165 protein-coding genes and 2 pseudogenes are annotated in these 193,128 nt (G+C 71.7%); 93 read left to right on the top strand and 74 right to left on the bottom strand.

From position 1 onward, the window contains the following. From AB0G52_RS27315 to tkt, 5 genes and pseudogenes are all read right to left on the bottom strand, one after another. Window positions 1-842, bottom strand: a pseudogene (locus AB0G52_RS27315) (glucose-6-phosphate isomerase); the annotation flags it as partial. Continuing rightward, window positions 835-1,770 carry a glucose-6-phosphate dehydrogenase assembly protein OpcA gene (gene opcA, locus AB0G52_RS27310; protein WP_132887130.1) on the bottom strand — a complete coding sequence of 312 codons (936 nt, stop codon included), beginning with the start codon at window positions 1,768-1,770 and terminating at the stop codon, window positions 835-837. The pseudogene AB0G52_RS27315 and the gene opcA, both read right to left, overlap by 8 nt. Next, window positions 1,767-3,335 carry a glucose-6-phosphate dehydrogenase gene (zwf, locus tag AB0G52_RS27305; protein WP_132887131.1) on the bottom strand — a complete coding sequence of 523 codons (1,569 nt, stop codon included), beginning with the start codon at window positions 3,333-3,335 and terminating at the stop codon, window positions 1,767-1,769. The genes opcA and zwf overlap by 4 nt, the downstream gene beginning before the upstream one ends. Next, window positions 3,335-4,477, bottom strand: a complete 1,143-nt coding sequence (tal, locus tag AB0G52_RS27300; RefSeq protein ID WP_132887132.1) for a transaldolase — start codon at window positions 4,475-4,477, stop codon at window positions 3,335-3,337. The genes zwf and tal overlap by 1 nt, the downstream gene beginning before the upstream one ends. A 32-nt stretch (window positions 4,478-4,509) precedes the next feature. Beyond that, window positions 4,510-6,600 (bottom strand): transketolase, encoded by a 2,091-nt coding sequence (gene tkt, locus AB0G52_RS27295; protein ID WP_132887133.1) that lies wholly within the window; start codon window positions 6,598-6,600, stop codon window positions 4,510-4,512. 145 nt (window positions 6,601-6,745) lie between these two features. Here tkt and AB0G52_RS27290 point away from each other — a divergent pair, with 145 nt between their 5' ends. Continuing rightward, the gene (locus AB0G52_RS27290; protein WP_132887134.1) at window positions 6,746-7,642 is read left to right on the top strand and encodes an AraC family transcriptional regulator; all 897 of its coding nucleotides are present in this window, start codon (window positions 6,746-6,748) and stop codon (window positions 7,640-7,642) included. A 54-nt stretch (window positions 7,643-7,696) separates the two neighbouring features. Here AB0G52_RS27290 and AB0G52_RS27285 read toward each other — a convergent pair whose 3' ends face one another. Continuing rightward, complete coding sequence (locus tag AB0G52_RS27285) at window positions 7,697-9,082, bottom strand: glycoside hydrolase family 16 protein (RefSeq protein ID WP_132887135.1); 1,386 nt, start codon at window positions 9,080-9,082, stop codon at window positions 7,697-7,699. Window positions 9,083-9,251: 169 nt separating this feature from the next. Next, window positions 9,252-10,499 (bottom strand): Ig-like domain-containing protein, encoded by a 1,248-nt coding sequence (locus tag AB0G52_RS27280; protein ID WP_361339536.1) that lies wholly within the window; start codon window positions 10,497-10,499, stop codon window positions 9,252-9,254. A gap of 261 nt (window positions 10,500-10,760) precedes the next feature. Between AB0G52_RS27280 and AB0G52_RS27275 the strand changes: the two genes are divergently transcribed. Further along, window positions 10,761-13,427 (top strand): FAD/NAD(P)-binding protein, encoded by a 2,667-nt coding sequence (locus AB0G52_RS27275; RefSeq protein ID WP_207921639.1) that lies wholly within the window; start codon window positions 10,761-10,763, stop codon window positions 13,425-13,427. A gap of 103 nt (window positions 13,428-13,530) precedes the next feature. Here the strand turns inward: AB0G52_RS27275 and AB0G52_RS27270 are convergent, their stop codons facing one another. Beyond that, the gene (locus AB0G52_RS27270; protein ID WP_132887137.1) at window positions 13,531-14,301 is read right to left on the bottom strand and encodes an IclR family transcriptional regulator; all 771 of its coding nucleotides are present in this window, start codon (window positions 14,299-14,301) and stop codon (window positions 13,531-13,533) included. After that, complete coding sequence (locus AB0G52_RS27265; RefSeq protein ID WP_132887661.1) at window positions 14,298-14,717, bottom strand: MarR family transcriptional regulator; 420 nt, start codon at window positions 14,715-14,717, stop codon at window positions 14,298-14,300. Before AB0G52_RS27265 ends, AB0G52_RS27270 begins: the two co-directional genes overlap by 4 nt. 214 nt (window positions 14,718-14,931) lie before the next feature. Here AB0G52_RS27265 and AB0G52_RS27260 point away from each other — a divergent pair, with 214 nt between their 5' ends. From AB0G52_RS27260 to AB0G52_RS27245, 4 genes are read left to right on the top strand one after another with little or no spacing between them, the layout of a single operon-like run. Next, window positions 14,932-15,849: an SDR family oxidoreductase gene (locus tag AB0G52_RS27260; RefSeq protein ID WP_132887138.1), complete on the top strand. Its 918-nt coding sequence runs from the start codon at window positions 14,932-14,934 to the stop codon at window positions 15,847-15,849. Beyond that, on the top strand, window positions 15,849-16,724 hold the full coding sequence (locus AB0G52_RS27255; protein ID WP_132887139.1) for an amidohydrolase family protein: 876 nt from the start codon (window positions 15,849-15,851) through the stop codon (window positions 16,722-16,724). Before AB0G52_RS27260 ends, AB0G52_RS27255 begins: the two co-directional genes overlap by 1 nt. A gap of 10 nt (window positions 16,725-16,734) precedes the next feature. Then, window positions 16,735-18,240: a long-chain fatty acid--CoA ligase gene (locus AB0G52_RS27250; RefSeq protein ID WP_361339531.1), complete on the top strand. Its 1,506-nt coding sequence runs from the start codon at window positions 16,735-16,737 to the stop codon at window positions 18,238-18,240. 14 nt (window positions 18,241-18,254) lie between these two features. Further along, on the top strand, window positions 18,255-18,710 hold the full coding sequence (locus AB0G52_RS27245) for a MaoC family dehydratase (protein ID WP_132887662.1): 456 nt from the start codon (window positions 18,255-18,257) through the stop codon (window positions 18,708-18,710). Between the two features lie 13 nt (window positions 18,711-18,723). Here the strand turns inward: AB0G52_RS27245 and AB0G52_RS27240 are convergent, their stop codons facing one another. The 7 genes from AB0G52_RS27240 to AB0G52_RS27210 are packed head-to-tail and all read right to left on the bottom strand — an operon-like array spanning window position 18,724 to window position 29,444. Next, window positions 18,724-20,421: a histidinol-phosphatase gene (locus AB0G52_RS27240; protein ID WP_361339528.1), complete on the bottom strand. Its 1,698-nt coding sequence runs from the start codon at window positions 20,419-20,421 to the stop codon at window positions 18,724-18,726. Window positions 20,422-20,444: 23 nt separating this feature from the next. Next, window positions 20,445-22,280, bottom strand: a complete 1,836-nt coding sequence (locus AB0G52_RS27235; protein ID WP_361339525.1) for a LamG-like jellyroll fold domain-containing protein — start codon at window positions 22,278-22,280, stop codon at window positions 20,445-20,447. A 49-nt stretch (window positions 22,281-22,329) separates the two neighbouring features. Next, window positions 22,330-25,251: a glycoside hydrolase family 2 TIM barrel-domain containing protein gene (locus AB0G52_RS27230; RefSeq protein ID WP_361339522.1), complete on the bottom strand. Its 2,922-nt coding sequence runs from the start codon at window positions 25,249-25,251 to the stop codon at window positions 22,330-22,332. Continuing rightward, window positions 25,248-26,111 carry a carbohydrate ABC transporter permease gene (locus tag AB0G52_RS27225; RefSeq protein WP_361339519.1) on the bottom strand — a complete coding sequence of 288 codons (864 nt, stop codon included), beginning with the start codon at window positions 26,109-26,111 and terminating at the stop codon, window positions 25,248-25,250. Before AB0G52_RS27225 ends, AB0G52_RS27230 begins: the two co-directional genes overlap by 4 nt. 14 nt (window positions 26,112-26,125) lie before the next feature. Then, a complete protein-coding gene (locus AB0G52_RS27220; RefSeq protein ID WP_361339516.1) occupies window positions 26,126-27,082 on the bottom strand; it encodes a sugar ABC transporter permease in 957 nt (318 codons plus the stop codon). Then, window positions 27,082-28,368 (bottom strand): extracellular solute-binding protein, encoded by a 1,287-nt coding sequence (locus tag AB0G52_RS27215; protein ID WP_361339513.1) that lies wholly within the window; start codon window positions 28,366-28,368, stop codon window positions 27,082-27,084. The genes AB0G52_RS27220 and AB0G52_RS27215 overlap by 1 nt, the downstream gene beginning before the upstream one ends. 56 nt (window positions 28,369-28,424) lie before the next feature. Next, window positions 28,425-29,444 (bottom strand): carbohydrate kinase family protein, encoded by a 1,020-nt coding sequence (locus AB0G52_RS27210; protein WP_132887147.1) that lies wholly within the window; start codon window positions 29,442-29,444, stop codon window positions 28,425-28,427. A 127-nt stretch (window positions 29,445-29,571) separates the two neighbouring features. On the opposite strand from AB0G52_RS27210, the gene AB0G52_RS27205 reads away from it, so the two are divergent. Genes AB0G52_RS27205 through AB0G52_RS27190 form a run of 4 tightly spaced genes read left to right on the top strand, consistent with a single transcriptional unit; the run spans window position 29,572 to window position 36,015 of the window. After that, a complete protein-coding gene (locus AB0G52_RS27205; RefSeq protein WP_361339510.1) occupies window positions 29,572-30,336 on the top strand; it encodes a DeoR/GlpR family DNA-binding transcription regulator in 765 nt (254 codons plus the stop codon). Then, the gene (locus AB0G52_RS27200; protein WP_132887149.1) at window positions 30,333-31,670 is read left to right on the top strand and encodes a 6-phospho-beta-glucosidase; all 1,338 of its coding nucleotides are present in this window, start codon (window positions 30,333-30,335) and stop codon (window positions 31,668-31,670) included. Before AB0G52_RS27205 ends, AB0G52_RS27200 begins: the two co-directional genes overlap by 4 nt. A gap of 45 nt (window positions 31,671-31,715) precedes the next feature. Next, entirely contained in the window at window positions 31,716-34,760 is a 3,045-nt protein-coding gene (locus tag AB0G52_RS27195; RefSeq protein ID WP_361339507.1) for a glycoside hydrolase family 38 C-terminal domain-containing protein, read from the top strand. Between the two features lie 4 nt (window positions 34,761-34,764). Continuing rightward, entirely contained in the window at window positions 34,765-36,015 is a 1,251-nt protein-coding gene (locus AB0G52_RS27190; protein ID WP_361339504.1) for an alpha-L-fucosidase, read from the top strand. A 51-nt stretch (window positions 36,016-36,066) separates the two neighbouring features. On the opposite strand, the gene AB0G52_RS27185 is transcribed toward AB0G52_RS27190, so the two are convergent. Both AB0G52_RS27185 and AB0G52_RS27180 read right to left on the bottom strand, forming a co-directional pair. Continuing rightward, window positions 36,067-37,746 carry a carbohydrate binding domain-containing protein gene (locus AB0G52_RS27185; RefSeq protein WP_132887152.1) on the bottom strand — a complete coding sequence of 560 codons (1,680 nt, stop codon included), beginning with the start codon at window positions 37,744-37,746 and terminating at the stop codon, window positions 36,067-36,069. A gap of 177 nt (window positions 37,747-37,923) precedes the next feature. Continuing rightward, window positions 37,924-38,868, bottom strand: coding sequence for an NADP-dependent oxidoreductase (locus AB0G52_RS27180; protein ID WP_132887153.1), 945 nt, complete (start codon window positions 38,866-38,868; stop codon window positions 37,924-37,926). Between the two features lie 132 nt (window positions 38,869-39,000). On the opposite strand from AB0G52_RS27180, the gene AB0G52_RS27175 reads away from it, so the two are divergent. Further along, window positions 39,001-39,507 carry a MarR family transcriptional regulator gene (locus AB0G52_RS27175; RefSeq protein WP_361339500.1) on the top strand — a complete coding sequence of 169 codons (507 nt, stop codon included), beginning with the start codon at window positions 39,001-39,003 and terminating at the stop codon, window positions 39,505-39,507. Window positions 39,508-39,570: 63 nt separating this feature from the next. Then, window positions 39,571-40,071, top strand: a complete 501-nt coding sequence (locus tag AB0G52_RS27170) for a cupin domain-containing protein (protein WP_361339497.1) — start codon at window positions 39,571-39,573, stop codon at window positions 40,069-40,071. A gap of 351 nt (window positions 40,072-40,422) precedes the next feature. On the opposite strand, the gene AB0G52_RS27165 is transcribed toward AB0G52_RS27170, so the two are convergent. Continuing rightward, entirely contained in the window at window positions 40,423-41,544 is a 1,122-nt protein-coding gene (locus AB0G52_RS27165) for an ATP-grasp domain-containing protein (RefSeq protein ID WP_361339494.1), read from the bottom strand. A 311-nt stretch (window positions 41,545-41,855) separates the two neighbouring features. Here AB0G52_RS27165 and AB0G52_RS27160 point away from each other — a divergent pair, with 311 nt between their 5' ends. Next, window positions 41,856-42,761 carry a metallophosphoesterase gene (locus tag AB0G52_RS27160; protein ID WP_361339491.1) on the top strand — a complete coding sequence of 302 codons (906 nt, stop codon included), beginning with the start codon at window positions 41,856-41,858 and terminating at the stop codon, window positions 42,759-42,761. Then, on the top strand, window positions 42,709-43,389 hold the full coding sequence (locus AB0G52_RS27155) for a 4'-phosphopantetheinyl transferase superfamily protein (protein ID WP_132887158.1): 681 nt from the start codon (window positions 42,709-42,711) through the stop codon (window positions 43,387-43,389). Before AB0G52_RS27160 ends, AB0G52_RS27155 begins: the two co-directional genes overlap by 53 nt. Before the next feature lie 20 nt (window positions 43,390-43,409). Here AB0G52_RS27155 and AB0G52_RS27150 read toward each other — a convergent pair whose 3' ends face one another. Next, window positions 43,410-43,637: a hypothetical protein gene (locus AB0G52_RS27150; protein ID WP_132887159.1), complete on the bottom strand. Its 228-nt coding sequence runs from the start codon at window positions 43,635-43,637 to the stop codon at window positions 43,410-43,412. Window positions 43,638-43,826: 189 nt separating this feature from the next. Next, the gene (locus AB0G52_RS27145) at window positions 43,827-44,483 is read right to left on the bottom strand and encodes a helix-turn-helix transcriptional regulator (protein WP_132887160.1); all 657 of its coding nucleotides are present in this window, start codon (window positions 44,481-44,483) and stop codon (window positions 43,827-43,829) included. A gap of 247 nt (window positions 44,484-44,730) precedes the next feature. Between AB0G52_RS27145 and AB0G52_RS27140 the strand changes: the two genes are divergently transcribed. Continuing rightward, the gene (locus AB0G52_RS27140; protein WP_165939259.1) at window positions 44,731-45,402 is read left to right on the top strand and encodes a hypothetical protein; all 672 of its coding nucleotides are present in this window, start codon (window positions 44,731-44,733) and stop codon (window positions 45,400-45,402) included. An 89-nt stretch (window positions 45,403-45,491) separates the two neighbouring features. Here AB0G52_RS27140 and AB0G52_RS27135 read toward each other — a convergent pair whose 3' ends face one another. Both AB0G52_RS27135 and AB0G52_RS27130 read right to left on the bottom strand, forming a co-directional pair. Next, window positions 45,492-46,331: a cache domain-containing protein gene (locus AB0G52_RS27135; protein ID WP_361339486.1), complete on the bottom strand. Its 840-nt coding sequence runs from the start codon at window positions 46,329-46,331 to the stop codon at window positions 45,492-45,494. A 36-nt stretch (window positions 46,332-46,367) separates the two neighbouring features. Beyond that, window positions 46,368-47,105 (bottom strand): GntR family transcriptional regulator, encoded by a 738-nt coding sequence (locus AB0G52_RS27130; RefSeq protein WP_361339483.1) that lies wholly within the window; start codon window positions 47,103-47,105, stop codon window positions 46,368-46,370. A gap of 122 nt (window positions 47,106-47,227) precedes the next feature. Here AB0G52_RS27130 and AB0G52_RS27125 point away from each other — a divergent pair, with 122 nt between their 5' ends. The 10 genes from AB0G52_RS27125 to AB0G52_RS27080 all read left to right on the top strand — a co-directional run bounded on the left by AB0G52_RS27125 (window position 47,228) and on the right by AB0G52_RS27080 (window position 59,481). Next, the gene (locus AB0G52_RS27125; RefSeq protein ID WP_132887163.1) at window positions 47,228-48,259 is read left to right on the top strand and encodes an ABC transporter ATP-binding protein; all 1,032 of its coding nucleotides are present in this window, start codon (window positions 47,228-47,230) and stop codon (window positions 48,257-48,259) included. A gap of 52 nt (window positions 48,260-48,311) precedes the next feature. After that, window positions 48,312-49,505, top strand: a complete 1,194-nt coding sequence (locus AB0G52_RS27120; protein ID WP_132887164.1) for an ABC transporter substrate-binding protein — start codon at window positions 48,312-48,314, stop codon at window positions 49,503-49,505. Between the two features lie 3 nt (window positions 49,506-49,508). After that, entirely contained in the window at window positions 49,509-50,372 is an 864-nt protein-coding gene (locus tag AB0G52_RS27115; RefSeq protein WP_132887165.1) for an ABC transporter permease, read from the top strand. Between the two features lie 18 nt (window positions 50,373-50,390). After that, window positions 50,391-51,206 (top strand): ABC transporter permease, encoded by an 816-nt coding sequence (locus tag AB0G52_RS27110; protein WP_361339478.1) that lies wholly within the window; start codon window positions 50,391-50,393, stop codon window positions 51,204-51,206. A 68-nt stretch (window positions 51,207-51,274) separates the two neighbouring features. Next, window positions 51,275-52,270 carry a LacI family DNA-binding transcriptional regulator gene (locus AB0G52_RS27105; RefSeq protein ID WP_361339474.1) on the top strand — a complete coding sequence of 332 codons (996 nt, stop codon included), beginning with the start codon at window positions 51,275-51,277 and terminating at the stop codon, window positions 52,268-52,270. 129 nt (window positions 52,271-52,399) lie between these two features. Next, window positions 52,400-53,752: an extracellular solute-binding protein gene (locus AB0G52_RS27100; protein WP_132887167.1), complete on the top strand. Its 1,353-nt coding sequence runs from the start codon at window positions 52,400-52,402 to the stop codon at window positions 53,750-53,752. Window positions 53,753-53,757: 5 nt separating this feature from the next. Then, entirely contained in the window at window positions 53,758-54,714 is a 957-nt protein-coding gene (locus AB0G52_RS27095; RefSeq protein WP_361339470.1) for a sugar ABC transporter permease, read from the top strand. Continuing rightward, the gene (locus AB0G52_RS27090) at window positions 54,711-55,592 is read left to right on the top strand and encodes a carbohydrate ABC transporter permease (RefSeq protein WP_361339467.1); all 882 of its coding nucleotides are present in this window, start codon (window positions 54,711-54,713) and stop codon (window positions 55,590-55,592) included. The genes AB0G52_RS27095 and AB0G52_RS27090 overlap by 4 nt, the downstream gene beginning before the upstream one ends. Window positions 55,593-55,622: 30 nt before the next feature. Further along, the gene (locus AB0G52_RS27085) at window positions 55,623-57,248 is read left to right on the top strand and encodes a glycoside hydrolase family 13 protein (protein WP_361339464.1); all 1,626 of its coding nucleotides are present in this window, start codon (window positions 55,623-55,625) and stop codon (window positions 57,246-57,248) included. A gap of 55 nt (window positions 57,249-57,303) precedes the next feature. Then, a complete protein-coding gene (locus AB0G52_RS27080; RefSeq protein WP_361339461.1) occupies window positions 57,304-59,481 on the top strand; it encodes a discoidin domain-containing protein in 2,178 nt (725 codons plus the stop codon). Window positions 59,482-59,583: 102 nt separating this feature from the next. On the opposite strand, the gene AB0G52_RS27075 is transcribed toward AB0G52_RS27080, so the two are convergent. From AB0G52_RS27075 to AB0G52_RS27050, 6 genes are all read right to left on the bottom strand, one after another. Continuing rightward, window positions 59,584-60,522 carry a PDR/VanB family oxidoreductase gene (locus AB0G52_RS27075; RefSeq protein WP_361339458.1) on the bottom strand — a complete coding sequence of 313 codons (939 nt, stop codon included), beginning with the start codon at window positions 60,520-60,522 and terminating at the stop codon, window positions 59,584-59,586. Continuing rightward, window positions 60,519-60,689: a hypothetical protein gene (locus AB0G52_RS27070; RefSeq protein WP_165939260.1), complete on the bottom strand. Its 171-nt coding sequence runs from the start codon at window positions 60,687-60,689 to the stop codon at window positions 60,519-60,521. The genes AB0G52_RS27075 and AB0G52_RS27070 overlap by 4 nt, the downstream gene beginning before the upstream one ends. After that, window positions 60,686-61,750, bottom strand: a complete 1,065-nt coding sequence (locus AB0G52_RS27065) for an aromatic ring-hydroxylating dioxygenase subunit alpha (protein ID WP_361339455.1) — start codon at window positions 61,748-61,750, stop codon at window positions 60,686-60,688. The genes AB0G52_RS27070 and AB0G52_RS27065 overlap by 4 nt, the downstream gene beginning before the upstream one ends. Window positions 61,751-62,101: 351 nt before the next feature. Further along, window positions 62,102-62,563 (bottom strand): cupin domain-containing protein, encoded by a 462-nt coding sequence (locus AB0G52_RS27060; RefSeq protein ID WP_361339452.1) that lies wholly within the window; start codon window positions 62,561-62,563, stop codon window positions 62,102-62,104. Further along, a complete protein-coding gene (locus AB0G52_RS27055) occupies window positions 62,551-63,531 on the bottom strand; it encodes a helix-turn-helix domain-containing protein (protein WP_361339449.1) in 981 nt (326 codons plus the stop codon). Before AB0G52_RS27055 ends, AB0G52_RS27060 begins: the two co-directional genes overlap by 13 nt. Window positions 63,532-63,599: 68 nt before the next feature. Then, window positions 63,600-64,781, bottom strand: coding sequence for a cytochrome P450 (locus AB0G52_RS27050; RefSeq protein WP_361339446.1), 1,182 nt, complete (start codon window positions 64,779-64,781; stop codon window positions 63,600-63,602). A 607-nt stretch (window positions 64,782-65,388) separates the two neighbouring features. Between AB0G52_RS27050 and AB0G52_RS27045 the strand changes: the two genes are divergently transcribed. After that, window positions 65,389-66,870 (top strand): aldehyde dehydrogenase family protein, encoded by a 1,482-nt coding sequence (locus tag AB0G52_RS27045; protein WP_361339444.1) that lies wholly within the window; start codon window positions 65,389-65,391, stop codon window positions 66,868-66,870. A 59-nt stretch (window positions 66,871-66,929) separates the two neighbouring features. Here the strand turns inward: AB0G52_RS27045 and AB0G52_RS27040 are convergent, their stop codons facing one another. From AB0G52_RS27040 to AB0G52_RS27030, 3 genes are all read right to left on the bottom strand, one after another. Beyond that, window positions 66,930-67,652 carry an EthD domain-containing protein gene (locus AB0G52_RS27040; RefSeq protein ID WP_132887177.1) on the bottom strand — a complete coding sequence of 241 codons (723 nt, stop codon included), beginning with the start codon at window positions 67,650-67,652 and terminating at the stop codon, window positions 66,930-66,932. Window positions 67,653-67,731: 79 nt separating this feature from the next. Further along, a complete protein-coding gene (locus AB0G52_RS27035) occupies window positions 67,732-69,015 on the bottom strand; it encodes an MFS transporter (RefSeq protein WP_132887178.1) in 1,284 nt (427 codons plus the stop codon). Between the two features lie 376 nt (window positions 69,016-69,391). Beyond that, the gene (locus AB0G52_RS27030) at window positions 69,392-70,345 is read right to left on the bottom strand and encodes a LysR family transcriptional regulator (RefSeq protein ID WP_361339440.1); all 954 of its coding nucleotides are present in this window, start codon (window positions 70,343-70,345) and stop codon (window positions 69,392-69,394) included. A gap of 195 nt (window positions 70,346-70,540) precedes the next feature. Here AB0G52_RS27030 and AB0G52_RS27025 point away from each other — a divergent pair, with 195 nt between their 5' ends. From AB0G52_RS27025 to AB0G52_RS26995, 7 genes are read left to right on the top strand one after another with little or no spacing between them, the layout of a single operon-like run. Continuing rightward, window positions 70,541-72,076 (top strand): carotenoid oxygenase family protein, encoded by a 1,536-nt coding sequence (locus AB0G52_RS27025; RefSeq protein ID WP_361339437.1) that lies wholly within the window; start codon window positions 70,541-70,543, stop codon window positions 72,074-72,076. Between the two features lie 8 nt (window positions 72,077-72,084). Continuing rightward, window positions 72,085-72,741, top strand: coding sequence for an MBL fold metallo-hydrolase (locus tag AB0G52_RS27020; protein WP_361339434.1), 657 nt, complete (start codon window positions 72,085-72,087; stop codon window positions 72,739-72,741). Beyond that, window positions 72,741-73,529, top strand: a complete 789-nt coding sequence (locus tag AB0G52_RS27015; RefSeq protein WP_361339431.1) for an SDR family oxidoreductase — start codon at window positions 72,741-72,743, stop codon at window positions 73,527-73,529. The genes AB0G52_RS27020 and AB0G52_RS27015 overlap by 1 nt, the downstream gene beginning before the upstream one ends. A gap of 59 nt (window positions 73,530-73,588) precedes the next feature. Next, entirely contained in the window at window positions 73,589-74,215 is a 627-nt protein-coding gene (locus tag AB0G52_RS27010; RefSeq protein ID WP_132887181.1) for a carboxymuconolactone decarboxylase family protein, read from the top strand. Beyond that, window positions 74,212-75,084 (top strand): fumarylacetoacetate hydrolase family protein, encoded by an 873-nt coding sequence (locus tag AB0G52_RS27005; RefSeq protein WP_132887182.1) that lies wholly within the window; start codon window positions 74,212-74,214, stop codon window positions 75,082-75,084. Before AB0G52_RS27010 ends, AB0G52_RS27005 begins: the two co-directional genes overlap by 4 nt. Continuing rightward, window positions 75,081-75,929 carry a fumarylacetoacetate hydrolase family protein gene (locus AB0G52_RS27000; RefSeq protein ID WP_132887183.1) on the top strand — a complete coding sequence of 283 codons (849 nt, stop codon included), beginning with the start codon at window positions 75,081-75,083 and terminating at the stop codon, window positions 75,927-75,929. Before AB0G52_RS27005 ends, AB0G52_RS27000 begins: the two co-directional genes overlap by 4 nt. 19 nt (window positions 75,930-75,948) lie before the next feature. Continuing rightward, entirely contained in the window at window positions 75,949-76,734 is a 786-nt protein-coding gene (locus AB0G52_RS26995) for an SDR family oxidoreductase (RefSeq protein WP_361339426.1), read from the top strand. Window positions 76,735-76,792: 58 nt separating this feature from the next. On the opposite strand, the gene AB0G52_RS26990 is transcribed toward AB0G52_RS26995, so the two are convergent. Both AB0G52_RS26990 and AB0G52_RS26985 read right to left on the bottom strand, forming a co-directional pair. After that, window positions 76,793-78,736 (bottom strand): RICIN domain-containing protein, encoded by a 1,944-nt coding sequence (locus tag AB0G52_RS26990; protein ID WP_361339423.1) that lies wholly within the window; start codon window positions 78,734-78,736, stop codon window positions 76,793-76,795. Window positions 78,737-78,874: 138 nt separating this feature from the next. Then, window positions 78,875-80,698: an alpha-L-fucosidase gene (locus AB0G52_RS26985; RefSeq protein ID WP_361339420.1), complete on the bottom strand. Its 1,824-nt coding sequence runs from the start codon at window positions 80,696-80,698 to the stop codon at window positions 78,875-78,877. 529 nt (window positions 80,699-81,227) lie between these two features. On the opposite strand from AB0G52_RS26985, the gene AB0G52_RS26980 reads away from it, so the two are divergent. The 12 genes from AB0G52_RS26980 (at window position 81,228) to AB0G52_RS26925 (ending at window position 92,933) form a co-directional block, all read left to right on the top strand. Then, entirely contained in the window at window positions 81,228-82,292 is a 1,065-nt protein-coding gene (locus AB0G52_RS26980) for a sugar ABC transporter substrate-binding protein (protein ID WP_361339417.1), read from the top strand. A 46-nt stretch (window positions 82,293-82,338) separates the two neighbouring features. Beyond that, entirely contained in the window at window positions 82,339-83,901 is a 1,563-nt protein-coding gene (locus tag AB0G52_RS26975; protein WP_361339414.1) for a sugar ABC transporter ATP-binding protein, read from the top strand. Between the two features lie 4 nt (window positions 83,902-83,905). After that, the gene (locus tag AB0G52_RS26970) at window positions 83,906-84,949 is read left to right on the top strand and encodes an ABC transporter permease (RefSeq protein WP_361339549.1); all 1,044 of its coding nucleotides are present in this window, start codon (window positions 83,906-83,908) and stop codon (window positions 84,947-84,949) included. A 92-nt stretch (window positions 84,950-85,041) separates the two neighbouring features. Further along, window positions 85,042-86,367: an L-fuconate dehydratase gene (locus AB0G52_RS26965; protein ID WP_361339411.1), complete on the top strand. Its 1,326-nt coding sequence runs from the start codon at window positions 85,042-85,044 to the stop codon at window positions 86,365-86,367. Continuing rightward, window positions 86,360-87,259, top strand: a complete 900-nt coding sequence (locus tag AB0G52_RS26960; RefSeq protein WP_132887190.1) for an amidohydrolase family protein — start codon at window positions 86,360-86,362, stop codon at window positions 87,257-87,259. The genes AB0G52_RS26965 and AB0G52_RS26960 overlap by 8 nt, the downstream gene beginning before the upstream one ends. Beyond that, entirely contained in the window at window positions 87,250-87,687 is a 438-nt protein-coding gene (locus AB0G52_RS26955) for an RbsD/FucU family protein (RefSeq protein ID WP_132887191.1), read from the top strand. The genes AB0G52_RS26960 and AB0G52_RS26955 overlap by 10 nt, the downstream gene beginning before the upstream one ends. Then, window positions 87,684-88,727: an alcohol dehydrogenase catalytic domain-containing protein gene (locus tag AB0G52_RS26950; RefSeq protein ID WP_361339407.1), complete on the top strand. Its 1,044-nt coding sequence runs from the start codon at window positions 87,684-87,686 to the stop codon at window positions 88,725-88,727. Before AB0G52_RS26955 ends, AB0G52_RS26950 begins: the two co-directional genes overlap by 4 nt. Then, window positions 88,724-89,485: an SDR family oxidoreductase gene (locus AB0G52_RS26945; RefSeq protein WP_132887193.1), complete on the top strand. Its 762-nt coding sequence runs from the start codon at window positions 88,724-88,726 to the stop codon at window positions 89,483-89,485. The genes AB0G52_RS26950 and AB0G52_RS26945 overlap by 4 nt, the downstream gene beginning before the upstream one ends. After that, the gene (eda, locus tag AB0G52_RS26940; protein ID WP_361339403.1) at window positions 89,482-90,111 is read left to right on the top strand and encodes a bifunctional 4-hydroxy-2-oxoglutarate aldolase/2-dehydro-3-deoxy-phosphogluconate aldolase; all 630 of its coding nucleotides are present in this window, start codon (window positions 89,482-89,484) and stop codon (window positions 90,109-90,111) included. Before AB0G52_RS26945 ends, eda begins: the two co-directional genes overlap by 4 nt. After that, window positions 90,108-91,145, top strand: coding sequence for a sugar kinase (locus AB0G52_RS26935; RefSeq protein ID WP_132887195.1), 1,038 nt, complete (start codon window positions 90,108-90,110; stop codon window positions 91,143-91,145). The genes eda and AB0G52_RS26935 overlap by 4 nt, the downstream gene beginning before the upstream one ends. 46 nt (window positions 91,146-91,191) lie before the next feature. Next, on the top strand, window positions 91,192-92,211 hold the full coding sequence (locus tag AB0G52_RS26930; protein ID WP_361339400.1) for an aldo/keto reductase: 1,020 nt from the start codon (window positions 91,192-91,194) through the stop codon (window positions 92,209-92,211). Further along, window positions 92,211-92,933 carry a FadR/GntR family transcriptional regulator gene (locus tag AB0G52_RS26925; RefSeq protein ID WP_361339397.1) on the top strand — a complete coding sequence of 241 codons (723 nt, stop codon included), beginning with the start codon at window positions 92,211-92,213 and terminating at the stop codon, window positions 92,931-92,933. Before AB0G52_RS26930 ends, AB0G52_RS26925 begins: the two co-directional genes overlap by 1 nt. Window positions 92,934-92,951: 18 nt before the next feature. Here the strand turns inward: AB0G52_RS26925 and AB0G52_RS26920 are convergent, their stop codons facing one another. After that, window positions 92,952-93,056: an RICIN domain-containing protein gene (locus tag AB0G52_RS26920; protein ID WP_361339394.1), complete on the bottom strand. Its 105-nt coding sequence runs from the start codon at window positions 93,054-93,056 to the stop codon at window positions 92,952-92,954. A 78-nt stretch (window positions 93,057-93,134) separates the two neighbouring features. Then, window positions 93,135-95,435: an alpha-L-fucosidase gene (locus AB0G52_RS26915; RefSeq protein WP_361339391.1), complete on the bottom strand. Its 2,301-nt coding sequence runs from the start codon at window positions 95,433-95,435 to the stop codon at window positions 93,135-93,137. 458 nt (window positions 95,436-95,893) lie between these two features. Between AB0G52_RS26915 and AB0G52_RS26910 the strand changes: the two genes are divergently transcribed. Further along, window positions 95,894-97,330, top strand: a complete 1,437-nt coding sequence (locus AB0G52_RS26910) for an RICIN domain-containing protein (RefSeq protein WP_132887200.1) — start codon at window positions 95,894-95,896, stop codon at window positions 97,328-97,330. Window positions 97,331-97,402: 72 nt separating this feature from the next. Here the strand turns inward: AB0G52_RS26910 and AB0G52_RS26905 are convergent, their stop codons facing one another. The 7 genes from AB0G52_RS26905 to AB0G52_RS26875 form a co-directional block, all read right to left on the bottom strand. Beyond that, window positions 97,403-98,155, bottom strand: a complete 753-nt coding sequence (locus AB0G52_RS26905; RefSeq protein WP_361339388.1) for an SDR family oxidoreductase — start codon at window positions 98,153-98,155, stop codon at window positions 97,403-97,405. Then, the gene (locus AB0G52_RS26900) at window positions 98,152-99,123 is read right to left on the bottom strand and encodes a fumarylacetoacetate hydrolase family protein (protein ID WP_132887202.1); all 972 of its coding nucleotides are present in this window, start codon (window positions 99,121-99,123) and stop codon (window positions 98,152-98,154) included. Before AB0G52_RS26900 ends, AB0G52_RS26905 begins: the two co-directional genes overlap by 4 nt. A 94-nt stretch (window positions 99,124-99,217) precedes the next feature. Further along, on the bottom strand, window positions 99,218-100,150 hold the full coding sequence (locus AB0G52_RS26895; RefSeq protein WP_361339385.1) for a VOC family protein: 933 nt from the start codon (window positions 100,148-100,150) through the stop codon (window positions 99,218-99,220). A gap of 5 nt (window positions 100,151-100,155) precedes the next feature. Then, window positions 100,156-101,157: an amidohydrolase family protein gene (locus AB0G52_RS26890; RefSeq protein ID WP_132887204.1), complete on the bottom strand. Its 1,002-nt coding sequence runs from the start codon at window positions 101,155-101,157 to the stop codon at window positions 100,156-100,158. Then, complete coding sequence (locus AB0G52_RS26885) at window positions 101,154-102,284, bottom strand: FAD-dependent oxidoreductase (RefSeq protein WP_361339382.1); 1,131 nt, start codon at window positions 102,282-102,284, stop codon at window positions 101,154-101,156. Before AB0G52_RS26885 ends, AB0G52_RS26890 begins: the two co-directional genes overlap by 4 nt. A gap of 24 nt (window positions 102,285-102,308) precedes the next feature. Further along, on the bottom strand, window positions 102,309-103,265 hold the full coding sequence (locus tag AB0G52_RS26880) for a cyclase family protein (protein ID WP_132887206.1): 957 nt from the start codon (window positions 103,263-103,265) through the stop codon (window positions 102,309-102,311). Further along, on the bottom strand, window positions 103,262-104,263 hold the full coding sequence (locus AB0G52_RS26875; protein WP_361339379.1) for a fumarylacetoacetate hydrolase family protein: 1,002 nt from the start codon (window positions 104,261-104,263) through the stop codon (window positions 103,262-103,264). The genes AB0G52_RS26880 and AB0G52_RS26875 overlap by 4 nt, the downstream gene beginning before the upstream one ends. A gap of 341 nt (window positions 104,264-104,604) precedes the next feature. Here AB0G52_RS26875 and AB0G52_RS26870 point away from each other — a divergent pair, with 341 nt between their 5' ends. Both AB0G52_RS26870 and AB0G52_RS26865 read left to right on the top strand, forming a co-directional pair. Continuing rightward, window positions 104,605-105,345: a YoaK family protein gene (locus AB0G52_RS26870; RefSeq protein WP_361339376.1), complete on the top strand. Its 741-nt coding sequence runs from the start codon at window positions 104,605-104,607 to the stop codon at window positions 105,343-105,345. Then, window positions 105,342-106,949 (top strand): MFS transporter, encoded by a 1,608-nt coding sequence (locus tag AB0G52_RS26865; protein ID WP_361339372.1) that lies wholly within the window; start codon window positions 105,342-105,344, stop codon window positions 106,947-106,949. Before AB0G52_RS26870 ends, AB0G52_RS26865 begins: the two co-directional genes overlap by 4 nt. Window positions 106,950-106,967: 18 nt before the next feature. On the opposite strand, the gene AB0G52_RS26860 is transcribed toward AB0G52_RS26865, so the two are convergent. After that, on the bottom strand, window positions 106,968-108,710 hold the full coding sequence (locus tag AB0G52_RS26860; RefSeq protein WP_361339369.1) for a pyruvate dehydrogenase: 1,743 nt from the start codon (window positions 108,708-108,710) through the stop codon (window positions 106,968-106,970). A 257-nt stretch (window positions 108,711-108,967) separates the two neighbouring features. Here AB0G52_RS26860 and AB0G52_RS26855 point away from each other — a divergent pair, with 257 nt between their 5' ends. Then, the gene (locus AB0G52_RS26855) at window positions 108,968-109,555 is read left to right on the top strand and encodes a DNA starvation/stationary phase protection protein (RefSeq protein ID WP_361339367.1); all 588 of its coding nucleotides are present in this window, start codon (window positions 108,968-108,970) and stop codon (window positions 109,553-109,555) included. A gap of 30 nt (window positions 109,556-109,585) precedes the next feature. Here AB0G52_RS26855 and AB0G52_RS26850 read toward each other — a convergent pair whose 3' ends face one another. Continuing rightward, window positions 109,586-109,981, bottom strand: coding sequence for a nuclear transport factor 2 family protein (locus tag AB0G52_RS26850; protein WP_132887224.1), 396 nt, complete (start codon window positions 109,979-109,981; stop codon window positions 109,586-109,588). Between the two features lie 55 nt (window positions 109,982-110,036). On the opposite strand from AB0G52_RS26850, the gene AB0G52_RS26845 reads away from it, so the two are divergent. Next, window positions 110,037-110,615: a PadR family transcriptional regulator gene (locus tag AB0G52_RS26845; protein ID WP_132887225.1), complete on the top strand. Its 579-nt coding sequence runs from the start codon at window positions 110,037-110,039 to the stop codon at window positions 110,613-110,615. 35 nt (window positions 110,616-110,650) lie between these two features. On the opposite strand, the gene AB0G52_RS26840 is transcribed toward AB0G52_RS26845, so the two are convergent. From AB0G52_RS26840 to AB0G52_RS26825, 4 genes are all read right to left on the bottom strand, one after another. Further along, the gene (locus AB0G52_RS26840) at window positions 110,651-111,820 is read right to left on the bottom strand and encodes an NlpC/P60 family protein (protein ID WP_361339363.1); all 1,170 of its coding nucleotides are present in this window, start codon (window positions 111,818-111,820) and stop codon (window positions 110,651-110,653) included. A gap of 97 nt (window positions 111,821-111,917) precedes the next feature. Next, window positions 111,918-112,400, bottom strand: coding sequence for an RNA polymerase sigma factor (locus AB0G52_RS26835; protein ID WP_132887670.1), 483 nt, complete (start codon window positions 112,398-112,400; stop codon window positions 111,918-111,920). A 128-nt stretch (window positions 112,401-112,528) separates the two neighbouring features. Continuing rightward, window positions 112,529-113,194 (bottom strand): M15 family metallopeptidase, encoded by a 666-nt coding sequence (locus AB0G52_RS26830; RefSeq protein ID WP_132887227.1) that lies wholly within the window; start codon window positions 113,192-113,194, stop codon window positions 112,529-112,531. Window positions 113,195-113,279: 85 nt separating this feature from the next. Beyond that, window positions 113,280-116,330 (bottom strand): AfsR/SARP family transcriptional regulator, encoded by a 3,051-nt coding sequence (locus tag AB0G52_RS26825; RefSeq protein ID WP_132887228.1) that lies wholly within the window; start codon window positions 116,328-116,330, stop codon window positions 113,280-113,282. A 400-nt stretch (window positions 116,331-116,730) separates the two neighbouring features. On the opposite strand from AB0G52_RS26825, the gene AB0G52_RS26820 reads away from it, so the two are divergent. The 3 genes from AB0G52_RS26820 (at window position 116,731) to AB0G52_RS26810 (ending at window position 120,460) form a co-directional block, all read left to right on the top strand. Next, window positions 116,731-117,666: a hypothetical protein gene (locus tag AB0G52_RS26820; protein WP_361339358.1), complete on the top strand. Its 936-nt coding sequence runs from the start codon at window positions 116,731-116,733 to the stop codon at window positions 117,664-117,666. Between the two features lie 87 nt (window positions 117,667-117,753). Next, window positions 117,754-118,209, top strand: a complete 456-nt coding sequence (locus AB0G52_RS26815; protein ID WP_132887230.1) for a hypothetical protein — start codon at window positions 117,754-117,756, stop codon at window positions 118,207-118,209. A gap of 202 nt (window positions 118,210-118,411) precedes the next feature. Beyond that, window positions 118,412-120,460 (top strand): phosphocholine-specific phospholipase C, encoded by a 2,049-nt coding sequence (locus tag AB0G52_RS26810; RefSeq protein ID WP_361339354.1) that lies wholly within the window; start codon window positions 118,412-118,414, stop codon window positions 120,458-120,460. A 92-nt stretch (window positions 120,461-120,552) separates the two neighbouring features. Here the strand turns inward: AB0G52_RS26810 and AB0G52_RS26805 are convergent, their stop codons facing one another. After that, a complete protein-coding gene (locus tag AB0G52_RS26805; RefSeq protein WP_132887232.1) occupies window positions 120,553-121,515 on the bottom strand; it encodes a hypothetical protein in 963 nt (320 codons plus the stop codon). Then, the gene (locus tag AB0G52_RS26800; protein ID WP_132887233.1) at window positions 121,512-122,342 is read right to left on the bottom strand and encodes a phosphatase PAP2 family protein; all 831 of its coding nucleotides are present in this window, start codon (window positions 122,340-122,342) and stop codon (window positions 121,512-121,514) included. Before AB0G52_RS26800 ends, AB0G52_RS26805 begins: the two co-directional genes overlap by 4 nt. A gap of 147 nt (window positions 122,343-122,489) precedes the next feature. Here AB0G52_RS26800 and AB0G52_RS26795 point away from each other — a divergent pair, with 147 nt between their 5' ends. Then, the gene (locus AB0G52_RS26795; RefSeq protein WP_132887234.1) at window positions 122,490-123,104 is read left to right on the top strand and encodes a TetR/AcrR family transcriptional regulator; all 615 of its coding nucleotides are present in this window, start codon (window positions 122,490-122,492) and stop codon (window positions 123,102-123,104) included. Window positions 123,105-123,258: 154 nt separating this feature from the next. Here AB0G52_RS26795 and AB0G52_RS26790 read toward each other — a convergent pair whose 3' ends face one another. The 3 genes from AB0G52_RS26790 to AB0G52_RS26780 form a co-directional block, all read right to left on the bottom strand. Beyond that, entirely contained in the window at window positions 123,259-124,386 is a 1,128-nt protein-coding gene (locus tag AB0G52_RS26790; RefSeq protein WP_361339349.1) for a DUF2510 domain-containing protein, read from the bottom strand. A gap of 76 nt (window positions 124,387-124,462) precedes the next feature. Continuing rightward, entirely contained in the window at window positions 124,463-125,605 is a 1,143-nt protein-coding gene (locus AB0G52_RS26785) for an anhydro-N-acetylmuramic acid kinase (protein ID WP_361339346.1), read from the bottom strand. Between the two features lie 4 nt (window positions 125,606-125,609). Beyond that, complete coding sequence (locus AB0G52_RS26780) at window positions 125,610-126,890, bottom strand: MFS transporter (RefSeq protein ID WP_361339343.1); 1,281 nt, start codon at window positions 126,888-126,890, stop codon at window positions 125,610-125,612. A gap of 179 nt (window positions 126,891-127,069) precedes the next feature. On the opposite strand from AB0G52_RS26780, the gene AB0G52_RS26775 reads away from it, so the two are divergent. Continuing rightward, complete coding sequence (locus AB0G52_RS26775) at window positions 127,070-129,748, top strand: AAA family ATPase (RefSeq protein ID WP_361339340.1); 2,679 nt, start codon at window positions 127,070-127,072, stop codon at window positions 129,746-129,748. A gap of 37 nt (window positions 129,749-129,785) precedes the next feature. Here AB0G52_RS26775 and pcaD read toward each other — a convergent pair whose 3' ends face one another. The 4 genes from pcaD to pcaH are packed head-to-tail and all read right to left on the bottom strand — an operon-like array spanning window position 129,786 to window position 133,620. After that, entirely contained in the window at window positions 129,786-130,904 is a 1,119-nt protein-coding gene (pcaD, locus tag AB0G52_RS26770) for a 3-oxoadipate enol-lactonase (protein ID WP_361339337.1), read from the bottom strand. Beyond that, on the bottom strand, window positions 130,901-132,241 hold the full coding sequence (gene pcaB, locus AB0G52_RS26765; RefSeq protein ID WP_361339334.1) for a 3-carboxy-cis,cis-muconate cycloisomerase: 1,341 nt from the start codon (window positions 132,239-132,241) through the stop codon (window positions 130,901-130,903). Before pcaB ends, pcaD begins: the two co-directional genes overlap by 4 nt. Continuing rightward, window positions 132,238-132,840, bottom strand: coding sequence for a protocatechuate 3,4-dioxygenase subunit alpha (gene pcaG / locus AB0G52_RS26760; protein WP_132887241.1), 603 nt, complete (start codon window positions 132,838-132,840; stop codon window positions 132,238-132,240). Before pcaG ends, pcaB begins: the two co-directional genes overlap by 4 nt. 6 nt (window positions 132,841-132,846) lie before the next feature. Then, window positions 132,847-133,620 (bottom strand): protocatechuate 3,4-dioxygenase subunit beta, encoded by a 774-nt coding sequence (pcaH, locus tag AB0G52_RS26755; RefSeq protein ID WP_132887242.1) that lies wholly within the window; start codon window positions 133,618-133,620, stop codon window positions 132,847-132,849. Window positions 133,621-133,751: 131 nt separating this feature from the next. Between pcaH and AB0G52_RS26750 the strand changes: the two genes are divergently transcribed. After that, a complete protein-coding gene (locus AB0G52_RS26750) occupies window positions 133,752-134,216 on the top strand; it encodes a MarR family transcriptional regulator (RefSeq protein WP_132887243.1) in 465 nt (154 codons plus the stop codon). A 123-nt stretch (window positions 134,217-134,339) separates the two neighbouring features. Further along, the gene (locus AB0G52_RS26745; protein ID WP_132887244.1) at window positions 134,340-135,530 is read left to right on the top strand and encodes a zinc-dependent alcohol dehydrogenase; all 1,191 of its coding nucleotides are present in this window, start codon (window positions 134,340-134,342) and stop codon (window positions 135,528-135,530) included. Between the two features lie 37 nt (window positions 135,531-135,567). On the opposite strand, the gene AB0G52_RS26740 is transcribed toward AB0G52_RS26745, so the two are convergent. After that, on the bottom strand, window positions 135,568-136,632 hold the full coding sequence (locus AB0G52_RS26740) for an ATP-dependent DNA ligase (protein WP_361339329.1): 1,065 nt from the start codon (window positions 136,630-136,632) through the stop codon (window positions 135,568-135,570). Window positions 136,633-136,723: 91 nt separating this feature from the next. Between AB0G52_RS26740 and ligD the strand changes: the two genes are divergently transcribed. Together ligD and AB0G52_RS26730 are read left to right on the top strand one after the other, a co-directional pair. Then, window positions 136,724-137,743 (top strand): non-homologous end-joining DNA ligase, encoded by a 1,020-nt coding sequence (gene ligD, locus AB0G52_RS26735; protein WP_207921642.1) that lies wholly within the window; start codon window positions 136,724-136,726, stop codon window positions 137,741-137,743. Between the two features lie 91 nt (window positions 137,744-137,834). Then, window positions 137,835-138,860 (top strand): LacI family DNA-binding transcriptional regulator, encoded by a 1,026-nt coding sequence (locus AB0G52_RS26730; protein ID WP_361339325.1) that lies wholly within the window; start codon window positions 137,835-137,837, stop codon window positions 138,858-138,860. 25 nt (window positions 138,861-138,885) lie between these two features. Here AB0G52_RS26730 and AB0G52_RS26725 read toward each other — a convergent pair whose 3' ends face one another. Continuing rightward, complete coding sequence (locus AB0G52_RS26725) at window positions 138,886-139,677, bottom strand: VOC family protein (protein WP_132887672.1); 792 nt, start codon at window positions 139,675-139,677, stop codon at window positions 138,886-138,888. 220 nt (window positions 139,678-139,897) lie between these two features. On the opposite strand from AB0G52_RS26725, the gene AB0G52_RS26720 reads away from it, so the two are divergent. Continuing rightward, the gene (locus AB0G52_RS26720) at window positions 139,898-140,152 is read left to right on the top strand and encodes a WhiB family transcriptional regulator (protein ID WP_207921643.1); all 255 of its coding nucleotides are present in this window, start codon (window positions 139,898-139,900) and stop codon (window positions 140,150-140,152) included. Between the two features lie 43 nt (window positions 140,153-140,195). Here AB0G52_RS26720 and AB0G52_RS26715 read toward each other — a convergent pair whose 3' ends face one another. The 4 genes from AB0G52_RS26715 to AB0G52_RS26700 all read right to left on the bottom strand — a co-directional run bounded on the left by AB0G52_RS26715 (window position 140,196) and on the right by AB0G52_RS26700 (window position 144,611). After that, window positions 140,196-141,170, bottom strand: a complete 975-nt coding sequence (locus AB0G52_RS26715) for an acyl-ACP desaturase (protein ID WP_132887247.1) — start codon at window positions 141,168-141,170, stop codon at window positions 140,196-140,198. A gap of 227 nt (window positions 141,171-141,397) precedes the next feature. Further along, window positions 141,398-142,174 (bottom strand): dimethylargininase, encoded by a 777-nt coding sequence (gene ddaH, locus AB0G52_RS26710; protein ID WP_132887248.1) that lies wholly within the window; start codon window positions 142,172-142,174, stop codon window positions 141,398-141,400. Between the two features lie 99 nt (window positions 142,175-142,273). Continuing rightward, entirely contained in the window at window positions 142,274-143,911 is a 1,638-nt protein-coding gene (locus AB0G52_RS26705) for an ABC-F family ATP-binding cassette domain-containing protein (protein ID WP_132887249.1), read from the bottom strand. Window positions 143,912-144,194: 283 nt separating this feature from the next. Continuing rightward, entirely contained in the window at window positions 144,195-144,611 is a 417-nt protein-coding gene (locus AB0G52_RS26700; RefSeq protein ID WP_132887250.1) for an SsgA family sporulation/cell division regulator, read from the bottom strand. A gap of 210 nt (window positions 144,612-144,821) precedes the next feature. On the opposite strand from AB0G52_RS26700, the gene AB0G52_RS26695 reads away from it, so the two are divergent. From AB0G52_RS26695 to AB0G52_RS26685, 3 genes are all read left to right on the top strand, one after another. Next, window positions 144,822-145,916, top strand: a complete 1,095-nt coding sequence (locus tag AB0G52_RS26695) for an oxidoreductase (protein ID WP_361339319.1) — start codon at window positions 144,822-144,824, stop codon at window positions 145,914-145,916. Window positions 145,917-146,062: 146 nt separating this feature from the next. Beyond that, on the top strand, window positions 146,063-146,755 hold the full coding sequence (locus AB0G52_RS26690; RefSeq protein WP_132887251.1) for an endonuclease V: 693 nt from the start codon (window positions 146,063-146,065) through the stop codon (window positions 146,753-146,755). A 56-nt stretch (window positions 146,756-146,811) separates the two neighbouring features. Further along, window positions 146,812-146,952: a hypothetical protein gene (locus AB0G52_RS26685; protein ID WP_165939265.1), complete on the top strand. Its 141-nt coding sequence runs from the start codon at window positions 146,812-146,814 to the stop codon at window positions 146,950-146,952. A gap of 31 nt (window positions 146,953-146,983) precedes the next feature. Here the strand turns inward: AB0G52_RS26685 and AB0G52_RS26680 are convergent, their stop codons facing one another. After that, entirely contained in the window at window positions 146,984-148,162 is a 1,179-nt protein-coding gene (locus AB0G52_RS26680; protein ID WP_361339315.1) for a saccharopine dehydrogenase NADP-binding domain-containing protein, read from the bottom strand. 189 nt (window positions 148,163-148,351) lie between these two features. Between AB0G52_RS26680 and AB0G52_RS26675 the strand changes: the two genes are divergently transcribed. From AB0G52_RS26675 to AB0G52_RS26660, 4 genes are read left to right on the top strand one after another with little or no spacing between them, the layout of a single operon-like run. Next, complete coding sequence (locus tag AB0G52_RS26675; protein WP_361339313.1) at window positions 148,352-149,566, top strand: CaiB/BaiF CoA-transferase family protein; 1,215 nt, start codon at window positions 148,352-148,354, stop codon at window positions 149,564-149,566. Further along, window positions 149,566-150,579, top strand: coding sequence for an LLM class F420-dependent oxidoreductase (locus AB0G52_RS26670; RefSeq protein WP_361339310.1), 1,014 nt, complete (start codon window positions 149,566-149,568; stop codon window positions 150,577-150,579). The genes AB0G52_RS26675 and AB0G52_RS26670 overlap by 1 nt, the downstream gene beginning before the upstream one ends. Window positions 150,580-150,622: 43 nt before the next feature. Continuing rightward, a complete protein-coding gene (locus AB0G52_RS26665) occupies window positions 150,623-151,837 on the top strand; it encodes an acetyl-CoA C-acetyltransferase (RefSeq protein ID WP_361339308.1) in 1,215 nt (404 codons plus the stop codon). Window positions 151,838-151,879: 42 nt separating this feature from the next. Continuing rightward, the gene (locus AB0G52_RS26660; protein WP_361339305.1) at window positions 151,880-154,057 is read left to right on the top strand and encodes a 3-hydroxyacyl-CoA dehydrogenase NAD-binding domain-containing protein; all 2,178 of its coding nucleotides are present in this window, start codon (window positions 151,880-151,882) and stop codon (window positions 154,055-154,057) included. Here AB0G52_RS26660 and AB0G52_RS26655 read toward each other — a convergent pair. Then, window positions 154,041-154,796, bottom strand: coding sequence for a MerR family transcriptional regulator (locus AB0G52_RS26655; protein ID WP_165939267.1), 756 nt, complete (start codon window positions 154,794-154,796; stop codon window positions 154,041-154,043). The two genes, AB0G52_RS26660 and AB0G52_RS26655, sit on opposite strands and share 17 nt — an antisense overlap. A 194-nt stretch (window positions 154,797-154,990) precedes the next feature. Here AB0G52_RS26655 and AB0G52_RS26650 point away from each other — a divergent pair, with 194 nt between their 5' ends. Together AB0G52_RS26650 and AB0G52_RS26645 are read left to right on the top strand one after the other, a co-directional pair. Continuing rightward, window positions 154,991-156,442, top strand: coding sequence for an amino acid permease (locus AB0G52_RS26650; RefSeq protein ID WP_361339302.1), 1,452 nt, complete (start codon window positions 154,991-154,993; stop codon window positions 156,440-156,442). Window positions 156,443-156,484: 42 nt separating this feature from the next. Further along, entirely contained in the window at window positions 156,485-156,976 is a 492-nt protein-coding gene (locus AB0G52_RS26645; protein WP_361339299.1) for a macro domain-containing protein, read from the top strand. A 74-nt stretch (window positions 156,977-157,050) separates the two neighbouring features. Here the strand turns inward: AB0G52_RS26645 and AB0G52_RS26640 are convergent, their stop codons facing one another. Continuing rightward, window positions 157,051-158,520: a M1 family metallopeptidase gene (locus tag AB0G52_RS26640; protein ID WP_361339296.1), complete on the bottom strand. Its 1,470-nt coding sequence runs from the start codon at window positions 158,518-158,520 to the stop codon at window positions 157,051-157,053. Window positions 158,521-158,761: 241 nt separating this feature from the next. Between AB0G52_RS26640 and AB0G52_RS26635 the strand changes: the two genes are divergently transcribed. After that, window positions 158,762-160,714: a Xaa-Pro dipeptidyl-peptidase gene (locus tag AB0G52_RS26635; protein WP_361339293.1), complete on the top strand. Its 1,953-nt coding sequence runs from the start codon at window positions 158,762-158,764 to the stop codon at window positions 160,712-160,714. Window positions 160,715-160,916: 202 nt separating this feature from the next. Here the strand turns inward: AB0G52_RS26635 and AB0G52_RS26630 are convergent, their stop codons facing one another. After that, a complete protein-coding gene (locus tag AB0G52_RS26630; RefSeq protein WP_361339290.1) occupies window positions 160,917-161,864 on the bottom strand; it encodes an FAD-dependent oxidoreductase in 948 nt (315 codons plus the stop codon). Between the two features lie 65 nt (window positions 161,865-161,929). On the opposite strand from AB0G52_RS26630, the gene AB0G52_RS26625 reads away from it, so the two are divergent. After that, a complete protein-coding gene (locus AB0G52_RS26625) occupies window positions 161,930-162,952 on the top strand; it encodes an oxidoreductase (RefSeq protein WP_132887261.1) in 1,023 nt (340 codons plus the stop codon). Between the two features lie 55 nt (window positions 162,953-163,007). Then, complete coding sequence (locus AB0G52_RS26620) at window positions 163,008-164,648, top strand: ABC-F family ATP-binding cassette domain-containing protein (RefSeq protein ID WP_361339286.1); 1,641 nt, start codon at window positions 163,008-163,010, stop codon at window positions 164,646-164,648. 10 nt (window positions 164,649-164,658) lie between these two features. Here AB0G52_RS26620 and AB0G52_RS26615 read toward each other — a convergent pair. The 4 genes and pseudogenes from AB0G52_RS26615 to AB0G52_RS26600 form a co-directional block, all read right to left on the bottom strand. Next, window positions 164,659-164,751, bottom strand: a pseudogene (locus AB0G52_RS26615) (DUF664 domain-containing protein); the annotation flags it as partial. A gap of 105 nt (window positions 164,752-164,856) precedes the next feature. Further along, window positions 164,857-167,235 carry a Tex family protein gene (locus AB0G52_RS26610; RefSeq protein ID WP_132887263.1) on the bottom strand — a complete coding sequence of 793 codons (2,379 nt, stop codon included), beginning with the start codon at window positions 167,233-167,235 and terminating at the stop codon, window positions 164,857-164,859. A 145-nt stretch (window positions 167,236-167,380) separates the two neighbouring features. Beyond that, complete coding sequence (locus AB0G52_RS26605) at window positions 167,381-168,250, bottom strand: hypothetical protein (protein ID WP_361339283.1); 870 nt, start codon at window positions 168,248-168,250, stop codon at window positions 167,381-167,383. Window positions 168,251-168,316: 66 nt separating this feature from the next. Beyond that, window positions 168,317-169,072 (bottom strand): enoyl-CoA hydratase/isomerase family protein, encoded by a 756-nt coding sequence (locus AB0G52_RS26600; RefSeq protein ID WP_361339280.1) that lies wholly within the window; start codon window positions 169,070-169,072, stop codon window positions 168,317-168,319. 246 nt (window positions 169,073-169,318) lie between these two features. Here AB0G52_RS26600 and AB0G52_RS26595 point away from each other — a divergent pair, with 246 nt between their 5' ends. Then, window positions 169,319-169,813, top strand: coding sequence for an ATP-binding protein (locus tag AB0G52_RS26595; protein ID WP_132887677.1), 495 nt, complete (start codon window positions 169,319-169,321; stop codon window positions 169,811-169,813). Between the two features lie 21 nt (window positions 169,814-169,834). On the opposite strand, the gene idi is transcribed toward AB0G52_RS26595, so the two are convergent. Together idi and AB0G52_RS26585 are read right to left on the bottom strand one after the other, a co-directional pair. After that, window positions 169,835-170,428 carry an isopentenyl-diphosphate Delta-isomerase gene (gene idi, locus AB0G52_RS26590; RefSeq protein WP_132887266.1) on the bottom strand — a complete coding sequence of 198 codons (594 nt, stop codon included), beginning with the start codon at window positions 170,426-170,428 and terminating at the stop codon, window positions 169,835-169,837. 189 nt (window positions 170,429-170,617) lie between these two features. Next, entirely contained in the window at window positions 170,618-171,559 is a 942-nt protein-coding gene (locus tag AB0G52_RS26585; RefSeq protein WP_132887267.1) for a cation diffusion facilitator family transporter, read from the bottom strand. Between the two features lie 366 nt (window positions 171,560-171,925). Between AB0G52_RS26585 and AB0G52_RS26580 the strand changes: the two genes are divergently transcribed. From AB0G52_RS26580 to AB0G52_RS26485, 20 genes are all read left to right on the top strand, one after another. Then, complete coding sequence (locus tag AB0G52_RS26580; protein ID WP_361339276.1) at window positions 171,926-173,686, top strand: DUF5941 domain-containing protein; 1,761 nt, start codon at window positions 171,926-171,928, stop codon at window positions 173,684-173,686. After that, complete coding sequence (locus AB0G52_RS26575; RefSeq protein ID WP_361339273.1) at window positions 173,683-174,435, top strand: phosphocholine cytidylyltransferase family protein; 753 nt, start codon at window positions 173,683-173,685, stop codon at window positions 174,433-174,435. The genes AB0G52_RS26580 and AB0G52_RS26575 overlap by 4 nt, the downstream gene beginning before the upstream one ends. After that, entirely contained in the window at window positions 174,423-175,484 is a 1,062-nt protein-coding gene (locus tag AB0G52_RS26570; RefSeq protein WP_132887270.1) for an iron-containing alcohol dehydrogenase family protein, read from the top strand. Before AB0G52_RS26575 ends, AB0G52_RS26570 begins: the two co-directional genes overlap by 13 nt. Window positions 175,485-175,497: 13 nt before the next feature. Further along, window positions 175,498-176,241 carry a CDP-alcohol phosphatidyltransferase family protein gene (locus AB0G52_RS26565; protein WP_132887271.1) on the top strand — a complete coding sequence of 248 codons (744 nt, stop codon included), beginning with the start codon at window positions 175,498-175,500 and terminating at the stop codon, window positions 176,239-176,241. Continuing rightward, window positions 176,238-177,122 carry a glycosyltransferase gene (locus tag AB0G52_RS26560; RefSeq protein WP_132887272.1) on the top strand — a complete coding sequence of 295 codons (885 nt, stop codon included), beginning with the start codon at window positions 176,238-176,240 and terminating at the stop codon, window positions 177,120-177,122. The genes AB0G52_RS26565 and AB0G52_RS26560 overlap by 4 nt, the downstream gene beginning before the upstream one ends. A 130-nt stretch (window positions 177,123-177,252) precedes the next feature. Continuing rightward, on the top strand, window positions 177,253-178,182 hold the full coding sequence (locus tag AB0G52_RS26555; protein WP_132887273.1) for an ABC transporter permease: 930 nt from the start codon (window positions 177,253-177,255) through the stop codon (window positions 178,180-178,182). Then, window positions 178,175-178,954, top strand: a complete 780-nt coding sequence (locus AB0G52_RS26550; RefSeq protein ID WP_361339268.1) for an ABC transporter ATP-binding protein — start codon at window positions 178,175-178,177, stop codon at window positions 178,952-178,954. Before AB0G52_RS26555 ends, AB0G52_RS26550 begins: the two co-directional genes overlap by 8 nt. Window positions 178,955-179,334: 380 nt before the next feature. Continuing rightward, a complete protein-coding gene (gene hpnC / locus AB0G52_RS26545) occupies window positions 179,335-180,237 on the top strand; it encodes a squalene synthase HpnC (RefSeq protein ID WP_361339266.1) in 903 nt (300 codons plus the stop codon). Further along, the gene (gene hpnD / locus AB0G52_RS26540; RefSeq protein ID WP_132887276.1) at window positions 180,234-181,187 is read left to right on the top strand and encodes a presqualene diphosphate synthase HpnD; all 954 of its coding nucleotides are present in this window, start codon (window positions 180,234-180,236) and stop codon (window positions 181,185-181,187) included. The genes hpnC and hpnD overlap by 4 nt, the downstream gene beginning before the upstream one ends. Next, a complete protein-coding gene (locus AB0G52_RS26535) occupies window positions 181,187-181,327 on the top strand; it encodes a DUF6380 family protein (RefSeq protein WP_361339545.1) in 141 nt (46 codons plus the stop codon). The genes hpnD and AB0G52_RS26535 overlap by 1 nt, the downstream gene beginning before the upstream one ends. Then, a complete protein-coding gene (gene hpnE / locus AB0G52_RS26530; RefSeq protein WP_361339542.1) occupies window positions 181,285-182,745 on the top strand; it encodes a hydroxysqualene dehydroxylase HpnE in 1,461 nt (486 codons plus the stop codon). The genes AB0G52_RS26535 and hpnE overlap by 43 nt, the downstream gene beginning before the upstream one ends. A gap of 59 nt (window positions 182,746-182,804) precedes the next feature. Next, complete coding sequence (locus AB0G52_RS26525) at window positions 182,805-183,872, top strand: polyprenyl synthetase family protein (protein WP_165939268.1); 1,068 nt, start codon at window positions 182,805-182,807, stop codon at window positions 183,870-183,872. 117 nt (window positions 183,873-183,989) lie between these two features. Beyond that, window positions 183,990-185,981, top strand: a complete 1,992-nt coding sequence (shc, locus tag AB0G52_RS26520; RefSeq protein ID WP_361339262.1) for a squalene--hopene cyclase — start codon at window positions 183,990-183,992, stop codon at window positions 185,979-185,981. Further along, entirely contained in the window at window positions 185,982-186,623 is a 642-nt protein-coding gene (locus AB0G52_RS26515; RefSeq protein WP_132887280.1) for a 1-hydroxy-2-methyl-2-butenyl 4-diphosphate reductase, read from the top strand. Window positions 186,624-186,628: 5 nt separating this feature from the next. Beyond that, on the top strand, window positions 186,629-187,651 hold the full coding sequence (hpnH, locus tag AB0G52_RS26510) for an adenosyl-hopene transferase HpnH (protein ID WP_132887281.1): 1,023 nt from the start codon (window positions 186,629-186,631) through the stop codon (window positions 187,649-187,651). A 4-nt stretch (window positions 187,652-187,655) separates the two neighbouring features. Beyond that, window positions 187,656-188,813, top strand: coding sequence for a flavodoxin-dependent (E)-4-hydroxy-3-methylbut-2-enyl-diphosphate synthase (gene ispG, locus AB0G52_RS26505; protein WP_361339257.1), 1,158 nt, complete (start codon window positions 187,656-187,658; stop codon window positions 188,811-188,813). Between the two features lie 27 nt (window positions 188,814-188,840). Further along, the gene (gene dxs, locus AB0G52_RS26500) at window positions 188,841-190,841 is read left to right on the top strand and encodes a 1-deoxy-D-xylulose-5-phosphate synthase (RefSeq protein WP_165939269.1); all 2,001 of its coding nucleotides are present in this window, start codon (window positions 188,841-188,843) and stop codon (window positions 190,839-190,841) included. Continuing rightward, on the top strand, window positions 190,838-192,223 hold the full coding sequence (locus AB0G52_RS26495) for an aspartate aminotransferase family protein (protein ID WP_361339253.1): 1,386 nt from the start codon (window positions 190,838-190,840) through the stop codon (window positions 192,221-192,223). Before dxs ends, AB0G52_RS26495 begins: the two co-directional genes overlap by 4 nt. 72 nt (window positions 192,224-192,295) lie before the next feature. Then, window positions 192,296-192,919, top strand: a complete 624-nt coding sequence (locus AB0G52_RS26490; protein ID WP_132887284.1) for a helix-turn-helix domain-containing protein — start codon at window positions 192,296-192,298, stop codon at window positions 192,917-192,919. Further along, the gene (locus AB0G52_RS26485) at window positions 192,916-193,038 is read left to right on the top strand and encodes a DUF6126 family protein (protein WP_132887285.1); all 123 of its coding nucleotides are present in this window, start codon (window positions 192,916-192,918) and stop codon (window positions 193,036-193,038) included. Before AB0G52_RS26490 ends, AB0G52_RS26485 begins: the two co-directional genes overlap by 4 nt. The last annotated feature ends 90 nt before the right edge of the window (window positions 193,039-193,128 follow it).

Here is a 193,128-nt window from a genome sequence, read left to right as displayed (position 1 = left end):
GAGAGGCCGATGGCGGAGTCGTACGAGTAGCGGCCGCCGACCCAGTCCCAGAACTCGAACATGTTGTCCGGGTCGATGCCGAAGTCCGTCACCTTCTCGGCGTTCGTGGAGAGGGCCACGAAGTGCCGGGCCACCGCCTTTTCGTCGCCCCCCAGCCCGTTCAGCAGCCAGGTGCGGGCCGAGGTCGCGTTGGTGATCGTCTCGATCGTGGTGAACGTCTTGGAGGCGACGATGAACAGGGTCTCCGCCGGGTCCAGGTCACGGGTGGCCTCGTGCAGGTCGGCGCCGTCCACGTTGGACACGAACCGGAACGTCAACTCCCGTGCCGTGTAGGCCCGCAGGGCCTCGTAGGCCATCGCGGGACCCAGGTCGGAGCCGCCGATGCCGATGTTGACGACGTTGCGGATGCGCTTGCCGGTGTGGCCGGTCCACTCGCCCGAGCGGACCCGCTCGGCGAAGGCGCTCATCTTGTCCAGGACCGCGTGCACCCGCGGTACGACGTTCTCGCCGTCGACCTCGACCACCGCGTCCCGCGGGGCGCGCAGCGCCGTGTGCAGCACCGCGCGGCCCTCGGTGATGTTGATCTTCTCGCCACGGAACATGGCGTCCCGCAGCCCGAACACGTCGGTCGCGGTGGCCAGTTCCTGGAGCAGGGCCAGGGTCTCGTCCGTGACCAGGTGCTTGCTGTAGTCGATGTACAGGTCGCCGACCCGCACTACGTAGCGCTCGGCGCGCGCCGGGTCGGCCGCGAACAGCTCACGCAGGACCGGCTGCCCCTGACCGCGGTGGTCCTCCAGGGCGGCCCACTCGGGCCGGTGGGTGAGTTCGGGGGTGTCAGGCATGGGAGACGGCCTCCTTGGTGCCCTCGGCGCGCAGGGCGATGGCGTACATCTCGTCGGCGTCGAGGCGGCGCAGTTCCTCGGCGATCAGTTCGGAGGTGGGGCGGACCTTGAGGGCCAGGGTGCGCGGCGGCTGGCCCGGCAGGGTCAGGCTGGCGAGCGGGCCCTCGGGGCGGTCGATGACGATGTCGCCGTTCGCGGTGCCGAGGCGCACCGCCGTGACGACCGGTCCCTCGGAGACCACGCGGTCCACCGTGACCTTGAGGCGCGCCTCCAGCCAGCGGGCGAGGAGTTCGGCGCTGGGGTTGTCGGCCTCGGCCTCGACGGCCGCCGAGGTCACCGTGACCCGGGCCTGGTCCAGGGCGGCGGCCAGCATGGAGCGCCACAGGGTGAGCCGGGTCCAGGCGAGGTCGGTGTCGCCGGGCGCGTAGTTGCGGGCGCGGGTCTCCAGGACCTGCATCGGCCGCTCGACCGCGTACAGATCGGTGATCCGGCGCTGCGCGAGCGCGCCGAGCGGGTCCTTGGACGGGGTGTCCGGGGCCTCCACCGGCCACCACACCACCACCGGGGCGTCCGGCAGCAGCAGCGGCAGCACCACGGAGTCGGCGTGGTCGGAGACCTCGCCGTAGGTGCGCAGCACGACCGTCTCGCCGGTGCCGGCCTCGGAGCCGACCCGGACCTCCGCGTCCAGCCGGGAGGCGGTGCGGTCGCGCAGGGTGCGGGCGTGCCGCTTGATGACGACCAGGGTGCGCGAGGGGTGCTCGTGCGAGGCTTCCTCGGCCGCCTTGATGGAGTCGTAGGCGTTCTCCTCGTCCGTGACGATCACCATCGTCAGGACCATGCCCACCGCAGGGGTTCCGATGGCGCGGCGACCCTGCACCAACGCCTTGTTGATCTTGCTTGCCGTGGTGTCGGTCAGGTCGATCTTCATGGCCTGCGCCAGCTCCGTCCGTCTCGTGCGAGCATCTCGTCCGCTTCCTTGGGTCCCCAGCTGCCCGACTCGTACTGCGCGGGCCTGCCATGTTTCGCCCAGTACGTCTCGATCGGGTCGAGGATCTTCCAGGACTCTTCCACTTCCTGGTGACGGGGGAACAAATTGGCGTCGCCGAGCAGCACGTCCAGGATGAGCCGCTCGTACGCCTCCGGGCTGGACTCGGTGAACGACTCGCCGTACGCGAAGTCCATCGTCACGTCCCGGATCTCCATCGAGGTGCCCGGCACCTTGGAGCCGAACCGGACGGTCATGCCCTCGTCGGGCTGGACCCGGATGACGATCGCGTTCGCGCCGAGCTCCTCGGTGGCCGTGGAGTCGAAGGGGGAGTGCGGGGCCCGCTTGAAGACCACCGCGATCTCGGTGACCCGGCGGCCCAGCCGCTTGCCGGTGCGCAGGTAGAAGGGGACGCCCGCCCAGCGGCGGTTCTCGATGCCCAGCTTGACGGCCGCGTACGTGTCGGTCTTCGACTTCGGGTCGATGCCGTCCTCGTCGAGGTAGCCGATGACCTTCTCGCCGCCCTGCCAGCCCGCGGCGTACTGGCCGCGCACGGTGTGCCGGCCCAGGTCGTCGGGCAGCCGCACCGACTTCAGCACCTTCAGCTTCTCGGTGAGCAGCGCGTCCGCGTCGAACGCGATCGGCTCCTCCATGGCGGTCAGCGCCATCAGCTGGAGCAGGTGGTTCTGGATGACGTCACGGGCCGAGCCGATGCCGTCGTAGTAGCCGGCGCGGCCGCCGATGCCGATGTCCTCGGCCATGGTGATCTGGACGTGGTCGACGTACGACCGGTTCCAGATCGGCTCGTACATCTGGTTGGCGAAGCGCAGCGCCAGGATGTTCTGGACGGTCTCCTTGCCCAGGTAGTGGTCGATGCGGAACACCTGGTCGGGGTCGAACACGTCGTGCACGACCGCGTTCAGGTCCTGCGCCGACGCCAGGTCGTGGCCGAACGGCTTCTCGATGACCGCGCGCCGCCAGGCCCCCTTGGGCGGGGTGGCGAGACCGACCTTCTTCAGCTGCTGGACGACCTTCGGGAAGAACTTCGGCGGCACCGAGAGGTAGAAGGCGAAGTTGCCGCCGGTGCCCCGGGAGCTGTCCAGCTCGTCGACGGCCGCCTTGAGCTGCTTGAACGCGGTGTCGTCGTCGAAGTCGCCGGGGATAAAGCGCATGCCCTCGGCGAGCTGCTGCCAGACCTCCTCGCGGAACGGGGTCCGGGAGTGCTCACGCACCGCGTCGTGGACGACCTGGGCGAAGTCCTGGTCCTCCCAGTCCCGGCGGGCGAAGCCGACGAGCGAGAAGCCCGGTGGCAGCAGTCCGCGGTTGGCCAGGTCGTAGACGGCCGGCATCAGCTTCTTGCGGGACAGGTCGCCGGTCACCCCGAAGATGACCAGACCGGACGGTCCCGCGACCCGCGGCAGCCGTCGGTCGCGCGCGTCGCGCAACGGGTTGTCCCAGTCCGCGGCGGGCGCCACCGGCACCCGCACGTCCTTGGCTGTCTCGCTCATTACGCATCGACTCCCTTGCTGTTCAGGGACTTCGTGACGGCGTCCAGCAACTCCTGCCAGGCCACCTCGAACTTGGCGACGCCCTCGTCCTCCAGCTTGCCCACGACCTCGTCGTAGGAGATGCCCAGCTTCTCGACGGCCGCGAGATCCGCGCGGGCCTGCGCATAGCCGCCGGTCACCGTGTCGCCGTGGATGTCACCGTGGTCGGCGGTCGCGTTCAGCGTGCCCTCGGGCATGGTGTTGACGGTGCCCGGTGCCACCAGCTCGTCGACGTACAGGGTGTCCTTGTACGCGGGGTCCTTCACACCGGTGGAGGCCCACAGCGGACGCTGCTTGTTGGCCTTCGCACCGGCGAGCGCGGTCCAGCGGGCGCCGCCGAAGACCTCCTCGTAGGCCTGGTAGGCCAGCCGGGCGTTCGCCAGCGCGGCCTTCCCCTTCAGCGCCAGCGCCTCGTCCGTGCCGAGCACGGTCAGCCGCTTGTCGATCTCCGCGTCGACGCGGGAGACGAAGAAGGACGCCACGGAGTGGATCGCGGCGAGGTCCAGGCCCTTGGCGGCGGCCTGCTCCAGGCCCGTCAGGTAGGCGGCCATGACCTCGCGGTAGCGGTCCAGGGAGAAGATCAGCGTGACGTTGACGCTGATGCCCTGGGCGATGACCTCGGTGATCGCGGGCAGCCCCGCCCTGGTCGCCGGGATCTTGATCATCACGTTGGGGCGGTCGACTAGCCAGGCCAGCTGGCGGGCCTCGGCGACCGTGGCCGCCGTGTCGTGGGCGAGGCGGGGGTCGACCTCGATGGAGACCCGGCCGTCCCGGCCGCCCGTCGCGTCGTACACCGGGCGCAGCACGTCGGCGGCGGCCCGCACGTCCTGGGTGGTCATCATCCGCACGGCCTCGTCGACCGTGACACCCCGCACGGCGAGGTCGGCGAGCTGCTCCTCGTAGCCCTCGCCCGAGCCGATGGCGGCCTGGAAGATCGAGGGGTTGGTGGTCACGCCCACGACGTTCTTCGTGGCGACCAGCTCCGCGAGGTTGCCGGTGCTGATCCGCTTGCGCGACAGGTCGTCCAGCCAGATCGAGACACCCTCGTCGGAGAGGCGCTTGAGTGCTCCCGCGGTGGCGGTTGCTTCGGTCACAGTGATCATCTTCCTCTACTGAACTGTTTCTGGCTGGTCGATCAGGCGGTGCGGGCGGCGGCCAGGGACTCGCGGGCCGCGGCCGCCACGTTCTCGGGGGTGAAGCCGAACTCGGCGAACAGGGTGCCGGCGTCCGCGGAGGCACCGAAGTGCTCCAGGGAGACGATCCGGCCGGCGTCGCCGACGAACCGGTACCAGGTCAGGCCGATCCCGGCCTCCACGGCGACCCGGGCCCGCACGGCCGGCGGCAGGACGCTCTCGCGGTACTCGCGCGGCTGCTCCTCGAACCACTCCACGGACGGCATCGACACCACCCGGGTGCCGGTCCCCTCGGCCTCCAGGAGGTCGCGGGCCGCGACGGCGAGGTGCACCTCGGAACCGGTGGCGATCAGGACCACCTCCGGGGTCTCGGTCGACGACTCGCGCAGCACGTAGCCGCCCTTGGCCGCGTCCGGGTTCGGCGCGTACGTCGGCACGCCCTGGCGGGTCAGCGCGAGCCCGTGCGGGGCCGGGTGCGTGGCGTGCCTCTTCAGGATCTCGGCCCAGGCCGTCGCGGTCTCGTTGGCGTCGGCCGGGCGGACGACGTTCAGGCCCGGGATGGCGCGCAGCGCGGCCAGGTGCTCGACGGGCTGGTGGGTGGGCCCGTCCTCGCCGAGGCCGATGGAGTCGTGCGTCCAGACGTAGGTCACGGGGAGCTGCATGAGCGCCGACATCCGCACGGCGTTGCGCATGTAGTCGGAGAACACCAGGAAGGTGCCGCCGTAGATCCGGGTGTTGCCGTGCAGGGCGATGCCGTTCATCTCGGCGGCCATCGAGAACTCGCGGATGCCGAAGTGGACGGTACGGCCGTACGGGTCCGCCTCGGGCAGCGGGTTGCCCGCGGGCAGGAAGGAGGACGTCTTGTCGATGGTGGTGTTGTTGGAGCCCGCGAGGTCGGCGGAGCCGCCCCACAGCTCGGGCAGCACCGGTCCGAGTGCCTGGAGGACCTTGCCGGAGGCGGCGCGGGTGGCGACCGCCTTGCCCTCCTCGAAGACGGGGATCGCGGACTCCCAGCCCTCGGGGAGCTGACCGGCCACGACCCGGTCGAAGAGCGCGGCCTGCGCGGGCCGCGCGGTGCGCCACTCGGCGATGCGCTTGTCCCAGGCCGCGTGCGCCTCGGCGCCCCGGTCCAGGGCGCGGCGGGTGTGGGCCAGCACCTCGGCGTCCACCTGGAAGGACTGCTCCGGGTCGAAGCCGAGGAGGCGCTTGGTGGCGGCGATCTCGTCGGCGCCGAGCGCGGAGCCGTGGGCGGCCTCGGTGTTCCGCGCGTTCGGGGCGGGCCAGGCGATGATCGTGCGCATCGCGATGATCGAGGGCCGTCCGGTCTCGGCCTGCGCCGCCTTCAGCGCCGTGTACAGGGCCCGCGGGTCCACGTCGCCCTCGGCGGTGGGCTCGACGCGCTGGGTGTGCCAGCCGTAGGCCTCGTACCGCTTGAGCACGTCCTCGGAGAAGGCGGTCGCGGTGTCGCCCTCGATGGAGATGTGGTTGTCGTCGTAGACGAAGACGAGATTGCCGAGCTTCTGGTGGCCGGCCATCGAGGAGGCCTCCGCGGAGACGCCCTCCTCCAGGTCGCCGTCGGAGACGATCGCCCAGATCATGTGGTCGAAGGGGGAGGTGCCCTCGGGGGCCTGCGGATCGAACAGGCCGCGCTCGTAGCGGGCGGCCATGGCCATGCCCACGGCGTTGGCGACGCCCTGGCCGAGCGGTCCCGTGGTGGTCTCGACACCGGCGGTGTGCCCGTACTCGGGGTGGCCCGGGGTCTTCGAGCCGTGCGTGCGGAAGGCCTTGAGGTCGTCGAGCTCCAGCTCGTACCCGGCGAGGAACAGCTGGGTGTAGAGGGTCAGCGAGGTGTGCCCGGGGGAGAGGACGAACCGGTCGCGGCCGGTCCACTCCGGATCGGCCGGGTCATGACGCATCACCTTCTGAAAGATCGTGTACGCGGCCGGGGCCAGGCTCATCGCGGTGCCCGGGTGTCCGTTGCCGACCTTCTGCACCGCGTCGGCCGCGAGAAGGCGGGCCGTGTCCACGGCGCGCCGGTCGAGGTCGGTCCACTCGAAGCCGTCGTCAAAGCCGGCTGCTGTCTGCGTGCTCATCTTCAAGAAGTCCTCGTTCGAAGCGTTCTGGCTGGCCTGACGCGTTCAAAAGTAAAAGTCTGACTTAATGGAGGGAAGGTCGGGGTGTGTCAGTCTGTGGTGAAAGTGGGACACGGATCTTCGACAGGGACGGCACGAGAAGGACATGGCGGACAGAACGCCCGGCGCGGCGGGTGACGGTGACGGAATCAGAACCTTCCCCTTCCCGGTGGATCTGAGCGTCGGCGGTGTCGGCATGCAGGTGGGCCCGATGGGATCCGGGCGCCGGTGGCACGCCGACGCCCCGCTGGAGCGGGTGCACCGCATCGACTTCCACGTGGTCATGCTCTTCACCGCGGGCCCGGTCCGCCACATGATCGACTTCGCCGAGTACGAGGCGGGCGCCGGCGATCTGCTCTGGATCAGGCCCGGGCAGGTGCACCGCTTCTCGCCGACCTGCGAGTACCGCGGAACCGTCCTGACCATGCAGCCCGGCTTCCTGCCGCGCGCGATCGTGGAGGCGACCGGCCTGTACCGCTACGACCTGCCACCCCTGCTCCACCCCGACCGACCGCAGCTCAGCGCGTTGCAGGCGGCGTTGGCGAACCTGCAACGCGAGTACGAGGACGCCGATACCCTCCCTCCGTCCCTCCATGCCTCGGTGCTGCGGCACTCCCTCACCGCGCTGCTGCTGCGCCTCGCCCACCTCGCGGCCAGTTCGGCGGAGGCGGCACGCCGTCAGGCCGATACCACCTTCACCCTTTTCAGGGACGCGGTGGAGAAGGACTTCGCCACGAACCACAGCGTCAGCGCCTACGCCGACGCCCTCGGCTACTCCCGGCGCACCCTGGTCCGCGCGGTCCGCGCCGCGACCGGTCAGACCCCGAAGGGCTTCATCGACAAGCGGGTCGTGCTGGAGGCCAAGCGCCTCCTGGCCCACACGGACCTGCCCATCGGCCGCGTCGGCGCGGCCGTCGGCTTCCCCGACGCGGCGAACTTCTCCAAGTTCTTCCAGCTGCACACCGGGCAGACCCCGGTGGCGTTCCGGGCGGAGCTGCGCTGACACGGCGACGGCGCCGGGGAGTTCCCCGGCGCCGCCGCGTGCCCGCCTCGTGGGTCAGTGCCCGAAGTCGAACCAGTTCACATTGACGAAGTCGGCCGGCTGGCCGCTGCTGAAGGTCAGATAGACGTCGTGGGTGCCCGTGACCGAGCCGATGTTCGCCGGGATCGTCGTCCAGGTCTGCCAGCCGCCCGTGTTGGCCACCGCGAAGCTGCCGACGGGGGCGTTGGACGGGCTGTCGAGCCGGACCTGGACCAGGCCGCTCACCCCGGAGGCCGCGCCGCTCGCCACCCTCGCGTAGAACTGGGTGGCCGCCGTGGAGCCGAAGTTGACGCCCTTGTAGAGCGCCCAGTCGCCGTTGGCCACGTACCCGATGTCCTGGCCGCCGCCGGTGTCGGTGGTGGTCTCGGCGGTCACCCCGGACTGGCTGTCGTACGACTCGGCCTGGATGGGGCTGTACGCGTCCCGGTTGCCGGTGGGCGGGGGAGTGGTACCGCTCCCACCGGACTGGAGGACCTGCACGTAGTCCACGACCATCGGGTGGCCGGACTCCGTGGCGCTGGTGGGGCCGCCGCCGAAGGCGCCCGGGAAGCCGCCGCCCATCGCCACGTTCAGGATGACGAAGAACCCGTGGTTGGTGGCGTTCGCCCAGGTCGTGGCGTCGACCTGACTGGCCGTCACGGTCTGGTAGTTGACGCCGTCGACGTAGAAGCGGATCGCTTCCGGGCTCACCGAGCGGTCCCACTCCATCGTGTAGGTGTGGAAGCCGGACTGGCAGGTGGTGTTGGGGCAGGCGGTCGAATTGCCCAGCCCCGTCGTCTCGTTGCAGGGGCCGCCCGGGTTCGTGCCGCAGTGCATGGTCGCCCACGTCTTGTTGATGCCGTTGACGTTCTCCATGATGTCCAGCTCGCCGACGCCCGGCCAGTTCTGGTAGTTGCCCCGGTACGGGGCGCCCAGCATCCAGAAGGCCGGCCAGTAGCCGAGGGCCGCGTTGCCCGTGACGTCGGGCATCTGGATGCGCGCCTCGACGCGCAGCTTGCCGCCGGCCGGGGGCTGGAAGTCGGTGCGGGTGGTCTCGATCCGGCCCGACGTCCAGTTGCCGGCCGCGTCGCGGACCGGCGTGATCTTCAGGTTGCCGCTGCCGTCGAGGGCGACGTTGCTGGTGGACGAGGTCATCCGCTCGACCTCGCCGGTGCCCCAGTTGGCGGCGCCTCCGGGATACGAGGTCCCGGTGTCGTACTGCCAGTTGGCGGTGTTGACGCCGGTGCCCGCGGCGCCGTTGAAGTCGTCGAGGAAGACCTGGCTCCAGCCGGACGGCACCCCGGGCGCGGAGGCGCTGGCAGGGAGGGTGGCGGCGGTCGCGAGGGCCGCGGCCAGACCGAGGGTGCTCAGGACGGCGACGAGAGCCCGCCGCCGTCTGGATATACCGGAGGTTTCGCTCATGGGGGTGCCTCTCGGGGTACGGGGGGAGTGAGCGCGGGTGTCTTCGAGAGCTCTTGAGAGCGCTCTCAAAGTGGGCCCAATGTGCTCCCCGTGCCTGCGGCCGTCAAGAGTTAAAACAAAGAATCACTTTGTTCCCCAACCGAGTTCACGCGCTGAAGTCGGGCGTGCGCTACACGGCGCTGCCCGCCTTCCAGTCCGCCCACGACAGGTTCCAGCCGTTGAGGCCGTTCGACGGCTCCACGGTCCTCTCGCCGGAGTTCTTCACGATCACGACGTCGCCGAGCATCGAGCTGTCGTAGAACTTGTAGCCGTCCACGGACGTGTCGTTCGCGCCCTTCGCGTCGTGCAGGCCGACGCAGCCGTGGCTGGTGTTCTTGTGCCCGAACACCGAGGTGGACGCCCAGTAGTTGCCGTGCACGAAGGTTCCGGAGGTGGTCAGGCGCTGGGCGTGCGGGACGTCGGAGATGTCGTACTCGTCGCCGAGGCCGACCGTGGAGGACTCCATGCGGGTCTGCTTGAACCGCTCGCTGATCACCATGATCCCGGACCAGGTCGTGTGGTCGGAGTCGCCGCCCGAGACCGGGTAGGTGGCGATCACCGAGCCGTCGCGCCTGACCGTCATCTCCTTGGTGGCCAGGTCGACCGTGCTGATCTGCCCACGGCCGATGTGGAAGGTGACGTCCTTGGACTGGACGCCGTAGACGCCGTCCGCGCCCTGTACGTCCTTGAGCCGCAGGCCCAGCGTGATCTTCGTGCCGGGCGCCCAGTAGGTCTCGGGGCGGAAATCGAGCCGGGTGTCGCTGAACCAGTGGCCCACGATCTCCACCGCGGGCTCGGCGGTCACGGTGATCGCCTTCTGGACGGCGGCCCGGTCGGACACGGCGTGGGTGAAGTTGACCGACACCGGCATGCCGACGCCGGAGGTGGAGTCCGCCTCCGGCGTGAAGTAGCCGACGAACGTCTCCCCGGGGGACTTCGTGGTGAAGGTGGCCACCGCCTCCTCGGCCGCGCCGCGCGCCTTCGCGGTCACCGTGTACCTGGTGCCCGAGTACGGGTTCCTCGCCGACGTCCACTTCGTCCTCGCGGCGTCGAAGGAGCCCGCCAGGGTGGAGCCGTCGTTGCCCTCGACCGTGACGGAGGCCAGCGTGCCGTCGGTCACGGTGACCTCGACCGGGCTGGTGAAGCCGGCCTTCGTGCTGCCCGAGGCCGGCGTGACCGTGATCGTCGCCTTCCTGGTCACCGGCTTCGCCGAGGCCGTGGCACCCTTGCCGTCCGGCGCGGCCGAGGCGTCCGCCGGGGAACCGCATCCGGCCAGTGCCACACCCGCGGGGACCGCGCCCAGAGCGGCGAGGATCCCGCGCCGGGACCACTTCCCCGACTGCCGTCCGGACCGGTTCGATATGTGCTGGACGCCCACGCCACGCCTTCCTGACTTGTCCACCTGTGTCAGGGCATCCTGCGCCCGTTGTATGGGCGGCACCTTTGAATCACGGGGGTCGTCCCTGAGATTCCGATGAGGAGCGGGGATGCGGAGCGGGGGCCGGCGGGACCGGCGGGTCCCCCCCGGAGGAGTCGGCCGGAACCCGGGTTGTCCGCGCCCCCGATCCTGAACACAGTGTGAACGCCCGGGAGGAACGCGCCGGAAACACCGGGCTCGCCCAGTCGCCGGAGGTGTTCCGTGACCGACGTCCGCACACGGCAGAGCGTGGCCATCGTGGGAGCGGGGGCGGCGGGCACCCTCACCGCCGTCCAGCTCTGCGAGAGCGCGCACCGCCGCCGGACTCCGCTCGACCTCGTCCTGATCGACCCGGCCCCGGAGGCGGGCCGGGGCACCGCCTACGCCACCCGCGACCCCCGGCACCGCCTCAACGTGCCCGCGGGCGCCATGAGCGCCTACCCGGACGACCCCGGACACTTCGTCCGCTGGCTGTGCCGGCACGGCGAACCCACCGTCAGCGGCGCCGACTTCGCCACCCGCTACCGCTACGGCGCCTACCTCGCCGACACCCTCGGCCAGGCCCTCGTCCGGGCCCACGGCACGGTCGCGGTACGCCGGCTGCGCACCCGTGCGCAGAGCTGTACCGGCACCCCCGACGGCCGGGTGGAGCTCCAGCTCGCCGCCGGGGGACCCGTGACGGTGGACGGCGCGGTCCTGGCCACCGGTCCCGCGGGTGCCACCGCCCGCTGGGCGCCGGCCGCGCTGCGCACCTCGCCCCGGTTCGTCGGTGCCCCCTGGGCACCGGGCGCCCTGGACCCCCTACGGGACAGCCCCGAGGACATCCTGCTGGTCGGCACCGGCCTGACCGCGGTCGACCTCGCCCTGAGCCTCGACCGGCCCGGGCGCACCCTGCACGCCCTCTCCCGCAACGGACTGCTGCCCCAGGCGCACGCTCTCGGCCCGGCCGGCGCCATGCCCGCACCGGACGGCCTCGACGACACCTCGCTGGGCCGGCTGCGCCGCGTGGTCTGGCGCCACGTCAGCCGCTCCGTGCGCACCCACGGCGACTGGCGCCCCGCCCTGGACAGTCTCCGTCCGCACACCGCACGGCTGTGGCGCAGTCTCACCCCGCAGGAGCGCGAGGACTTCCTGGCCCGCGAGGGCGCCCTGTGGAACACCCACCGCCACCGGATGGCGCCCGCCACCGCCGAGCACGTCTCCCGCGCCCGCACCGCCCGCCGCCTCCAGGTCCACACCGGCACGGTCACGCGGGTGACGGCCGCCGGGACCGGTGGTCTCGCGGTCGAGCTCTCCGACGGCCGTACCCTGGGCGTCGGTTGGGTCGTCGACTGCACCGGCCCCGGCCGCCGCCTCGACGACCCGCTGTGGCAGCGGCTGTTCGCGTCGGGCGCGGCCGTCCCCGGCCCCCTCGGCATGGGTGCGGCCACCCGCGACGGCCGGCTCCTCGACGCCCGTGGCCGTACCGGGCTGCCCCTGTTCACGCTCGGGGCGCCGCGCCGGGGCGAACTGTGGGAGACCACCGCGATACCCGAGATCCGGGTCCAGGCGGCCGAGCTGGCACAGCAGCTGCTGCCGCCACCGGAGCGCAGGCGGGCCGGGCGGCGTCCCGTCGACGGTCACGGGCAGCCCCTGTCCACCCACGCCGACGCGGCCGCCGCCTACCGCAGCGGGCTCGACCGGGTCCTCAAGGTGCGCTCCGGCGCGGAGGACGCCTTCGCCCGCGCGGTCGCGCTGGACCCCGGGTTCGCCCTCGGCCACGCGGCCCTCGCCCTGCTCGGCCACGAGTGCGCCGCCGCCGTCGACGTGCCCCGCGCCCTCGCCGACGCCCAGCGCGCGGCGAGGGAGCGCGCGGACGAGCGTGAGCGGTCCTTCGTGGACGTGGTGACGCGCCGGGTGACCGGTGACGACGGGGACGGGGCGCTCGTACGGCATCTGCGGGAGCACCCGGGGGACGCGCTGGCGCTCGCGGCGGCCGTGCCGACCATCGCGTTCTCCGGGGTGAGCGATCTCCAGGACGCCGACGCCCTGCGGCTGCTCCAACTGACCTCGCCCGTGTACGACGGACACTGGTTCCACACCTCGCTGCTGGCCTTCCTGCGCCAGGAGCAGGGACGGCTGCACGAGGCGGGGGAGCTGGCCCACCGAGCGCTGGCCGCCGAGCCCGCCTCCGGGCACGCGGTGCACGCCCTCGCCCACGTCCACTACGAGTCCGGGGCGCACGAGGCGGGCCGGGACTGGCTCGACGGGTGGGTGGCCGGGCGGGGCCGGGGGGCCGTGCACCGGGCGCACTTCTCCTGGCACATCGCCCTGCACGAACTCGCCCTCGACGACCCGGGTGCCGTGCGCCGCCGCTGGTTCGGTCAGCTCGCGCCGGGCCGGGTGCGTGGCCTGCGGGCGCTGGTGGACTCGGGGTCGCTGCTGTGGCGGGCCCGGCTCAGCGACAGTTGGGAGGGCGAGCTGCCGGCGACGGACGTGCTCGACTCGGTGGCCCGGGAGGTGCTGGAACGGCCCGCCACCGCGTTCACCGCGCTGCACGCGGCCGTCGCCCTCACCGCCGCCGGGGACCTGCCGGCGCTGCACCGGCTCCGCGACCACGCGGCGGGTGCCGATCCGGTGCAACGGGAGGTGATCGCTCCGCTGTGCGAGGCGTTCGCGGCACTGGTCGAGGAGCGGTTCCACGAGGCGGCCCGGGGGCTCGACGCCCTGCTGCCGGTGCTGGCCAGGGTCGGCGGCAGCGCGGCCCAGCGCGAGGTGGTCGAGGAGACCCTGCTGTACGCGCTGGTCGCGGCGGGCCGCTGCGACGCGGCCCGCCGGCTCCTGGACACCCGCCTGAACCGCCGAGGCACCCCGCGCGACCGCCGCCTGCGCGCAACCCTGCCCTCCTGAACAACGACCACCCCCCGACCCCGCCCCGCCGCCCTCGGCCGGCCACCCCCATCCAGCAGCCGCGCTGCCGCCGGGGCTTCACGGCCGTGGACGGCGGTGGGGGCTAGCCGTCGTCGACGGTGGGTGGTGGGTGCCAGCCCAGGGCTCGGGAGATGCCGCGGGCCGCCAGGCGTACCGCCGGGATCAGGGCCGGGACCTGGGCGTCCGCCTGGGGCACCACCACCGAGACGGCCGCGGCCACCTGCCCCGTCGCCCCGCGCACCGCGGACGCCACCGACAGCGCGTCGTCGGTGACCTGACGGCTGCTCACCGCCACTCCGGTGCGGCGCACCTCGGCCAGGGACCGGCGCAGCCGGGCCGGGTCCGTGATGGTGTACGGCGTGAAGGCGGCCAACGGGCCCGCGCAGTAGTCCTGCTGGAAGGCGGGCGGCTCGTGCGCGAGCAGCGCGAGACCCACGCCCGTCGCGTGCAGCGGCCAGCGCGCGCCCACCCGGATGTGCACCCCCACCGCGGAACGCCCCGAAAGCCATTCGATGTAGACGACCTCGGTGCCGTCCCGCACCGCCAACTGCACGTTCTCGTGCGTGGCTTCGTACAGGTCCTCCAGGTACGGCAGCGCGATCTGGCGCAGCGCGAGACCCCGGGGAGCGAGCGCCGCCAGCTCCCAGAGCCGTAGCCCCACGTGGTAGAGACCCTCCGCGTCCCGCTCCAGCGCGCCCCACTCGGTGAGCGCGCCGGCCAGCCGGTGCGCGGTGGTCAGCGACAGCCCGGCCCGGCGGCTGATCTCGGTCAGGGTCAGCGCCGGGTGCCCGTGGTCGAACGCGGCCAGGACCGCCAGCAGCCGGTCCGGCGCGGAGCGGGCGACGGTGGTCATGGCCGGTCGGCGACGCGCAGCAGGAGCGCGTGGAGGGCCTCGCGCTCGGCGGGGCCGAGCGGGGCCAGCAGGTCGTTCGTCACCCGCCGGCCCGCCTCGTCGGTGTCCCGCAGGAAGGCCCTCCCGTTCTCCGTGAGGACGACGATCCGGCTGCGGCGGTCGTCGGGGGCGGGGCGCCGCTCGGCGAGGCCCTGCTTCTCCAGGTCGTCGACCAGGCCGACGATCGCGCTCGGGTCGTAGCCGAGCCGGGTGCTCAGCTCCCGTTGGAGCACCCCTTGCGACGTGGCGAGGAACCGCAGCACCGCGTAGTGGCGCAGCCGCAGCCCCGACTCCTGCAGGAACGTGTTGAACAGCTGTCCCGACCGCAGGCCGAGGCGGTACAGCAGGTAGCCCGTGTCCGCGTGCAGCCCGCGCATCCACGGCTCGTCGGCGTCGATGGCGGGCGTCTTCTCGGTGTGCTGGCGGGCGATGGCGGGCTCCCTGGTACGGGCCCCGGCGGCGGGGCGGTCGGTGGCACGGATTCCAGCATGACGCACCCGTGGGACGGCAACAACTATTGACGTCAACAATTATTGCTCTTAGCTTCGATCTCGCAGCCGCACCCATGCGACCCACGTGAAGGGACCAGCCGTGCCCACCATCGATCTCACCGGCAAGGCCGCCGTCGTCACCGGCAGCGGCCGGGGCCTCGGCCTCGCCTACGCGCACGCCCTCGCCGCCCACGGCGCGTCCGTGGTCGTCAACGACGTGGACGAGGCCGTCGCCGAGCAGGCCGTGAAGTCCATCACGGAAGCCGGCGGCACCGCCGTCGCCGAGGTGGTCCCGGTCGGCACCGCCGAGGCTGCCGACCGGCTCGTGAACCGGGCCGTCGAGGAGTTCGGCCGCCTGGACGTGCTGGTCACCAACGCGGGCATCCTGCGCGACAAGGTGCTGTGGAAGATGACCGACGACGACTTCGACGCGGTCGTCACCACCCACCTCAAGGGCACCTTCACGTGCGCCCGCGCCGCCGCCGTGCGGATGCGCGAGCAGGGCGACGGCGGCACCCTGATCCTGGTCGGCTCCCCGGCGGGGCAGCGCGGCAACTTCGGCCAGACCAACTACGCCGCCGCCAAGGCGGGCATCGCGGCCATGGCCCGTACCTGGTCGATGGAGCTGGGCCGGGCGAACATCACGGTCAACGCGATCGTCCCGGTGGCCGCCACCGCCATGACCGAGACCATCCCCGCCTTCGCCCCCTACGTCGAGGCGATGCGCGCCGGCGAGCCGCTCCCCGACTTCCTGCGCAAGGGCGAGGGCTTCGGCACCCCCGAGGACTGCGCGGCCCTCGTGCCCTTCCTGGCCTCCGAGGCCGCCCGGGGGATCACCGGTCAGGCCATCGGCATCGGCGGCGACAAGGTGGCACTCTGGTCGCACCCGCAGGAGATCCGGGCGGCCTACGCCGACGGCGGCTGGACCCCGGAGACCCTCGCCGACGCCTTCCCCACCTCGGTCGGCGCCGAACTCCAGTCCGTGGGCATCCCCGCGCCCAAGCTGCCGGAGGCGTGATGGACATCGAGGCACTGACGGCGATCGACGTCCACACGCACGCCGAGGTCTCCTCCCGGGGCCACGCCTCCCTCGACGACGACCTGCACGACGCCTCCGCCGCCTACTTCAAGGTCGAGGGCAAGCGGAAGCCGACGATCGAGGAGACCGCCGCCCACTACCGGGAACGGAACATGGCCGCCGTGATCTTCACGGTGGACGCCGAGTCCGCCACCGGCACCCCGCCGGTCCCCAACGAGGAGGTCGCGGAAGCCGCCGCGGCCAACTCCGACGTGCTGATCCCCTTCGCCTCCGTGGACCCCTTCCGCGGCAAGGCCGGCATCCGGCAGGCCCGCCGGCTGGTCGAGGAGTACGGGGTGAAGGGCTTCAAGTTCCACCCCAGCATCCAGGGCTTCTTCCCGAACGACCGCGCGGTGGCCTACGGCCTCTACGAGGTCATCGAGGAGACCGGCGCCATCGCCCTCTTCCACACCGGCCAGACCGGCATCGGGGCGGGCGTCCCGGGCGGCGGCGGGATCCGCCTGAAGTACTCGAACCCGCTGCACGTCGACGACGTCGCCGCCGACTTCCCGCACCTGAAGATCATCCTGGCGCACCCCTCCTTCCCGTGGCAGGACGAGGCCCTCGCCGTCGCCACCCACAAGCCGGGCGTGCACATCGACCTGTCCGGCTGGTCCCCGAAGTACTTCCCGCCGCAGCTCGTGCAGTACGCGAACACACTGCTCAAGGACAAGGTCCTGTTCGGCTCCGACTTCCCCGTCCTCACCCCCGACCGCTGGCTCGCCGACTTCGCGAAGCTGCCGATCAAGGACGAGGTCCGGCCGAAGATCCTCAAGGAGAACGCCGCCCGTCTGCTCGGGCTGACCAAGCCGTAAGGGGTCGCAGATGCGCAACGAGGGACTGGGGTCCTGGCCCGCACGCCGGGCCCGCAAGACCCCGCACCGTACGGCGCTGGTGCACGACGGCCGGGCGGCCGACTACCGCACCCTGCACCAGCGCACCACCCGCCTCGCCCACGCCCTGCGCGGCCGGGGTGTCCGCCGCGGCGACCGCATCGCCTACCTCGGCCCCAACCACCCCGCCTACCTGGAGACCCTGTTCGCGGCCGGCACCCTCGGCGCGGTCTTCGTCCCGCTCAACACCCGCCTGGCGGGCCCCGAGATCGCCTACCAGCTCTCCGACTCCGGAGCCAAGGCCCTGCTCTACGGCCCCTCGCACACCGGTCTCGTCGCGGGCCTGCCCGGCACCAGCGACGTCCGCACCTACGTCGAAGTCGGCCCCGAGTACGAGGAGCTGCTCGCGGGGGCGGCCGACGACCCGATCGACGAGCCCGTCGGCCCCGACGACACCTGCGTCATCATGTACACCTCGGGGACGACAGGACGCCCCAAGGGCGCCATGCTCACCCACGGGAACCTCACCTGGAACGCGCTCAACGTGCTGGTCGACACCGACCTGATCGCCGACGAACGCGCCCTGGTCTCCGCCCCGTTGTTCCACACGGCGGGCCTCAACATGCTCACCCTGCCGGTCCTCCTGAAGGGCGGCGCGTGTGTCCTGGTGGAGTCCTTCGACCCGGCCGCGACCCTGGACCTGATCGAACAGCACCGGATCACCTTCATGTTCGGGGTGCCGACCATGTTCGACCAGGTGGCCCGGCACCCGCGCTGGCCGGACGCCGACCTCTCCTCCCTGCGCATCCTCACCTGCGGCGGCTCCCCGGTGCCCACCCCGCTGATCGCCGCGTACCAGGAGCGGGGCCTGACCTTCCTCCAGGGCTACGGCATGACGGAGGCCTCGCCCGGCACCCTCTTCCTCGACGCCGAGCACGCCGTCGGCAAGGCGGGCTCGGCGGGCGTGCCGCACTTCTTCAGCGACGTCCGGGTGGTACGGCCCGACCTGACCCCGGTCGACGTCGGCGAGCCCGGCGAGGTCGTGGTCCGCGGCCCCCACGTCATGTCCGGCTACTGGGGGCTGCCGGAGGAGACGGCGGCCTCCTTCGCCGACGGCTGGTTCCGCAGCGGGGACGCGGCCCGCGTCGACGAGGACGGTTACGTCTACATCGTCGACCGCCTGAAAGACATGATCATCTCAGGTGGGGAGAACATCTACCCCGCCGAGATCGAGGACCTGCTCCTCGCCCACCCCGACGTCGTGGAGTGCGCGGTCATCGGGGTGCCGGACGACAAGTGGGGCGAGGTGCCGCGCGCGGTGGTGGTGCCCCGGGAGGGCGCCGACCTCGACCCCGACGAGGTGCTGGCCTCGCTGTCCGGCCGGCTCGCCAAGTACAAGCTCCCCAAATCGGTGGTGCTCGCGGACGAACTCCCGCGCACCGCCTCCGGCAAGCTCCTCAAGTCCCGGGTGCGCAAGCGCTACGGCACCACCTCATGAGTAAGGAAAGCGACATGGGCGTCACCGTCAACGGTCTCGACGAACTGAAGAAGCTCGCGGGCAGCGACCTGGGCACCGGCGAGTGGATCGAGGTCACCCAGGAACGCATCGACACCTTCGCCGACGCGACCGGCGACCACCAGTGGATCCACGTCGACCCCGAGCGGGCGGCCGCGGGCCCCTTCGGCGCCCCGATCGCCCACGGCTACCTCACCCTGTCGTTGTTCATCCCCCTGTTCACCGAGCTGCTCGACGTCCAGGGTGTCACCACCAAGGTCAACTACGGCCTGAACAAAGTGCGTTTCCCCGCGCCGGTGAAGGTCGGCTCCCGGATCCGGCTGGCCGCCCGCCTGGCGGAGGTCGAGGACGTGCCGGGCGGGGTCCAGATCGCGGTCGACGGGACGATCGAGATCGAGGGCGCGACCAAGCCCGCCGCGGTGCTGCAGAGCCTGTCGCGGTTCTACGCGTAAGGCTCCGTCGAGCTCAGTCCACCACGTCCACGAAGATCGGGTTCGAGTAGAACCACGTGTCCGCCCACGGGTCGCCGTTGCCCGGCTCGTGGGGGATCGGCCCGTGCGGGTCGATCGAGGCACCCAGGTAGCCCGTGCCGTGGCGGTTGCCGTCGCTGCCGCGCAGCCGGACGTAGCAGGACTCGTCGCCCACGGTGAGCGGGATCCGCAGGGTGTAGGTGCCCTTGCGGCCGGACACGTCCTTCGACCCGACGACCCTCGTGTCGGGCGCCCGCCAGGTGTCGCGGTCCGCGACCGGACCGCGCACCGCGCCCCGGATGACGTCGACGTGCGCCAACTGGGGCAGGATCCCCTGGGCGTTGACCCGGGACGCGGTCGTCACCGTCACGTTCAGGGTGAGCCGCTCGCCCTTGCGGACCCGCAGCCGTCCGCCGAGGGTGACACCGTCACCGTGGTCGCAGTCCCGCTTCAGCCGGACCTCGAGACCGTCGAGCAGGTGCCCGTGGTCCAGCCAGACCCGGCCCGCGCGCAGGCCCGCCATCACCGCGCGGTACCCGTAGCGGGTGACGCCGACGTGCGTACGGCTGAACTCGCCGGGCCAGAAGTCGCTGCCGGGCTGCGGGGTGTCGGTGTTCACCGGGTCGGGCAGCTTGCCGGTGTTGTCGAAGTTCTGCCCGGCCGGCCAGTCGCCGTTCTTCCAGGTGTCGAAGACCGTGCGGTGGTTGTCGGAGTTCGTGGTGATCGTGAAGAGGCGCCCCTCCGACAGCATCGCGTCCCAGAGGCCGCCGACCGTGGCCGTCGCCCAGTCGAAGCCGCCGTAGGTGAGGTACGCGTCCGCCGGATAGCCCGCCCAGGACTGGGCGGAGGGCTTGTTCTCGTACTCGCCGCGGATCGAGGTCGCACCGCGCCAGCCCGGGATCGCCGCGCCCTGGGCGCCGGGCGCGCCCTCCATGCCGATCATGATCTCGGCGGCCTCCTCGTTCCCCCCGCCCCACCCTGCGTCCCGCCAGTTGCGCAGCTCGTGCGGCGAGTCGATGCCGAGGCGCAGCGGGTGGTTGGCGAGCACGAGGACGTCGTCGACGTAGCCGGTGCGGCGCTGTTCGGCCAGCCACTGGATGGCCTTGACCGCGTGCGCCTCGTTGCGGGCGGTGTCGGCCGCGCCGGCGGAACCCTCGGTGTAGTTCAGCAGCTTGCCGTCGTAGGCCAGCTCGAACTGGGTCAGCAGGTCGGTCTCGTGCGGCCCGGGCGCGGCGAACACCGTGCAGTGCTCGGCGGCCGGGATGTACCACTCCAGGCCCTGGAAGATCAGCTGGCGCGGGTTCGCCGCACGGGCCTTGAGGATCTCCGCGTGCTCCAGCTCGGCGCCGTAGTGGGCGTGTCCGAAGTTGGAGTGCTCGTTGAACACCATCCAGTCCAGGCCGTACGTGGCGGCGGCCCGGGCCTGCTGGGTGAACGTGTACTTGGCGTCGTGGCTGTACACGGAGTGGACGTGGTGGTCGCCGACCAGGTAGGCGAGGCGCGGGTCGGCGCCGCCGAGGCGCGGCCGGGCGGGGGAGGCGGCGACCGCGGGGGTGGCGGCGGAGCCGAGGGCGAACGCGGCGCCGAACAGGCCCGCGCGGCGCAGGAGTCCGCGCCTCGACATGCCCTGGGCGTCCAGCTCGGCGGCGGAGACGGCGGGGTCGGCCCAGGTGGGCAGCTGCTGCTCGGTCATGAAGATGATCCTCGTCACGCGGGTCAGTGGGTCATGAAGGAGGAGACGGGCAGTGCCCGGGAGACGATCCGCACGTCGCCGAGACGGCCGTACAGGATCTGGTCGATCTTGTCGGCGTAGGTGTAGCCGCCGAGCAGCCAGGGCGCGCCGACCGAGGTGATGCCCACCGCGGCGGCCTTCGGGTTGCGGACCACCGGGCAGCCGTCGACGTACAGGGTGGTGTGCCTGCCGTCGTTGACGACGGCGAGGTGGGTCCAGGTCTCCAGCGGTGTCTCCTGGCCCCAGTTGGTCGCGATGCCCTCCTGGTTGAGCGGGCGCATCGCCCACTGCGGCTCGCGGTCGTTGGACAGCGAGAGGGTGGCCACCGGCTCGTCGGGGTCGTCACCGGTCTTGCCGGCGGCTCCGCCGGTGCCCCGGCGGCTGACGACGCCGGCCCACGCGTTGTGGCCGGGGTCCCAGTCGGCGGGCAGCCGGAAGAACGCCTCGATGGTGTAACCGTCCTTGAAAGTCGCCGTGTTGAGCGGTGCGCCGCTGACCGTCTGGAGGTAGGCGCCCTTCAGCGGCGACTTGTACCCGGTGAACTCCAGGCTGCCGTGCGCCGGCTGGTCCGGGTGGTGGTCCGCCGACCAGCCGAGGGTGCCGCCGCCCACCGAGACCACGGTGAGGTCGTTGCCGTTGCCCGACAGGTCGCGGACGGTGCCGGAGACCGCCGAGTCGAACCGCCAGTACGCGGCCGTGCCCCGGACCAGCAGCTGCGAGGCGGGGCGGGCCGGGCGGGCGGGCACCGGGTCGAAACCGGCGAACCGGTCCGCGAAGTCGATGCCCACGGAGAACCGGTCGGCGTCGCCGCTGAGTTCGATCTCCTGCCGCTCCAGCTCGTTGAGGCCCTTCCCGGCCCGGCCGAGGATCCACGGCGAGACCGTCTCCACGTCGATGACGTTCCGGTCCAGGTCGAAGTGGTAGAGGCGGATCATCGCCGCGCCGCCGAAGTACCGGTTCTGGTAGTTGGTCAGGTGCAGGTGGACCTCGTTGCCCGCCGCGTTCCTGCGGGTGGCGCGACCGGCCGGCCAGTAGTGGCCGTTCAGGGTGAGGAAGATCTGGTCGTGCTCGTCGACCAGCTGGTCCCACAGCTGCTGCCCGTACGACGACAACGTGTCGTCCGCCACGACGAGTTCGTGCGTGGTGAGGATGACCGGCGTCTTCGGGTGCCGGGCGATGACGTCCTTCGCCCAGGCGTACCCCTTCGCCGACAGCCGCCAGTCGAGCGCCAGCACGAGCCACTCGCGCCCGGCCGCCCGGAACAGGTGGTAGGAGTTGTAGCCGTCCGGGGAGGCCCCGCCGAACGTCGGCCTGTCCTTGAACCGCTGCGGGCCGAACGCGTCCAGGTAGGGCGACGCGCCGCGCTGGTCGTCCGTGGACGACGTGATGTCGTGGTTGCCGGCCAGCACGCTGTAACCGACCCCGCGCCGGTCGAGGATCCGGAACGCCCCGCTGATCGCGTCGAACTCCTCGACGGCCCCGTTCTGGGTGAGGTCGCCCAGGTGGGACAGGAAGACGATGTTGTCCTCCTCGGCCTGGTCCAGCAGGTACCGCAGCGAGGCCTCGACGGGCGCCGGGTCGATGCTCGGTCCGTCGAAGAGGTACTGGGTGTCGGGCATCACCGCGAGGGTGAAGCGACGGCTCTCGGTGTCGGGCCGTCGGCGGGAGCCGGCGGACGCCTCGGCGGCGGCCGGCACGGCGACCCCGGCGCCCGCGGCCGTGGCGGCGGCGCCCAGCAGCGCGGTGGCCCTGAGGAAGGTACGTCTTCCGGCTCCGGCCTGCGCGGCCTCGCCCTGGAGGGGGTCATGCGAAGTACACACGAGTGCTCCGTGAGTGTGCAGAAGTGACGGCGGAGGGCGTGGGGGGATCTCAGCGGACGCGCAGGGTCCAGCTCCAGCGGTGGACACCCGGGGCGACGAGGTAGGAGGGGAAGGTGTCGGGGCCGCACGAGGCCGTGCCCAGGCCCCGGTGCGCGGCGTCGATGTGGACCACGCAGCCGGCCCGCGGCACGAGTTCGTCGTGGTGCGTGACGGCGGTGAGGTCCTCGGCGCGGTAGCGGCTGACGCAGACCTGGCGGGGTTCGTCCAGCTCGACCGCGAGTACGGTGGCGTCCGGCGCCGACAGGGTGAACCGTCGTACACCGTGCCGGCCGCCGCTCTCCTGGGGCCGCAGGTAGGGGGTGAACAGCTCGTCCACCGGCAGCCGGTGGTGTCCGACGGGGGCTCCGGCGGCGCGGTCGGGGTACGACTCCCAGGGACCCTGACCGAACCAGTCCAGCACGTCGAGCCCGGCCACCGTCTCGAAGACCGAGCCGACCCGTGCCACGTCCGAGAACTCCTCGGGCAGCTCGGCCGACTCGTCGACCCGGACACCGCCCTCGACCGGTGTGAACTCCTGCCGGTGCCGCACCACCCCCACGGTGCCCGCGTACTGCGCGACCACGGCCACCGAGCCGCCGTCCCTGCGCACCGAGACCACCTTGCGCACCAGCCGGTCCAGCCCCCAGGCCCGCCAGCGCGACGCCATCCCGCCGAGTTCGTCGTTGTCGGTGGGCGCCCGCCACAGCGAGAGCGTCGGCGCGGCCGTCAGCAGCGGGTGCCGCAACAGCCCCTCCCTGTCCACCTCGACGGCGGGTCCCGCCGCCACCGGCCGCTCCGGCGCGTGTGCCGCCCGGATCCGGATCCCCGGCGCGCAGACCTCCGTACCGGCCGGCGCCCACGCCTGGTCCTCGGCGACCGTCACCCGCAGGGTCAGCCAGGCCTCCCCGCCGTCCGCCGGCACCGCGAACGGCAGCGGTACGGCCGCGGTCTCGCCGGGCCGCAGCTGCGGCAGCCGCGCCGGACCGGTCAGGGTACGGCCGTCGGCCAGCGCCAGCTCCCAGGTGCCCGTCAGCCAGTCGAGACCCCGGAAGTGCTGGTGGTTGGCGAGGACCACGCCCTCGTGCCGGAAGCACCGGATGCGGACCGGCGCCGCGACCTCCCGGTGCTCGTACATCGCGGGCTTGGGGGTGCGGTCGGGGAAGACGATGCCGTCCGCGACGAACGCCCCGTCGTGCAGGGCCTCGCCGAAGTCGCCGCCGTACGCCCAGCGGTGGCCGGGCGCGGCGACACCGTTGTCATACAGTCCGGCGCCCGTGCGCCCGACCGGTCTTCCGTCGCTCACCCGCTGGAGAATTCCGTGGTCCCAGAACTCCCAGATGAACCCGCCCTGAAGACCCGGAGTGGACTCGATGGCGGCCCAGTGGTCGGCGAGCGTGCCGTTGCTGTTGCCCATGGCGTGCGAGTACTCGCACTGGATCAGCGGTTTCGTCTGCTCCCCGGACAGCGCGTGCGCCACGCAGTCCTCCAGCGGCGCGTACATCGGGCAGGCGATGTCGGAGGCCACGTCCGGGTCGGCCCAGCCGCGCTTGGCGGCGCCCTCGTACTGGAGCGGCCGGGTCGGGTCGTGCCGTCGTACCCAGCCCGCCGCCGCGTCGTGGTTGGCGCCGTAGTCGGACTCGTTGCCCAGCGACCAGATGATGACCGAGGGGTGGTTCTTGTCGCGCAGCACCATCCGTGAGACCCGGTCCACGAAGGCGTTCAGGTAGCGCGGGTCGTCGGCGATCTCGTGCGCGTGGTCGTGGGACTCGATGTCCGCCTCGTCCACGATGTAGAAACCCAGTTCGTCGGCGAGGTCGTACAGCGCGGGGTCGTTCGGGTAGTGCGAGGTGCGGATCGCGTTGAACCCGAACCGCTTGAGCACCACCAGGTCGGCCCGCATGTCGTCGTACGACACCGTCCGCCCGGTCAGCGGGTGGAAGTCGTGCCGGTTGACCCCCCGGACGAACACCCGCTCGCCGTTGACCAGCAGGTCCCGGCCGACGATCTCGACGTCGCGGAAGCCGACGCGGTGGTACGAGGTGTCGGCGACCGTGCCGTCCGCGCGGTGCAGCCGGACGGTGAGCCCGTACAGCTCGGGCTCCTCCGCGTTCCAGGTGCGCACCTCGGGCACGACCGCGTGGATGCGGGCCTCCCCCAGGAAGTCGGAGACCCGGTCGTCCTCGGCGTTGCGCCGGTCGAACCCGGCGTCCTGCGCGAGGAGCATCCCGTCCAGGTCGGCGGTGACGTACCAGCCGCCGGGCAGCGCCCCGCGGTCGTCGCGCACCAGGCAGTCCACCCGCAGTTCGCCGTCCCGCCGGGCCCGTACGGTCACGTCCGCGAGCCGCAGCGGGTCGGTCGCGTACAGCAGCACGGAGCGGGTGATCCCGCCGTGCCACCAGTGGTCCTGGTCCTCGATGTGCGTCGCGTCCGACCACTTGACCACGGTCAGCCGCAGCACCGACCGCTCACCGGGGCTGACGAACGCGGTCAGGTCGAACTCGGCGGCGAGGTGCGAGTCCTTGGAGACGCCGACCGGCCGCCCGTCGACGTGCACGAGCAGCACGCTCTCCGCCGCGCCCACCTGGAGCACGATCCGGCGCCCCGCCCACGCGGCGGGGACGTCCAGCTCACGCTCGTAGACCCCCGTCGGGTTCGTGGCGGGGGAGTGCGGCGGGAACTCGGGAAACGGCATCCGCACGTTCGTGTACTGCGGCAGGTCGTCGGTGTCCTGCACGGTCCAGGCGCCGGGCACGTGCGCCGTCGCCCACGCACCGCCGACCGGCGCGTCCGGAGCCGGCAGCAACTGGAAGCGCCAGTCGCCGTCCAGGGGGAGCGCTCCGGAGCGCCGGTCGACGGCGTTCATGGGCAGACGCCCCCAGGAGGTCACCTCGGGTGCCTCCCAGGGGCGGACGGCCACCAGCGGGTCCGTCACTTGATGGCTCCCTTGGCCAGGTCGCCGATGATCTGCCGGGCGCCGATCGCGAACACGATCAGCAGGGGAACGAGGGCGAGGAGTGCGCCGGTCATGACCATTCCGTAGTCGGTGGTGCCGTGGGTGCCGTTGAGCTGGGACAGGGCCACCTGGAGGGTGACGTTGTCCGGGTTGGTGAGGGCGATCAGCGGCCAGGCGTAGTCGTTCCACTGGCCCATGAAGGTGAAGATGCCGAGGAAGGCGAGGCCCGGCCGGACCACCGGGAGGGCCACGTGCCAGTACTGGCGCAGGAAGTGCGCGCCGTCGATGCGGGAGGCGTCGAGGAGTTCGTCGTGGATGGCGCCCTTCATGTACTGGCGCATCCAGAAGATCCCGAACGCGTTGGCCGCGGCCGGCACGATCAGCGAGGTCATCGAGCCGATCCAGCCCAGCTTCGCCATGATCACGAACTGCGGGATCGCGGACAGCTGCGCCGGCACCATGAAGATGACCATGAGCAGCGCGAACAGCACGTTCTTGCCGGGGAAGTCGAACTTGGCGAACACGAAGGCCGCCAGCGAGTCGAACAACAGGACCAGGAAGGTCACCGAGCCCGCGACCAGCAGCGAGTTCCACATCGAGCCGAAGAAGTCGATGGTGTCGAACAGACCGCGCAGGTTCTCCAGGAAGTGCGTGCCCGGCAGCAGCTTCGGCGGGTAGGAGAAGATCTCCGACGAGGTGTGCGTCGACATGATCACGGCCCAGTAGAACGGGAAGGCCGAGAGCAGCAGACCGACGACGAGTACGGCGTGCAGGGCGATGCCGCGGCCCCGGGTGCCCTTGATGGCCCTGGGCCGGCGGGTTCCTTGGATGGATGCCATGGTGTGCGGCCCCCCTAGTCTTCGCCCCGGCGCTGCAGCAGGCGCCAGTTGACGACGGAGAAGATGATCACGACGAGGAAGATGCCCCACGCGACGGCGGCGCCGTAGCCGAAGTCGTTGTTGTCGAAGGTCTGCTGGAAGAAGTAGAGGACCATCGTCTGGCCCGCGTGGCCCGGACCGCCCGCGAACGTCGAGTCGTTGGAGGTGGTCTGGAGCAGCACCTGCGGTTCGGAGAAGCTCTGCAGGCCCGTGACCGTCGACACGACGAGCACGAACAGCAGGACCGGCCGCATCATCGGCAGCGTGATCCGGAAGAAGGTCTGCACGGGACCGGCGCCGTCCATCCGGGCCGCCTCGTACAGTTCGCCCGGAATGGTCTGCAGGCCGGCGAGGAAGATGATCGCGTTGTAGCCGGTCCACTGCCAGGTCATCAGGGTGGCGATGGCGACCTTGATGCCCCACGGGGTGTTCAGCCAGGCCACCTGGTCCAGGCCGACCGCGTTGAGGAAGGCGTTCACCAGGCCGAAGTTGGTCGAGAACACCGAGCCGAAGATGATCGCGACGGCGACCACCGAGGTGACGTTCGGCAGGAAGTAGGCGAACCGGTAGACGTTCTTGAAGCGGACCGCCGAGTTGAGCATCACGGCCGTCACCATCGCCAGGAAGATCATGGGGAAGGTGGCGAGCGCCCAGATGAGAAGGGTGTTGCCGACGGCGGTCCAGAAGTCGGTGTCGCTCAGCAGGTACCGGTACTGCGACAGGCCCGCCCACTCCATCGAGCCGAGGCCGTCCCAGCGGTGCAGGGAGACGTAGAGCGAGAAGCCGACCGGGACCAGACCGAAGCAGACGAAGAGCAGGTAGAAGGGGGAGATCGCGGCGTAGAGGTGCCAGTACCTGCGCAGCCCCGTGCGGGGGCCGGGCGCCGGCGGGCGCGCCACGCTCGGCGCGGGCTTCTCCAGTGCGGTGGCCATCAGTAGGTCACCCCCAGGTGCTTGGCTATGCGCCGGCATTTGCTCATGGCGTCCTTCCAGGCCTGGTCGGGGTTCTTGCCGAGGACACCGACGTTCTTGATCTCGTCCTTCAGGGGCTGGGAGAGCGCCACGTCGAACGGGCTGTTGTAGGCGACCGCGATCTTCTGCGCGGCGGGCCCGAAGACGTCCATGGTGACCTGGCCGCCGAAGAACGGGTCGGGCTCGCGCAGCGTCTTCATGGCGTACGACGCCGGGGTGGAGGGGAAGAGTCCCGCGTCGACGAAGCCCTGCGCCTGGTTGGCGGCGTCCAGCATCCAGGCGATGATCCGGAACGCCTGCTCGGGCTCCCGGCAGGCCTTGGTGATCGACAGGAACGAGCCGCCGTTGTTGGACGGCCGTACCGGCATCTGCGCGACCCGCCACTTCCCCTTGGTCTTCGGGACGCCCGACTTGATGTCGTTGGTGGCCCAGGAGGCGTTGAGCTGGCTGGGCAGCTTGCCGTCCTGGAGCGCGGAGAGCTGGTCCGGCGTCCCGCTGACCAGGTCGGAGACGATCCCGCGCCGCTTGGCCTCCACGGCCAGCGCCCACGCCCGGCGCACGTGGTCCTGGTCCCCGATGAAGGTCCGGTCCTTGTCGACGTACCGCTTGCCGCCCTGCTGCACCACGTTCTCGAAGATCGAGTTGACGTCGGTGACCAGGGACGTCCCCGGGAGCCGCTTCTTCAGCTGCTCGCCCGCCGCGAAGAACTTCTCCCAGGTGTCCAGCTCGGCCGTGACGTCGGCGGGTTCGTACGGCAGCCCGGCCCTGCGGAAGACGTCGTACTGGTAGTAGTGCGCGACCGGGCCGCAGTCGATCGGGAAGCCGACCATCGTGCCGTCGTCGGCGATGCCCTGCTCCCACTTCCAGGACAGGAAACGGGACCTGTAGGTGTCCGCGCCCAGCGTGCGCAGGTCCACGAACTGGTCGGCGTCGGGCAGGTAGGACGCCATGTCCTCGCCCTTGAGCCCCGCGATGTCGGGAATGTGGGCCCGGCCGGTCATCGTGGTGAGCAGTTTCGACCGGTAGTAGCCGCCGATCTTGACGGCCCTGAGGTCGACGCTCGCCCCGTAGCGGGCCTTCGCGTTCGTGACGACGGTGTCACCCAGGCCGCCGTCCCAGTACCACAGGACCATGTTCCGGCCGGTGGAACCGGTCGGAACGGCACAGCCGGACGCCAGGCCGCCGAACGCCGTGGCGGCCGTACCGGCCAGGCCCGCGCGCAGCAGGCCTCTACGTGAGAGCCGCACAGCTCCCACCGCCTTTCGGATCTTTTCGGGACTTCACATGAGCGTGGGGGGTGGGGTCAGTGCGACCGTGCGGGGGGAGTCACGGGGGCGTACCGCACCGGCGGCCCGGGGTCGGCCGGGAGCCGGTCGGCCAGGAAGCCGTAGGCACGCTTGAGGCCGGGGTCGGTCAGCGACCGCCACCAGCTGTCGACGCCGTACCAGCCGGGGGCCGCGAGTGCCCCGCCGGGCCGGCCGACGGAGAGCCCGGCGGCCAGTACGGCGAACCGCAGCCGCTCCTCCAGCGGCCAGCCGCCCAGCGAGGCGGCCACGAAGCTCGCCCCGAAGACGTCCCCGGCGCCCGTCGCGTCGAGGACGTCCACGGCGAGGGCCGGGACCTCCGCGTACTCCCCGGTGTGCTGGTCGACGGCCAGCGCACCGGCACCGCCGCGCGTCACCACCGCCACCGGGACCAGCTCGGCGAGCGTGCCCAGTGCGGCCATGGCGCTGTCGGTGCGGGTGTAGGCCATCGCCTCGGCCTCGTTCGGCAGGAAGGCGTGGCACAGCGCGAGCTGGTCGAGGAGGGCGCGGGACCACTGCTGGGTGGGGTCCCAGCCGACGTCGGCGTAGACCTGGGTGCCGTTCGCGGCCGCCTTGGCGATCCACTCGCGCGGTTCGGCCTCCAGGTGCACCAGCGCGGTACGCGCCTCGGGCGGGTCGCCCATCAGCGCGTCCTGCGAGTACGGCGGCGGGGAGCCGTGGGTGACCAGGGCGCGGTCGTCGCCGTGCGCGAGCGAGACGGTGACCGGGGTGGGCCAGCGGTCACCGACGCGGGACAGCGAGAGGTCGACGTTCTCCTGGTCGCTCAGGACGTCCCGGCAGTACGCGCCGTAGAAGTCGTCGCCGAAGACCGTGGCCAGCGAGGTGCGCAGGCCGAACCGGGACGCGGCCACCGCGAGGTTCGCGATGCCGCCGGGGCCGCAGCCCATGCCCGCCGTCCAGATCTCCTCGCCCGGTGTCGGCGGTTTCCCGAGCCCCGTCAGGACGAGGTCGTAGAAGAGCAGCCCGGTCAGCAGCACATCGGGCCTGTCGTCGTCCACGCGCGCAGCCTCTCGTCAAATCTCGTCATTTCGATGACCGGAATCGTGCGCCGCTCTGTGAGATTGGTCAATACCCGAGCAGAACTGAGCATGGATTTGATTGAAGATGACGAGTAGTGTTCGTCGCGTGCTGGCAGAACGACGACATCAACTCATCCTGCGGGCCCTGCGCTCGGGCGGCCCCGCGGCCGTGACCGATCTCTCCGAGCAACTGGGTGTGAGCCCCGCCACGATCCGGCGCGACCTGCTCAAACTGGAAGAGGACGGACTGCTCACGCGGGTGCACGGCGGTGCCGTCGCGGAGGAGGGCGACCAGCCCTTCGCCGAGGTCGCCGAGGTGCGCGTGCCTGAGAAGGACGCCATCGCGGCGCGCGCGGCGGCCCTCGTCGCCGACGGCCAGTCGGTGCTCCTGGACATCGGCACGACGGCCTACCGGCTGGCCCGCCAGCTGCACGGCCGCCGGCTCACCGTGATCACCAGCAACATGGTGGTGTACGAGGAGCTCGCCGACGACGAGGGCATCGAGCTGGTGCTGCTCGGCGGCATGCTCCGCCGCGAGTACCGTTCCCTGGTCGGTTTCCTCACCGAGGACAACCTGCGCCAGCTGCACGCCGACTGGCTCTTCCTCGGCACCAGCGGAGTGCGCCCCGGCGGGCAGGTGATGGACACGACGGTCGTGGAGGTGCCGGTCAAGCGCGCCATGATCAAGGCGAGCGACAAGGTCGTCCTGCTCGCCGACGCCGCCAAGTTCCCGGGTACGGGCATGGCGAAGGTCTGCGGTCCCGAGGACCTGGACATGGTGGTGACCGACGCGCCGGTCGACCCGGCGACCCGTGCCGCCCTGGAGGAGGCCGGTGTCGAGATGGTCCTGGCAGGAAAGGCTCAAGCGTGAAACTGACGATTCTGGGTGGCGGCGGGTTCCGGGTGCCGCTGGTGTACGGCGCACTGCTGACCGACCGCGGTGAGGGGCGGGTCACCGAGGTCGTCCTGCACGACCTCGACGCCGGACGGCTGTCCGCGGTGGCCCGCGTCCTGGCGGAGCAGGCGGCCCTCGTTGCCGACGCTCCCGCCGTGACCGCCACCACCGACCTCGACGCGGCCCTGCGCGGCGCCGACTTCGTCTTTTCCGCGATCCGGGTGGGCGGCCTGGAGGGCCGTGCGGCCGACGAGCGGGTGGCCCTGGCCGAAGGTGTCCTCGGCCAGGAGACCGTCGGCGCCGGCGGCGTCGCCTACGGCCTGCGGACCGTCCCGGTCGCCGTGGAGATCGCCCGGCGGGTGGCCCGGCTCGCCCCCGACGCCTGGGTCATCAACTTCACCAACCCCGCGGGACTCGTCACCGAGGCCATGTCCCGCCACCTCGGCGACCGCGTCATCGGCATCTGCGACTCCCCGGTCGGCCTCGGCCGACGTATCGCCCGGGTGCTCGGCGCGAACCCCCGCGAGGCCTGGATCGACTACGTCGGCCTCAACCACCTCGGCTGGGTGCGCGGCCTGCGCGTCGCGGGCCGCGACGAGCTCCCGCGCCTGCTCGCCGACCCCGACCTGCTCGGCTCCTTCGAGGAGGGCAAGCTCTTCGGCGTCGACTGGCTGCGGTCCCTCGGCGCGATCCCCAACGAGTACCTGCACTACTACTACTTCAACCGCGAGGCCGTCCGTGCCTACCAGCAGGCCGAGAAGACCCGCGGCGCCTTCCTGCGCGACCAGCAGGCGCACTTCTACGAGGCGGTCGCGGACCCGGGCTCGAAGGCCCTGGACGTCTGGGACCGCACCCGCGCCGAGCGGGAGGCCACCTACATGGCCGAGAACCGGGAGACGGCCGGCGCCGGCGAGCGCGACGCCGACGACCTGTCCGGCGGCTACGAGAAGGTCGCCCTGGCCCTGATGCGGGCCATCGCCCGCGACGAGCGCACCACGCTGATCCTGAACGTCCGCAACCGCGACACGCTCTCGGTGCTCGACGGCGAGGCCGTCATCGAGGTCCCCTGCCTGGTCGACGCCAACGGCGCCCACCCGGTCGCGGTCGCCCCGCTGCCCGACCACGCCACCGGCCTGGTCTGCGCGGTCAAGGCCGTGGAGCGCGAGGTGCTCGCCGCCGCCGAGTCCGGCTCCCGTGCGACGGCCGTCAAGGCGTTCGCCCTGCACCCGCTGGTGGACTCGGTGAACGTGGCCCGCCGGCTGGTCGAGGGGTACTCCGAGGTCCATCCGGGCCTCGCGTATCTTAAGTAGTCAGCCGCTCGGAAAGCGCTTTCCATCCCTCTTCTGGAGACTTCCATGCACGACGAACGCCGCCGGATCGAGGAGCGCGTAGAGCGCCTCCAGAACCAGCGCATCAGGCCCGCGATCCACGCGGCCGCCGTCCCCTTCGAGGTGACCGCCTGGCAGGCCCCGGGCGAGCCGGTCCCCTTCGAGGAGGCCGCGGCCGCCCCCTACGAACCGTTCGCCATGGACACCCCGTGGGGTCCGCCCTGGGGCACCACCTGGTTCCGGATGCACGGCCGGGTGCCCGCCGAGTTCGCGGGCCGCCGGGTCGAGGCCGTCATCGACCTCGGGTTCGTCGGCGACTGGCCGGGCAACCAGGCCGAGGCCCTGGTCCACCGCACCGACGGCACCCCGCTCAAGGCGGTCAACCCCCTCAACCAGTACGTGCCGATCGCCAACCCGGCGGCCGGAGGCGAGGTGATCGACTACCTGGTGGAGGCCGCGTCCAACCCGGACATCCTCGCCAACGACTTCCGCGAGCCCACCCTCCTGGGTGATGTGCTGACGGCCGGCGACAAGCCGCTCTACACCTTCAAGCGCGCCGACATCGCCGTCCTGGACGAGAACGTCTGGCACCTCGACCTCGACATCCAGGTGCTGCGGGAGCTGATGCTGGAGCTCGGCGAGCACGACCCGCGCCGGCACGAGATCGCGCACGCCCTCGACCACGCGATGGACCTGCTGGACCTGGACGACATCTCCGGTTCCGCGGCCGCCGTCCGCGAGGCCCTGAAGCCGGCCCTGTCCAAGCCCGCGCACGCCAGCGCGCACATCATCTCCGGCGTCGGCCACGCGCACATCGACTCGGCCTGGCTGTGGCCGATCCGCGAGACCAAGCGCAAGACCTCCCGCACCTTCTCCAACGTGACGTCGCTGGCGGACGAGTACGAGGAGTTCGTCTTCGCCTGCTCACAGGCCCAGCAGTACGAGTGGGTCCGCGACAACTACCCGCAGGTCTGGGCCCGCATCCAGGAGTCCGTGAAGAAGGGCCAGTGGGCCCCGGTCGGCGGCATGTGGGTCGAGTCCGACGGCAACCTCCCCGGCGGCGAGGCGATCGCCCGCCAGCTCGTGCACGGCAAGCGGTTCTTCATCGAGCACTTCGGCATCGAGACCAAGGGCGTCTGGCTGCCCGACTCCTTCGGCTACAACGCGGCCTACCCGCAGCTCGCCAAGCTGGCCGGCAACGAGTGGTTCCTCACCCAGAAGATCTCCTGGAACCAGACCAACACGTTCCCCCACCACACCTTCTGGTGGGAGGGCATCGACGGCACCCGCATCTTCACGCACTTCCCGCCCGTCGACACCTACAACGCCCGCTTCAGCGGCGAGGAGATGTCCCGCGCGGTCCGCAACTACGCGGAGAAGGGCGCCGCCACCCGCTCCCTGGCCCCGTTCGGCTGGGGCGACGGCGGTGGCGGCCCCACCCGCGAGATCATGGAGCGGGCCCGCCGCCTGAAGGACCTGGAGGGCTCCCCGCGCGTCGAGGTCGAGCACCCGGACGCCTTCTTCGCCAAGGCCCGCGCCGAGTACGAGGACGCCCCGGTCTGGGTCGGCGAGCTCTACCTGGAGCTGCACCGCGCCACCTACACCTCGCAGGCCCGCACCAAGCAGGGCAACCGGCGCAGCGAGCACATGCTGCGCGAGGCCGAGCTGTGGGCGACGACGGCCGCGCTGCACGCGCCCGGCTACCGCTACCCGTACGAGAAGCTCGACCGGCTCTGGAAGACGGTCCTGCTGCACCAGTTCCACGACATCCTGCCGGGCTCCTCGATCGCCTGGGTGCACCGCGAGGCCGAGGCCGAGTACGCCCGCGTCGCCGAGGAGCTGGAGGCGCTCACCGCCGAGGCGGTCGCGGCGCTGGGCGGCGGCACGGCCCGGGTCTTCAACACCAGCCCCTACGACCGCGCCGAGGTCGTCCGCGACACCGCCGGCACCCCGGTGTACATCGAGGTCCCCGCGAGCGGCAGCGCCCCGCTGACGGCCGCCGCCGAGGCCCCGAGGGCCGTGACGGTCGAGGGCCGGGTCATCGACAACGGACTCGTCCGGGTGGAGATCGCCGAGGACGGCACCCTGTCGTCGGTCCGCGACCTCCGCGCGGACCGCGAGGTCCTCGCGGGCCCGGGCAACCTGCTCCGCCTGCACACCGACCTCCCGAACTACTGGGACGCCTGGGACGTCGACAAGCACTACAAGAACCGCTACACCGACCTGCTGGAGCCCTCGGAGATCACCGTCGTCGACACGGACCCGCTGCTCGGCTCCATCCGCGTCACGCGCCCGTTCGGCAACGGCTCCACGATCGTCCAGACGATCACCGTGCGCGCCGGCAGCCCCCGGATCGACTTCGAGACGGACATCGACTGGCACGAGGCCGAGAAGTTCCTCAAGGCGGGCTTCCCGGTGGACATCCGGGCCGCGCACTCCTCCGCCGAGATCCAGTTCGGTCACGTGCAGCGGCCCACGCACACCAACACCAGCTGGGAGGCGGCCCGTTTCGAGGTCTCGGGCCACCGCTGGGTGCACGTCGGCGAGCCCGGCTACGGCGTCGCCGTCATCAACGACTCGACGTACGGCCACGACGTCTCCCGCACGGTCCGCGAGGACGGCGGCACGACCACCACGGTCCGGCTCTCCCTGGTGCGCGCCCCGCGCGTCCCGGACCCGGGCGCCGACCAGGGCCGCCACCGCATCACCTACTCCCTGCTGCCCGGCGCGGACATCGAGGACGCGGTCGCGGCCGGCTACGCCCTCAACCTCCCGCTGCGGGTGGCGGACTCGGCGGGCGAGCCGGAGCCGGTCGTCTCGGTGGACGGCGACGGCGTGACCGTCGAGGCGGTCAAGCTCGCCGACGACGCCTCCGGCGACGTGGTGGTCCGGCTCTACGAGTCCCGTGGCGGCCGTGCCCGGGGAGTGCTGCGCACCGGCTTCCCGCTGGCCGGCGCCCAGGTGACCGACCTGCTGGAGCGCCCGCTGGAGGACGCGGCCACCGACGGCGACTCCGTCGCGGTGGAGCTGCGCCCCTTCCAGATCCTCACCCTCCGGCTGCGCAGGAGCTGACCGCATGGCCATGCAACCGTGGTTCACGGACGCCAAGTTGGGGATCTTCGTGCACTGGGGCATCTACGCCGTCGACGGGGTCCAGGAGTCCTGGTCCTTCTACGACGACATCGTGCCGCACGACCAGTACATGTCCCAGCTGGACCGGTTCACGGGCGCGGCGTACGACCCGAAGGCGTGGGCGGACCTGTTCGCCCGCGCCGGCGCCCGGTACGCCGTGCTGACCAGCCGCCACCACGACGGAGTGGCCCTGTGGGACACGAAGTTCGGTGATCTCAACCTCGGCCGGGACTACCTCGGCCCCTACGCCGACGCCCTGCGTGAGAAGGGACTGAAGGTCGGCCTGTACTACTCGCACTCCGACTGGAACCACCCCGACTACGCGTCCACGCGCAAGCCGGGCCGGCCGCCCGAGCAGGAGGACAACCGCTACTCCGAAGTCGCGGCCGAGGACGAGGACCTGGCCGCCTGGGACCGCTTCCTCGCCTACCGGGACGGCCAGGTGACGGAGCTGGCGTCCCGCTACCGGCCGGACCTGATGTGGTTCGACGGGGAGTGGGACCGCAGCGAGGAGCAGTGGCGGATCCCCGAACTCGCCGCGCTGATCCGCTCGTACGTGCCGCAGGTCGTCTTCAACGCGCGCATGCTCAGCGAGGGCGACTACGCCACCCCCGAGCAGGGCGCCCCCGTCGTGCCGCCGGACGGCCCCTGGGAGCTGTGCCTGACGATCAACGACTCGTGGGGGTACCAGCACCACGACCACAACCACAAGTCGCTCGCCCAGCTGATCCGCTACTTCACCGAGACCATCGGGGGCGGCGGCAATCTGCTGCTCGACGTCGGCCCCATGGAGGACGGCACCATCCCGCAGCCGCAGGTGGAGCGTCTGGAAGGGCTGGGGGAGTGGATCCGGCGGCACGCGGAGGCGGTGTACGGGACCGGCCGCGGGCTGCCCGCCGGGCACCACTACGGGCCCAGCACCCTCTCCGCCGACCGGCGCACCCTGTACCTCACCCTGTTCGACGTGCCGCGCGCCGGGATCGGGGTGCGCGGCCTGGCCACGAAGGTCAGGAAGGTCACCGTGGTGGGCAGCGGCACCGAGCTCGGCCACCGGGTGGTCGGCGGCCTGCACGAGGCCGTCGGCGTGCTGTGGATCGACCCGCCGGCCGCGGCCGACCTCGACCCGTACGCCACCGTCCTCGCCGTCGAACTGGACGGGGAGCTGGAGCTGTACCGGGGGCCGGGACGGTTCTGACCGGAAACGGGCAGGCCACGGCGGCTTTCGGGTCGCCGTGGCCTTCGGTGCTCAGCCGGTGAAGCCGGCCGTGATCGAGGTGAACTGCCAGTCGTTCTGGCTGATGCCGGAGCAGTTGCTCACCACGCCGCCGCCCGCGCAGCCGCGGTCCCGGTTGACCGCCCAGAACGCGAGCCGGGCGATGTGGTGCGAGTTCCCCCAGTCACGGATCTGGGTCCAGATCGCCGGGGTGGTGTTCTCCTGCTGGTCGGACAGTCCGTTCATGCCGGAGATCCCGATGTGCGCGTAGGCCGTCGCGTCGTCCCAGCCGAACGTGGACTTGAGCTTGGCCTTCAGGCCCTCGGCCGCGTTCACCGTGTTGCCGTACATGTCGGAGCCGCCGCCGAAGTCGAACGGCATGATGGTGAAGACGTCGATGTCTGCGCCGATCGACTGGGCCTGCTCGATCAGCCGGTTGCCGTAGTACGTCGGACCGGTGGTGGACGTCCCGAAGGTGACGATCGTCCGCAGGCCCGGGTTGTTGGCCTTGACCGTCTTCAGGGCGGTCAGGATCTTGGCCTGCACGGCCTCGTTCTCGAACTCGTCCGTGTTCTCGATGTCCATGTCGACGGACTTGAGACCGTAGGCGTCGACCACCTTCTGGATCGCCCCGGCCAGCGCGCTCGCGGAGGAGCAGTTGGCGCCGAGCTTGCTGCCCTGCCAGCCGCCGAACGACGGGGTGACGTCACCGCCGGCCGCCCGGATCTGGTTGATCGCGGTCTGGTCGACACCTCCCGTGAGCGACCTGCTGCCGTCCCAGGCCGGGGTGCAGCCGCCCGAGTCCAGCACGAAGGCCATCGTGAAGTTCTTGATGCCGGTCGCGTTCATCACGGTCGCCGGGTTCGGCGGGTCGCCCCAGCCCTCGTAGAGATAGGGCGCGGCCTGCTTGAAGCCGCTCCCGCCGCCGGTGCCCGCGCTCGTGGTCACCGACACCGCGTTGGAGGCGGCCGACACGTTCCCGGCCGCGTCCCGTGCCTTCACGGTGAAGGTGTACGCCGTGCTCGCCGCCAGTCCGCTCACGGTGGCGGAGGTCCCCGAGACGCTCGTCGCCAGGGTCGACCCGCGGTAGACGTCGTACGCCGTGACCCCGACGTTGTCCGTCGCGGCCGACCAGGCCAGCGACACGCTCGACGAGGTCTTGCCCGTCGAGGTCAGGTTCGTCGGCGCGGTCGGCGCCTGGGTGTCGGAGCTGCCGCCGGGGCCGTCGAGGCTGATGTCGTCGGCGTAGTAGGTGCCCTGGGCGTACCACCCGTGGACGTAGATCTGGGCGCTGGTCTGCGTGGCGCCGGTGGTGAAGGAGACGGTCAGCTGACTGTACGAGGACGCGGAGGTCGTCCAGGTGGAGGCGCCGCCGGTCACCCCGAGGTAGACGTACGAGCCGCGCACCCAGCCGCTGAGCGAGTACGTGGTGTCGGGCTGCACCGCGACGGTCTGGGTGCACTGCGCGGTGTCGCTCGAACTCGCCGCCCCGGCGAGGGCCTTGGCGCCGCCGTGCACGGGGGAGGAGACGACCGAGCCGAGGTTCCCGGAGCAGGACCAGGGCGACAGACTTCCCGACTCGAAGCCGGGGTTGGACAGGACGTTGGCCGCCTGCGCGGTGCCGGGCAGCGCGATGGCCCCGGCGAGTGCGAGGGCGGCGGATCCGAGCAGGGCGAGTATCCGGTGTCTGGAACGTCCGAGTGGCTTGCGCACGCGATCTCCCTGAGGGGAAGGGGGTGTTCGGGAGTGCACGAAGGTGCGAGTGCAGGGTGTGCGCAACCAAGTTGGTATGGACCAATCCGCCTGTCAAGAAGGCGGGCGGAATTGGTCCAGACCGGTGGGGCGTCTTTCTCGCGTCTCCGCGGGCTGTTCTCCCGCGGCGGTGCGGGGTCAGGCGGCGGACGGGACGACGACGACCTTGCCGTGCACCGCGCCCTGGGCGGCCCGTGCGTGCAGGGCCGGCAGCTCGGCCAGCGGCACCCGCTCGGCGACGTCGACGCGCAGCTCGCCGCGGTCGACCAGCGCCACCAGCTGCGCCAGCTGGTCGGCGTCACTGCGGACGAACAGGTCGATGCCCCGCACCTCGCGCTCCTCGTCGCCGGGGGCGGGCATCCACACGGTGGTGTTCACCAGGACGCCGCCGGAACGGACCAGGGGGACCAGTGCGGCCAGTTCTGCCGGGTCGACCGGGGCGAGGTTGAGTGCGACGTCGACCGGTTCGGACACCGCCTCGGGCACGCGGGTGGTGGTGTGGTCGATCACCTCGTCGGCGCCGGCGGACCTGACCGCGTCGCCGCTGTGCGGACCGGCCGTGGCGATCACGTGGGCACCGGCGTTCTTGGCCAGCTGCACGGCGTAGCCGCCGACCGCGCCGCCGGCGCCGTTGATCAGCACACGCTGCCCGGCCGTCAGGCCGCCGTGGTCGAACAGGGCCTGGTACGCGGTCAGCCCCACCAGGGGCAGGGCGGCGGCGTCCGCCAGGGGGAGGCCCTTGGGTGCGGACGTGAGGACCTCGGCCGGCGCGAGGACGTACTCCGCGGCGGCGCCGGGCTTGTCCATCGGCAGGAAGCCGACGACGTGGTCACCGACCGCGATGCCGTCCACGCCCTCGCCCAGCGCGTCGACCGTGCCGGCCACGTCGATGCCTGGGGTGTGGGGCAGCTCCACCGGTATGGGGCCGCGCATGAAGCCGCCGCGGATGTTGCCGTCGACTGGGTTGAACGAGGTCGCGGCGACGCGGACGCGGACCTCGCCGACGCCGGGCACGGGCAGTGCCACGTCCTCGTGACGCAGGACGCCGGGCTCGCCGTACTCGTGGAAACGCACTGCCTTCATGACGGTTCTCGCCTTCGTGTTGGTCGCAGGTGCTTCGAATTCGAAGCAACTGGGGATGACCGTACAGCTACTTCGAATTCGAAGCAAGTGGCTGCACCACACTCTTCGAATTCGAAGCAGTAGACTCCGGTCATGCCTGATCCGTCACCGTCGCTCGACCCCGTGCAGCTCGGCGCCTACTTCGACCTCGTCGAGGTGACCAGCCTGCTGAGGCACGCGGTCGAGCAGCAGCTGCGCGAGGCCGGTGATCTCAGCTATGTGCAGTTCCAGCTGCTGGCCCGTCTCGGGGACTCGCCGACGGGCAGCCACCGCATGACCGACCTGGCCGACGGCGTCGTCTACAGCCGCAGCGGCCTGACGTACCAGGTGGGTCTGCTCGAGAAGGAGGGCCTGGTCGTCCGCGCTCCCGCACCGGACGACGAGCGGAGCATCACCGTCACCCTCACCGACGCCGGACGGGAGCTGCTCGCGAAGGTGCTGCCGGGTCACGTCGAGGTCGTCAACGGCCTGTTGTTCGCACCGCTCACGCCCGACGACGTCCGGGCTCTCGCCGATCTGCTGGCGCCGGTACGCGAGCACATGCGCTCGGCGCCGCCCCGCTCGGCCGCCTCTCGCCGCCGCCCCAAAGGCGGAGCGTGAGGGCCCGCGTCGTCACGCCGGCGGCTGATTCCCGCCCGACCTGCCTCCGAGGAGACGACCGCGATGATTCCCGATGACGATCCGTCCCGTTCGCTGACCGTGGCCCACCCGGACGACCCCGGCACGACGTACGTCTCGCTGGTGGGCAACACGTACGCCATGCTGATCACCGGCGAACAGACCGACGGCCGGTACTGCCTGATCGACATGCGCGTGCCCGACGGCGGCGGCCCGCCCCCGCACCGGCACGACTTCGAGGAGATGTTCACGATCCTGGAGGGCGAGATCGAGTTCACGTTCCGCGGCGTGAAGCACACGGTGCGGGCCGGTTCCACGATCAACGTGCCGGCCAACGCACCGCACCACTTCCGCAACGTCTCGGGAGCGCCGGCCCGCATGCTGTGCATGTGCACCCCCGCCGGCCAGGACGAGTACTTCCTGCGCATCGGCGACGTCGTCGCGGGCAAGGACGCGCCGCCGCCGCAGCTGTCGCAGGAGGAGCTCATGGAGCGCCGCCGCCGCGCGGCCGAGCTGGCCGAGACCTACCGGAGCGAGTTCCTCTAGGGCGTGTTGCGAAAGTCCCGTCGTCCGCCCGGAGGGCGGGCCGCGCGGCGTCAGGTGCGTGCTCTCGGCGTGCCGGGCCCTGATCCACGTACTGGATGTACTTGGGTCAGGGCCCGGTGCGGCGAGAGTGCGTGCATGGCGTCGCGCGGCAGGCGGGACTTTCGCAACACGCCCTAGCCCGAGCGCAGGTGGACAGGGAGCCGGAGCGGGCGGTGCCCGACCGGATGCCGTCGGGCGGGCGCGGCGGACTCCCGGCCCGCCGCCCTGCCCGCTCGGGCTCGCGTGCACCGAGCCCGGCGCGGTGCCGCTCGGGCACTGCCGGGCTCGGGGGGGCGAGCCCGGGGCCCTTGCCTAGAGCGGCAGCGCCGCGGCCGCGGTGTCGACCGGCTCCATCTCCACGGGCAGCGTCGGCGCCGGCATGACGTCGGCCTCCTCCCGGGGCACGGGCACCGACGGCAGCACCGGCTTCGGCCCCGACACCACCGCGTAGTCCTGCCCCAGGAACGGCGGCTCGATCACTCCGGGGTCCTCGCCCAAGGCCAACTGCACAGCGGCCCACGGGGCGTTGACCCCGCACAGCGACAGCTGGTGCAGGCCGCCCGCAGGGCGCGTGTTGACGTCGAGCAGCACCGGCTCGTCGCCGAACATCCGGAACTGGATGTTGGAGAGGTAGTGCAGCCCGAAGCCCTCGGCGATGATCCGCGCCGGCGCCAGCCACCGCTCGTCCAGCGTGAAGCCGCGCCGACGGCCCTTCTTCGTCCGGCCCACGGCCAGCCGGAGCCGGTTGTCCGGCCCGGTAAGGCAGTCCACGGACACCTCCGGCTCCTCGAGCCGCGGCATCACCAGCCAGTTCACCGGCTGCTCCGCCTGCCGCAGCGCGTCCACGACCAGGTCGAGCTGGACGTGCGGCCCGGGGAACCCGTTGAGGTGGAGGAGCGAGAAGGGGGCGCGGGTGATCACCCGGAATCCCACCCCACCCGCACCGGTGGCCGGCTTGAAGCAGGCCTTGTGCCCGCCCGCCTCCAACGCCTCGACCGCGGCCACCAGTTCGTCCGCGGTGCGGACCCGGAACCACGGCGGCACCGGGACCCCCACCGAGCTGACCGCGTCGTAGGCGGTCGCCTTGTCCTCGAAGACGGCGGTGCCCTCCGGCGTCGGCGCGAGCAGCGCCGTACCGGCCGACTCGAAGTCCGCCCGGTGGGCCACGATCGTCGACTGGTGCAGCCGGGGCACGAAGACATCGATGCCACGGCGCCGGCACTGGTCGAGCGCGTACTCGACGTAGCCCGCCGGGGACAGGCCCTCCGGCTCCAGCTCGGCGGTGTCCGCGGCGGCCAGCACGGGGGAGTCGGCGTCGCCGTGCGTCGCATGGATCTCGACCGCCCGGTCGCTGGGATTTCTCCGCAGCTGCTCCATGAAGAACACGTTCTCCGCGTACGTGCGGTTGAGCCAGACGCGTACGCGAGAGCGCATTAAAGCCGCCTTTCGGGGTTTTCGGGCAGGGGTCAGCGGGCCCGTGCCCGGGCAGGGTGGTTGGAGGGTCACCAAACCGCCCTGTACGAAGGGAAGTTCGTGGCGGTGGTGTTGGGGGGATCATACGGCTTCCGAGGGGCCCCGCGTGCAACGCGAGTGTTACGGATTTCCCCGACCTGTCCACCCGTGTTTTCCTGCGCCGTCCCCGCCGGTTTCCTTGACGGTCCGACGGCAGGCCGAGAGGGCCCCTTGTCCTCCGGCGACGTAGTGTGCTCTGGTGGGAGCGACGGCATGATCGGAAGGGGTGCGGGGTGGAGTCCACGGCCGGTACCGGGCGGTTGCTGGCCATCAGCGACCTGCACATCTCGTACCCGGAGAACCGCGAACTCGTCCGGCGGATGCGTCCGGAGACGGACCAGGACTGGCTGATCGTCGCCGGTGACATCGCGGAGACCGTCGCCGACATCCGCTGGACGCTGGAGACCCTCGCGGGCCGCTTCCGCAAGGTGCTGTGGGCCCCCGGCAACCACGACCTGTGGACCCATCCCACGGATCCGGTCACGCTGCGCGGCGTCGCCCGCTACGAGCACCTCGTCGAGCTCTGCCGGGAACTGGGCGTGGTCACCCCCGAGGATCCCTATCCGGTCTGGGAGGGCGAGGGCGGCCCGGCCGTCGTGGCCCCGCTGTTCCTGCTGTACGACTACTCCTTCCTGCCGGCGGGCTGCGCCACCAAGGAGGAAGGCCTCGCCTACGCGCACGGCACCGGCATCGTCTGCAACGACGAGTACCTGCTGCACCCCGACCCCTACCCGACCCGCGAGGACTGGTGCCGGGCCCGGGTCGAGGCCACCGAGCGCCGGCTCGCCGACCTGCCGCAGGACCTGCCGACCGTGCTGGCGGGCCACTACCCGCTGGACCGGCACCCCACGGACGTGCTCTGGCACCCCGAGTTCGCCATGTGGTGCGGCACCACCCGCACCGCCGACTGGCACCGCCGGTTCCGCGTCGCGACCATGGTCTACGGTCATCTGCACATCCCCCGGACCACCTGGCTGGACGGGGTCCGCTTCGAAGAGGTCTCCGTGGGATATCCCCGCGAGTGGCGCAAGCGCTCCCGGCCCCCGGGCGAGCTGCGTCGCATTCTGCCGATGGAGGTCGGAACCGGTGATCGAGGAGCTGCTCCCGGAGTCGGTGGTGGCCGTGGAGATGCTCGGTGACGACGCGATCCGCGAAGCCCCCCTCTATCCCGAGGAGGCGGCGCTCGTCGCGCGTGCCGTGCCCAAACGGCGCCGTGAGTTCTCCGCCGTGCGCGCCTGCGCCCGGCGCGCCATGGAGAAGCTGGGGGTCCCGCCGCAGCCCGTCCTGAGCGGCGAACGCGGCGCCCCGCGCTGGCCCGACGGGCTGCTCGGCAGCATGACCCACTGCGAGGGCTACTGCGCCGCCGCCCTGGTCCGCGCCACCGACCTGGTCTCCCTGGGCATCGACGCCGAACCGCACGCCCCGCTGCCCGAAGGGGTCGCCGACGCCGTGCTGCTGCCCGCCGAGCAGCAGCGCCTGGACCGGCTCGCCGCCGCGCGTCCCGACGTGCACTGGGACCGGCTGCTGTTCAGCGCCAAGGAGTCCGTCTACAAGGCGTGGTTCCCCCTCACCGGCAAGTGGCTGGACTTCGCCGAGGCCGACATAGAACTCGTCCCGGAGCCCGGAGGGCGGGCGCACGGCACCCTGCGCGCCCGCCTCCTGGTCCCCGGGCCGGAGGTGGGCGGACAGCGGCTGGGATTCTTCGAGGGCCGCTGGAGCGTGGCGCACTCCATGCTGACCTCGGCCGTGGTCGTACCGCACGCCTGAGCGGCCGGTGCCCCGTCGGCTCAGGTGGGCGGGCACCAGTCGTGCAGCAGCCGGAAGAACTCCTCCTCGTTGCCCCTGAGTCCGGCGTCCGCCAGGGCCGCCTCGGCCTCGGCGAGCACTGCGGGCGGGACCACGAAGGGGCGGGCGCCGTCGGGCGGTCCGTCGAAGGCCGCGCGGACGGTGTGGAGAAGCCGCAGATAGGCCTGGACGGCGGTGCGCTCGCGGTCGGTCAGTACGGCGGTGGGCATCGGTCGGTCTCCCCGTCGGTCGTCGCGGTCGCACGCCCTGAGGGCGCGGGCGCACCGTCGGTGCGGTGCGCATCCCCCAGCTTGCCGTCCGCCACTGACAACGGGGTCCGGCCACACTCCGGTTCGCCCGCTCAGCGGACGCGCGGCAGTCCCCGGCCGGGAGCCGAGCGGGCAGCGTCAGCGCCGTGACTAGGGCCGCTTGACGCTCTCCAGGAGCATGTCCAGCCACTCCGCGACCTTGTCCCGGTGCTGGTCGGTGGGCAACTGGGCGGCCCGCCAGGCGATGCCCCGCACCCCGTGGTCCTGGAGCAGCCGTTCCAGCGGGTCCTCCTCGGCGGGCGCGGCCGCGGCCCGCTCCCGGTCGGCCAGCTGCTGCAGCAACTCCTGCTCGACGCGCTGGAGGGCGCCCGCGAGGGCCTCGGAGTCCTCGGCGGTGAGGAATCCGGCGTGCACGCGGAAGAAGCGCTGGAGGGCGTCGCAGTGCTCCATGGTCGGCCGCCGGTCGCCGTTGAGCAGGGCGCCGGCCTGCTGGCGGGACATGCCCGCGCCGTCCGCGATCTCCTGCTGGGTGTGCTTGCGCCCGTTGGGCTTGAGCCGGGTGCGGCGCAGCAGGTCGAGGCGTTGCAGGAAGCGTTCCTGGACGTCCGGCTCGTCGCCCGCGGGCCGGCCGTTCAACAGCGCCCGCACCACGGGCTCGGGCACGCCGCTGGCGTACGAGAGCCGGCCGACGTCGAAGACCTCGGGGTGCGCCACGCCGAGCCGGTCGGCCAGCGCGGTGACGCGGGCGACGACGGCCGGCAGCTGGGCGGTCGCCGTGGCGCCCGGATCCTGGTAGCCATCCGTCACCGACAGAACTCCTGTGTCTCTCAGGGGAATCAGGGGTTTCTCACAAGCGGTCGCCGTGGACGCACCGGCGTGGAACCTCCCGGAGATTAGCGGTTCGTTCGAACTCACATCCAGGTCCCGCCACAACTGTGGCCAATTTCGGCCGTCGACAGGCATGAAATGCCACGATAGTTGACATGACTCCAGGTGGGGCAGCAGGATCACATCGCCGCGAGAAGGCCGCATAGGCAAGAGGGGTGACCTCCCGATGGCATATCAGGCAGGTGGGCGGCGACCGGCGCCGCGGCCCGTCCCCGCAAGTCCTGAGGGCCAGGCGTATCTCCAGGACTACGCGCTGCTGCTGGACGCGCTGCCGTTCCCTTCCCTCGTGGTGGATCACCGCTGGGACGTGGTGCTCGCCAACGGCGCGTTCGAGACACTTTTCCAGGCGGTCGCCCCGCATCCCACGGCCATGCCGGGGGACAACTTCCTGCGCTTCGTGCTGTTCCACCCCGACGCCGGCGCGGTGCTCGGCGGTCACGAGGCGGGCTGGTGCCTGCCGATGCTGGCGCAGTTCAAGACCGCTCTGGAGCGGTACGCGCACGACCACGAACTCCAGTCGCTCCGGCGGGAGATCGCCCAGGACCCGATCATGGAGGCAGCCTTCCGGCAGGGGCTGCCGCACTGGTTGCGCGCGGTCGGCGAGGAGGGCGCCCGGCTCGACGGCGCGGTCCGCCCGCTGTGGCACCCGGACCCGCTGCTGGGCGCCACCGAGTGCCGGGTGGTCGGCGAGACCTCCGAGACCCTCCTCGACATGGGCTACGCGCGTTACACCCTGGTGTTGCGCGCCACCCCCCGCCCCGTCACCGCCCCGCGCCGCTCGCGCCGAGCCGGTGGCCTGGGCCCCCATCTGAGCGTCGTCCCGGCCCCCGAAGGCTGACCCGGCACCGCCGGCGTTCAGGTCGCCGACGGCGCCGGGCCGGACACCCGTCCTTCACACCACGGCCCCCACCAGCCGTCCGTCGCCCCTCACCGCCTGTCCACGGCCAGCACCAGGGGCACGCCCCGGCAGGGTGTCAGGCGCAGTCGGCCGACGACGTCCGGCCGGCCGGTCGTCAGTACGCTCGCGAAGTCCGGGCCCTTGGCCAGTGCGCCGGCCAGCTGCCCCGGGTCCGTCGAAGCCGCCACCCGCCCGCGGGCGTTGACCAGCCGGGCCGGCCCGGGCAGCTCCCGCAGCAGGGGCAGCGCGGCCGCCTCGAAGTGCCGTAGGTACACGTCGGCCGCGGCCACCCCGAGGAAGCGGCCCGCCACCTCGACCGGCGCCGACAGCGTCAGGCTGTACTCGTCCGAGCAGAGGTAGTCGACGTACGGCCCGGCCACCGCCCGCCGCCCGGTGTCCCGGGGCAGGGCGAACCAGTCCCAGTGCGTGTAGTCCGAGTACGCCGAGGTCCGGGGATCGAGGTCGAGGAGCAGCGGCCGTACGTCCCCGTCGGCGTCGCTCTGCCACCACTCCAGCCAGGCCGGCACGTCGGCCAGCATGCCGGGCGCCGCCACGAAACCGACGCCGGACACCAACTCCTGCCGGGACAGCCGAAGATGGAGTCCGGGGCGGAGCGCGGCCAGGTCCGCGGTCACGGGCCGGCGGCCCTGTGCGATCACCCGTGCCAGCAGGGCCGCGGTGTCCGCGCGGGTCTGGGCCACGGCGTCGAACACCGCTTCCAGAGCGCCGCCGACCCGCGCGGCCACGTCCTTCTCGGCCGCGTCCTCCCCGGCCGCGTAGTCCCCGGCCGTGCACGTCGCGGCCGCGTCTTCCGCGGCGGCGTCCAGCGTGCCGGCCGCCGGACCGCAGGGGGCGGTGCTGCGGCGCATGATGCCCTCCCGCGGACGGGGGAGCGGGCACGGCGCCTACCGGGCCAGACGCAGCGCGATGAGCCGTGCCGTCGTGTCCCGTACGCACCGCTCGGCCAGCTCCCTGGCCGATGTGTGCGCCCCATCCTGCACGGCCGAGATCACGTCGCGGTGACGGTCCGCCACCTCTTCACGATATTCGTCGTCGCCGAGCACAAGGCACAGCAACGCCCCGACCTCCGTCTGGAGCGCGACCTGCTCCCGGGTCAGCCGGGCCGACTGGGCGGCGGCCGCCAGCTCGACGTGGAAGCGGCCGTACAGCCGGCCACGGGTCGGCGCATCCGGTACTCTGCCCAACTCCAAGACGGTGCGCCGCAGTTGCTCCAGGTCGTGATCCTCGGTGCGCTCGGCGGCGAGGTACCCGGCGGTGCCCGAGAGGGCCGCCCAGTGGTCGCCGAGGTCGCGCAGTTCCTCGGTGCTCCAGCCGCGCAGCCGGTCCAGGAGGCGTTCCGGGTCGGGCGTCTCGGGGGAGGACACGAAGCTCCCGCCGCCACGCCCCCGCCGGGTGACGACCAGGCCCTGCTGGCGCAGCGCCATCAGGGCCTCCCGCAGGGTCACCGTGGACACCCCGAGCTGTCCGGCCAGCTCGGTCTCGCCGGGCAGCTGCTCCCCGTCGGCGAGCAGGCCCAGGTCGATGGCGTCGCCTATCCGGCGCACCACGGCATGCACCCGGGCTCCGCCGTCCACGGGGGCGAAGACGGCCTCTCGGGCGCCGCCGGTCCGCTGCTGTCTCACGGCCCACCACCCTATGCGTTGACCCAAGCTTTACCTTGGCGGGGTCTTGAGATTTGAACTATGACTTCATACCTTTCCGTTCGCCAGGGTCAACGCAGGAGGACGGCAGGAAGGTTCCCGCCATGGGGGGCAGCGCGATCCGGTTGCGGGATCTGCGGAAGTCGTTCGGCGCCACCAGCGCCGTCGTCGGCGTCGACCTGGAGATCCGCGACGGCGAGTTCTTCTCGATGCTCGGCCCGTCCGGCTCCGGCAAGACGACCGTCCTCCGCATGATCGCCGGCTTCGAGCCCCCCACCTCCGGAGTGATCGAACTGGCCGGACAGGACGTCACCGGCCGCGCCCCCTTCGAACGGGACGTGCACACGGTCTTCCAGGACTACGCCCTGTTCCCGCACATGACCGTCGAGCAGAACGTCGCCTACTCCCTCAGGGTGCGCGGCGTCCCCAAGGCCGAACGCCTGGTCCGCGCCCGCAAGGCCCTCGCCGAGGTCCGCCTGGACGGCTACGGCGGCCGCCGCCCCGCCCAGCTCTCCGGCGGCCAGCGCCAGCGCGTCGCCCTCGCCCGCGCCCTCGTCGGACGTCCCCGTGTGCTGCTCCTGGACGAGCCCCTCGGCGCCCTGGACCTCAAACTCCGCGAGCAGATGCAGACCGAACTCAAGGCCCTGCAGCGCGAGGTCGGCATCACGTTCGTCTTCGTCACCCACGACCAGGAGGAGGCCCTGACGATGAGCGACCGCGTCGCCGTCTTCCACCAGGGCCGCATCGAGCAGGTCGGCACGCCGGCCGAGATCTACGAACGCCCCGCCACCGCGTTCGTCGCCTCCTTCGTCGGCACCTCCAACCTGCTCACCGGGGACACCGCGCTGCGGGTGCTCGGGGAGAGCGGCACCCACAGCGTCCGGCCCGAGAAGATCCGGGTCCTCGACGAGACCGCCGACCCGGACGAGGAAGGCCACGTCACCGCGCCGGGCACCGTCGCCGACGTGGTCTACCTCGGTGACGCCACCCGCTTCCTGGTCGACCTCGACGGCGGCGGCCGGCTCACCGCGCTCCAGCAGAACCTCGACACCTCCGCCGAGGACGTCGCCGCGTACCGCGGCAGCCGCGTCCGGCTCCGCTGGCAGCGCCGGCACACCGTCCGCGTCCCCGACTGACCCGCCGTCCCCTCACGTCCGGATCCGCCGTCCCCCACGTCTGGAGTACGTCGTGCGCCTCCCCCGTCCCCTCACCTCGGCCGCCGCCGCCGCGCTGCTGCTGGCGGCCACGGCCTGCGGGTCCTCCGGCAACTCCGCCTCCCCGAACGGTTTCGACCCGCCCGACCTCAAGCCGCTCGCCAAGCTCGGCACGTCCGAGGGCGAGGTGAACCTGATCGCCTGGGCCGGCTATGTCGAGGACGGCTCCGACGACCCCAAGGTGGACTGGGTCACCGACTTCGAGAAGCAGACGGGCTGCCAGGTCCACTCCAAGGTCGCGGCCAGCTCCGACGAGATGGTCAAGCTGATGAAGACCGGCGAGTACGACGCCGTCTCCGCCTCCGGCGACGCCTCGCTGCGCCTGATCGCCTCCGGGGACGCGGCCCCGGTCAACACCAGGCTCGTACCGAACTACAAGGACGTCTTCAGCGGTCTGAAGAACGGCGCCTGGAACTCGGTCAAGGGCCAGATGTACGGCATCCCGCACGGCCGCGGCGCCAACCTGCTGATGTACAACACCCGGAAGGTCCGCCCCGCGCCCACGTCCTGGGCCGCGGTCTTCGACGACGCCGGGACGTACAAGGGCCATGTCACCGCCTACGACTCGCCGATCTACATCGCGGACGCGGCCCTGTATCTCAAGGCCACCAAGCCCGAGTTGAAGATCAAGGACCCCTACGCGCTCGACCAGAAGCAGTTCGACGCGGCCGTTGCCCTGCTGAAGAAGCAGAACGCGGACATCGGTGAGTACTGGAGCGACTACCTCAAGGAGATCTCCGCCTTCAAGAGCGGCGACTCGGTGATCGGCACCAGCTGGCAGGTCATCGCCAACCTGGCCGCCGGCGAGGGCGCCGAGGTCAAGGCCTTCGTACCCAAGGAGGGCTCCACCGGGTGGTCCGACACCTGGATGGTCTCCGCCAAGGCCAAGCACCCCGACTGCGCCTACCGGTGGCTGAACTGGATCGTCTCCCCGAAGGTCAACGCCGAGGTCGCCGAGTACTTCGGCGAGGCCCCCGCCAACGCCAAGGCCTGCGACCTGACCAGCGACAGGAACTTCTGCACGACGTACCACGCGGCCGACGAGAGCTACTGGAAGAACATCGCCTTCTGGAACACGCCCATCGAGCAGTGCCTGGACGGCCGCACCGACGTCAGGTGCGTGCCGTACGCCAAGTGGGTGCAGGCCTGGACCGAGATCAAGGGCTGAGCCGTGACCGTGCTCACCCGGACCGCGGGGGCGCTGCACCGGCGCCCCCGGCTCCGCCTCGCGCTGCTGCTGACCGCCCCGCTGCTGTGGCTGGCCGTGCTCTACCTCGGCTCGCTGGCCGTGCTGTTCGTCTCCGCCTTCTGGACGACGGACTCCTTCACCTCGCAGGTCGTCAAGGTCTGGTCGGCCGACAACTTCCACACACTGGTCACCACCCCCGTGTTCCGGCAGGTGGTCCTGCGCAGCGTCGGCGTCGCCCTCGCGGTGACCGCGCTGTGCGCGGTGATCGCTTTCCCCGTCGCCTTCTACACCGCCCGGGTCGCCAGACCCAGCCGGCGCCCGCTCCTCGTGGTCGCCATCCTCACCCCGCTGTGGGCGAGTTACCTGGTCAAGGTGTACGCCTGGCGGCTGATCCTGTCCGAGGGCGGGCTCGCCGACTGGCTGCTGCGGCCGTTCGGGCTGAGCGGCCCCGGCTTCGGCCTGCCGGCCACCGTGGTCGCCCTGACGTACCTGTGGCTGCCGTACATGATCCTGCCGATCCACACCGCCCTGGAGCAGGTGCCCGACAGCCTGCTGGACGCCTCCGCGGACCTGGGCGCCCGCACCGGGCGGACCTTCCGGTCGGTGGTCCTGCCGATGGTGCTGCCGTCCGTCGCCGCCGGGTCGGTGTTCACCTTCTCGCTCAGCCTCGGCGACTACATCACCGTGGGGATCGTCGGCGGCAAGACCCAGCTCATCGGCAACCTCGTCTACGCGAACATCGAACTCAACCTGCCCATGGCCGCCGCGCTCGCCACCGTCCCGGTCGTCGTCATCGTGCTGTACCTGCTGGCGATGCGGCGTACGGGCGCGCTGAGCAGCCTCTGACGACGGGGGACACCTCCCATGCGACTCTCCCGGTCCGCCCGCGCGGCCCTGCGCGTCGCCGCCGCCCTCGGCTTCGCCGTGATCTACGTCCCGCTGCTGCTGGTCCTGGTGAACTCCCTGAGCCCCGACCGCAGCGCGAGCTGGCCGCCGTCCGGTCTGACCACCCGCTGGTGGTCGGCCGCCTGGCACAGCTCCGGGGCCCGCGAGGCGCTGTGGACCTCGGTGCGGGCGGGGCTCGGCGCCACCGCGATCGCCCTGGTGCTCGGCACCCTCGTCGCGTTCGCGGTGGCCCGGTACCGCTTCTTCGGCCGCGACGCCCTCTCCTTCGTGGTCGTCCTGCCGATCGCGCTGCCCGGCATCGTCACCGGGATCGCGCTCAACTCGGCGTTCAGCACGGTTCTCGAGCCGCTCGGCGTGGGACTCGGCCTGTTCACCGTCGTCGTCGGACACGCCACCTTCTGCGTCGTGATCGTCTTCAACAACGTGGTCGCCCGGCTGCGCCGCACCTCCGGCGCCTACGAGGAGGCCGCCGCCGACCTGGGTGCCGACACCTTCCGGGCCTTCGCCGACGTCACCTTCCCGCTGGTGCGCTCGGCGCTGCTGGCCGGCGCGCTGCTCGCCTTCGCGCTCTCCTTCGACGAGATCGTGGTGACGACGTTCACCGCGGGTCCCGGGGTGCAGACCCTGCCGCTGTGGATCTTCGACAACATGACCCGTCCGCAGCAGGCCCCGGTGGTGAACGTGGTGGCCGCGGTGCTGGTCCTGCTGTCCGTCGTACCGGTCCACCTCGCCCAGAGACTGTCGGCGGACACGGCGTCCGGCAGCCGCGTCTGACGCACGCCGTCCGTCCGTCCGTTCCCGTTACGCAAACGGCTTGCGTAAGTTGCGCTACTCTTGCGCTCATGACGCGACGACTTGCGGAAGTGGCCAAGAAGGTCGGGGTCAGCGAGGCCACGGTCAGCCGCGTGCTCAACGGCAAGCCAGGTGTCTCGGAGGCCACCCGCCAGGCGGTGCTCTCCGCCCTGGACGTCCTCGGCTACGAGCGCCCCACCCAGTTGCGCGGTGAGCGCGCCCGTCTCGTCGGTCTGGTCCTGCCCGAGCTCCAGAACCCCATCTTCCCCGCGTTCGCCGAGGTCATCGGCGGCGCACTGGCCCAGCTCGGGCTCACCCCGGTGCTCTGCACCCAGACCAAGGGCGGGGTGTCCGAGGCGGACTACGTGGAACTGCTGCTGCAACAGCAGGTGTCCGGCGTGGTGTTCGCCGGCGGGCTGTACGCCCAGGCCGACGCGCCGCACGACCACTACCGGCAGCTCGCCGACCGCAACATCCCGGTGGTGCTGGTCAACGCGGCCATCGAACACCTCGGGTTCCCCGCCGTGTCCTGCGACGACGCGGTGGCGGTGGAACAGGCCTGGCGCCACCTCGCCTCGCTGGGCCACGAGCGCATCGGTCTCGTCCTCGGGCCGGCCGACCACATCCCGTCGGCCCGCAAGCTGGCCGCCGCGCAGGCCGTGGGGGAGCTGCCGGAGGCGCACGTCGCCCGGGCCATGTTCTCGATCGAGGGCGGCCACGCGGCCGCCACCCGCCTGATCGACCAGGGCGTCACCGGCATCATCTGCGCCAGCGACCCGCTCGCGCTCGGGGCGATCAGGGCGGCCCGCCGCCGGGGCCTGGACGTCCCGTCTCAGGTGTCGGTCGTCGGCTACGACGACTCGGCGTTCATGAACTGCACCGAGCCCCCGCTCACCACCGTCCGGCAGCCGATCGAGGCCATGGGCAGGGCAGCCGTGGAACTGCTGAACGCCCAGGTCAACGGCACCGTCGTCGCACCCGACGAGCTGCTCTTCGAGCCGGAGCTGGTGGTGCGCGGTTCCACCGCGCAAGCGCCCCGTCCCTGAGAACCGGCTGTCTGTCGAATAATTACAGATTACGCGCGACATCTTGCGGAGAGATGGCGCCGGTGCTTGAGTGTGCGGCGCCCACCGGTTCCGGTGCGGCGCCACCGCTCCTGCTCTGGGGGTCCACCGATGTCCAGCACCGGGTACCGTCGTGCTCTCGTCGCGATCGGCGTCTGTTCCTCGCTCGCGCTCTCCGCCGCGGCCTGCGGGTCGGGCGGTGACGACACGGCGAGCGGCAGGACGCGCATCACCGTCAACTGCGAACCGCCGAAGAGCGCCAAGGTCGACCGGTCGTTCTTCGAACAGGACATCGCCGCCTTCGAGAAGCAGCACCCGGACATCGACGTCGTCGCGCACGACGCGTTCCCCTGCCAGGACCCGAAGACCTTCGACGCCAAACTGGCCGGCGGCCAGATGGAGGACGTCTTCTACACCTACTTCACCGACGCCCGGCACGTCGTGGACATCCACCAGGCGGCCGACCTCACGCCGTACCTCAAGGACCTGAAGAGCTACGGCACCATCCAGAAGCAGCTGCGCGACATCTACACCGTCGACGGCAAGGTCTACGGCATCCCGCGCACCGGCTACTCGATGGGCCTGATCTACAACCGCACGCTCTTCCGGCAGGCCGGCCTCGACCCGGACAAGCCGCCCACCACCTGGGACGAGGTCCGCGCCGACGCCAGGAAGATCGCCGCACTCGGCGACGGCACCGTCGGGTACGCCGACTACAGCGCGCAGAACCAGGGCGGCTGGCACTTCACCGCCGAGCTGTACTCCCAGGGCGGCGACGTCGTCTCCGCCGACGGCAGGAAGGCGACCGTCGACACCCCCGAGGGCCACGCGGTCCTCCAGAACCTGCACGACATGCGCTGGACCGACGACTCGATGGGCAGCAAGCAGCTCCTGGTCATCAACGACGTCCAGCAGATGATGGGTTCGGGCAAGCTCGGCATGTACCTCGCCGCCCCGGACAACATCCCGATCCTGGTGAAGGAGAAGGGCGGCAACTACAAGGACCTGGCCCTCGGCCCGATGCCCGGCGGCAAGGGCACGCTCATCGGCGGCGACGGCTACATGTTCAACAAGAAGGACAGCCCGGCCCAGATCCGCGCCGGACTGAAGTGGCTCGACTCCATGTTCCTCACCCCCGGTGACGGCTTCCTCGGCGACTACGCCCGCGCCAGGAAGCACGACGCACCGGTCGGCCTGCCCGAGCCGCGCCTGTTCACCGGCGCCGCCGACGCCAAGGACCAGCAGGTCAAGAAGGCCAACGCCAACGTCCCGGTGCAGAACTACCAGGCGTTCCTGGACGGCAACCGGACCCTCCGTATGAAGATCGAGCCGCCGGACGCCCAGCAGATCTACTCCGTCCTCGACGGCACCGTCTCCGCCGTCCTCACCCAGAAGGACGCCGACATCGACCAGCTCCTCAAGGACGCCGACGACAAGATCGACGGCATCCTGGCCCGGGGCTGACCACGATGACGAAGACGGCCGCACGGCCACCCGCCCCGGCGGCGGTCACCGCCCCACGGATCCCGGCGCCGCCCCCGGCAGGGGACCGGAGGCGGCGCCGCCTCGTCGACCAGGCCCGCGCCTACGGCTTCCTGCTCGGCGGACTGATCTGCTTCGCCCTGTTCTCCTGGTACCCGGCGATCCGCGCGGTCGTGATCTCCTTCCAGAAGTACACCCCGGGCTCGGACCCCGCCTGGGTCGGCACCGCCAACTTCACCCGGGTGCTGCACGACCCCGAGTTCTCCGCGGCCTGGCGCAACACCCTCGCCTTCACGCTGCTGGCCCTGCTGATCGGCTTCGCGATCCCGTTCGTCCTCGCCCTCGTCCTCAACGAACTCCGGCACGCCAGGGCGTTCTTCCGGATCGTCGTCTACCTCCCGGTGATGATCCCGCCGGTGGTCAGCGCCCTGCTGTGGAAGTGGTTCTACGACCCCGGGGCCGGGCTCGCCAACGAGACCCTGCGCTACCTGCACCTGCCCACCTCGAACTGGACCAACGGCACCGGCACCGCGCTCGTCTCCCTGGTGATCGTCGCCACCTGGGCCAACATGGGCGGCACCGTGCTGATCTACCTCGCCGCACTCCAGTCCATCCCCGGCGAACTGTACGAGGCCGCCGAACTCGACGGCGCGAACCTCCTCCAGCGTGTCCGGCACGTGACCGTCCCGGGGACCCGCTTCGTCATCCTGATGCTGATGCTCCTTCAGATCATCGCGACGATGCAGGTGTTCACCGAGCCGTTCGTCATCACCGGGGGCGGCCCGGAGAACGCCACCGTCACCGTGCTCTACCTGATCTACAAGTACGCCTTCCTCTACAACGACTTCGGCGGCGCCTGCGCGCTCAGCGTGATGCTCCTGGTGCTGCTCGGCGTCTTCTCGGCCGGCTACCTGCGCCTGACCCGCTCCGGGGAGGACGGATGAGCCCCACCACCCGCACCCTGATCTCCCCGGCGACCCTGGCCCGCCCGCGCGGGAAGGCCGTCTACTGGAGCGTCTTCACCACCGTCGTCCTGCTCTTCGCGCTCGCCTTCCTGTTCCCCGTGTACTGGATGGTGACCGGCGCGGCGAAATCCCCGGACGAGATCGCCCGGACCCCGCCCACCCTGGTCCCCAGGCACTGGCACCTGTCCGCCTACACCGACGCCTGGGATCTGATGCAGCTCCCGGAACACCTGTGGAACACGGTGGTGCAGGCCGCCGGCGCCTGGGCCTTCCAGCTGGTGTTCTGCACGGCCGCCGCCTACGCCCTGTCCAGGCTGAGACCGGCGTTCGGGAAGGTGATCCTCGGCGGGATCCTGGCCACCCTGATGGTCCCGGCGCAGGCCCTGGTCGTACCCAAGTACCTGACCGTCGCCGACCTCCCCCTCCTCCACACCAGTCTGCTGAACGACCCGCTCGGCATCTGGCTCCCGGCCGTCGCCAACGCCTTCAACCTCTACCTGCTGAAGCGGTTCTTCGCCCAGCTGCCGCGGGACGTCCTGGAGGCCGCCGAGATCGACGGCGCCGGAAAGCTGCGGATCCTGTGGTCGGTCGTGCTGCCGATGTCCCGGCCGGTGCTCGGGGTCGTCTCGATCTTCGCCCTGGTCTCGGTCTGGCAGGACTTCCTGTGGCCGCTGATGGTCTTCTCCGACACCGACAAGCAGCCCATCAGCGTGGCCCTCGTCCAGCTGTCGCAGAACATCCAGCTCACCGTGCTCATCGCCGCGATGGTGATCGCCAGCATCCCGATGGTCGCGCTCTTCCTCGTCTTCCAGCGGCACATCGTCGCCGGGATCAGCGCGGGCGGCACCAAGGGCTGACGCCCTACCTCCGACAGAAAGGCACGCACCGTGGGACAGCCCAGCCATGCCCCGAAGAACCACGAGGACCGCGACGACCGTGACTGGTGGCGTTCCGCCGTCATCTACCAGGTGTACGTCCGCAGCTTCGCGGACGGCGACGGCGACGGCACCGGCGACCTCGCGGGCGTCCGCGCCAAGCTGCCCTACCTCGCCGAACTCGGCGTCGACGCGCTGTGGTTCAGCCCCTGGTACCCGTCCCCGATGAAGGACGGCGGTTACGACGTCGCCGACTACCGGGCCATCGACCCCGCCTTCGGCACCCTCGCCGAGGCGGAGAAACTCATCGCCGAGGCACGGGAGTCGGGCATCCGCACGATCGTCGACATCGTCCCCAACCACGTCTCCGACCAGCACCCCTGGTTCCGGGCCGCGCTGGCCGCCGGACCGGGGAGTCCCGAACGCGAACTGTTCCACTTCCGGCCCGGCCGCGGCCCGGCCGGTGAACTCCCGCCCAACGACTGGCCGTCGCAGTTCGTCGGCTCCACCGAACCGGTGTGGACCCGGCTGCCCGACGGCGAGTGGTACCTGCACCTCTTCACCCCCGAACAACCCGACCTGAACTGGGCCCACCCGGCCGTCCGCCAGGAGCACGAGGACATCCTGCGCTTCTGGTTCGAGCGCGGTGTCGCGGGCGTCCGCATCGACTCGGCGGCCCTGCTCGCCAAGGACCCCGAGCTGCCCGACCTCTCCACCCACCCGCGGCAGCACCCCTTCGTCGACCGCGACGAACTCCACGACGTCTACCGCTCCTGGCGCACGGTCGCCGACGCCTACGACGGGGTCTTCGTCGGCGAGGTCTGGCTCCCCGACGCCGAACGCTTCGCCCGCTACCTGCGCCCCGACGAACTGCACACGGCCTTCAACTTCTCCTTCCTGTCCTGCCCCTGGGACGCGGCCCGGCTGCGCGCGTCGATCGACACCACGCTCGCCGAGCACGCGCCCGTCGGTGCCCCCGCGACCTGGGTGCTGTGCAACCACGACGTGACCCGCACCGTCACCCGCTACGGCCGCGAGGACACCGCCTTCGACTTCGCGGCCAAGGCCTTCGGCACCCCCACGGACCTCGCCCTGGGAACCCGCCGGGCCCGTGCCGCCGCCCTGCTCTCGCTGGCCCTGCCAGGTGCGGTCTACGTCTACCAGGGAGAGGAGCTGGGACTGCCCGAGGCCGAGATCCCGGTGGACCGCATCCAGGATCCGATGCACTTCCGCTCCGGCGGCACCGATCCCGGCCGGGACGGCTGCCGGGTGCCGCTGCCCTGGGCGGGCGGGGAGCCGAACGCGGGCTTCGGCTCCCGCGAGGAGCCGTGGCTGCCGCAGCCGGCCGGCTGGGCGTCGCACGCCGTCGACCGCCAGCAGGACGACCCCGCCTCCATGCTCGCTCTCTACCGCCGTGCCATCGCCCTCCGCCCGCACTTCGGTGACGGCCCGCTGACCTGGCTGCCCGCCCCCGACGGCGTCCTCGCCTTCACCCGTGGCAACGGCGCGACCTGCGTGGTCAACCTCGCCGCGGCCCCCGCCGAACTCCCCGCCCACTCCGAACTCCTGATCGGCAGCGGTCCGCTGGACGACGCCGGCCGGCTGCCGCAGGACACGGCGGTCTGGCTGGCGACCTGAGCCGCCGGTACCGCTCGCGCTGTCCCCGTCCCCCACCCCCCGAAGGGATCAGCACATGCAGCACACCATCGACCAGACTGTCAGGAGCATGCCAGCCGTGGCGGCGGTCGTAGCACTCGCGGCCGGCATGCTCGTCGCCGTCGCGCCCGCCGCCCACGCGGCCGCGGGTGCGAGCCTCCCCTTCACCTCGGTGGAGGCGGAGGCGGCGGCCACCAGCGGTACGAAGATCGGTCCCGACTACACCCAGGGCACCCTCGCCTCCGAGGCCTCCGGCCGCCAGGCCGTGCGGCTCACGTCCGGACAGCGGGTCGAGTTCACCGCACCCCGGGCGTCCAACGCCGTGAACGTCTCCTACAGCGTTCCCGACGGCCAGACCGGCACCCTCAACGTGTACGTCAACGGGGTCAGGCTGGCGCGAACCCTGGCCGTCACCTCGAAGTACTCCTACGTCGACACCGGCTGGATCGCGGGCGCGAAGCAGCACCATTTCTTCGACGACGCCCGGCTGCTGCTGGGCCAGAACATCCAGGCGGGCGACAAGGTCGCCTTCGAGTCCACCGGCACCCAGGTCACCGTCGACGTCGCCGACTTCGAGCAGGTCGCGGCGGCCGCCGCACAGCCCGCCGGTTCGGTCTCCGTGGTCTCCAAGGGCGCCGACCCCAGCGGCAACGGCGACTCCACCCAGGCCTTCCGGGACGCCATCTCCGCCGCCCAGGGCGGCACGGTGTGGATCCCGCCGGGCGACTACCGGCTGACGTCCTCCCTCAGCGGCGTACAGAACGTGACCCTGCAGGGCGCGGGCAGCTGGTACTCGGTCGTGCACACCTCACGGTTCATCGACCAGTCGAGCTCCGCCGGAAACGTCCACATCAAGGACTTCGCGGTGTTCGGTGAGGTCACCGAACGCGTCGACTCCAACCCCGACAACTTCGTCAACGGCTCTCTCGGACCGGACAGTTCGGTCTCCGGCATGTGGATCCAGCACCTCAAGTGCGGGTTCTGGCTGACCGGCAACAACGACAACCTGGTCGTCGAGAACAACCGCGTCCTCGACACCACCGCCGACGGCCTCAACCTCAACGGCAACGCCCACGGCGTCCAGGTCCGCAACAACTTCCTGCGCAACCAGGGCGACGACTCGCTCGCCATGTGGTCGCTGAACTCGCCCGACACCAATTCGAGCTTCGCGAACAACACGATCTCCCAGCCGAACCTCGCCAACGGCATCGCGATCTACGGCGGCACCGACATCTCCGTGAAGAACAACCTGGTCTCCGACACCAACGCCCTGGGCAGCGGCATCGCCATCTCCAACCAGAAGTTCCTCGACCCGTTCAGTCCCCTGGCCGGCACCATCACGGTCGACGGCAACACCCTCGTCCGCACGGGCGCGATGAACCCCAACTGGAACCACCCGATGGGCGCGCTGCGCGTCGACTCCTACGACAGCGCCGTCAACGCGACCGTGAACATCACCAACACCACGATCACCGACAGCCCGTACAGCGCCTTCGAGTTCGTCTCCGGCGGCGGGCAGGGGTACCCGGTCCGGAACGTCACGGTGGCCGGGGCCACCGTCCGCAACACCGGTACGGTGGTGGTCCAGGCCGAGGCCCAGGGCGCCGCGACCTTCCGCGACGTCACGGCCACCGGGGTCGGCGCGGCCGGTGTCTACAACTGCCCGTACCCGGCCGGTTCCGGGTCCTTCGTCCTCACCGACGGCGGTGGCAACTCCGGCTGGCCCGGCACCTGGTCGGACTGCTCGACCTGGCCGGCGCCCGGACAGGGCAACCCCGACCCGGACCCGGCCCGCAACCTCGCCAAGGGCCGCCCCGCGACCGCCACCGGCTCGCAGGACGTCTACACCCCCGGCAAGGCGGTCGACGGCGACGCGAACAGCTACTGGGAGTCGACCAACCACGCCTTCCCGCAGTCACTGACCGTCGACCTCGGCTCCTCCTACGCAGTCCGCCGACTGGTCCTGAAACTCCCCCCGCAGGCCGCCTGGAACGTGCGCACCCAGACCGTCACCGTGCTCGGCAGCACCGACGGCTCGACCTACACGACCGTGGTGGGCGCGACGGGCTACCGCTTCGACCCGGCCACCGGCAACACCGTCACCGTGGCCCTGCCCGGCGGCACCGGCCTGCGCTGGCTGCGGCTGACCGTCAGCGCCAACGACGGCTGGCCGGCCGGGCAGTTCAGTGAGGTGGAGGCCCACCTGACCGCGTGACCGCCGCCACCCCGGGAACCCCGTGCCCGGCCGCCCGGACCTGCTCGCACCCAGGGGTCCGCCGTGCGGCCGAGCGCGGGGACCCGCTCTCGGGCCGTGGTGTCACAGGTCGAGCACCAGGCGCTCCCCACGACACCGCGAGACACAGATCAGCATGGTCTCCCCGGCCGCCCGCTCCTGCTCGGTGAGCACCGAGTCCCGGTGCTCCGGGGTGCCCTCGAGGACATCCGTCTCACAGGTGCCGCAGGTGCCCTCGGTGCAGGAGAAGAGCACCTCGACGCCGGCGGCCCGGACGGTGTCCAGCACCGAAACGCCGGGCACGACGGTGAGGCTGCGACCGCTCCGCGCGAGGACGACCTCGAACTCCCGCTCCGCACCCGCCTCCTGCACCTTCGGCCGGAACCGCTCGACGCGCAGGGCACCGGCCGGGCAGCGCTCCTCCACCGCGTCCAGCAACGGCCCGGGACCGCAGCAGTACACGAGGGTGTCCTCCGGGACGTCGTCGAGCACCGCGCCGAGGTCCAGCAGCCCGGTCTCGTCCTGCGGGGCGACGGTGACCCGGGTGTCGCCGTACCGGGCCAACTCCCCGGTGAAGGCCATCGACCGGCGTGTCCGGCCGCCGTACAGCAGCGTCCACTCGGCGCCCGCGGCCTCGGCGGCGGCCAGCATCGGCAGGATCGGGGTGATGCCGATGCCCCCCGCGACGAACCGGTAGCGGGACGCCGGCTCCAGCCGGAAGTGGTTGCGGGGCCCGCGCACCCGCACCTTGTCGCCGACGCACAACCGCTCGTGGACGAAGGCGGATCCACCCCGCCCGTCCGGTTCCCGCAGGACCGCGATCCGCCACCCGGTACGGTCGCCCGGATCCCCGCAGAGCGAGAACTGCCGCTCCAGGTCCGGTCCGAGCACCACGTCGAGATGGGCTCCCGGCTCCCAGCCGGGAAGGTCCTCGCCGGCCGGGTGCCGAAGGGTGAGGGCGACGACACCGTCCGCCGCCGACGCCCTCTCGGTGACGACGAGTTCGGCTTCGTACAGGCTCATGCGGTGCGCTCCGGGGGCTGGTGTCCTTCGGGGTGGCCGAGCATCCACTCCCACATCTCGACCGGGTCCTGGGCGGTGTGCTCGGCCCCGCAGTGACAGGTGCCGTGCAGCACGTCGGTGCCCGGCAGCCAGTCGATGCGGTAGACCTCACCGGTCGGCGTGCTCACAGGACCTTCTCCACGGGCTTGTCGCCCTCCTCGACCAGCCGGGCGAGGATACGGCGGGCGGCGAGGCCGCCGGTGTCGATGTTGATGCTCAGCTCCTGGTAGCCGGCGCGCTCCGAACCCAGTGTCCGCTGCAGGAGGTTGAGGGCGTCCACGTCCTGCATGACCACCGTGTGGTTGTTGCCGCGCAGGAACTCGGTGACCTCGGCGTCGTCGGTCGCCCAGTCCCGGGAGACCATCCAGAAGTCGTACACCTTGCCCTCCGCGGACGGGGTGATCGCATAGGTGATCTCGGTGTGGAAGCCGTTCGGGTCGCTGCCGTCGGCCTCCGGCACCACGCCGACCGGCGCGATCCGGCTGTGCAGCAGGTACAGGCACGGCGCGTGGTACTCGATGTCCTGCCAGCGCGTGATCCGGCCCTCGATCCCGGTCGAACGGGCGTAGAACGGCGGGCACTCGGCGTCGTCCATGTGCCGGCTGACCCGTACGATCCCGGCCCCCTCGTCGACCTCCGTGGTGATCGGCGTCTCGGCGACCTCGGGGGTGCCGATGTAACCGCCGTGCAGATAGGTCTCGTGGGAGAGGTCGAGGAGGTTGTCGACCAGCAGGCCGTAGTCGGCGTCGATGGGCTCCATGCCGCGGACGGTCGTCCAGCCGGGGGAGTCGAGGTGACGGGCGCGCGGGACGGCGGCCGCGTCGGCGAGCTGGGGGTCGCCGATCCACACCCACACCAGCGAGTCCTGCTCGACCACCGGGTAGGAGGCGACCCGGGCGGTGCGCGGGACGCGCTTCTGCCCCGGCACGTACACGCACGCGCCGGTCCGGTCGTAGGTGAACCCGTGGTACCCGCACACGATCCGGTCACCGTCGAGTCCGCTCTCCGACAGCGGGTAACGCCGGTGCACACAGCGGTCGCTGAGGGCGACCGGCGCGCCGTCCTCCTCGGCGCGGTAGAACACGAGCGGCTCCCCGAGGATCGTCCGCCCGAACAACTCCCGTCCGACCTCGTGACTGTAGGCGGCGACGTACCACTGGTTCCTGGCGAAGGCGGTCATGTGAGGCATGGGGTTTCCGTCCCTGTCGGCGGGGCGTCGTCGCCCCGCGTGCCGTGGTTGGAATCAGGGTCGTGAGGCCTGCGCCGGCTCGGCAAGGCGGCTTCTGTCAGGCGGAAGGACTTCTGTGAAGAGGCTGGTCAGAGCCTTGTTCTGGAAGCCCCCAGCCGCCAGGGCCGAGTGCCGCGTGGTACGGCCGAATCCTGGGGGGCCACCGAGGTGCGGCCGGCACCCTGGCGGTCGCCGCCTCGGGCATGGCCCACCCGGACGCGGACGAGAGGTTCACCCGACCCGGGCGTGGTGGCTCGAACCAGCGAGCCGCATCGCCTCCGGGGCCACCGCAGCGGTCGTACTGAAGGCGCTTCACGAGGCGTATTCGTTCGAGATCTCGGTGGCGTAGTTCTTCCAGAGCGGTTGCATCGTCTCGGCGTTGACCGGCTGCCCGGACTCGATCACGGCCTTGAAGTCGCGGAAGTACTGCACATACAGGTCCGGCGTGAAGGTGTTCAGCATGACCGCGTTCTCGTCGCCGACATTGGCGAACGTGTGCGGCGCCCCGGTCGGCACGATGACCCAGGTGCCCGGCCCGGCGTCGTACTGCTCCTCGCCGACGGTGAACCGGAAAGTTCCCGCCAGCACGTAGAAGCCCTCGTCATGCTGGGCGTGGCGATGCTGCAACGGGCTCGGGGTGCCTGGCGGAATGGTGACCTCGGCGAACCCCAGCCGGTGGTCGGTGTGCTCGCCGTTCTCCAGGATGCGGATCTGCTGTGCCCCGCTGCCGAGGATCTCGCCCTCACCAGGGCGGACGATGTTCACCTTCGCCATGACGTCTCCTCCTGCTGTTGCCTGCCGTGGTCACCACCATCCTTCTCCGGGCCGGCTGTGCGTGTCTTGGTCGTCTGTGCACGGTTGTTGGTTACCAGTGCGCGGGCGTTGTAGCCGTACGTCGCCTTGAAGAGCTTGCTGAAATGAGTGGGATCGGAGAATCCCCACCGGGCGGCCACGGCGGTGACAGTACGTCCGCTTCCGGTCAGCTCGGCTCGGCAGCGCTCCAGGCGGCGACGGCGGATCAGGGCCGCGACGGTGAGCGGCTGGTCCTCGAACAGCTTGTGCAGCCGGCGTACGGACATGTGGTGGGCGGCGGCGATTTTGGGCGGGGACAGATCGGGATCGGCCAGCCGGGCCTCGATGTAGCCGGTGATCCGGTCCCGCAGCCACTCGTCCGGGGCCGGTTGTTCGTCGCCGAGCCGGGCCTCCAGTGCGACCGCGATCAGCTCGACGACGGCCGCCGCCGACCGCTTCGCCTCCGCCTCGCGGAACCCGGTCGCCGACCGCGCCGACTCCCGGGCCAGCACGGAGACGAGAGCGCCCGGGCCGTGGCTGCCGTCGATGCGTACGCCGACGAGCCGGTCGATCCCCGCCGGCCGGATCCGTAGCTCCCGGCGCGGAACCAGGATGGTGACGTGCGCAGCGGCGGTGCTCTCGAACCGGAGCGTACGCGTGGGATCGAGCAGCACCAGGTCGGTCGGCCCGAGTTCGGCGTCGCCGCGCCCTTGCTCGATCCGCGTCCGGCCCCAGGTCATCACCTTGACCGCCAGCTTCTCGCCGTCGGAGGCGTCGCGCTCCCGCCCGATGCAGGCGCTCTCTGGCGTGTCGAGGGAGACCAGCCGCAGCGGCCCGAGGTCGCGGGTGGCGATCCGGCCCCGGAAACCGGCCCCGGCCAGCTTGTTGACCAGCGGGGGAAACCCACTGGCGGCCAACTCGTTTTGGAACGTCTCAAGGTTGCCGATCACCGGTCAACGTTAACGGCGACACTTCTGCTCGCGGTCAAGTCCCGGACGGGGTTCGCTCCCTGGCCCGCTCAGGTGACAATCCGGCAGGGAAGCCTGCTCAGCCCGTGCAGGGTGTTGTTGACGATGAACTCCGGCTTGCCGATCTCGAACCGGCGCACCCGTGCCAGCAGCGCTGTGAGGAGGGCGTGCGCCTCCAGCTTGGCCAGGTTCTGGCCGACACAGGCGTGGATGCCTACGCCGAAGGTCAGGTGATCGGCAGGCTTCCTCATGATGTCGAAGCGCTCCGGGTCGCCCCACTTGCGTTCGTCGCGGTTGGCGGAGGCGTACATGACGGCGACACGGTCGCCCGCGGGGATGGTGACGTCTTCGCACTCCCAATCACTGGTGGTCACCCTGCTGAATACGGTGACCGGAGACGCGATGCGCAGAACCTCGAGGTAGGCGGCGGGCACCAGGGACGGGTCGGCCCGCAGCGCGTCCCACTGGTCGGGGTGTTCGGCGAACAGCCGGACGGCGGCCGCCAAGGAGAGGATCGTGGTGTCCATTCCCGTGGCGAGGAACGCCATCATGAGGGTGACCGCGGCGGCCTCGTCGATCTCGCCGGCGTCGACCGCCTCCCAGACGCGGGCGCCGAGACCGCCTTCGGCAAGCCGGTCCCTGGCGGCAGTGGTGGTGACGTAGTGCAGCAGTGCCTGCTGCTGTCGCATCGCGGCAGGTGTCCGCTCCCCCACGGGACCCAGACCCTCAAAGGTGGAAGCGCCGAACTCGAGGAGCTGGTCGCGGCCTTCCTCGGGAAGACCGATGAGATCGGCGACGAACCGCGGAGTGAAGGCCTCTGCGAGGTCGGACACCGCGTCGAACTCCGCACCGGCCGCCAAGCGGTCGACGATTTCTTCCGCCGCAGCCGTGACCGAGGGACCGAGGTCCCGCAGCGCCCGGGGCATCAGCATGCGGGAGAGGATGACGCGCAGGGTGGTGTGGTGAGGCGGGTCGGATGCCAGCACGCCGCCGGCCATGAGCTCGTTCATCCCGGCCGCGAAGCCCACTCCGGACGCGGAGCTGAACGTCTCGTAGTCACGCAACGCGGCGCTGACCTGCTCGTAGCGGGGCAACGCCCACGCGTCGAACCGGCTGAGCCGGACCACCGGTCCCGCGTCCCGCAGGCGCGAATACACCGGATAGGGATCGAGAAGTGTGTCCGTGGCGAAAAGGTCGACGTCGCTTGAGGGCAGGGTCGTGGAGGACATCATTGGCTCCAAGGTCGAGGCCGCCGGGTCAGCCGACGCGGCTGTCACGGTGCGCATCCGCTGTGAGTGCCGTGCTCTGTCGAGAAGTCCGCGTCATCCTGGGTTCGTGCGGTCAACCGTCCCGTCGTCGCACCGGCCGCTCCCGCTGGCCTGGCGGCAGGAAAACACCGGCCGACGTGCCCATGACGCTCGCTGTTCCCTCGATGATGCCCATCGGCACGGTCCGGGGTCCAACACCGAATCGCGCACGCAATGATCGAAGAATTCGATCCGCCCCTCGGGACGCACCGGTGCTGATCAATCGTCATCTTCGATGGCTGTGTGCCGGCATCAGTGTTGGACTTCACGGCCCGCTGAGCAGCATCATCAGCGAGGGACAGCAACAACGGACGGTCGGTCCGCGGGATCCGAAGAGAACGGCATCCACCTCGTTCCGAATGGAATCGAGTCCTGCTGCTCCATGACGGGCGAGGGCATCGACCGCTCCGGCGGCCCCGGCCCGGCAGTCTCTCGTCATCCACGACACAGGTGTCGGCGCGGCCCGAGAGCTCCTCAGGCAGGCCCCGCATCGTGCCCGCGCAGCGACCTTCCTGACAAAGGAGCCGCCCACATGGCCATCACCCGTGAACTGCTGATCGACGGCAAAGAGAAGGGTGCGCAATCCGGGCGCACCACGTCCGTCATCAACCCCTCCACCGGACAGATGTACGCCACGGTGGCCGCGGCCGGCGTCGAGGACGTCAGCAGCGCCGTCGACGCCGCCCAAGCCGCGTTCGAGGACTGGGCGAGGCTGGACCCGTTCGCCCGTCGCACGATCTTCGTCAACGCCGCCGACCTGATGGAGCAGCGGCGCGAGCACGTCGTGGACCTGATGGCCGGTGAGGTGGGCGCGACCCGGTTGTGGGCCTCGTTCAACGTGACACTGGCCGCCGCGATGCTACGCGAGGCAGCCGCTCTGATCACCGCCCCGCGGGGCGAAGTGCTCACCACCCAGCACGACGGTGCCCTCAGCCTCGCGGTGCGCGAACCCTTGGGCGTGGTGGCCGCGTTCTCCCCGTGGAACGCCCCCGTCATACTCGGGACCCGGGCGGTTGCCGCCGCTCTTGCCGCCGGTAACACGGTCGTGTTGAAACCGAGCGAAGTGGCTCCTCTGTCCGCCGGACTTCTCCTCGGGGAACTGCTGCGTGATGCCGGACTGCCCGACGGGGTGCTCAACGTGATCACGAACGACCCCGCCGACGCTCCGCACATCGCCGAAGCCCTCATCGGCGATCCGGCTGTACGCGCGGTGAACTTCACCGGCTCGACGCAGGTAGGCCGGATCATCGGCGAGCAGGCCGCTCGCCGTCTCAAGCCCGCGCTCCTGGAACTGGGCGGCAAGAACGCGGTCATCGTCCTGGACGACGCCGACGTCGACTACGCCGTGAACGCCGCCGCCTTCGCGGCTTTCATGAACTCCGGACAGATCTGCATGTCCGCCGACCGGATCCTCGTACACGAGTCGCTCGCCGAGGAGTTCACCACCAAGTTCACGGCCAAGGTCGCCGCACTGCCGTTCGGCGATCCCACCGACCCGGCCACGGTGATCGGCCCGCTGGTCAACACGGACCCCGCCCAGCGGTGCGGACTCTTCGCGGCTCGCCGTATCGCCGCCCTGGTCGAGGACGCGGTCGCCAAGGGCGCCACCGTACTCGTCGGCGGCGAGATCGAGGACGCCGTTCACCCGGCGACCGTCCTGACCGCGGTCCCCGCCCACGCCGACCTGTACGGCACGGAGACGTTCGGGCCGGTCTGCGTCGTCGACGCCTTCGCCACCGACGACGAGGCCGTCGCGATGGCCAACGACACCGACCAGGGGCTGACCGCCGGGATCATCACCGAGAACGGCACGCACGGCCTCCGGGTGGCCCGAAGGCTGCGGACCGGCATCGTCCACATCAACGACCAGTCCGTCGCCGATGATCCCCAGGCGCCGTTCGGTGGTGCCAAGTCCTCCGGCTACGGCCGTTTCGGAGGCCGCTGGGGCATCGAGGCCTTCAGCAACACCCGTTGGATCACTCTGGCCACCCAGCACGCCTCCTACCCCTTCTGAAAGTTCCGGCGGCCGGCCTCCGCCCTGTCACGGGGCGGAGGCCGGCCGCACGAAGCGGTTCAGAAGATGGTCACCTCGCGGCCGTACAGGACGAACGAGCGGGAGGGGTCGTAGAAACCGCCGGTCTCGTCGGACCGCTCTCGCAGCGCACGCTCGTACGCGGGGAAGTGCGTCAGAGCCTCGTTCTCGGAGTCGTAGTACAGAGCGGTGACTCCCGCGTAAGGGGGCTCGTCCTCGGCGCCGAAATGGCGCAACGCCCTCCCGTCTTCCGGCACCCGACGGTGCTGGACACATCCGCGCACCGCTTCGGCCAGTACCTGTTCATGGGCGGCCCGCCACCGGCCGACGACGTCGTCCTGGCCGAGTCCCTGCGCCGCGTGGACGAAGTGGAGGACCTTCACGGGAGCCGCGTCCCCGGCGGACGCCGGTGGCGGCATCAGCACCTCGGTGCGCGTCAGCAGGGCCAGGGCACTCGGCAGGTCGCTGAACCGGGCGCCGTCGGGAGCGATGACCTCACGCACGTACGGGTCGGACATCGTGGCGGCCAGTGCCTCCATGTCGTCGAACCGCAACTCGGTGACGGAGTCCCGGCCGAACTCGGTGAGGTGGGCCGGGTCCTCCTCGGTGCCGAAGGACGCGTCGAACACGTGGTTTTGGACGTAACGCCGGATGCGGAGAGGATTCGCGGCGGACAGGGGCCCGTGCACGTGGTGGAGATGGTGCAGGAACGCCCGGTGTGTCATGCCCGGCTTGCGGCGGGCGGCGGCGATCAGGGTCAGCATCGTTCTTCTCTGTTAGGACGGAGTGGAGGTCGGTACCGCCGGCGTGGGGCGCCCCGCGGTGCCGACCTGGACGGACGAGTCAGCCGGCGATCTGTCGCACCGGCTCCGGGGCCGGCGCCCTCCGACGCCGGGCGGCGAGGCCGAGTGCGGCGGTGCCGACGGCTGCGGCGACGGCGAGTACGCCCATCGCGTTCGCCAGGGTGCCGACGGCGGAGGTGAGGGCGACGGCCACGAGCGGGCACAGAAACTGGCCGAAGAAGAAGGATCCCGTCCACAGGCCGGTACCGCGGCCACGGTCGGCGTAGTCGAGCTTGGACATGGCGAGGGTGAGCAGGCTCGGCAGCATGATGCCGCCGCCGAGACAGGTGATGACGGCACCGATGGTCAGCACGACGGGGTCGGGAGCGAGCCAGACCACCGCGAAGCCGAGGGCGCACAGGCCGAAGGCGCCGGGCAGCCACGCCTGCGGGCTGCGGCCGGCCTTGGCGAATGTGGCGGAGCCGGCCACGATCGCGGCACTGGTGATGGCGGTGGCCAGCCCGATCACGCCGGAGTTGCTCACGCCCATGTCGTCCAGCAGGAACGCCATCTCCACCTGGAGGGTGTAGAAGAGGACGGCGCCGAAGACCGTCAGTGCGCATGTGCCGACCAGCGGACGCCAGGGGAAGGGCCGCTCGGCCACGGGTTCTGAGGCGACAGGGGAGGGCTGGATCGCGCGGTCGCCGGACCGGGGCCGGGGCAGGAAGGCGGCCATGGCGGGGGCGAGCAGCAGACTCACGGCGTAGGCCCAGAACGGCGTGCGCCAGCCGGCCGATCCGGCCGCTCCGCCCAGCACGAAGAAGGCCGTCGCGGAGATGGCGGCGCACATCGTCTGCATCGCGAGGTAGCGGTCGCGTTGCAGACCGGAGTAGTAGTCGCCGAGCAGTGTGGTGCAGCAGGTCATGATGGCTGCCTCGGCGACGCCGACGAGGGCACGGCTGGCGACGATGGCGCCGAGGGAGTCCAGCCACAGGGGCGCGGTGCCGAGGAAGGCGTACACCACGGTGGCGGTGACAAGGAGGCCTTTGCGGCCGAGCCGGTCGACGAGGACGCCGGCGAAGGGGGCCAGCAGGGCCAGCGACAGGGCGGGGATCGTCAGGGCCATCGGGACGAGCACGTCGACGCCCCGGACGGCGGCGAAGTGGTCGTGCATCTGCGGCAGGACGGGGGCGATGAGCACGGCCCCCAGGATGGGCAGACATGCGCCGGCCATGAGCAGCGTGAGGCGAAGCCGGTGTCCGGGGCCGGACACGACCTGTTCGGTGGGGACGGACGCGTCCGTCGTGGACGGTGGAGGCGGGGGCGGGGGCACGGGTGCAGGCATGCGGGATCTCCACGTGGCGTGTCGGGAGGGGGCGGGATGGTTCGGCCGTGGTGGCCGGGCCGCCCGGTACCCGTGAGCAGGCTCGCGACAGCGGCGCCCATGACATCCGGACGTCGCGGCGGGCCGGCGCGCCGCGACGTCCGGCGGGTTGGGGCAGCGGCTGACGGTGCGGCTCGGACGTCGGGTTGAGACGACTATCGGGCAACGGGCAGGGCCTGCCTAGCCCTCGTCCGATCGAGATCGCTGATGGGAATCATCCGGTTCCTGGATGCCGGGCACGTGCGGGACCGCGCCTTCCGGCAGTACTCCGGCGACAGGGCCGGGCTCTGGTCCGACGGGGTGCCGGCGCCCGTCCGACGGCCCGGACGGCAGCCCGTCACCGTTCGCCGGACACGGCCGAACCCGGCACCTCCTCCAACCCGGGTGCTCCCGGCACGGGCAGGCGGGTGAGCGCGAGACGCAGGAACGCCTGTGCGGCCGGTGAGGCCGGAGCAGGGTCGCGATGAGCGAGGGCCAGCGGCTGGAGCGCCTGCGGGTCGTCGAGGCGCAGGACGCAGTCGGCGTGGTCGCCCGGGATGATCGCGTCGGCCACCGGCCGGGGTACGAGGGTCACCCCGATGCCCTCCAATGCCAGTGAGGCGAGGTCTCCCGCGCTGCGCAACGCGCAGACACTGCGGCGGCGGGCGCGCGCCCGGTCGAACGCGGCGTCCACCTGCACGCGCAGTCCGGTGTCGGGACCGCATTCGAGGAAGCGCTCGTCGGCCAGTTCGCCCAGATCCACGACGCCGGTTCCGCGCAGCCGGTGCCTGCGGCCCACGACGGCCACGAGGGGCGTCAGACGCAGCAGGTGGTACGCGATGCCCGGGGGCAACTGGTGTTCGTGCAGGGCGATCACGGCGACTTCGAGTTCACCGGTCAGGAGCTGCGTGACGGCTTCCACACCGTCGGCGTCGGAGAGCATCACCTCGACCGCGGGGCACGCCTCCTGATATTCCCGCAGCAGGCCGAGATGGTCGATCTTCCCGGCCGTGAGCGTCAGCGAACCGATGCGCAACCGTCCTCGCACAGGCCCGTCGAGCGAGGCGACCTCGGCCTGCATCTCCTGGACCGCCTGGAGCACCCGTCGCGCGCAGGCGACGAAGGTCTGGCCGGCCTGGGTCACGCGGACGCTGCGGCTCGTCCGCTCGAAAAGCCGGGCGCCGACCTCCCGTTCGAGCTGGGTGATCTGGTGGCTGAGCCCGGACTGCCCGATACGGCAGCGCGCCGCGGCCCGGGTGAAGTTGAGCTCGTCGGCGATGGCCACCGCGTACTCCATCTGCCGCAGATCCATCGCATTCTCCGATCATTTCGTGCGTGTTTCAGTGTTGGACGCTGAAGACGTCCCGAGTACATGATGGCCAGTACCAGCTGATCGGCTCGGTTTCATCAGATTCCACTGCGCGCCTTCTCGCGACAGAGCGCTTCCGGCCAAACGGAATCAATCACATTCTCCGCTTGATCCGACCTTGCCACAGGGGAGAGAGCCATGACCACTGCAACGACGCAGGCCGACGGGACACCCGGGCAGCAGCCCGTGGGCACCCAGCCGCCTCCCGAGACCATGCGGTTCCCGGACACGCCGAAGTTCCGGGGGTTCTTCGCCCCGTCGCGGATCGAGGCGGACGTCTACGACCTGGAGGTCGAGGGCAGCATCCCGCCCGAGCTGTCCGGAGCCTTCTACCGCGCCGCCGCGGACACCCAGTACCCGCCGCGGTTTCCGAACGACGTGTACATCAACGGCGACGGCATGATCCACATGGTGCGGTTCGACAACGGCCACGCCGACCTGAAGACGCGCTATGTCCGCACTCAGCGCTTCCAGCTCGAACGCCAGGCCCGCCAGGCCCTGTTCGGCGCGTACCGCAACCCCTGCACCGACGATCCGTCGGTGGCCGGCGTCGACGACGGCAACGCCAACACCTCGATCATCTGGCACGCGGGCAAGCTGCTCGCGCTCAAGGAGGCGGCGCTCCCGTACGAGCTGGATCCGGCGACGTTGGAGACCAAGGGCGTCTACGACTTCTCCGGCCAGATCCCGGGCCGTACCTTCACCGCGCATCCCAAGCACGACCCGCGCACCGGCGAGCTTATCGCCTTCGCGTACAACGCCGGCGGTCTGCCGGACAAGCAGATCCACATCTACGAGATCGCCGCCGACGGCAAGGTCACCCGCTCCCAGACCTTCGAGGTCCCGTACTCGTCGATGGTGCACGACTGGCTGGTCACCCGGGACCACTTCGTCTTCACGATTTCGCCCATGGTCGCCGACGCGGAGCAGATGAAGACCGAGGAACAGTACTTCGTCTGGGACCCGAACCAGGGGACCTACGTCGCGATCATCCCGCGCGACCAGGGGGTGAGCGGCATCAAGTGGTTCCGCAGCGAGCAGCTCATGGAGACCCACTCCCTGAACGCCTGGACGCACGGCGACACCCTCGTCGGCGACCACTTCACCACCAAGTCCGGCTGGTTCTCCCAGTTCCCGAAGACGACCGTCGGCCTGCTGCCCGAACTGCCGCCGTTCCTGCACCGCTGGACGTTCGACCTCACCCAGGGCGCCGCCCACTGGGACGACGCCACCGACACCTACCGCAGCGAACAGCTTCTTGCCTCGCCCGGTGACATGCCCCGGGTCGACCCCCGCGTGCTGATGGAGAAGAACAGGCACGCCTGGGTCGGCGGTTTCCACCCCGACCTGCCGAAGGGCGAGATCGGCCCGATGGGGCCGCCCTTCAACTCCCTGATCCACCGCGACGACCTCACCGGTGAGAGCGCCTTCTGGAGCCCTGGCGAGCACGGAGCCCCCGAGGAGCCGGTGTTCGTACCGAAGTCGGCGGACGCCGACGAGGGCGAGGGCTATCTGCTGGCGCTGGTCGGCCGGCGCGACCAGATGCGGCACGACCTGGTTGTCCTCGACGCCCTCGACATCGCAGCCGGCCCGATCGCCACCGTGAAGATCCCCTTCCGGCTCCGGTACGGCTTCCACGGCACCTGGGTGCCCGGCAGCGAACTGGGAAGGTGAGCAGGGCGATGCGACTCACCAGGTGCGGCCACGCCTGCGTCCGGCTGGAGCAGGACGGCGTCGTCATCGTCATCGACCCCGGCAGCTACTCCGATCCGCACGCGCTCGACGGTGCCCACGCGGTCCTCGTGACCCACGAGCACGTGGACCACTTCGCCGAGCCCGTGCTGCGTGCGGCGGCCGAAGCCGACCCCGCCCTGCGGATCTGGGCCAACCGGTCCGTGGCGGACCAGCTCGCCGGGTTCGGCGGCGGCCGGGTCACCGTGGTCGGCGACGGGGACGCCTTCGACATCGAGGGCGTCGGCGTCGAGGCGCACGGAGAACTGCATGCCGTGGTCCATCCGGACCTGCCGCGAGTCACCAACGTCGGCTTCCTCGTGGGAGACACCGACGCAGCCACCGTCTTCCACCCGGGCGACTCGTTCACCGTGCCCGCGCGCCCGGTGGACACCCTCCTGCTGCCCGTCCACGGCCCCTGGTCCAAGACGGGCGAAGTCATCGACTACGCCCGCGAGACCAAAGCCCGCAGCGCTCTGTCCATTCACGACGGCGGTCTCAGCGAGAGCGGGAACGCGCTGGCGGACACCATGCTGGACGAGTGCCTGAAGGACGTCGGGACCGACTACCAGCGGGTGGCGGCCGGGTCCGGAATCGAGCTCACCTGATGGCTGCGTCGGCAGGGACACAGCGCCCGCCCGTCGGGTGGCTGGGCTTCGAGGGGCGTGGCGCGCTCGTCATCGGGGCCGGAGGACTGGGCACCGCCTGCGTCCGGAGCCTGGCGGAAGCGGGAGCACGGCTGACGGTCGTCGACGCGGACGAGGGCCGCCTCAAGGCCCTGCGCGACGATCCGACCTGCGCGGCCGCCGTCGTACGGACCCTCACCGCGGACCTGACGTCGTCCGAGGCGTGTGAGCGGGCGGTCGCCACGGCGGACCGCGAGCTCGGTGGCCTGGATGTGCTGGTGCACGCCGTGGGTACCAACGACCGCCGTCCCGTGGTGGACACACCGGACGAGGTGTGGGACCGGATCATCACCCTGAACCTGTCGACCGCGTTCTGGACCGGACGCGCCGCAGGCCGGCTGATGCGCGAGGCGGGCCACGGCAGCATGGTGTTCTTCTCCTCCGTCTCCTCGCTGCTCGCCCACCGTCACCACGGCCCCTACGCCGCCTCGAAGGGCGGCTTGGACCAGTTGGTGAAGGTCATGGCCCGTGAATGGGCCGCCGACGGCGTCACCGTCAACGCCGTCGCCCCTGGCTACACGGAGACCGAGCTGACTCGCGCGTACCTGACGAAGCCCGGCATGCGTGAGGAGCTGACCGGCCTGGTCCCCGCCGGGCGCCTGGGACAGCCGGAGGACGTGGTCGGAGCCGTGCTGTTCCTCGCCTCCGCCCGCGCCTCGTACGTCACCGGTCAGGTGCTCTACGTGGACGGCGGCCGCACGCTCGTCTGAGCCCCCGACGCCCTGGGACTTTGCCGGACGTCCCTGGACCTGTCTCGAAGGGAGTGCGGATGACCGCACGCCTTGCCGGACTGCTGCCCGGCGAGCTGGACGAGCAGCAGAGCGAGGTCTACCGGGCCGTCACCGCAGGCCCCCGGGCCGCGGGACCACAGGCGTTCGCCCTCGTCGACGAGGAGGGCCGGCTGCGCGGACCGTTCAACGCCATGCTGCTCAGCCCGCCCGTCGGGCTGGCCGTCCAGGCGGTCGGGGCGGCGGTGCGCTACGAGTCCATCCTGTCCGACCGCGTGCGCGAGATGGCCGTCCTGGTCGTCGCCGCCCACTGGGGGAGTGCCTTCGAGTGGGCGGCCCACGAGGCCGTCGGCCGGACGCACGGCCTCACCGAACCCGAGCTGGACGCCCTGCGCGCCGGCGGACTGCCGGACCTGCCGGACGCGGCCGAGCGGACGGCGCTGCTCGCGACCGCCGCGCTGACCCGGACCGGGGCGCTGAGCGACGGCGAGTACGCCGGGACGGTGGCCGCATGGGGAGAGCGAGGCCTGTTCGAACTCACTGCACTGGTGGGCTACTACGCGCTGCTGGCCCTTCAGTTGCGGGTCTTCGCGGGCGAAGGCCCGGTGGATCAAGCAGATCAGGCGGAGCACCGCGACACACCACACACCGAAAGCGGGACACCATGAAACTGATCACCTTCGACGACGGTCGCGTCGGCCGGCTGGAGCCGGCGGAACGGCTCGTCATCCCCCTGGAAGTGGGTTCGACGCGCGAGTACTTCGAGCGTGACGGCAGGGTCTCGGAGAGCGGGGAACGCCTCGCCCTGGACGACGTGACGCTGCGTGCGCCGATCGTGCCGAAGAAGTTCTTCCACACCTCCGGCAACTTCCGCGAGCACGAGGACGAGTCGAAGAACGTCGACTGGTCGCACCCCATGCACAAGGGCATCGTCTTCTTCCAGAACGTGGATGCGATCGTCGGCCCCGACGAGCCGGTGATCCACCCCGAGCACCTGACGAGCGAACTCGACTACGAGCTGGAGATCGCCGTCGTCATCGGCAGACCCGGCAAGTTCTTCGGCGTGGACGACGCGCCCGACCACATCGCCGGGTACGTCGTGTTCAACGACATCACCGCCCGCGACATCCAGCGCCGCGAGATGGAGTCCGGCGTCTTCTCCTTCTGCAAGGCCATCGACACCTTCTGCCCCCTAGGCCCGTACATCGTCACCGCCGACGAGATTCCGGACGCGCAGAACCTCGACATGGAGCTGCGCGTCAACGGCGTGGTCCGGCAGAAGTCGAACACCGACCGCATGTCCGTCTCCATCCCGCACCTGGTCGCCTACCACTCTCCGCAGGGCTACAGCGCGGGCGACCTGATCACCACCGGCACCGTGCAGGGCGTCGCCGGCTTCAGCGGCAACCCGGACATGTACCTCAAGCCGGGTGACGTCGTCGAGGCGGAGGTCGAACGGCTCGGCGTCCTGCGCAACCCCGTCGTCAGCTGGGAGCAGGGGCACGGCACGGCTGTACCGGAGAGGGTGGACTGGTGAGACTCGGCGTCATCGACGGCCGGGCCGTCGTGGTCCGCGGTGACCGGGCCGCGGATGTCGGCTGGGCCTCGCAGGGGCGACTGTCGACCGACCCGATGGCCCTGCTGGAGCAGTGGCGATCCTTCCGCGACTGGGCCGCCGGTCTGGCTGACGAGGCGTACGACATCGAGGTGGTCCCGGCGGCTCTCCAGGCTCCGGTGCCCCGGCCCCGGCAGGTCTTCGCCCTCGCCCTCAACTATCCTCCGCACGCCGCCGAGGCCGGATTCACCCCGCCCGAAGAACCGTTGGTGTTCACCAAGTTCCCGAGCTGCATCACGGGCCCGCGGACCACGGTCGAGCTTCCTGCCGGCAAGGTGGACTGGGAGGCCGAGCTGGTCGCGGTGATCGGCGCGCCTGCCCACCGCGTGCCCGTCCACCGTGCCTGGGAAACGGTCGCCGGGCTCACCGTCGGACAGGACCTGTCCGAGCGTGTCACCCAACTCCGAGGGCGGCCGGCACAGTTCGGCTTCGGAAAGTCCTTTCCCGGCTTCGGCCCGACCGGTCCGGTCCTCGTCACCCCGGACGAGTTCGAGGATCCCGACGATCTGGAGATCACCGGGTTGCTCAACAGCGAGATCGTCCAGCACGACCGCACCAAGTCGATGATCTTCCCGGTGCCGGAGCTCGTGGCCCGCCTGTCGGCCGTGGTGCAGCTGTTCCCCGGCGACCTGGTCTTCACCGGCACCCCGGCCGGGGTGGGCAACCGGATGGATCCACCCCGGTACCTCACCCAGGGCGACGAACTCGTCAGTCGCGTCGAGGGCATCGGCGAGATCCGCCAGCGCTTCACGGCCGTACACCTCTGAAGGTCCGAAGGGACGTCCCATGACAGAGCAGAGCATTCCCCGCCGCTTCGAAGGCCGTACCGTCCTGGTCACCGGTGCCGGCACCGGCTACGGCGCCGAGATCGCCGTACGTGCCGCCCAGGAGGGCGCCCGGGTCGCCGTCCACTACCGCAGCTCCGCGGCCGGCGCCGACAGGACGGCCGCCCGGATCAAGGAGGCCGGCGGCGAGGCGTTCACCGTACGGGCCGACATCGCCGTCCACGCCGACGTCATCCGCATGGCCGAGGAGGTGTTCGGCCGTTTCGGCGGCCTGGACGTGCTGGTGAACAACGTCGGCGACGTCGCGGGCGACCAGACGTCCTGGCGGGAGCTCACCGAGGAGTCCGTCGACCACGTCCTCGCGGTGGACATCAAGGGAACGATGCTGTGCGTCCACGAGTTCGGCTCCCGGATGCTGCAGCAGGGCCATGGCGCGATCGTCAACATCGGCTCCACCGTGATCGTGCGTGGCAGCGCCCGCGCTCCGCAGTACGCCGCCGCGAAGTACGGCATCCTCGGCATCACCAAGTCCTACGCCCAGGCGTTCGCCCCCGCCGTGCGGGTCAACACCTTCGCCCCCGGTTTCATCGAGACCGAGATGCTCCTCAGCCGTGCGGACTGGAAGTCCGGCCGCCGTGAGGACATGATCGCCAAGACCCCGATGGGCCGCATCCCGGGCCCCGCCGAACTCGCGGGCACCGCCCTCTTCCTCGCCACCGACGACGCCGCCCACATGACCGGGGCCTACCTCAACGCCGACGGCGGCTTCAACATGATCGGCGCCTGACCCGCAGGATGCGCACCGGCCCGGGTGCACGCCGGTGCACATCTCTTTTGACCCTTTGTCAGGAGGGGATGATCTGCCACTGCTGCTGGGGAAGGGTGGTGTAGTTCCACTGGTTGACGGCGGCTCCGTCGGCGGTGGAGCCGCCGTCGACGTTGAGGGACAGGCCGCTGAGCCGGTTGGTGAGGATGTGGTAACCGTCGCCGGTGGGGGTGACGGCCCAGTGCTGCTGGGGTGCGCCGGCGTCGCTCCAGATGTCGGCGGTTCCGCCGTTCGCGCGGGAGAGTCCGCCGATTTCCATGAGGGTACCGCTGTTGACGTTGCGGATCTTGTAGTAGCCGTTGTCGGCCGGGACGATGGTCCACTTCTGGTTGGAGTGGTTCTGCCAGGGCCACTGGATGACGGGGGTGTTGTCGGCGGTCTTGCCTCCGGTGACGTCGGCGGCCTTGCCGCTGTGGCGGGCGACGAGACGGTACACGGTGCCGTCGCCGGGGAAGAGGGGGGAGACCCGGGTGGGCGTTGCGGTACGGCCGCCGACGCGCAGGTTGCCGATGTTGGCGTAGCCGCCGGTCGCGGCGGTGACCTGGATGCGGACGAAAGCGGCGTCGCGGGCCGGCCATTCGACGAGTTTGGTGGTGCGGTCGCCGGCCCAGGAGGCGGCGGCGACCTGGGTGAAGGTGACACCGTCGGTGCTGGTGGAGATGGTGCAGGCGGTGATGTCGCCGTCGGTGGTGTTGCTGCGGTTCCACTGCTTGGGCAGGTACTCCAGGCTGGAGATGTTGCTCCATACGCCGCCGAGGTCGACGGTGATGCTCTGCGGCAGCGGCAGGCTCCAGGTGGACCAGCAGGTCTCGAAGTTCTTGTCGCTGAGGCCGTCGATGGCGTTCAGGGGGCCTTCGCCGGTGTGGTACGCGGTGGCGTAGGCGGCCACGGGGGTCACCGGGTGTTCGACGCGGAGCATCTGCGTGGGCAGCGGCGGCCGGTTGGCGTTGGGACCGCCCCAGGCGTTGCCGACGTCGGTGAGCCGCTGGACGATGTTGTTGTCCAGCACGCCGTTGCGGTTGGGCGGGCAGTTGAGGATGAACGAGGTGTACTTGGGCTCCAGGTCCCCCAGATGGGAGAGGATGGCCTGCTGGCTCAGCAACGACTCCGTGGGCGTCGTCGGGTGCCAGAACCAACCGTTGCTGATCGTCTGGCCCTGGAGCGAGGCGTAGGTGTTGCCGGTCGGTGAGGTGATGCCGAGAGGCTCCTCGAAGTAGATGGCGTCGCCGAGGAAGGGGACCGACAGCCCGCCGTGGTCGATCATCACGATGTCGGGCTGCAGGGACTTCACATGTTCCCTGATGAGCTGGTAGGGGACGGCCTGCTGGCCCATCTGCCAGGCGTAGCCGTCCGTGATGAACATGTCGATGGTGCCGTAGTTGGTGAGCAGTTCGGTGATCTGTCCGAGGATGTAGGTGATGTCGCCGGGCTGGACGGCCTGGTCGGCGGCCACGTTGTGGCGGGTGTCGTAGGCCTGCACGTTGTAGGTGCGGTCCCAGATGGAGAAGTACAGGCCGACCTTCAGGTTCCGGGCCCGGAAGGCGGTCACGTACTGCGCGACGATGTCCTGTTTGTAGGAGCTGTGGGCGACGTTGTAGCTGTTGTAGGCGCTTGGCCAGAGGCAGAAGCCGTCGTGGTGCTTGGTGGTCAGCACCCCGTACTTCATCTGCGCCGCGGCCGCGGCCGCCGCCCACTGGTCGCAGTTGACCGCCGTGGGCGCGAAGAGGGTGGGGTCCTGGTTCGGTGTGGCCCACTCCTCGTTGGTGAACGTGCCCATGTTGAAGTGGTTGAACATGCCGAACCGCATGTTCACCAGGTTGCTGAGACTGGTCTGCATGTCCGCGGCGGCCGCCTGGGGGAGCAGGCGGGAGAAGCCGGGAAGCACGGGCAGTGCGCTCGCGGCCACGGCGGCGCCGGCGGCGCTCAGCAGGGTACGGCGGGACAATCCTCTTCCTGACAGCATGGGTGTACTCCCGGGTTTCGGGTGGTTCTGTGATGTCGGGGGGTGAGGCGGCTGCGGGCGCCGCCCGTCGGCGCGTCGGGGAGACGGAGGCCGCCCCGGCGATGCGCCTGTTCCGTTCCGGGCGCTCCGTACGGATGCTCAGCCGGCCTTGGTCGCGTTCCAGGCCTGGGGCGAGCCGCCGTTCCGGGTCCACTGGATGATCGGGCTGCTGTCGGTGGTGGTGTTGCCGTTGTCCAGCGCCTTGCCGCTGACGCGGTTGACGATCTGGTACCCGCCGTTGCCGAGCGAGGTGATGGCCCACTGCTGCTGGCGGCTGCCGTCGTCGGTCCGCTGCACCACCGCCGTGCCGTCGGAGGTGCTGTTGTCGTTGTCGAGGGCCTTGCCGCTGCGGACGGAGACCAGCTTGTAGTAGCCGTGGCCCAGGTCGGTGACCGTCCACTGCTGCGCTGAGCCGCCGTTCAGGGTCCACTGGATGATCTGGCCGCCGTCGGTGCTGACGTTGGCGTTGTCCAGGGCCTTGCCGCTGCGGGAGCAGGCGAAGGTGTAGACGCCGTTGGCGAGGACGGCCGGCATGCCGGTGACCTCGACGCAGACCACGGAGACGTTGGAGTCGGGCGCGGTGGCCGGCACCTGGACGTTGATCTGGCCGCCGCTGACCGAGTAGCTGAGCGAGACCGAGGGGTTGTTCATCAGGTAGACGCGGTTGATCGTGTTGGACACCGCGGGAATCCCCAGGGTGCCGTTCGTGGGCCAGGTGAAGACGTGGGCGAACAGCTTGCCGTTCTTCTTGGTGATCTTGCCCCAGGACGGCTCGGTGGTGACGTGGCTGCCGCTGGTGCCGTAGATGCTGTCGGAGTAGGTGGCCATCCAGGAGGCCAGGCCGTTGAGGATGCTTTGCGCCCCGGCGGTGACATGGCCGTCGTTCGCGGTGCCGTCCGCGTTGTGGCCGCCGTCGGGGCCGATGTTGAGCAGGTAGTTACCGTCCCGGGAGACGATGAGCACCAGCTCCTGGATGATGGTCCTGAGCGAACGGTAGCTGGATTCCTTGCTCGCGTCGTAGCCCCAGGCGCCGTTCATGGTGGTGCCGTACTCCCACGGCCGGTCCACGGGCTCGGTGGGGATGCCGAACTCCGCCACCGCGAAGTCACCGAGGCCGTCGTCCCGCTTGACGCGTTCGTTGACGACGACGTTCGGCCAGTTCGTGGTCAGCCAGTTGTACAGGTCCACGCCGTCGGCCTTGTTCCACCAGTCGGCGAGGGTGGGCGTGGCGAGGTCCTGGCACCAGTCGCCGTCGAACCACAGCAGGGCCGGGTTGTAGGTGTTCATCAGCTCCGTCAACTGGGCCTTCATGTCGTTGATGTAGCCGGCGCGGGCGGTCATCGACGACATGGTGGAGAAGCCTCTGGCGCTGTCACAGGTCTGCGAGGGGTGGTTCCAGTCGAGGATCGAGTAGTAGAGCCCGAACTTGATGCCCCGGGCGTCGCACGCGGTCTTCATCTCGCCCAGCAGGTCGCGCTGGAAGCCGTTGTAGTCGTGCAGGTTGTACAGCTTGGTGCCGGTGACGTCGGTGAAGCCCGCGACGTCGGAGTCCCACATCGCGTAGCCCTCGTGGTGCTTGGTGGTGATCACGAGGTACTTCATGCCGGCGTTCTTGGCGAGATCGGCGATCTGGCCGGCGTTGAAGCTGACCGGGTTGAACCCCTGGGTGACGTGGGTCTGGTAGTCGGACTTGGTCCAGTTCTCTGTGCTGAACGCCCACTCGCCCTGACCGAGGTGGGAGTAGGACCCGAAGTGGATGATCATCCCGAACCGGGCCTGGTACCACCAGTCCAGCTTCGAGGAGACCGTGTAGGCCCCGGCTGCGGTGGGCCACAGGGCCTGTGGCAGACCGAACGCCACCGTACCGCCGGCCAGCGCCGCGGCCTTGATCAGGGATCGTCTGCTGAGGGGGGCGGAGGACATGGTGCGGCTCCTGGAGGGCTGAAGGACACAGGGGTGCAAGAACCGCTCGTCGGAGTACAGCGCCGACGGCGGAGCAGGGCGGCTCGTGCCAGTCGGAGCTCAAGCAACTCCGCTGAACATGGGATGTATTAACGGTCACGGCCGCACTCCTTGTCCAGGCTGCGGACGTCATTTCACAGGCTTGCTGGTCACTGGCCATGCTCCAGTCGGGCAGGGTGACCCAAGACATGGGATGCATTGCGTGAGCCGTCCGGCTGTCGCTACCGCGGCGGGGCCGGAGAGTGCGCGCGCAAGGGCCAACGCATCACAGATGCGCAACTTAGATGGGATGGATCGATCTGGCCGAGGTCCCCCTGGCCGGCGTCATCGGATCACCCCCCTCTGTTTGGTCTGGAATTTCGCCCCCGCCATCTAGACAACGCCATCAACCGACCCCTATAAACATCCCATCTATCCGGTGCCCGACACCCAGTAGTCACGCCGACGAAACAGTCCCCTCCCCCTTCGGGGCCAGCGCGAGGAAGTACCGATGAGACTCAAGACTGCCCTCCGTGCCACCGCCTCCACCCTCTCGGCTCTGGTGCTGCTCAGCGCGTGCAGCGGCGGCTCCGGCAGCGCGGCGTCGTCGGGCGGCAAGCCGCTCGTGGGCGTCGACTACCCGCGGTCCGACAGCGACTTCTGGAACTCGTACATCAAGTACACGCCCGAGTTCGCCAAGCAGCTGGGGCTGGACCTGAAGACGACGAACTCGCAGAACGACGTCGCCAAGCTGACCGCCAACGCGCAGACGTTCATCAGTCAGGGCGTGAAGGGCATCGCGATGGCGCCGCAGGACACCGCGGCGATCGCGCCGACCCTGGCGCAGCTGGAGGCGAAGAAGATCCCGGTCGTCACCGTCGACACCCGGCCCGACAGCGGCAAGGTGTTCATGGTCGTGCGGGCCGACAACCGGGCCTACGGCGACAAGGCGTGCCGGTACCTCGGTGCCAAGCTGGGCGGCAAGGGCAAGGTCGTGATGCTGGAGGGCGGTCTGGACTCCATCAACGGTCGTGACCGCACTGAGGCGTTCAGCGACTGCATGAAGAAGAACTACCCCGGCATCAAGGTGTTCGGCGAGGCCACCAACTGGGACGGGGCCACGGCCGTGCAGAAGCTGCAGACGGACCTGACCGCCAACCCGGACATCAAGGGCGTCTACATGGAGGCCAGCTTCGCCCTGTCCGGCACCCTCCAGCTCCTCAAGCAGAAGGGCCTGCTGGTCGGCCCGCAGGACAAGAAGCACGTCTTCGTCGTGTCCAACGACGGTATCCCCGAGGAGATGAAGGACATCGCCGCCGGGAAGATCGACGCCACCGTCTCCCAGCCCGCCGACCTGTACGCCAAGTACGCGCTGTACTACCTGAAGGCCGCGATCGACGGCAAGACGTTCAAGCCCGGCAAGACCGACCACGACAGCACCATCATCCAGGTCCGCGCCGGCCTCCTGGAGGACCAGCTCTCCGCCCCGCTGGTCACCGCCGACGGCGGCACCTACGACGGGGTCCCCAGCATCAAGCCCGACGACAAGTCCCTGTGGGCCAACAACATCGGCTGACAGCGCAGCACGCCGAGCCAGCAGCTAGCGAACCTAGGCGGTTGAAATGAGCGACGGGGAACGAGCAGCCACCCCCGCGCCCGCCCCGGCGGACGACGGGCGGGCCCCCGCAGCCCCGCCCGTCGTCGAGGCGGCGGGCATAGTCAAACGATTCGGCCAGACCGTGGCCCTGAACGGCGCCCGGATCACCATCAGGCCCGGCGAGACCCACGCCCTCGTCGGCCGCAACGGAGCCGGCAAGTCGACCCTGGTGTCGGTCCTCACCGGCCTTCAGAGTCCCGACGAGGGCACGGTGACCTTCGGCGGCGAGCCCGCCCCCCGGCTCAGCGACCGCGACGCCTGGCGGCAGCGCGTGGCCTGCGTCTACCAGAAGTCGACGATCATCCCCACCCTGACCGTCGCCGAGAACCTGTTCCTGAACCGGCACCACCACGGCCGCAACCGGCTGATCAGCTGGACCGGCGTCCGCCACGGAGCGAGCGAGCTGCTGTCGGCCTGGTCGGTGGACGTGGATCCGCAGTCCCCGGCCGGCGAACTCAGCGTGGAGCAGCGGCAGTTCGTCGAGATCGCCCGGGCGCTGTCCTTCGGGGCGCGGTTCATCATCCTCGACGAGCCCACCGCACAGCTCGACGCGGCGGCCATCAACCGGCTCTTCGACCGCATCCGCGACCTGCAACGCCAGGGCGTCACCTTCCTGTTCATCAGTCACCACCTCCAGGAGGTCTACGAGATCTGCGACATGGTGACGGTGTTCCGGGACGCCCGGCACATCCTGACCGCGCCGGTCGCCGAGCTGCCCCGCGCCGAACTCGTCGCCGCCATGACCGGCGAGGCGGCGGGTGACCGCCGTGCGGAGCGGGCGAGCGCTCCCGACTCCCGGGCGACGGCGGCGCTGGCCGTGACGGGCCTGAGCGGCGGCACCTATGAGGACGTCACCTTCCGGGTGGGTGCCGGGGAGATCGTCGGCCTCGCGGGGGCGGCCGGCAGCGGACGCACCGAGGTCGCCGAAACCGTCGTAGGGCTGCGGGCCGCGAACGGTGGTGAGGTGGAGATCGCGGGGCGGCGGCCCCGGCCGGGCAGCGTGCCCGCGGCGCTCGCCGCGGGAGCCGGGTTCGTGCCGCAGGACCGGCACCACCAGGGCTTCGTCCCCGGCATGTCGATCGCGGACAACGCCACCCTGTCCGTGCCGAAGCGGCTCGGTCCCAACGGGTTCCTGAGCCGCGGCCGGCGCGACCGGCTCGCCGAGGGCATGATCGAGAAACTGGCCATCAAGACCCCCGGGCCGGAGCTGCCCGTCTCCGCGCTGTCCGGCGGCAACCAGCAGAAGGTCGTCATGGCGCGTGCCCTGGCCGACGACCCCCGGCTGCTGGTCCTGATCAACCCGACCGCCGGTGTGGACGTGCGCTCCAAGGAGTTCCTCCTCGGCAAGGTCGAGGAGACCGCCGAGTCCGGCACCGGAGTGCTCATCGCCTCCGACGAGCTCGACGACCTGCGCATGTGCGACCGGGTCCTGGTGATGTTCCAGGGCCGGGTCACGACCGAGATAGCCCGCGGCTGGCACGACCACGACCTCGTGGCCGCGATGGAAGGAGTGGACCTCAATGCCTGAGGCAATGCCTGAAACCGTCCTCGCGGACGCCGCCGAGACCAAGGGCCCGGAACGTCAGGCGAAGCGGAGCGGCCTGTTCGGCGGCCGGATTTCCGTGGCCCGGCTGCGCGATCTGGCGCTCGTCCCGGCCATCGTGGTCATCGCGATCGTCGGGCAGATCGTCAACCCGGTCTTCCTGCAGACGGACAACCTGATCAACGTCCTGCAGACCATGTCCGAGATGGCGCTGCTGGTCCTCGCCCAGACGATGATCCTGATCGTCAAGAAGATGGACCTCTCCCTGGAGTCCACCATGGGTCTGGCGCCCGGGGTCGCCGCCTGGCTGGTGGTGCCGGCCGGCGCGGGCCACGGGCTCGGGCTGCTGCCCGGCGCCTGGGCCGTCCCCGTGACCCTCGCCGTGGGCGGGCTCGTCGGTGTGATCAACTCGCTGCTGATCATCCGCTTCGGCCTCAACGGCTTCATCGTCACCCTCGGCATGCTGATCGTCCTGCGCGGCGTCCTCACCGGCATCTCCGGCGGCCAGACCTTCTTCCAGCTGCCGCAGTCGATGCTCTACCTCGGCACCGCCGAATGGCTCGGCATGCCCGCCTCCATCTGGATCTGCCTGGCCCTGTTCGCCGTCGCGATCGTGGTGCTCGGCTGGACCAGTTTCGGCCGTTCCCTGTACGCCATCGGCGGCAACGTCGACGCCGCGAAGGCGGCCGGCATCCGCACCGACCGCGTGCTGTGGATCGTCCTCGTCACCGGCAGTGTGCTCGCCGCCCTCGCCGGACTGCTGCTCTCCGGACGCCTGGCCTCGGTCGCCTCCGCACAGGGCAACGGCTACATCTTCACCGTCTTCGCCGCCGCCGTCATCGGAGGCATCAGCCTCAACGGCGGCAAGGGCACCATGTTCGGCGCGTTCTGCGGCATCCTCCTGCTCTTCATGATCCAGAACGTGCTCACGCTGGGCGGTGTCCCCGCCCAGTGGATCGGCGCCCTGAACGGCCTGATCATCCTGGTCGCCCTCGCCATCTCCCGCATCACCGGCGGCAAGGTCCAGGAGTGACCCGGGCGGCCCACCGCCCGCCCGGCCCCCGCCGCGTTCACGTCTCGTCGCAAGGGGAACCTCCTCCCTTGCTCCCCACAGGAGTTGCCGCCATGTCCTCCCCCGTGCCCGCATCCGCCCGCATCACCGCCCTGGACGTCCTGGACGTGCGGTTTCCCACCTCCGAGCACCTCGACGGCTCGGACGCCATGAACCCCGAGCCCGACTACTCGGCCGCCTACGTCATCCTGCGCACCGATGCCGGCGACGAACTGGAGGGCCACGCCCTGGCCTTCACCACCGGACGCGGCAACGACGCCCAGGCCGCCGCCATCGCCACCCTCGCCCCGCACGTGGTCGGCCTGTCGGTCGAGGAGGTCTGCTCCGACCTCGGCGGCTTCGCCCGCTCCCTCGTCCACGACCCCCAACTGCGCTGGCTCGGCCCGGAGAAGGGCGCCATCCACATGGCCACCGGCGCGGTCGTCAACGCCGCCTGGGACCTGGCCGCCAAGCGCGCCGGCAAGCCGGTGTGGCACTTCCTGGCCGAGATGTCCCCCGAGGAGCTGGTCGCCCAGGTCGACTTCCGCTGGCTGTCCGACGCCCTCACCCCCCAGGAGGCACTGGAGATCCTGCGCCGGGCCGAGCCGGGCCGCGAGGAGCGCGTCGCCCGCCTCCTGGAACGCGGCTACCCCGCCTACACCACCACCCCAGGCTGGCTCGGCTACTCCGACGAGAAACTCGCCCGTCTCGCCCGGGAGGCCGTCGCCGACGGGTTCACCCAGATCAAGCTGAAGGTCGGCGCCGACCTCGACGACGACATCCGGCGCCTGCGCACCGCCCGCGAGACCGTCGGCCCGGACATCCGCATCGCCGTCGACGCCAACCAGAGATGGGACGTCCAGCCCGCCATCGACTGGATGCGGGCCCTGGCCCCCTACGACCCCTACTGGATCGAGGAACCCACCTCCCCCGACGACATCCTCGGCCACGCCGCCGTCCGCAAGGCGCTCAGCCCCATCAAGGTCGCCACCGGCGAGCACATCGCCAACCGGGTCGTCTTCAAGCAGCTCCTCCAGGCCGGCGCGGTGGACATCGTCCAGATCGACTCCGCCCGGGTCGGCGGAGTCAACGAGAACATCGCGATCCTGCTGCTCGCCGCCAAGTTCGGTGTGCCGGTCTGCCCGCACGCCGGCGGGGTCGGCCTGTGCGAGATGGTCCAGCACCTGTCGATGTTCGACTACGTCGCCGTCTCCGGCACCACCGAGGACCGCGTCATCGAGTACGTCGACCACCTCCACGAGCACTTCGTCGACCCGGTCCGCATCGCCGACGGCCACTACCTCGCTCCGACGCTGCCCGGACTGAGCGCCCAGATGCACCCCGCCTCCCTCAAGGAGTACGCCTACCCCGACGGCCCCGTCTGGACCGCTCGTGTCTGACAACCAAGGCCTCGTCGACGCCCACCACCACCTGTGGGACCTTGACGTCCGGCCGCAGCCCTGGCTGGACGAACCGGGGAACGAGCCGATCCGCCGCAGTTTCGGAACGCACGCCCTGCGCTCGGCAGCGACCCGGTCGATCGCCGGACGGCGGCTGACGAGCACGGTGGTCGTGCAGTGCATCGCCTCGGTGCCCGAGACCCGCGACCTCCTCGCCCTGGCCGGCAGCGATCCGCTGATCGGCGCGGTCGTCGGCTGGGCGGACCTGACGTCCCCCGCGGTCGGCGACGTACTCGACGACCTGCGGACCGGTCCCGGGGGCCGCTACCTGCGGGCCGTACGGCACCTCGTCCAGGGCGAGTCCGACCCCCAGTGGCTGCAACGGCCGGACGTCGAAAGGGGGCTGCGAGCGGTGGGGGAGCGCGGGCTCGGATACGACGTGCTGGTCCGCAGCCACCAGCTTCCCCAGGCGATCCTCCTCGCACAGCGGCTCCCCGATCTGCCGCTCGTCCTGGACCACGCGGGCAAGCCGCCCATCGCGAGGCGCGAACTGGCCGAGTGGGCAAAGCAGTTGCGGACGCTGGCCGGACAGCCCCAGGTCCACTGCAAGGTGTCGGGACTGGTCACGGAAGCCGACCACGACACGTGGACCACCGACGACATCCGCCCGGTGTGGGACGTCCTGCTCTCCGCCTTCGGTCCCCACCGGCTGATGTTCGGCTCCGACTGGCCCGTCTGCTCCCTCGCCGGCGGCTGGAACCGCTGGGCCGCCACCGTCGAGGAACTCCTGGCCGGCTGTTCCGCCGCCGAGACCGAGGCGGTCCTCGCCGGTACCGCCACGGCGTTCTACCGCCTCGACTCCGCTCCGCAGGGGGGAACCTCATGCTCCTGACCGAACTGCTGCACCCCGGCATCCTCGAAGCCCTGGCCGGAGCCGGCCACGGCGCCCGCGTGCTGCTCGCCGACGGCCACTACCCCGCGAGCACCGCCACCGGCGAGCGTGCCCGGACCGTCCACCTCAACCTGGCCCCCGGGCTGCTCGACGTCACCACCGTGCTCGACGTGCTGCTGCGCGCGCTGCCCGTCGAGGCGGCCCATGTGATGGTGCCGCCCGAGGGCGAGCCGGAGCCGCCGGCCATCGCCGAGTACCGCACGATGCTGGCGCCCGTCCCGGTCGCCACGCTCGGCCGCTTCGAGTTCTACGACGCCGCCCGCTCGCCCGACCTGGCACTGGCGATCGTCACCGCTGACACCCGTACCTACGCCAACCTGCTGCTGACCATCGGCGTCCGCGCTGAAGGGACCCTGACGACACGATGACAATCGCCGCCCGATACCTCTCCGCCCGCACCCTGGACACGGCCCCCGCAGAACCCTCTTCCCCGGGCCCCGGTGAGGTGGAGCTGGCCCCCGCCTACGTCGGCATCTGCGGTACCGACCTGCACATCTTCCACGGCGACATGGACGCCCGGGTCACCGCGCCCGCCGTCATCGGGCACGAGATGTCCGGCCGTGTCGTGCGCACCGGCCCCGACGTGACGGGCTGGGCACCCGGGGACGCGGTCACCGTGATGCCGCTGCGCTGGGACGGCACCTGCCCCGCCTGCCGGGCCGGCCACCAGCACATCTGCCAGCACCTGGACTTCATCGGCATCGACTCCCCGGGTGCGATGCAGCAGCGCTGGACGGTGCCGGCCTCCACGCTCGTCCGGCTGCCCGATTCCCTCCCCCTGGACCGGGCCGCCCTCGTCGAGCCCACCGCGGTCGCCGTGCATGACGTCGGCCGGGCCGGGGTGCGCGACGGCGAGCGGGTCGTCGTGGTCGGCGGCGGCCCGGTCGGCGTTCTCATCGCCCTGGTGGCCCGGGCCGCCGGGGCGGACGTCCGGGTGGTGGAGCCGAGCCCCCACCGTCGGCGGCTCGCCGAGGAGTTGGGGCTGACCGTGTGGGACCCGGCCGGCGGAGACATGGCCGAACCGGTGGGGGAGTGGGCCGGGGACGCGGGAGCGGACGTCGCCTTCGAGGTGTCGGGAGCGGCGGGCGGCGTGGACACCGCGGTGGACGTACTGGGTGTGCGCGGGCGCCTCTGCCTGGTCGCGATCCATCCCCGGCCTCGCGAGGTCAACCTGCACCGCTTCTTCTGGCGCGAACTCACCCTCGTCGGAGCCCGGTTGTACGACCGCTCCGACTTCGAGCAGGCGGTGGCGCTGGTGGCCGACGGCACCATTCCGGCCGAGCGGCTGATCAGCAAGATCGTGCCGCTCACGCAGGTGCCGGCCGCGTTCGAGGCCCTGGAGGGCGGCGGAGACGTGATGAAGATCCTCGTGGACTGCACCGACGAGGCCCAGGAGGCCGCCGTATGAGCGCCTTCGACCTCACCGGGAAGCTCGCCGTCGTCACCGGGGCCCGGCGCGGCATCGGCCGGGCGATGGCCCGGGCGCTGGCCGAGGCCGGCGCGGACGTCATCGGGGTGAGCGCGAACCTGGAGGAGTCCGGCAGCGCGGTGGAGAAGGACGTCCTCGCCGCCGGGCGCAGCTTCGAGGCGATCCGCGCCGACTTCGCCGACCCGGCGGCCGTACGCGCTCTGGGCGAGGACCTCGCCGGGCGCGAACGCCCGGTGGACATCCTGGTCAACAACGCGGGCACCATCCGCCGCACCCCGGCCGCCCAACACACCGACGCGGACTGGGAGCTGGTACTCCAGGTCAACCTCACGGCGCAGTTCGCGCTCACCCGGGCCGTGGGTGCCACGATGGTGGCCCGCGGACAGGGCAAGGTCGTCTTCACCGCCTCCCTGCTCAGCTACCAGGGCGGCATCACCGTCCCCGGCTACACCGCCGCCAAGCACGGCATCGCCGGGCTGACCAAGGCGCTGGCCAACGAGTGGGCGCCGCACGGCGTCAACGTCAACGCCATCGCGCCCGGCTACATCGCCACCGACAACACCCAGGCCCTCCAGGACGATCCGGCCCGCAGCAAGGCCATCCTGGAGCGCATCCCCGCCGGTCGCTGGGGCACCGCCGACGACCTCGCCGGCGCCACCGTCTTCCTCGCCTCCCCCGCCTCCGACTACGTCCACGGCACCACCCTGCCCGTCGACGGCGGTTGGCTCGGACGATGACCGCCGGCCTGGCCGCCCTACTGGCGGAGTCGCGTCTGCTGCCCGTGCTCACCGTGCCGTCCGTCGCGAGTGCCGGCCCCCTGGCCGACGCGCTCGCGGCGGGCGGCGCCCGCTGCGCGGAGGTCACCTTCCGCACACCCGACGCCGAACGGGTCGTGAAGGCGATGGCGGCGCACGGCGCGCTGACCGTCGGTGCCGGGACCGTGCTCACCGCGGAGCAGGCGGAACGGGCCGTGGCGGCCGGGGCCCGCTTCCTCGTCTCGCCCGGCTTCGACGACGAAGTCATCGCCAAGGCACTGGAGTTGGGGGTGCCGGTCGCGCCGGGTGCGGCGACGGCGACCGAGTTGATGCGCGCGCTGAAGGCCGGCCTCGACACGGTCAAGCTGTTCCCCGCCCAACCGCTCGGCGGCACCGACATGCTCCGCGCGCTCGCGGCCCCCTTCCCGCAGGCGCGCTTCGTGCCGACCGGTGGCATCGGACCCGACCAGCTGCCCGGCTATCTCGCCCACCCGTCGGTGCTGGCCGTGGGCGGCAGCTGGATCGCCACCCCCGGCCACCTCGAACGCGGGGCGTACGACGAGATCCGCCGGCTGACCGCCGAAGCAGTGGAGAGGACCACGCCGTGACGGATGTGATCGCCCTGGGCGAGGTGATGCTGCGCTTCGACCCGGGCGAGGGACGGATCCGCACCGCCCGCTCCTTCCAGGTGTGGGAGGGCGGCGGCGAGTACAACGTCGTACGCGGCCTGCGCCGCTGCTTCGGCCTGCGCACCGCCGTCGTCACCGCCCTTGCCGACAACGCGGTGGGCCGGCTCGTCGAGGACCTGATCCTCCAGGGCGGCGTCGACACCTCGCTGATCCGCTGGGTAGCGGCGGACGGCATGGGGCGCACGGCCCGCAACGGCCTGAACTTCGTCGAGCGCGGCTTCGGCATCCGCGGCGCCCTGGGCGTCAGCGACCGCGCGCACACCGCCGTCTCCCAGCTGCGCAAAGGGGACGTCGACTGGGACGCGGTGTTCTCGGCGGGGGTGCGCTGGTTCCACACGGGTGGGATCTTCGCCGGCCTGTCCGACACCACCGTCGACGTCGCCGACGAGGCGATGGCGGCCGCCCGCCGCCACGGAGTGACCGTCTCCTACGACCCGAACTACCGGCCCAGCCTGTGGGACGGCCGGGGTGGCGCCGACCGGGCCCGCGAGACCGACCTGCGCCTGGTCCGGCACGCCGATGTCGTCGTGGGTGCCCTCGGGCTCGCGGGGCCGCGTCCCGGCAGCGTGCGGTTCACCGACGACGAGGTACCCGACGCGCTCGGCGCGCTCGCCTCCCAGCTGCCGGGGGCGACGGTGCTGGCGACGACCCTGCGCGCGGTGCCCTCGGCGGGGGTCAACGACTGGACCGCGCTCGCCTGGTCCGCCGAGACCGGCCTGGTCAGCGGCCCCAGGATGCCCGGTCTGCACGTCCTGGACCGCATCGGCTCCGGCGACGGCTTCGCGGCGGGCCTCGTCTACGGACTGCTCACCGGTGCCGGGCTGGAACGCGCTCTCGCCTATGGCACCGCCCATGGCGCCCTGACCATGACCACGCCAGGTGATGTCTCCATGGCCACGCTCACCGAGGTCGAAGCGCTCATCGCAGGCGGTTCGGCCGCCGTCAGGAGGTGACCGTCCCATGGGCGCTCACGCCGCCCCCGCTTCCCAAGGAGGAAAGATGACACGTCCGAGCATGGGGCGCCGGAAGGTCGGGAGCACCCCCGTCGAGCTGACCGAACTCGGCTTCGGGGCCTCCGTCATCGGCAACCTGTACAAGGTCACCCCGGAGCACGACGCGCAGGCCGCGATCGAGGCGGCCTGGGACGCGGGAGTCCGGTACTTCGACACCGCACCGCACTACGGCCTCGGACTGTCCGAACGCCGGCTCGGAGCCGCCCTGCGCGACCGGCCCCGTGACCAGTACGTGGTCTCCTCCAAGGTGGGCCGCCTCCTGGTCCCCAACGAACACCCGCAGGGCGTCGACGACCAGGGGTTCGTCGTACGCGACGACCTGCGCCGCCAATGGGACTTCAGCCGCGACGGCATCCTGCGCTCCCTCGAGGAAACCCTGCGGCGCACCGGCCTGGACCGCCTCGACATCGTCTACCTCCACGACCCCGACGACCACTGGCGGCAGGCCGCCGACGAGGCCATGCCCGCCCTCGCGGAACTTCGCGACCAGGGCGTGATCGGAGCGATCGGCGCCGGCATGAACCAGACCGCCATGCTCGCCCGCTTCCTGCGCGAGACCGCCGCCGACGTGGTGATGCTCGCCGGGCGCTACACCCTCCTCGACCAGTCCGCCCTCGACGACGTCCTGCCCGCCGCGCAGGAACACGGCAAGAGCGTCGTCGCGGTCGGCGTCTTCAACTCCGGTCTGCTCGCCGAGGACCGGCCCACCGAGGGCATGAAGTACGACTACCAGGACGCCCCGGCCGACCTGGTGGCCCGCGCCCGGGCCATCGCCGAGGTGTGCGCGGCGCACGGTACGACCCTGCCGGCGGCGGCGCTCGCCTTTCCTTTCAGCCATCCCCGTGTCATCAACGTCACCGTCGGCATGCGGACCGCGGAACAGGTCGGACGCAACGTGGAACTCCACCGCAGGCATGTCCCCGAGGCCCTCTGGGACGATCTCGGCGACCGGGGACTCATCAGGCCGGACGGGCCCACGGCGCACCGGCCCGGAAGGCGGCCGTGATGTCACTGACGGACAGGGCCATCGCGCAGATCCGGGAGTTGATCCGCAGCGGAGCGCTGCCACCGGGTTCGAAACTCCCGCCGGAGCCGGAGCTGGCCGCCCAGCTGGGCCTATCCCGCAACCTCGCCCGGGAGGCCGTCAAGGCGTTGGCTGTCGCCCGGGTGCTGGAGGTCCGGCGGGGTGACGGCACCTATGTGACCAGCCTGCAGCCGAGCCTGCTCCTGGAAGGGCTCGGCGGTGCGGTGGAACTGCTGCAGGGCGACTCGACCGCGCTGCAGGACCTCATGGAGACACGGCGCCTCCTGGAACCGGTGGCCACCGCACTGGCCGCCACCCGCATCACCGACCAGCAGCTGGCCGAGGTCGAGTGGCACCTGGAAGCCATGCGCGAAGCCCGTGACGACGTGGAGCGGCTCAACGCCCACGACGCCGCCTTCCACCGCGCCGTCATCTCGGCCACGGGCAACGAAACCCTCCTCACCCTTCTGGAAAGCATCTCGGGGCGTACCCTGCGCGCCCGCATCTGGCGCGGCCTGGCCGACACCCAGGCCTCGGGCCGCACCCTCGCCGAACACGAGGCGATCTTCCGCGCCCTGTCCGCCCGCGACACCTCTCTCAGCCAGGCCGCCGCGCTCCTGCACGTCAGCAACACCGAGCAGTGGCTGAGAGCGCACCTGCGCTCGGAACAAGCGCTCCCATGGGCCATGGCCGCCCAGGAGTGACGGCGGCGCCCCGGTGGCTCACAGGGCGACGATCTGCCACTCCTGGTTGCTGCCGGTGGTGGGCGGCCACTGGATGAGCGGCGTGCCGTCGGCCGTGTAGCCGTTCTGGGCGTCCACGCACATGCCGCTCTGAGGGGGAGGCGATGGAGGTGCGGGCGTGGTGCCGGGCCACCGTGCGGCCCGGCACCACGGTCCGCCGTGTCAGAGGGCGACGAGTTGCCAGTCCTGGTTGGGGCCGTCGTTCACGGGCCACTGGATCACGTAGGCGCTGTCGGCGGTGGAGCCGTCCTTGACGTCGGCGCACCATCCGGTACGCACGTTGACGAGCCGGTAGTAGCCGCTGGTCTTGGAGGGGACCAGGGTCCACCACTGGTTGTCGGCCGAGGCGTCGGTCGCCTGGTCGAGGAGGGCGCCCTGGGCGGAGCCGCTGGGGCTCTCCAGGGCCTTGCCGCTCTTGACGCAGATCAGCCGGTAGGAGCCGTCGGTGTTCGGCACCAGCTTCCACTGCTGGTTGGTGCTGCCGGTGCCGCCCCACGGGTACTGGATGATGTCGGCGCCGTCGAGGGTCGAGGCGTCCTTGACGTCCATCACCTTGCCGCTGTTGCGGTTGACCAGTTTGAAGGTGCCCAGGTCCGCGGTGAAGGGCCGGTCGTAGATCTCCAGGTTGCGGACGGAGGCCCACACCCCGGCGGGCAGACCGGTGACCGTGACCCGGACGTACCGCGCCTGCGCTCGGAAGACGGCGATCTGGACCTGGCTGGTGCTGGTCGTCGCCGTGTTGTCGACGAGGGTGGTCCAGGTGGTGTTGTCCGTGGAGCCCTCGATCCTGTACTGGTAGTTGGTCTTGTCCAGCTCCCAGGCGATGCGGGTGCCGGTCAGCGAACGGGTGGTGCCGAGGTCGACCTTGAGCCAGTGGCCGGTGTTGCCGTTGTTCGCGCACCAGCGGGTGGAGGTGGATCCGTCGACGGCGTCGGCGGCGTAGTTGCCCTTGGAGGACTCCTCGCTGTCGGCGGTGGCGGTCTTGCCGGCGGCGATGTCGGCGGGCTGCACGGACCGGTCGAGGGTGACGCCGATGACGCTGTCCTGGGGGTGGGTGGTGCGGTCGATGCCGCTGACGGCGACCCGGCCGTCACCGCCGACCGTGTACGACAGGCCGGCGCCGGAGCGTACGTCGAAGACGCGGGTGACCTGGGCGTCGCCGATCGAGGGCGTGGTGAAGGAGGTGCCGCTGTAGCCGGGCAGGAGGTGGACGTAGAAGGTGTTGTCCTTGTACGTGAAGCCGTACTGGCCGTCGACGGGGTTCCACGGGCCGCCGCGGGTCGAGTAGACGGACTGGCCGCAGGCGGTCATGAAGGTGCCGATCTGGCGCAGGAGGCTCGCCTGCCCGGAGGAGACGGTGCCGTGCCGGTCCGGGCCGATGTTGACCATCGCGGTGATGTTCCGCACCCAGCAGTTGACCAGGATGTTCATCGCGGTGGCGTAACTCATCACCTTGCCGTCGGAGTTGTAGCCCCAGGAGCTGCCGACGGTGAAGACCTTCTCGACGAGGTCGCCGGTGCGGATCGCCCCGGTGGGCACCGAGGGGCCCTCGTCGTTGATGTAGTCGCCCCGCCAGCCGGAGCGCAGGTTGGCGACGATGTCGGGCTGGTGCTTGCGCACCATGCCCATCAGACCCAGCGGCTTGCCGGCTGCGTCGGTCTCGCCGTAAACGGTGTCCACCGGCCACTGGTTGGCGGTGTCCCGGTACTGCCCGGGCTCCCAGAAGAACGCCGCATCGGCGTCGCTGCCCTTCTCCGCCAGCCAGCCGCCGTCCCACCACAGGTCGTCGATCACGCCGTACTGGGTGACCAGCTCCTTGACCGACTCGTACACCTCGGTCTTCATGATCCGCGCGTTCTCCTTGTGCGCGGGGTCGGTGGTGTAGTTCCAGGGGTTGGTCGCGCAGCTGGTGCCGTACACGTCGTAGTAGCCGGGGTAGCGCCAGTTGATCGGCGAGTAGTACAGGCCCACCTTCAGCCCGGCCGCCCGCACCGCCGCCACGTAGTCCTTGACGAAGTCCCGGTTCAGCGGCGCCTGCCCGGAGTTCCAGCTGTTGGGATGGTTCAGCGGCCACAGCGCGAAACCGTCGTGGTGACGCGTCGTCAGCGTCACGTACCTCGCCCCGAAGTCCTTGGCCAACTGCGCCCAGGCCGTGGGGTCGTAGGCGTCCGCGGTGAACTGCTCGCTCGTGGCGTCGGTGACGTACTTCTGGTAGTCGGACGGCGTGACGGGGGCGTTGTGCATCCACCATTCGCCCTTGGCCGGGCCCGAGTACACGCCCCAGTGGACGAACATCCCGAGCTTGGCGTCCTGCAGCCACTCGATCTTGGAGTCGGGCTGCTGCTCGACGCCCATGTCGGTCCCGGGGATGCGCAGCGGAGGCAGTGGCAGAGGGGCGGCGGCCGTTGCGGCGTACGCCGGTGTTGTCAGCGCGAGGGAGCCGACCGCGGCGGCCGCCGTCATGGCCGCCATTCCGGCGAGAACCGATCTGCGTGAGATGGATTCCGGCAACGTGGTTCCTCCTGTTTGATCGACAGAAAGGCGCCCGGGTTCGGCGGTTCTGGGGCAGGCGTCGGCACGGCTCGACCGGCGGGTCCGGGGCGCCATGAGAGTCCCGCTCTCCGTCCGACTCCGCCCGAAGACATTGGATGGATTAACGAATACGCATGGCGCTTCTGTCCAGGGTTATGACGCAAGTTTTCGTCGCAGAGCCTAGGAAGACCCTGTGAGTGCCTCAGTGATCGCTCTATACATAGGATGTATTGAGGCGTGATGGAAACGCGGGGGATCGAAAGCCGGGCCCGCTCGAAGCGTTGACGAGGCACCTGTCGGGCCCTACCGTGCTCCAGCAGAAACGCACACCTTCCGACATTTATCCAACTCGCCGGGTGGACGAGCCGCCACCCGAGAGGAGCCGGACCATGCTCCGTCGTGTCTGCCTGCTGCTGTCCGCCGTACTCGTCTGCGTGTCCGGGCTGCTCGCCACCGGCGCGTCCGCACAGGCCGCTTCCGTGACCGTGACCAACGCGACCCAGTTCACCGACACCACCGGAGCCGTGGTCCACGCCCACGGCGGCGGCGTCATCAAGGTCGGCACCTACTACTACTGGTTCGGCGAGAACCGCAACCCCGACAACTCCTTCAAGTACGTGTCGGTCTACCGCTCGACGGACCTGAAGACCTGGGAGTTCCGCAACAACGTCCTCACCCAGAACAGCGCCGCCGAGCTCGCCTCCGCCAACATCGAGCGCCCCAAGGTCGTCTACAACAGCACCACCGGCAAGTACGTCATGTGGATGCACAAGGAACTGGCGACCGACTACACCCAGGCCCGCGTCGCCGTCGCGGTGTCGGACACGGTCGACGGCACCTACACCTACCTGGGCAGCTTCAGGCCACTCGGCATCACCTCGCGGGACATGACCCTCTATCAGGACACCGACGGCTCGGCCTACCTGGTCTCCTCCGCCAACGAGAACGCCGACCTCGACATCTTCAGGCTCACCGCCGACTACACGGGGATCGACAGCCTGGTCGCCGATCCGTGGCCCGGTACCTACCGGGAAGCTCCGGCACTGTTCAAGCGGGGCGGCGTCTACTTCATGCTCACCTCCGCCAACAGCGGCTGGAAGCCCAACCAGCAGCGGTACGCCACCGCCACCAGCCTGGCCGGCCCGTGGACCGCGATGACCGACGTCGGCAGCGACACGGCCTACGGCTCCCAGACGGCCTTCGTCCTGCCCGTCCAGGGCACCTCGGGCACCTCCTACCTGTACATGGGTGACCGCTGGGGCAACTCCATGGGCGGCACCGTCGAGGACTCCCAGTACGTCTGGCTGCCGCTGACCTTCCCCACCAGCACCACCATGGACCTGCCGTGGTACCCGGGGATCGCCGTCGACACGGCGGCCGGAACGGTCACCGGCGTGGGCGGCGGCCCGTACGACAACCTCGTCGCCCGGCACAGCGGCCGGTGCGTCGACGTCTCGGACAACTCCGCCGCCGACAGTGCGGTCATCCTGCAGTACGACTGCAACGGCGGCCTCAACCAGCAGTGGCGGCTCACCGACGCCGGCGGCGGCTACGTCCAGATCGTCGCCGAGCACAGCGGCAAGTGCCTGGACGTGGCGAACGCCTCCACCGCGGACGGCGCCTACGTCAACCAGTACAAGTGCACCACCGGCACCAACCAGCAGTGGCTCTTCCAGGACCAGGGCAACGGCTACTACCACCTCGTCGCCCGGCACAGCGGCGAGTGCCTGGACGTGAAGGACGCCTCCACCACGAACGGCGCCCGCCTCATCCAGTGGCCCTGCGGCACCGGCACCAACCAGCAGTTCCTGAAGCGCACCGCCTGACCGGACCGGGGCGAGAGCCGTGCCGCCCTCACGGGCGATCAGCCGCCGGGCGACCTCCCCCCCCAAGCCGCTTTACGAGGTCGCCTCGCGCAGTGCGTCGGAGACCGACTTGACCCCGCCGTGCGCGGTCATCCCGCCGTCGACGGGGATGTCGGCACCGGTGATGAACGACGACTCGTCCGACAGCAGGAACACGACCAGCGGAGCGACCTCGTCGACGGTACCGGTACGGCCGAGCGGGGTCTCGCGGATGTTCGCCGCGCGGAACGCGGGGGCGGCCGAGGCGGTCATCTCGGTCTCGATGTAGCCCGGGTGGATCGTGTTGACGCGGATGCCGCGTGGACCGAGTTCCAGCGCGGCCGTCCTGGACAGCCCCCGCAGCCCCCACTTGCTCGCGGTGTACGCGACGGGGTAGTGAGCGGTGAGGGCCGCCGAGGAGCCGACGTTCACGACGGACGAGCCGGCGGGCATGAGCGGTGACAGGTGCTGGATGCCCAGCAGCGGGCCGGTGACGTTGACGGCGTGGACCCGGTCGAAGTCCTCGGCCCTGACGTCGCCGAGGCGGGCGCGCCAGGTGATGCCGGCGTTGTTGACCAGCCCGTGCACCTGCCCGTACGACTCCTTCAGTTCGGCGGCGAGGTCGGCCCATTCCTGGGTGCTGGTCACGTCGAGGCGGCGGCAGCCGCCTTCCGGCCGGATGTCGGTGGCGATCACGCGGGCGCCCTCCCGGGTCAGCGCGTCCGCCTCCGCGGCGCCCTGGCCACGGGCCGCACCCGTGACCACGACGACTCTGCCGAGCAGCCGCTTGGCGCCCACCTTGCTCACGGCCGCTCCCGGGAGCGGCGCCGGCCGGGGGGCAGCGGCACCGGGTCGGTGCCGGGGACGACCGTGTTGGACACGGTGCCGACCCCTTCGACCGTGAGGGTGACGGTGTCGCCGGGCTTCAGGGGTGGCGGGGTCCGCTCCCCTCGCAGTCCCCACAGTTCGGCGAGGCAGCCGCCGTTGCCGCACGTGCCGGAACCCAGGACGTCACCGGGCACGACGCGGGTGCCACGGGAGGCGTAGGCGACCATCTCCTCGAACGTCCAGCTCATGTTGGACAGGTAGTCCCGGCCGACGACCTCGCCGTTGATGGCGGCGGTGACCGCGAGCCGCAGGAAACCGTCGGCGTCCCGGTACGGTTCCAGCTCGTCGGCGGTGACCAGGTACGGGCCGAGAGTGGTGGCGGTGTCCTTGCCCTTGCAGGGGCCGAGACCGACCGTCATCTCCGCCGACTGCAGGTCGCGTGCGGACCAGTCGTTGAAGACCGTGTAGCCGACGATGTGGTCGCGTGCCCGCTCGGGGCTGAGATCGCGGCCCTCGCGGCCGATGACGGCGGCCACCTCGAGTTCGAAGTCCAGCACACGTGAGCCGGGCGGGACGGGGATGTCGTCGTGCGGGCCGTGGATCGCGTGCGGGTTGGTGAAGTAGAAGGTCGGCGCGGCGTACCACTGCTCGGGTACGCCGACGGCGCCGCTCACCGAGCGCCGTACGCCTTCGACGTGCTCCTCGAAGGTGACGAAGTCCCGTACGGACACGGGCTGGAGCGGCGGCAGCAGCCGTACCTCCGACACGTGCGGGCCGGGCGCCGCGTCCTGCGCGGCGGCGCCCGCGGTGAGCAGGCCGGGGAGACCGCCGCAGTCCGACAACAGGGCGGTGAGGGAGGTGACTTCGGGCAACGGCAGCAGGGTGCCGTCGTCATCCACGACGGCCACGCGACGGCGGTGATGGTGTTCGTAGGCGGCGAAACGCATGGTGCGGCTCCGGGCAGGCTGGGCCCGCGGGCGCGGCGGGACTGGGTCAGGGCGGATGACAGGGCCGGCCGCGCCCCCGGGAGCGGGGACGGGATCAGACCGGCGGGGCGACGAAGACGCCACGGTCGACGTCGTTGAACGACTCCTTGGCGACCAGTTCGTTCATCGGGTTCGCCGTGCCCCACTGGTCGGTGACCTCGGGCTGGGAGAAGTCGTAGACGTGCGGGTGCCAGGTGTCCTCGTCGAGGAGTTCCAGCTCGGTCGTGTACTCGACGGTGTTGCCGTGCGGGTCGAGGAAGTAGGTGAAGGTGTTGTCGCCCGCCATGTGCCGGCCCGGGCCCCAGATCTTCCGGTGCCCGGCACGGATGACCCGGCCGGAGCCGCGCATGTACTCGTCGATGCCGCGCATCTCGAAGGAGATGTGGTGCAGCGCGGTGTGCGGGCCCTTGGCCAGCGCCATGGAGTGGTGCTGGTTGCTGATCCGCATGAAGTGCATGACGTCCCCCATGTGCGGGGAGTTGAGCGTGTCGGAGAGCCGGAACCCCAGGTGCTCCTCGTACCACTGCCGGGTGCGGTCCAGGTCGGGGGAGTTGAGGACGACGTGCGACAGCTTGACCGGGATCGCTTCCCTCTCCTCGATCTTGCGGTGTCGGCGGACCTCGACGTCGGCGGAGACCTCGATGGTACGGCCGTCGATGTCGAAGAAGCGGAAGCCGTAGCCACCGCCCGGAGTGTCGACCTTGCCCGGCTGGGAGACGAGCTGTACGCCGCCGGCGAGCAGCCGCTGGGCGAGGGTGTCCACGTCGGAGGCGGACGCGGCCCCGTAGGAGACCAGGTCGAGGCGCTTCTCCGCGGCCTTGCGCAGCCGTACGACGTACTGCTCCGGTGAGCCCTCGGCGGCGAGGAAGGAGATGCCGGAGTCCTCGGCGACCTTGGTCAGGCCCCAGACGCCGGCGTAGAAGTCGAGCTGCTTGTCGTAGTCGGGCACGGCGAGGTCGACGTGCCGGAGGTGGGTGAGCAGACGCATGTCGGTCAGTCCTTCCGGAGGAGGGCGGCCGCGTTGCCGCCGCGTACTGCGTGGAAGTCGGTGTCGGACAGGCCCGCCGCGCGCAGGGCGGCCAGCGGGTCGTCCGTGCCCATGTCGAAGGGGAAGTCGGAGCCGAGCAGCACCCGGTCGGGCCCGACGGCGCGGACCAGCTCCCGCAGCACGTGCGGGTCGTGCACCAGGGAGTCGAAGTACAGACGCCTGAGATAGCTGCTGGGCCGATGGGCGCAGCCGGCTCGGGCGTCGGAGCGAGCCTGCCAGGCGTGGTCGGAGCGGCCGATGTGGGTGGGCAGGTAACCACCGCCGTGGGCCGCGATCAGCCGCAGGCCCGGATGACGGTCCAGGACACCGGAGAAGATCAGGTGGGAGAGCGCGACGGCGTTCTCCACCGGCTGGCCGACGGTGTTGGACAGGTACCAGCGGTCGAGCCGTTCGTCGAGCGTGCAGCCGAAGGGGTGCAGGAAGACGATCGCCCCCGTCTCCTCGGCCCCGCTCCAGAAGGGCTCGTACGCCGGGTCGGAGAGTTCCCGGCCCGGTGCGTGGCTGGAGATCTCGACTCCCAACAGGCCCTGTTGCAAAGCGTGTTCGAGAGCTCGCACGGCCTGTCCCGGGTGCTGCAACGGTACGAGGCCCAGCCCGCGCAACCGGCCGGGCGCGACGGAACAGTGGGCCGCCGTCGCCTCGTTGGCGAGCCGGTACACCTTCTCCGCGGTCTCCTCGTCCGTCCAGTAGTGGTAGTGCGACGGGGAGGGGCTGACCAGTTGCACGTCCACGCCCTGGGCGTCCATCGCAGCCAGCCGTACGGCGGGGTCGGTCAGTTTCGGGATGCGCTCGCGCACCATGGGCCCGCTGACGGCGAGTGCCGCCGGACCGTTGCGTCGGGCGTCCAGCGCCTTGGCCTCCGCCAGGCCCGGCAGGTCACCCACCAGGGCCTCGACCTCCGGCAGCAGGACGTGGGCGTGGACGTCCACGGTGGGAACCAGGGTCACGGCAGCTCCCGCAGCATCGTCATCATGCGGCCCATCAGGCCGGGGACATCGGCGTCACGGACGCCGTCGAGCTGCCACTGCCCGAGCTGCACGGACGCCTCCACGACCGGTCGGACGCGCGCCATGCGCCGCTCGTGGTACGCCTGGAAGAGCGCGTCGTCCCAGGTCCCCGACGCGGTCAGCATCCGGGTGAGCACCCACGCGTCCTCCAGGGACATGGCCGCGCCCTGCGCGAGCGTGGGCGGGCAGCAGTGCGCGGCGTCGCCGATCAGGACCACCCGGCCGCGGTGCCAGGCGCCCTCCACCAGCAGCCGGTCGAACCAGGTGTAGTTGATCCTCGCCGGTTCGGTGATGTGCTCGGTGATCTCCGGCCAGTGCCCCCCGTAGGCGGAGGCGAGGCGCCGCATCTCGTCGGCGTACGTCTCGGGCGGGACGGCGGCGCGATCGCGGTTCGCCTCGACGACGTACGCGTACAGGGTGGTGTCGCTGGTCGGGCAGTAGCCGGCGATGTAGGCGGGGCCGCCGTAGGCGAGGTCGGTGCGGGTCACTCCGGCCGGGCGCGGGGCGGCGATGCGCCAGATGGCCATGCCGGTCGGCTCGGGCTTGTCGCCGATGCCGATCGCCGCGCGGGTCGACGAGGCGAGGCCGTCGGCCGCGACGACCAGGTCGTAGCGGCCCTCGCCGCCGTCGGAGAACCGTATCGAGACGCCGTCCGTGTCCTGGCCGAGGATCTGGCAGGTCGTGCCGAGTCGCACGGTGGCGCCACTGGCCCGGACGGCGTCGATCAGGATCCGCTGGAGCCGGGGGCGCTGTATGCCGAGGGTGGCGGGCAGATCGTCGCCGCCGGTGCGCAGGTCATGGGCGACGTGCAGGACGGTGCCGTCGGGAGCGGTGATGCCGACGGAGCCGAAAGCGAAGCCGGACGCGTCGACCTGGTCCCAGACGCCGAGTTCACGCAGGACGCGCAGGGCGTTGCCCTGGAGGGTGATGCCGGAGCCGGCGGTGGCGTTCCAGTCGTCCTTGGCCTCGACCAGGTCCACCGTGAAGCCGGCGCGACGCAGCAGGATCGTCGCGGCGTTGCCTGCGGCGCCACCGCCGATCACCAGGACCGTGCGGGGATCGTTCATAGGGGAACTCCTTCGTTCCGGGCGTCACTTGACTGCGATCGGGTTGACGGGGGAGCCGACCGCTCCGGTGATGGGCAGGGGTGCGGCGGTGAGCCAGAACGCGTACGCGCCGTCGCGGGCACAGTCCTCGGCCAGAGCCTCCAGGTCCCACATCTCGCCGATCAGCAGGCCGATGTTCGGGATGGCGACCTGGTGCAGGGGCTGGAAGGCGTCGTCGAACTCGTTGGGGCGGACCTCGAAGCCCCAGGTGTCGGTGGCGATCGCGGCGATCTCGCTGGAGTGCAGCCAGCCGGCGGTCGTGAACGACAGGCCCGGCGCGCTGCCGCCGGCGTAGTCGCCCCAGCCTTCGCGCCGTACGCGGGCCAGCTGCCCGGTGCGGACCAGCACGATGTCACCGCGTCCGACGGTCACCCGGTGCGCCTCGGCCGTCGCCGTCAGATGGTCCTCGGTGATCGCGAAGCCGTCCGGCAGCTCCCCGTCGGTGCCGATCACCCGGCCGACGTCCAGCAGCACGCCGCGGCCCGCGACGTGCGGGGCCATGTGCTCGATGCCGGTGACGAGGTCGCCGTCGGAGGTGACGACCTTCTCGGCCGGGCGGCCGTTCCACGCCCTGCCGTGGTCGAAGATGTGGCCGAGCCCGTCCCACTGGGTGGAACACTGGAGCGGCATCGCGATGACGTCGTCGGCGCCGCCGATCCCGTGCGGGAACCCCTGGGCGCCGAGGGCCGCGTCGGTGCCGGTGTCCAGCATGGTGTGGACCGGGTTGGTGCGGCGCCGCCAGCCCTTCTGGGGGCCGTTCATGTCGAAGGACTGCGACAGCGAGAAGCTGACACCGCGTCGGACCAGGGCCGCGCCCTCGCGGCGCTTGTCCTCCGTGAGGAAGTTCAGGGTGCCGAGCCTGTCGTCCTCGCCCCAACGGCCCCAGTTGGAGCAGGCCTTGGCGGCCTCGGCGATCGAGCCCTCGGGGTCCTGGCGGTTCATACGGCGCGCTCCGCGACACAGCGGGTGCGCTGGAGTCCGAGGCCGGTGACCGAGCCCTCCATGACGTCGCCGTCGCGCAGCAGCCGCCTCCAGTGCATGCCGTTGCCGGCCGGGCTGCCGGTCAGCACCAGGTCGCCGGGGAGCAGACGTGCGGTCTGGGAGACGTACGCCACCATCCGCGCGACCTTGAAGATCATGTCCTTGGTGGACTCGTCCTGCATGGTGTCGCCGTTCAGCTTGAGCGTGACGCGCAGGTCGTCGGGGTTCGCGATCGACTCGGCCGGAACCAGCCACGGGCCGAGCGGGGTGAAACCGGGCGCGTTCTTGCTGCGCAGCCAGTCGGTGCCGATCTGCGGCATGTCCCGGCGGAACACGGTGGCACGGTCGGTCAGGTCGTTGGCGATCGTGTAGCCGGCGATGTACTCGGACGCGTCCTCCACCGGCACCCGGTGGGTGGGCTTGCCGATGACGACCGCCAGCTCCAGTTCCCAGTCGGGCTGCGCGGCCCACCCGGGCAGGACGACGTCGTCGTACGGGCCGGTGATCGAGGTGGGCAGGCCGGTGAAGACGTACGGCAGGTCCTCGGCAGCCCGCCGGTCCATGATCTCGGCGGCCTCCGCGCGCCGTTCGCTCTCCGGCCGGTCGTCACCCGGGGCGCGGTGGGCCACGTGCAGGTCGATCACGTGCTGGCGGTAGTTCGCGCCCGACTGGAACACCTGGCGAGGTGTCACCGGCGCGTGCACGCGGTGGTCCTCGACGGCCGTACGGGTCAGGCCGGTGTCGGAGGCGAGGGCGCGCAGCCGCGGCAGGGCCGTGTCCCAGTCGTCCAGTACGTCCAGCATGGTCAGCCGGTCGTCGCCGAAGGCGTCCCGCAGATCGAGGACCTGGCCGTCGGGGGTGACCAGGGCGGGGAATTCCGGACCGTTCCGGGTCGAGAGGGTGGCGAGTGCGAACGGTCCGGCGAAAAGCGCGGACGCGGGTTCGGGTTTCACGGACATGTCCTCCTGATTGCGGTGGGACCAATCTGGACCCGCATCATGTGATCAGGGAAATCGATTCTGTGGATGATCGGCATCCACCGCGTTTATCTTCCGTGCGAGTCTCCTGGGACTGCCTGCGGCACGAAGTGCGGGGCGGGCACGGCGGTGCGCTGCGGGGCAGGTGCGAGTGCGCGCACGGGACACACGGCGGCCGGGACCGGACCTAGCGTGACGGCTCGGCGGTCGCGGTCCGCCTCTGTTTCGACGGCGAACACGGACCGCAGAACCCGTCGTCCGCAACGCGAGGATCCACACCGGAGACCCGAACCGCCCCCCTGCCGCATCGGAAGGAGCGCACCATGCGCAAACTGCTGACTGACGCGCTCCACACACTGGTACCGCCCAAGGACGACCGCCACGGCCCGCTGCCTCCCCTGCTGCTGACGCTGACGGTGGTCACCGGGCTGGTCGACGCGGTGAGTTATCTGTCCCTCGGGCATGTCTTCGTCGCCAACATGACCGGCAACGTGGTGTTCCTCGGCTTCGCGCTGGCGGGCGCCGCGAACCTGTCCGCGCTCGCCTCCGTCGTCGCCCTGGCCGCGTTCCTCGTCGGGGCGCTGGCCGGGGGGCGGCTCGGCACCCGGTTCGCCACGCACCGCGGGAATCTGCTGAAGACGGCGACGGCCGTGGAGACCGTGCTGGTCGCCGCCGCGGTGGCCGTCACCGCGGTCACCGACGGCCGGGTCGGCACGGAGGTGCAGTACACCCTGGTCGTGACGCTCGGGTTCGCTCTGGGCCTGCAGAACGCGGTCGCCCGGCGCCTCGGTGTCCCCGACATGACCACGACCGTGCTCACGCTGACCCTGACGGGCCTGGCCGCGGACTCCACCCCGGCGGGCGGCGCCGCGCCCCGGCCCGGTCGCCGGATCCTGTCCGTGCTCGCCATGCTGCTCGGCGCCTTCGCCGGGGCCGAACTCCTGCTCCACGGCCACCTGGTGCTCACCCTGGGCCTGGCCCTGCTGCTCCTGCTCGTCACCTCCCTGGCGACGCACCGACTGGCCGACGGCGACCCCGCCTGGACCGGATCGGGGGCGGCATGAGCGACGCCGCCACCGACTCGCCGTGGGCGCCGCTCGCGGCACGTGTCTTCCGGGCACTGTGGATCGCCCAGCTGGTCTCCAACATCGGCAGCTGGATGCAGACCGTGGGCGCCCAGTGGCTGCTCGTCGGTCACAGTGCCGCACTGGTGACGCTGGTGCAGACGGCGTCCGGGTTGCCCGTCGTCCTCCTCGCACTGCCCTCCGGGGTGGTCGCCGACCGGTTCGACCGGCGTGCGGTGCTGGTGACGGCCCAGTTCGCGATGCTCGCGGTGTCCGGGGCGCTGGCCGTGCTCGCGTTCCTGGACGCGCTGTCGCCGACGGCCCTGCTGCTCCTGACCTTCCTGCTGGGCTGCGGCACCGCGCTGATGGGCCCGGCATGGCAGGCCGTCCAGCCCGAGCTGGTGGAGCGGGAACGGCTCGGTCAGGCGGCTGCGCTGGGCGCCGTGAACGTGAACCTGGCCCGTGCCGTCGGACCCGCCCTCGGCGGGGCTGTGGTCGCGGCGGCGGGCGCGGGCTGGGTCTTCGCCTTCAACGCTGCGTCCTACCTGGGCATCGCGGCCGTCCTGCTGCTGTGGCGGCGCCCCGCCGCGGCGGCCGCCCCGCCCGCCGGGCATGAAGGTCTGCTGGCCGCCCTGTACGCCGGCCGCCGCTACGTCTGGAACGCGGGCGGCGTCCGCCGGATCCTGCTGCGCACGCTCCTGTTCATCCCCGGCGCCGCCGCCCTGTGGGCCCTGCTGCCCCTGACCGCGAGCCGCTCCCTCGGCCTCGGCTCGAACGGCTACGGACTGCTTCTCGCGGCGGTGGGCGTCGGCGCGGTCGGCGGCGCCTTCCTGCTGCCCCGCGTCCGTCGCCTGCTCAGCGCCAACGGCACCCTCGTCGTCGGCGCCCTGGTGTTCGCGGGGGTGCTCGCGGTGCTGGCCACGGTCCATGTGCCGTGGCTGGCGGCGCTCGCCCTGCTGCCCGCGGGCCTCGCCTGGATCGCCGTGCTCGCCACGCTCAACGCGGCCGTGCAGACCCGGCTCCCCGGCTGGGTCAGAGCCCGCGGACTGGCCGTCTACCTGCTGGTCTTCCAGGGTGGTCAGGCGCTGGCCGCGCCCCTGTGGGGCGCGGTGGCCGACTGGCTCGGGCTGAGCGCCTGTCTGCTGATCGCCGGCGGCGTGATGCTGCTGAGCGCGGCCAGCGTACGACGCTGGCCGCTGCGGGACGCCGAGGGCATCAACCCCACGCCGTCGGACCACTGGCCCGCGCCTCCCCTGGTGTTCGAACCCGGGGAGGCCGACGGCCCGGTCCTGGTCTCCGTCGTGTACCGCGTCCCGGCGGACCGGCAGGCCGAGTTCACCGACCGCATGCACCGGGTGGCGCGCTCCCGGCGCCGTACCGGAGCCCTGTCCTGGGGCCTCTACCAGGACGGTCACGACCCGGAGCGGTTCGTCGAGAACTACCTGGTGTCCTCCTGGGCGGAGCACGAGGCCCAGCACCATGTGCGGCTCACGGCCACCGACCGCCGGTTCGAGGAGGAGGCCCGCGCACTGCTCACCCCGGGCACCGCGCCCGAGGTGACGCACGCCTTCGACGCCTCGGGCGGACCGGCGGTGCCGCCCTGAGCCTTCCGGTCCGGACTCTCAAGGGCGGGGAATGTTGCGGAGGTTGGCCCGCGCCAGGTGGACCATGCGGCCGACTCCGCCGCTCAGCACCGTCCGGCCCGCGGCGAGCGCGAACCCGCTGATCTGCTCGGCGGTGATCTTCGGCGGGACGGCCAGGGCGGCGGGGTCGGTGACGACGTCGACCAGCGCGGGCCCGTCATGGGCGAAGGCCTCGCGCAGCGCGCCGCGCACGTCGGCGGGCTTCTCGACCCGGATCCCCCGCGCTCCGGCCGCCGTGGCGATGGCCGCGTAGTCGGTGTGCGGGTAGCTCGTGGCGTGCGGGGGCAGGCCGTCGACCAGCATCTCCAGGTCGACCATGCCGAGGGAGGAGTTGTTGAAGACGACGACCTTCACGGGCAGGCCGTACTGCACGAGAGTGAGGAAGTCGCCCATCAGCATGGAGAATCCGCCGTCGCCGGAGAGCGAGACGACCTGCCGGCCGCGGTCCAGGAACTGGGCGCCGATCGCCTGCGGCAGCGCGTTGGCCATCGAGCCGTGCACGAACGAGCCGAGGATGCGCCGGCGGCCGTTCGGCGTCAGATAACGCGCCGCCCACACACAGCACATGCCGGTGTCCACGGTGAACACGGCGTCGTCCGCCGCCTCTTCGTCCAGTACCGCGGCCACGTACTCGGGGTGGATCGGGGTCTGGTTCCCGACGTCGCGCGTGTAGGCGTGCAGGGCGCCTTCGAGGGCGTGCGCGTGCCGCTCCAGCATGCGGTCGAGGAACCGGCGCGACGGCTTCTCCCGCACGGCGGGCGTCAGGCATCGCAGGGTCTCGCCCACGTCGCCCCACACGGCGAGGTCGAGCTGGGTGCGTCGGCCGAGCCGCTCGGGCTGGACGTCGACCTGTACCGTGCGCACATGGCGGGGCAGGAACTCGCTGTACGGGAAGTCCGTGCCGAGGAGCAGCAGCAGGTCGGCCTCGTGCATGGCCTCGTACGCGGCCCCGTAGCCGAGCAGTCCGCTCATGCCGACGTCGTACGGGTTGTCGTACTGGATGTGCTCCTTGCCGCGCAGCGCGTGCCCGACCGGTGCCTTGACCTTCTCGGCGAAGGCCATCACCTCGGCGTGGGCACCGGCGACGCCCCGGCCGCAGAACACCATCACGCGCTCGGCGGCGTCCACGAGTTCGGTCAGGCGGGCGAGTTCCCGGTCGCCCGGGCGGATGGCGGGCAGGTCCAGAGGCAGGGTGAGCTCGGGGGCCGTGTCCGGGGTGTCCTCGGCGGCGGTGTCCCCGGAGAGGGCCACGACCGAGACCCCGCGGCGGCCGACGGCGTGCTGGATCGCCGTCTGCACCACGCGCGGCATCTGGTGCGGCGAGGAGATCAGCTCCGAGTAGTGGCTGCACTCGGCGAACAGGCGGTCGGGGTGGGTCTCCTGGAAGTAGCCGGTGCCGATCTGCCCGCTGGGTATCTGAGCGGCCAGCGCCAGCACCGGCGCCATGGAGCGGTGGGCGTCGTACAGACCGTTGATCAAGTGCAGGTTGCCCGGGCCGCAGGAGCCGGCGCAGGCGGCGAGGCGGCCGGTGAGCTGGGCCTCCGCGCCGGCCGCGAACGCCGCGACCTCCTCGTGGCGGACCTGGACCCACTCCACGGCGTCATGCCGTCTGACCGCGTCGACGACCGGGTTCAGGCTGTCCCCGACCACTCCGTACATACGGCGCACGCCGGCGCGCGCCATGAGGTCGACGTACTGCTCCGCGATGGTCTGCCTGGCCATGCCACTCCTTCGCCTTCGGCGGAACGGCGGGGGCCGCCGTGCCGCCGGTCAAGGTAACGGCCCGGTTCGAACCGGACTTGACCACCAGCGCACCGGATCGCTTCCGGCAGCGCACGCCTGCACGGTGGCCGGTCCCGGAGTGAACCGGGTGCGCTCTGGGGTGCCGGACCGGGCACTGCGGGGCAACGCCTCCGCCGCCGCCGCGACTAGCGTCACTTGCGAACCAGCCGCATCGGACATCCGCCAGGAGGCGCACCATGACCACCAGCTCCGAGCCCGGGAAAGCCCTGCAGCACAGTCAGCCGTGGCTGCACCAGAAGGGTGAGGTCATCCAGGAGTTCGGGACCGTCAAGCAGTTCCCCCTCGGCCTCTCGTACGAGGCGCGCATGTACTCCTGCCAGCGCCTCAACCGGGTCCTGGCGGACACTCAGATCCTCTACGGTCTCTACAAGAAGCACCACTGGCTGCTGCGCGGCGCGACCTTCTACCAGCTGCACCTGCTGCTGGACAAGCACGCGGACGACCAGCTGGCCCTCGTGGACACGGTCGCGGAGCGGGTCCAGACCCTGGGCGGGGTCGCGGTGGGCGACCCGCGGCACGTCGCCGAGATCACGTCGATCCCGCGTCCGCCGGACGGTGTCGAGGAGGTCCCGGCGATGCTCTCCCGGCTCCTGGAGGCCCACGAGACGATCCTGGTCGACGCCCACGACGCGGCCGCCCGGGCCGCCGAGACGGGCGACGACGGCACCAACGACCTGCTGGTCTCGCAGGTGATCCGCACCGGGGAGCTGCAGGCCTGGTTCCTGGCGGAGCACCTGGTCGACACTCCTCTGGTCCGCGCCTGAGGGAACCCTCGCGAGTCACCCACGCCCCGGTCACCGTCCGGCGGCGGCCTCCTCGGCGATCTGTCCGAACCTGGCGCCCATCGCCTCGGAGAGCGCCTGGGCGGCCGACAGCGGACGCACCATCACCGTGAAGTCGTCTATCTTCCCCTCCTCGTCGAAGTGCAGGAAGTCGCAGCCCTGGAGCTTCCGGCCGGCCACCGTCGCCGTGAACACGAAGGCGTGGTCGCGGCCGCCGGGGTCGGCGATCTCCCGGACGTAGGTGAAGTCCTCGAACACCTGGGACACCGCGCGCAGGATGGCCGCGGTGATCGCCTTGCCGGGATACGGCTTGAAGGCGACCGGGCTGGTGAAGACGACGTCGTCGGCCAGCAGCGCGGCCACCGCGTCCATGTCGCCGTTCTCGACGGCCTCGCGGAAGGGATGCATGGGTCCACCTCACCTAGTCAAAAAGTTGAGTATCTCCGCATGCTAGCGTGCCCCCATGGCTCTGCGGAACGCGGTGATGGCGGCCCTCCTGGAGGGCGAGGCCTCCGGATACGACCTCGCGAAGGGTTTCGACGCGACGGTCGCCAACTTCTGGACGGCGACACCCCAGCAGCTCTACCGCGAACTGGAGCGGATGGAGGCGGAGGGACTGGTCAGCGCACGTGTCGTGGAGCAGGAACGCAGGCCCGCCAAACGGCTCTTCGCGCTGACGGCGGCCGGCCGCGAGGCGATCCGCGCCTACACGGCCGAGCCCCTCGCCCGGCCCACCGCGGTCCGCGACGAACTGCTGGTCAAGGTGCAGTGCGCGGACGCCGGCGACCTGGAGGCGGTCCGGGCCGCCGTCGCCGAGCGGATGGCATGGGCCACCGCCAAACTGGCCCGCTACGAACGGATCCGGCAGCGCCTGCTCGCGGGGCGCTCGGAGGAGGCGTTCTTCGCCGAGGCGGGACGGGTCGGCCCGTACCTCACCCTGCTGCGCGGGATGGCCTTCGAGCGGGAGAACCTCCAGTGGGGGGACCTGACGCTGCGGCGACTGGCGCAACGGGCCGGTGCCGATAAGCAACAAATTGAATAGGTCGGCGGACGGGTGCCCCGTCCGCCGACCTCGGGTCAGCAGGTGGCCACGCCCGGCAGCCACGCCGGGCCCTTGATGTAGATGTTGGTCAGCCACGCGCCGTTGGTCAGCTTGGACCAGGCGTCGTTGGTGTAGCCGTCGGCCGTGACCGTCTGCGCGTGCTCCTGGCAGACCACGTTCACGGTGGTCGGCTGCGCGAAGTAGTCGACGACACCGGCGTTCACGTTGGGCTCGTCGTGCGTGCGCACCCCGGTGCCCCAGGTCTGGAACGCCGTGCTGCCCCCGCTCGGCGGCGGCGGGGTGTCACCGCCGCAGTCCGGGATGCCGGGCAGCTCCGCCGGGCCCTTGATGTAGATGTTGGTCAGCCAGGAACCGTCGGCCAGCTTCGACCAGATGTCGTTGGTGTACCCCTCGGCGGTCACCGTCTCCGCGTGCTCCTGGCACTGCACCGAGACCTGGGTCGGACCCGCGAAGGTGTCCACGACCGAGGACCGCACGCTCGGCGTGGAGTGCGTGCGCACCCCGGTGCCCCAGGTCTGGAAGGTCGAACCGCCGTCGGCCGGCGGTGGCACCGGAGTGCCGGACGGGTTGATGCGGACGGCGCCCGCGTAGTCGCCGCCGGTGCGCACCGCCGTCACCCGGATGTGCGTACCCGATTCGTACGCCTCCACCATCTGTCCGGCGCCCAGGTACATGGCGACGTGGTGCATGTAGCCGCTGCCCCAGAACATCAGGTCACCGGGGACCAGGGGAGCCGTGCCCTGGGCCGCCGAGAACCGGGCCGCGGCCTGCGGGCTGTGGTATTGGTCGTCGGCCGTGCCGTTGAGCAGGTCCCTGCCGGTGGCCCGGTAGTAGGCGTACCGCATCAGGCCCGAGCAGTCGAAGCCCTTGCGTTCGTTGTCGTGCAGGCTGTCCGGGTCGGAGCCGTCGTAGTAGCCGTACGTGGCACCGGGCGTGGCGCCGTGGCCGCCGCCCCAGCTGTACCAGACACCGATCTGTGAGCAGGCCGCCGCGACGGCGGCCTCGGCGGTGGCGGAGGCGCCGGAGGCCAGCACACCGCAGGTGGCGTCCTGGGCGGCACGCGGGGCGGTGACGGCGTGGGTGGCGGTGTGGGCGGTGGCGGCGTGGGCGGTGACGGACAGCAGCGGAACCGTCGCGAGAGCCGCCGCGACGACGACCGCCCTGCCGGGTGTGGTGAGCCTCAAGATGCACATCCTTTGTCGACATCCAGTCGGGGTGCGGGGGTCGGACGAACTGACCGGGCGCCGCGTCCCACCCCCGTCGGGACGCGGCACCCGGAACTCAACCGGCCAGCGCCGCGCGCATCTTGGCCAGCGCCCGCATCCGGTTGCGCTGGACCGTGCCGCGATGGGCGCCGAGCCGTTCCCCGGCCGTGTCGTGCGTGAGCCCCTCCAGGTCGACGAGGATCACCGCGGCCGCCTCCTTCGGCGAGAGCATGCTCAGCAGCGCGAGCGCGGTGGCCGAGGCCTCGTACGTGCCGAGCCCGCCGTCCCAGCCCGCCTCGGGCAGCCGGTCGGTGGTGCGCTCACGGCGGGAGGGGTGCAGCCAGGAGTCGCGCAGCAGGTTCAGCGCGACCGTGCAGGTGTAGGCGTACGGATGCTGCTGGGGCGTCAGGCTCCGGGCCCTGGCCCGCCGGGACAGCCGCAGATACGTCTCCTGCAGCAGGTCGTCGGCGTCGTGCGGGTTGCCGGTCAGCGCGATCAGGCGTCTGCGCAGCCGGGGCATGTCGGCGGTGAAGGAGGCGTCGAAGTCCCCAGGGCTCATGTGCTCGCGCACGCTCTCGCGTGGCTCCCGGGTACACGTGCCGCCGTGGCTTTCCATGGTCGTCCCCCGTCGGTCGGTCGGATGGTGCGGTGCTGGTCGTGGGTGCGGAACAGGCGGCGGACCGCGGGTCAGGCGGGCCGCACGGGTGCGGTGGCGGGGCCGTACCGGGCGGCCGGCGCCCCGGTCAGCAGCGCCCAGTACCGGTCGCCGTAGGACCAGTGCCACCACTCGGTGGGGTAGTTGACGAAGCCGGCCGCGGTCAGCGCCCGGTCCATCGACGCCCGGTGGGCGCGGGCCCGGACACCGATGTTCGCCGCCCCGGTACGGCAGGCCCCCGCGCTCTCCTCCGGTGTGGCGTTGACCTCCGTGCCCAGCGGCAGCTCGGTGCCGTCCGCGGTGCACAGGGTCAGGTCCACGGCGCCCCCGCTGACGTGCGGGGCCACCTCGGGCGGCGAGATGTAGGCGCTGGCCAGCTCGCGGATCAGGGCCGGACCGGCGTCGGGACGGGCCGCCCGCAGGGTCGCCGCGTACTCCTCGAAGTACCGGCGCTGCAAGCCCGGCGGCCGGTAGCCCTCGACCACCAGGAACCGGATCCCGTCCGGCAGCAGCGACTGCGCCCGCAGCAGCCGTCGCAGCACCGAGAGGCGCAGGTGCGCGTAACTGCCGTCGGCGTCGGCCTGGCGGCGGTCGAGCCGCAGGCCGGGGGTGTCGCGCAGATCGACCAGTGGTTCACCGCACTCCTGCACGGTGACCTCGGCGACCCGGGAGTCGGAGAGCGTGATGATGTCCGTCACGAGAAACAGCGTGCCCGCGGCCCCTGCAAATGCTCTGCAGGTTCCCTGCAAGCGCACCACCAGGACTTCTGCAGTCCGTGCGAGGCTACGCCGGCAGGTCGCCTTGCCGTTCCCCGGCCTCCCGTCCGCCCAGCGAACGGAACACCTCCAGCGCCTCGGCGCGGGCCCCGCGCGCGGCCTCGGTGTCACCGTCCGCCGACCACACCCGGGCCAGGTCCCACATCGTGCGCGCCCGCCACAGCGGCAGCCCCAACTCCGCCCACAGCGCGGCCGCGTGCTCCAGCGGTTCACGGGCGCCCGCGGTGTCGCCGTCGGCCAGCCGCAGCTCCCCGAGCGTGCGCAGCACCAGCGCCTCGCCGAACCGGTCCTGCCGCTCCCGGGCCACCGCCAGGCAGCGCGCCAGCCGCCGCCCCGCCTCCTCGGTGCGCCCCGTCCGCAACTCGACCTTCGCCAGCGCCTGTTCGGTGTACATCACGCCGAAGGTGTCCTGGAGCCCGGTGAAGACGCGCAGCGCGTCGTGCAGCAGCCGTTCGGCCTCCGGGTACCGTCCCTCGGCCCGGTCGCACAGCGCCAGCGACCGCAGCGTGAGTGCCTCGCCGTGCCGGTCGGCGGCGGCCCGGTACAGGTCGAGGGCCCTGGACAGCGCCTGCCGGGCCGGTCCGCCCCGGCCCTGCTCGCGGTGCACGTAACCGATGCCGTACAGCACCCGGGCCCGGGACCCGGCGTCCGCCGTGTCGCCGTACCGCTGAAGCGCGGCCTCCAGCAGCTCCAGTGCCTCCGGGTAGCGGGCCTGTTCGCGGCGGGCGGTGCCCATCCCGGCGAGCGCCACCGCACAGCCCCCCGGCGCATGGACCTCGAACAGCCGCAGTGCGTCGGCGAAGTAGGCGTAGGCGTCCTCGAACCTGTCCTGCTCGTAGCGGAGTTGGCCGAGGCCGACGAGCAGCCAGGCCTCGCCCTCGGCGTCGCCGCCGCGCCGCACCGCCGCCATGGCCGCCGTGTGGGCGCGGGACCAGGCGTCGAACTGGTTGTACAGCGCGGCCGAACTCGCGATCAGCGCCCCCGCGAGATCCCGGGCGGCGCGCGCCATGCCGTGCTCGGCGCAGTGCGTGACGGCGGCCAGCAGACCGGCCTGCTCGGCGGCGAACCAGGCCGCGGGCCGGGCGAGCAGCGACTCCTCGGTCTCCGGTTCGAGGGGGCGCACCGCGGCCGGTTCGGGGAAGTACCGGACCGCTCCGCCGGGGCCCCGGGCGGCGGCCTTGCGGGCCAGGTCCAGCCAGCTGGCGGCCAGCCGCAGGACCGCCGCCGCGCGGTCCTCGGCGCGTTCCTCGGACAGACAGCGCTCACGGGCGTGTTCGCGGGCGAGATCGTGGATGCGGTAGCGGGGCAGGCCGGTGCCGTCCACGCCGATGACGTCGATGAAGTGGCAGTCCACCAGCCGCTCGACGGCCTCCTCGGCGTCCTCGGTCCCTATGTCGAGCAGCGGGGCGGCGATCCAGGCCGCGAAGTCGGGCAGTTCCAGCAGTGCCAGCCGGCGCAGGGCCCGCCGCTCCTGCGGATCGAGGTCGGCGTAGCCGAGCTGCAAGCTGGTGCGCAACTCCAGGTCGCCCGCGCTGAGTTCGTTGAGGCGGCGGCGCTCGTCGCGCAGCCGTCCGGCGAGCCGGCCCGGCGCCCAGTGCGGGCGGGCGGCGAGCCGGGCGCCGGCGATGCGGACCGCGAGCGGCAGCCGCCCGCACAGGGCGACGATCTCGGCGGCCCGCTCCGGTTCGGTCCCCGTCCGTGCCTCGCCGGCCACCCGGCGCAGCAGTTCGAGTGCCTCGGCCTCGTCGGGCACCGCGAGGTCCAGATGGGCGGCGCCCTCCAGGGCCACCAGCCTGCGGCGGCTGGTGACCAGCACCGCCGAGCCGGGCCCCGGCGGCAGCAGCGGCCGGACATGGGCCTCACCGGAGGCGTTGTCCAGGACGATCAGGACCCGCCGGTGCCCGATGTGGGTGCGGTACAGGCCGGTCAGCTCCTCGACGCCGGAGGGCAGGGTGTCCGGTTCGACGCCCATCGCGCGCAGCAGCCGGGCGAGCGCGTCGGCGGGCTCCAGCGGGGTGGTGTCGGCGGCCCGCAGGTCCACGAACAGCCGCCCGTCCGGGAAGAGTTCGGCGGTGCGGTGGCCGACGTGCACGGCGAGGGCCGTCTTCCCCATGCCGGAGCGCCCGGAGATCACCCCGATCGGCGGGGCGGTCCGGCCGCTGTCGCCGACGCCGCGCAGCAGCTCCGTCGCCCACTTCACCTGGTCCGCCCGGCCCACGAAGTCGGCGATGTCGGGCGGCAGATGGGAGGGCGCCGGACGGGACCGCCCGCTTCTCGGGGCGGGTACCGGTACCGGCGCCGGGCGTCCGCTCCCCAGCACACCGGTGTCATGGGTCAGGACGGCCTGGTGCACCGCCCGCAGCTCCGGCCCCGGGTCGATGCCGAGCTCCTCGCGCAGGACCGTACGGCCCTCCTGGAAGACGCGCAGGGCGTCGGAGACGCGGCCGGTGCGGAACAGGGCGGTCATCAGCTGGCCGCGCGGCCGCTCCCGCAGCGGATGCGCGGCCACATGGCTGAGCAGCGGCGCGATCGCGGCGTCCGCCCGGCCCAGGTCGAGCGCCAGCCCGAAGGACTCCTCCTCGGCCACCAGCCGCAGTTCGGCGAGCCGGGCCGACTCGATGCGCGCGAACGACTGGCCGAGCCCCTCCAGCGCCTCCCGGCCCCGCCACAGCCCGAGCGCCTCCGCCAGCAGTGCGGCCGCCTCCTCGGTTCGCCCCGCGGACCGCCCCGCCGCGAGGAGTTCCTCGAAGCGGCGGGCGTCGACCTGGGCGGGTTCGAGGTCGGCGAGGTAGCCGGGGGGCCGGGTGCGGATCACCTCGGCCGCGTCCACCCGGGCCAGGGCGCGGCGCACGGCGGAGACATGGGTGGCGACCAGGGCGCCCGCGGTGGCCGGGGCGTCCTCGTCCCAGACGAGGTCCACCAGGCGCTCGGTGGAGACGACCTCGCCCAGGTGCACGACGAGCGAGGCGAGGACGGCAAGGGGCCTGGAGCCGCCGAGCGGGACCCGCCGGCCGCCCTCCCAGACCTCCACCGGCCCGAGCAGACGTACTTCGAACATCGATCCCCGATCGCCGCTCCCAGCGGATGCCGACAACGATATCGGCGGCCGCCGTCAGGGCAGGCCGGAATCCGGGCCGCCGTGTCCGGAACCCGCCCGTCGGATCGAGCGGGGGGAACCGGCGCGACGCCCGGTGTGCCGAACGGGACCGGGGTCCGTCGGTGCCGTGGGAGCTTTCCGCCCTCCTGTCGCAGTTGGCTGGATTCTGTGCGTGGCCATAGCAGCCCCTGTACGGGAGACCGGCGGCGGCCGGGCCTCGTATGACCGCGCTCGCGGATCCGCCACGAAATCCGCAGCGCCGGAAATTGCCCGCGACCGCAGGTCATACGAACGCCGGTCCTGCGGCGTCCACGGCTCGTAAGCACCGACCGCTCCGCCGTACGCCCCAGGGAGTCGCCCGATGAAGCGCACCGCCTCTCGCCGAAGCGCCGCGCGGCTGAGTGCCGTCGCGGCCCTGGCCGCGCTCGTCCTCACCGGCTGCGCCGGGGGGTCCGGCGACGGCTCGGCCCCGGCCGCCGGGCACCGCACCCGCGACCTCACCTACGCCGAGGACCTGCGCATCTCGGACGCCGAACAGCGCCTGGTCGCCCGGTGCATGGCCGGCCACGGCTTCCGCTACTGGACGGACCGCCCCCTGAGCCTGGCCGAGAGCAGGCCGCTCGGCTACGTCCAGGACGACGTGCGCTGGGCCCGTACCTACGGATACGGCAGCCGGATCACCGCCGAGGAGGACCGCGCCCGGCTGCGCAACCCCAACCTCGCCTACCGCAAGGGCCTCGGCGCCGCCCGCAGGGCCGCGTACGACACCGCGCTCGACGGCGGCCGCACGGCCGAGCTGTTGCGCACCGAGGTCCCCGGCGGAGGCAGGGTGAGCAAGCAGACCGGCGGCTGCGACGGCGAGGCGGAGCGGAAGCTGTACGGCGATCCGGGGACCTGGTTCCGGCTCGACACCACGGCGAGCAACCTGCGCCCGCTGTACGTCGGCAAGTTGCTGCGCGACCGGCGGTTCACCGCCGCCGTGCACGCGTGGTCGGCCTGCATGAAGCGGGCCGGCCTTCCCTACCGGGACCCCGACGCGGCCCGGCAGGCCACCCGGCAGCACCCCGCGGTCCAGACCCGGGCCGAGGAGGCGAGGAGCTTCGCCGCCGAGACCCGGATCGCGGTCGCCGACGCCACCTGCGCCCGCGAGGTCTCCCTCAGGTCCGTGGGCCAGGACCGCGAGGCCCACTACCTGGCCCAGCTGGACGGCGAGTACGGCGCCCGGCTGGAGGCCTACCGGCAGGTGCGCCTGAAGGCGCTGGAGCGCGCCGAACGGATCGTGCCCGCCCGCACCTGAGCCCTGCCGCCACCCCATGACTCCGCGGCGTCCGCCGCGGCCCCCTCCGGCACCGACCGCCTCCGACGAGGCAGAACAGGATCCATCATGCGCAAAATGACCCTCGCCCTCACCACCCTGGCCGTCGCGGCCGTCGGCTTCGCCCTCCCGGTGAACGCGCAGGCCTCCGCCGGCTGCAACGCGGCCTGGCCGGGCCGCGACGGCAACGTGCGTGCCTGGCGGGACTGGGACTGCGCGGGCGGCCTGCTCGGCGTCAGCGCGGGCAACGACGCCAGCTGGGCCGACAACGCCGGCGGTTTCCAGAACGTCGGCAACGTCGCCTCCTCCGTGATGAACAGCGGTTACGTCGGCGGCAAGGACGTCGTGGCCTTCTACTACTACGCCAACTACTCGGGCGGCTACGGCTGCCTGAAGCCGGGCGAGCTCTACGTGGACGACCTCACCCGGGACCACTTCACCGACGGCAACTCCATGAACGACAACATCATGTCCCACCAGTGGGTGACGGAGAGCGCCTGCGCCGCGGGCTCCTTCATCAGCTGACCCCGCGTCGGAACCGGTCCCGGCCGTCCCCGGCCGGGACCGGTTCCGACGTCTTACCCGTTCCCCACCCCACGTACCGCCGACCTTCACATCCGCGCCACCGGACCCTTCCCTGACGTTCGCTGCCCTTGGAACACTCGCACCCGCACACATCCGCCCTGTTCCGGCCGTCCCGTACGTCAGGATGAGAGGTCGCCCACCCATGACCGAACCAAATCGGCGCCGATTCCTTCAACTCGCGGGCGCCACCGCGGCGTTCACCGCGCTGTCCAGCAGCATCCAGCGGGCCGCCGCGCTGCCCGCGAACCATCGCACCGGGTCGATCCAGGATGTCGAGCACATCGTCGTCCTGATGCAGGAGAACCGTTCGTTCGACCACTACTTCGGCACCCTCAGAGGTGTCCGCGGCTTCGGCGACCCGCGTCCGGTCACCCAGAACGGCAGGTCGGTGTGGCACCAGTCGAACGGCACCAAGGACATCCTGCCGTTCCACCCGGACGCCGACGACCTGGGCCTGGCCTTCATCCAGGACCTCCCGCACGGCTGGAGCGACACGCACACCGCGGTCGACAACGGTAAGTACGACAAGTGGGTGCCGGCCAAGGGCTCCACGACCATGGCGTACCTGAACCGGGACGACATACCGTTCCACTACGCGCTCGCCGACGCGTTCACCGTCTGCGACGCCTACCACTGCTCGTTCATGGGCTCGACCGACCCCAACCGCTACTACATGTGGACGGGTCACACGGGCAACGACGGGCAGGGCGGCGGCCCGGTCCTCGGCAACGACGAGGCCGGCTACAGCTGGACCACGTACCCCGAGCGCCTGGAGAAGGCGGGCGTCTCCTGGAAGATCTACCAGGACGTCGGCGACGGCCTGGACGCGAAGGGCGGCTGGGGCTGGATCCAGGACGCCTACCGGGGCAACTACGGCGACAACTCGCTGCTCTACTTCAAGCAGTACCAGAACGCCCAGCCCGGCGACCCGCTGTACGACAAGGCCCGCACCGGCACCGACGCCACCAAGGGCGAAGGCTTCTTCGACCTGCTCAAGGCCGACGTCAAGGCCGGCCGGCTGCCGCAGATCTCCTGGGTGGTCGCGCCCGAGGCGTTCACCGAGCACCCCAACTGGCCCGCCAACTACGGCGCCTGGTACGTCTCCCAGGTCCTCGACGCGCTCACCGCGGACCCCGAGGTGTGGGCGAAAACGGCCGTGTTCATCACGTACGACGAGAACGACGGCTTCTTCGACCACCTGATCCCGCCCTTCCCGCCGGCCTCCGCCGCCCAGGGCAAGTCCACCGTCGACCCGGCCCTGGACCTCTTCAAGGGCGACGCGAGCCACGCCGCCGGCGCCTACGGCCTCGGCCAGCGCGTCCCGATGCTCGTCGTCTCCCCGTGGAGCAAGGGCGGGTTTGTCTGCTCCGAGACGCTCGACCACACCTCGATCATCCGGTTCATGGAGGCCCGGTACGGCGTCCACGAGCCGAACATCTCGCCCTGGCGGCGCGCGATCACCGGCGACCTGACCGCCGCGTTCGACTTCTCCCGCAAGGACACCAAGCCGGTCACGCTGCCGGCCACCGACGGCTACCGGCCGCCGGACGGCAACCGTCACCCCGACTACGTGCCCACCCCGCCCGCCACCCCCTCGCTGCCCAGGCAGGAGCGCGGTTCGCGGCCCACCCGGCCGCTCAGGTACGCCCCGGTGGTGGACGGCGCGCTGGACGCGGCGGCCGGGAAGTTCACGCTCACCTTCGCGTCGGGCGCCGACGCCGGCGCCGCCTTCCTGGTCACCTCCGACAACCGTGCCGACGGGCCCTGGAGCTACACCACCGAGGCCGGCAAGTCCGTCTCCGACACCTGGAACTCGGCGTACTCGGGCGGCTCGTACGACCTGACCGTGCACGGCCCGAACGGCTTCCTGCGCAGCTTCCGTGGGCCGGGGAAGGTGGCGGGTCCCGAGGTGACCGCGCGGCCGCACGGCGACGACATCGAGCTGACCCTCACCAACAAGGGGTCCGGGACCGTACGGCTGACGCTGACCGACGGGTACGGGGGCAGGCCGTGCACGGTCACGGTGCGCGCGGGGGCGACCGTGCGGCACGTCGTGGGCCTCGCGCACAGCCACCGCTGGTACGACGTGACCGTCACCTCCGACGCCGACCGGACGTTCCTGCGGCGCTTCGCCGGACACGTCGAGAACGGGAAGCCTGGTGTGAGCGACCCCGCGATCATCACGGAGTGACCGGGGGTGAGCCGGATACGGCCGACGTCCGTGGAAGGTGACGGGCGTCGGCCGCGGCGTCACGCCCTCCGTGGGTGCGGGAGCGTTGCCGCTCAGAGGGCCGTGAGGTGCCCCGGCTCCGATTTCTGCTCGGGAATCCGGGGGAGCAGGGCCTGTTCCGCAGCTCTCCTCGCCTCCTCCAGAGCCAGGACCGCCGCCACCGGGTGCGGTTCGTCCGGATCGACGACCGGGCTCGCCGGTGTCACCCGGGTGAGCAGGACCACGCCCCAGGAGGCCAGGGCCGCGCCCGCCAGGGCCAGCAGGATGCCCGCCGCGCCGCCCCGCAGGCCCTGGCCCAGCAGGGTCAGGCCGATCACGGCCGCCGCCATCGGGTTGGACAGGGTGACCACCGCCAGGGGAGCGCCCAGGCCGCCCCGGTAGGCCGTCTGGGAAAGGAGCAGGCCGCCCACCGCGAACGCGGCCACCAGCACGGCCACCACGACCACCTCGGCGCTCAGCGGCGGGCCCGAGCGGTCCGTCGCCGCCACCGTCACCGTCTGGGTGAGGGCCGAGGCCACGCCCGAGGCGAGACCGGACGCGGTGGCGTGGCGCAGGCCGGGGCGGGTGCCGGGGCGGCACAGGACGCCGATCAGGGCGGCCGTCGTACCGGCCACCACGAGGGCCTCGACCAGCCCCAGCACCTGGTGGGGCGCGGGACCCGAGGCCGTGACGAGGAGGGCGCCGAGCCCCAGCAGGGTGAGGGCGGTACCCCGCCACTCGGTGGCGCTGACCCGGCGGCCGGCCGCCCGCGCCCCCATCGGCACGGCCGCGACCAGGGTCAGCGCGCCCAGCGGCTGTACGAGGGTGAGCGGGCCGTACTTGAGGGCGACGACGTGGAGCAGGGCGGCGCCCGCGTTCAGGCCGACCGCGGCCCACCAGGCGCCGGAGCCGAGCAGCCGCAGCAGGCCCGCTCCGGCGGTCTTCGCGGCGAGGCGCTCCTGGGCGACGGCGGCGGCCGCGTAGGCGACCGCCGAGACCAGGGAGAGAGCGACGGCGACGACGGCTGCGGTGCTCATCGGCCCGCTCCCGCCGGCACGGGCTCTTCGGGGACGAGGGTGCGGGTGCCGCGGCCGGCCGGGATCGCCGTGCGGTGCGGGCGGAGCGGGGCGGCGGTCCCCCCGGCCGACGTCCCGGGGCGGATCAGGGCGAGGGCCGCGCCGAGCATCGCGGTGGCGACGACCGAGTCCAGCCAGTAGTGGTTGGCGGTGCCCACGATCACGAGGAGGGTGATCGCCGGGTGCAGCAGCCACAGCCAGCGCCACCGGGACCCGGTCGCGACGATCAGGCCGATCGCCACCATCAGGGCCCAGCCGAAGTGCAGGGAGGGCATCGCCGCGAACTGGTTGGAGAGGTGGTCGCGGGCGGGCGGGCCGTACACGGAGGGGCCGTAGAGGCGGCCGGTGTCGACCAGACCGGTCGCGGCCAGCATCCGGGGCGGTGCCAGCGGGAACGTGAAGGGCAGCACCAGCGCGGCCGCGGTGACCGCGGCGAGGACCCGGCGGGCCCAGCGGTAGTGCGCGGGACGCCGCAGGTAGAGCCAGACCAGGAAGGCCAGGGTGGCCGGGAAGTGAACCGTCGCGTAGTAGGTGTTGGCGAGGCGGACGAGGGTGTCGCCGTGCAGCAGTGCGGACTGCACGCCGACCTCCGAGGGCAGGTGCAGCGTCCGTTCCAGGTCCCAGATCCGGTGGGCGTTGCGCAGCGCCTCGGCGGTGTGGCCGGTGGCCAGTTGCCGCCCGAACTTGTAGACGAGGAAGAGTCCCGCGACCAGTAGGAACTCACGGACGAGCGGCGGCCGGGCTGTCGCGCCCGGCTCCGGTTCCGCCCCCTTGGACTGGGATCTCATCCCAGGCCCCCTCACTGCCGATACTCATCGATACGAAAGCGTACCGATACGCCACTGTACCGATACGGCCGAGTACCGGTACAGTGGCGTATCGATAGACGTGGGCCACACTGGTTGTAGGTTTCGAGGGGCGAAGGAGAAGAGCGCATGACGTCGCAGGCCGCGGACGGACCGGACACGGTCGCCGCCTCGCGCCGCTCCAAGATCACGCCGGAGCGTGAGCGGGAGTTCTTCGACGCCGTGCTCGAACAGATCCGCGAGTGCGGCTACGACTCCGTGACCATGGAGGGCGTCGCCGCCAGCACCCGGTGCAGCAAGTCCACGCTCTACCGGCAGTGGAAGAACAAGCCGCTGTTCGTCGCGGCCGCGCTGCGTGCCAACCGCAAGGTGCGCTTCGTCGGGATCGACACCGGTACGCTCGCCGGCGACCTGCGTCAGGTCGCCGTCGCGGCGGGGGACTGGTCACGCAAGGACACCAAGCTGCTCCAGGCGCTCGGCCACGCGGTGACCTCCGACCCCGAGCTGGCCCTGGCGCTGCGCGAGGCGCTGGTCGACCCCGAGATGTGCGCCCTCGCGGACATCCTGCGGCGCGGTGTCGAGCGCGGCGAGGTGCCCGCCGGACATCCCGCCCTCGAGTACGTCCCCGCCATGATGTTCGGCGTCCTGCGCATCCGCCCGGTGCTGACCGGCGAGTACGCCGACGCCGACTACCTGCGGGGCTTCGTGGAGGCCGTGGTGCTGCCCGCACTCGGACTGACCTAGGACCCAGGCCGCCGTCCACGGGATGACTGGACGGTGACCTGTTCGCGCCGCACCGTGGGGACGGGGGCGGCGCGCACCCCCCGGCCGGGTGGGGTGCCCCTTTGAGCGGAGGGGCACCCCACCCGGCCGACCTCGTGCCGGCGGCGGGCGGGGGTCAGACGGTCTGGCCGCTGCCGCCGCCGGAGGACACCTTGATGCCCTGGGTGATCGAGTCGATCACCGACTCCTTCTGGCCGACGTCCACACCGAACCGGACCACGACGATCTGCCGGGCGTTCGCCGGCGAAGGGAAGGCCAGCGACTCGACGTACCCGTCGGGGCCCTTGCTGGTGACGACCTTCCAGCGCACCATGTAGCCCTTCTGCCCGGCCACCGTCACCGCCTTGGACGCCAGCACCTGGTGCGAGGTGATCGAGCCGTAGGTCTTGCCGCCGTACGACTCCTTGGCGCTGGCGGCGATGTCCGCCTTGGCGACGGCCTCGGCCGTGCTGCCCGAGGTGCCCAGCACCACGGCGGGCGCCGAGTAGGCACCCCCGGTGGTGCAGGTGTCGGAGGCGTCGCCGGGGCACTTGTAGGAGTCGTCGGAGGTGATCTGCGCACCGACCTGTCCGGCCTGCCCCGTCCAGCCGTCCGGAACCGGCAGGCTGATGGCGTTCACGGAGTCCGGCACCGTGCCGCCGCCCCGCACCTTCGGAGCCTCGGACTGGTTCGGCGAGGGCGACGCGCCGCCGTCCGGCCCGCCGGAGTCCCCCGAACCGCCCGATCCCGACCCGCCGCCCGACCCGCCGAACGGGAAGCCCTGCCCCCCGTTCTGCCCGTTCTGCCCCTCGGGACCGCCCTGGCCGAAACCTCCCGGGCCGCCGGACCCCTGCTGCGAGGCCTGGCCGCCGTTGTCACCGCCGCCGGTGGTCAGCGCGTAGGTGCCCACCCCGATGGCGACGAGCACCGCGGCCGCGATGCCGACGGCTATGCCGATTCGCAGCCAGTGCCTGCCCCCGGGCGGCGCGGCCGGATGGCCCGGGTACCCGGGGTGGGCCGCAGGGTACGCCGGATACACCCCGCCGGCCCCCGGGTACGTCCCACCGGCCCCCGGGTACGTCCCGTCGGCGACCGGGTTCGGACCGACGGCCGGCGGCTGCGGCGGGGGACCCCAGTCGGCGCCCGATCCGGCGGGGCGGGTCTGCTCCGTCCAGGCCTTGCCGTCCCACCAGCGTTCGGTGGCCGGACCGTCACTTGTCTGCCCGGGGTCGGGATACCACCCGGGAGGAGTCACCTGCGTCATGCTCCTACCGTATGAGGCGTCGGTGAAAGTCGGATGAGAGGATGCGCCGACTTTCGGAGCACTGCTTTCGCCTGGCTCACTCGATCCGCAGCCGCACCGGCGGACCCGCCGCCGGCGGCGGCAGCCGCAGGCCGTCCCGGCCCGGCGTCAGCGAGCCGAGGACGCTCGGGTGCCGGGCACCCGTGGCGCTCGGGGCGGTGCCCGGCAGACCGTACGCGGTGAGGAAGCCGAGGACCGCGAACGCGTACGCCTCCTTCGCCGCCGCGGGCAGCCCGAGTTCGTCGGAGACGCGGACCGGGACCCCCGGCAGCAGGCCGCGGAGCGTGTCGAGGAGCACCGGGTTGCGGGTGCCGCCGCCCGACGCGATCACCTCCGTGGCCCCGGCGCTGCGCACGGCGTCCGCCACCGTGCGGGCCGTCAGCAGGGTGAGCGTGGCCAGCGCGTCCTCGGCAGACATCCCCTCGGGCGCCCGCCAGTACCCCGCGTGGAACAGCTCCTTGCCGGTCGTCTTCGGCGCGGGCAGCGCGTAGTACGGCTCCGCCAGCAGCTCTTCGAGCAGCCCCGGGTCCGGCCGGCCGCGGGCCGCCAGGGCGCCGTCCGCGTCGAACCGCAGCCGCCCGCCCGTGAACTCCCGGGCCGCCGCGTCCAGCAGCGCGCACCCCGGCCCGGTGTCGAAGGCCGTGCCGTCCGGTGCGGTGAGGTTGGCGATCCCGCCGAGGTTCAGCGCCACCGGCGTACCCGGCCGACCCCGCAGCCACAGCAGGTCCACGAGGCTCACCAGCGGCGCGCCCTGACCCCCCGCCGCCACGTCCCGCGGCCTCAGGTCGGCGACCACCGGCAGCCCCGTCGCCTCCGCGATCCAGGCCGGCTGCCCGAGCTGCAACGTGCCGCGCACCCGGCCGCCCTCCACCCAGTGGAAGACCGTCTGCCCGTGCGAGGCCACCAGCTCGGCCCGCCCCCCGCACAGTTCACGGTCGGCCCGGACGGCCGCCGCCGCGAACGCCTGCCCGATCCGGGTGTCCAGCAGACACACCCGCGCCAGCGGTACGGCGGCCGGAGGCAGCGCTCCCGCCAGGGCCTCGCACAGCTCGTCGTCGTACGGTGTGCTCACCATCCCCAGCGGCTTCAGCAGCAGCGTGCCGTCCGCCAGCCGCAGTTCGGCCGCCGCCGCGTCCACCGCGTCGTACGACGTCCCGGACATCAGACCGATCACCAGCACCGCCTCAACCCGCCTTCCGCTTCGGCCCCGCGAGGAGCGCCAGGACGCTGACCGCGCAGGCCGCCGCCGCGTAGTAACCGGGGACGTCCGGATCGCCGGTGCGCCTGACCGCCTCCGTGATGATGAGCCCCGCACAGCCCGAGAACACGGCATTGGACAGGGCGTAGGCGAGTCCCAGCCCCGTGCACCGGGTCCGCGCCGGGAACATCTCGGCCAGCAGCGCGGGCCCCGGCCCTGCCATCAGCCCCACCAGCGCGCCCGCACCGCACAGGGCCGCGCCCTGCACCGCCCGCGGCGTACCCGGGTCCTGAAGCAGGCCGAGCAGCGGCAACGCCAGCAGCACCACCAGCCCGGCGCCCGCCAGCATCACCGGCCGCCGCCCCACCCGGTCGCTGAGCAGCCCCGCCGGGAGGATCGCCGCCGCGAAACCCACATTTGCCAGGGCGGTGGCCAGGAGCGCCGCCCGGTAACCGGTGTGCAGGGTGGTCTGGAGGTACGACGGCAGGACGACCAGGAACGTGTACCCGGCCGCCGACCAGCCCGTCACCCGGCCGACGGCGAGCGCGACCGCCCCCGCGGAGACCCGCACGTCCGCCGCGGCCGGCTGCCGGAACTCCGGCGTCTCGTCCAGCCCCACCCGCAACCACAACGCCAGCCCGCCCAGGGGCAGCGCCAGCAGGAACGGCAGCCGCCAGCCCCACGACGCGAACTCGTCCGCCGTCAGCCGGCCGGACAGCCCGACCGCGACACCCACCCCACCGAGCAGCCCCAGCGCCACGGTGAACGACTGCCACGCCCCGTACAGCCCCCGCCGCCCGGGCGGCGCGTACTCCGTCAGCATCGCCACCGCGCCACCGAACTCGCCCCCCGCCGACAGGCCCTGAACCGCCCTCAGGAGCGTCAGCAGCCAGGGCGCGAGCGCACCCGCCCGGGCAGAGGTCGGGAGCAGCCCGATCAGCGCCGTCGCACCCGTCATGAGCGCCACCACGAGAATCAGCACGGGCCGCCGCCCGAGCCGGTCGGCCAGGCGGCCGAACAGGGCCGCGCCCAGCGGACGGAAGAAGAACGCCAGCCCGAAGGAGGCGTAGGTGCGCACCAGGCCCTCGGCCGCGCTCCCGCCCTGCGGGGTGAAGAACTGCTCGGCGACCGTCGTCGCGACATAGCCGTAGACACCGAACTCGTACCACTCGATGAAGTTGCCGGCCGAGCCCGCGGCCAGCGCCCGGAGGGGCCGGTTCCGCCCGGTCGCCGCACGATCCTCACGATCTTCATGAACCAGGTTCATTTCCCTGCCCGTTGACGGTCCGTTCGCTGCGCGGCGGCAGGTCGGGGCCGACCCGCGTCGCCCGCCGGCCCGCTGTCACCCGTCACGGCAACAGCTGTCCGGACCCGCCTCCGGCCAGCCAACAGGACGGCTACGCTCGTGGTCTGTACGTCGTTCGGGCGACTTGGGGAGGTAGCGGGATGACGGAGGAACAGCCCCCGGGGTGTGCCACGGCGCCCCTCTGGGAGCGTGACGAGGAGCTCGCCGCCATCACCGAGGCACTCGACGTGCTGGGTTCCGACGCCTCCTCCTGCGGCAATCTGCTGGTCCTGCGCGGCGACGCCGGGCTCGGCAAGACCGCGCTGCTGACCGAGACCCGCCGGATGGCGGAGCGCCGCGGCTGGACCGTCTGGTCCACCCGCGGCGTCGAGACCCTGCGCAGCGTCCCCTTCCACGTGGTGCGGCAGCTGCTCCAGCCCGCCCTGGTCTCGCTGCTGCCGGAGGAGGCCCGGGAGTACCTCGGCGACTGGTACGACATCGCCGGGCCCGCCCTCGGCATCACGGACCCCGGCGACCGCCAGGCCGATCCGCAGGGTGTCCGCGACGGCCTCGTCGCGGCCGTCCGCAGGCTCGCCCGACGCGACTGGCCGCTGGTCCTGCTGATCGACGACGCGCACTGGGCCGACCAGGAGACCCTGGCCTGGCTCGCCGCCTTCGTCGAACGTCTCGACGACCTCTCCGTCCTGGTCCTGGTCGCCCGCAGGCCCGGCGAGGTCAGCGGCGACAGCGCCCGCCTCCTCGACGCCGTGGCCGCCGCCGGCCGGCCGCTGCGCAACCTCACCGCCCTCACCCCGGACGCGGTCGCCGGCCTCACCCGTGCCACCCTCGGTGCCCACGCCGACGCCCCGTTCTGCCGCGAGGTCTGGGCCGTCACCGGCGGCAACCCCTACGAGACCGTCGAACTCCTCGCCAAGGTCCAGGACAGCGAGGTCGAACCCGTCGAGGCGAGGGCCGGTGAACTGCGCGCCCTGAACCGCTCCGCCCGCGGCGGGGGACTCGTCACCCGCCTGGAAGGCCTCGGCGTCGACGCCACCCGGTTCGCCTGGGCCGCCGCCATCCTCGGCACCGGCATCTCCGTCGACCTCGTCGCCCAGCTCGCCAGCATGACCGTCGACGACGCCGCACGCTGCGCCGAACTGCTGCGCACCGCGCGTATCCTCACCGAGCCGGACCCGGCCGGTTCCCGGTCCGGCGCCGGTGACCTGGAGTTCGTCCACCCGCTGATCGCCACCGCCGTCTACAACTCCATCCCGGCCGCGATGTGCACCGCCATGCACGGCATCGCCGCCCAGATCGTCCTGGACGACGGCCGGGGCATCGCCGAGGCCTCCCGCCACCTGCTCAAGGTGCACCCGGACGACGACGAGGAACTCGTCGAGCAGCTGCGGGACGCGGCCAAGGAACACCTCGCCGTCGGCGCCCCGGACGCGGCCCGCCGCTGCCTCGAACGGGCCCTGCGCGAACCACCCCTGCCCGAGGTCCACGCGCGCGTGCTCTACGAACTGGGCTGCGCCACCCTGCTCACCAAGCCGGTCGTCACCATCGGCCACCTGCGGAGCGCACTCGGCATGTCCGGCCTCGCCGGCGCCGAACGCGTCGACGCCGTCTTCCGCCTCTCCCAGGCCCTCCTCCACAACGACCAGCTGGAGGAGGCCGTCCGCACGGTCGAGGCGGAGGCCGCCCGGCAGGAGGAGGGGCCCGCCCGGCTGCGGCTGCAGGCGGTCCAGTTCATGTGGGAGGGCATCGCGGGCGAAGCCGTCTTCCCGCGCCGTTCCGAACGTCTCGCCGCACTCGCGGACACCTGCACCGGCCGCGACAACTCCGAGCGCGCCCTGCTCATGCTGCGCGGCTTCGACCTGCTCATCCAGGGCGAGAGCGCCGAGGAGGTCGTCGAACTGTGCGACCGTTCCCTCGTCAACGGCCGGCTCGCCCCCGGGCTCGGCTGGACGGACACCGAGTGGGGCATCGAGCTCCTGCTGATGCTCGCCGGCTCCTACGCCTACACCGACCGCCTCGACCGCGCGGAGGCCCTGTACAACGAGGCACTGCGCGCCTACGAGACGGCCGGCTGGAGCGGCGGCCACCTCGCCCTCGCCCATGCCTACGTCGGCCTCGGCCACCGCAGGCGCGGCCGGCTGCGGGACGCGGAGACCTCCCTGCGGGAGTCCCTGCGGATCGCCGAGCGGGTCGGCCGGGGTCTGCCCCTGTACTGGACCGCCACCTGCAACCTCGTCGACACGCTGCTGGCCCGCGGCCATGTCGAGCAGGCCTGGGAGACCGCCGAGCAGTACGGCTTCGCACCGCCCTACCCCTCCACCATCGTGATGCCGGACCCCCGGTCGGTACGCGGCCGGCTGCTGCTCGCCGTCGGACGCAGGGAGGAGGCCGTCAACGAACTGGAGGCGGCGGAGAAGGCGGCCGCCGCCCGCGGCCACTTCAACCCCGTGGTCGTGCCGTGGGCGCTCGACCTCGCCCGGGCGCTCGCGAGCGAGGACCCGGTACGCGCGGCCCGGCTGGCCTCCGACGCCCGGCGCCAGGCGGAGCGGTTCGGCACCGACACGGCGATCGGCGAGGCCCTGCGGTGCGCCGCCGCGCTGGAGACCGGGCAGCGGCAGGTACGGCTCGCGTCCCAGGCGGTGGCCTACCTGGAGGCCTCGCCCTGCCAGTACGAGCACGCGGTGGCGCGGGTGGAGTACGGGATCGCCGCGCGGTCGGTGGCCGAACTGAACCGCGGGCTCGCGCTGGCCCGGTCCTGCGGGGCGGACGGGCTGGTCGCACAGGCCAGGGAGGTGCTGGACACGGGGCGGGGACTGCGCTGACGGGGGCGGGCCGGCGACGCGGCCCCGCCCGGCGGGGTCACCCCTCGTCCTCCGCCAGCACCCGCTGGGCCGCCGCGAACGCCGAGTTCGCCGCCGGGACGCCGCAGTAGACGGCCGTCTGGAGGAGCACCGCGCCGATCTCCTCCGGGGTGAGCCCGTTGCGCCGGGCCGCCCGTACGTGCATCGCCAGCTCCTCGTAGTGGCCGTGGGCCACCAGCGCGGTGAGGGTGATCATGCTGCGCTCGCGGCGGGAGAGGGTCGGGTCGGTCCAGATCTCGCCCCACGCGTAGCGCGAGATGAAGTCCTGGAAGCGGGCCGTGAACGGCGTCTGGCGAGCCTGTGCCCGGTCCACGTGCGCATCGCCCAGCACCTCCCGGCGTACCGCCATGCCACGCCGCGCGCCCCCGTCCAGATGGGCGCGCAGGGCGGTGAGGACGGCTTCGGGGCACTGCGCGGGCGCCAGATGGGCCGCCCCGGGCAGTTCGACGAGGGTGGCCGCCGGTGCCGCGTCCGCGATCTCCCGCAGGTGCGAGGGCGGGGTCGCCACGTCCTGCCGGCCCGCGATCAGCAGGGTGCCCACGGAGATCTCGCCGAGCCGGTCGCGCAGGTCGAAGGCGGCCAGCGCGTCGCAGCAGGCGGCATAGGCCTCCGGGTCGGCCGTCCGCTGGTCCGCCACCAGCCGGGGCACGGTGAAGCCCGGCGTGAACCAGCGGGAGGGGGCGTTCTCCGCCAGCCACGCCACGCCCTCCCGGCGTACCCGCTCGGCGCGTTCCTCCCAGGGACCGGACCCGCCGAAGTGGGCCGAGGTGCAGATCGCGGCCAGGCTCTCCAGCCGCTCGGGGTGGTGGACGGCCAGGTGCAGGCCCACCGCACCGCCCAGCGACACCCCGGCGTACGCGAACCGCTCGATGCCGAGCGAGTCGGCGAGCGCGAGCACCAGGCCGGCGAGGTCGGCCACGGTCGCCCCCGCTCCGATCAGGCCGGGCGCCGAACCGCCGTGCCCGGGCAGATCCCAGCGGACCACCCGGTGACCGGTCGACAACTCGGGCGCCACGTCGTCCCACAGGGCGTACGAGGTGCCCAGCGACGGCCCGAGGAGCAGCGGGGGCGCCGAAGCGGCGCCTTCGACCAGGTGGTTGAGCAGTCTCTCGGTCAACGTCGCTCCAGAGCACGGTCGGTGAGGACACCGGCGGCACCGGTGTAGTGGGCGGGGTCGGTGAGGTCGTCCAGGTCGAGCCCCTGCAACTCCTTCTCCCCGGCGAGGAGTTCACGCAGCGTTCGGTGTTCGGCGTGGGTGCGGCGGGCGAGTTCGGTCAGCAGTTCCTTCGCCCGGGCCCGGCCCAGCACGGGGGCCAGCTCGGCGGACAGCCGCTCCGAGACGATCAGCCCCTCGGTGAGCCCGAGGTGTGCGCGCATCGCCTCCGGACGCACCCGCAGCCCCTCCGTCAGCTCCGCCGTGTCCCGCGCGGCGCCCCCCACCGTCCGCAGCAGGTCCCGCAGCGGCTCCCACTCCGCGTGCCACGCGCCGGCCGGCCGCTCGTCCTCCGCGGCCAGGGAGCCGTACAGGACGGCCGCCAGCTGCGGGGCCCGCCGGGCGGCCGCCGCGACCAGCGTGGAGCGCACCGGGTTCGCCTTGTGCGGCATCGCCGACGAACCGCCGCCGCTGCCCTCGGCGACCTCGCCGATCTCGGTCCGGGACAGCGTCAGGACATCCACGGCGATCTTCCCGAGCGCCCCGGCCGTGAAGGCCAGGCACCCGGCGAGGTCGGCGACCGGGGTGCGCAGGGTGTGCCAGGGCAGGAGCGGCGCGGCGAGCGCGAGTTCCCGGGCGTAGGCCTCGGGCAGCACCGTGGGGTCGGCGACGCCGTACGCCCCGAACGCCGCCAGTGTCCCGGCCGCGCCCGCGAGCTGGACGGGCAGCGACGCACGCACCCGTGCCGTGCGGTCCCGGGCGTCGAGCACCAGCGAACGCCAGCCGGCCGCCTTCAGCCCGAACGTGGTCGGTACGGCGTGCTGGGTGAGCGTGCGGCCCGGCATCGGGGTGTCCCGGTGCTCGGCGGCCGTCCTCCCCAGGGCCGCCGCAGCGCGGCCGAGGTCGACCAGCACCAGGTCCAGGGTGCGGGCGGCGACCAGCATGGTCGCGGTGTCCATGATGTCCTGGCTGGTGGCACCCCGGTGGACGTACGGCCCGTACTCCGCGCCGACCGCCTTCGTCAGGTCGGCGACCAGCGGGATGACCGGGTTGCCGCCCGCCCGGGCGCGCTCCGCGAGGGCGCCGACGTCGAAGCGCGCCGGGTCGGCCGCCTCGGTCACCGCCGCCGCGGCCCCGGCCGGGGCCATCCCGACGGCCGCCTGGGCACGGGTGAGCGCCGCCTCCGCGTCCAGCAGCGCCCGCAGATAGGCACCGTCACCGGTCGCGGACGCGGCGGCGGAGCCGTACCACCCGGGGCCGAGCAGCCCCGTGTCGGCGCCGCCGTTCGTCGCTGCTGTCACTGGAACTCCAGGAAGACCGTCTCGCCCTCGCCCTGAAGGCGGATGTCGAAACGGTAGATCCCCTGGCCCTCCTCGGCGGCGATCAGCGTGCCGCGCCGATCGCCCACCCGGGTGAGCAGCGGGTCGGCGGCGAGTGCCGCGTCGTCGCCGGGCAGGTAGATCCGGGTGAACAGGTGCACCAGCAGCCCGCGCGCGAACACGCAGGCACTGAGGTAGGGGGCGCTGCCGCCGCGCGCACCGGGACGCAGCGTCCGCGCGTACCAGTGACCGTCGGCGTCGGTCTGGATCCGGCCCCAGCCGGTGAACTCCACGCCGTTGCGGCCGAGATGGCCACCGCTCGCCGGGTCGCGCCGCATCGAGCCGTCGGTGGTGGACACGTTCCCTTCCGGGTCGGCGCCCCACAGTTCCACGAAGGCGTCCGGCAGCGGGGCGCCCTCGCCGTCGAGGACGTACCCGTGGACGGTGACCGTGTCCGGGTGACCCAGGGGTGCGATGTCCTCGCCGCCGCGGAACGGCAGGGCGTAGCCGTAGAACGGGCCGACCGTGTGCGACGGGGTCGGCAGCACGTGCTCGGGGCTGCTCGCGTCGATCTTCGTCATGGCAGGTCAGCGCCCTTCTTCGAGCCAGGTGGCGTGCGGGCCGTCCAGCACGATGTCCCAGTGGTACCCCATCGAGAACTCCGGCACGGACAGGCTGTGGTCGTAGGTCGCGACCAGTCGCTGCCGGGCCGCGTCGTCCGTCACCGACTGGATGATCGGGTCGTACGGGAACAGCGGATCGCCGGGGAAGTACATCTGCGTCACCAGCCGCTGGGTGAACGCCGAGCCGAACATCGAGAAGTGGATGTGCGCCGGTCGCCAGGCGTTGAGGTGGTTGCGCCAGGGGTAGGGGCCCGGCCGGACGGTGGTGAAGCGGTAGCCGCCGTCGGCGTCCGTGAGGGTACGGCCGACACCCGTGAAGTTGGGGTCCAGCGGGGCGTCGTGCTGCTCCCGCTGGTGGGCGTACCGGCCGGCCGCGTTGGCCTGCCAGATCTCGATGAGCTGCCCCCGCACCGGCCGCCCGGTGCGGTCCAGCAGCCGCCCGGAGACCGTGATCCGCTCCCCGACGGGCTCGCCGTGGTGCTGCCGGGTCAGGTCGTTGTCGATCTCGGTGAGGTCGCGCTCACCGAAAGCGGGGGAGTGCAGCTCCACCAGCTCCGGGTCCTTGCTGGTGTCGATGGCGACCAGCGGCTGCTTCGGATGCCGGAGCAGGGAGGACCGGTAGGGGGCGTAGTCCCGTCGGGGGTGGTGCTCGACGGGGGCGCCCCCGGCCACGCGCTTCTCGTAGGCGGCGTGTTCGGCGGCGATCTCGCGGTCGATGTCGGCTTGGGTGAGTGTCATGAGCCGTGTCTCTCGATTAATCAGGGCACTGAGCATTTCGGCGAGCTGTTCCTCACGCTGCCACCGGGGCGGCTGCCCGTCAAGGCCGAGTATCGTTCAGTGCACCAACCAACTCGGAGCAGGGAGCGCATATGGCCGCGGTGGACCTCACCACCCACCCCGGGCACCTGGCCCGGCGCCTGCAGCAGGCCCATTACCTGCTGTGGAACACGATGGTCTCGGAGGAGATCACCTCGCCGCAGTTCGCCGTCCTGAACGCGCTGGTCGCCGAGCCGGGGCTGGACCAGCGGACGGTGGGGGAGAGGGTGGGCCTGGACCGGTCGACCATCGCCGAGGTCGTCAGCCGGCTGACCCGGCGCGGGCTGCTCGACAAGGTGCGCGACCCGCAGGACGGCCGCCGCTTCCTGCTGCGCCTCACCGACGCCGGGCTGCGCACCCACCGCAAGCTCGTCGTGCGCACCGGCCGGATGAACCAGGTCTTCCTGGCTCCGCTGTCGGCCGCGGAACAGACCCAGTTCTTCGAGCTCATCCGCCGCGTCGCGGACGCGGCGGAGGGGCTGCGCCGTCCCGGGGAGCCGCCGGCCGGCCAGGGCTGACGCCGCTGCCGGCCCTCGCCGCGGCCGGGGGCGGTTCGGGCGGGAGCGCTCGGGTACCCGGCCGACGCCGTGAAGTCGAGCGCGTGGCCGCCACCGGCGCACGCGGCAGAGGGAGCGCGAGCCATGAAGGCAGTCACCTGGCAGGGGCGGCGGGACGTACGGGTGGAGGAGGTGCCCGATCCCCGGATCGAGGAGCCCACGGACGCCGTCATCCGCATCACCTCGTCCGGCCTGTGCGGCTCGGACCTGCACCTGTACGAGGTGCTCACCCCGTTCATGACCCCGGGCGACATCCTCGGCCACGAACCCATGGGGATCGTGGAGGAGACCGGCTCCGAGGTGCCCAACCTGAGCCGGGGCGACCGGGTCGTGGTGCCCTTCCAGATCGCCTGCGGTCACTGTTACATGTGTTCGTCCGGCCTGATGACCCAGTGCGAGGTCACCCAGGTCACCGGCGAGGGCATGGGCGCCGCCCTGTTCGGCTACACCCGCCTCTACGGCGCCGTACCCGGCGCCCAGGCCGAGTACCTGCGCGTCCCGCAGGCCCACTACGGCCCCATCAAGGTGCCCGAGGGGCCGCCCGACGACCGCTTCGTCTACCTCTCCGACGTGCTCCCCACCGCCTGGCAGGCCGTCGAGTACGCCGCCGTACCGCCCGGCGGCACCGTCGCCGTCCTCGGCCTCGGCCCGATCGGCGACATGTCCTGCCGGATCGCCAAGGCGCGCGGAGCCGAGCGGGTGTTCGGTATCGACCTGGTGCCGGAACGGCTGGCGCGGGCCGGCCGCCGGGGCGTCGAGACGTACGACCTTCGGGTGTTCGACGACGAGAAGGAACTGGTGCGGGCGATCCGGGACGTGACCGACGGCCGGGGTCCGGACGCCGTGATCGACGCCGTCGGGACCGAGGCGCACGGCAGCGCCGCCGCCAAGCTGGCCCAGACCGCGACCGGGCTGCTGCCCCGCAAGATCGCGGGACCGCTCGCGGAGCGCTTCGCCGTCGACCGGCTCGGCGCCCTCCACATGGCGATCGACCTGGTCCGCCGCGGCGGCACGATCTCCCTCAGCGGGGTGTACGGCGGGACGGCCGACCCGCTGCCGCTGCTCACCCTCTTCGACAAGCAGATCCAGCTGCGCATGGGCCAGGCCAACGTCCGGCGCTGGACCGACCGGATCATGCCGTACCTGACCGACGAGGACCCGCTCGGCGTGGCGGACTTCGCCACCCACCGGCTGCCGCTGTCCGAGGCACCGCACGCCTACGAGATGTTCCAGCGCAAGCAGGACGGCGCGGTCAAGATCCTCTTCAAGCCGTAGCCGTAGCCGTAGCCGTAGCTGCGGCCGTAGCCGCGGCTCATGACCCCAGGATCTCCGCGAGGTCGTACCGCACCGGCTCCTCCAGCTGGGCGTAGGTGCAGGTGTCCGGTGCCCGGTCCGGGCGCCAGCGGCGGAACCGGGCCGTGTGCCGGAAGCGGGCCCCGTTCTCCATGTGGTCGTACGCCACCTCCGCCACCCGCTCGGGCCGCAGCGGGATCCAGGACAGGTCCTTCCTGCCGGACCAGCGGCTCGGCGCCCCCGGCAGCCGGGCCGACTCGTGCGCCGCCTCCTCGGCCCAGGCGGCCCACGGGTGCCCGGAGACGTCGGCCATGCGCAGCGGCTCCAGCTCCTCGATCAGCTCGGCCCGCCGCTTCATCGGGAACGCGGCCGACACCCCCACGTGCTGCAGCGCGCCCCGGTCGTCGTACAGGCCGAGCAGCAGCGAGCCGACCACCGGGCCGCTCTTGTGGAGCCGGTAGCCCGCCACCACCACGTCGGCGGTCCGCTCGTGCTTGACCTTGAACATGGCACGCTCGTCCTGGCGGTACCGCAGGCCGAGCGGCTTCGCGATGACCCCGTCGAGTCCGGCCCCCTCGTACTGCTCGAACCACTGCCGGGCCACCTCGACGTCGGTCGTCGCCGGGGCCAGGTGCACGGGCGGCGTCACCCCGGACAGCGCCCGGGTGAGCAGGGCGCGGCGGTCGGTCAGCGGGACGTCCAGGAGGGACTCGTCGGCCAGCGCCAGCAGGTCGAAGGCGACGAAGGAGGCGGGCGTCCGCTCCGCCAGCGTGCGCACCCGGGAGTCCGCCGGATGGATCCGCTCGGTCAGCGCGTCGAAGTCCAGCCGGCCCTCCCGCGCGATCACGATCTCCCCGTCCAGCACGCAGCGCTCCGGCACACGCTCCGTCAGCGCCGCCACCAGCTCCGGGAAATACCTGGTCAACGGCTTCCCGGTGCGGCTGCCGAGCTCCACCTCCGGGCCGTCCCGGAACACGATCGCGCGGAAGCCGTCCCACTTCGCCTCGTACTGCATGTCCGGTGGGATCCTCGCCACCGGCTTGGCGAGCATCGGCTTCACGGGCGGCATCACCGGCAGATCCATGCGTTCGACTCTACGAGCGCTCCCCGCGCCCCGCTCGTCGCGCGGCGCTGGCCGATGTGCGGGGCGGGGACGGTGCGCCTACCGTGGCCGCATGGCCGATGCGGTGGAACTGGAGGTGGCCGGGCGGACGGTACGGCTGTCCAGCCCGGACAAGGTGTTCTTCCCGGAACGCGGTTTCACCAAGCTGGACGTCGCCCGCTACTACGCGGCCGTGGGCCCCGGCATCCTGCGCGCGCTGCGCGACCGCCCCACCACCCTCCAGCGTTACCCGGACGGCGTCGAGGGCGAGTGGTTCTACCAGAAGCGGGCGCCCAAGGGCATGCCCGGCTGGATCCCCACCGCCCACATCACCTTCCCCAGCGGCCGCTCCGCCGACGAGATGTGCCCCACCGAAGAGGCCGCCGTGGTGTGGGCGGCGCAGTACGGCACCGTCACCTTCCACCCGTGGCCGGTGCGCCGCACGGACGTCGACCGCCCCGACGAACTCCGCATCGACCTCGATCCGCAGCCCGGCACCGACTTCGCCGACGCCGTCCGCGCCGCCCACGAACTGCGCGCCGTCCTCGACGAGTTCGGCGGACTGCGGGGCTGGCCCAAGACCTCCGGCGGTCGCGGGCTGCACGTCTTCGTGCCCATCGAACCGCGCTGGACCTTCACCCAGGTCCGGCGCGCCGCGATCGCGGTCGGCCGCGAACTCGAACGCCGGATGCCGGACCGGGTGACCATCAAGTGGTGGAAGGAGGAACGCGGCGAGCGGATCTTCGTCGACTACAACCAGACCGCCCGCGACCGCACCATCGCCTCCGCCTACTCCCTGCGGCCCCACCCGGACGCCCCCGTCTCCGCGCCGCTGCGCTGGGTCGAGGTCGACGACGTCCGCCCGGAGGACTTCGACCTGGTCACCATGCCGGCGCGGTTCGCCGAGGTGGGCGACGTGCACGCCGACATGGACGACCACGCCTTCTCCCTCGACCCGCTCCTGGAACTCGCCCGCCGTGACGAACACGACCACGGCCTCGGCGACCTGCCGTACCCGCCCGAGTACCCGAAGATGCCGGGCGAGCCGAAGCGCGTCCAGCCGAGCCGGGCCCGGCCCGGACAGTCCTCCTGACGCGCCGGCCGTCCTGGGCCCCGTCCACGCTCGCTGACCTCCTGTCACCCGGGGCTATGCTGATCGGCAGCCGCCGACGAGGAGGGCCGAGGTGTCCGAGGCAGTGTCGCGCCCCACCCTGGAGGCCGTGGCCGCGCGGGCCGGGGTGTCCCGGGCGACCGCCTCCCGGGTCGTCAACGGCGGCGACGGCGTGCGTGAGCCCCTCGTGGCGCGGGTCCGGCAGGCGGTCGAGGAACTCGGCTACGTCCCCAACCAGGCGGCCCGCTCCCTGGTGACCAGACGGCACGACGCCGTCGCCGTCGTGATCGCCGAACCCGAGACCCGGATCTTCACCGACCCCTTCTTCGCCCTCCAGTTGCGCGGCATCAGCAAGGAACTGACCGCCCACGACAACCAACTGGTGCTGCTGCTCACCGAGGGACGGGACGACCACGCGCGGGTCGCCCGCTACCTCGCCGGCGGCCACGTCGACGGCGCACTCGTCTTCTCGCTGCACCTCGACGACCCGCTGCCCGGCCTGATCGAGGGCGCCAAGGTCCCCACCGTGTTCGGCGGGCGGCCCGGCTGGAGCGACGGCTCGAACGACGTCGTGTACGTCGACTCCGACAACCGGGGCGGCGCCCGGGACGCCGTACGCCATCTCGCGGGACTCGGCCGGACCCGGATCGCGCACATCACCGGGCCCCTGGACCAGACCTCCGCGGCCGACCGCCTCGACGGCTACCGGGACGTCATGGGGCAGGCCGACCCGCGGCTGGTCGTGACCAGCGACTTCACCCCGGCCGGCGGAGAGCGCGCCATGGCCGAACTCCTCGACCGCTGCCCGGACGTCGACGCCGTGTTCGCCGCCAACGACCTGACCGCGCTCGGCGTCCTGCGCGTGCTGCGCGAGCGCGGCCGCCGGGTGCCCGAGGACGTGGCCGTGATCGGATTCGACGACCTCCTGCCCGTGACCGAGCAGGACGGACCGTCGCTGACGACGGTCCGTCAGGACATCGAGGAGATGGGCCGGCTGATGGCCCGGCTGCTGCTGCGCGGCCTGCACCGCAGCGAGCCGGCGGACAAGCCGTCCAGTGTCATCCTGCCCACGACACTGGTACGGCGCGCTTCCGCCTAGCCTGCTTCCGACGGCCCCGCCGGGCTCAGCCCTGCTGCGGTCGGCTGTTGATCACCGCGAACCGGGCGCCGTACGGGTCGGCCAGCTTGGCCATCCGGCCCACCCCCTCCAGCGTGGTGGCCGGCATCCGTACCCTGCCGCCCGTCTGCTGCGCCTTCTCGACCACGGCGTCCGGGTCCTCCACCTCGAAGTACGGCAGCCAGTACGCGCCCACCTGCGCCTCGGCCGGATCCTCGGCCAGCGGCACCATCCCGCCGAACATCGACCCCTCGTCGCCGCCCGCCGGATTGACACAGGTGTAGGTCCCGCCGGGGAACGGCGCCGCGGAGGTCTCCAGACCCAGCACCTTGGAGTAGAAGGCGGCGGCCGCCGCGATGTCCGCGGTGTACAGCTCGACCCAGCACAGCGAACCCGGTTCGCCCGCCACGTCGACACCCTTCCGCGACGCGGGCTGCCAGATGCCGAAGGGCACGCCCGCCTGGTCGGACAGGAGCCCCACCCGGCCCTGGTCCAGCACGTCCGTCGGCTGGAGGAGGACACCGCCGTGCGCCTGCTCGGCGGTCTTTGCGGTCGCCTGCGCGTCGGCGCTCTGGAAGTACACCGTCCAGGCCGGCGGGCCCTGCTCCGGTGCGGTCCCCACACCGCCGGCCACGATCCGGCCGTCGAGCTGGAAGAACCCGTAACCGCCGGCGTCGGGCCCCGCCGACTGGAACCGCCAGCCGAAGAGACCGCTGTAGAAGGAGACGGCGCCGTCGATCTCGGGCGTGCCGAGGTCGATCCAGTTGGGAGCGCCGTCGACGAAACGGGTGGTGAGCATCATCGCCCTCCTCATAAGGGTCCCGTTCTCTGCTCCACCGAGTCTTCCACCGCCCACTGACAATCAGGGCCGGACCACGCCCACCGAACCGGATCCGTGCCGCGCGCCGCCGTGCACGGGCGTGGCACGTGGGCGCATCATCGACACCGATGCGGTGGGCCGGACCCGCGTTGAGCGGGCGTTGATCGAACGTTTTTCACCGCACGGCACGATCCTGGCCATGCACTTCGACACCATGACCACGCCCCGTACGCCCGTCCCGGCCTGGCAGGCGCAGGCGCTGTGCGCGCAGACCGGGGGCGACTTCTTCTTCCCCGAGCCCGGCAGCTCGGTGCGCGAGGCGAAGCGCATCTGCGGTATGTGCGAGATGCGTTCCGCCTGCCTGGAGTACGCGCTGGACAACGACGAACGCTTCGGTGTCTGGGGCGGGCTCTCCGAGAAGGAGCGCCTGCGACTGCGCCGGGCGTCCCGCTGAACCGGACGCCGCGCCAGGTGCCCCCGCCCGCCGTCCCGGGGGGTCAGGCGCCGGCGCGGGCCGCCATCCGGGCCTTGCGAGCGGCCAGCTTCTCGTCGAACTTGAGGGCTTCCGCGTTCAGCCCGCCCATGAACAGGCCGAGTTCCTCCTGCGCCTGCAGGCCCTCGGGGCCGAGCCCGTCGATCTCCAGGACCTTCAGGTGGCGCAGCACCGGCTGGAGCACGTCGTCGTGGTGGATGCGCATGTTGTAGACCTCGCCGATCGCCATCTGCGCGGCGGCGCGCTCGAAGCCCGGGATGCCGTGGCCGGGCATCCGGAAGTTGACCACGACGTCCCGCACCGCCTGCATGGTCAGGTCGGGGGCCAGTTCGAACGCGGACTTCAGGAGGTTGCGGTAGAAGACCATGTGCAGGTTCTCGTCGGTCGCGATGCGGGCCAGCATGCGGTCGCAGACCGGATCACCGGACTGGTGGCCGGTGTTGCGGTGCGAGATACGGGTCGCGAGCTCCTGGAACGCCACATAGGCGACCGAGTGCAGCATCGAGTGGCTGTTGTCCGACTCGAAGCCCTCGCTCATGTGCGACATCCGGAACGCCTCCAGCTTGTCCGGGTCGACCGCGCGCGAGGCGAGCAGGTAGTCACGCATGACGATCCCGTGCCGGCCCTCCTCGGCGGTCCAGCGGTGCACCCAGGTGCCCCAGGCGCCGTCCCGGCCGAACAGCGAGGCGATCTCGTGGTGGTAGCTGGGCAGGTTGTCCTCGGTGAGCAGGTTCACCACCAGGGCGATCCGGCCGATCTCGGTGACCTTGGACTGCTCCTTCTCCCAGGCCTGCCCGTCCTCGAAGAAGCCGGGGAAGTTACGGGCGTCGGTCCAGGGCACGTACTCGTGGGGCATCCAGTCCTTGGCGACCTTCAGATGGCGGTTCAGTTCCTTCTCGACCACTTCCTCCAGGGCGTACAGCAGTCGCGCGTCGGTCCAGGCGGACGAGCTGCCGAGGTGGGGAGAAGTGATCGTCACGAGAACTCCAGGGGGACGCCGAACAAGGGGGAAAGAACGCGAAAGAACCGGCGAGCGGGGCCGGGAACCTACGAGATCGTAGGCTACGAATCCGTAGGTTACGAAGCCGTAGGTTAAGTGCGCTGTAAAGATCGCTGATCAGGTGCTGTGCGCGCGGCGAATCGGGACATGTCAACCGGCCCCGGCATCCGCAGGTCCCAGGGCCGGAGAGGTGAATCGATCGCCCGTCAGACGTACAGCTCCCGCAGGCGGACCGAGAGGCACGTCACACATCCTTCCAGCTTCTCGAACTCGGAGATGTCCACCGTGACGACGTCGTGGCCGAGATCGGTCAGCAACTCCGCGGTCTTCGGGGCGCTCGCCGACATCAGCAGCTTGCCGCCGCCGAGCAGCACCACGTGGGCGCCCGCGTCCTCGGGCACCGCCAGGAAGCCCGGGAACAGCGACGGCCGGTCCACGTTCGGGATGTGCCCGAGAATCGTCCCGTCGGGGAGCGCGGTCACCGCCGACTTCAGGTGCAGCACCTTGCTCACCGGTACCGCCACCACCCGGGCACCCAGCGGTTCGAAGGCGGCCCGCAGCTGCTGCACCCCGGCCGCGTTGGTCCGCCCGCCGCGGCCGACGTAGACGGTGTCGCCGACCTTGAGGACGTCACCGCCGTCCAGAGTGCCCGGCTCCCACACCCAGTTGACCGAGCAGCCGAGGCGGGCCACCGCCTCCTCGACGCCCGCGGTCTCGGCCCGCCGGGACTCGGCGCCGGGCCGGGTGATCAGGGCCACGTTCCGGAACATGACGACGGTGTCCTCGACGAAGACCGAGTCCGGGCAGTCGTCCTCCGGGTCCACCTCGATGGTCTCCCAGCCGTGCGCGCGCAGGGTCTCCACGTACGCCTCCCACTGCTCCCGGGCGAGCCCGGCGTCGACCTTCTCCCGCTCGATGTGCGTCACCAGGCCTTCGGCGAGATGCGGGCTGGGGCGGCGGACGAGGGCCTTCTTGCTGGGCACGTCGGGTCTCCGGGGTCGGGGGGCGCGGTCCGGCACCCGTCGTGGGGGTGCCGGACCGCCATCATGCAGGGCGCGCCCGTGTCGACAAAACCCCTGCCGTCAGGCTGTGCCCTCGCCGAGACGTGCCACCTCCTCCGGCGTGGTGGCCGTCAGCCCGCCGTCCGCCATCAGCAGCCAGCGGGTGATCCCGATCGACTCCAGGAACGGCACGTCGTGACTGGCCACGACCAGGGCGCCCTGGTAGGACTCCAGGGCCGTGGTCAGCTGCCGGACGCTGGCCATGTCGAGGTTGTTCGTCGGCTCGTCCAGCATCAGCAGCTGCGGGGCGGGTTCGGCCAGCAGCAGCGCGGCCAGGGCGGCCCGGAAGCGTTCGCCGCCGGAGAGCGTGGCCGCCTTCTGATCGGCGCGGGCGCCCCGGAACAGGAAGCGCGCCAGGCGCGCCCGGATCCGGTTGTTGGTGGCGCCCGGCGCGAACCGGGCCACGTTCTCCACGACGCTCGCCCCGTCGTCGAGGATGTCGAGGCGCTGGGGCAGGAAGCGCAGCGGCACATGGGTGTGCGCCTCGCCCGCGACCGGCGCCAGTTCCCCGGCGATCGTGCGCAGCAGCGTCGTCTTGCCCGCGCCGTTGCGCCCGATCAGCGCGATCCGCTCGGGGCCGCGCAGATCCAGGATCCCCTCGACCCGCGCACCGTGGGCCAGCTCCAGGTTCTCCAGGGTGAGCACGTTGCGGCCCGGCGGCACGGCCGTGTGGGGCAGTTCGACGCGGATCTCGTCGTCGTCCCGTACCGCCTCCACCGCCTCGTCGAGCCGTTCCCTCGCCTCGGCGAGCCGCTCCTCGTGCATGATGCGGTGTTTGCCGGCCGACTCCTGCGCGGCCCGCTTGCGCGCCCCCATGACGATCTTGGGCTCGCGTTTCTGCTCGTACATCTTCTGCCCGTAGCGCTTGCGGCGGGCCAGTTTGACCTGGGCGTCGGAGAGTTCCCGCCGCTGCTTGCGGACGTCGGCCTCCGCGACCCGCACCATGCGCTCGGCCGCCTCCTGTTCGGCGGCGAGAGCCTCCTCGTACGCCGAGAAGTTGCCGCCGTACCAGGTGACCTCCCCGGCGTGCAGGTCGGCGATCTGGTCGACCAGGTCGAGGAGTTCGCGGTCGTGACTGACCACGATCAGCACGCCGGGCCAGGAGCTGACGGCCGTGTACAGGCGCTTGCGCGCGTACAGGTCGAGGTTGTTGGTGGGCTCGTCGAGCAGCAGCACGTCCGGACGGCGCAGCAGCAGCGCGGCCAGCCGCAGCAGCACCGACTCGCCGCCGGACACCTCGCCGACGGTCCGGTCCAGGCCGATGTGACCGAGCCCCAGTTCGCCGAGGGTGGCCAGGGCGCGCTCCTCGACGTCCCAGTCGTCGCCGAGGGTCTCGAAGTGCTCCTCGGACGCGTCACCCGCCTCGATGGCGCCGAGCGCGGCCCGGCGGGCGGCGATGCCGAGCACCTCGTCGACCCGCAGCGCGGTGTCCAGCGTGACGTTCTGCGGGAGGCAGCCGACCTCGCCGGCCACCTTCACGGTGCCGTCGGACGGGGTGAGCTCGCCGGCGACGAGCTTCAGAAGGGTTGATTTGCCTGATCCGTTGACGCCGACCAGGCCGGTGCGGCCGGGTCCGAAGGCGACGTCCAGGCCCTCGAAGACGGCGGAGCCGTCGGGCCAGGAGAAGGACAGGGCGGTACAGGTGACGGAAGCAGACATGGGGCGCCTCGCGGTTGCTTGTGGTGTCGGGGGCAATCGCGTGTCGAGACACCGCGGGGCAGCAGCCGGGGGGCGGGGAAGGGTCCCGCGCCGGAGGACGGCTCGTACGCCGAGGTCGAACGCCACAGACACACCTCGCGGGTGTGACGCGGTGTCTCAGGACCTCAGACGAGCAACGTCCTTCTCCAATCGACGGCAACAGGACGTGGAACAGGTTAGGGGGACGCCGGAAGGGGCGTCAAAGGAATTAACGCGGTCCAGGCGGCGCAGGCCCGGTGGTGGTTCAGCAGGCGTCCCGCATCAGTTCGGCGAGGTCGTGGTCCAGGTCCAGCTGGAGGTGTTCGAGACCGGCCGGCACCAGCTCCCCGGTGGCCTCCAGGAACCGGGTGATCTCGCTCGTGCGCACGTGGACCACGGCGGTGCCCTCGGGGGCGTGGAACTCCAGCACCGTCCGGTCGTACCCGTACGGCCGCACCCGCACGTCCCCGTCGCCCTCCGGGGCGTGCAGCCCGGCCGCGAGCAGCTCGCGGGAGAACGTCCAGCAGACGTCGACGCCCTCCAGGGTGGCCGGCGCCGGGAAGGTCATGCGGACGGCGAACGGGTCCTCACGGTCGTAGTGCAGCGTGGCGGGAATGCTCGGCATGCGCGGCGCCGCGGCGACAAGACGGGCCTCTACGGGCTGCTCGATGACGATGGACAACGCCTTGCTCCCTCATGACGGCTGAACGAATATCCGGGCGGGTGAGACCTGGCACTGGAAGAGACGACCGGCACGGACCATCCGTGCACATGAAGTGCGAGTGACCTCTGTCACCGGGGTTATTCACACCGCCGGCTTACCCCCCGCGGGGCCACCGGGCCCTCTTTACGCCACCGGGACGGTCGGCTAGCTTCGCGCGCCATGAGGCGTATGGGGAGCACGCGACGGACCGGACGGGTACGACGGACGAGGCGGGTGGCGGCCGTGGGGGTGGCGTGCACGGCGGTCCTGGCGGCGCTGACCGCCGGCTCCGCGCGGGCCGCGACTCCCGCGCCGCACTGGGCGCTGAAGGACACCGGCACCCCGGACGTGCGCTTCCGCGGCCTGGCCGCCGTCGACCGGGACACCGCCTGGCTGGCGGGCACCGGCGGCACCGTGCTGCGCACCACGGACGGCGGCGCGCACTGGCGGAACGTCTCGCCGCCGGGCGCCGGCGACCTCCAGTTCCGCGACGTGGAGGCGCTCGACTCCCGGCACGCGGTGGTCCTGGCCATCGGCGAGGGCGAGGCGTCCCGCGTCTACCGCACCGAGGACGGCGGCACGACCTGGACCGAGTCGTTCCGCAACACCGACCCGGCGGCCTTCTACGACTGCCTGGCCTTCTTCGACCACCGCCACGGCCTCGCCGTGAGCGACCCGGTCGACGGCAGGTTCCGCATCCTGTCCACCGGCGACGGCGGCCGCACCTGGCGGGTGCTGCCGAACGCCGGCATGCCGGCCGCCCTGGACGGCGAGGCGGGCTTCGCGGCGAGCGGGCAGTGCCTGGTCACCTCCGGACCCGAGGACGCCTGGCTGGCCACCGGCGGCGGCGCGCACGCGCGCGTGCTGCACTCCGCCGACCGCGGACTGACCTGGACCGCGGCCGACACGCCGATCCCGGCGGGCGACCCCGCCAGGGGCGTCTTCGCCCTCGCCTTCCGCGACCGCGCCCACGGCCTCGCCGTCGGCGGCGACTACCGTGCGGACCAGCCCTCCCCGCTGGCGGCCGCGGCCACCCCGGACGGCGGCCAAAGCTGGCGGCCCGCCGCCACCCCGCCGCCCGCCTACCGCTCCGGCGTCACCTGGCTCCCGCACAGCCGCACGGCCGCCCTCGCCGTCGGCCCCACCGGCACCGACCTGACCACCGACGGCGGCCGCACCTGGCGGACCGTCGACACCGGCTCCTACGACACCGTGGCCTGCACCCCGGACCTCGGCTGCTGGGCGGCCGGCGAACAGGGCCGGGCGGCGCGCCTGGAGGGCTGACCCCCGGGTGACCGGCGGCGGCAGGCCACGAAGGGGGGCGGTCGTCGTGCCGCGCGGCCGGCGCCCGGAAGAGCCGGGTGTCCCGCCGGGCCGGGGCGGCCCCGTGACCGCACGCGCGCGTGCCGGGCCGTACGCTCGGGGCCACCATGACGACCGTACGCGTACCCGCGGGCTGGCCCGCGACCGAGGAAGCCGCCCTGGCGGTCCAGGACGAACTGCGGGGGCGGGTGATCCTCGACGAGCCGGGCCCGGCGCCCGGCACCGGGCACGTGACGGGCGTGGACGTGGCCTACGACGACGAACGCGACCTGGTCGCGGCGGCCGCCGTGGTGCTGGACGCGGCGACCCTGGAGACCGTCGCGGAGGCGACCGCCGTCGGCCGGGTCTCCTTCCCGTACGTGCCGGGGCTGCTCGCCTTCCGCGAGATCCCCACCGTACGGGCCGCTCTCGACGCCCTGCCCTGCCCGCCCGGGCTGGTCGTCTGCGACGGCTACGGCCTCGCCCACCCGCGCCGCTTCGGCCTCGCGAGCCACCTCGGAGTCCTCACCGGCCTGCCCACCATCGGCGTCGCCAAGAACCCGTTCACCTTCGGGTACGACGACCCGGGCGCCCCGCGCGGCAGCCACACGCCGCTGCTCGCGGGCGCCGAGGAGGTCGGCCGCGCCCTGCGCACCCGGGACGCCGTCAAGCCGGTCTTCGTCTCCGTCGGCCACCGGGTGAGCCTGGACAACGCCTGCGCCCACACCCTCGCGCTCAGCCCGCGCTACCGCCTGCCGGAGACCACCCGCCGCGCGGACGCGCTGTGCCGCGGGGCGCTGCGGGACGCCCGGTCCGAGTAGCGAATCTGAGTACGAGTACGGATGCCGCTGTTACATGCCGACGGCAGGCTGGCCGCATGACGACACACCGTGAGTCCATGGCCCACACCGCCCGCCCCGCCGAGCGCCCCATGACGGCCGCGCTGGTCCTCGCCGTGGTGGCGGGGCTCGCCTGGACGGCCGGGATGCTCTACACCGTGCTCCAGTGGCAGGCGTAGGGCAGCCCTGGAGTCACGGGACACCCGGGGTTCACAGTGTCGCGGCCACCCGGAAGCCGATCCCGGCCGCCCGCAGCCGGTCGATGAGCGCGTCGCCCATGGCCTGTGCCGTGGTGACCTGCCCGGCCGTGGCGGGCAGCTCGTCGAAGGCGAGGCAGAGCGCCCCCTCGGCGAACATCTTCGCCGTCTCGCCGTAGCCCGGATCGCCGCCCGAGACCTCCGTGAAGACGCGTCGGCCGCCGCCCTCGCCGACGAACCGCAACCGGAACCAGCTGCGCGCCCGCTTCTCGGCGCTCGGCCCCTCGCCGGGCTTGAGCCGGTCCGACAGCCAGCGCCGGGCCGGCGGCACCTGGGCAGCCGCGGCGACCGCGCCGACGGCCGCCACCCCGCCGAGCGCCACCGGCAGGTGCCTGACGGCCGCGTAGTGCCGGTAGCGGAAGTCGGGGCCGTAACGGCCCAGGGCCCTCGCCGAACGGCGCACTATCTGGGCGTCGATGGTGGGCAGCGGCAGCGCCCAGGCCCCGATCTCCCGGGCGAACCGCGGCGCACCGGCCGGCGCGGTCGCCCGCCGGCCCATCAGCCGGGGCTCGTGCCGGGCCCGGTCCCGCGCGGCGGCGGCCATCTGCCGGGGACGCGCGAACTGCTCCAGCGCGGAGGCGAAGGTGCCGCCGGAGAAGGCCGCTTCGGCGGTGACGAAACCGTCCACCGTCAGAGGCACGCCCTCCGGCAGCCGGCACACCGTGAAGTAGGCGCCCAGGTCGTGCGGCACCGAGTCGAAACCGCAGGCGTGCACCAGACGGGCGCCGGTCTCCCGCGCGCGTGCGTCGTGGCGGACGTACATCAGGTCGACGAACTCGGGCTCCCCGCACAGGTCCAGGTAGTCGGCCCCGGTGTCCGCGCAGGCCGCGACCAGCTCCTCGCCGTACCGGCCGTACGGACCGACGGTCGAGGCCACCACGCGCGCGTGCTCGGCGAGGGCGCGGATCGAGGCCGGTTCCGTGACGTCGGCGTGCAGCAGGCCCACCTTCGCGCCATCCGGCAGCCGTTCGCGCAGCGCCCGCAGCCTGCGTTCGTCGCGGGCCGCCACCGCCCAGCGCAGGCCCTCGGGGGCGTGCGCGGCCAGGTACTCGGCGGTGAGCTCGCCGACGAACCCGGTGGCCCCGAAGAGGACGATGTCGTAGGGACGGTCCGTCGATTTCAGCCTGCTCATGACACCTCTTGGTGGTCGAACCCGCGCCGTTGTCGGTGGCTGAGGCTAGCGTGAAGGGTGCGGACGCACCCCCACCGGGTATCTTGACTAAGCGCTTGCTCGTCCACTCTTGTGCCCAGTGGAACGTGTTCTTAGCATCATCGGTGTTACATCAGTTGTGTCACACGACTCCATCGGACCGGGGGCGCCATGACCACGGCAGGGACGCCAGGACAGGGCCCGCTCGCCGGCGTGCGCGTGGTCGAGCTGGCCGGCATCGGACCGGGTCCGTTCGCCGCGATGCTCCTCGCGGACCTGGGCGCCGACGTGGTCCGCGTCGACCGGCCCGGCGGCCCGGGGCTGGCGATCGACCCGGCGTACGACGTCACCAACCGCAACAAACGCTCGGTGCTCGTCGACCTGAAGTCCCCGGACGGCCCCGCCCGGGTCCTCGGACTCGCCGCCCGGGCCGACATCCTCGTCGAGGGCTACCGCCCCGGCGTCGCCGAGCGCCTCGGTGTCGGTCCCGCGGACTGCCACGCCCGCAACCCCCGACTGGTCTACGGCCGGATGACCGGCTGGGGTCAGGAGGGGCCGCTGGCCCACCGCGCCGGGCACGACATCGCGTACATCGCCCTCACCGGCACCCTAGGCATGATCGGCCGCCCCGACGAACCCCCGGCGGTACCCGCCAACCTCCTCGGCGACTACGCGGGCGGCGCCCTCTACCTGGTCGTCGGCGTCCTGGCGGCGCTCCACCACGCGCGCGCGACCGGCACCGGCCAGGTGGTGGACGCCGCCATCGTGGACGGCACCGCGCACCTGTCCGCGATGATCCACGGAATGCTGGCCGCGGGCGGCTGGCAGGACCGGCGCGCCGCCAACCTGCTGGACGGCGGCTGCCCCTACTACGGCACCTACGAGACCGCCGACGGCCGGTACATGGCGGTCGGCGCCCTGGAGCCGCAGTTCTACGCCGAGTTCCTCGGCCTGCTCGGCGGCCTGGAGGACCTGGCCGACGCCCGCAAGGACTGGACCCGGTGGGACGAGCTGCGCGAGCGGGTCGCCGCCCGCTTCAAGGCGCGCACGCGGGACGAGTGGACGGCGGTCTTCGAGGGGTCCGACGCCTGCGTGGCCCCCGTGCTGTCCCTGGGGGAGGCCCCGCGCCACCCCCATCTGGCCGCCCGCGCCACCTTCACCGACCACGGCGGCATCACCCAGCCGGCCCCCGCCCCCCGCTTCTCCGCGACCCCCACGAGCGTACGCACCGCCCCCGCGCAACCGGGCGCCCACACCACCGAGGTGGCCCACGACTGGGCAGTACCACCCCTCCTCCCTGCCCCCGACCCCACCGGCCACCCTCACGACGAGAACCCCCGCGACGTCGGCGGCTCCCGCGACGCTCACGACAAGGACACCGTCTGATGGAGCTCTCGACCTTTCTCGACTACGCGGGGGACCCGCGGCGAGCCGCGGATCAGGCGGCCGCGTTGGAGTCGGCGGGCCTCGACGCGGTCTGGGTCGCGGAGGCGTACGGCTTCGACTCGCCCACCGTCATGGGCTACCTGGCCGCCCGCACCGAACGGATGAAGATCGGCTCCGCGATCCTGAACGTCTACTCGCGGACCCCCGCCCTCATCGCCCAGACGGCGGCCGGCCTCGACGCCGTCTCCGGCGGCCGGGCGATCATCGGCCTCGGCGCCTCGGGCCCCCAGGTGGTCGAGGGCTGGCACGGCAAGCCCTACGACAAGCCGCTCGGCCGCACCCGCGAGACCATCGAGCTGACCCGGCGGATCCTGCGCCGCGAAACCATCGACCACCACGGCATCACCGACATGCCGCGCCCGGGCGGCCTCGGCAAGCCGCTGAAGATCCTCACCAAGCCGGTCCGCCCCGAGGTCCCGCTCTACGTCGCCTCCCTCGGCCCCGCCAACGTCCGGATGACCGCCGAGATCGCCGACGGCTGGCTGCCCACCCTGTTCATCCCGGAGAAGGCCCGGGACGTCTGGGGGACCCCGCTCGCCCAGGGCGCCGCCCGGCGCGACCCGGCCCTCGGCGAACTGAAGATCGTCGCCGGCGGACTGCTGGCCATCGGCGCGGACGCGGCCGCCGCCCGCGACCTCGCCCGCCCCCGGATCGCCCTCTACGTCGGCGGCATGGGCGCGCCCGGCAGGAACTTCTACAACGACCTCGCCGTCGCCTACGGCTACGAGAAGGAGGCCCGGCTCATCCAGGAGCTGTACCTCGACGGCCGGCACCGGGACGCCGCGGCGGCCGTACCGGACGAGTTCTGCGAACTCATATCCCTGTGCGGCCCGGCAGGCTACGTCCGCGAGCGCGTCGAGGCCTTCCGCGAGGCCGGCGTGACCATGCTGGACGTCACCCCCGTCGGCCCGGACCCGGCCCGCCTGGTCGAGACCGTCAGGAACTGGCTCTGACCCCACCGTCGCCCTGCGCGAACCCTCGTTGAAAGGCTTGTCAGTGAGCACCGAAGCGTATGTGTACGACGCGATCCGCACCCCGCGCGGCCGCGGCAAGGCGAACGGCGCCCTGCACGGCACGAAGCCCATCGACCTGGTCGTCGGACTCATCCACGAGCTCCGGAACCGCTTCCCGGGCCTCGACCCCGCCGCCATCGACGACATCGTGCTCGGTGTCGTCGGCCCGGTCGGCGACCAGGGCTCCGACATCGCACGGATCGCCGCCATCGCCGCCGGACTGCCCGACACCGTGGCGGGCGTCCAGGAGAACCGCTTCTGTGCCTCCGGCCTCGAGGCGGTCAACATGGCGGCCGCCAAGGTCCGCTCCGGCTTCGAGGACCTCGTCCTCGCCGGCGGCGTCGAGTCGATGTCGCGGGTGCCGATGGCCTCGGACGGCGGCGCCTGGTTCAACGACCCGATGACCAACCTGGACGTCAACTTCGTCCCGCAGGGCATCGGCGCCGACCTGATCGCCACCATCGAGGGCTTCTCACGGCGGGACGTCGACGAGTACGCGGCGCTCTCCCAGGAGCGCGCGGCCACCGCCTGGAAGGAGGGCCGCTTCGACCGCTCCGTGGTCCCGGTCAAGGACCGCGCCGGCCTCACCGTCCTCGACCACGACGAACACCTGCGGCCCGGCACCACCGCCGACTCCCTCGCCAAGCTGAAGCCCTCCTTCGCCGACATCGGCGAACTCGGCGGCTTCGACGCGGTCGCCCTGCAGAAGTACCACTGGGTCGAGAAGATCGACCACGTCCACCACGCGGGCAACTCCTCCGGCATCGTCGACGGCGCCTCCCTGGTCGCCATCGGCTCGAAGGAGATCGGCGAGCGCTACGGCCTCACCCCGCGCGCGCGGATCGTCTCGGCGGCCGTCTCCGGCTCGGAGCCGACCATCATGCTCACCGGCCCCGCCCCGGCCACCCGCAAGGCCCTCGCCAAGGCCGGCCTGACCATCGACGACATCGACCTGGTCGAGATCAACGAGGCGTTCGCGGCGGTCGTGCTGCGCTTCGTGAAGGACATGGGTCTGTCCCTGGACAAGGTCAACGTCAACGGCGGGGCCATCGCGCTCGGCCACCCGCTGGGCGCCACCGGCGCGATCATCCTCGGCTCGCTCGTCGACGAGCTGGAGCGCCAGGACAAGCGCTACGGCCTCGCCACGCTGTGCGTGGGCGGCGGCATGGGCATCGCCACCATCGTCGAGCGCGTCTGACAACTCCCGGCGGAACCAACAGACCTCACGGAGACACGAACCATGACCGAGAGCACCACCATCCGCTGGGAACAGGACGACACCGGCGTCGTCACCCTCGTCCTCGACGACCCGAATCAGTCCGCCAACACCATGAACGCGGCCTTCGTCGAGTCCCTCGCCGCCGTCGCCGACCGGCTGGAGGCCGAGCAGGACTCGATCAGGGGGATCGTCCTCACCTCCGCCAAGAAGACCTTCTTCGCCGGCGGCGACCTGCGCGACCTCATCCGGGTCACCCCCGAGACCGCCCAGGACCTCTTCGACGGCGGCCTCGCCGTCAAGCGCAACCTGCGCCGGATCGAGACCCTCGGCAAGCCGGTCGTCGCCGCCATCAACGGCGCGGCCCTCGGCGGCGGTTTCGAACTCGCCCTCGCCTGCCACCACCGCGTCGCCCTCGACACCCCCGGCACCAGGATCGGCTGCCCCGAGGTCACCCTCGGCCTGCTCCCGGGCGGCGGCGGAGTCGTCCGCACGGTACGCCTGCTCGGCATCGCCGACGCCCTGCTGAAGGTCCTCCTCCAGGGCACCCAGTACAACGCCACGCGCGCGCTGCAGAACGGCCTCGTCCACGAGGTGGCCGCCACCCCGGAGGAACTGCTGGCCAAGGCGCGTGCCTTCATCGACGCCCACCCCGAGTCACAGCAGCCCTGGGACCGGCCGGGCTACCGGATCCCCGGCGGCACGCCCGCCGACCCCAAGTTCGCCGCCAACCTGCCCGCGTTCCCGGCGACCCTGCGCAAGCAGACCAACAACGCCCCCTACCCGGCGCCGCGCCGCATCCTCGCCGCCGCCGTCGAGGGCAGCCAGGTCGACTTCGAGACCGCCCAGGTCATCGAGGCCCGCTACTTCGTGGAGCTGGCCGCCGGACAGATCTCGAAGAACATGATCCAGGCGTTCTTCTTCGACCTCCAGGCCGTCAACTCCGGCGCCAACCGCCCGCAGGGCGTCGAGCCCCGCAAGGTCACCAGGGTGGCCGTGCTCGGCGCGGGCATGATGGGCGCCGGGATCGCCTACTCGTGCGCCCGCGCGGGCATCGACGTCGTCCTCAAGGACGTCTCGCTCGCCGCCGCGCAGAAGGGCAAGGGCTACTCCGAGAAGCTGTGCGCCAAGGCCGTCGCCAAGGGCCGTACCAGCCAGGAGAAGGCGGACGCGCTGCTCGCCCGGATCACGCCCACCGCGGACCCGCAGGACCTCGCCGGCTGCGACGCCGTGATCGAGGCCGTCTTCGAGGACACCGCCCTCAAGCACAAGGTGTTCCAGGAGATCGAGTCCGTCGTCGCCCCCGACGCGCTGCTCTGCTCCAACACCTCCACGCTGCCCATCACCGCCCTCGCCGAAGGCGTCGAGCGCCAGGCCGACTTCATCGGGCTGCACTTCTTCTCGCCCGTCGACAAGATGCCGCTCGTCGAGATCATCAAGGGCGAGCGCACCGGCGACGAGGCGCTCGCCCGCGCCTTCGACCTGGTCCGGCAGATCAACAAGACGCCGATCGTCGTCAACGACTCACGCGGCTTCTTCACCTCCCGGGTGATCGGCCACTTCATCAACGAGGGCGTCGCCATGGTCGGCGAGGGCATCGAGCCCGCGTCGGTCGAGCAGGCGGCGGCCCAGGCCGGCTACCCGGCCAAGGTGCTCTCCCTGATGGACGAGCTGACCCTCACCCTGCCCCAGAAGATCCGCCGCGAGTCGAAGCGGGCCGTCGAGGAGGCGGGCGGCACCTGGCAGGCGCACCCGGCGGAGGCGGTCGTGGACCGCATGGTCGACGAGTTCGGCAGGCCCGGCCGCAGCGGCGGCGCCGGCTTCTACGACTACGCCGAGGACGGCAGCCGGGCCGGGCTCTGGCCCGGTCTGCGCGAGCACTTCACCAGGCCCGGCCACGAGATCCCGTTCCGGGACATGCAGGAGCGGATGCTCTTCGCCGAGGCGCTGGACACCGTCCGCCTGCTGGAGGAGGGCGTCCTCACCTCGGTCGCCGACGCCAACATCGGCTCCATCCTCGGCATCGGCTTCCCCGGCTGGACCGGCGGCGTCCTCCAGTACGTCAACGGCTACGAGGGCGGCCTGGCGGGCTTCGTGGCCCGCGCCCGCGAACTCGCCGAGACCTACGGCGAGCGCTTCACACCGCCCGCGCTGCTCCTCGCCAAGGCGGAGAAGGGGGAGACCTTCACCGACGCCCGCTGACGTCCGGGTCCGCAGCGGGCTCGCCGCCCTCCTGAGGGGCGGCGAGCCACTGCTGCACCTCCGCCCTGAGCGAGCGCTGGAACGTGGTCAGCAGTGCCTGCACCACCAGCGGCCGCATGTGCGCGGAGAGAGACTTCACGTCCTCCTCGGCCCGCTCGGCGACCTCCGCCCGCAACAGCTGGGACAGCTCGTGGGCCGCCGCCCGGGAGTGCTCGATCAGGACCGTGCGCGCGGCCAGGATCGCCTGCTCGGACAGCGGTACGTCGAGAAGCCGCACGGCCAGCCGGAACAGACCGGGGTCGACGCGGTAGGCGTCGCCGTCGGGCCGTACGACGTCCATGGCGACGAGCCGCTCGACGTCCGGCCCGTCCAGCGGGCGCCCGGCCCGGCGCCGCAGTTCCTCGGCGGTCACCGTCTCCTCGGCGTCCGGGGCCCAGGAGGCGACCGCGGCCCGGTGGATGGCCAGATCGTGATCGCTCAGGCCCGGCGGCAGCTGCCGCAGATAGCGCTCGATCGCCGCCAGCGTCATGCCCTGGTGCTGCAACTCCTCGATCAGCGCCAGCCTGGCCAGGTGCTCGCGTCCGTAGTGCCCCACCCGGCGGGGACCGATCACCGGCGGCGGTAGCAGCCCCCTGGTGCCGTAGAAGCGGACCGTGCGGACCGTGGTACCGGCCCGCGCGGCCAGCTCGTCGATCGTGAGCGCGGGCTCTCCGGACTCGCCGTCGGTGTCGGTCGTCATGTGCAGCAGTATCGCTGTCACACCGGCACTGCGACACCGTGAGAAGTCCCGCTTTGTGATCCATGTCATCGCGTGTGCCCCGGTGCGCGGGGGAAGGTTGCGCCTTGGTCTGTGCCCCCACCGAGCGCGCCGACCGAGTACGTCCGGACAGCCGAGCGCGATCCGCTCGGGCGCACCAGAGAGTGGAACCACCTGTGAGCAAGGACGCCGTCGACACGGCACAGGCCGTCGCCACCCGGACCGACGCGGCACGGACGCCCGCGGACGCGGGCGACGCCGGCTACAGCAAGGACCTCAAGCACCGCCACGTCAACATGATCGCCATCGGCGGTGCGATCGGCACCGGCCTCTTCCTGGGCGCCGGCGGACGCCTGCACAACGCCGGCCCGGCACTCGCCCTCGCCTACCTGGTCTGCGGCATCTTCGCCTTCTTCGTGGTCCGGGCCCTCGGCGAGCTGGTCCTGTACCGCCCCTCCTCCGGATCCTTCGTGTCGTACGCGCGCGAGTTCCTCGGTGAGAAGGGCGCCTACGTCGCCGGCTGGATGTACTTCCTCAACTGGTCGACGACCGGTATCGCCGACATCACCGCGATCGCGCTCTACACGCACTACTGGAGCATGTTCACGAGCATCCCGCAGTGGACGCTCGCGCTGATCGCCCTGGCCGTGGTGCTCGGGGTGAACCTGATCTCCGTGAAGATCTTCGGCGAGATGGAGTTCTGGTTCGCGATCATCAAGGTCGCCACCCTGGTCGGCTTCATGCTGGTCGGCATCTTCCTGCTGGCCACCCAGCACAAGGTCGACGGCACGAGCCCGGGCCTGAGTGTCATCACCGACCACGGTGGGATCTTCCCGCACGGCCTGATGCCGGTCGTCCTGGTCATGCAGGGCGTGATCTTCGCGTACGCGGCCCTGGAACTCGTCGGCGTCGCGGCCGGCGAGACCGCCGAGCCGGAGAAGGTCGTCCCGCGCGCGGTGAACTCGATCATGTGGCGCGTCGGACTCTTCTACGTCGGTTCGGTCGTCCTCCTGGCCCTGCTGCTCCCCGGCTCGGTCTACTCGGCCGACGAGAGCCCCTTCGTCACGGTCCTCTCCAAGATCGGCGTCTCCGGCGCGGGCGACGTGATGAACCTGGTGGTCCTCACCGCCGCCATGTCCTCCCTCAACTCGGGCCTGTACTCCACGGGCCGCATCCTGCGTTCGATGGCGACGGCGGGCTCGGCCCCGAAGTTCACGGCCCGCATGAACCGCAGCCAGGTCCCCTACGGCGGCATCCTGCTGACGTGCGCGGTCTGCGTGCTCGGCGTCGTGCTGAACTACCTGATGCCCAGCCAGGCCTTCGAGATCGTGCTGAACGTGGCCTCCCTCGGCATCATCAGCACCTGGGTGATCATCATGCTCTGCCACCTGGTCTTCGTCCGCCGGGCGAAGGCGGGCCTGGTCGAGCGCCCCTCGTTCCGCCTCCGCTTCAGCCCGGGCACCGAGCTGGCCACGATCGCCTTCCTGCTGCTCTGCCTCGGCATGATGTGGAACGACCCGGAGGTCGGCCGCAAGACCCTCCTGCTCGTCCCGGTGATCGCCGTCCTCCTGGTGGCGGGCTGGTTCGGCGTGCGCGGCCGGGTCGCCCAGCGATCCAGCCAGAAGTAGCGGGTCGGCGCCGCTGTCAGTGGCATCGCCTAGGGTGGCGTCATGTCGGGGATCACGTACATCCGGGGGGATGCCACCGCGCCGTCGGGCAAGGGCGTCAAGGTGATCGCCCATGTCTGCAACGACCTGGGGGGCTGGGGAAAGGGCTTCGTGCTGGCGGTCTCGCGCCGCTGGCCGGAGCCGGAGAAGGCCTACCGGGCCTGGCACCGCGACCGCGCGCACAACGACTTCGCGCTGGGCGCGGTCCAGCTGGTGCGTGTCGACCGCTACACATGGGTGGCCAACATGATCGGCCAGCGTGGCACCAGAACGGGCAGCAAGGGCGTCCCGGTCCGCTACGAGGCGATCGACACGGCGCTGGCCACCCTGGCCGACCGGACCCTCGAACTCGGCGCGTCGGTCCACATGCCCCGCATCGGCTGCGGCCTGGCGGGCGGCAAGTGGTCCCGCGTCGAGCCGCTGATAGCGGAGCGTCTGGTGGGGCGGGGCATAGCGGTCACCGTGTACGACCACGGCGACGAAACGCCCCTCTAGGGGCGCTGGGGGAGGAACTGCGCGACCAGCCGCAACGGACTCGCAGTCCCCCTCCCACCGAACCCGGCAGACGCTCAGTGCACGTCGTTCGTGGCCTCGATCCGCTTCCACGACTTCGGCTGTACCGGAGCCACCGCCGCCCTGAACGCGGATGCCGCGGGCTTCGTCGGCTGGAACAGCCACGCATCGAACAACCCGGACAGCGACTTACCCGACACCTTCTCGGCGTACTCCTCGAAGTCCCCGACCGAGGCGTTCCCGTACGCGTGCTCCTTCGGCCACCCCTTCAGGATCGCGAAGAACGCGTCGTCACCGACCGCGTTCCGCAGCGCCTGCACGGCCAGCGCCCCCCGGTCGTACACGGCGATGTCGAACTGGTCGTCGGGCCCGGGATCCCCGGGCTTCACCGTCCAGAACGCGTCGTCGGCCGGATGCGACGCGTACACGTAGTCGGCGAGCTCCTGCGTCGTCCCCTCGCCCTCGTGCTCCGACCACAGCCACTGCGCGTACCGCGCGAACCCCTCGTTGAGCCAGATGTCCTTCCAGCCCTTGAGGGAGACGTCGTCCCCGTACCACTGGTGGGCCAGCTCGTGCACGACCACCGACGTGTTGGCGCCGTTCGCGAACTGCTTCGGGCTGTAGTACACCCGGGTCTGCGTCTCCAGCGCGTACCCGGTGGTGGTGTTCGGCACGTACCCGCCGGCCGAGGCGAACGGATACGGCCCGAAATAGCCGGAGAGCCAGTCCACCAGCTCCCCGGTGCGCTCCACGCTCGCCCGCGCCGCCCCGTCGTTGTCCCCGAGGTCCTTGCTGTAGGCGTTGACGACCGGCACCCCGCCCTCGGAGGTGCCGGTGGTGATGTCGAACTTCCCGACCGCCAGCGTGGTCAGGTAGGTCGCCTGCGGTTTGTTCTGCCGCCAGTTGAAGCGGGTCCAGCCGCGCTGCGTGCTCGTCGACTGGAGCGTGCCGTTGGAGATCGCCTGGGTGCCCTCGGGGACGGCCACCGACACGTCGTAGGTCGCCTTGTCCAGGGGATGGTCGTTGCTCGGGTACCACCACCAGGCCGCCTCGGGCTCGTCCGCCGCGACCGCGCCGTCCGGGGTGCGGTGCCACGTGTTGAAGCCGTACGCGCTCTTGGTCGACGGCACCCCGCTGTAGCGGACGACGACGGTGATCGGCGTGCCCTTCGCGAGCGGCGACTTCGGCGTGATCACCAGCTCGTGCTGACCGGAGGTGGTGAAGGCGGCCTGCGTCCCGTTGACCCGTACCTCGCTCACGTCCAGCAGGAAGTCCAGGTCGAAGCTGGACAGGTCCTGCGTGGTCCGCGCCAGGATCGTGGCCGTTCCGGCCAGTTCGTCGGTGGCCGGCTGATACTGCAGGCGCAGGTCGTAGTGGGAGACGTCGTAGCCGCCGTTGCCGTAGTACGGGTAGTAGGGGTCGCCGATGCCCGGCGCGCCAGGGCCGTAACTCGCCGCCGATGCCGGGATCGCCAGCAGCAGGGAGGCCGCCGCGAGGACGCCCGGCACGAGGATTCTGCGGTGCAAGTGAACTCCAGGTCGGTAGGGGGCCGGGGCGTCCCCGGCACAGCGGGCCGGGACGCCACGTCGGTGGAGCATGCATCTGGTGGATGGAGCACGAGCCTGTTCGGAGCCTATTCAGTCCCTGTGCCCCCTGGCCTGTCCATGGCACCTGCTGTCACACGATCGCCATTCGGCCGTCATCCGATCCAACGGCCCCTCAGGCGCCCCCTTCTGCACGGGAGTTGACCAAGGTAGCGTCCGCCGCATGCCGATTCGTACGCGCTTCACGATCTGGAGACCGTTCGCCGTGGCGGCCGTCGCGGCCCTGGTCGCCGCCTTCCTCACCCCGGCCACGGCGCAGGCCGCCGGTCACCCCCGGGAGAGCCGGCCCGTCTACTCGTACGCCCACGCCATCCGCGAGGCGGTCTGGGTGGACACCGGACTCGACTCCGACGGCGACGGGAAGACCGACCGCGTCGCCGCCGACATCGTCCGCCCCGCCGAACCCGCCGCCCAGGGCCGCAAGGTGCCGGTCATCATGGACGCCAGCCCCTACTACTCGTGCTGCGGCCGGGGCAACGAGAGCCAGCTCAAGACGTACGACGCCCAAGGGAACGTCGTCCAGATGCCGCTGTTCTACGACAACTACTTCGTGCCCCGCGGCTACGCCGTCGTCGGCGTCGACCTGGCCGGCACCAACCGCTCGGACGGCTGTGTCGACGTCGGCGGCCGCTCGGACATCCAGTCCGCCAAGGCCGTCATCGACTGGCTGAACGGCCGTGCCACGGCGTACCGCAGCCGCACCGGCACCACCACCGTCAAGGCGACCTGGACCAACGGCCGCACCGGCATGATCGGCAAGAGCTGGGACGGCACCATCGCCAACGGTGTCGCCGCGACCGGCGTGAAAGGCCTGAAGACGATCGTCCCGATCAGCGCCATCTCGTCCTGGTACGACTACTACTTCGCCCAGGGCGCCCCGCTGTACGACTCGGGACCCGACTGGCTCGCCGACGCGGTGGAGAGCGACTCCGCCCACGCCTCGTGCGCCGCCGTCCAGCGGAAACTGGTCGACGGCGCCCCGCGCAGCGGCGACTGGACCGGCCTGTGGACCGAGCGGGACTACGTCAAGGACGCGGCCAAGGTGAAGGCCAGCGTGTTCCTCGTGCACGGCATGCAGGACCTCAACGTCCGCACCAAGCACTTCGGCCAGTGGTGGGACGCCCTCGCGAAGAACGGCGTCCGGCGCAAGATCTGGCTCTCCCAGACCGGCCACGTCGACCCCTTCGACTACCGGCGCGGCGCCTGGGTCGACACCCTGCACCGCTGGTTCGACCACGAACTCCTCGGCTACGCCAACGGGATCGACCACGAGCCGATGGCCGACATCGAACGCCACCCCGACCAGTGGGTGACCTCCACCGTGTGGCCGCCGCGGGGTACGCGGACCACCACCCTACGTCCCGCCGCCGGCACCCAGGCGGGCGTCGGCACCCTCGGCCTGCGCGTGGGCACCGGCACCGAGACCTTCACCGACGACCCGCGGCAGAGCGAGACCGACTGGGCGGCCCGGATCGCCACCCCGACCCCGGACAAGGCCGGCTTCCTCACCGCGCCGCTCACGCACGACCTGCGGCTGTCCGGCTCCGCCACGGTCACGGTCACCGCCACCCCGACCACCTCGACCGCCCACCTGACCGCCGTCCTGGTCGACCTCGGCCCGGACACCATCCGGGACTACTCCGACGAGGCCGAGGGCATCACCACCCTCACCGACCGCACCTGCTGGGGCGAGAGCACGGCCGGCGACAGCGCCTGCTTCCTGAGGACCGCGGCGAAGACCAAGGCCGTCGACTACACCGTCTTCAGCCGCGGCTGGGCCGACCTCGGCACCTACGCCGACCCCGGCCGGGGCGTCCCGCTCACCCCGGGCAGGGCGTACACGATCACCGTCGATCTGGCGGCCACCGACCACGTCGTACCGAAGGGACACCGGCTGGCGCTGATCGTCGCGGGCACGGACAAGGACCTCATCGATCCGCCGTCCACCACCCCGACGCTCACCCTGGACCTGTCCCGTACGGCGGCCGGGGTCCCGCTGGTCGGCGGCCCGGCCGCGTTCGCCGGCGCCACCACCGCCCGCTGGACCGCCCCCACCAGGGGCCCCCTGGACGGCGTGCGCGCCCCGCGCACCACCCACCGCGTCCCGGCGAGCTGAGCCCCCGGGCCTCGGAAGAACCCACCCCTAGGCCCTGTCGTCAAATTCCCGCCTGCCCCACGACGCCATGCACGCACTCTCGCCGCACCGGGCCCAGACCCGAGTACATCCAGTACGAGGGTCAGGGCCCGGCACGCCGAGAGCACGCACCTGACGCCGCAGGGCCGCCCTCCGGGCGACGACGGGAATTTGACGACAGGGCCTAGGCGGCCGGTCCGGTGTCCACCAGGCCGGCCGCCTCCCGGGCGCATCCCCAGGCCACCGTGACCCCGGCCCCACCGTGCCCGTAGTTGTGGACCAGCAGCCCGTCGCCCGGCCGGGGTTCACGCGCCAGCCGGACCGCTCCCCGGTACGGCCGCAGCCCCACCCGGTGCGCCAGGACCCGTGCCCCGGCGATCTCCGGCCGTACCGCCGCGCACCGCGCCACGATCCCGGCCGCGACGGCCGGATCCGGCTCCAGGGACCAGCCGTCCTCCTCCGCCGTGCCTCCGAGCAGCAAACCGCCCGGCTGCGGGAAGAAGTAGGCGGACGCACCCCCTTCGACCTCGTCGACGGACGTGTACCAGGTCGTGATCCCCGGGTTCTCCACCACGACCAGCTGCCCGCGCACCGGACGCACAGCGGGATCCGGCACCAGCGAACGAGCGCCCAGCCCGGTGCAGTTCACCACCACCGGCGCAGGCACCTCGTGCAGCCCGCGCACCTCCCGCTCCTCGACCGTCCCGCCCGCCCGCTCCAACCGCGCCCGCAACCACGCCAGGTGGACCGGCATGTCGATCAACGGCAGGCGCGCCGCGACACCTTCGTCCGTGGCGGTGAGCCCCGGCACCCGCGCCGCCCAGGGACCCACCTCGTCCAGCCGCAGCCCGCCGTGTACACCCTCGACCAGGCGTACGCCGGTCTCCTCGGGCCGGGCCGCCAACTCCTCGTACACCACGAGGGAGGCCAGCGCCCATTCCCCGACCAGTGCCTCCGGTTCGATGCGGTACGGCCACCACAACGCACCGGCGACCGCCGAGGTCGTACGACCACCGGTCTCCCGTGCCCACACCCGCACCCGCCGGCCGCCCTCCGCCAGCACCACCGCCGTGGTCAGCCCGACCACCCCGGCACCGACCACGATCACTTCGCCGCTCAGCTCGTACGCCACACGGCGACGTTAGCCGAACATGTCATGCTGCGCTCAGAACGTCCCGCTCTGGGGATACTCACAGCATGTCTGCCGCATACGCGACCTTCGGCCTGGCCCCGGCGACGCGCGCCGGCGGTGTCCGCGCCGACGGCGGCTACCAGCTCCACCGGGACTTCGTGGACTTCGTCGTCGACGGCCGCCCGCTGCTGTTCCAGCTCTCCGACCTGGACGCCGTCTCCCCGCTCGCCTCCGACGTCCCGCCCGCGATCTTCACCGCCCAGGTCCGCTGCCTCTTACTGGAGGCCGAACCGCCGCTGCCCGACGACCGGTACGTCATCTACGGCTGCCCCGAGTGCGAGGACCTGGCCTGCGGCGCGGTCACCGCGCTCATCGAACGGGACGGCGACGACTACGTCTGGCGCGACTTCGCCTGGCAGACCGGCCCCCGCGCCGACCTGGAGCGCAACGGCTACCACGGCATCGGCCCGTTCCGCTTCCACGGCCCCGGCTACCGCGAGGCACTCGGCGCCCTCCTGGCGGCCCCCGGCCCGCCGGCCGCCCGCCGCGTCCTGCTGATCGGCGCCCGGGTCGCCCTCCTCGCCAGGCTGGCCGCCGCCCTGCGCACCATCGGCGTCGGCGCCGACATCACCCGCGACGCCGACGGCGTCCCCGCCGAGGAACTCCGCTGCTACGGCGCCGTGGCCTTCGGCCCCACGGCCGGGGAGGCCGAACGAGCCGCCGTCCGCGAGGCGTTCGACCGGGCGGGGCTGGCCGTCGCGTACGTCGACGGGCTCGCCCCGATCATCCCGCTCCTCGTCGCCCAGATCGAGCACGCTCTCGACCGCAGCCCGCTCCCGCAGCGCCGGCTCGCCCGCCTGGTCGCCGCCGCCGGCACCGCCGTCGTCGAGGTCACCGCGCCCTGCCGGGTACGGCTCACCGCGTACCGGCTGGACCGGTTCTCCCGCCCCCGCGCCCACGAACTCCTCGACGGCGTCCTGGAACCCGGCAGCCACCGCGTCCCCCTCGACGGGATCCCGGGGCGAGGCACGTCCTACCTCGTGGCCCGGACCACCGGAGGCGTCCTGGTGGCGGCGACGCCCCGCTGACCGGGCGGGACGGGACGGGGAGCGTCCCGCGCGGACCATTAGGATCGGCCTTCTGATGACTGCCACCCTCGTCGCCAAGAACCTCGCCGCCGGGCACGGCGACCGCTCGCTCTTCTCCGGGCTCGACCTCGTCGTCGCGCCCGGGGACGTGATCGGTCTGGTCGGTGCCAACGGCGCGGGCAAGTCCACCCTGCTCCGGCTGCTCGCCGGGCTCAGCGCCCCCGAGCAGGGCGAGCTGCGGCTGTCCCCGCCGACCGCGACCGTCGGCCATCTGCCCCAGGAGCCGGAGCGGCGGCCGGGGGAGACCGTCCGCGCGTTCCTCGCCCGACGCACCGGCGTCGCCGAGGCACAGCGCCTGATGGACGAGGCGACCCAGGCCCTGGTGGACGGCGCACCGGGCGCCGACGACGCCTACGCCGTCAGCCTGGAGCGCTGGCTCGGACTCGGCGGCGCCGACCTGGAGGAGCGGGCCGAGGAGGTCGCCGACGCGCTGGGTCTGGCCGTGGACCTGGACCAGCACATGACCGCCCTGTCCGGCGGCCAGGCGGCCCGCGCGGGCCTCGCCTCCCTGCTCCTGTCCCGGTACGACGTCTTCCTCCTCGACGAGCCCACCAACGACCTCGACCTCGACGGCCTGGAGCGGCTCGAACGCTTCGTGACCGGTCTGCGCGCGGGCACGGTCGTCGTCAGCCACGACCGCGAGTTCCTCACCCGAACCGTCACCAAGGTCCTCGAACTCGACCTCGCCCAGCAGCAGATCCGCCTCTACGGCGGCGGCTACGAGGCCTACCTGGAAGAACGCGACGTGGCCCGGCGACACGCCCGCGAGGACTACGAGGAGTACGCCGACAAGAGGGCCGCCCTCCAGGACCGGGCCCAGATGCAGCGCTCCTGGATGGACAAGGGCGTCAAGAACGCCCGGCGCAAGGCGTCCAACGACAACGACAAGATCGGCCGCAAGTTCCGCAGCGAGGCCAGCGAGAAGCAGGCCGCCAAGGCCCGCCAGACCCAGCGCATGATCGAACGCCTGGACGTCGTCGAGGAACCGCGCAAGGAGTGGGAGCTGCGCATGGAGATCGCGGCGGCTCCGCGCTCGGGCGCCGTCGTGGCGACCCTGCGGGACGCCGAGGTGCGGCGCGGCGACTTCACCCTCGGTCCGGTCTCCCTCCAGATCGACTGGGCGGACCGGGTCGCGGTCACCGGCGCCAACGGCGCGGGCAAGTCGACGCTGCTGGCCGCGCTGCTGGGCCGGGTGGAGCTGGACGCCGGGCACGCGGCCCTCGGCTCCGGAGTGCTGGTCGGCGAGGTCGACCAGGCCCGCAGGCTCTTCCACGGGACCGAGTCCCTGCTGGACGCCTTCTGCGCCGCGGTCCCGGAGACCGAGCCGGTCGAAGTGCGCACCCTGCTGGCCAAGTTCGGCCTCAAACAGGACCATGTGCTGCGTCAGGCGGGCACGCTCTCCCCGGGCGAACGCACCCGCGCCGCCCTGGCGCTGCTCCAGGGCCGCGGCGTCAACCTCCTCGTCCTGGACGAACCCACGAACCACCTGGACCTGCCCGCGATCGAGCAACTGGAGTCCGCCCTCGACACCTACGAGGGCACCCTCCTCCTGGTCACCCATGACCGCCGCATGCTGGACGCGGTACGGGTGACCCGCCACCTGGAGGTCACCACGGGCAAGGTCACGGAACGCTGAGCCCCGGACGCCCCGCCGCCCCGTCGACGAGCTCGCGAACGATGTCGGCGTGCCCGACGTGCCGCTGGGTCTCGGCGACCAGGCGCGTGAGGACGCGGTGCAGGTGATCTCCTCCGGCGGCTCGACGGGCAGGGGGAGCCACGTGGTCGGCCTGGGTGGCGCTACGGCTCCCCGTCGTCTCACATCCGTGCGGCTCCCGGCGGAGTCGTCACCGCTTGCCGTTCTTCGGGTTCAGCAGCCCCGCGCGGCGCAACGCGTCGGCCATGGCGCTGTTCGCCGGGGCCGGGGACGCCGCGCCCTGGCGGGAGCCGCCCCCCTGGCTCTGCTGCCGGCGCTGCTGCGGCGGACGCGCGCCGCCGCCGCGCTGCTGCCGGCGCTCACCGGCGGAGGCCGGCGCCGCCTCGTCCTCAAGACGCAGCGTCAGCGAGATCCGCTTGCGCGGGATGTCCACGTCGAGCACCTTCACCTTGACGATGTCACCCGGCTTCACCACGTCCCGCGGGTCCTTGACGAACGTCTTGGACATCGCCGAGACGTGCACCAGACCGTCCTGGTGCACACCGACGTCGACGAACGCGCCGAACGCGGCCACGTTCGTGACGACCCCTTCCAGGATCATCCCGGAGGCCAGGTCGGAGATCTTCTCGACGCCTTCCTTGAAGGTGGCCGTCTTGAAGGCCGGACGCGGGTCGCGCCCCGGCTTCTCCAGCTCCTTGAGGATGTCGGTGACGGTCGGCAGACCGAACGTCTCGTCCACGAAGTCCGTCGGCCGCAGCGAGCGCAGCACGCCCGTGTTGCCGATGAGCGAGGCCACCTCCTGGCCGGAGGTCTTCACCATGCGCCGTACGACGGGGTACGCCTCCGGGTGCACGCTCGACGCGTCCAGCGGGTCGTCGCCGCCGCGGATGCGCAGGAAGCCCGCGCACTGCTCGTAGGCCTTCGGGCCGAGCCGGGCCACGTTCTTCAGCTGCGCGCGGGACGTGAACGGGCCGTTGGCGTCCCGGTGGTTCACGATGTTCTCGGCGAGCCCGGAGGTGATGCCGGAGACCCGCGCGAGCAGCGGCGCGGAGGCGGTGTTGACGTCCACCCCGACGCCGTTCACACAGTCCTCGACCACCGCGTCCAGCGAGCGCGACAGCTTCACCTCGGACAGGTCGTGCTGGTACTGGCCGACGCCGATCGACTTGGGGTCGATCTTCACCAGCTCGGCGAGCGGGTCCTGAAGACGGCGCGCGATGGAGACCGCGCCGCGCAGCGACACGTCCATGTCGGGCAGTTCCTGCGAGGCGAACGCGGACGCCGAGTACACGGACGCGCCCGCCTCCGACACCATCACCTTGGTGAGCTTCAGCTCCGGGTGCCGGGTGATGAGCTCACCGGCGAGCTTGTCGGTCTCACGGGACGCCGTGCCGTTGCCGATCGCGATCAGCTCGACCGCGTGCTCCCGGGCGAGGCGGGCCAGCTTGGCGATCGCCTCGTCCCACTTGTTGGCCGGCACGTGCGGGTAGATGACGTCCGTGGCGACCACCTTGCCGGTGGCGTCGACCACGGCGACCTTCACGCCCGTGCGGAAACCGGGGTCCAGACCCAGCGTCGCGCGGGTGCCCGCCGGGGCGGCCAGCAGCAGGTCGCGCAGGTTCGCCGCGAACACGTCGACCGCCTCGTCCTCCGCGGCCGTCCGCAGCCGCAGCCGCAGGTCGATGCCGAGGTGGACGAGGATCCGGGTCCGCCAGGCCCAGCGGACCGTGTCCGACAGCCACTTGTCGGCGGGCCGCCCCCGGTCGGCGACCCCGAACCTGTGGGCGATGATCCCCTCGAACGAGGACGGTCCCTCGGCCGGCTCCTCCGGCTCCAGGACGAGGTCGAGGACGTCCTCCTTCTCGCCGCGCAGCATCGCGAGGATCCGGTGCGAGGGCAGCTCGGTGAAGGGCTCCGAGAAGTCGAAGTAGTCGGCGAACTTCGCGCCCGCCTCCTCCTTGCCGTCCCGCACCTTCGCGGTGAGCCGGCCCCGCACCCACATGCGTTCGCGCAGCTCACCGATCAGGTCGGCGTCCTCCGAGAACCGCTCGGCGAGGATCGCGCGGGCCCCCTCCAGGGCGGCCTGGGGATCGGCCACGCCCTTGTCGGCGTCGACGAACGTGGCGGCCGCGGCGAGCGGTTCCACGGTCGGGTCGCCGAGCAGCCCCTCGGCCAGCGGTTCGAGACCGGCCTCCCGCGCGATCTGCGCCTTGGTCCGCCGCTTCGGCTTGTACGGCAGGTAGATGTCCTCCAGCCGCGCCTTGGTCTCGGCGCCCCGGATCTGCGCCTCCAGCTCGGCGGTGAGCTTGCCCTGCTCCCGCACCGACTCCAGGATCGCGGTGCGCCGCTCCTCCAGCTCCCGCAGGTAGCGCAGCCGCTCCTCGATCGTGCGCAGCTGCGCGTCGTCGAGCATCTCGGTCGCTTCCTTGCGGTAGCGGGCGATGAAGGGCACCGTCGAACCGCCGTCGAGCAGCTCCACGGCAGCCTTGACCTGCCGCTCCCGTACGCCGAGCTCCTCGGCGATCCTGCCTTCGATGGACCCTGGAACCAGGGACCCGGGTGTCGTCACGATCCCGTACCGCCTTCTCCACTGAGGTTGCGCCGCAATTGTGGCAGGTGACACCGACAACCGGGCCTCAGGGCGCCATTCCGCCGTGTTCCCGTCCGACGTGTCCCCACCCGCCACGACCGGCCACCCGTCGCCCCCGGCCGGCTCACCCCTTGCCGATGAGATCCGCCGGGTAGGCGCCCGCCGCCACGGCCGCCGCGGCGAACCCGCGCGCCAGCTCGGTCAGCCGGGCCACCCCGGCGGCCCCCAGGTGCTCGTACGGCGCCCGGTCGAGCCGGTCCGTCTCCGTCTCGATCTCCGCGCGCAGGGCCACCCCCGCCGCGGTCAGCTCGCCCGCCGCGTCCAGCAGTCCGCGCTCCCGGAGCCGTTCCCGGGCCGCGTCCCAGTCGTCCCGGCTCCAGCCGCGCGTGGCGAACACCCACTTCGGCCGCATGCCCTTGCCGGTCGCGGTGTGCGTGACCACCGCCTCGAGACCGTCGAGACCGGCCGCGACCAGCGTCGCGATGTGCCCGTCGCCCCGGTGCTCACGCAGCAGCGTCGTCGCGTGCCAGTAGGCGAGGTGCGGCTCCCCGGGAACCGGCAGGTCCGCGTGGGCCGAGTACAGCGGCCGTCCCGGGCGGCAGCACGCCTCGGTGGCCCGCAGGGCCAAGTCCGCCGCCTCGGCCATCGCGTCGCAGACCAGCGCGTCCGCACCGAGCAGCCGCCGCATCGACGCGTCGACGGCACGCGCGCGTGCGGCGAGGACGGCGCCCGGGGAGGCGGCCTCCCAGACGGCCGGTACATGCCGGGCTACCAGCTCGTGCTTGTAGTTGTAGAACACGGCCGTCACCGTCCCGGCCCCGACCGGTCCCAGCGCGGCCGCGCGCACCGCGAAGTTGACGGCCCGCGGGTGGTTCACCCCGAGCGCGGCCAGCTCCTCGGCCAGCTCGGGGCTGAAGAAGTGCGTCGCGTGCAGGGAGTTGAGCAGGGTGTGGCAGCGGCGGCCGGCGAGCGGCTCCAGGACGGCGGTAGTCATGGCGAGCACGCTACTGACTGGTTGGTACGGACTCCAGGGCTCCGACGCGGCGAGCCGGGAGCCGGTTCAGCCCCGGCCCGGGACCGACCACGTGAACCGCGGCGCGCGGCGCTCCAGGAACGCGGTGACGCCCTCCGCGGTGTCGCCGCTGCCGCGGGCCTGCTCCGCCCAGTGGGCGTCGCGGTCCGTGCGGCCGTTCGCGAACTCCTTCGCGGCGGCCTGCGTCAGCTGGGAGCGCGCGACCAGGATCCTGGTGAACTCGGCCACCCGCTTGTCGAGTTCGCCCTCCGGCAGCACCTCGTCCACCAGGCCGGTGCGCAGCGCCCGCTCGGTGCCGAGCAGCTCGCCCGAGAAGAGCAGGTACTTGGTGGTGGCCGGCCCGACGAGCGACACCAGTCGGCGGGTGGCGGTGGCCGGGTAGACGATGCCGAGCCGGGCGGGCGTCACCCCGAACAGCGCGCCCTCCTCGGCGAACCGCAGGTCGCAGGCGGCGGCCAGCTGTGCGCCGCCGCCGACGCAGTGGCCCCGGACGGCGGCGAGGGTCGGCTTGGGGAACGCGGCGAGCGCCTCCTCGGCGGCGCCCGCGAGGGCCTGGGCCTCGGTGGCGGAGCCCTGGAGGGTGGTGATGTCGGCGCCGGCGCAGAAGGTGGCGCCCTCGCCGGTGAGGACCAGCGCCCGCACCGCGGGGTCGGCGGCGAGTTCCCCGAGCAGGGGCGGGAGGGCCCGCCACATCGCCGCGGTCATCGCGTTGCGTTTGGCCGCGTTGCGCATCACTACGGTGGCAACGGCTTCTTCGACCCGGTGGGTGAGGCGGGGCTCCATGGTGCCGGATGGTATCCACGCGTCGCGCGCGGTTCCCCACGCCCCCAGGGTTGCAGTACAACCCTAATAGTTCGCGAAGTCGGCTTTTGGCGGCTCAGCAAGCGGTCCCACAACTGACGTTGTCATACGCCAACGGTCAGATCCGTTCGATAGTCGCTGACTTGTGTTCAGTCATCGGGAGCGGAGCGGGTCGTTACCAACACTCGACGTGTGGTGACAATCGAGCGCGAGGGTGGCGACCGGACGATGGAGAACCACGGGCGCGGGCACGACCCGCGTCCAGAGGCGGGCGGCGAGCCGCCGCCGGATCCGCTGCCGTACGAGGGCGTCTGGCGGTTCACGGCCGCCGCCGTGGACGCCTCCGTCCCGCAGGCGCGCCGCGCCGTACGGGACCTGCTCCGGCGCCAGGGCGTCCCCGTCGCGGAGGACCTGGTGTACGGACTGTTGCTGATCGTCTCCGAACTGGTCACCAACGCGGTCAAGCACGCGGCGGTGCTGTCGCCCGTGCTGGCCGTCGAGGTCGCGGTCGGCGCCGAGTGGGTGCGGGTGTCCGTGGAGGACAGCCACCCCTACCGCCCGACCGCCCTGGAGGCCGACCACGGCCAGACCGGCGGCCGGGGGCTGCTGCTGGTCCGGGAGATCGCCCGGGAGGCGGGCGGGGTCGTGGACGTGGAGCACACGTCGAGCGGCGGCAAGGTGATCTGGGCCGCCCTGCCGCTCAAACCCGCGATGCTGCCGTGACGGCGGGCCGGGTGAGGCCCCTCACCAGCCCGCGGACGCGCCGGTCAGCTCCCTGACCGCCGGACGGGCCGCGTCCAGCACGGTCATGAACCAGGCGGAGAAGGGCTCCTCGGCGTGCCGCTCGGCCAGCTCGGCGGCCGTCACGAAGGCGGTCGCCTCGACCTCCTCGGGGTCCGGCACGAGCGGTGCCTGGACCATCCCGACGAAGAGGTGGTTGTACTCCTGCTCGACCAGGCCGGAGGCCGGGTCCGGGTGGTTGTAGCGGACCGTGCCCGCCTCGGCGAGCAGCGAGGGGGAGACGCCCAGCTCCTCGAAGGTGCGGCGGGCCGCCGCCGCGAACGGCGCCTCACCGGGGTAGGGGTGGCCGCAGCAGGTGTTGGACCACACGCCGGGGGAGTGGTACTTGCCCAGCGCCCGCTGCTGGAGCAGCAGCCTGCCGTGCTCGTCGAAGAGGAAGACGGAGAACGCCCGGTGCAGCTGCCCGGGCGGCTGGTGCGCGGCCAGCTTCTCCGCGGTGCCGATGGTCACACCCTTCTCGTCGACGAGTTCCAGCAAGATCGCGTCCGCGGTGCCTTCCGACGTGCTGTGCGTCGTGGTGGCAGGTGTGATCGGCATACCCATCCTTCGCCTCGGTCCTGGCACCCCAAGTCTGCCGTACGAAACCGACACTTCCGACACTTCCCGTGCGGGCACGCCGGAAGGGGGCCCGGTTGTTGATCGTGCCCTAAGCGTACGAACGAGAACCCTGCGGGCCCCAAGGGGTACCTGTTCGGGGACGCCTCGAACACCAGGGCGACGGCGGTGTCAGTGGCAGAGCCGGGCCTCGTGCTCCGCGTGTCCGCTCGGCTCCAGCTGGAAGGTGCAGTGCTCCACGTCGAAGTGGTGGCCGAGGCAGCCCTGCAGTTCGTGCAGCATCTTCTCGTGGCCGATGGCGTTCAGTACGTCGGAGCGGACCACCACGTGCGCCGACAGCACCGGCATGCCGGAGGTGATCGTCCAGGCGTGCAGGTCGTGGACGTCCTCCACGCCGTCCAGCGCCAGGATGTGCGACCGCACCTCCGCCATGTCGACGTCCTTCGGGGCGGACTCCAGCAGGACGTCCAGGGTCTCGCGCAGCAGCTTCAGGGTCCTCGGCACGATCATCACGCCGATGACCAGCGAGGCGATCGGGTCGGCGGCCTGCCAGCCGGTGGTCAGGATCACCGCGGCCGAGATCAGCACCGCCAGCGAGCCCAGCGCGTCGGCCGCCACCTCCAGGAAGGCGCCGCGCACGTTCAGGCTCTCCGACTGGCCGCGCACCAGCAGCGTGAGCGAGATCATGTTGGCGACCAGGCCGATCGAACCGAACACGATCATCTGGCCGCCGTGCGTGTCCGCGGGCGTCAGGAACCGCTGGACCGCCTCGTAGAGCACGTAGCTGCCCACGCAGAGCAGCAGCAGGCAGTTGGCCAGGGCGGCGAGGATCTCCGCGCGGGCGAGGCCGAAGGTGCGGTTGGTGCTCGCCGGGCGGTTGGCGAAGTGGATCGCCAGCAGGGCCATCCCGAGGCCCAGGGCGTCGGTCGCCATGTGCGCCGCGTCCGCGATCAGCGCGAGCGAGTCGGCCACCAGCCCGCCGAAGATCTCGACCACCATCACGCCGAGGGTGATGGCGAGCGCGACCCGAAGCCGGCCGCGGTACGCCGCCGCGGCCGTACCGGTGGTCGGCACGTGGCTGTGCGCGTGGCCGTGGTCGTGGCCTGCCCCCATGGGATCCGCCTCCTGTACTGGGCCCGGGATGACAGTGAACTACGGGTGGGGGGTATCCGGCAACGCGGCAGTGAACACCGTTGTCATGTGCCCTGACCTGCGCAAACGACCTCAGGTCAGGGCACCCTCACTATGTCGCCAATGCCCGGTCTGCGAGCGCGGTTTGTGGCCCGGGGCCCGGATCACGGATGATGATCTCGGCAAAGGCCGGGCCGGTGTGCGCCGTCCGGGCCGTGAACGGCCGGTGAACAAGGAATCCTCACCATCCGCTAACCTCTGCCGAATGCCGTCCGGGGGGCCGCCCAGCCACACCGTGCCCCATCACGCAGCAGGCGCCCGTGCGCCGCACCCAGGGAGTGAGTTCGGTTGTCGACCGCCATCGTCACCGGTCAGCCGGTCCCCGGATCGTCACTGGAGAACGATCTGCGGGCACTCGGCTTCGAGGTGCGCCCGGCCGCCGACGCGACCGACGCCGAGGCCGTGCTCGCGACCGTGCCCAACGACCGGAGGGTGGCGGTGGTCGACGCCCGCTTCGTCGGCCACGCGCACGCCCTGCGCCTCGGTCTCACCGATCCGCGCTTCCCGCTCGCCGCGATCCCGGGCGCCGTCACCGCCCAGCCCGCCGCCCGTCAGGCCCTCGCCCGGGCGCTGTCGCGTGAGGCCTCGGCGGGCGGCGGCACCGTACTCGCCGTCGACGGCCTCGTCACCGCCCTGGACGCCGACGTCCACCGTCCCGAGCTGGGCAGCCTGGTGGCCGCCGTACCCGCCGACCCGCAGGCCCGCAACGAGGCGCGGCAGGCCGTCGCGGCCGTCGACGACGAGGCCGTACGCCTGAAGTCGGCCGTGAAGTCCCGCGACGGCTTCTTCACCACCTTCTTCATCAGCCCCTACTCCCGCTACGTCGCCCGCTGGTGCGCGCGCCGGGGACTGACCCCCAACCAGGTCACCACCGCCTCCCTGCTCACCGCCCTGATCGCGGCGAGCTGCGCGGCCACCGGTACCCGGGCCGGGTTCGTGGCGGCGGGCGTCCTGCTCATCGCGTCCTTCGTACTGGACTGCACCGACGGCCAGCTCGCCCGCTACTCCCTGCAGTACTCCACGCTCGGCGCCTGGCTGGACGCCACCTTCGACCGGGCCAAGGAGTACGCCTACTACGCCGGCCTCGCGCTGGGCGCGGCCCGCGGCGGCGACGACGTGTGGGCGCTGGCCCTCGGCGCGATGATCCTGCAGACCTGCCGGCACGTGGTCGACTTCTCCTTCAACGAGGCCAACCACGACGCCACCGCCAACACCAGCCCCACCGCCGCCCTCTCCGACCGGCTCGACAGCGTCGGCTGGACGGTCTGGGTGCGCCGGATGATAGTCCTGCCCATCGGCGAACGGTGGGCACTCATAGCCGTCCTGACGGCGGCCACGACCCCGCGGATCACCTTCTGCGTGCTGCTGGCCGGCTGCGCCCTCGCGGCGACGTACACCACGGCCGGGCGGGTGCTGCGGTCGCTGACCCGCAAGGCCAGCCGGACCGACCGGGCGGCGCGGGCGCTGGCGGACCTGGCGGACAACGGCCCGCTCGCCCGGCTCGCGGGTCGCCGCCGCCCCTTCGGACCCCCGCTCCTGGTGGCGCTGGGCGGCGCCGCCGTCCTCGCCGTCTCCCTCTTCTCCGGCGTCACCTGGGCCCCGGTCGCGGGCGCCCTCGTCTACGCCCTCACCTCCGGCCAGGCCCTCGCCCGCCCCCTGAAGGGCGCCCTCGACTGGCTGGTCCCGCCCCTCTTCCGCGCCGCCGAATACGGCACCGTCCTCGTCCTCGCGAGCAAAGCCGGGGTGAACGGAGCCCTTCCGGCGGCTTTCGGCCTGGTGGCCGCGGTCGCCTACCATCACTACGACACGGTGTACCGCATCCGCGGCGACGCCGGGGCGCCGCCGGCCTGGCTGGTACGGGCCGTCGGGGGGCAGGAAGGGCGGACGCTGGCGGTCACCGTGCTCGCCGCCGTGCTCACCGCCGCGCAGTTCGAGGTCGCGCTCACGGTCCTCGCCGTGGCCGTGGCCGTGCTGGTGCTCGTCGAGAGCATCCGCTTCTGGGTGTCCTCCGGGGCGCCCGCCGTACACGACGAAGGAGAACCCGCATGATCGGCCTCGTGCTGGCGGCCGGCGCCGGACGGCGTCTGCGCCCCTACACCGACAGCCTGCCCAAGGCGCTGGTGCCGGTGGGGCCCGCGGGCATAGAGGACTCGATCACGGTGCTCGACCTGACCCTCGGCAACTTCGCCGAGATCGGCCTGACCGAGGTCGCGGTCATCGTCGGCTACCGCAAGGAAGCCGTCTACGAGCGCAAGGCGGCCCTGGAGGCCAAGTACGGCCTCAGGCTCACCCTCATCGACAACGACAAGGCCGAGGAGTGGAACAACGCCTACTCCCTGTGGTGCGGCCGTGACGCCCTCAAGGACGGCGTGATCCTCGCCAACGGCGACACCGTGCACCCGGTCTCGGTCGAGAAGACGCTGCTCGCCGCGCGCGGCGACGGCAAGCGGATCATCCTTGCCCTCGACACCGTGAAGTCCCTCGCGGACGAGGAGATGAAGGTCGTCGTCGACGCCGAGCGGGGCATGACGAAGATCACCAAGCTGATGGACCCGGCCGAGGCGACCGGCGAGTACATCGGCGTCACCCTCATCGAGGGCGACGCCGCGCCCGAGCTCGCCGACGCGCTGAGGACGGTCTGGGAGGCCGACCCCCAGCAGTTCTACGAGCACGGCTACCAGGAGCTGGTCAACCGCGGCTTCCGGATCGACGTCGCGCCGATCGGCGACGTCCGGTGGGTCGAGATCGACAACCACGACGATCTCGCCAGGGGACGGGAGATCGCGTGCCAGTACTGACCCGGCTGATCCCCTCGCCGGTCGTCGTGGACATCCGCCCGGGTGCCCTCGACGACCTCGGCGGCGTGCTCGCCGACGAACGCATCTCGCACTCCGGGCGGCTCGCCGTCGCCGTCAGCGGCGGTTCCGGCACGAAGCTGCGCGAGCGGATCTCGCCGAGCCTGCCCGGCGCCACCTGGTACGAGGTCGGCGGCGGCACCCTGGACGACGCGGTCCGGCTGGCCGGCGACATCAAGGCCGGCCGCTACGACGCGGTCGTCGGCCTCGGCGGCGGCAAGATCATCGACTGTGCCAAGTTCGCCGCGGCACGGGTCGGCCTGCCGCTGGTCGCCGTGCCGACGAACCTCGCGCACGACGGCCTGTGCTCGCCGGTCGCCACCCTCGACAACGACGCGGGCCGCGGCTCCTACGGCGTGCCGAACCCGATCGCGGTCGTCATCGACCTCGACGTCATCCGGGAGGCCCCGGCGCGTTTCGTGCGCTCCGGCATCGGTGACGCCGTCTCCAACATCTCGGCGATCGCGGACTGGGAGCTGTCCCACCGCGTCAACGGCGAGAAGATCGACGGACTGGCGGCCGCGATGGCCCGGCAGGCCGGCGAGGCGGTGCTGCGCCACCCCGGCGGCATCGGGGAGAACGACTTCCTCCAGGTGCTCGCCGAGGCGCTGGTGCTCAGCGGCATCGCGATGTCGGTGTCGGGCGACTCCCGCCCCTCCTCCGGCGCCTGCCACGAGATCAACCACGCCTTCGACCTGCTGTTCCCGAGGCGTGCCGCGAGCCACGGGGAGCAGTGCGGGCTCGGCGCGGCCTTCGCGATGTACCTGCGCGGAGCCCACGAGCAGTCCGTGTCCATGGCCGAAGTGCTGCGCCGGCACGGGCTGCCGGTGCTGCCGGAGGAGATCGGCTTCACCGTGGACGAGTTCGTCCGGGTCGTGGAGTTCGCTCCGGAGACCAGGCCCGGCCGCTACACCATCCTCGAGCACCTCGACCTCAAGACCCACCAGATCAAGGACTTCTACGTCGACTATGTCAAGGCCATCGGTAGCTGAACTCCGTCCGGTCGTGCACCCCGCCGGGGTCAAGGACCGGCGCAGCGGTGAGCACTGGATGGGACGCCTCTACATGCGTGAGGTGTCCCTGCGGGTGGACCGCTACCTGGTGAACACCAGGGTCACCCCCAACCAGCTCACGTACCTGATGACCGTCTTCGGCGTCCTCGCGTGCCCGGCCCTGCTGGTGCCGGGCGTCTGGGGCGCCGTGCTCGGCGTGGTGTGCGTCCAGATGTACCTGCTCCTCGACTGCGTCGACGGCGAGGTCGCGCGCTGGAAGCAGCAGTACTCGCTCGGCGGGGTCTACCTCGACCGGGTCGGGGCCTACCTCACCGACGCGGCCGTCCTGGTCGGACTCGGGCTGCGTGCCGCCGACCTGTTCGGCAGCGGCCGTATCGACTGGCTGTGGGCCTTCCTCGGCACGCTGGGCGCGCTCGGCGCGATCCTGATCAAGGCCGAGACCGACCTGGTCGGGGTCGCCCGGCACCAGGCCGGGCTGCCGGTGGTCAAGGAGGCCGCCGCCGAGATGCGCTCCTCCGGGATGGCGCTGGCCCGCCGGGCCGCCGCCGCGTTCAAGTTCCACCGGCTGATCCTCGGCATCGAGGCCTCGCTGCTGATCCTGCTGCTCGCCGTCGCCGACCACTTCCACGGCGACCTCTTCTGGACCCGGCTCGGCACCGCCGTGCTGGCCGGCATCGCGGTGCTGCAGACCCTGCTGCACCTGGTGTCCGTGCTCGCGTCGAGCAGGCTGCGGTGAGCGCCGGGCTGAAGGTCGGCGCGGTCGTCATCACGATGGGCAACCGCCCCGACGAACTGCGCGCCCTCCTCGACTCGATCGCCAAGCAGCACGGCGAGCGGATCGAGGTGGTCGTCGTCGGCAACGGCTCGCCCGTCCCGGACGTCCCCGAGGGTGTCCGCACCCTGGAGCTGCCCGAGAACCTCGGCATCCCCGGCGGGCGCAACGTCGGCATAGAAGCCTTCGGCCCCAGCGGCCGCGACGTCGACATATTGCTCTTCCTCGACGACGACGGCCTGCTCCCCGAGCACGACACCGCCGAGCTGTGCCGGCAGGCCTTCGCCACCGACCCGAAGCTCGGCATCATCAGCTTCCGCATCGCCGACCCCGAGACCGGTGAGACCCAGCGCCGCCACGTGCCGCGGCTGCGGGCCTCCGACCCGATGCGCTCCTCCCGGGTCACCACCTTCCTCGGCGGTGCCAACGCCGTCCGTACCCAGGTCCTCGCCGAGGTCGGCGGCCTGCCGGACGAGTTCTTCTACGCCCACGAGGAGACCGACCTGGCCTGGCGCGCCCTGGACGCCGGCTGGATGATCGACTACCGCTCCGACATGGTGCTGTTCCACCCCACGACCGCCCCCTCCCGGCACGCGGTCTACCACCGGATGGTCGCCCGCAACCGGGTCTGGCTGGCCCGCCGCAACCTGCCCGCGCCGCTGGTCCCCGTCTACCTCGGGGTGTGGCTGCTGCTGACCCTGCTGCGCCGTCCGTCCCGTCCGGCCCTGCGCGCCTGGTTCGCCGGCTTCCGGGAGGGCTGGACCACCGCCTGCGGACCGCGCCGCCCCATGCGCTGGCGGACCGTGTGGAAGCTCACGCGACTGGGCCGTCCGCCGGTGATCTGACAGGCTCGGGGGTGCGCGGCCGCGCGGCCGCCCCTCGGGACCGTATCCCCTCGCGGATACGTGTCGCGTTCCTGTAGCACAATTCCGTAAGACATGAGTAAGACGAACCAGACGACGAAGGCCTCCACCCTTGAGTGAGACAACGCATGACGGCGGGATCGCGGTGAGCGCGGCACCGGCGCCCGACGAGGGCCTCACGGCGGCGCAGCTGGCCGCCAAGTACGGGCTCGCGGTGAGCGGCGCCCGGCCCTCCCTCGTCGAGTACGTACGCCAGCTGTGGGGCCGCCGTCACTTCATCCTGGCCTTCTCCCAGGCGAAGCTCACCGCCCAGTACAGCCAGGCCAAGCTCGGCCAGCTCTGGCAGGTGGCCACCCCGCTGCTGAACGCGGCCGTGTACTACTTCATCTTCGGCGTCATCCTGCACGCCAGCCGCGGCATGTCGCAGGACGTCTACATCCCGTTCCTGGTCACCGGCGTCTTCACCTTCACCTTCACACAGAGCTCGATCATGACGGGCGTCCGGGCGATCTCCGGCAACCTCGGCCTGGTGCGCGCGCTGCACTTCCCGCGTGCCTCGCTGCCCGTCTCCTTCGCGCTCCAGCAGCTCCAGCAGCTGCTGTTCTCGATGATCGTCATGGTCGCCGTGGTGGTCGGGTTCGGCAGCCGCCCCGGCCTGTCCTGGGCGCTGGTCGTGCCGATCCTGTTCCTGCTGTTCCTGTTCAACACCGGGCTGGCCCTGATCGTGGCCCGGATGGGCGCCAAGACGCCGGACCTCGCGCAGCTGCTGCCGTTCATACTGCGCACCTGGATGTACATGTCCGGCGTGATGTTCTCGATCACCAAGATGATGGAGGGCCGGCCGGAGTGGGCGCGCACCCTGCTCCAGGTCAACCCGGCCACCGTCTACATGGACCTGATGCGCTTCGCGCTCATCGACGGCTACGGCGCCTCGAACCTGCCGCCGCACGTCTGGGCCGTCGCCCTGGCCTGGGCCGTGGTCGTCTTCGGCGGCGGATTCGTGTACTTCTGGAAGGCGGAGGAGCGGTACGGCCGTGGCTGAGCAGAGCACAGGGGAGCGGATCCCCACCGTCATAGCGGAGGACGTGCACATCGTCTACCGCGTCAACGGCGCCAAGACCGGCAAGGGCAGCGCGACCTCCGCCCTGAGCCGTATCGTCCGGCGCGGCGACGAGCGCGGTGTCCGCAAGGTGCACGCGGTCCGCGGGGTCTCCTTCGTCGCCTACCGCGGCGAGGCGATCGGCCTGATCGGGTCCAACGGCTCCGGCAAGTCCACCCTGCTGCGGGCCATCGCCGGCCTGCTGCCCGCGGAGAAGGGCAGGGTCTACACCAACGGCCAGCCCTCGCTGCTCGGCGTCAACGCGGCCCTCATGAACGACCTCACCGGCGAACGGAACGTCATCCTCGGCGGTCTCGCCATGGGCATGTCCCGTGAGGACATCCGGGCCCGCTACCAGGAGATCGTCGACTTCTCCGGCATCAACGACAAGGGTGACTTCATCACCCTGCCCATGCGCACCTACTCGTCCGGCATGGCGGCCCGGCTCCGGTTCTCCATCGCCGCCGCCAAGGACCACGACGTCCTCATGATCGACGAGGCGCTGGCCACCGGGGACGCGGCGTTCCGCAAGCGCTCCGAGGACCGGATCCGCGAGCTGCGTGAGCACGCCGGCACGGTGTTCCTGGTCAGCCACAACAACAAGTCCATCCGTGACACCTGCGACCGGGTCCTGTGGCTGGAGCGCGGCGAGCTGCGCATGGACGGCCCGACCGAAGAGGTGCTCAAGGAGTACGAGAAGTTCACCGGCAAGTAGCCCCCGCTCCACGGGCAGGCGACCGATTTCGGCCAGGGCCCCGCCGGAACCTTCCGGCGGGGCCCCGCGTCTGCAAAGGAAGCGTCAACTCCGGGGCGCCGAAGGAATCTTGAAGCCAATCGGTGTGTTGTTGTGATCTGCGGGACACCCCGACGAACCTCCATGCGTTGTACAACGTAAGCTGTACCGGTCTCGGAAAGCGGCAAGTGGGGCGATAATGCGCGACACCCTCCGCCGGGCTGCCCTGCGGGCTGCTGGGCGGCGTGTCCGAAATAGTGTGTATTGGGTCGGCAGTGTAGAACGGGAGATGTGACGGCAATGGCTACGGAAACTCCCCAGCTCAACGCAGGCCGCGCCGTCCCCGCCCCGGGCAGTGAACGGTGACGGCGACCGCCCCGGCGCACCCCGCCGACGCGGAGCGCGGCACGCTGGCCAAGGCCGCGGACGAGAACTTTCCCGTGGCGCCCTTCTTCCTGCCGAAGGCCTGGCGCGACGACCTGATGGCGGTGTACGGCTTCGCCCGCCTCGTCGACGACATCGGCGACGGCGATCTGGCCCCCGGTGGCGCCGACGCCCGGCTGCTCGGAGTGCCGGCCGCAGAGGCCGAGGACCGCCTGGTTCTCCTGGACGCCTTCGAGGCCGACCTGCGCCGCGTCTTCGACGCCACCCCGCGCCACCCGCTGCTGCGCCGCCTGCAGCCGACCGTGCGCCGCCACTCCCTCACCCCCGAGCCGTTCCTCGGCCTGATCGCCGCCAACCGCCAGGACCAGACCGTCGCACGGTACGAGACCTACGACGACCTGCTCGCCTACTGCGAGCTGTCCGCCAACCCCGTCGGCCGTCTGGTCCTCGCCGTCACCGGCACCTCGACCCCCGAGCGGGTCCGGCTCTCCGACGCGATCTGCACCGCGCTGCAGATCGTCGAACACCTCCAGGACGTGGCCGAGGACTACGGCCGCGACCGGATCTATCTGCCCGCCGAGGACATGAAGCGCTTTCACGTCCAGGAGGCGGATCTCGCCGGGAAAACCACAGGCGCATCGGTGCGTGCACTGGTTGCATACGAAGCGCAACGCGCCCGCGGTCTCCTGAATGAAGGCGCCCCCCTCGTGGGTAGCGTCCACGGCAGGTTGAAGCTGCTGCTCGCGGGGTTCGTGGCGGGGGGAAGGGCGGCGATCGGCGCGATCGCCGCCGCCGAATACGACGTACTGACCGGCCCGCCCAAGCCCGGCAAGGGCCGGTTGCTGCGTGAGGTGGGCGTGACTCTGCGAGGAGAGGGGTGATCCGGACCGTGGACTCTGCCACACACGTGTCCCCACCGGTACTCGCCGCCTACAGCTACTGCGAGACGGTCACCGGACAGCAGGCCCGGAACTTCGCCTACGGCATCAGGCTGCTGCCGGCACCGAAGCGGCGCGCCATGTCGGCGCTCTACGCCTTCTCCCGGCGGGTCGACGACATCGGCGACGGTGCGCTGGCGGACGACGTGAAGGCGGCCCGGCTGGAGGACACCCGGGCGCTGCTCGCCCGGATCCAGGAGGGCGCGGTCGCCGAGGACGACACCGACCCGGTCGCGGTCGCCCTCGCGCACGCCGCCCAGGCCTTCCCGATCCCGCTCGGCGGCCTGGACGAGCTGATCGACGGCGTGCTGATGGACGTACGCGGCGAGACCTACGAGACCTGGGACGACCTCAAGGTCTACTGCCGCTGTGTGGCCGGTGCCATCGGCAGGCTCTCGCTCGGCGTGTTCGGTACGGAACCAGGGGCGCGCGGTGCCGAGCGCGCGCCGGAGTACGCGGACACGCTCGGGCTCGCGCTCCAGCTCACCAACATCCTCCGGGACATCCGCGAGGACGCCGGCAACGGCCGTACCTACCTGCCCCAGGACGACCTCGCCAAGTTCGGCTGCTCGGCGGGGCTCGACGGTCCGATCCCGCCCGAGGGCTCGGACTTCGCGGGTCTCGTGCACTTCGAAGTACGCCGCGCCCGTGCCCTTTTCGCCGAGGGCTACCGGCTGCTGCCCATGCTCGACCGGCGCAGCGGCGCCTGCGTCGCCGCCATGGCCGGCATCTACCGCCGCCTCCTCGACCGCATCGAGCGCGAACCGGACGCGGTGCTGCGCGGCCGGGTCTCGCTGCCCGGACACGAGAAGGCCTACGTCGCCGTACGCGGGCTGTCGGGGATCGACACCCGGCGGCACACCTCCCGGCAGGCCGTCAGGAGGCGCGCCTGATGGGCAACCCGGGCCGGGGCGGCTCCACCGGAGGGAAACGGCAGGCAACCCTCCGCGTCAGGGTGGCGTCCCTGACTGCGAAGGCCCCCCGTGGCCGATTCCGGCAGCACGACGGGCAGGCGGGAAAGGGCGCACGATGAGCGACGGCACGCGATCCGAGGGGACGCACGACGACATCCCGTCCGGGCGCACCGCCGTCGTGGTCGGCGGCGGCCTGGCCGGCGTCACGGCCGCCCTCGCCCTCGCCGACGCGGGGGTCCGCGTCACCCTGCTCGAAGGCAGGCCGAGGCTCGGCGGGCTCGCCTTCTCCTTCCGGCGCGGCGACCTGACCGTGGACAACGGCCAGCACGTGTACCTGCGGTGCTGCACCGCCTACCGCTGGTTCCTCGACCGCATCGAGGGCGCGGCGCTGGCACCGCTGCAGGACCGCCTCGACGTACCCGTGCTCGACCTCGCGAAGCCCGAGGGCCGGCGCCTGGGCAGGCTGCGGCGCGACCCGCTGCCCGTACCCCTGCATCTGGGACGCAGCCTGGCCGCCTATCCGCACCTCTCGCTCGCCGAACGGGCCAGGGTCGGGCGTGCCGCGCTCGCGCTCAAGGGACTCGACCTCGCCGATCCGAGCCTGGACGCACAGGACTTCGGCAGCTGGCTGGCCGCCCACGGCCAGTCGGCGCGTGCCGTCGAGGCCCTGTGGGACCTGGTCGGGGTCGCCACCCTCAACGCGGTCGCGGGCGACACCTCGCTGGGGCTCGCCGCGATGGTGTTCAAGACCGGTCTGCTGTCCGACCCGGGCGCGGCCGACATCGGCTGGGCCCATGTGCCGCTGGGCGAACTGCACGACCGGCTGGCCCGCAAGGCGCTCGACTCCGCGGGCGTGCGTACCGAAGTCCGAACACGCGTCACCTCCGTCCTCCACAACGAGAACGGGGGCTGGAGCGTTCAGGTTCCCGGCGAGACGCTCACGGCGGACGCGGTGGTGCTCGCCGTGGCCCAGCGCGAGGCCCATGACCTGCTGCCCGCCGGCGCCCTCGACGCCCCGGAAAACCTTCTGGAGATCGGCACCGCGCCGATCCTCAACGTCCATGTGGTCTACGACCGTACGGTGCTCACCAAGCCGTTCTTCGCGGCCCTCGGCAGCCCGGTCCAGTGGGTGTTCGACCGCACCGGCGCCTCGGGGCTGCGCGAGGGCCAGTACCTCGCGCTGTCCCAGTCCGCCGCCCAGGACGAGATCGACGCCCCCGTGGCCGTGCTGCGCGAGCGCTACCTGCCCGAACTGGAGCGGCTGTTGCCCGGCGCGCGCGGCGCCGGGGTGCGGGACTTCTTCGTGACCCGGGAGCGCACCGCGACGTTCGCCCCCACCCCCGGTGTCGGGCGGCTGCGGCCCGGCGCCCGCACCAAGGCACCCGGCCTCTACCTGGCCGGAGCGTGGACCGCCACCGGGTGGCCCGCGACCATGGAGAGTGCGGTCCGCAGCGGTGTCTGTGCGGCCGATGCCGCGTTGAGCACTCTGGGCCGGCCCCGCCCCCGTCACCTCTTCGAGTTCGAGGAGGCGGCGTGACGCTCGATCAGCGGGTGGCAGGCCTCCGCACCCCCGGTACCGCGACAAGAGGAGAAACTGTGCCCACTGTGCCCCCGGCCGAGACGGCTGCCGACGCGGTGGACGTGACCGCGCTCCTGGAGCGCGGCCGGACCCTTGCAACACCGGTACTGCGGGCGGCAGTCGACCGCCTGGCACCTCCCATGGACACCGTCGCCGCCTACCACTTCGGCTGGATCGACGCCGAAGGCAACCCCGCCGAGGGGGACGGCGGCAAGGCCGTGCGCCCCGCCCTCGCCGTGCTCTCCGCCGAGGTCACCGGCGCCGCGCCGGAGATCGGCATCCCCGGCGCCGTCGCCGTCGAACTCGTCCACAACTTCTCCCTGCTGCACGACGACCTGATGGACGGCGACGAACAGCGCCGCCACCGTGACACCGTCTGGAAGGTGCACGGCCCCGCCCAGGCCATCCTGGTCGGCGACGCCCTGTTCGCCCTCGCCAACGAGATCCTCCTCGAACTCGGCACCGTCGAGGCCGGCCGCGCCACCCGCCGGATCACCACCGCCACCCGCGCCCTCATCGACGGCCAGGCGCAGGACATCTCCTACGAGCACCGCGACCGGGTCAGCGTCGAGGAGTGCCTGGAGATGGAGGGCAACAAGACCGGCGCCCTGCTCGCCGCCTCCAGCTCCATCGGCGCGGTGCTCGGCGGCGCCGACGACCGCACCGCCGACACCCTGGAGCGGTACGGCTACCACCTCGGCCTCGCCTTCCAGGCCGTCGACGACCTCCTCGGCATCTGGGGCGATCCGGAGTCCACCGGCAAGCAGACCTGGAGCGACCTGCGCCAGCGCAAGAAGTCCCTGCCGGTGGTCGCGGCCCTCGCGGCCGGCGGAGCGGCGTCCGAACGGCTCGGCGAGATCCTCGCCGCCGACGCCAAGAGCAGCGACTTCGAGAACTTCTCCGAGGAGGAGTTCGCCGCTCGCGCCGCCCTCATCGAGGAGGCCGGCGGACGCGAGTGGACCGCCGAAGAGGCGCGCCGTCAGCACACCATCGCCATCGAGGCCCTCCACGCCGTCGACATGCCCGACCGGGTACGGGCGCAGTTCACGGCGCTGGCCGACTTCGTCGTCGTACGAAAGAGATGATCATTATCGGTCGAATAGCCCTCGCGTAGTCGCCGGCCGGTGCGAGCGCGCAGCCAGCACCGGCCGACGGCGGACCCGCAGCAGAACGATTTCGCACGACTGCACGAAGGGGATGCCATGACAGCGACGACCGACGGAAGCACCGGGGCCACCCTGCCGCCCCGGGCCGACTCGGCCACCACCGAACTCACCACCCCCGTCGCGGCCGGGGTACAAGAAGCCGCCGAACGCGCCGTCCGGCGTGCCACCGACCACCTGCTCGCCCTCCAGGACGCGCAGGGCTGGTGGAAGGGCGACCTGGAGACCAACGTCACCATGGACGCCGAGGACCTGCTGCTCCGTCAGTTCCTGGGCATCCGCGACGAGGCCACGACCGCCGCCGCCGCGCTCTTCATCCGCGGCGAGCAGCGCGAGGACGGCACCTGGGCCACCTTCTACGGCGGCCCCGGCGAACTCTCCACCACCATCGAGGCGTACGTCGCCCTGCGGCTCGCCGGGGACGCGCCCGACGCGCCGCACATGGCCAAGGCGTCGGCCTGGATCCGCGAGCGCGGCGGGATCGCCGCCGCCCGGGTCTTCACCCGGATCTGGCTGGCCCTGTTCGGCTGGTGGAAGTGGGAGGACCTGCCCGAACTCCCGCCCGAACTCCTGTACTTCCCGAAGTGGTTCCCGCTCAGCATCTACAACTTCGGCCAGTGGGCCCGGCAGACCATCGTGCCGCTCACCGTCGTCTCGGCGAAACGGCCGGTGCGCCCCGCCCCCTTCCCGCTGGACGAACTGCACACCGACCCCGCGAACCCCAACCCGCCCCGCCCACTGGCCCCGCCGACCACCTGGGAGGGCCTGTTCCAGCGGCTCGACAAGGTTGTCCGCGGCTACCGCAAGGTCGCGGTGCGCCGGCTGCGCGGCTCGGCGCTGAACTCCGCCGCCCGCTGGATCGTCGAGCGGCAGGAGAACGACGGCGCCTGGGGCGGCATCCAGCCGCCCGCCGTGTACTCGTTGATCGCCCTGCACCTGCTCGGCTACGACCTGCGGCACCCCGTGATGCGCGCGGGCCTGGAGTCGCTGGATCGTTACGCCGTCTGGCGCGAGGACGGCGCCCGGATGATCGAGGCCTGCCAGTCGCCGGTGTGGGACACCTGCCTCGCCGCCATCGCGCTCGCCGACGCCGGGCTGCCCGCCGACCACCCGCAACTGGTCAAGGCCGCCGACTGGATGCTCGGCGAGCAGATCGTCCGGCCCGGCGACTGGGCCGTGAAGCGACCCCAGCTCCCGCCGGGCGGCTGGGCGTTCGAGTTCCACAACGACAACTACCCCGACATCGACGACACCGCCGAGGTCGTCCTCGCGCTGCGCCGCATCAGACACCACGACCCCGAGCGGATGGAGAAGGCCATCGGGCGCGGGGTGCGCTGGAACCTCGGCATGCAGTCCAAGAACGGGGCCTGGGGCGCCTTCGACGTCGACAACACCAGCCCGTTCCCCAACCGGCTGCCGTTCTGCGACTTCGGAGAGGTCATCGATCCGCCCTCCGCGGACGTCACCGCCCACGTCGTGGAGATGCTCGCCTTCGAGGGCATGTCCCACGACCCGCGCACCCGGCGCGGCATCGAGTGGCTGCTCGCGGAACAGGAGCCCAACGGCTCCTGGTTCGGGCGCTGGGGCGTCAACTACGTGTACGGGACCGGTTCCGTGGTACCCGCGCTCACCGCGGCCGGACTGCCCGCCTCCCACCCGGCGATCCGGCGCGCGGTGACCTGGCTGGAGAACGTCCAGAACGACGACGGCGGCTGGGGCGAGGACCTGCGCTCCTACAAGCACGTCGACGAATGGAGCGGGCGCGGCGCCTCCACCGCCTCCCAGACGGCGTGGGCGCTGATGGCCCTGCTCGCGGCCGGGGAGCGGGAGTCCAAGGCGGTGGAGCGGGGCGTGCGGTGGCTCGCCGAGACCCAGAACGAGGACGGCTCCTGGGACGAGCCGTACTTCACGGGCACCGGCTTCCCCTGGGACTTCTCCATCAACTACCACCTCTACCGGCAGGTCTTCCCGCTCACCGCGCTCGGCCGTTACGTCCACGGCGAGCCCACACCCGAGGCCGAGAGGAGCTGAATGAGCACCACGCCCGCTGCGGCCCCGCTGCTGATCGCCTGCGCGCTCGGCATCGAGCACCTCGCCCTGCGCGCCGGCGAACGCGGTGGCGCGGACGGGCCGGTCACCGTGCTGCGCACCGGCATGGGACCCAGGGCGGCGGAACGGTCCGTCACCCGCGTCCTGGCGGACCCGGCGCTCGCCGCCGCCGCCGTGCTGGCCACCGGTTTCTGCGCCGGGCTCGCCCCCGGAATGCACCCCGGCGACCTGGTCGTCGCCGAGGAGACCCGGGACCCGCGCGGAAGCGTCCCGTGCGTCGGCACCGAACTCCTCGTCAAGGAACTCGTACGGACCCTGCCCGGCCGCACCGTCCACACCGGGCCCGTCACCGGCTCCGACCACGTCGTCCGCGGTCACGAACGGTTCGACCTGCTCGCGACCGGCGCCATCGCGGTCGACATGGAATCGGCGGCCACGCTCCTGAGCGCGGTGCGCGCGGGCGAGCGACCGGTTGCGGCCGTACGGGTGGTCGTGGACGCTCCTGAACATGAACTCGTCCGGATCGGCACGGTGCGCGGTGGAATATCGGCTTTCCGCGTCCTTCGATCCGTTCTTCCAGCTTTCTTCGAATGGCACCGTTCTTTGCTGCTCCCCCGGAGGTGAGCCAGATGGCCATGCCGCTGCGCCAGTCGATCAAGGTCGCTACCTACTTGGCTGAACAGAAGCTCCGCAAGCGGGACAAGTTCCCGCTGATCGTGGAGCTGGAACCGCTTTTCGCCTGCAACCTGAAATGTGAGGGCTGCGGCAAGATCCAGCATCCGGCGGGGGTGCTCAAGCAGCGTATGCCGGTCGCCCAGGCCGTCGGCGCGGTGCTGGAGTCCGGTGCGCCGATGGTCTCCATCGCGGGCGGCGAACCGCTGATGCACCCGCAGATCGACGAGATCGTGCGGCAGTTGGTGGCGAAGCGCAAGTACGTCTTCCTGTGCACCAACGCGATGCTGCTGCGCAAGAAGATGGACAAGTTCACGCCCTCGCCGTACTTCGCCTTCGCGGTGCACATCGACGGGCTGCGCGAGCGGCACGACGAGTCCGTCGCCAAGGAGGGCGTGTTCGACGAGGCGGTGGCGGCCATCAAGGAGGCCAAGCGGCGCGGCTTCCGGGTGACCACCAACTCGACCTTCTTCAACACGGACACCCCGCAGACCATCATCGAGGTGCTCAACTTCCTCAACGACGACCTCAAGGTCGACGAGATGATGATCTCGCCCGCCTACGCCTACGAGAAGGCCCCCGATCAGGAGCACTTCCTGGGCGTCGAGCAGACCCGCGAGCTGTTCAAGAAGGCCTTCGCGGGCGGCAACCGCAAGAAGTGGCGGCTCAACCACTCCCCGCTCTTCCTGGACTTCCTGGAGGGCAAGGTCGACTTCCCGTGCACGGCCTGGGCGATCCCGAACTACTCGCTGTTCGGCTGGCAGCGCCCCTGCTACCTGATGAGCGACGGGTACGTCCCGACGTACCGGGAACTCATCGAGAAGACCGACTGGGACAAGTACGGCCGCGGCAAGGACCCGCGCTGCGCCAACTGCATGGCGCACTGCGGCTACGAGCCCACCGCCGTCCTCGCCACCATGGGATCGCTCAAGGAGTCGCTGCGCGCGATGCGCGAGACGGTCTCCGGGAACCGGGAGTAACGGTATGACCGCGGTTTCCCTGGGCCTCCCGGAGGTCCCGGCCCGGCCGGTCGCCGAGCGGCGCGTGTCCCGGCAGATCCACGTCGGGCCCGTGGCGGTCGGCGGCGGCGCCCCGGTGTCGGTGCAGTCGATGACCACGACCCGCACCTCGGACATCGGCGCCACCCTCCAGCAGATCGCCGAACTCACCGCGTCCGGCTGCCAGATCGTCCGCGTCGCCTGCCCCACGCAGGACGACGCGGACGCGCTGGCCACCATCGCGAGGAAGTCCCAGATCCCCGTGATCGCGGACATCCACTTCCAGCCGAAGTACGTCTTCGCGGCCATCGAGGCCGGCTGCGCTGCGGTCCGCGTGAACCCCGGCAACATCAAGAAGTTCGACGACCAGGTCAGGGAGATCGCGCGGGCCGCGAAGGACCACGGCACGCCGATCCGGATCGGGGTCAACGCCGGCTCGCTCGACCGGCGGCTGCTGGAGAAGTACGGCAGGGCGACTCCGGAGGCGCTGGTGGAGTCGGCCCTGTGGGAGGCGTCGCTCTTCGAGGAGCACGACTTCCGGGACATCAAGATCTCCGTCAAGCACAACGACCCGGTCGTGATGGTCGAGGCGTACCGGCAGCTCGCCGCGCAGTGCGACTACCCGCTGCACCTCGGGGTGACCGAGGCGGGCCCGGCCTTCCAGGGCACGATCAAGTCGGCGGTGGCCTTCGGGGCGCTGCTGTCCCAGGGTATCGGCGACACCATCCGGGTCTCCCTCTCCGCGCCGCCGGTCGAGGAGGTCAAGGTCGGCAACCAGATCCTGGAGTCCCTCAACCTCAGGCAGCGCGGCCTGGAGATCGTCTCCTGCCCGTCGTGCGGGCGCGCCCAGGTCGACGTCTACAAGCTGGCGGACGAGGTGACGGCGGGGCTCCAGGGCATGGAGGTACCGCTGCGCGTCGCCGTCATGGGATGCGTGGTCAACGGCCCCGGCGAGGCACGGGAGGCCGACCTGGGCGTCGCCTCCGGCAACGGCAAGGGGCAGATCTTCGTCAAGGGCGAGGTCGTCAAGACCGTGCCCGAGTCCAGGATCGTGGAGACCCTCATCGAGGAAGCGATGAAGATCGCCGAGCAGATGGAGCAGGACGGCGCCGGGTCCGGAACACCCGCCGTCACGGTGAGCTGAACAGCACGGACCGAGAGGGGGCCGAGCGTGACGATTCTGGAGACCATCCGGGGACCACGCGACCTGAAGGCGCTGTCCGAGGCACAACTCGGTGAACTGTCCGAAGAAATACGCGAGTTCCTGGTGCACGCGGTCGCCAGGACCGGCGGTCACCTCGGGCCCAACCTGGGCGTCGTGGAACTGACCGTCGCGCTGCACCGGGTCTTCGAGTCCCCGGCCGACCGCATCCTCTGGGACACCGGTCACCAGAGCTACGTCCACAAACTGCTCACCGGCCGCCAGGACTTCTCCAAGCTGCGCGGCAAGGGCGGCCTGTCCGGGTACCCCTCGCGCGAGGAGTCCGAGCACGACGTCATCGAGAACAGTCACGCCTCCACCGCGCTCGGCTGGGCCGACGGCCTCGCCAAGGCCCGCCAGGTGCAGGGGGAGAAGGGCCATGTCGTCGCGGTGATCGGCGACGGGGCGCTGACCGGCGGAATGGCCTGGGAGGCGCTCAACAACATCGCGGCCGCCAAGGACCGGCCGCTGATCATCGTCGTCAACGACAACGAGCGCTCGTACGCCCCCACCATCGGCGGTCTCGCCAACCACCTGGCCACCCTGCGCACCACCGACGGCTACGAGCAGGTGCTGGCCTGGGGCAAGGAGGTCCTGCTGCGCACACCCGTCGTGGGCGGCACCCTCTACGAGTCCCTGCACGGCGCCAAGAAGGGCTTCAAGGACGCCTTCGCGCCGCAGGGGATGTTCGAGGACCTCGGGCTCAAGTACGTCGGCCCGATCGACGGCCATGACATCAGAGCGGTGGAGTCCGCGCTGCGGCGCGCGAAACGCTTCCACGGTCCGGTGCTGGTGCACTGCCTCACCGAGAAGGGCCGCGGCTACGAGCCCGCGCTCGCCCACGAGGAGGACCACTTCCACACCGTCGGCGTCATGGACCCGCTCACCTGCGAGCCCCTCACGCCCTCCAACGGCCCGTCCTGGACGTCGGTGTTCGGCGACGAGATCGTCCGCATCGGCGAGGAACGGGACGACGTCGTCGCGATCACCGCGGCGATGCTGCACCCGGTCGGCCTCGGCAGGTTCGCCGAGCGCTTCCCCGACCGGGTCTGGGACGTCGGCATCGCCGAGCAGCACGCGGCCGTCTCCGCGGCGGGGCTGGCCACCGGCGGCCTGCACCCCGTCGTCGCCGTCTACGCCACGTTCCTCAACCGCGCCTTCGACCAGTTGCTGATGGACGTGGCGCTGCACCGCTGCGGGGTGACGTTCGTCCTGGACCGCGCCGGGGTGACCGGGGTCGACGGGGCCTCGCACAACGGCATGTGGGACATGTCGATCCTCCAGGTGGTGCCCGGCCTGCGAATCGCCGCCCCGCGCGACGCCGGGCAACTGCGCCTCCAACTGCGCGAGGCCGTCGCCGTCGACGACGCGCCGACGCTGATCCGCTTCCCGAAGGAGTCGGTGGGGCCGGAGATCCCGGCGGTCGACCGGGTCGGCGGCGTGGACGTCCTGCACCGGGGCGGGGACCCGCGGGTGCTGCTGGTCGCGGTCGGGGTGATGGCGCCGGTGTGCCTCCAGGCGGCGGAGCTGCTGGCCGCCCGGGGCGTCGACTGCACGGTCGTGGACCCCCGTTGGGTGAAGCCCGTGGATCCGGCGCTGCCGGTGCTGGCCGCCCGGCACGAGCTGGTGGCGGTCGTCGAGGACAACAGCCGGGCGGCGGGCGTGGGCGCGGCGGTCGCGCTGGCGCTCGGTGACGCCGAAGTGGACGTGCCGGTGCGGCGGTTCGGGATCCCCGAGCAGTTCCTTGCGCATGCGAAGCGGGGGGAGGTGCTGGCCGACATCGGGCTGACGCCGGTGGAGATCGCGGGGCGGATCGGGGCGAGCCTCGCGGGGCGCGCCCACGGGGATGGCGCGGGGGGCCCTTCGGCGGGTGCGGCGCCGTCACGGCCGGTCGCGCAGTTCCCCGCGCCCCTCCAGGGCGCCGCAGTCGAGGGCGCTTTCACCGAGAGTGCTGTCAAGGAGAAAGAATGAGTACGGAGTTCGACCTCGGTGCGCTGCTCGCCGAGCGTGGTGGTGAGCGGTACGAGCTGCACGCCAAATACCTCAACCACCAGCTTCCCCGCATGCTGCACACCATCGGCTTCGACAAGGTCTACGAGCGGGCCGAGGGCGCGCACTTCTGGGACGCGGACGGCAACGACTACCTGGACATGCTCGCCGGGTTCGGGGTGATGGGCCTGGGCCGTCACCACCCCGTCGTCCGCAAGGCCCTGCACGACGTCCTGGACGCCCAGCTGGCCGACCTCACCCGCTTCGACTGCCAGCCGCTGCCCGGCCTGCTCGCCGAACGGCTCCTCGCGCACAGCCCGCACCTGGACCGGGTGTTCTTCGGCAACAGCGGGACCGAGGCGGTCGAGACGGCCCTGAAGTTCGCCCGCTTCGCCACCGGCAGACCGCGCGTCCTGTACTGCGACCACGCCTTCCACGGCCTGACCACGGGCTCCCTGTCGGTCAACGGCGAGGACGGTTTCCGGGACGGCTTCGCCCCGCTGCTGCCCGACACGGCCGTCCCCCTCGGAGACCTGGACGCGCTCGCCCGGGAACTGGGGAAGGGCGACGTCGCCGCGCTGATCGTGGAGCCGATCCAGGGCAAGGGCGTGCACGAGGCCCCGCCCGGCTACCTGCGGGCCGCGCAGGAACTGCTGCACCGGCACAAGGCGCTGCTCGTCTGCGACGAGGTGCAGACCGGTCTCGGCCGCACCGGCGACTTCTACGCCTACCAGCACGAGGACGGCGTCGAGCCGGACCTGCTGTGCGTGGCGAAGGCGCTCTCCGGCGGCTACGTCCCCGTCGGCGCGACCCTCGGCAAGGACTGGATCTTCAAGAAGGTCTACTCGTCCATGGACCGCGTCCTGGTCCACTCGGCCAGCTTCGGCGCCAACGCCCAGGCCATGGCGGCCGGCCTCGCGGTGCTCTCCGTCATGGAGAACGACCAGGTCGTCGCCAACGCGCGGGCGGTGGGGGAGCAGCTCAAGTCCCGGCTCACCGCGCTGATCGGCACCTACGAGCTGCTCGCCGACGTCCGCGGGCGGGGCCTGATGATCGGCATCGAGTTCGGCCGGCCCAGCTCGCTGAAGCTGCGCAGCCGCTGGGCCATGCTCCAGGCGGCCCGCAAGGGCCTGTTCGCGCAGATGGTCGTCGTACCGCTGCTGCAACGGCACCGGATCCTCACCCAGGTCTCCGGCGACCACCTGGAGGTGATCAAGCTCATCCCGCCGCTGATCGTGGACGAGGCGGACGTCGACCGCTTCATGGACGCCTTCACGGACGTGATGGACGACGCCCACAGCGGGGGCGGCCTGATGTGGGACTTCGGCAGAACCCTCATCAAGCAGGCGGTGGCCAACCGCTAGCGCGCCCCGGCCCGTTTTGCCTCTGAGGCAAGAAATTTGCCGCAGAGGCAAAACTGCGGCTGAATGGAGAGCATGAGCTCTCCCGAGACCGGGCCCCCGGCCGGGCCGGACGAGGTCCTGCCCGCCGTCGCGCCGCAGCTCCGCGCCCTGCGCCGGCGCGCCGCCCTCACCCTGGAGGCGGCCGCGCGCACCGCGGGGCTGTCACCGGCCCATCTCTCCCGCCTGGAGACCGGGCAGCGCCAGCCCTCACTGCCGGTGCTGCTCGCACTCGCCCGCATCTACGGTACGACGGTCTCGGAGCTGCTGGGGGAGACCGCCGCCGAGCGGGACGCCATCGTGCGCGCCGGTGACATGGAACCGACCGGGGCGGGCGGCTGGACGTACTGGCAGGCCGGGTCCTCCGGCCGGGGCATGCAGGCGCTGCGGGTCCGGGTGCCGTACGGCTCGCAGGGCGACGTCGTGCGGGTGCATCCCGGCGAGGAGTGGCTGTACGTCCTGCAAGGGCGGCTGCGGCTGCGCCTCGGCGACACCACGCATGTGCTCGCCCCCGGCGACAGCGCCCACTTCGACTCGCTGACCCCGCACCGGCTCGCCGCCGAGGACCACGACGGGGTCGCGCTCCTGTTCGTCCACACCCTGTTGCAGAGTCCCACGGCCGCGCTGTGCCTGGGACCGACCCCTGGAGAACTGCCATGAGCAACTACGAGGAGAGGTTCCCACGGTCACTGTGGATCCGGCTCATCATCTACATCGCCGTGGGGCACGTGTTCGCCGCGTTCCTCTTCCTGCTCTTCACCCTCGGCGGCAAGGGCTGAGCCCCGGCGGGGCCTAGGGCGTGGTGGGGGTGTGCGGGGCGGGCCCCCCGCGGCGGGCGGCGGGCGTGAGGCAAAAACCCCCCACTACAC

This window comes from Streptomyces sp. NPDC021562, from assembly GCF_040640875.1.
Classification (GTDB): domain Bacteria; phylum Actinomycetota; class Actinomycetes; order Streptomycetales; family Streptomycetaceae; genus Streptomyces.
This window is presented reverse-complemented; position numbering and strand designations above follow the sequence as displayed.

What these genes read in the sequence shown, in the direction of transcription:
- AB0G52_RS27100 (WP_132887167.1), top strand. Translation starts at nt 52,400, where the DNA reads ATGTCCAGCACCGGGTACCGTCGTGCTCTCGTCGCGATCGGCGTCTGT.
- AB0G52_RS26870 (WP_361339376.1), top strand. Translation starts at nt 104,605, where the DNA reads ATGCGCAAACTGCTGACTGACGCGCTCCACACACTGGTACCGCCCAAG.
- AB0G52_RS27075 (WP_361339458.1), bottom strand. Translation starts at nt 60,522, where the DNA reads ATGAGCCTGTACGAAGCCGAACTCGTCGTCACCGAGAGGGCGTCGGCG.
- AB0G52_RS27125 (WP_132887163.1), top strand. Translation starts at nt 47,228, where the DNA reads ATGGGGGGCAGCGCGATCCGGTTGCGGGATCTGCGGAAGTCGTTCGGC.
- AB0G52_RS26975 (WP_361339414.1), top strand. Translation starts at nt 82,339, where the DNA reads ATGAGCGACGGGGAACGAGCAGCCACCCCCGCGCCCGCCCCGGCGGAC.
- tkt (WP_132887133.1), bottom strand. Translation starts at nt 6,600, where the DNA reads ATGAGCACGCAGACAGCAGCCGGCTTTGACGACGGCTTCGAGTGGACC.
- AB0G52_RS27240 (WP_361339528.1), bottom strand. Translation starts at nt 20,421, where the DNA reads ATGACCGAGCAGCAGCTGCCCACCTGGGCCGACCCCGCCGTCTCCGCC.
- AB0G52_RS26985 (WP_361339420.1), bottom strand. Translation starts at nt 80,698, where the DNA reads ATGTCCTCCGCCCCCCTCAGCAGACGATCCCTGATCAAGGCCGCGGCG.
- AB0G52_RS26495 (WP_361339253.1), top strand. Translation starts at nt 190,838, where the DNA reads ATGAGTACGGAGTTCGACCTCGGTGCGCTGCTCGCCGAGCGTGGTGGT.
- AB0G52_RS26485 (WP_132887285.1), top strand. Translation starts at nt 192,916, where the DNA reads ATGAGCAACTACGAGGAGAGGTTCCCACGGTCACTGTGGATCCGGCTC.
- AB0G52_RS26690 (WP_132887251.1), top strand. Translation starts at nt 146,063, where the DNA reads ATGACGACCGTACGCGTACCCGCGGGCTGGCCCGCGACCGAGGAAGCC.
- AB0G52_RS26595 (WP_132887677.1), top strand. Translation starts at nt 169,319, where the DNA reads ATGGAGAACCACGGGCGCGGGCACGACCCGCGTCCAGAGGCGGGCGGC.
- AB0G52_RS26695 (WP_361339319.1), top strand. Translation starts at nt 144,822, where the DNA reads ATGGGGAGCACGCGACGGACCGGACGGGTACGACGGACGAGGCGGGTG.
- AB0G52_RS27170 (WP_361339497.1), top strand. Translation starts at nt 39,571, where the DNA reads ATGATTCCCGATGACGATCCGTCCCGTTCGCTGACCGTGGCCCACCCG.
- AB0G52_RS27080 (WP_361339461.1), top strand. Translation starts at nt 57,304, where the DNA reads ATGCAGCACACCATCGACCAGACTGTCAGGAGCATGCCAGCCGTGGCG.
- AB0G52_RS27005 (WP_132887182.1), top strand. Translation starts at nt 74,212, where the DNA reads ATGAAACTGATCACCTTCGACGACGGTCGCGTCGGCCGGCTGGAGCCG.
- AB0G52_RS27020 (WP_361339434.1), top strand. Translation starts at nt 72,085, where the DNA reads ATGCGACTCACCAGGTGCGGCCACGCCTGCGTCCGGCTGGAGCAGGAC.
- AB0G52_RS26835 (WP_132887670.1), bottom strand. Translation starts at nt 112,400, where the DNA reads ATGAGCCCTGGGGACTTCGACGCCTCCTTCACCGCCGACATGCCCCGG.
- AB0G52_RS27090 (WP_361339467.1), top strand. Translation starts at nt 54,711, where the DNA reads ATGAGCCCCACCACCCGCACCCTGATCTCCCCGGCGACCCTGGCCCGC.
- AB0G52_RS27060 (WP_361339452.1), bottom strand. Translation starts at nt 62,563, where the DNA reads ATGGCGAAGGTGAACATCGTCCGCCCTGGTGAGGGCGAGATCCTCGGC.
- AB0G52_RS27290 (WP_132887134.1), top strand. Translation starts at nt 6,746, where the DNA reads ATGGCGGACAGAACGCCCGGCGCGGCGGGTGACGGTGACGGAATCAGA.
- AB0G52_RS26795 (WP_132887234.1), top strand. Translation starts at nt 122,490, where the DNA reads ATGACGTCGCAGGCCGCGGACGGACCGGACACGGTCGCCGCCTCGCGC.
- AB0G52_RS26875 (WP_361339379.1), bottom strand. Translation starts at nt 104,263, where the DNA reads ATGTCCGTGAAACCCGAACCCGCGTCCGCGCTTTTCGCCGGACCGTTC.
- AB0G52_RS26660 (WP_361339305.1), top strand. Translation starts at nt 151,880, where the DNA reads ATGACCGAGAGCACCACCATCCGCTGGGAACAGGACGACACCGGCGTC.
- AB0G52_RS26745 (WP_132887244.1), top strand. Translation starts at nt 134,340, where the DNA reads ATGAAGGCAGTCACCTGGCAGGGGCGGCGGGACGTACGGGTGGAGGAG.
- AB0G52_RS27110 (WP_361339478.1), top strand. Translation starts at nt 50,391, where the DNA reads ATGCGACTCTCCCGGTCCGCCCGCGCGGCCCTGCGCGTCGCCGCCGCC.
- AB0G52_RS26605 (WP_361339283.1), bottom strand. Translation starts at nt 168,250, where the DNA reads ATGACTACCGCCGTCCTGGAGCCGCTCGCCGGCCGCCGCTGCCACACC.
- AB0G52_RS26885 (WP_361339382.1), bottom strand. Translation starts at nt 102,284, where the DNA reads ATGAACGATCCCCGCACGGTCCTGGTGATCGGCGGTGGCGCCGCAGGC.
- AB0G52_RS26825 (WP_132887228.1), bottom strand. Translation starts at nt 116,330, where the DNA reads ATGTTCGAAGTACGTCTGCTCGGGCCGGTGGAGGTCTGGGAGGGCGGC.
- AB0G52_RS27025 (WP_361339437.1), top strand. Translation starts at nt 70,541, where the DNA reads ATGACCACTGCAACGACGCAGGCCGACGGGACACCCGGGCAGCAGCCC.
- AB0G52_RS26895 (WP_361339385.1), bottom strand. Translation starts at nt 100,150, where the DNA reads ATGCGTCTGCTCACCCACCTCCGGCACGTCGACCTCGCCGTGCCCGAC.
- AB0G52_RS27030 (WP_361339440.1), bottom strand. Translation starts at nt 70,345, where the DNA reads ATGGATCTGCGGCAGATGGAGTACGCGGTGGCCATCGCCGACGAGCTC.
- AB0G52_RS26955 (WP_132887191.1), top strand. Translation starts at nt 87,250, where the DNA reads ATGCTCCTGACCGAACTGCTGCACCCCGGCATCCTCGAAGCCCTGGCC.
- AB0G52_RS27165 (WP_361339494.1), bottom strand. Translation starts at nt 41,544, where the DNA reads ATGCGCTCTCGCGTACGCGTCTGGCTCAACCGCACGTACGCGGAGAAC.
- AB0G52_RS26855 (WP_361339367.1), top strand. Translation starts at nt 108,968, where the DNA reads ATGACCACCAGCTCCGAGCCCGGGAAAGCCCTGCAGCACAGTCAGCCG.
- AB0G52_RS27285 (WP_132887135.1), bottom strand. Translation starts at nt 9,082, where the DNA reads ATGAGCGAAACCTCCGGTATATCCAGACGGCGGCGGGCTCTCGTCGCC.
- AB0G52_RS26620 (WP_361339286.1), top strand. Translation starts at nt 163,008, where the DNA reads ATGACTGCCACCCTCGTCGCCAAGAACCTCGCCGCCGGGCACGGCGAC.
- AB0G52_RS26930 (WP_361339400.1), top strand. Translation starts at nt 91,192, where the DNA reads ATGACACGTCCGAGCATGGGGCGCCGGAAGGTCGGGAGCACCCCCGTC.
- AB0G52_RS26725 (WP_132887672.1), bottom strand. Translation starts at nt 139,677, where the DNA reads ATGCTCACCACCCGTTTCGTCGACGGCGCTCCCAACTGGATCGACCTC.
- AB0G52_RS26625 (WP_132887261.1), top strand. Translation starts at nt 161,930, where the DNA reads ATGTCTGCCGCATACGCGACCTTCGGCCTGGCCCCGGCGACGCGCGCC.
- AB0G52_RS26780 (WP_361339343.1), bottom strand. Translation starts at nt 126,890, where the DNA reads ATGAACCTGGTTCATGAAGATCGTGAGGATCGTGCGGCGACCGGGCGG.
- zwf (WP_132887131.1), bottom strand. Translation starts at nt 3,335, where the DNA reads ATGAGCGAGACAGCCAAGGACGTGCGGGTGCCGGTGGCGCCCGCCGCG.
- AB0G52_RS26820 (WP_361339358.1), top strand. Translation starts at nt 116,731, where the DNA reads ATGAAGCGCACCGCCTCTCGCCGAAGCGCCGCGCGGCTGAGTGCCGTC.
- AB0G52_RS27195 (WP_361339507.1), top strand. Translation starts at nt 31,716, where the DNA reads ATGCACGACGAACGCCGCCGGATCGAGGAGCGCGTAGAGCGCCTCCAG.
- AB0G52_RS26990 (WP_361339423.1), bottom strand. Translation starts at nt 78,736, where the DNA reads ATGCTGTCAGGAAGAGGATTGTCCCGCCGTACCCTGCTGAGCGCCGCC.
- AB0G52_RS26810 (WP_361339354.1), top strand. Translation starts at nt 118,412, where the DNA reads ATGACCGAACCAAATCGGCGCCGATTCCTTCAACTCGCGGGCGCCACC.
- AB0G52_RS26915 (WP_361339391.1), bottom strand. Translation starts at nt 95,435, where the DNA reads ATGACGGCGGCCGCCGCGGTCGGCTCCCTCGCGCTGACAACACCGGCG.
- AB0G52_RS26585 (WP_132887267.1), bottom strand. Translation starts at nt 171,559, where the DNA reads ATGGGGGCAGGCCACGACCACGGCCACGCGCACAGCCACGTGCCGACC.
- AB0G52_RS26845 (WP_132887225.1), top strand. Translation starts at nt 110,037, where the DNA reads ATGGCTCTGCGGAACGCGGTGATGGCGGCCCTCCTGGAGGGCGAGGCC.
- AB0G52_RS26970 (WP_361339549.1), top strand. Translation starts at nt 83,906, where the DNA reads ATGCCTGAAACCGTCCTCGCGGACGCCGCCGAGACCAAGGGCCCGGAA.
- AB0G52_RS27015 (WP_361339431.1), top strand. Translation starts at nt 72,741, where the DNA reads ATGGCTGCGTCGGCAGGGACACAGCGCCCGCCCGTCGGGTGGCTGGGC.
- AB0G52_RS27140 (WP_165939259.1), top strand. Translation starts at nt 44,731, where the DNA reads ATGGCATATCAGGCAGGTGGGCGGCGACCGGCGCCGCGGCCCGTCCCC.
- AB0G52_RS26965 (WP_361339411.1), top strand. Translation starts at nt 85,042, where the DNA reads ATGTCCTCCCCCGTGCCCGCATCCGCCCGCATCACCGCCCTGGACGTC.
- AB0G52_RS27250 (WP_361339531.1), top strand. Translation starts at nt 16,735, where the DNA reads ATGCGCAACGAGGGACTGGGGTCCTGGCCCGCACGCCGGGCCCGCAAG.
- AB0G52_RS27265 (WP_132887661.1), bottom strand. Translation starts at nt 14,717, where the DNA reads ATGCGCGGGCTGCACGCGGACACGGGCTACCTGCTGTACCGCCTCGGC.
- AB0G52_RS27220 (WP_361339516.1), bottom strand. Translation starts at nt 27,082, where the DNA reads ATGGCCACCGCACTGGAGAAGCCCGCGCCGAGCGTGGCGCGCCCGCCG.
- AB0G52_RS27180 (WP_132887153.1), bottom strand. Translation starts at nt 38,868, where the DNA reads ATGAAGGCAGTGCGTTTCCACGAGTACGGCGAGCCCGGCGTCCTGCGT.
- AB0G52_RS26635 (WP_361339293.1), top strand. Translation starts at nt 158,762, where the DNA reads ATGCCGATTCGTACGCGCTTCACGATCTGGAGACCGTTCGCCGTGGCG.
- AB0G52_RS27065 (WP_361339455.1), bottom strand. Translation starts at nt 61,750, where the DNA reads ATGCCTCACATGACCGCCTTCGCCAGGAACCAGTGGTACGTCGCCGCC.
- AB0G52_RS27225 (WP_361339519.1), bottom strand. Translation starts at nt 26,111, where the DNA reads ATGGCATCCATCCAAGGAACCCGCCGGCCCAGGGCCATCAAGGGCACC.
- AB0G52_RS26720 (WP_207921643.1), top strand. Translation starts at nt 139,898, where the DNA reads ATGCACTTCGACACCATGACCACGCCCCGTACGCCCGTCCCGGCCTGG.
- AB0G52_RS27255 (WP_132887139.1), top strand. Translation starts at nt 15,849, where the DNA reads ATGGACATCGAGGCACTGACGGCGATCGACGTCCACACGCACGCCGAG.
- AB0G52_RS27045 (WP_361339444.1), top strand. Translation starts at nt 65,389, where the DNA reads ATGGCCATCACCCGTGAACTGCTGATCGACGGCAAAGAGAAGGGTGCG.
- idi (WP_132887266.1), bottom strand. Translation starts at nt 170,428, where the DNA reads ATGCCGATCACACCTGCCACCACGACGCACAGCACGTCGGAAGGCACC.
- eda (WP_361339403.1), top strand. Translation starts at nt 89,482, where the DNA reads ATGACCGCCGGCCTGGCCGCCCTACTGGCGGAGTCGCGTCTGCTGCCC.
- AB0G52_RS26880 (WP_132887206.1), bottom strand. Translation starts at nt 103,265, where the DNA reads ATGAACCGCCAGGACCCCGAGGGCTCGATCGCCGAGGCCGCCAAGGCC.
- AB0G52_RS26645 (WP_361339299.1), top strand. Translation starts at nt 156,485, where the DNA reads ATGTCGGGGATCACGTACATCCGGGGGGATGCCACCGCGCCGTCGGGC.
- AB0G52_RS26910 (WP_132887200.1), top strand. Translation starts at nt 95,894, where the DNA reads ATGCTCCGTCGTGTCTGCCTGCTGCTGTCCGCCGTACTCGTCTGCGTG.
- AB0G52_RS26950 (WP_361339407.1), top strand. Translation starts at nt 87,684, where the DNA reads ATGACAATCGCCGCCCGATACCTCTCCGCCCGCACCCTGGACACGGCC.
- AB0G52_RS27010 (WP_132887181.1), top strand. Translation starts at nt 73,589, where the DNA reads ATGACCGCACGCCTTGCCGGACTGCTGCCCGGCGAGCTGGACGAGCAG.
- AB0G52_RS27245 (WP_132887662.1), top strand. Translation starts at nt 18,255, where the DNA reads ATGGGCGTCACCGTCAACGGTCTCGACGAACTGAAGAAGCTCGCGGGC.
- AB0G52_RS26980 (WP_361339417.1), top strand. Translation starts at nt 81,228, where the DNA reads ATGAGACTCAAGACTGCCCTCCGTGCCACCGCCTCCACCCTCTCGGCT.
- AB0G52_RS27050 (WP_361339446.1), bottom strand. Translation starts at nt 64,781, where the DNA reads ATGATGTCCTCCACGACCCTGCCCTCAAGCGACGTCGACCTTTTCGCC.
- AB0G52_RS26775 (WP_361339340.1), top strand. Translation starts at nt 127,070, where the DNA reads ATGACGGAGGAACAGCCCCCGGGGTGTGCCACGGCGCCCCTCTGGGAG.
- AB0G52_RS26750 (WP_132887243.1), top strand. Translation starts at nt 133,752, where the DNA reads ATGGCCGCGGTGGACCTCACCACCCACCCCGGGCACCTGGCCCGGCGC.
- AB0G52_RS26575 (WP_361339273.1), top strand. Translation starts at nt 173,683, where the DNA reads ATGATCGGCCTCGTGCTGGCGGCCGGCGCCGGACGGCGTCTGCGCCCC.
- shc (WP_361339262.1), top strand. Translation starts at nt 183,990, where the DNA reads ATGACAGCGACGACCGACGGAAGCACCGGGGCCACCCTGCCGCCCCGG.
- AB0G52_RS26600 (WP_361339280.1), bottom strand. Translation starts at nt 169,072, where the DNA reads ATGGAGCCCCGCCTCACCCACCGGGTCGAAGAAGCCGTTGCCACCGTA.
- AB0G52_RS27190 (WP_361339504.1), top strand. Translation starts at nt 34,765, where the DNA reads ATGGCCATGCAACCGTGGTTCACGGACGCCAAGTTGGGGATCTTCGTG.
- AB0G52_RS26680 (WP_361339315.1), bottom strand. Translation starts at nt 148,162, where the DNA reads ATGAGCAGGCTGAAATCGACGGACCGTCCCTACGACATCGTCCTCTTC.
- tal (WP_132887132.1), bottom strand. Translation starts at nt 4,477, where the DNA reads ATGATCACTGTGACCGAAGCAACCGCCACCGCGGGAGCACTCAAGCGC.
- AB0G52_RS27040 (WP_132887177.1), bottom strand. Translation starts at nt 67,652, where the DNA reads ATGCTGACCCTGATCGCCGCCGCCCGCCGCAAGCCGGGCATGACACAC.
- pcaH (WP_132887242.1), bottom strand. Translation starts at nt 133,620, where the DNA reads ATGACACTCACCCAAGCCGACATCGACCGCGAGATCGCCGCCGAACAC.
- AB0G52_RS27095 (WP_361339470.1), top strand. Translation starts at nt 53,758, where the DNA reads ATGACGAAGACGGCCGCACGGCCACCCGCCCCGGCGGCGGTCACCGCC.
- AB0G52_RS26995 (WP_361339426.1), top strand. Translation starts at nt 75,949, where the DNA reads ATGACAGAGCAGAGCATTCCCCGCCGCTTCGAAGGCCGTACCGTCCTG.
- AB0G52_RS26740 (WP_361339329.1), bottom strand. Translation starts at nt 136,632, where the DNA reads ATGGATCTGCCGGTGATGCCGCCCGTGAAGCCGATGCTCGCCAAGCCG.
- AB0G52_RS26945 (WP_132887193.1), top strand. Translation starts at nt 88,724, where the DNA reads ATGAGCGCCTTCGACCTCACCGGGAAGCTCGCCGTCGTCACCGGGGCC.
- AB0G52_RS26535 (WP_361339545.1), top strand. Translation starts at nt 181,187, where the DNA reads ATGGGCAACCCGGGCCGGGGCGGCTCCACCGGAGGGAAACGGCAGGCA.
- AB0G52_RS26920 (WP_361339394.1), bottom strand. Translation starts at nt 93,056, where the DNA reads ATGTGCGTGGACGCCCAGAACGGCTACACGGCCGACGGCACGCCGCTC.
- AB0G52_RS26800 (WP_132887233.1), bottom strand. Translation starts at nt 122,342, where the DNA reads ATGAGATCCCAGTCCAAGGGGGCGGAACCGGAGCCGGGCGCGACAGCC.
- AB0G52_RS26815 (WP_132887230.1), top strand. Translation starts at nt 117,754, where the DNA reads ATGCGCAAAATGACCCTCGCCCTCACCACCCTGGCCGTCGCGGCCGTC.
- hpnH (WP_132887281.1), top strand. Translation starts at nt 186,629, where the DNA reads ATGGCCATGCCGCTGCGCCAGTCGATCAAGGTCGCTACCTACTTGGCT.
- AB0G52_RS26685 (WP_165939265.1), top strand. Translation starts at nt 146,812, where the DNA reads ATGACGACACACCGTGAGTCCATGGCCCACACCGCCCGCCCCGCCGAG.
- AB0G52_RS27150 (WP_132887159.1), bottom strand. Translation starts at nt 43,637, where the DNA reads ATGCCCACCGCCGTACTGACCGACCGCGAGCGCACCGCCGTCCAGGCC.
- AB0G52_RS26655 (WP_165939267.1), bottom strand. Translation starts at nt 154,796, where the DNA reads ATGACGACCGACACCGACGGCGAGTCCGGAGAGCCCGCGCTCACGATC.
- opcA (WP_132887130.1), bottom strand. Translation starts at nt 1,770, where the DNA reads ATGAAGATCGACCTGACCGACACCACGGCAAGCAAGATCAACAAGGCG.
- AB0G52_RS27135 (WP_361339486.1), bottom strand. Translation starts at nt 46,331, where the DNA reads ATGCGCCGCAGCACCGCCCCCTGCGGTCCGGCGGCCGGCACGCTGGAC.
- AB0G52_RS26670 (WP_361339310.1), top strand. Translation starts at nt 149,566, where the DNA reads ATGGAGCTCTCGACCTTTCTCGACTACGCGGGGGACCCGCGGCGAGCC.
- pcaG (WP_132887241.1), bottom strand. Translation starts at nt 132,840, where the DNA reads ATGACGAAGATCGACGCGAGCAGCCCCGAGCACGTGCTGCCGACCCCG.
- AB0G52_RS26900 (WP_132887202.1), bottom strand. Translation starts at nt 99,123, where the DNA reads ATGCGTTTCGCCGCCTACGAACACCATCACCGCCGTCGCGTGGCCGTC.
- AB0G52_RS27175 (WP_361339500.1), top strand. Translation starts at nt 39,001, where the DNA reads ATGCCTGATCCGTCACCGTCGCTCGACCCCGTGCAGCTCGGCGCCTAC.
- AB0G52_RS26850 (WP_132887224.1), bottom strand. Translation starts at nt 109,981, where the DNA reads ATGCATCCCTTCCGCGAGGCCGTCGAGAACGGCGACATGGACGCGGTG.
- AB0G52_RS26490 (WP_132887284.1), top strand. Translation starts at nt 192,296, where the DNA reads ATGAGCTCTCCCGAGACCGGGCCCCCGGCCGGGCCGGACGAGGTCCTG.
- AB0G52_RS26790 (WP_361339349.1), bottom strand. Translation starts at nt 124,386, where the DNA reads ATGACGCAGGTGACTCCTCCCGGGTGGTATCCCGACCCCGGGCAGACA.
- AB0G52_RS27105 (WP_361339474.1), top strand. Translation starts at nt 51,275, where the DNA reads ATGACGCGACGACTTGCGGAAGTGGCCAAGAAGGTCGGGGTCAGCGAG.
- AB0G52_RS26515 (WP_132887280.1), top strand. Translation starts at nt 185,982, where the DNA reads ATGAGCACCACGCCCGCTGCGGCCCCGCTGCTGATCGCCTGCGCGCTC.
- AB0G52_RS26925 (WP_361339397.1), top strand. Translation starts at nt 92,211, where the DNA reads ATGTCACTGACGGACAGGGCCATCGCGCAGATCCGGGAGTTGATCCGC.
- AB0G52_RS26805 (WP_132887232.1), bottom strand. Translation starts at nt 121,515, where the DNA reads ATGAGCACCGCAGCCGTCGTCGCCGTCGCTCTCTCCCTGGTCTCGGCG.
- AB0G52_RS26860 (WP_361339369.1), bottom strand. Translation starts at nt 108,710, where the DNA reads ATGGCCAGGCAGACCATCGCGGAGCAGTACGTCGACCTCATGGCGCGC.
- AB0G52_RS27270 (WP_132887137.1), bottom strand. Translation starts at nt 14,301, where the DNA reads ATGACCACCGTCGCCCGCTCCGCGCCGGACCGGCTGCTGGCGGTCCTG.
- ligD (WP_207921642.1), top strand. Translation starts at nt 136,724, where the DNA reads ATGGCCGATGCGGTGGAACTGGAGGTGGCCGGGCGGACGGTACGGCTG.
- AB0G52_RS27035 (WP_132887178.1), bottom strand. Translation starts at nt 69,015, where the DNA reads ATGCCTGCACCCGTGCCCCCGCCCCCGCCTCCACCGTCCACGACGGAC.
- AB0G52_RS26675 (WP_361339313.1), top strand. Translation starts at nt 148,352, where the DNA reads ATGACCACGGCAGGGACGCCAGGACAGGGCCCGCTCGCCGGCGTGCGC.
- AB0G52_RS26705 (WP_132887249.1), bottom strand. Translation starts at nt 143,911, where the DNA reads ATGTCTGCTTCCGTCACCTGTACCGCCCTGTCCTTCTCCTGGCCCGAC.
- ispG (WP_361339257.1), top strand. Translation starts at nt 187,656, where the DNA reads ATGACCGCGGTTTCCCTGGGCCTCCCGGAGGTCCCGGCCCGGCCGGTC.
- AB0G52_RS26865 (WP_361339372.1), top strand. Translation starts at nt 105,342, where the DNA reads ATGAGCGACGCCGCCACCGACTCGCCGTGGGCGCCGCTCGCGGCACGT.